Source organism: Pseudomonas sp. B21-017, from assembly GCF_024749245.1.
Lineage (GTDB): Bacteria > Pseudomonadota > Gammaproteobacteria > Pseudomonadales > Pseudomonadaceae > Aquipseudomonas.
Window position 1 is genome coordinate 1,346,927 of the sequence record NZ_CP087194.1, and the last position, 230,686, is coordinate 1,577,612.

Here is a 230,686-nt window from a genome sequence, read left to right on the forward strand (position 1 = left end):
CGAGCGCTTGCGCATAGCCTTCATGGATGTCGAATTGGTCGGCCTGGAGATCGCCCATCTCAGCCTGTCGGCGGGCATGACCTTGTTGGAACTGGGCCACGATCTGGATCACGCCTTGCACCGCGCCGATCAGGCGCTGTACCGCGCCAAGCGTGACGGCCGTAACCGTTGCGCGGCCGCCTGGGAGAATGTCGATGCCTGAGTTACGGGTCGGCGAACGCCAATGGGCAGTGGCGGCGGGCAGTAACCTGCTCGATGCCCTCAATCAAAACGGCGTGCCGGTGCCCTATAGCTGCCGCGCCGGCAGTTGCCACGCGTGCCTGGTCAAATGTGTCGAGGGCCTGCCCAGCGACAGCCGTCCCGATGCCTTGAGCAATGAACAGCGCCAACAGGGTTGGCGGTTGGCCTGTCAGTGCCAGGTGGTTGACGATCTGCAAGTCGAAACCTTTGACCCGTTGCGCGATGGTCTTGCCGCGCAAGTGGTCGCCAGCGATTGGCTGAGCGCCAGCGTATTGCGCTTGCGCCTGACCAGCGAGCGCCCGTTGCGCTATCAGGCGGGGCAGCATCTGGTGTTGTGGGCGGGGCAGGTGGCGCGGCCATATTCCCTGGCCAGCCTGCCGGAAGAAGACCGCTTTCTGGAATTCCACCTCGATTGCCGTCAACCGGGGGAGTTCAGTGACGCGGCGCGTCGCTTGAGAATCGGCGATCCGATCCGCCTCGGCGAGTTGCGCGGCGGGGCGCTGCATTACGATCCGGACTGGCACACCCGACCGCTGTGGTTGCTGGCGGCTGGCACCGGTCTGGGGCCGCTGTTCGGCATCTTGCGCGAAGCGTTGCGTCAGCATCACCAGGGCGCCATCCGCGTCATTCACCTGGCCCATGATGCCAGTGAGCATTATCTGGCCAAACCCCTGCAAGCCATGGCCGAGGGCCGTGAAAACCTTAATGTCGAGCTGTGGACGGCGGCCGAGTTGCCCGCGGCTTTGGCGCAACTGCGCCTTGTTTCCCGGCAAACCCTGGCCTTAGTCTGCGGAGCACCCGACAGCGTCGACGCCTTTGCCCGGCGCCTGTACCTGGCGGGTTTGCCGCGCAATCAACTGCTGGCGGATGTCTTTGTCCCCCATGGTTGAGCGCTGATTGCTGTGGCGAGGGGGCTCGCCCCCGTTGGGCTGCGAAGCGGCCCCAAAAGTTTGTGAGCGCTGCGCACTCAAGCGGGAGCATGCTCCCTCGCCACAGTTGATCCTCTCAGATCAGGACACGCCATGCCCGACGCCATCCAGTTTGAACGTGAGCGCGGTTTACTGACCCTGCGCCTCAACCGCCCGGAAAAGAAAAACGCCCTGACCCGCGCCATGTACAGTCAACTGGCGGAGGGCTTGCGGCTTGCCGACAGCGATCCCGACATCAACGCCGTGCTGATCACCGGCAGCGCCGAATGCTTCACAGCTGGCAACGACATCGCCGACTTCATCCAGCAACCGCCGGGCAACCTCGACAGCCCGGTGTTCCACTTCATGCTCGGCCTTCTTGAGTGCCGCAAGCCGGTGATCGCTGCGGTAGCCGGCGCGGCGGTGGGGATCGGCACGACGATGCTGCTGCATTGCGATCTGGTTTATGTCAGTGCGGCTGCGAGGTTGCGCATGCCATTCGTCAATCTGGGGTTATGCCCGGAGTTCGGCTCCAGCCTGATCCTGCCGCGCTTGCTTGGGCAGGCCAAAGCGGCGGAGTTGTTGCTGTTGGGTGAAGGGTTCAGCGGTGAACAGGCTGCGGCGTGGGGCATTGCGACTGAGGCCTTGGGCAGTGGCGAGGCGGCGTTGGCCAAGGCGCGGGAGATGGCGTTGCGGTTCGAGTCATTGCCACCGGAAGCGGTGCGCATCAGCAAGCAATTGATGAAAGCGCCGGACCGGGAACAGCTGCGCCAGGTCATAGAAGAAGAGGGCGCGTTGTTCACCCAGCGGTTGCGCTCGCCGGAAGCGATGGCGGCGTTGTCAGCGTTTATCAGCAAACACTAACCGATCGTTCCCACGCTCTGCGTGGGAACGATCACCACAGACGAAAAAAGCCCCGCCATTCACATGGCGGGGCTTTTGTTTTTCAGCAATCGGTCACTCAGACCTGCGGGTCGCCCACGTGCAGGATCTTCATGCCGTTGGTACCGCCGGTGGTGTGGTAGCTGTCGCCCTTGGTCAGGATCACCCAGTCACCTTTCTGCACGACGCCGCGCTTGACCAGCTCGTCGATGGCTTTCTGGCTGACTTCGTTCGGTGCCAGCGAGGCCGGGTCGAACGGAACGGTGTACACGCCACGGAACATCGCTGCGCGGGCCTGGGCTTCGCGGTGCGGGGTGAACGCGTAAATCGGCACCGACGAGCGGATACGCGACATGATCAGCGGGGTGTAGCCGCTTTCGGTCAGCGCGATGATCGCTTTCACGCCTGGGAAGTGGTTGGCGGTGTACATGGTTGCCAGCGCGATGCTCTCGTCGCAGCGCTCGAATTCCTTGCCGATGCGGTGGCTGGAGGTCTTGCTGGTCGGGTGCTTTTCAGCGCCGATGCAGATGCGCGCCATAGCTTGCACCGCTTCCAGCGGGTACAGGCCAGCAGCACTTTCGGCCGAGAGCATCACGGCGTCGGTGTAGTCGAGCACGGCGTTGGCTACGTCGGACACTTCGGCGCGGGTCGGCATCGGGTTCTGGATCATCGACTCCATCATCTGGGTCGCGACGATCACGGCCTTGTTGTGGCGACGTGCGTGCAGAATGATTTTCTTCTGAATGCCCACAAGCTCAGCGTCGCCGATTTCCACACCCAGGTCACCACGGGCCACCATCACCGCGTCGGAGGCCTTGATCAGGCCGTCGAGGGTTTCGTCGTCGGCCACGGCTTCGGCGCGTTCGATCTTCGCCACCAGCCAGGCGGTGCCGCCGGCTTCGTCGCGCAGTTGACGGGCATATTCCATGTCGGCGGCGTCACGGGGGAAGGACACGGCGAGGTAGTCGACTTCCATTTCGGCGGCGAGCTTGATGTCGGCCTTGTCTTTCTCGGTCAGGGCCGGTGCCGTCAGGCCACCGCCGCGACGGTTGATGCCTTTATGGTCCGACAGCGGGCCGCCGATGGTCACGGTGCAGTTCAGTTCGGTGGCGGTGGCGGTGTCGACGCGCATCACCACGCGGCCGTCGTCGAGCAGCAGCTCGTCGCCCACGCCGCAGTCTTTCACCAGGTCCGGGTAGTCGATGCCGACCACTTGCTGGTTGCCTTCGGTCAGCGGATGGCTGGTGGAGAAGGTGAATTGATCACCGATCTTCAGCTCGATCCGCTTGTTGGCGAATTTGGCGATACGGATTTTCGGGCCTTGCAGGTCACCCAGCAGGGCGACGAAGCGGCCGTGCTTGGCAGCGAGGTCACGCACCAGCTTCGCGCGAGCCTTGTGCTCGTCGGGGGTGCCGTGGGAGAAGTTCAGGCGGGCGACGTCCAGGCCAGCCAGAATCAGCTGTTCGAGAACTTCCGGCGAGTTACTGGCCGGGCCAAGGGTAGCGACGATTTTGGTACGACGAACGGACATGCAAAGACTCCTGAGTTCAAGCGCTAGCAGAGGCTACTATGGTCTTTGGGTGTAGTCATTGTTCGTTTGCACTACTTATTGCTTTCTTTATTGAACGTGACAACTTTGCAGCACGCCATCCTGAAGATTTCCGACAACGGGTCGATACAGAGCGCAAGACAGGAGATCCCCTTATGCGATTCGTGCTCATTGCCGTCCTTGCCCTCAGTGCTGCGGGCTGCACCCATTGGTCGATGGACCATCATTTGAACAATGCCTACAGCGCCTACGAACGCGGCAACTGCGAACAGGTGATGCTCGAACTGTCCAAGGTCGATCGTGAAAGTCGTTCCCGCCGCTACGTACAGCCGGAAGTGTCGATGATGCGCGGCCAGTGCCTGGAACGGCAGAAGCTGTTCATCGATGCGGCGCAGACTTATCAGTTCATCATTGCCTCGTACCCGCAAAGCGAATATGCCTATCGCGCCCGTGCCCGTCTGGAAACCTTGCAGAGCCTGGGCCATTACCCAGCGCGCAGCGCGGCGGCCGTGCGCCCGACGCAGTTCTGATGGCCGCTGTCATGCAACGGCTGGCCGCCCGGCGGTGGTGAGCTATAGTCCAAGAGATCGGTTTTAGAACCTTGCCTCTAAACCGGGGTGATACCTGTGATCGGCAGCAGTAAACGTCAGCGTTGTAAGGGCTGACGCACCAGGATCGGGGAGAGCGCGCCCAGGCTTATCAAGCAGCCGGCACGTTCCGAAGCATTAGTGCGGCCCTGCTTAAGGGCCTTGCTGGGCCATTTGCGCATGTTTACCGACCGCCGGATCGAGCGGCATCAACTGCCGTATTTTCTGAAAGTGTTCAACAGCGTCACCGACAAACCCATCGGCTTTCTGGGCAACTTGTCCAACGACGGGCTGATGCTTATCAGCCAGTTGCCGATAATGGTGGGCGTCGACTTTGACCTGCGATTGAAAATCCCCGCCAGCGACGGCTGCCAGCAGATCATTGACCTGAAGGCGTGTTGTCTGTGGTGCCATGAAGACGTCACGCCCCATCATTACGACGCCGGGTTCAGCCTGCAACGGGCACCGCCGGAGTACGGGCAATTGGTGGAGGCGTTGACGCAGTATTTCAGCTTTCAGCCATTGCCTGCTTCAGCCTGACAAATCCGCAACCAGTAGCAGCTGGCGCAGCCTGCTGCTACTGGGATTCGTCGCTACGTCGTTTTAATCGCCTTCTCGTTATCCAGCGACCGTTCCACCAGCATCAGCCCCAACTCACTCATCCGGTAAATTGCCATGGCCAGATGCCGCGGCTTGTCGTCCAGGCTTTCCGCCAGGTCGAGTAGCAGAATGCTGACCGTCGAAAAGGTTTCGTAGGTCTCGATGGTCAAGGCTTCGGGATTGGCATCGGGGACAACGGTGAACATTTTCATGGATCGTTCCTCGGTGGGGCGTTCGTTGGCAAAACGCGGCTCAGTGTTTTCCTGTTTGAGATAGTGATCTAGAGCCCTGTTGGCAGCGTCTTGGAGTTTTCTTGAGTCGAGGGTTCCGTAGGGGGAACGCGGGATGGTATTGAGTGAATTGGGTCGAGGCATTGACACGGTTAACTCCTTGTTGGAGCTACCGCCGATTCGGAGGTAGACGAATGGACGGCAGCGAGGGAAGGAGAACCTTATGTTGGGACGGACACCACCCACAATCAGCCTGGGTCGCTGACACTTGTAGGCAGATGCGCTTCATTCTGTAGCCGTTAGCGCTGCTATTCGAGAAGTCGGGAGGAGGACAACAAGCATATTACTGACCATGAACGTCAGTTGTTACCCGATGAGGAGCATCGGGTAACAGCCGAGGAGAATTACGACTCTTGATGGTTAGCTAGTCATTAGGGTCATGCTTTTTTGGAGCTTGTGATTCTTTAAAATCGGTGGAGATAGAAATAAGTGCCAAAGAGATGAATTCTTGGTTTCGATCTATCGCTTGCAATGCACATCGGATGTTATCCGCTATTTCGGTAGCACCTCGTTGCGCTATCCAATTCGATAGTTCTTCTATAGCGGCCCCCAAAGCCAGTTGGTTCTCATTGATCTGCGTTAGCACTGAAGCAAATAGTTTTGTCTCGTCCATGATGGATTCCTTGCGATAGAGCTTTCAGGTTGTTGAGTGGGACTGGTTTTCGTAAGTACCCGGATTGAGGGCTTGTAGTACGTGCTCGCACGTCATATCCATGTCGGCATCGTGATATGACGATTTTATATACGATTCGACGTTACATCGTTCCAGCTTTTTTCCACCCCAAGTACGCCGTCACCAACTCGGCCCCCAACTCTTGGGGCCGAGCATCCACCACCGGCACTCCATGAGCACTCAACCGCTCATGGAGCTGCGCCCGGTCATTCAAATAATCCACCGTCCCGCAATAGGCCAGCGCTTCAGGCAAGGTCTGCACCGGGGCGTGCCGTAGATTGTCGAGCAAGTCTTCACGCAGGCTCGCCACCAACACCCGATGCAGTTTGCTCAGGCGTTTGACCGCAGTCAGCAGCTCTTCGTCGTCTTCATCCCTCAGGTTGGTCACCAGCACTACCAGTGCCCGGCGTTTTTGTCGGGCCAGTAGCTGTGTGGCGGCAGCCTGGTAGTCGGCCGGGCGTTGGGTGCTGTCGAGGTCGTAGACGGTGTTGAGCAACACATTGAGCTGGCCTGTGCCCTTGACCGGGGCAAGGTAGTGCGGATGGTTGCTGGCGAAGGTGCTCAAGCCCACCGCGTCGCCCTGGCGCAACGCGATGTAGCTGAGCAGCAGGCAGGCATTGAGGGCGTGATCGAAATGCGCGAGCTCGCCGTCCTGGCTGCGCATGCGACGGCCGCAATCGAGCATGAAGATGATTTGCTGGTCGCGCTCGTCCTGGTATTCACGGGCGATGGGGGTGCGTTGGCGGGCGGTGGCTTTCCAGTCGATCTGGCGCAGGCTGTCGCCTTCGCGGAATTCGCGCAGTTGATGGAATTCCAGGCCCAGGCCGCGACGTTGGCGCTGGCGTACGCCGAGTTGGCTGAGCCAATTGTCCACCGCCAGCAACTGGCCGCCGTAGAGGCGGGCGAAGTCGGGGTAGACGCGGGTGGTGTCGGGTATGTTGAGCAGGCGTTTGTCGGACCACAACCCCATGGGGCTCGGCAGGTTGATTTCGCAGTATTCGAAGCTGAAATGGCCGCGCATGAGCGGGCGCAGGCGGTAGCTGATCTGGCTCTGTTGGCCGGGTTGCAGTTCGACCGACAGGGGCAGGTTTTCGACGCTCAGGCCGTCGGGTACGTGGTCGAAGATCTGAATGTTCAGTGGCTGGGTAAAATCATGCTCGACCTCCAGTCGCACTTCGCTCCATCGACCGAGTGCCAGGCTGCCGGGCATTTGTCGCTGGAGGCGCGGTGAGGGCAAACGCTTGAGGCGAATGGCGTCGAGTATCGCCAGGGCCAGCAGGGCCAGCAGTAATCCCCAGTTGATCGATAAAAGGCTAGATGGAACGGCGATGTCCAGCGCCCGTAAGGCGCCCAGCACGATGCCGATGGCTAGCAAGGCCGCAAGCCAGGCCAGTAGAAGCCGGGATGGTTTCATCGGCACACAGTTCCTGTGGCGAGGGAGCTTGCTCCCGCTCCAGTGCGCAGCGCTGGCAAGTTCTTCGCCCTATCAGAAATGTTGGGGCCGCTTCGCAGCCCAGCGGGAGCAAGCTCCCTCGCCACAGGGGTGGTCCGGATGGCCATGTTCACAGGCGTGGCGCCGGCACTTGGTCGAGCAGTTGCTTGAGCACCTGATCGACGTCCAGCCCTTCGATGTCCAGCTCCGGGGCAATCCGCACGCGGTGACGCAGTACCGCCAGGGCGCAACCTTTGATGTCGTCGGGAATCACGAACTCGCCCCCGCGCAACAAGGCGCGGGCGCGGGCGCAACGTGCCAGGGCGATGGAGGCGCGAGGCCCGGCGCCGAGAGTCAGGCCTGGCCAGGTGCGGGTGGTGCGGGCCAGGCGCACGGCGTAATCGAGCACCTGATCGTCCAGCGGCAGGTCACTGGCAATGCGCTGCAAGGCCAGCACGTCCTTGGCTTGCAACACGGTGCGCAGCGGTTGTACATCGAGCATGTCGGCGCGGGTCGAGCGGCTGACCTGACGCACCATGTCCAGTTCCTGATCGGCCTCGGGGTAGTCCATGCGCACCTTGAGCATGAAGCGGTCGAGCTCGGCTTCGGGTAACGGGTAAGTGCCTTCCTGTTCGATGGGGTTTTGCGTGGCCAGCACCATGAACGGTTGGGCGATGGGCAGGGCGCGGCCTTCGAGGGTGACCTGGCGTTCCTGCATGGCTTCGAGCAACGCGGCCTGGGTTTTTGCCGGGGCGCGGTTGATTTCATCGGCCAGCAGCAGGTTGGTGAACAACGGGCCTTTGCGCAGTTTGAATTGCTCGGTTTGCAGGTCGTACACCGCGTGCCCGGTGACGTCGCTGGGCATCAGGTCCGGGGTGAACTGGATGCGGGCGTATTCGCCACCGAAGCAACGGGCGAGGGCGCGCACCAGCAACGTCTTGCCCAACCCCGGCACGCCTTCGAGCAGCACATGGCCGCCGGCGATCAGGGCGGTGAGCACATCATCGATTACGGTGTTCTGGCCGATCACCGCTTTTTGCAACTCCGTTCTTATCGCCTGGGCCAACTGGCCGGCGCGCTGGCGCTGCTGGGCGGCGTGGGTCTGGGTGCCGGGCTCGATCTGTTCACTCATAAGGCGTTCCTCAAGGTTTGCAGGTGGGCGACCTGACGGCTGAATTCAGCGCTGGACAGCCGCTGTTTCGGTCGCGGGCTCATGGCCTGGCTGATGGCGCGTGTGGGGTGGCCGGTCAGGCGTGCGAGCACCAGCCATTGTTCGGCGACGCCGAGTTGTTCAAAACCGGGATGACGGTGGCGGACACGACGCAGGATGTCTTGCTGCAAGGCGTGCAACAGGCTGTGCTGACCGCTGCGGCGCAGCATGAAATCGGCGCTTGCGCGCAGGTGTTCCTGAAGATGCCGACGCGCCCTTGGGGCCGGCTCCAGCAAAGGGCCGCTGCGCACGCCAACGTGCCAGAAACCCAAAGCGATCAAGGCGATCAGGGCCACCAGGGCTTGGGGAAAGTAACGCCACAACAAGGTCAGCAGACTGTCGTGCTCGGTATTGAACAGCAGGGTCACATCGGTGTCGGCCGTCAGGTACCACAGCAGCCAGGCGTTGTCGTACTGGTTGATGGCCGGGGTTTTCCAGAGGTCGGCATCGGTGACCACGGTGATCGAACCCAGCCCGTGGCTCAGCTGCATCATGTGCGTGGCCTTGCCACTGTTGGCCCAGGCCTGGGCGAGGTTTTTCGGGTCGTCGAGGTGGAACGCGGTATCGAAGCTGAAGTAGGCCGGCGCCTCTTCGTTTTCCAGATAGAGCTTGGTCAGTTTGGGGTAGGGATCATCGCGCAGATCGGGAGGCGAGTCCTTGAGGTCTTTGCTCAGGAACTGGTGCAACTGCACCCGGTCGAGCAGCAGGTCATTGCTTTGGTCGGTCTTTTCATCCCACAGGGCTTCGGCGACGAATACCAGGCGCCCACCGGCCCGGGTCCAGTTCAACACCTGATCCACCTGGCGCGGCGACATGTTCGAGCGGTCGCCGAGCAACAACAGGCTGTGCTGACGCGGTTCGAGGGTCGGCAGGATGTCGAGGCTGTTGGCATGGCTGACGGTCAGGCCCTGTTTGCGCAGAAAATGCTCGGCGGCCAGGTAGGGATTGGCCTGGGCTTCAGGGGACGGGCCGTGTTCGATTTGTACCTGATAGGGTGTGGCCTTGAAATACAGGTAAACACTCAGCGCACCCAAGAGCACGACGATGAACACGCCGACCGCCAGCCATGCCCTGCGATTCAACGGACCGCTCCGGGGCCGAACAATGCGCGCCAGCCGTCACACAGTTCCTGTTGCAAATGCGCCGGTGGCAGGCGATGCCCGTAGGCCATGTTCTGCCAGTGTGCGGTCAGGCTTTTACTGAAGGCCAGCAACGCCGGTTGCTTCAAATGTTCAACGCGCTGAAGCACTTCGCCTTCGGTGTCGGCGGGCTTGAGCGTCATGTCGAAGTCGTTCAACAAGTGGCTGAGCAAGGCGCGATAGAGCAAGCCAAGGGCTTCACGCGGGTTGGTTTGCCAGAGGCTTTCGGCGCTGGCCGCAATATCGGCGGGCAGGGTTTCGCGGTTGAGGTCCAGGCCGAACGCCTGCTGCGGCAATGGTCGCGTCACTTTTCGGTTGAGCGCTGGCCGGCGGCTGACGAACGCCTGCAACCAGTCGCGGTAACGCCAGATCAACAGGCCAATGGCGCCGATCACCGCGCCCCACAGCAACACCTCGATCAGGTTGGCCAATGCGCCGAAACGTTGGCTGTCGAGCAAACTGAACAGCGCTTTCAGCCAGGCGGGTGTTTGACCACCGTGCGCAGTATCGTCGTTGGGCTTGTCTTCGCCAAACCGATAGCGGGTCACCGTTTCCTTGTTCTTGAACGGTGGCTGATCGAGGATGGCCTTGATGCTGTCTCGGGATGCCTGACTGGTCAGCGGTTGCTCCAGCAGACGCGGGCTGTCCGGTGACATGCCCGGTTCGGCGGCCCATACGCTTTGCCCCGTCGGCACCAGCACAAACGCCGCCAGCAGTAGCGTGATGACTGCGCTGCTCAGGCGTTGGCGCAAGCGGCGGAACACCAGTTCGATGTCCCAGGCTTCCAGCCGTGTGCGCCGGTTCAGGTAAAGGCTGAAACCACAGGCGACATAAATCGGTTCCCAGACCACCAGCACCAGGGCGTAAAAAGCATTGGTCAGGTGCTCCAGCCAGCGCCAGTCTTGTGTGGCGGCGGCAATCAAGGTCTGCCAGCCCCAGTCGAGTTCGACCTGCAGCGGCAAGAGCATGTAGAACAGCACCATCAGGCCGATCCACAACGCGGTTTCCAGGTGCACGCCGATGATCGTCAGCCATTGCGCGGCACCGGCATTGCGCTGCAACAGCACGCGTAAACGCTGTTGTCGTGCTTCGCCCTCCAGGCCTTCGAGTTGTACCACCGGCATCAGAAAGCTGCGGCTCAGGCTCAGGCGGCGCCAGGTCAGGCTGGCCAGCAGTTGCGGCGGGAGCAGGCGCGGCCATTGGCGCAGGGCCTGTTTCAGTGTGGGTGTTTCGCCGAACATGGCTTTGGACAGGATGTACAGCGGTAGCCGGTCGAACGCCGGTTTGAGCCACCAGAACAGGAACAGGGCGAGGGAGGGCGACTCCCACAGCATCAAGCTGAGCAAGGTAAAAATCGGTAGGGTCACGATCGCCCAACTGGTCATCAACAGGCGTCGATGGCGCTGACTCAGCAGCACCCCCAGGTCCATGGCTTCCCAGTTTGTGCGTGGGCGAATCACTGCACTGGCGTCACTCAGGCGCATGGCGGGTCCGTCCGGCAAACAGCAGATAAGTCGCGACCAACACCCAGAGCGCTGCGCCGACCAGGTATTTGGTCAGCGGCGTGACTCCGGTCCGCGACGACCAGTAGGCTTCTATAAACGCTGCAATCAACAAAAACAGCATGACCCCGCAAATCAGCAACACGCTCTTGCTCGCCGCCACTCGCAGGGCTTCGGCGCGGGGCAAACGTCCCGGCGCGATCAACGCCCAGCCCAGTTGCAGGCCGGCGGCACCGGCCAGGGCAATGGCGCTCAGTTCGAAGGCGCCGTGCCCGATCACGAATGACCAGAAGGTTTGCCCGTAGCCGATGTGCGTCAGGTGCCCGGCCACCGCACCGATCATCAAGCCGTTGAAGAACAGGAAAAACGCGCTGCCCAGGCCAAACAGCAAACCGCTGGCGAAGGTCTGAAACGCGATGCCGATGTTGTGCATGATGTAGTAACCGAACATCTCCCAGTCTTCACTGGCCGCCCGTTCTGCCAAGCGCCCCAGATGACCGGCGACGGGGTCGTACATGCTTTGCATCTCACTGACCTGCTCGGCCGGGATCAGGTTGTAGACCAGTTCCGGGAACAGATACACCAGCAGCCCGATGCCAATCAGGCTGCCAAAAAATATCAGGCTGGCGGCAAGCACGAAGGGCCATTGTTCGCGCACCAGTCGCGGGAAGTCGGCAAGGATGAAGCTCAGTACGTTGGCCCTCAGCCAACTGCGATGCCGATAAAGCTGTTGATGCCCGCGCAGCACTTGTTGCTGTAACGAGTCGACCAAAAAGCTGCTGTAACCACGCTCCTGAGCCAGGGCCAGGTGTTGGCAGAGCCGTCGATAGTCGCTGGGGAAGCTGGCGACTCGCGAGGTTTCCTTGCCGCGTTCCAGCCGTTCGAGCATGAGTGCAAACTGCTCCCATTCGGTCTTGTGGCGGCTTTCGAATAGGCTTTGCTTCATGTCGGGCCCAACAGTCCGCGGGCGATGCCGTTGAGTTCGGCCACGGCCTGCGGCGCTGAAACGTGCAGCGGTTGCGCGAGTATCGAGGCGAGTTCACCTGCCCGCGCCTCGGAGAGTTCACCCTGGCGCTCGGCAAACCCGAGGATGGCGCGTTGCTCGGTCAGCGTCAGCGCGAAAGCGGCACGGCGCGGCGGGGCATCGGGTAACTGCGGTCGGGTGAGCGGTTGTTCGCGGTAGATCACCAGCGTGCCGGCGGCCAGATCGCCGAGGCGTTTGAAGGTGGGATGTTGCAGGCAACTGATCGCCCCGAGGAAGTAGCCGAACGGCAACATGTCGACAAATCGCAACAGGTTGCGCAGCAAGGACGCGGACCAGCCGATCGGGGTGCCATCGTCGTGCACCACGCGCAATCCCATCCATTGTTTGCCCGGCGAGCGCCCCTGATTGAGCACCTCGAACAGCACCATGTACCACCAGCTCACCACGAACAGCAAAATCGAGCCAAGCCCCGCGCCGAGTTTGCCGAGGAACGCCAGCACCATGAACAGCAGGCCCAGGATCAACCCGCGCAGGCCCAGGTCGATGGTGAACGCCAGCGCACGGACCATCAACCCGGCCGGGCGCAGTGGCAAGTCGATGCCTTCGGGCGTTTCGACCTGATACCGCGTATCCAGTGGCGGGGCCAGCGTTGCTTTCCGTGGCAGTGCTGTGGTCTCGAGCATGGGCAACCTTGCTGTGGCCGGTTTGCGATTCGATGTCCGTTCGATGCTAGCAGCCTCTCGGGGGGAAACGACATAACTATGTATTGCACGGTATGCGGCCGGAGGTGATTGAATGACAACATTTCTGGTCGAGGCAGCCTGTGTGCGCCTAGACTTCGCCGGTCTTCTGTTCAGGAACAACCCGTGACCTCGATCTTCTGGTACGACTACGAAACCACTGGCATCAACCCCCGTTGCGACCGTCCGTTGCAAGTGGCGGGGATTCGCACCGACTTCGATCTCAATGAAATAGACGAGCCGGTCAATCTCTACTGCCAGCCCAGTGACGACATCCTGCCGCATCCGGCGGCTTGCGCGATCACCGGTATCACGCCTGGCCTTCTGGCCGAGCAAGGTTTGAGCGAAGCCGATTTCATGACACGGGTTCATGCCCAGCTCGCCCTGCCCGGCACTTGTGGGGCAGGGTACAACACGCTGCGTTTCGACGACGAGATGACCCGTTACAGCCTGTATCGAAACTTTTTCGACCCCTACGCACGGGAGTGGCAGGGCGGCAACAGCCGCTGGGACCTGATCGACATCGTGCGCGCGGCTTATGCGTTGCGTCCCGATGGCTTCGTCTGGCCCACGGATGACGAAGGGCGGGTGACGCTCAAGCTCGAACGCCTGACCGCCGCCAACGGCATCGATCACGGGAATGCCCACGAGGCACTGTCGGATGTTCGCGCCACAATCGCCCTGGCGCGTCTGATTCGTGAAAAACAGCCGAAGTTGTATGACTGGCTGTTTCAGTTGCGCAGCAAACAAAAGGTGATGGACCAGATTCGGCTGTTGCAGCCGATGGTGCACATTTCCGGGCGCTTTTCGGCGGCCCGCCATTATGTCGGCGTGGTACTGCCACTGGCCTGGCATCCACGCAATCGCAACGCGCTGATTGTCTGTGACCTGCACCTGGACCCTCAGGGGCTGCTCGATCTGGATACCGAAACCTTGCGTCAGCGGCTTTATACACGCCGTGACGATCTGGCCGAAGGCGAACTGCCCGTGCCGCTCAAGCTCATACACATCAACAAGTGCCCGGTTGTGGCGCCGTTATCGGTACTTCGTCCCGAAGATCAGCAACGTTTGGGGCTGGACATGGCGCTCTATCAGGAACGGGCGCTGCGGCTAAGTGCCGCACAACAACTTTGGCAAGATAAAGTCTCGGGAGTTTATGCCCGCGAGGATTTCGCCGCGAGCCTGGACCCCGAGCAACAGTTATACGACGGTTTTATCGGCGATCGGGATCGGCGTCTATGTGAGCAAGTCAGAGCCGCCGACCCTGCGCAATTAGCACAAGAGCAGTGGCCTTTCGATGATGAACGTTTGCCCGAATTATTGTTTCGTTATCGCGCACGCAACTTTCCGGATACGTTGAGCCTGGAAGAGCAAGAACGCTGGCGAATATTTTGTCAGCAGCGTTTGTCCGTGCCGGAGTGGGGCGCTCCCAATACGCTGGAAAGTTTTCTGACAGCTGCCGCCCAATTGACGATTAGTCCTACATCGTTTCAGCAAGAGGTTCTGGATGAATGGCAGATTCATGTCCAGGCATTACGCAAACGTTTGAATATTTGAAAACGAAAATGACTTGCGATTGAATTCCGGGCATAAAAAAACGCCAGCATTTGCTGGCGTTCTTTTGGTCGCGGATCAGTCTGCGACGTGCTTGCGGCTTAGCCCAGCAGGGTAGCCCAGCCTTCAACCACGTCACCGCCCCACTTGGCTTTCCACTCTTTCAGAGTTTTGTGGTTGCCACCTTTGGTTTCGATGACTTCGCCGTTGTGCGGGTTTTTGTATTGTTTAACTTTGCGAGCACGCTTGGTGCCAGTAGTTTTTACTGCGCCGCCACGTGGAGCCTTGGTTTTGGACTCTGGATCCAATAGGGCAATGATGTCACGCAGGGATTTGGAGTATTCGCCCATCAGGGTGCGCAATTTGCCTTCGAATTCCAGCTCGGTTTGCAGTTTGTCGTCTTGGGACAGGTTCTTCAAACGGGCTTGCAGCTCTTTGATAGCTTCTTCGGTGGCGCGATATTCGTTGATCAAGGACATGAGGACTACCTTATGTTGGCGCTGGATGACAGGGTGACAGTGCGACAATAATAGTCAGGGTGTTTCATCAAGTAAACATTTAACCGAAGTTTTACTTAAATTAGTTGCGGTGAATAGGACACACATTGGAGAGGCAGTTAAATAGCGTCACAAATATTCACAGTTAACCTCTTGAAGGCTGGCTACAAGAGCACCATGCACTGGCGTATGGCACCGTCGGAACCTGTGCCGATGACCGCAATCTGCAGCCGCGCGTCATCAATACTGCAGTTTTGCTGCGCAATCGCTAGAATGGCGGCCTTTGCGAAGTTCTGGAGTTTCCCCCTCATGCGCACTTTTCGGCTGGTGATTGCTTGCCCGGACCGCGTCGGTATCGTTGCTAAAGTCAGTAACTTTCTGGCGTCACATAACGGCTGGATCACTGAAGCGAGCCATCACTCGGACAATCAGAGTGGCTGGTTCTTCATGCGTCACGAAATTCGTGCCGATTCGCTGCCTTTCGGTATCGAAGCCTTTCGCGAAGCGTTTGCACCGATTGCCCAAGAGTTCTCGATGGACTGGCGCATCACCGACACCGAGCAGAAGAAGCGCGTGGTGTTGATGGCCAGCCGTGAGTCCCATTGCCTGGCTGACTTGTTGCACCGCTGGCACAGCGACGAACTGGACTGCGAAATCGCCTGCGTGATTTCCAACCATGACGATTTGCGCAGCATGGTCGAGTGGCACGGTATTCCTTACTACCATGTACCGGTCAACCCGCAGGACAAGGAACCGGCCTTCGCCGAAGTCTCGCGCCTGGTCAAACAGCACGACGCCGAAGTGGTGGTACTTGCTCGTTACATGCAGATTCTGCCGCCCGACTTGTGCAGCGAATATGCCCACAAAGTCATCAACATTCACCATAGCTTCCTGCCGTCGTTCGTCGGCGCCAAGCCGTATCATCAGGCTTCGATGCGCGGTGTGAAGTTGATCGGTGCCACTTGCCACTATGTCACCGAAGAGTTGGACGCCGGTCCGATCATCGAGCAGGACGTGGTGCGTGTCAGCCACAGCGACAGTATTGAAGACATGGTGCGCTTCGGTCGTGACGTCGAGAAAATGGTGCTGGCCCGTGGCCTGCGTTACCACCTGGAAGACCGGGTGTTGGTGCACGGCAACAAAACCGTCGTGTTCTGACAACCATACGGTTGAAATCCGAAGGGCCTGGGCGTTCAATCGCTTCAGGCCCTTCGCCGTTTCTGCACCGAGGACATGACCATGGCCGATCCGCTGGATAAAGCCGTTTCCAAGGCGCCCGCCACATTGGGCGAGGGCTGTTTGAGCCGCTACGATCCGGACGACCTGAGCCCCGAAGACGGCACGGAGTTTCCCGGCGCCGCCGAGTTGTGGGAGCAGTTGCAGGACGATTCCGACGATACAGCCAGGGGGGCCTGAAAAGACCCTGTGGCGATCTTTAAGCTTGCTTGAACTTCATCAACTTCTTCAGCAATGGCCGCCCGAGCATCAGCAGAAACACCGGGCCACCGACCACCAGATAGAAGTAATAAGTCACCGTCCGCCAGATCAGAATCGCTGCCGCCGCGGTGGATTTCCCCACCATCGGCGCCAGCAGCGCCGCCGATGTCAGTTCCGCCGCCCCGGCACCGCCCGGCAACAGACTGAATTGCCCCGCACTCAATGACAGCATCTGGATCAGAAAGCACCAGGCCCATTGCAAGTCCACGCCCAGCCCGCGTAACGCCAGATACAGCACGCTATACCGCAAGACCCAATGCAGACAGGTCAGGGCAAACACCGTGATCAATGTTTGAAAGGGTAACTTCAGTGTGTCGGTGAATGCCGCCAGGAAATGCAGGAGCTTTCGCGCCCAACGAAGCCGGGTCGCTTCCTTGACATTGAAACGGGCGAGCAACCGACCACTCAGGCGAATCAGCGAACGGTGGCAGCGAGCCATCAATACACAGCTGAACAGCCCGCCGAACAACGAGATGGCGCTGACCGTCAGCATCCATTCCAGGCGCTGACTGAGGTGCTGGAACAGTGCATAAATCAGAATCGCGCTCAGCGCGCAGAGAAAAAACAGCAAGTCGCTCAACTGGTCCATGGCGAACACGGCGCTGCCCCTGGCCGGCCGCACGCCGTGGCGCGCCAACAGGGCCATGATGGTCAGCGGTCCACCACTGCCGCCGGGGGTGGCGCAGTAGGCGAACTCGGCGGACATCACCACCCCGAGGCTTTTGAGTCGGCTCACCTTGTCACGCTGATCGCCCAGTAACAGGCGCAAGCGCAGGGTGTTGAGCGCCCAGCACAACAGGATCATGCCGAACATGATCAGCAGCCATTCCAGCGGGAAGCGTTGCAACCGCGACCATGTCTCGCCGCCGCCCAGCAACGCCGGGATGAGCACCGCAGCGAGCAGCGCGATGACCAGCAGAATTCCCCGGCTCATGCTGCGCGACCGATGGGGTCGCGTTGCAGTTTCAACCAACCGGCCTTGGTCATCGGCACACGGCCCTCGTCGAGCAAGCGCTTGAGCGTTTGCAGCCAATATTGACGCGAGAACTCATGTCGCATGTCCACCGGGTGCAGGCCGAGACGAATCACCGGCGCCTGGCGCCAGCGCTGTTCGCGCTGATCGCTGACGATTTTCGACAGGCCACGGCGCCAGGCGCTGCGTGCGCTCCAGACCAGGCCTGGGGCGTCGATCGCAGTGAAATCCGGCAAACGATACAGGTGCTGCGAATCGCTGGTGTAGCGCAGCGGTAACTGACGCAACGCCTGACGGGTGCCTTCGCTCATCAGCCAGGCGGGGGCGACAAAGCCTTCGAGCGGCCAGTTGTAGCGATGGAATACCTCGATTCCGGCGCGCAGGCGGGCGAGGGCGGCGTCTAGAGGCAGGTCATAGAACTCGCCTTCATGGGTATAGATCCGGCGCATGAACCAGTCTCGGGGAGTGGTGGGAATCGACCCTTCATCGCAATGGTAGTAACCGTGCAGTACCAGTTCGTCGCCGCGAGCGACGCGACGGCTCAGCAAGTGTCGAAACTCCGGATGTGCGTCAAGGTCGTCATGTTTGTGGAAATTCGGCACCACCAGCCAGGTCATCGGCACTGTACCCAATGCGTCGACGGCTTCGACGAAGGCCTGGTAATCGGGCCAGGTCTGCGGTGCAACGTCGTGTAGCACCAACAACAGACTGGGTGTGTTCATGGGCTCAGCCATTGGCGATCAGCGGCCATTGCGTGCCGAGTACGGCATGATAGTGCCCCAGCAGGCTGTGGACCACGGTGTCCCAGGCGTAATGTTGCTCGACATGCCGTCGGGCCTGTTTGCCCAACGCGGCGCTGCCTTGGCTGAACAGTTCGCGAACGGTGTTGGCCATCGCCACTGGATTGTTCGGCGCGCAGAGCAAGCCGCATTGATCGGTGACAATCTCCTGGAAAGCCCCGGCCGCCACGGCCACCACGGGAATGCCACTGGCCATGGCTTCGAGAACCACCAGGCCAAAGGTTTCCTGGTCGCCGGCATGCACCAGCGCGTCGGCGCTGGCCATCAGGCGTGCGACTTGCGCTGCCGGGCAGAATTCATCGAGGACGGTGACATTGCGCGGCACCAGGGTCGGCATCGACGAGCCCACCAGCAGCAAGTGGTAGCGACGCCCCAGGCGTTTCATGCAGTTGAGCAGCACCGGCAGGTTTTTTTCCTTGGAGCCGCGGCCGGCGAAGATCAGCAGGTGAGTGTTTTCATCGATGCCCAATTCGGCCCGCAGGCCTGGATCCCGAACGCTGGGGTTGAACGTTTGCAGGTCGACGCCCAAGGGCTGTACGAAAACGTTCTTCACCCCCAACCCGATCAGTTTGTCGGCCATGACCTGGCTTGGCGCCAGAACCCGGTCGAAGTTGCCGTAGAGCTTGCTGACATAAGCCTCGACATTGGGTGTAACCCAGTTGCCCATGCGATTGCTGACCAGCATCGGCAGGTCGGAGTGATAAAAACCGATTACCGGCACATCGAGTTGTCGCTTGGCGTCCAAAGCGGCCCAGGCGGTCAGGTAAGGGTCGCCGACTTCAATCAGATCGGGTTGTAAATCTCGCAGAACATTGCGCCACGGCCCGAGACGGAGGGGGAAGCGATAACCCTTGCCGAAGGGCAGGGCGGGGGCCGGAACCGTATAGACACCATCCTGTTCACTCAAATGCGCCCCTGGGATCAGCAGGCTATGGCAAATGCCGGGTTTGATGCCCAAACGACGGTGCTTGGCATCCAGATACGTGCGCACGCCACCGCTGGCAGGGGCGTAGAACATGGTTATGTCAGCGATATGCACGATGAACATCCCTCCGGGTTCGATGTGCTCCCTTTGGTTGACCTATATGAAGGATAGATGTTCGGTTGGGTTTTGCGGTGGGGGGGCGCAGCGGGATTTGCGGTGTCTGGATGGACGCCTTCGCGGGCAAGCCTCGCTCCTACACATATACCTGTGTAGGAGCGAGGCTTGCCCGCGAAGAGGCCAGTTCAGACGCTAGATACGGAAACTGCCCACCAATTGCTTCAATCGAGAAGCCTGTTGCTCAAGGTCCGAGCACGCCCGCAGGGTCGATTGCAGGTTTTCCACGCCTTCCTGGTTCAGCGTGTTGATCTCGGTGATGTCCACATTGATCGACTCCACCACTGCCGTCTGTTCCTCGGTCGCCGTGGCCACCGACTGGTTCATGCCGTCGATTTCGCCGATGCGCAACGTCACGCTGTTCAGGCGCTCGCCCGCCAGGTTGGCGATTTCCACGCTGTCCTGGCTGTGGCGCTGGCTGTCGCTCATGGTACTGACGGATTCGCGGGCGCCGACTTGCAGCTCCTCGATCATGGTCTGCACCTGTTGCGCCGACTCCTGTGTGCGGTGCGCCAGGTTGCGTACCTCGTCGGCCACCACGGCAAAACCGCGCCCGGCTTCACCGGCCCGCGCTGCTTCGATGGCGGCGTTGAGCGCCAGCAGGTTGGTTTGCTGGGAAATGCTGGTGATCACTTCGAGAATCTGCCCGATGTTCACGGTTTTGCTGTTCAGCGATTCGATGTTGGTGCTCGAAGCGCTGAGCATGCTCGACAGCTGATTCATCGCGGCAATGCTGCGATCCACCACTTGCTGGCCGTCTTCGGCCAGGCTGCGGGCATCGCTGGCCTGATTCGATGCCTGGGCGGCGTTACGGGCGATTTCCTGAGCCGCGGCGCCGAGCTGGTTGATGGCCGCGGCGACGCTGCTGGTGCGCGAAGCTTGCTGGTCGGAGTTGAACATCGACGAGTTCGAGGCCGCCACCACCCGCAAGGCCACTTCGTTGACCTGGCCGGTGGCCGAGGACACTTCGCGGATCGATGTATGAATTCGCTCCACGAAACGATTGAACGCCGTGCCAAGGACGCCGAATTCGTCCTGATTCTGGATGGTCAGGCGTTTGGTCAGGTCGCCTTCACCGTCGGCGATGTCTTCCATGGCGCGGGTCATCACGTGCAGCGGCTGGATCAGCAGGCGGATCAGCATGCCCAGCAAGCCAATGATGATGGCCACTGCAATCAGGGTCGCGATGATCGCCGAGGTGCGGAATTCGCTGAGCATGGAGAAGGCTTTGTCCTTGTCCACCGACAGGCCGATGTACCAGTTGACCGACGGCAAGCCTTTGATCGGGGTGAAAGAGACGATGCGGGTTTTGCCGTCGACGTCTACTTCAGTGAAGTTGCTGCTAATGCGTGGGGTATTTTTCGGGTACGCCTCGCTCAGGGACTTCATCACCATGGCTTTATCCGGATGAACCAGGATCTTGCCGTCGGCGCTGACCAGAAAGGCATAGCCCATGCCGCCGAAATCACGCGCGATCAGGGTGTCGATCAGGGTTTGCAGGCTCAAGTCACCGCCTACCACCCCCACGCTTTTCCCCGACTTTTTCGAAGCGGTGGCAATGGAGATGATGGTTTGACCGGTCGCCGCATCTACATAAGGTTCGGTCAGCGTCGAGCCGTTGCTGTTTTCCGCGCCTTTGTACCAAGGGCGAACTCTGGGATCGTAGCCGTCCGGCATCTTGGAGTCCGGGCGGTTGATGAAGTTGCCGCTGGCATCACCCAGGTATCTGGCCATGAAGGTCGATGCCAAAGCATTTTGTTCAAGCAGACTGACGACGTTGGATTGTTCGGGGTTGATGGCAATGTTTTGAGCGAGGTTCTCTATCAGCAGGATACGACCGGCGAGCCAACTCTGGATGTTGTTGGCGGTGACGTCTCCCATCTCGGTGAGATAGTTATCCAGATCTTCACGAATCGCATTGCGCTGCAAATAGTCGTTGTACAGCGTGAAGGAGGCGAAGGCGGCAATAACGATCAGGGCGGCGGCAAGCAGTATCTTATGGCTGAAGCGCAGATTTTTATTCATGGCTTGGGGGTCCGCTAAAGTCTTAATGTCCAGGGCGTGCTTTTATAAAGGCACGCAAATTGGGCAGTGTTGAAAGTAAGCTGATAGTTCCGTCTCTCCTTAGGGAATTACCGACGCTATTTTCAGTCTGGTCTCTCGGTTGTTATCGGCCATGCAGGATCAAAGATTAACCATGGGTGACAAAATGCCTGACTCATCGCAACTCGTTATCGGCGCTGACCTCGCTGGCCAGCCAATCGCCCAGGCCATGCGCCTGGCGAACCGTCACGGTTTGGTAGCGGGCGCTACCGGGACCGGTAAAACCGTTACGTTGCAGCGCCTGGCCGAAGCGTTCAGCGATGCAGGCGTGGCGGTGTTCGCGGCGGATATCAAAGGCGACTTGTGCGGCCTGGGCGCCGCCGGTAACCCTCAAGGCAAGGTCGCGGAGCGGATCGCCGGCATGCCCTGGCTGAACCATAAGCCTCAGGCGTATCCGGTAACCCTGTGGGATATTCACGGTCAGTCCGGTCATCCATTGCGCACCACCTTGAGCGAAATGGGGCCGTTGCTGCTCGGCAGCCTGCTGGAGCTGACCGACAGTCAGCAGTCGGCACTTTATGCCGCGTTCAAGGTGGCCGACCGCGAAGGGCTGTTGCTGCTGGATTTGAAGGATTTGAAGGCGCTGCTCAATCATCTGCGCGATAACCCCGAATTGCTGGGCGATGACGCCGCGCTGATGACCACCGGTTCCAGCCAGGCACTGTTGCGCCGTTTGGCGACGCTGGAACAGCAGGGCGCCGAAGCGTTGTTCGGTGAACCGGCACTGCAACTGGAAGATATTTTGCAGCCGGCGATGGACGGTCGCGGGCGCATCCACTTGCTCGACGCCAGCCGTCTGGTGCACGAAGCGCCGAAGGTCTACGCGACGTTCCTGCTGTGGTTGCTGGCTGAATTGTTCGAGCAACTGCCGGAACGCGGCGATGCCGATAAACCGCTGCTGGCGCTGTTTTTCGACGAGGCGCACTTGTTGTTCGCCGGTACGCCCAAGGCGTTGCAGGATCGTCTGGAACAAGTGGTGCGGCTGATCCGTTCGAAAGGCGTGGGCGTGTATTTCGTCACCCAATCGCCGGGGGACTTGCCGGATGATGTGCTGGCTCAGTTGGGCCTGCGTGTTCAGCATGGCTTGCGCGCGTTCACCGCCAAAGAGCAGAAATCCCTGCGGGCAGTGGCCGAGGGCTTCCGGCCGAACCCGGCATTTGACGCCTTGTCGGTGTTGACTGAGCTGGGCATCGGCGAGGCGTTGGTCGGCACCTTGCAGGACAAGGGCACGCCGGAGATGGTCCAGCGTGTACTGGTCGCACCGCCGCAATCGCGGATCGGTCCGCTGACCGAGACTGAGCGCACGGTGCTGATTGCCGGTTCGCCGTTTAAAGGGCGATATGACAAACCGGTTGATCGCGAATCGGCCTATGAAGTGCTGATGGGGCGCAAGGGGTTGGCGCCGGAGCCTGAAACCGCGCCGGGCAAACCTGCCCCCGAAGAGCCGAGCTTCACCGAACAGGCCGGGGAATTCCTCGGTACGGCGGCAGGACAGGCGCTTAAATCGGCGATGCGACAGGCGGCCAATCAATTGGGCCGACAACTGGTACGCGGGTTGATGGGGTCATTGCTCGGCGGTAGCAAACGCCGCTGAATGAATTGGAATGCAATCACCTGTAGGAGCGAGGCTTGCCCGCGAAGCTATTGGCGCCCTCGGGGGCCTCTTCGCGGGCAAGCCTCGCTCCTACAGGGGTTCAGGATTTAGGTTTTGCGTGCGCCGCAAGGCGCTCCAGCGCCGCCCTTAAATTCGGGTCGGTAATCCCGTCAGCCGTCGCCTGAATGGTCGCCGCGGCATCCGTCGACAAATCCATGGTATGCCCAGCCGCTCCTTGCTGAACGGTCGGTGGTTGCACCTTGAACAGGATCCGCGTCAGGCTGGCGAACTCGTCGAACAGCTGTAACTGGCGTTGCAGACGCTTTTGTTGATAACGCAGGCGGGTGGCCCAGTGACCGTCGGTGACAATCAGCAATAAACTGCCTTCGCGCCACGACGCCACATGGCAATGCTCGCGGGCGGCCGGTTGCAGCTGGCTTTCCACCAGACGTTGTAAATGACCCAGGCGTTGAGCGTGGCCAAAGATGGCTTTCAGCGGTTTGGCTTCGCGAAGCAGAACGGCGGGTGCTCTGGCCGTGAGAGGGCGAAATGCCATGATCGAACACCTGAAGTAACAGAACGGCCATGGTAACAGAAAGCACCCGCTGGTCCTGACCCATTGCTTTACGAGCGCTTTACCCATTAAATCAACGAGTAACTTGTACCCTCAATGGGTTGAAGTTCAGTAAAAAGCCCTTATTTTAAGTGAGCCCCGTCACAGCGCAGTGCATGCATCGTGGAATAACGCCACTTTCCTCACCATCGTTTCCGGGTAGAATGCTCGTTCGCATGCGGCCATGAGGGCTGCACGGGCGACTCACGGGGCCGCCCTCCATCCCTTTAGTGTGGAAGATCCTGCCGATATGTTTGCGCCTTTGTTAAAGAAACTTTTTGGAAGCAAGAACGAGCGTGAAGTCAAACGCATGCTCAAGACGGTGCAGCTCGTCAATGCCTTCGAAGAGCAAATGGTGGCCCTTTCGGACGATCAATTGCGTGCCAAGACCAACGAGTTCAAGGCCCGCCTCGCCAAAGGGGAAACCCTCGACAAGCTGCTGCCAGAAGCCTTTGCGGTCGCCCGCGAAGCCGGTAAGCGCGTCATGGGTATGCGCCACTTCGATGTCCAGCTGATCGGCGGCATGACCTTGCATGAAGGCATGATCGCGGAAATGCGTACCGGTGAAGGCAAGACCCTGGTGGCAACACTGGGCGTTTACCTCAACGCGCTGTCCGGCAAGGGCGTGCACGTTGTGACGGTGAACGACTACCTGGCCCGTCGTGACGCCAACTGGATGCGTCCGCTCTACGAATTCCTTGGCATGACGGTCGGCGTGGTCACGCCATTCCAGCCGCCGGAAGAGAAGCGCGCCGCTTACGCCGCCGACATCACCTACGGCACCAACAACGAATTCGGTTTCGACTACTTGCGCGACAACATGGCGTTCAGCATGGAAGAAAAATTCCAGCGCGAACTCAATTTTGCCGTGATCGACGAAGTCGACTCCATCCTCATCGACGAAGCCCGTACCCCGCTGATCATCTCCGGTCAGGCCGAGGACAGCTCCAAGCTGTACATCGAGATCAACAAACTGATCCCGCAGCTTGAATTGCACATCGAGGAAGTCGAAGGGGAAGTCACCAAGGCCGGCCATTACACCATCGACGAGAAGACCCGTCAGGTCGAACTCAACGAAGCCGGTCACCAGTTCATCGAAGAAATGCTCACCCGCGTCGGCCTGCTGGCTGAAGGCGAGAGCCTGTATTCGGCGCATAACCTGGGCCTGTTGACTCACGTCTATGCCGGCCTGCGTGCGCACAAACTGTTCCATCGCAATGTCGAGTACATCGTGCAGGACGGTCAGGTGGTGCTGGTCGACGAACACACCGGCCGTACCATGCCGGGTCGCCGTTTGTCCGAAGGTCTGCACCAGGCCATCGAAGCCAAGGAAAACCTGAACATCCAGGCCGAGAGCCAGACCCTGGCGTCGACCACGTTCCAGAACTACTTCCGTCTGTACAACAAGCTGTCCGGCATGACCGGTACCGCGGACACCGAAGCGTTCGAATTCCATCAGATCTATGGCCTGCAGGTCATGGTCATCCCGCCGAACAAGCCGTTGGCGCGTAAAGACTACAACGACCTGGTGTTCCTGACCGCCGAAGAGAAATACGCGGCGATCATCGGCGACATCAAGGAGTGCATGGCTCAGGGCCGTCCAGTGCTGGTGGGTACCGCCACCATCGAAACGTCCGAGCACATGTCCGGCCTGCTTCAGAAGGAAGGCATCGAACACAAGGTTCTGAACGCCAAGTTCCACGAAAAAGAAGCCGAAATCATCGCTCAGGCCGGTCGTCCGGGTGCACTGACCATCGCCACCAACATGGCCGGTCGTGGTACCGACATCCTGTTGGGCGGTAACTGGGAAGTGGAAGTGGCTTCGCTGGAAGACCCGACCCCTGAGCAGATTGCCCAGATCAAGGCCGACTGGCAGAAACGTCACCAGCAAGTGCTGGAGTCGGGCGGCTTGCAGGTGATCGCTTCCGAGCGTCACGAATCGCGCCGTATCGACAACCAGTTGCGCGGTCGTGCCGGTCGTCAGGGCGACGCCGGTTCCAGCCGTTTCTACCTGTCGCTGGAAGACAGCCTGATGCGCATCTTCGCCTCTGACCGGGTGAAGAACTTCATGAAGGCGCTGGGCATGCAGTCCGGTGAAGCGATCGAGCACCGCATGGTGACCAACGCCATCGAGAAGGCTCAGCGCAAGGTTGAAGGTCGCAACTTCGACATCCGTAAGCAGCTGCTTGAGTTCGACGACGTCAACAACGAACAACGTAAAGTGATCTATCACATGCGTAACAGTTTGTTGGCCGCCGACAACATTGGCGAAACCATTGCCGATTTCCGTCAGGACGTGCTCAACGCAACCGTCAGCGCACACATTCCGCCACAATCGCTGCCTGAGCAGTGGGACGTGTCCGGTCTGGAAGCGGCGTTGCAGAGCGACTTCGGTGTGGCGCTGCCGATCCAGCAATGGCTCGACGAAGACGACCACCTGTACGAAGAAACCCTGCGTGAGAAGCTGCTCAACGAACTGATCGCCGCGTACAACGAGAAAGAAGACCAGGCCGGTGCCGAAGCACTGCGCTCCTTCGAGAAGCAAATCGTACTGCGCGTGCTCGACGACCTGTGGAAAGACCACCTGTCGACCATGGATCACCTGCGTCACGGCATTCATTTGCGTGGTTATGCGCAGAAGAACCCGAAGCAAGAGTACAAGCGCGAGTCCTTCACCTTGTTCTCCGAGCTGCTGGATTCGATCAAGCGCGACTCGATTCGTGTGCTGTCGCACGTTCAGGTGCGCCGCGAAGATCCGGAAGCCGAAGAGCAACGTCTGCGTCAGGAAGCCGAGGCGCTGGCTGCGCGCATGCAGTTCCAGCACGACGAAGCGCCTGGCCTGGAGCAACCGGAAGTGTTGGGTGAAGAGATCGATGTAGCTCTCGCCACCGCACCGGTTCGCAACGAGCAGAAGCTGGGCCGTAACGAGCTGTGCTACTGCGGCTCGGGCAAGAAGTACAAGCATTGCCACGGGCAGATCCAGTAAACCCCGTTTCAAACGCTGAAATACCCGCGCCGCGACCGGCTTCTGCCGTCGCGGCGTTTTGCCATTTAAACCACCGTCCATCGCACTGACGGTGACAACATTTTTTAAGGAGCGCATTCATGGCTGTTGGTCTTGGTCCTTTGCCAACGTTGCACCCGGTTGCCGGTTTTGAACTCGGTATCGCCTCGGCCGGTATCAAGCGCCCGGGGCGCAAGGATGTCGTGGTCATGCGCTGTGCCGAAGGTTCCACAGTGGCGGGCGTGTTCACCCTGAACGCCTTTTGCGCCGCTCCCGTGATCCTGGCCAAGCAACGCGTGCAAGGTCCGGTACGTTACCTGCTGACCAACACCGGCAATGCCAACGCCGGCACCGGCGAACCAGGCCTGGCCGCCGCCGAGCGCACCTGCGCCAAGCTGGCCGAGCTGGCCGGCGTTGATGCCAGCCTGGTGCTGCCGTATTCCACCGGCGTGATCGGCGAACCGCTGCCGGTCGAGAAAATCGAAGGCGCGTTGCAAGCCGCCCTCGATGACTTGTCGGAAAACAACTGGGAAGCTGCCGCCACCGGCATCATGACCACCGACACCCTGCCCAAGGGCGCCAGCCGTCAGTTCCAGCATGACGGCGTGACCATCACCGTCACCGGCATCAGCAAAGGCGCGGGCATGATTCGCCCGAACATGGCGACCATGCTCGGTTACATCGCCACCGACGCCAAAGTCTCCCGCGAGGTGCTGCAAAACCTGCTGCTGGACGGCGCCAACAAGTCGTTCAACCGCATCACCATCGACGGCGACACCTCGACTAACGACTGCTGCATGCTGATCGCCACCGGCAAGGCCGCACTGCCGGAAATCACCCGCGCCGAAGGCGAGCTGTTCGCCAAGTTGAAACAAGCGGTATTCGAAGTGTGCATGGACGTGGCCCAGGCCATCGTGCGTGACGGCGAAGGCGCGACCAAGTTCGTCACCGTTGAAGTCAACGGCGGCGGCAATCACCAGGAATGCCTGGACGTCGGTTACACCGTGGCCCACTCGCCGCTGATCAAGACTGCGCTGTTCGCCTCCGACCCGAACTGGGGCCGCATCCTGGCCGCTGTAGGCCGTGCCGGTGTACCGAACCTGGACGTGAGCAAGATCGACGTATTCCTTGGCGAGGTGTGCATCGCCAGCCGTGGCGCGCGTTCTGCCACCTACACCGAAGCCCAGGGCGCGGCGGTAATGCAGCAGGAAGAAATCACCATCCGCATCGAGCTGGGTCGCGGCGATTGCAGCGAAACCATCTGGACCACCGACTTGTCCCACGAATACGTGAAGATCAACGCCGAGTACCGCACGTAAGACAGATCGCTTTCGCGGGCAAACCTCGTTCCTACAGGTCACACCACCTGTAGGAGCGAGCGGTGCGGCGATCCGACTTGCCCGCGAAGACGGACCACCAGACGCTAAAGATTCTGGCTTGTACTCTTACCAAAAGGCGCCCGAACATGAGCCTCCACCTGATCATCGGCGACAAACTGTATTCTTCCTGGTCCCTGCGCGCCGCGCTGGCCCTCGACCTGACCGGCGCGTCCTACACCGAAGAACTGATCAAGCTGAACCAGCCGGACACCCGCGCACGCGTGCTCAAGCATTCGCCGACCGGGAAAGTCCCGCTGCTGAAAAGCGAACACGGCACCATCGCCGATTCGCTGGCGATTGCCGAGTACCTGGCCGAGCAATTCCCCGATGCCGGCCTCTGGCCCAAAGACACCGCCGCCCGAGCCCAGGCGCGTTCGGCTTGCGCGCAGATGCACAGCGGTTTCTTCGCCATGCGCGGCAACATGCCGTTCGACCTGAGCCACAATGCGCCGTTGTTGCCGACTCCGCCTGACGTTCAGGCCGAGATCGAGCGCATGCTGGCGTTGTGGGCTGAATGTCGTGCGGCCGCGACTGAAGCCGGCCCGTTCCTGTTCGGTGGCGCGACCCTGGCCGATGCGTTTTTCGCACCGATCGCCGTCCGCCTGCGCACCTATCAAGTGAAGCTGCCCGAGGTCGATGCAGCCTATGTCGAAACCATTTACCAATGGCCAGCTTTCAAGGCCTGGCAGAAGGCAGGTCTGGAGGAGGTCGGGCAGTGAAACGAGTACACGTGGCCGCGGCGGTTATCCGCGATAGCAACGGCAAGATCCTCATCGCCCGGCGTGCCGACACCCAGCATCAGGGCGGCTTGTGGGAGTTCCCCGGTGGCAAGGTCGAGGATAACGAATCCGTCGAAACCGCCCTGGCCCGCGAGCTTCACGAAGAGTTGGGCATTGTGGTCAATACCGCGCGACCGTTGATCAAGGTTCGCCACGACTACCCGGACAAGCAGGTGTTGCTGGATGTCTGGGAAGTCTCGGCGTTTACCGGCGAACCCCATGGTGCCGAAGGTCAGCCTTTGGCCTGGGTGACTGCGCGGGAACTGCTGGACTACGAGTTTCCAGCCGCCAACCAGCCGATCGTCTCGGCAGCACGCTTGCCTGGCGAGTACCTGATCACCCCGGACGGTCTGGAAACCCCGGCCTTGCTGCGCGGTATCCAGAAAGCCATCGCGGGCGGCATCAAGCTGATTCAGTTGCGTGCGCCCAATGGCTATGACCCGCAATACCGCGATTTGGCGGTGGACGCGGCAGGGCTGTGTGCCGGCAAGGCGCAGTTGATGATCAAGGGGCCGTTTGAATGGCTGGGGGACTTTCCGTCCGCCGGCTGGCACATCACTGCCGCGCAGTTGCGCAAGTACGCGGCGGCCGGCCGACCGCTACCGGCGTCGCGCTGGTTGGCGGCGTCCTGCCACAACGCTGAAGAGCTGGCGCTGGCCGAGCAGATGGGCGTGGACTTTGTGACTCTGTCGCCGGTGCAGCCGACCCAGACGCACCCGGATGCTCAGCCGCTGGGTTGGGAGCTGGCGTCGACTTTGATCGAAGGCTTCAGCAAACCGGTGTTCTTGTTGGGTGGTGTTGGCCCGGTAGAGCGGCAGAAAGCCTGGGAAGCGGGCGCGCAGGGTGTGGCGGGGATTCGGGCGTTCTGGCCTGAGGCTTGATTTGCAGTGCTGTGATCATTCCCACGCTCCGCGTGGGAATGATCAGTCGATCAGTTTGAAGGTTTCGCCGCAGGCTGCCATAAAATCTCGGCAATCCCCTGGCGCTTGGCAATCAACCGTGCCGCCACAAACAACAAATCCGACAACCGATTGATATACGCCAGGCCCACCCCGGCCAACGGTTCGATCGTATTCAATTGCTGACACCGGCGCTCGGCACTGCGCGCCAGGCTGCGGCACACGTGGGCCTGGGCAATCAGCGCCGAACCGCCGGGCAGAATGAAATTCTCCAGCGGCCCCAGCTCTTCATTCCACACATCAATGGCCGCTTCCAGCCGTTCGATTTCTGCCGTGTTCAGTGCCTGATACACCGGCATCGCCAGTTCGCCACCGAGGTCGAACAACCGATGCTGGCAGGGCGCCAATACCTCGATCACTTCGCCAAGTCCGGGAAACTCGCCACTTTGCGCGGCCAACCCGGCCAACAGCACGCCCACCTGGCTGTTCAGCGTATCGACCTCGCCAATGGCCTCGATTCGCGGATGGTCCTTGGGCACCCGGCGGCCGTCGCCAAGCCCGGTTTCGCCTTTGTCACCGGTGCGGGTGTAAATCTTCGACAAACGAAAGCCCATGGTTACCTCGACAGCTGATTGAGTTCTTGAGAGTTCACCGCAGTGCCCGACAAAGGCAGGCGCAAGGTGAAGCAAGTGCCTTGGCCCGGCGTCGATTGCACTTCCATCTGGCCCTTGTGGTTGTTGGTGATGATGAAATACGAAACCGAGAGCCCAAGGCCGGTGCCCTGACCGATTTCCTTGGTGGTGAAGAACGGCTCGAACGTGCGTTTGCGCACGCTTTCGCTCATGCCAATGCCGTTGTCCTCGACCTGGATTTCCGCCCACGGCGGATTCAGTTTTGTGCGCAGAATGATCCGCCCCGGTTCGCGGTCGTCTGTACGCTGGTGAATGGCTTGCGCAGCGTTTTTCAGCAGGTTGAGCAGCACCTGTTCCAGTTCGTTGGCGGTGCCGGGTACCGGGCCCAGCGCCGGATCGAACTGGCGAATGATTGCCTGGCCCTTGAAGTCGAAGCCAATGGCCAGGTCGAAGTCGTTGCCGGCGATTTCCACCGCTTGATCGATCAGTGCCGGCAGGTCGCATGGCGCCATTTGCCGAGTGCTGCGGCGGCTGAAGCTGAGCATGTGGGTCACGATCTTAGCCGCCCGGGCGCCAGCCTGCTGAATGCCGTCGAGCAGCTGCGGTACTTCACGCGCTTTCAGGTACTTATTGACCGTTTCCAGTTCGATGCCCATTTGCTCGGCCTGTTCGAGGTTCTTCGGCAGGTCGGGGGACAGACGTCGACGAATGTTCTGCACGTTGTGCAGGATCGCGCCCAGCGGGTTGTTGATCTCATGGGCCATACCGGCGGCGAGGCCGCCGACCGAGAGCATTTTTTCCGACTGCACCATCATCTCTTCCAGGGACAGACGCTGGGTGATGTCGTCGATCCGGATGACTACGCCACGTCCGGCACCGCCCATCAAGGGGTAGAACGTCAGGGCGTAATGCCGGGGTTCGTCGTCCTTGGGCCAGGTAACGCGTTCGATCTTGGCCACCGTATGCTGCTCGACGGTTTGCTTGAGCTGCGGCAGGAATGGCTTGAGGGGTTTGAAGGCGAGAAAGATCGGCTGGTTCAAGGCTTCGTCCAGGCGCGTGCCGGACAGTGCGCTGGCCTCCTGATTCCACTGGGTCACGTAAAGCTGCTCGTCGAGGGCGATCAGCGCCGATGGCATGGAGTCGATGATGCTATTGAGGTAGTTCTGGAAACCGGTGAGTTTTTTCTCGATCTTGCTCCGCACCTGAACTTCCAGTTCCAGCTTGCGGTTGGTGTGACGGGTTTCTTCGGCCAGCCCCTGGGCCTGGTCGTAAGCCGCCTGGGAATCGTCGCGGGCACGCTTGAGCTGCTGCTCCCGGGCCTCGATGCGCGAGAGCATGGTGTTGAACGCTTCGGCGAGGCTGCCGATTTCATCGTGGTTGCCGCGAGAGGCGCGCAGGGCGTAGTTCTCTTCCCGGGTGACTTGCCGGGACAGCTCTTCTAGCTGATGGATGGGGCGGGTAATCAGGCGTTTGATTTGCCGGGCGATCACCAGCCACAACAGCACGCTGAAGATCAGAATCCCCAGGCTGGCGGTCAGGGTCCCGGTGTAGAACGCCATCGGCAATTCGCTGCTGGCCACCAGTAGCAGATGCCCGGGTGCGGTGCCGGGGCGGGGCAGGGTGATCACTTGATTGCTGCGAAACTCCGTGGCTTGCCAGGCTTCGAGGTGTCGGTAGTGTTCTGGCAGGTTCAGCGTGTCGCCGTGTTGCAGCTGCGCCAGACGCGTACCCGTGCCGTCGTAAAGGGCTGCCGCACGCAGTGGTGAATAACTGTTGAGTTCGTTGAGCAGGCGTTCGGCGTTTTGCGGCGACTTCAGCGCGTCGGACACCAGGCTCGGGTTGGACACCAGTCGGCCGATAGTCTGCAGGGCCTGGGGGGCCATGCTTTCCTGGGAGATGTAATACGCGGCACTGATAAAGGTCAGGTTGGCGACCAGCAAAACGGTGGTCAACAGCACCAGCAGGGCGGCCAGCAGTTTCTGGCCGACCGGAAGGTTTTCAAGGCGCTGGCGCAATGGCATCAGGTTCATCGCTGAAAAGGAACAAGTGGCCAGCGTAGCCGCTGCTCAGTCGCTGGGCAATCCAAGGCTGTGCAGATGAGCGATCAAGCGCTGCTGCAATTGATTGAGGTGGGGCAGGTTCAACTGATGCCGCGACGCAACTTTACAGGCATGGCCCAACAGGTAGCTGATTTCGGTGCGGCGCTGATTGGCGACATCCTGGTACATCGAGGAGAAATTGGTCGCGGTAGCCTTGATCACCCGTTCGACTTCCTCCCCGAGGTTTTCGGCTGCCGCCGGCTGGCCGCAGCGCTCCAGCAGTTCGGTGAGTTCGGCGCACAGGGTGGCCACTTCGCACTGATGTTGCTGCAAACCGCCGTTGCGGCATTCGTGCAGGACGGTCAACGGGTTGATCGCACAATTGAGCGCCAGCTTGCGCCACAGCCTGGTGAGAATGTCGGTGCTCCACTCATGGGGAATGCCGGCGTCGCTCAAGTCCTCCAGCCAGAACGGTGCCACCGGATGGCCGGCATCTCCCAGCCAGGTGTAACCATGACCGGCAAACACCACGCGCCAGTCGCCATCGCGAAACGCGCCTTCGGTACTGGAAGCGAAGATGCAGCGGGCATGCGGGACTTGCGCGGCGACGGCGTCCTGGCTGCCAAGGCCGTTTTGCAACAGGATCAGTTCGGCGTCCGGTGTCAGGCGGTGGGCGAGCTGGGTCACGGCTGTTACGGCGTCATAGGCTTTACAGGCTACCAGCAGACGGCTGATCGGCCCGTCGCTGTCGGCTGTTTCGCCAGGCACCGGGTACAGCTGCGCTTCGCCGTGCTCGACCAGCGTCAGCCCGCCCGCCGCCTGATAGGCCTGCAGGCGTGCCGCGTCCCGTACGATCAGCCTGACCGGCACTGAAGCCCGTGCCAGACGGGTGGCCCACAACGTGCCGAGGCTGCCGGCGCCCAGAACATGCCAAGGGGTAGACATCAGCTTTTTACTCGGTTTGTCGCTGGCATGTGAGGCTCGCAGTATCGGTTGGAAAAGACCCGTTATAATGAGCCCGATTTTAACCGCAAGCCAAGCGCGCTCCATCGTTATCGAGCGCGCCTTTTTATTGGAGAAATTACATGCCGTCGTTCGACGTGGTATCCGAACTGGACAAACACGAAGTCACCAACGCGGTCGAGAACGCCGTCAAGGAACTCGATCGTCGTTATGACCTGAAAGGCAAGGGCAGCTTCGAGTTCAAGGAAAAAGACCTGACCGTCAACCTGACCGCTGAAGCCGATTTCCAGCTCGAAGCGATGATCGAGATCCTCAAGCTGGCCCTGGTCAAGCGCAAGATCGACGTGCAATGCCTTGAAGTCAAGGATGCCTACGCGTCGGGCAAGCTGATGAAGCAGGAAGCGGTCCTCAAGGAAGGCATCGACAAAGAGCTGGCGAAGAAAATCGTCGCCCACGTCAAAGATGCCAAGCTCAAGGTCCAGGCTGCCATTCAGGGTGAGCAGGTACGTATCACCGGTAAAAAGCGTGACGATCTGCAGGAAGCCATCGCCGCCCTGCGCGCCAAAACTTTCGACATGCCGCTGCAGTTCAATAACTTCCGCGACTGACCTTTCAAGCGGGAACCTCTCGGCGATTTCGACGTCCGAGGCCCAAGCAACGGCAGAAACGATCGGGCCTTATGGGGTCGGTCTTTCTGCCGCTCATTTTTTGCGTGCCGGGTAGCCGGAAATCAGGAGAAAGTAGATGGATTTGAATACTGAAGTGGACAACCTGGTCAAGGCGTCTCAAGCCTGGATTCCGATGATCATGGAATACGGCAGCCGCGTGTTGCTGGCGGTGATCACCCTGGCCATTGGCTGGTGGCTGATCAACAAAGTCACGCAAAAACTGGGCGGCCTGTTGGCGTTGCGCAACGCCGACCTGGCGCTGCAAGGTTTCATCAGCAGCCTGGCGAACATCATCCTCAAGGTTCTGTTGATCGTCAGCGTGGCGTCGATGATCGGTGTGGAAACCACCTCCTTCGTCGCGGCTATCGGTGCGGCCGGCCTGGCCATCGGTTTGGCGCTGCAGGGCAGCCTGGCGAACTTCGCCGGCGGCGTGCTGATTCTGTTGTTCCGTCCGTTCCGTATCGGTGACTGGATCGAAGCCCAAGGTGTTGCCGGTACTGTCGACAGCATCCAGATCTTCCACACCGTACTGCGCACAGGCGATAACAAAACCATCATCGTGCCTAACGGTAATCTGTCGAACGGCATTATCACCAACACTAACCGTCAGCCGACCCGCAAAGTAGTATTTGATGTGGGTGTGGACTACGAAGCGGACTTGCAGAAGGCCCGTGAAGTGTTGCTGGACCTGGCCAAGGATCCGCGAGTATTGGCTGAGCCGGCACCGGAAGCGGTGATTTCCACACTGGGCGACAGTTCGATCACTGTTTCTCTGCGGGTGTGGGTGAAGACTGCCGACTATTGGAATGTGATGTTCATGTTTAACGAGCAATCGCGTGATCGTTTGAAGAATGCCGGTATCGATATTCCGTTTCCGCAGCGGGTTATTCGCGTGGTGCAGGAATCGGCGGCGGTGTAAGGAACAGTCAATCAACTGATGTCTGACCTTTTGGTCAAACATTTTGCAAGCCCCGATCCTTTAAACAATGCTGTAGCCAATAAAAAAGGCCCATCCGAAGATGGGCCTTTTTTTGATTACCGCGAACTAACTTTCTGCAATTACAGAATGTTGAGCGGGTAGTCGGTGATCAGGCGGAACTCAGAGATATCGCCTTCGCCTTCGTCTGCGTTGGCGGTGTGCCATGCTTGACGGATGCGGAACGACAGATCTTTAGCTGGGCCGGACTGAATTACGTATTTAACTTCCACGTTGGTTTCGTGGTGTTTACCGTCTGCACCGTACAGGCCAGCGTAAGGGCTGCCTGCTGGAGTGTTGGTGCCGTCGATGTCCCAACCTTTCACGTAACGGGTCATGAAGCTCAGACCAGGGATGCCGTATTCGGCCATTTTCAGGTCGTAACGGGCCTGTACCGATTTCTCGCCAGGGGCGTTGAAGTCAGAGTACTGGATGGAGTTGGCGAGGAAGATCGAGTCGCCACCACGGTTGTTTTTACCCACGCCGATATAGTCGAACGGAGTATCGCCATTCACTTTCTGGAAGCCCAGGGTGATGGTGTGTGCCTTCAGGAACGAGAAAGCAGCAGCGAGGGAGTAGGCGGTGTTATTGATTTCGCCTGCTTTAGCGCTACCAGTGTCCCTGGTGTTGTAGATGTTACCGTCGAAGTTGATCGACTGATCGCCACCCAATGCGAGGGTGTAGTTCGCGTTGGCGTAGTACTGGTTCCAGATGTCTTCGAGCTTGGCACCGTAGAGCGACACGCTCAGGTCTGGGGTAATGCCGTACTTGCCACCGAAGTAGTCGATGGAGTTGGCTTTCACGCCAGCGTAGGTTGCCCACAGGTCGCCATCACGGGCATTTCGGTCCTGACTGGTCGCCGAGTAGAAGTGACCGGCTTCGAGGTCAAGGTCTTTGACTTCGCTGCTCTGCAGTTGGATACCGCTGGCAGTTTGGTGAAGGATGCGGGAGCCGCCTACAGCGAACACCGGAGAAGTGCTTGGCTGCATGTCGCCGATTTTCAGCTCGGTCTTGGAGATGCGGAACTTGGCGGCAGCGCCGGCTTTGCCCTGGTTGTTTTCGACTTCGCCATCATTGCCCACGGGCATGTTGCCGGTACCCGAATACTTGTCGGAACCGTCCAGCTTAATGGCCAGTTGGCCCCAAGCTTCAACGCCAACACCGATCAGACCTTGGGTGTAGCCCGAGCTGTACATGCCCTGGATGCCCTGGGTCCAGTCTTTGTCATCGACGGCGCCGTCTTTCTTGTTACGGTTGTAGTAGTAGTTGCGAACCAGCAAGTCGAGCTTGCTATCTTCAACAAAACCTTTGGCGTCAGCCTGGTCACTTACGAAAGGTGCGGCCGTAGCCAATTGAGTACTGGCTGCTGCTGCAACTGCCAGTGCGATCATGCTCCACTTCATCACGCGCATCGTGATTTGCTCCTTTGGTTTTTAGAAGAGTACTGCCGTCCCACCTGTTTTATTATCTGGGCGGCTCTTTCTTTTTGTGTCGGCGCAAACTTATATCACGCCGACCCTATTGGCGATACTTGCGCATCTAACCTTTCAGCTTCTTTACGACCCTGTCGCAAATGGCTTGATCAATGTCGCAAATTCACAATCCCGACACAATCGGACTGACAACTTCAGCGCTGTTTTCCAGGGCTTGAGCATCGGTAAAAAAGAGTCCCTTGTCCTGCACTTGAATCTCCATCGGGCAACCCTGCCACTGTTTTTATTGGTCTTCAGGCTTCCACTTCCAGCGGAGCGCTTATAGACGATACGGGTGTTGATGCAACAAGCGTGCACAAATCGGAATTCTGTTGCTGTTTTTTTCCGAAAGCCTGCCTGTTGCCGTAAAAACCTCATAAAACCGGGGGGTTCAAGCTCATTTTATGTGGGCTTGACGCCATGCTTTGCATCGTGGTTACCACATCGAAGCTGCGGGGGTGACAACCAAAAGCGTTACCGGTTCACCCCGCTAGTGAGTAATTGGCGGATGCTGACGCACTGAGCGTAGACGCGTTGTGCGGTTTTGGTGCAAAAAATTTTATTTCCTGTACTGAATTCACACATTGTGGCTTTGTCGTGGATTCGAGCAGTGCATTGTTTATTGGTCATTTCGGCACTTTTTCCGTGATGGCCGGTTCCGTCATGGTGCGTCCCGAATCAAAATGGCGCATCTCGGCGTGCCCGCAGGGCGGTGCTGGCGGCAGTTCGTCGTGAAGCGCATGGCATTCGCAGGTATGCTGCCGTCCTGTCGCTTGGTGCGCCGTCTTTCGGTGGGGGCGCTAAGCTGAAAAAGGATGACCAGAGGGGAGTGTGCGCTGTGTTCGCTTTAGATCCACGACTTCAACAAGACACGTTGCCAATCGGCGATTTCCCGCTCTGCCGGTTACTGCTGTCCAATGATTCGAATTACCCCTGGTTCATCCTCGTGCCACGCCGCGAGGATATCAGTGAAATATTTCAGCTGGATGGCGCAGATCAACAGCAGCTGTGGCGGGAAACGACTGAGCTGGCGGAAATCCTCAAGGACTCTTTCGACGCGGACAAGTTGAACGTCGCGGCCCTGGGTAACGTCGTCAATCAGTTGCATATGCATGTGATTGTGCGCAAGCGTGAGGACGCCGCCTGGCCAGCTCCGATCTGGGGCAAACAGGAGGCCAAGCCATACAGTTCAGAGCAGATCGCGACGATTCGCGAGCGACTGCGTCTGGTATTGACCGACGATTTCAAGTTTCTGGAGGGCTGAATCATGAGCCTGGGCGAACGCGTTACCGATCTGGAAAGCCGACTGGCATTTCAGGATGACACCATCCAGGCATTGAATGATGTGCTGGTGGCGCAGCAGCGGATGGTCGAGCGTCTGCAATTGCAAATGTCGGCGTTGCTCAAGCGGCAGGAGGAAATGGCCGGCCAGTTTGCGACGCTTGAAGAAGAAGAGGCGCCACCGCCTCATTACTAAGAAGCAGGCGATAAAAAACCGCGAACAGCCAAGCTGTTCGCGGTTTTTTTTAGCCTTGAATCAGCGGCGCGGCAGTGCGGCGATCACATCTTCGGCTTGCAGGCCTTTGTCACGATTCATGACGGAGAACTCCACGCGCTGGCCTTCCACCAGAACACGGTGGCCTTCACCGCGAATCGCCCGGAAATGCACGAAAATATCATCGCCGGAGTCGCGGGAAATAAAGCCGAAGCCTTTGGAGGTGTTGAACCATTTGACGGTGCCAGTATCGCGGTTGCTCATGTCATAGCTTGGCGCGGCGGCGGCCGGTGAAGATTTGTAGAAGCTGATGGCCAGGTGCAGGAATACGGCGATCAGGGCAGCGACCAGGCTGAACAGAACGGCAGGTTGACCGGCGATGACAGGCATCGGAGCGATCAGCGTCAGGGTTTGCAGTACGACAGCCAGAACCAGCAAAGCGCTGACCAGGTTTTGCAATTGATGACGCGGGCCTTTGTTCCAGTAGGGGATAACAGGCGCGAGGGTGAGGTTGAGCAGGCCGAAAAAGGCCAGGTAAAGCGCATCGGGTTGTTGCAGGTAAGGTACCGCTTCGGATCGCAGGCTAGGGATGAAGGACAGCAGCAGGGCTGCTGCGCCCATTAGCAGGTGGACGATTTTCAACATTTTGATTAACTCACGTTAAGACGGATCACAAGGAAGAGCTGATAGAGCACGGTTCGCTTCAGAACAATAAGAGGCGTTGGGCACGTACCTGATATCAGCCTATGCGCAGCCCCCGGAAAATAGGTGGTAGCGACACACTGCCTATTTAACAGCAAAGCCTGCGGCTACTCAAATCAGGCGGTCCGGCGGTGTTTCCATTGGCATGGCGCGCGGATGACGATGCCGAGTGTTATTCGTGCGTTGTGTTTCTCGGATCTTTCGCCTTTTCGTTGAGTGATGTTGCGTCAGTTTTCGTAGGAAATCGTCCGGCCTAGGACGAGCTCCATGATCGCCCCTCCATTGTTGGCTTATCCTACGTTGATGGTCATAAAGTCATCTGGATATACCGTTGCGCCTGCGCTTTTATAAGGAAACGGAATATGGCCCTTACAAGCAGCAAGGATGACAAAGGAGTGTCAACGGTATGGTTCATGAAGAAAGACAAGACGAGGGGAGGATCGGTCCACTCAAGGATATAAGGATTGATTCACTTGTCAGCGAATTCGATATGGGGCTGGCCCAGCCCTTATCCCGGTCGGTGCGTTTGAATGGCTTTGCGACCTGTTTGCGGCTTGAGCAGGTCTATTGGGATATTTTGGGCAACATGGCCAAGGTCAATTGCTGCTCGGTCAGTGCGCTGTTGTCTCAGGTGGATCGCGAGGTGCACTTGCGCCATGGCGGGGTGAAAAATTTCACCGGGCTGGTGCGGGTTGTCTGCGTCGTGCACAGCCTGAAGGAGGGCAGTTGCCCCGTCATGGCTTAGCGAGAGCGGCTGAATGAGTCGAGTGTCGGTCTGTGCAGTCTTACGGCTGCACAGGCTGCATTTAATGGATATAATCCCGCTCTTTGCCGCGAAGCCCTGCATGCGCGGTAGCAATCTGATCGCCGAGACAACCCCCATGCCGATGTACGATTACCAATGTGCTTCCTGTGGTCATCAGTTGGAAGCCATTCAAAAGATCAGCGCAGCACCGCTGGTCGACTGCCCTGCCTGCCAGGCGCCAGAGCTTAAAAAGATGCTGTCCATGCCCGGTTTCCGCCTCAGTGGCACCGGCTGGTACGAAACCGACTTCAAGACCGGTTCCAAGAAAAATCTGGCCGGTGGCGACAAAGCTGACTAGGGTCTAGCGCCCGGGCTGAACGACACGCGCGAGCTCTTGCATCATCTGGCACCTTATTCAAGTGCGGTGGTGCGGCAAGACCTCCACCCGAATTTCGAATTACGAGAAGTGAAACCACTACCATGATGCGCAGCCATTATTGCGGCCAACTGAACGAAAGCCTGGAAGGCCAGGAAATTACCCTTTGCGGATGGGTTCACCGTCGCCGTGACCATGGCGGGGTGATTTTCCTCGATATCCGTGATCGTGACGGTCTGGCCCAGGTGGTGTTCGATCCGGACCGTGCCGAGAGCTTCGCCGCCGCCGATCGCGTGCGCAGCGAGTACGTCGTGAAGATCACCGGCAAGGTTCGCCTGCGTCCGGCCGGTGCAACCAACGCCAACATGGCGTCGGGCATGATCGAGGTCCTGGGCTACGAGCTGGAAGTGCTGAACGAATCGGAAACACCGCCGTTCCCGCTGAACGAGTTCTCTGACGTTGGCGAAGAAACCCGCCTGCGTTATCGCTTCCTTGATCTGCGTCGCCCTGAAATGGCCGAGAAGCTGCGTCTGCGTTCGCGCATGACCACCAGCATCCGCCGCTACCTGGACGAGAACGGTTTCCTCGACGTCGAGACGCCGATCCTGACCCGTGCGACGCCGGAAGGCGCGCGTGACTATCTGGTGCCGAGCCGTACTCACGCCGGTTCGTTCTTCGCCTTGCCGCAATCGCCTCAGCTGTTCAAGCAGCTGCTGATGGTGGCCGGCTTCGACCGTTACTACCAGATCGCCAAGTGCTTCCGCGACGAAGACCTGCGGGCTGATCGCCAGCCGGAATTCACTCAGATCGACATCGAGACCAGCTTCCTCGATGAAAAAGACATCATGGGCCTGACCGAAGGCATGATCCGCAACCTGTTCAAGGAAGTGCTGGGTCTGGAATTCGGCGAATTCCCGCACATGACCTTCGAAGAGGCCATGCGCCGCTACGGTTCCGACAAGCCAGACCTGCGTAACCCGCTGGAACTGGTGGATGTTGCCGATCAGCTCAAGGAAGTCGATTTCAAGGTGTTCAGTGGCCCGGCCAATGACCCGAAATGCCGTATCGCCGCCTTGCGCGTTCCAGGCGGGGCGAGCATGCCGCGCAAGCAGATCGACGATTACACCAAGTTCGTCGGCATCTACGGTGCCAAGGGCCTGGCGTACATCAAGGTCAACGAGCGTGCTGCCGGTGTTGAAGGTCTGCAGTCGCCGATCGTGAAAAACATCCCGGAAGCCAACCTGAACGTGATCCTCGATCGCGTGGGTGCGGTCGATGGCGACATCGTGTTCTTCGGCGCCGATAAAGCCAAGATCGTCAGCGAAGCCCTGGGCGCGCTGCGGATCAAGCTGGGTCATGACCTCGAGCTGCTGACCTGCAAGTGGGCGCCAATGTGGGTCGTCGACTTCCCGATGTTCGAAGAGAACGACGACGGCAGCTTCAGCGCCTTGCACCACCCGTTCACCGCGCCGAAGTGCACTCCTGAAGAGCTGGAAGCCAACCCGGCCGGCGCTTTGTCCCGTGCCTACGACATGGTTCTGAACGGCACCGAGCTGGGTGGCGGTTCGATCCGTATCCACCGCAAGGAAATGCAACAGTCGGTGTTCCGTCTGTTGGGTATCAACGAAGCGGAACAGGAAGAGAAATTCGGCTTCCTGCTCGACGCCCTGAAATATGGCGCGCCGCCGCACGGTGGTCTGGCCTTCGGTCTGGACCGTCTGGTGATGCTGATGACCGGCGCCCAGTCGATCCGTGAAGTGATCGCCTTCCCGAAAACCCAGAGTGCTGCGGACGTGATGACGCAGGCTCCGGGCGTGGTAGATGCCAAGGCGTTGCGTGAGCTGCACATTCGTCTGCGCGAAACGCCAAAGGCAGAGTAAGGCTGACCGCAAAGGCGCATCCTGTGGGATGCGCCTTTTCTTTAGGTCAAGATTTTTTTGTTGCTGGCCGACACTCCCTGTGTGGCGGGCGATGTTTCAAAGAGAAATTCGGAGCGAGTTATGGCGGGTCATTCCAAGTGGGCGAACATCAAGCACCGCAAAGAACGTCAGGATGCCAAGAAGGGCAAGATTTTCACCAAGTGGATTCGTGAGCTGACGGTCGCTGCCCGTCAGGGCGGCGCTGATCCGGGCTCCAACCCGCGTCTGCGTCTGGCGCTGGATAAAGCGCTGGGTGCGAACATGAGCCGCGACATCATCGACCGCGCGGTGGCCCGTGGTGCCGGCGCTGCCGATACCGATGACATGGTCGAGCTGACCTACGAAGGCTATGGCCCGGGCGGTGTGGCGGTGATGGTCGAATGCATGACCGACAACCGCAACCGCACCGCGGCCGCAGTTCGCCATGCGTTCAGCAAGTGCGGCGGCAACCTCGGTACCGACGGTTCGGTGGCTTATCTGTTCGAACGCAAAGGGCAGATTTCCTTCGCGCCAGGGGTTGATGAAGACGCGCTGATGGAAGCAGCCATGGAAGCCGACGCCGATGACGTGGTGACCAACGAAGACGGCTCCATCGACGTGTTCACCTCGTTCGCCGGCTTCTATTCCGTGCGTAACGCCTTGGAGGCCGCAGGCTTCAAGGGCAGCGATGCAGAAATCGTCATGTTGCCGACCACCAGTGCCGAACTGGATCTGGAAGGCGCCGAGAAGGTTCTCAAGCTGATCGACATGCTCGAAGACCTGGATGACGTGCAGAACGTGTACTCCAACGCGGACATTCCAGAGGCGGTGGCCGCGCAGCTCGGTTGATGCCTTTATAAAGATCGCAGCCTTCATCAGCCCTGCAGGCGCTGGCGAAGCCTGCGATCTTTTGATTTACAGTTATTTATTTTAAAGATCGTCCGAACGCGGCCCGAGCCTTCGGCAGCTCCTACGGTTACTCTCAGATATTCGCACTAGCTTCGCAGGCGTTATGACTTTAATTCTTGGTATCGACCCCGGCTCGCGTATCACCGGTTACGGCATTGTTCGCGATACTGGCCGTGGTTGTGTTTACGTGGCATCGGGCTGTATCCGCACCGGTGCTGGCGAGTTGCATGAGCGTCTGCAGATCGTCTATCGCGGCGTGCGTGAAATCATTCAGACTTATGGCCCGGTCACCATGGGCATCGAAAAGGTGTTCATGGCGCGTAATGCCGACTCCGCGCTGAAACTGGGGCAGGCCCGTGGCGCGGCGATTGTCGCCGGCGCCGAAGAGAGCCTGGAAATTGCCGAGTACACCGCAACCCAGGTCAAGCAGGCCGTGGTCGGCACCGGCGCCGCCAATAAAGAACAAGTGCAAATGATGGTCATGCACATGCTGAAACTGACCAGCAAGCCGCAAATCGATGCCTCGGATGCCCTGGCCATCGCGATTTGCCACGCTCACACCCGTTCCAGTCTGTTGCCTCATGGCCTGGGCGCGGCACGCAGTCGTGGCGGGCGCCTGCGTCTCTGATAGCATCAGCAATCATTTTTTGTGGGATGAGGGTTTTGCGCCTGTGTTGTCGGCGCAAAACCCTTGTTCTGTCAGTCGCCAGCACTGATCTGGCCAACGCTCAAGGATCTGAAACGTGATTGGACGCTTGCGCGGCACATTGGCTGAGAAACAGCCGCCGCACCTGATTCTGGATGTAAACGGTCTGGGGTATGAGCTGGAAGTGCCCATGACCACGCTTTATCGCTTGCCGTCGGTCGGTGAACCGCTGACCTTGCACACCCATTTGGTCGTACGCGAAGACGCGCAGTTACTCTATGGCTTCTTCGGCAAGCGTGAGCGAGACTTTTTTCGCGAACTGATCCGTCTCAATGGGGTGGGGCCGAAACTGGCGCTGGCCCTGATGTCGAGCCTGGAAGTCGACGAGTTGATCCGTTGCGTGCAGTCCCAGGACACCTCGGCGCTGACCAAGGTGCCGGGGGTGGGCAAGAAGACTGCCGAACGTTTGCTGGTGGAACTCAAGGATCGCTTCAAGGCCTGGGAAACCGTACCGAGCATGTTTGCGTTGGTGCCGAACCAGCCGGATGCGCCAGCGCAACAAGTCGCTGCCGCCGAAAATGACGCGGTCAGCGCGCTGATTTCCCTGGGCTACAAGCCGCAGGAAGCCAGCAAGGCGATTTCCGCGATCAAGGAGAAAGGTTTGAGCAGTGAAGACATGATTCGTCGTGCCCTGAAGGGAATGATCTAAGTGATTGAAGCTGATCGTCTGATCGCCGCTACGGGTGGCCCCCGTGAGCGCGAAGAAGTCCAGGACCGGGCGATTCGTCCCGTCAGCCTGGCCGAATACATTGGCCAGCCGACTGTTCGCGAGCAAATGGAGTTGTTCATCCAGGCCGCGCGCGGGCGCAATGAATCACTGGATCACACCCTGATTTTCGGCCCGCCGGGCCTGGGTAAAACCACCCTGGCCAACATCATTGCCCAGGAAATGGGCGTGTCGATCAAAAGCACCTCGGGGCCGGTCCTCGAGCGTCCTGGTGATCTGGCTGCATTGCTGACCAACCTTGAGCCCCATGACGTGCTGTTCATCGACGAGATCCATCGGTTGTCGCCGATCGTCGAAGAAGTGCTGTACCCGGCCATGGAAGATTTCCAGCTCGACATCATGATCGGCGAAGGGCCGGCCGCGCGCTCGATCAAGCTCGATCTGCCACCGTTTACCCTGGTTGGCGCAACGACCCGTGCCGGTATGCTGACCAACCCGTTGCGCGACCGTTTCGGGATCGTCCAGCGCCTGGAGTTCTACAGCACCGCCGATCTGGCAACGATTGTCAGCCGTTCGGCGAACATTCTCGGTTTGCCGCTGGACCCGGAAGGCGCCTTTGAAATCGCCCGGCGTGCCCGCGGTACACCGCGAATCGCCAACCGCTTGCTGCGCCGAGTCCGGGATTTTGCCGAGGTTCGTGCCAAGGGCCACATCACTAAACCGATCGCCGACCTGGCCTTGAACCTGCTGGATGTCGATGAGCGTGGCTTCGACCATCAGGACCGACGCCTGCTGTTGACCATGATCGAGAAGTTCGACGGTGGGCCGGTGGGGGTGGACAGTCTGGCCGCTGCGATCAGCGAAGAACGCCACACCATTGAAGACGTGCTGGAGCCGTACCTGATCCAGCAGGGCTATATCATGCGCACGCCGCGGGGGCGGGTAGTGACCCGGCATGCGTATTTGCACTTCGGCTTAAACATTCCGTCACGATTGGGCGAGATGCCCGTGGTAGACGAGTTCCTCGATGCCGTGGACGATTAATCACCTTTGCGTGCTGATTTATTCGGGGTTTGTGCTGTCCCAGGACGGTACTTTCGCCAGAAAGCCGCGAATCAATGAAAAACAGTTGCCTGGCCGGATTGGCAACCTGAGGAGTAAGCACTAGAGTATGCGCGCGCAAAACGGGCTTGAGCCGTTCGCACATCGTTGTCGCGTTTATTACGAGGACACCGATGCCGGCGGCATCGTGTATTACGTCAATTACCTCAAGTTTATGGAACGGGCTCGAACCGAGCGGCTCCGAGAGCTGGGCTTTGCCCAGTCGGCGCTGGCAGGGGAGGACCTGTTGTTCGTCGTGCATTCCAGCGAAGCGCGTTACCACGCGCCGGCGCGACTGGACGACGAACTGCTGGTAAGCGCCGAAGTAATTGAATTGAACCGGGTCAGCCTGCGCTTCAAACAGCAGGTCAGGCGGGCTACGGATAACGTGCTGCTCTGCGAAGGGCAGTTTCTGGTGGCCTGTGTGCGCACTAACAGTTTGAAACCCCGGGCCATTCCCGAAGCTCTACGTGCGGCCTTTGCCGACGTGAGCGGCGCGGGTACACACTCAAAGCAGGAGATAAAGCGTGGAAGCTAACGTCGTCGACCATTCCTCCATGTGGAGCCTGGTCAGCAATGCCAGTGTCGTGGTGCAACTGGTAATGCTGATCCTGGTAGCCGCATCGGTGACCTCGTGGATCATGATCTTTCAGCGCAGCAACTTGCTGCGCGCCGGTCGACGTGCCCTGGAGAGCTTTGAAGAGCGCTTCTGGTCCGGTATCGACCTGTCCAAACTCTACCGTCAGGCTGGCAGCAACCCTGATCCGGATTCCGGTGTCGAGCAGATCTTCCGTGCCGGCTTCAAGGAATTCTCCCGTCTGCGCCAGCAGTCGGGCGTTGATCCGGAAGCGGTCATGGAAGGCGTGGCGCGTGCCATGCGCGTAGCCATCTCCCGCGAGGAAGAGAAGCTCGAGCAGAGCCTGCCGTTCCTCGCCACCGTCGGTTCCGTCAGCCCGTACATCGGTCTGTTCGGTACAGTCTGGGGCATCATGAACTCCTTCCGTGGTCTGGCGACTGCCCAGCAAGCGACCCTGGCCACTGTGGCTCCAGGTATCGCCGAAGCACTGGTTGCTACTGCGATCGGTCTGTTTGCCGCCATTCCGGCCGTTATCGCCTACAACCGTTTTGCTGCCCGCAGCGAAACCCTGCTGGGCCGCTATTACACCTTCGCCGACGAATTCCAGGCGATCCTGCACCGCAAAGTGCACACCAGCGAAGAATAAGCAGGTAATTTCCAATGGCTTTAATCGCTCGAGCTCGCAAAAAGCGCAAGCCGGTTGCCGAGATGAACGTGGTGCCTTACATCGACGTGATGCTGGTACTGCTGGTCATCTTCATGGTGACCGCGCCGATGCTCAATCAGGGCGTGAAAGTTGATCTGCCCAAGGTTTCCAGCGAAGCCTTGCCGCAGGACAACAACACTCAGGTCCTGACCATTTCGATCAAGGCTGACAAGACCTACTACTGGAACCTTGGCAGCGAAGTCGACACCGAAAAGCAGCAGGACAAGGCCATGACCTTGCCGCAAATGACCGACGCCGTGACCAAGATCATTCGCGTTGGCAACGGTAACGGCAAGCGCACGCAGGTGTTCATTCGTGGCGACAAAACCGTCGATTATGGCTCCGTCATGGGCGCCATGGGCGGGTTGCAGAAGGCCGGGGTCGGTAATGTTGGCTTGATTACCGAGGCGCCCTGATGCAGCAACTGCGAGAGCCGTCCGCCTCGGAAAGCTACTTCTGGCCTAGTGTCTGGGCGATTGTCTTGCACGTGCTGGTGTTCGGCATGCTGTTCGTCAGTTTCGCCTTCACACCGGAGCTGCCGCCGGCCAAGCCGATTGTCCAGGCAACCCTGTACCAGCTGAAATCGAAAAGTCGGGCGACCACCCAGACCAATCAGAAGATCGCGGGTGAGGCGCAGAAATCTGCTGCGCGTCAGACCGAAGTCGAGCAGATGGAACAGAAGAAGGTCGAGCAGGAAGCGGTGAAGGCTGCGGAACAAAAGAAAGAAGAAGCGGCTCAAAAGGCCGAGGAAGCCAAGAAGGCCGACGAGTCGAAGAAAGCGGAAGAGGCGAAAAAGGCTGATGAAGCCAAGAAAGCCGACGAAGCGAAGAAGACCGCCGAAGCCAAAAAGGCCGAAGAGAAACAATTGGCTGATATAGCCAAGAAGAAAGCCGAAGAAGAAGCCAAAAAAGCTGCTGAAGAAGAGGCCAAGAAAGCGGCCGCTGAAGAAGCGAAGAAAAAGATCGTCGAAGACGCGAAGAAGAAAGCCGCGGAAGACGCCAAGAAGAAAGCTGAAGCGGAAGAGGCGAAGAAGAAAATCGCCGAAGACGCGAAGAAGAAAGCGACTGCCGATGCCGCGAAGAAGAAAGCGCAGGATGCGGCTCGCAAATCGGTAGAGGACAAGAAGGCTCAGGCTCTGGCTGACTTGCTGTCCGATAAGACCGAGCGTCAGCAGGCTTTGGCGGATGAGCAAGGCGATGAAACCGCGGGCAACTTTGATGATCTGATTCGTTCGCGAGCATCTGAAGGTTGGGCGCAGCCACCGTCGGCCCGCAAGGGCATGAAGGTGATTCTGCAAATCAACATGCTCCCTGACGGAACGATCTCCGGTGTTTCGGTTGCTCATTCCAGCGGTGACGCGCCGTTCGACAGTTCTGCAGTCGCGGCTGTAAAAAATATTGGTCGATTGACCGAAATGCAGGGTCTGAAGCCAGCTGATTTCGCACCCTATCGTTCATTCAAGATGACATTCACACCTGAGGATCTAGCCTTGTGAGAAACCTTCTTCGAGGACTGCTTGTAGTCATGTTCTGCTTTGCAGGACTGGCCACGGCAGATGAAAAAAATATCCTGGTCAGCAGTGGCAGCTCCCAGGCAACTCCAATTGCCGTTGTGCCTTTCGGCTTCCAGGGCGGTAGCGTGCTGCCGGACGACATGGCTGAGATTATCGGTAACGACCTGCGCAATTCGGGTTACTACGCGCCGATTCCAAAGCAGAACATGATCAGCCAGCCAAGCCAGGCCAGCGAAATCATCTACCGTGACTTCAAGGCGGTGGGTGCCCAGTACGTCATGGTCGGCAGCATTGTTCCGGCGGGCGGTCGCCTGCAGGTGCAGTACGCACTGTTCAACGTCGCCACCGAGCAGCAAGTGCTGACCGGCAGCGTGTCGGGCGGCGTCGATCAACTGCGCGACATGGCGCACTACATCTCCGACCAGTCGTTCGAAAAACTCACTGGTATCAAAGGTGCGTTCTCGACGCGTCTGCTGTACGTGACGGCCGAGCGTTTCTCTGAGAAGAACACTCGCTACACACTGCAACGTTCGGACTACGACGGTGCCCGTGCCGTGACGCTGCTGCAATCGCGCGAGCCAATCCTGTCGCCGCGTTTCGCACCGGATGGCAAGCGCATTGCCTACGTGTCGTTCGAGCAGAAGCGTCCACGCATTTTCATGCAGAACATCGACACCGGTCGCCGTGAGCAGATCACTAACTTCGAAGGCCTGAATGGCGCGCCAGCCTGGTCGCCGGATGGCAATCGCCTGGCATTCGTGTTGTCGAAAGACGGTAACCCGGACATCTACGTGATGAACCTGGGGTCGCGTCAGATCACCCGTGTCACCAATGGTCCTGGCATCAATACCGAACCGTTCTGGGGTAAGGATGGTTCGACCATCTACTTCACCTCTGACCGTGGCGGCAAGCCTCAGATCTATAAAACCAGCGCAGGCGGTGGTGGTGCGGAGCGTGTGACCTTCATCGGTAACTACAATGCCAACCCTAAACTGTCGGCCGATGAAAAGACCCTGGTAATGATTCACCGCCAGGACGGTTTCACCAACTTCAAGGTGGCGGCCCAGGATTTGCAGCGCGGTAGTGTAAAGATCCTCACTGATAGCACTCTGGACGAGTCTCCTACTGTTGCGCCCAACGGCACCATGGTAATCTACGCCACCCGCCAGCAGGGCCGGGGAGTCTTGATGCTCGTGTCCATTAATGGACGCGTGAGGCTCCCGCTTCCTACCGCACAAGGCGAAGTCAGAGAACCGTCCTGGTCCCCTTACCTGAACTGACGCGGCGCTATACGTTTTACTTAACACACTGGGGTTCATTAGGAGTTTCACGATGGAAATGCTGAAGTTTGGTAAATTTGCTGCGCTGGCTCTGGCCATGGCTGTAGCTGTAGGTTGCTCGTCCAAAGGCGGCGACAACGCCGGTGAAGGCGCTGTAGATCCAAACGCTGGTTACGGCGCTAACACTGGTGCAGTTGACGGCTCCCTGAGCGAAGAAGCTGCTCTGCGCGCAATCACCACCTTCTACTTCGAATACGACAGCTCGGACCTGAAGCCAGAAGCCATGCGCGCTCTGGACGTTCACGCCAAAGACCTGAAAGCAAACGGCGCTCGCGTTGTTCTGGAAGGCAACACCGACGAACGTGGTACTCGTGAGTACAACATGGCACTGGGCGAGCGTCGTGCGAAAGCCGTTCAGCGCTACCTGGTACTGCAAGGTGTTTCCCCAGCTCAGCTGGAACTGGTTTCCTACGGCGAAGAGCGTCCAGTTGCTACCGGCAACGACGAGCAGTCCTGGGCTCAAAACCGTCGCGTCGAACTGCGTAAGTAATTCGTCATGCGAACGTGCCGTCGTGCTGTAACTATTTTGGCTCTCAGTCTCGCACCGCTTGCGGTGTGGGCTGCGGTTCCTGTGGTCGAGGACAACTCCGGCTATAACAATAGCGGGAGCAGTTATCCGCCTGCAGGTTACGGTACGAACGGCGCCTATGCCGGGGGAGGGGTTTCGGCCCCTGTCTCGGCACAGGGCGAGCTGTTCAACCAACTGCAATCGATGCAGGAGCAGATCTCGCGCCAACAAGGCATCATTGAAGTTCTGCAAAATGATGTAGCGCGCATGAAGCAAGAGAACCTGGAGCGATATCAGGATCTTGATCGGCGCATAGGAACCGGCGTTGCACCAGCCGCGACTCCTGATAATTCTTCCGCCGGTGGCAATTTGAATGCCCCCGGTGCAGCAGCCGGCGCAGGTGCGGGAGCGGCTGCCGCTCAAGCCCCGGCCGCGGGTGGCGAACCGGCTGACCCGGCGAAGGAAAAACTGTATTACGATGCAGCCTTCGACCTGATCAAAGCCAAGGATTTCGACAAGGCCAGCCAGGCTTTCGCCGCATTCCTGCGCAAATACCCGAACAGCCAATACGCGGGCAATGCCCAGTACTGGTTGGGGGAAGTGAACCTGGCCAAAGGCGATCTGCAAGGTGCGGGTCAGGCATTTGCCAAGGTTTCGCAGTTGTACCCCAAGCACCCCAAAGTGCCTGATTCGCTGTACAAGCTCGCTGATGTAGAGCGTCGTCTCGGTCATACCGACCGGGTCAAAGGCATTCTGCAACAGGTCGTGTCCCAATATCCGGGCACTTCCGCCGCTCAGCTGGCGCAACGGGACTTGCAGCGCATGTAAGCCTGTTTAGCCCGTTTTGAAGAAACCCGCGCTTGTCGCGGGTTTTTTCGTTAGAATTCATGCCCTTTTTATGAAACACGCTTTTTGGGATCTGCGCGTTGGCGGGGTTCCTTGAAGTGCCTGACGGAGGCGGACAGCCTGTTTAGCTGTTACGCCCGTGGCGACTATGCAAGACACATTGAGAATCACCGAAGTTTTCTACTCGTTGCAGGGTGAAACGCGGACTGCCGGGCTGCCCACTGTTTTTGTGCGCCTGACCGGTTGCCCATTGCGTTGCCAATACTGCGACAGCGCCTACGCGTTCACTGGCGGCACCCTCCGCACGCTCGACGACATCCTCGAGCAAGTGGCCGGTTTTCGCCCACGTTACGTCTGCGTCACGGGCGGTGAGCCCTTGGCGCAACCCAATGCCATTCCCTTGCTCAAGCAGTTGTGTGACGCCGGTTACGAAGTGTCGCTGGAAACCAGCGGCGCGCTGGACATCTCGGCGGTCGATCCACGGGTCAGTCGCGTCGTCGACCTGAAAACCCCGGGTTCGAAAGAAGCCCACCGCAACCGCTACGAGAACATCGAACTGCTCACGCCCAACGATCAGGTGAAGTTTGTCATCTGCTCGCGGGAAGACTATGACTGGGCCGTGTCCAAGCTGATTCAATACGGTTTGAACGAGCGTGCCGGCGAAGTCCTGTTCTCGCCGAGCCACCATGACCTGAATGCACGTGATCTGGCGGACTGGGTGGTGGCGGACAATCTGCCTGTGCGTCTGCAATTGCAGCTGCATAAATATCTTTGGAATGACGAGCCGGGGCGCTGAAATGACTGAACAACTGAACACTGCTGAAAAACGTGCGGTCATCCTGCTGTCCGGCGGCCTGGACTCGGCGACGGTCGTGGCCATGGCCCGTGCCGAAGGCTACAGCTGCTACACCATGAGCTTCGATTACGGTCAGCGCCACCGTGCCGAACTGCAGGCCGCCGAGCGTGTTGCCCGCGACTTGGGTGTGATCGAGCACAAGGTGATCGGCCTGAACCTGAACGGTATCGGCGGCTCGGCCCTGACCGACAGTTCCATCGACGTACCGGAGGCGCCGAGCGAAGGCATTCCGGTGACCTATGTGCCGGCGCGCAACACGGTGTTTCTGTCCCTGGCGTTGGGTTGGGCCGAAGTGCTGGGTGCGCGTGACATCTTTATCGGTGTAAACGCGGTGGATTATTCCGGTTACCCGGATTGCCGTCCCGAGTTCATCGAAGCCTTCGAGCTCATGGCTAATCTGGCGACCAAGGCGGGTGTAGAAGGGAATGGCTTCCGTATCCAGGCGCCCCTGCAGAACCTGAGCAAGGCGCAGATCGTTCAGGCGGGCGTGAAGCTTGGCGTCGATTACGGGCTGACCGTTTCCTGCTATCAGGCGGACGATAACGGCCGTGCTTGCGGTAAATGCGACAGCTGCCGTCTGCGTGCAGAAGGCTTTGCGGCGGCCGGAATCAGCGACCCGACACCTTATTTTTGATTTATTTCAAATTAGGTGTTGAATAGTCCTTAAAAATCAGTATTATACGCGCCACCACACAGCGGGTCGTTAGCTCAGTTGGTAGAGCAGTTGGCTTTTAACCAATTGGTCGTAGGTTCGAATCCCACACGACCCACCATTTTAAAAAATCTGGAAGGCCCACGTAAGTGAGGATTTCCGGGTTTTTTTTTGCCCGCGATTTGAGGTTGTCCCGGTCCGGGATCGCACCGAGTGACGCAGGTCAGAATCATCTTTTGCATCCGCCGGATATTCTGTAGCCTTGCGCAGCTTCAACGCTGTCCATGCCTGATGAATACTCACTCTCCCGGCGGTACCCCGAAGGGTCCGGAGCCGGGTGTATACTCGACTTTCGCGCGAAAGCGCCTGCAGGTCTTGCGAACATGACGCAGATTTCCGAACGCCTTCTGGTTCAAGCCCACCTCGACGCCAAGCAGCCCAAGCCGCTGACAGCCGAGGAAGAGGCTTATTACCGCACAGCCATCGCAGCCGAGCTCAAAGCTCAGGACGCGGTGCTGGTTGCCCACTTCTATTGCGATCCAGTCATTCAGGCCCTGGCCGAAGAAACCGGTGGCTGCGTCTCCGACTCTCTGGAGATGGCCCGCTTCGGCAATGCTCACCCGGCCAAGACCGTAGTGGTCGCCGGTGTGAAATTCATGGGCGAAACCGCCAAGATCCTCAACCCTGAAAAACGTGTGCTGATGCCAACCCTGGAAGCGACCTGCTCGCTGGACCTGGGTTGCCCGGTGGACGAGTTCTCGGCGTTCTGCGATCAGCACCCGGAACGCACGGTGGTGGTATATGCAAACACCTCGGCAGCAGTCAAAGCCCGGGCGGATTGGGTGGTGACTTCAAGTTGCGCGCTGGAAATCGTCGAAAGCCTGATGGATAACGGCGAAACCATCATCTGGGGCCCGGACAAGCACCTGGGGACTTACATCCAGCGCCAGACCGGCGCCGACATGCTGCTGTGGGATGGTGCCTGCATCGTTCACGAAGAGTTCAAGGCCAAGCAGCTCGAAGACATGAAAGCGCTGTACCCGGACGCGGCCATTCTGGTGCACCCGGAGTCGCCGACCGCCGTGATCGAATTGGCCGATGCGGTGGGTTCCACCAGTCAGCTGATCGCTGCTGCGCAAAGCCTGCCGAACAAGACCCTGATCGTTGCCACCGACCGCGGCATCTTCTACAAGATGCAGCAGCTGTGCCCGGACAAGGTCTTTATCGAAGCGCCAACGGCCGGTAACGGCGCGGCTTGCCGCAGTTGCGCGCATTGCCCGTGGATGGCGATGAACACCCTTGAACGCACGCTGAAGAGCTTGAAGGAGGGGACCAACGAGATCTTCGTCGATCCGGCGTTGATTCCGCAGGCGATTCGGCCGTTGAAGCGCATGCTCGATTTCACGCAGGCGGCGCGGATGAAGCTGGCGGGTAACGCCTGATTCGTTGGCAGTGAGCCAAAAAAAACGCCCCGGGTTGATCGGGGCGTTTTTGCATCTGGAGGATTATTTGGTCTTCTTCGGAATCCGCACCAACTGGGTGTTGGAATAGATGTCGTGCCAGCTGCGCTTCTGCTTGTCGAACAGCGACCAGAAGAACCCCAGCCCGAGGCATAACCAGGACGCGATCGACACCACAAAGCGCAGCAGCGCCTGCCACAGGCTGATGGATGAGCCGTCGACGTTTTGTACGCGGATGCACCACACCTGCATGCCCAGGGTCTGGCCCGACCAGGTCCAGAACTTGGCGAAGAAGCCGAACAGCACAAACAGCAGAACCGTCGACAGCAGTGGGTCACCGTCCAGGGCGCCGGCCTCGGTCAGGGTGCGCATCCGGTCTTCGCCGATGATCGCCATCTGGATCATCTTGTAGATGCCGCTGGTGACGATCAGCAGCGCGGTGCACAGCAGGAAGTCGTAGAACATCGCTGCCAGGCGACGACCCAGGCCTGCGGCGGGAAAGTCGCCTTGGGGGTTGAGCAGGTGTTTCGACATGGCTGCCTCTGAACGGAAAAAAGAAGCCATTTTACGGATTTGCGCGCACAAAAAAGCCCCTGATGTCAGCATCAGGGGCTTTTCGTAACAGAAGATTAGCCTTCTGCTTGTACTTCGTCAGCCTGCATGCCTTTCTGGCCTTGCACAGCAACGAACGTCACTTTCTGGCCTTCTTTCAGGCTCTTGAAGCCGTTGCCCTGAATAGCGCGGAAATGCACGAACAGATCCGGACCGCTTTCTGGAGTGATAAAACCAAAACCTTTCTCGTCGTTAAACCACTTGACGGTACCGCTCTGACGTTGGGACATTTCTTATTTCCTTTGACGCAAAAATGAATGACAGTCTCCTTCTCGTGAAAGAGTACTGGGGCTGGTTGCAGGAGAGTAAGAAGACGTCGAACGGGATGTAGCTAACTTGTAGGCTACTGCCCAGGTCACGATTTCCAAGCGACCCATGCAAACACAGTGAACAAACTCTACGCCAACTACGGGAGAAAAAACAAGCCCCGCGAAGGCCCGGATTTCCTCAGGTTGATGGCAATTAGAGTGGTCACTAGTGCGGGCTTATTCGATCGAGTTGTTCATTGCTTTTCGATTGTTATAAGTAGCGTTCATAAACGAAACGTATGCACTATTTTATGGCGGTTGCGTTACAGATTAGTGCACTGTTAACGCAACCGCGTTACTTATAGAAACAGTCAATCAGCCACGATAGTAGCGTTGTGGAACAAATGGCATTTTGCTTACAAGCAAAGGCACCTTTTTCCCACGCACAATGGCCCAAACTGGCGTTTCCAAAACGGTATAAGCGCTGTCGAGGTAACCCATGGCCAAAGGGCCGCCCAAGGTCGGACCGAAGCCGCCGCTGCAAACGCTGCCGATGATTTCGCCAGCTTCGTTGACGATCTCTGCACCTTCACGCACCGGTGTACGTTCCTGCGGCAGCAGGCCAACGCGCTTGCGGCTGACACCGGTTTGCTGTTGGGCGAACACGGTTTCGGCGCCAGGGAAGCCGCCGGCCCGCGCACCATCGGCACGTCGAGGCTTGGAGATGGCCCACAGCAGGCTTGCTTCGATCGGCGTGGTTTCGGTGTTCATGTCGTGGCCGTACAGGCACAGACCGGCTTCCAGGCGCAGGGAATCGCGGGCGCCGAGGCCGATGGCCTCGACTTCCGGTTCGGCAAGCAGGGCGCGAGCCAGCGCTTCGGCGTTGGCCGCCGGCACGGAGATTTCGTAACCGTCTTCGCCGGTGTAGCCCGAACGGCTGACAAAGCAGTCCACGCCCAACAGTTTCACGCGGGTGAACTGCATGAAGGTCATCTTCGCAACTTCCGGTGCCAGGCGTGCGAGCACGGTGACGGCAGCCGGGCCTTGCAGAGCGAGCAGGGCACGCTCTTCGAACAGCGGTTCAATGGTGCACTGGTCGCCGATGTGCTTGCGCAGGTGCGCCAGGTCCTGGTCCTTGCAGGCGGCGTTGACCACCAGGAACAGTTCGTCGTTACCGAGGTTGGCGACCATCAGGTCGTCGAGGATGCCACCGGCCTCGTTGGTGAACATCGCGTAGCGCTGCATGCCCACCGGCAGGTCGATGATGTCCACCGGCACCAGGGTTTCCAGGGCTTTGGCAGCGTTGGCACCGGTCAGGCGGATCTGGCCCATGTGCGACACATCGAACAGCCCGGCCTGATCACGGGTGTGCTGGTGTTCTTTCATCACGCCCAACGGGTATTGCACCGGCATGTCATAACCGGCGAACGGCACCATGCGGGCGCCGAGTTCGAGGTGCAGTGCGTGCAACGGGGTCTTCAACAGTTGTTCGGTGGACATATACAGCTCCTGAAAATAGTGCAGATGCGCGCATCAGCACTCGATAATGTTGACCGCCAAACCGCCACGGGCGGTTTCCTTGTATTTGCTTTTCATGTCGGCGCCGGTCTGGCGCATGGTGCGGATGACCTTGTCGAGGGAGACGAAGTGCTGACCGTCGCCACGCAGGGCCATGCGCACCGCATTGATGGCCTTGACCGAACCCATGGCGTTGCGCTCGATGCAAGGCACTTGCACCAGTCCGCCAATCGGGTCGCAGGTCAGGCCGAGGTTGTGTTCCATGCCGATTTCGGCCGCGTTTTCCACCTGCTGCACCGTACCGCCGAGCACTTCGCACAAGGCGCCGGCCGCCATGGAACAGGCAACGCCGACTTCACCCTGACAGCCGACTTCGGCGCCGGAGATCGAAGCGTTTTCCTTGTACAGAATGCCGATTGCAGCGGCCGTCAGTAGAAAACGCACCACGCCGTCTTCGTTGGCGCCGGGGATGAAGCGCATGTAGTAATGCAGCACCGCCGGGATAATGCCGGCTGCACCATTGGTGGGCGCAGTGACCACGCGTCCGCCGTTGGCGTTTTCTTCATTGACCGCCAGGGCGTACAGGTTGACCCAGTCCAGTACCGACAGTGGATCGCGCAGCGACGATTCCGGGTTTTTGCACAGTTGCCGATGCAGCGCCGCCGCCCGCCGTTTGACCTTCAGCCCACCGGGCAGGATGCCTTCGTTGCGGCAACCGGCGGCGACGCAGTCTTGCATCACTTGCCAGATCTTCAGCAGTCCGGCACGGGTTTCCGCTTCCGGGCGCCAGGCGCTTTCGTTGGTCAGCATCACCTGACTGATCGATAAACCGTAGGTGCTGCAGTGACCAAGCAGGTCCTTGGCGCTTTTGAACGGGAAGGTCAGCGGCGTGGCGTCTTCAACGATGCGGTCGGCGCCGGCAGCGTCTTCATCGACCACGAACCCGCCACCGACCGAGTAATACTCGCGGCTGCGCACTTGCAGGCCGGCCGCGTCGAATGCGCGAAAGATCATGCCGTTGGGGTGATAGGCCAACGGTTTTCGAATCATTGCCAGGTGTTCTTTCTCGTTGAACGCGATGCTGTGTTCACCGAGCAGGTTCAAGCGACCGCTGCTGCGAATCTCTTGCAGGCGGGCGGTGACGGTTTCGGTGTCCACGGTGTCCGGGTGTTCGCCTTCCAGGCCCAGCAATACGGCCTTGTCACTGCCGTGGCCTTTGCCGGTGGCGCCGAGCGAGCCGTAGAGCTCGACTTTGACGCAGGTAGTTGCCGATAGCAGCCCTTCACGGCGCAGACCTTCGGCGAAGCGCGCAGCGGCACGCATCGGGCCGACGGTGTGGGAGCTGGAGGGGCCGATACCAATTTTGAACAGGTCGAACACGCTTAACGACATGGTTGTTCTCCGGTTTCTTGTTATGAGGATCGACACAGATCCGATGGGGGAACTGCGATCCTGTGGGAGCAGGCAAGCCAGCTCCCACAGGAGGAGTACGGTGTTCTTGAAGGGGGCGAGCAACTCACCCCCCTAGATCAAGCGTAGCTTTCGATCGACGGGCAGGCGCAGACCAGGTTGCGATCGCCAAACACGTTGTCGACGCGACCGACCGGTGGCCAGTACTTGGCTTCGATCAGCGACGCTACCGGGTAAACGGCTTGCTCGCGGCTGTACGGATGAGTCCACTCGCCGACGATTTCCGCAGCGGTGTGCGGGGCGTTTTTCAGCGGGTTGTCATCCTTGTCCAGCGTGCCGTTTTCCACCGCGCGGATTTCTTCGCGGATGCGGATCATGGCGTCGCAGAAGCGGTCCAGTTCTTCCTTGGATTCGCTCTCGGTCGGCTCGATCATCAACGTGCCGGCCACCGGGAACGACATGGTCGGGGCGTGGAAGCCGAAGTCGATCAGGCGCTTGGCCACGTCATCGACGCTGATGCCGCTGCTGTCTTTCAGCGGACGCAGGTCGAGGATGCATTCGTGCGCCACCAGACCGTTGCTGCCGGTGTACAGCACTGGATAGTGCTCTTCGAGGCGACGAGAAATGTAGTTGGCATTCAGGATCGCCAATTGCGAAGCGCGCTTGAGGCCGGCGCCACCCATCATTCGAATGTACATCCAGGTGATCGGCAGAATGCTCGCGCTGCCGAACGGTGCCGCGCAGACCGCGCCTTCCTTGCGTTCCATCTGGGCGTGGCCCGGCAGGAACGGCGTCAGGTGCGACTTGACGCCAATCGGGCCGACGCCTGGGCCGCCACCGCCGTGTGGGATGCAGAAGGTTTTGTGCAGGTTCAGGTGCGATACGTCGCCGCCGAACTTGCCCGGTGCGCAGAGGCCGACCATGGCGTTCATGTTCGCGCCATCGATATACACCTGGCCGCCGTTGTCGTGAATGATGCCGCAGATTTCACGGATGCCTTCTTCGAACACACCGTGGGTCGACGGGTAGGTGATCATCAGTGCGGCGAGGTGTTCGCGATGCTCGATGGCCTTGGCACGCAGGTCTTCGATGTCGACGTTGCCGCGGGCATCGCACGCGGTCACAACCACACGCATGCCGGCCATGTTGGCGGTGGCCGGGTTGGTGCCGTGGGCGGACGACGGGATCAGGCAGATGTCGCGACGGTCTTCGCCACGGCTCTGGTGGTAGGCACGGATCGCCAACAGACCGGCGTATTCACCCTGGGAACCGGCGTTCGGTTGCAGGGAGATCGAGTCGTAACCGGTGGCGGCGCAGAGCATCGCTTCCAGTTCATCGGTCAGTTGCTGATAGCCGGCGCTTTGCTCGGCCGGAGCGAACGGGTGCAGGGCACCGAATTCAGCCCAGGTCACCGGGATCATTTCGCTGGCGGCGTTGAGTTTCATGGTGCAGGAACCCAGCGGGATCATGGTGCGATCCAGGGCCAGGTCCTTGTCCGCCAGTTTGCGCAGGTAGCGCATCAGCTCGGTTTCGGAGTGATAACGGTTGAACACCGGGTGGCTGAGGATTGGCGATTGGCGAACCAGTGCGGCCGGGAGGGTGCTTTGGACCGAAGCGGCCAATGCAGCGAAGTCCGGCAGTGCCTTGCCGTCGGCCAGCAGGCTCCACAGGGTTTCGACGTCAGCCTGGCTGCTGGTTTCGTCGAGGGACAGACCCAGACGCTCAGCATCGACCACGCGCAGGTTGATCTTCTGCGCATGAGACTTTTCGTGCAGGGCGGCTGTTTGCGCGCCGGTTTTGATCGTCAAGGTGTCGAAGAAGCTGGCTTGCTCGACGCTCAGGCCCAGTGCACTCAAGCCTTTGGCGAGGATCGCGGTCAGGTGATGAATGCGATTGGCGATCTGCGTCAGGCCTTTCGGGCCGTGGTACACGGCGTACATGCTGGCGATGTTGGCCAACAGCACCTGGGCGGTGCAGATGTTGCTGGTGGCTTTCTCGCGACGGATGTGTTGCTCGCGGGTCTGCATGGCCAGGCGCAGGGCCGGCTTGCCGAAACGGTCCACGGAAACGCCGACCAGACGGCCCGGCATGTCGCGCTTGAACGCATCCTTGGTGGAGAAGTACGCCGCGTGCGGGCCACCGAAGCCCAGCGGAACACCGAAGCGTTGCGCGCTGCCGATGGCCACGTCGGCGCCGAACTCGCCCGGCGGGGTCAGCACGGTCAGGGCCAGCAGGTCAGCAGCGACCGCGACCAGCGCATTCGCCGCGTGGAAGCGCTCGGTCAGTTCGCGGTAATCGAAGACGTCACCGTTGCTCGCCGGGTATTGCAGCAGCGCGCCGAAGAATGGCGTCACGTCGGTCAGTTCACGCTCGTCGCCCACCACAACGTCGATGCCCAAAGGCTCGGCACGGGTGCGCAAAACGTCGAGGGTTTGCGGGTGGCAATGAACGGAGGCGAAGAAGGCGTGGCTGCCTTTGTTCTTGCTCAGGCGTTTGCAGAACGTCATGGCTTCGGCAGCAGCGGTGGCTTCGTCCAGCAGCGAGGCGTTGGCGATCGGCAGGCCGGTCAGGTCGCTGATCAGGGTCTGGAAGTTCAGCAGCGCTTCGAGACGACCCTGGGAAATTTCTGGTTGGTACGGGGTGTAGGCGGTGTACCAGGCCGGGTTTTCCAGCAGGTTGCGCAGGATCGGCGACGGCGTGTGAGTGCCGTAGTAGCCCTGACCGATGTAGGTCTTGAACAGCTGGTTTTTGCCGGCGATGGATTTGATCAACGCCAGGGCATCGGCTTCGCTCAGGCCGTCTTCGAGGCCGAGGACGCTGGTGCCTTTGATGCTGTCGGGAATGACGCTGGCGCTCAGGGCTTCCAGGGAGTCGAAACCGAGGCTGTTGAGCATGGCTTGCTCGTCGCCTGCACGCGGGCCGATGTGGCGGGTGATGAATTCGTTGGCGGTCGTCAGATTGACTTGAGTCATGTCGGCGCTCCTCAGGCTTGGGCAATCAGACGGTCGTAAGCGTCTTGATCCAGCAGTTGGCCGACAGCCGAGGCGTCGGTTGGCTTGAAGCGGAAGAACCAGCCTTCGCCCAGCGGATCTTCGTTGACCAGTTCAGGGCTGCTATCGAGGGCCGGGTTGGTCTCGACCACTTCTCCGTCCAGAGGCATGTACACGCCGCTGGCAGCTTTTACCGACTCCACGGTGGCGGCTTCTGCGCCTTTGTCGTAGGACTGCAGCTCAGGCAGTTGTACGAAAACCACGTCGCCCAGTGCGTTCTGTGCGAAAGCGGTGATGCCGACCGTAACGGTGCCGTCAGCTTCGGTGCGCAGCCATTCGTGATCTTCAGTAAAACGCAACTCGCTCATGGAAACTCCTAAGGGGGCCAGACTCGTCTGGTGGACGCGATGGAATGCAGGGGCAAAAACCCTGCTTTATAGGAGGTTACTAAGCAAAAAGGCGGCCAATGTTATTTTTATGTTTAAAAACAATAACTTATAAGTTTTCGTAAGCCGTTATATTTCTGCAGCTGTAGCGAAATCGCTACAGCCTGAAGCAAAGAAAAAAGCCTAGGTGGATCAAAGCCTTGGACAGCGGTGATCAGGATGGGGTGTATTGATATCATTCCACTGTAGCGCTTTCAGTACAGATGGAGGTCGCTTTTAATGGGTTTTTCCCGGTAATCCCTGAAGAAACCTTTTATGTAGGAGCGAGGCTTGCCCGCGAAGCTTTTAGCGGTCTTGATGGCCTCTTCGCGGGCAAGCCTCGCTCCTACAGTAATGCTGTTCACTTAAACACACTCTTCAGTCATGCCTACCTTTTGTGGCGAGCGAGCTTGCTCGCGCTGGGCTGCGTAGCGGCCCCAAAAATCTGACAACCCATTGCCGATTTTTGTGAGTGCTGCGCACTCAAGCGGGAGCAAGCTCCCTCGCCACAGGTCTCTCTGACTCAATACTTCCTTAAGTGAACGGCATTGCGCTTCTACAGGGGCTTATTGGGAATCCCGTACTTGCGCAACCGATGGGCAATCGCGGTGTGGGAGGTTTGCAGGCGGCTGGCCAGTTGGCGGGTCGAGGGGTAGCTGACGTAGAGCTTTTCCAGCAGGTCCTTCTCGAACGCTTCCATGGCCTGTTCGAGGCTGTCGACCTCGATGTCGCTCTGGCGCGCCACAGAGGTGCCGGCGATGTCGAGGTCGCCGATGTCCACCAGGCTGCTTTCGCAAATCGCCGCGGCGCGGAAGATCACGTTCTGCAATTGCCGTACGTTGCCTGGCCAGCGATTGCCCAGCAGCGCCGGGTAAGTGCCGGGGGCCAGGCGACAGACCGGGCGCTGGATCTGCGCGCAGGCCTGCTGCATGAAGTAACGCGCCAGCAGCAAAATGTCCTGGCCGCGCTCGCGCAGGGGCGGGACTTCGACATTCAGCACGTTGAGGCGATAGAACAGGTCTTCGCGGAAAGTGCCTTCGCTGACCATTTTTTCCAGGTCGCGATGGGTCGCGCTGAGGATCCGCACGTTGACCTTCACTTCGCGATCGCCGCCAACCCGACGGAAGCTGCCGTCGTTGAGAAAGCGCAGCAGTTTCGCCTGCAAATACGGCGACATTTCACCGATCTCGTCGAGAAATACCGTGCCCTGGTTGGCCAGTTCCATCAGCCCCGGCTTGCCGCCCCGCTGCGCCCCGGTGAAGGCACCGGGGGCGTAGCCGAACAGTTCGCTTTCGGCGAGGTTTTCCGGCAGTGCCGCGCAGTTCAAGGCCAGGAACGGCGAACTGTGGCGGGCGCTGATGGCGTGGCAGGCGCGGGCCACCAGTTCTTTGCCGGTGCCGGTTTCACCCTGTATCAGCAACGGTGCATCAAGGGCTGCGACGCGCTGGGCGCGGGCCTTGAGCGTACGAATCGCCGGGGATTCGCCGAGCAGCGCATCGAAACCTTCAGCGTGATCGTGGTGCAGCGCCGAGAGGCGTTCACCGATGCGGTTCGGTTGATACAGGGTCAGCAGGGCGCCGGCGTCGGTGATCGGCGTGGCATCCAGCAGCAGGGTTTGACCGTTGACGGTGATCTCGCGCAGCGGCAGGCGGAAGCCGTTTTCCAGCAATGTGTCGAGCAGCACCGGGTCGGCAAACAGCTCGCTGATGCTTTCACCCGCCGGTTCGCGACCGTACAGGGCAATCAGTGCCGGGTTGGCCAGCAGCACCTTGCCGGCGCTGTCCAGGGCCAGCACCGGGTCGGTCATGGCGGCGAGTAGCGCATCGAGCTGCAAGTGACGGCGTTGGCCGGGAAGGATGTCGACCACCGTCACCGCTTGTACACCACGCACGTTGAACAGCGCATCGCGCAGCTCTTCGAGCACGGCCGGGCTCAAGGTCGGGGCGTCGATGTAGACGTTGGGTGGCACCATTTCCACCGCATCCAGATTGAGATTGCGCCCACCGAGCAGAGCCAGGACTTCCTGGGTGATACCGACGCGGTCGATGAAACTGACGTGGATGCGCATGGGGCGGTTTGGTTCTGGAGTGCGGAGGGTGGCAAGTATGCCTTGGGGCGGGCCAATGGTGAAATCCTGTACAGGACTTCATGACAACGATGATCTCCTGTGGGAGCGGGCAAGCCCCGCTCCCACAGGTTCAGCGTTCACCGTTTTATCCCAGGTGTTCAGGTTTGACCGGGTCGCCGGATTTGATGTCGAGTTGGGCCCGCACGTCTTCAAACATTTCGTCGTAGTACTTGTGCATGGCGCCGATGTTGGCGGTCTTGGGCATGCCGTACTTTTGCGCGATGCGCGTGGCGTGGCGGGCAAAGTCGAAGGCCTGGTCCTTGGGCAGATAAAACGCTTCATTCAGCTCCTTGCCCTCGACCGAACCACGCAGCGTGAAGAGCATGCCTTGGCCTTCCTTGGGATCCTGAGCAATTTTGTATTCAATGTGCAGGTTGTAGCTGTAATCGTCCTTGTTCAGCGCATGGCGCTCGATGTGCAGGTGTCCGGGTTCGAACGTAGCCATTGGCGTCTCTCCTTCAAAGGCATTGAATCAGGGCAGACCTCACGCCTGCCCCCCTGCGTTTCTTTCTATTCGTTTCTTTCTATTGATAACTGATGCCAGGCGTCGCTGTGCTGATACGGGTGCCGGCCTTGCCCTGGATGATCGCTTCGATGTCCGAGAGTGAACCGATTACCGCGACTTTCCCAGTATGGCGGGCGAACTCGCAGGCCGCCTGGACCTTTGGTCCCATGGAGCCGGCGGCGAAGCCGAGTTTGTCCATTTCATCGGGGTGAGCCTGGGCGATGGCTTTCTGGGTGGGCTTGCCGAAATCGATAAAGGCCGCATTGACGTCAGTGGCGATCACCAATAGATCACTTTCCAACTGTTCGGCCAGCAGTGCCGAGCACAGGTCTTTATCGATCACCGCTTCCACACCCTGCAGTTTGCCGTTGGCGTCGTAGATCGTCGGGATGCCGCCACCACCGGCGCAGATCACGATGCTGCCTTTTTCCAGCAGCCACTTGATCGGGCGGATTTCGAAGATACGTTTGGGTTTCGGGCTGGCGACCACGCGCCGGAACTTGTCGCCGTCCGGGGCGATGGCCCAGCCTTTCTCGGCGGCGAGTTTCTCGGCGTCGGCCTTGGAATAAACCGGGCCGATCGGTTTGCTGGGGGCCTGGAACGCCGGGTCGTTGGGGTCGACTTCGACCTGGGTCAGCAGGGTGGCGAAGGGCACTTCGAAGTCCAGCAGGTTGCCCAGTTCCTGTTCGATGATGTAGCCGATCATGCCGTCGGTTTCGGCGCCGAGTACGTCCAGCGGGTAAGGCGAAACCTGGCTGTAGGCCGCCGCTTGCAGCGACAACAGGCCGATCTGCGGACCATTGCCGTGGGCGATCACCAGTTGATTGCCGGAATGAATCTTGGCGATCTGTTCGGTGGCGATCCGGATGTTCGCGCGCTGGTTGTCCGCGGTCATGGGCTCACCCCGGCGGAGCAGGGCGTTACCGCCCAGAGCAATGACGATACGCATAGTGCAGTCCTTCTAAATAGGGGCGGGCAATCTGATCTCCCTGATGATCGTCCCCCACGGGGACCGTGGGAACGATCATCAGCAAGTGTTCAGCCGTCAGACGTCCGCCAGTGCCGACACCAGAATAGCCTTGATGGTGTGCATACGGTTTTCCGCTTGCTCGAAGGCGATGTTGGCCGGCGATTCGAAGACTTCTTCAGTCACTTCGACGCCGTTGGCCAGGTGCGGATAGCGTGCGGCGATGTCCTTGCCGACCTTGGTTTCGCTGTTGTGGAACGCCGGCAGGCAATGCATGAACTTCACGCGCGGGTTGCCCGAGGCCTTCATCATGTCGGCGTTGACCTGGTACGGCAGCAGTTGCTCGATGCGCTCGTCCCACGCTTCCACCGGCTCACCCATCGACACCCAGATGTCAGTGTGGATGAAGTCCACGCCCTTGACCGCGGCTTTCGGGTCTTCGGTGATGGTGATGCGCGCACCGCTCTCTTCGGCGAAGGCTTTGCACTGATCGATGAAGTCCTGATGCGGCCACAGCGCTTTCGGTGCGGCGATGCGCACGTCCATGCCGAGTTTGGCGCCGATCATCAGCAACGAATTACCCATGTTGTAGCGCGCATCGCCCAGGTAGGCGTAGCTGATGTCGTGCAGCGGTTTGTCGCTGTGTTCGCGCATGGTCAGGGTGTCGGCGATCATTTGCGTCGGGTGGAATTCAGCGGTCAGGCCGTTGAATACCGGTACGCCGGCGAACTTGGCCAGCTCTTCGACGATTTCCTGTTCGAAACCACGGTACTCGATGGCGTCGAACATCCGCCCCAGCACGCGGGCGGTGTCCTTCATGCTTTCCTTGTGGCCGATCTGCGACGACACCGGGTCGATGTAGGTGACGTGGGCGCCCTGGTCATGGGCCGCGACTTCGAAGGCGCACCGGGTGCGGGTCGAGGTTTTTTCGAAGATCAGCGCGATGTTCTTGCCTTGCAGGTGCGGACGCTCGGTGCCGGTGTATTTGGCGCGCTTGAGGTCGCGGGACAGGTCCAGCAGGTAGTGCAGCTCGCGAGTGGTGTGGTGCATCAGCGAGAGCAGGCTGCGGTTGCGCATGTTGAAAGCCATGATTGGATCTCCTTGGGTTTCGGTTATCCCCTCGGCCGTGCTGGATAAGCATCGGCCAAGGCTCGAAAGTTAATAATCGATAGGGTCGCGAATGATCGGGCAGGTCATGCAGTGGCCACCGCCACGCCCGCGCCCGAGCTCACTGGCGCTGATGGTGATGACCTCGACGCCGGCCTTGCGCAGCAGGGTGTTGGTGTAGGTGTTGCGGTCGTAGCCGATGACCACGCCTGGCTCCACCGCCACCACGTTGTTGCCGTCGTCCCATTGCTCGCGTTCGGCGGCAAAGGCGTTACCGCCGGTTTCGACAACGCGCAGCGCCTTGAGGTTGAGGGCCTTGGCCACGGTGTCGAGGAAGCTGGTTTCTTCACGGCGCACGTCGATGCCGCCCGGTTTGCTTTCATCGGGGCGCAGGCTGAAGGCGACGATCTGCTTCACCACTTCCGGGAAAATCGTCACCAGGTCGCGGTCGCAGAAGCTGAACACGGTGTCCAGGTGCATCGCCGCGCGGGATTTCGGCAGGCCGGCGACGATGACTCGTTCCACGGCTTTGTTCTTGAACAGGTTGACCGCCAATTGGCCGATGGCCTGGCGGGACGAGCGCTCGCCCATGCCGATCAATACCACGCCGTTGCCGATCGGCATCACGTCACCGCCCTCAAGGGTAGCGTTGCCGTGGTCCTGGTCGGGGTCGCCGTACCAGATCTGGAAGTCGGCGTTGGTGAACTGCGGGTGGAATTTGTAGATGGCGGTGGCCAGCAAGGTTTCCTGACGACGCGCCGGCCAGTACATCGGGTTCAGGGTCACGCCGCCATAGATCCAGCAGGTGGTGTCGCGGGTGAACTGGGTGTTGGGCAGCGGCGGCAGAATGAAGCTGGAATGACCGAGGAAGTCGCGGAACATCTGAATGGTCTTGCCACCGAAACTGTCCGGCAGGTCATCGGCGGAAACCCCGCCGATGAGGAATTCGGCGATCTTGCGTGGCTCCAGGCTACGTAGCCAGGCCCCCACTTCATGGACCAGGCCGAGACCGACCGAATTGGCGGTGATCTTGCGCTCCAGAATCCAGTCCAGCGCTTCAGGCATCGCGACGATGTCGGTCAGCAGGTTGTGCATTTCCAGCACGTCGACACCACGCTCGCGCATTTTGGTGACGAAGTCGAAGTGGTCGCGTTTGGCTTGGGCGACCCACAGCACATCATCGAACAGCAGTTCGTCGCAGTTGTTCGGGGTCAGCCGCTGGTGGGCCAGGCCGGGGGAGCAAACCATGACTTTGCGCAGTTTGCCGGCTTCGGAATGGACGCCGTACTTAACTTTTTCCGTGGTCATTACCGTGTTCCTCCAGATCAAAACATTCAGGTGCTGCTTTTCATTACAGTGCTAAAGGGTCAGAAAGCCGGCATACAGCCCATAGGCCGCCACCAGGGCGCCTACGACGACGGCGGCGAAAATCAGCTTCTCGACGTTAGTGAAAACCGGTTTGTCGACTTCAAGTTTGGCCTTGGCGAACAGGATCGCGCCGGGGGCATACAGCAGGGCGGAGAGCAGCAGGTATTTGACGCCGCCGGCGTACAGCAGCCAGATCGCGTAGATCAGTGCGATGCCACCGATGACCAGGTCTTTGCTGCGCTCGGCCACAGCGTTTTCATAGCTCTCACCGCGCACTGCCAGCAGCAGGGCATAGGCCGCCGACCACAGATAGGGCACCAGGATCATCGAGGTAGCGAGGTAGATCAGCGACAGGTAAGTGCTGGCCGAAAACAGTGTGATGATCAGAAACAGCTGCACCATCGCGTTGGTCAGCCACAGCGCGTTGGCCGGTACAAGGTTGGCGTTTTCACGGCGCAAAAACGCCGGCATGGTGTGGTCCTTGGCGGCAGCGAACATGATCTCCGCGCACAGCAACACCCATGACAGCAACGCCCCGAGCAAGGAAATGATCAGGCCGACGCTGATCAGCACCGCGCCCCAATGACCAACCACATGTTCCAGCACCGCAGCCATCGACGGGTTCTGCAGTTTCGCCAGCGCGGGTTGGGTCATGATCCCCAGGGACAACACGTTCACCAGCATCAGGAACAACAGCACGGTGATGAAGCCGATGACGGTGGCTTTACCCACGTCGCTGCGTACTTCGGCACGGGCCGAGAAAATGCTCGCGCCTTCGATGCCGATGAACACCCACACGGTGACCAGCATCATGTTGCGCACCTGGTTCATCACACTGCCCAGGTCAGGGTTTTTGATGCCCCAGATGTCGGCGGTGAAAATCTCCAGTTTGAACGCGAACAAGGCGATCAACACGAACAGCAGCAGCGGTACGACCTTGGCGACGGTGGTTACCAGGTTGATGAACGCCGCTTCCTTGATTCCCCGTAAAACCAGAAAGTGCACCGCCCAAAGCAGCAGCGAGGCGCCGATTACCGAAGCCACGGTATTTCCCTCCCCAAAAATGGGGAAGAAGTAGCCGAGGGTGCTAAACAAGAGAACGAAGTAACCCACATTGCCCAGCCAGGCACTGATCCAGTATCCCCAGGCCGACGAGAAACCCATGTAGTCGCCGAAACCGGCCTTGGCGTAGGCATAAACACCGCCATCCAGCTCAGGCTTGCGATTGGCCAGGGTCTGGAAGACGAAAGCGAGGGTCAACATGCCCACTGCGGTGATTACCCAACCAATAAGAACAGCACCGACATCAGCACTGGCGGCCATGTTCTGGGGCAAAGAGAAGATTCCGCCACCAATCATTGAACCGACCACTAAAGCAACGAGCGCACCGAGTTTCAGTTTTCCGGGGGATTCAGACATAGCATGACTCCAGTGCAGGAGAAGAGAGACAACAGAGTAGTTCTGCTGGCTGTTCAATCAGCTGACATAGATCAGTGCATGGGCACATTCCATTGTTAATGAAAGACTTATGTATCTTTCTCGGACATAGCGGTATTACCGGGGAAGCCCTGTTCAGAGGGGGCAGGTCAGGTGGGCGTAAGCGGTATTGCTTGGGCTTTGAAATTAGTGTGTTTCTGCGGTTTCGCCAATTTTCTGATAACTGTTTATATGACAGATTTGATTTATCAGGTGCGCGGTACTGGAATTAATGAATAAACGTTATTTCGTTTTATCTGTTTAGTTAAAAATAACTACGTGACAGTGTTTGCAGTGACTGTTCTGGCCTCATCGCGGGCAAGCCACGCTCCCACAGGATCACGCTATACCTGTGGGAGCGGGCTTGCCCGCGAAAGCTATCTGGTGATCACCACCACTGCGCGCGATGGGCGCCCAGTTCCCCGGCCGGCAGCGCCCATTGCAGTGGCGTCCCGGTGATCTTCAACGGCACCTGTAACCGATGGGCCGGTCCCCACGGCGTTTGCTCAATCAACATCCCTTGATCGTGGTCATCCTCTGCGCGCAACGGCTCGTTGGTTCCGGCGCCATGTTCGATCAACAGCTTCGCCGTCCGTGCCAGCGACAGCCGCGCAGAGCCACCGTGCCCCAATAGCTTGATCGCACTGGCCGCCATCAAATACCCGGTGGCATGGTCAAGGGCCTGGACCGGCAGCGGTGTCGGTTTATCCGCCTTCTTCCAGTGCATGCCCGCGTCGGCAATCCCGCTGCTCATCTGCACCAGGCTGTCGAAGCCGCGACGGTTCTGCCAAGGGCCGCTCCAGCCGTAAGCGTTGAGGCAAACATCGATCAGGCCCGGGGCCAGTGCCTGGCGTTGGGCGATGCCGTAACCCAGGCGTTCCAAGGCATCGGCGCGGTAGCCGTGGAGCAGGATGTCGGCGTCCTTGAGCAGGCTTTCGAACACCGCGCGATCGGCTTTGTCGTGCAGATCCAGGCGCGCACAGCGTTTGCCCAGGGTGACTTCCGGCACCACGCCCGGTTCGTTCCAGGTCGGTGGGTCGATGCGCAGCACGTCGGCGCCGAGCCCGGCGAGGAAGCGGCTGGCGATCGGGCCGGCGAGCACTCGCGTGAGGTCCAGTACCTTGATTCCGGCCAGCGGTTGCGCCACCGAGCCTTGCCACGGTTTGGCGGTTTGGTTGCCATCGACGCTGAACTGAATCAACGGCTCGGCGTTCACGGCCCGACCTTGGGGGTGAACTTGCCATTGCTTCCAGCTGCGCATCTCGGCGGCGCAACCACCGGCCTCGACCACCGCTTGTTCCAGATCGCTTTTCGCCCACTGAGCCACTTTGCTCGCCATCGCTGTGCGGTCGGCACAGGCGCCGAGCACTGATTCAGCAGCGGCGCGGTGATGAGGCGCGTTGGTGTGCAGGCGGATCCAGCCGTCCTTGGTTGCATAGTCGCCGGCGACCGGATCCCACAACGGCGGGACGCTCCAGCCCACGGGGCGGATCGAGGTGGCGAACCAGAACGACGCCAGGCGGCGGTCAACTTCAAGGCTGGGCAAACGATCGGTTTGCCGGTGCAGCAGTTCGCTGGCGGCCTGGCCGGCGGCGGCGATGCTGGCGCAAGCCAGATCGGTCACGGCAAAAGCCGAGGGCAGGGCGCCGCTCGAGGTGAACGGGATTGGGGTGTGAGGCAAGCCGAGTGCGGCTTGAATGGACGTGAGTAAATCAGTCATCGAAGGCCCTCCGGAGCGAGAGCCCGAGCATAGTTCAAAAAGACGGCTCGGCCAGATGAAATCCTGTAGAGAGAGCGGTGCGGCGCTCCGACTTGCCCGCGAAGTCGTTGACCGTGTTGCGACCTTCGCGGGCAAGCCTCGCTCCTACGGGGATATGCATTCCCGTGGGAGCGAGCCTGTTGTCACAGAGGACTTATGCCAGCGCTTTACCCACGCCCCTGCAGATAGGTCGCGTAATCCGGGATGCGGTGTTCGTGAGCCTGATCCATCAACGGGCTGCTGAGCAGGTAGTCGGCGCTGCATTCGTTGCAGGCCACGGGGATGTTCCACACCGCCGCGACCCGCAGCAACGCCTTGATGTCCGGGTCGTGGGGTTGCGGTTCGAACGGGTCCCAGAAGAACACCAGCATGTCGACGCGCTGCTCGGCGATTTGCGCGCCGAGTTGCTGGTCGCCGCCCAGCGGCCCGCTGATCATGCTTTCCACCGGCAGGCCGAGGCGTTGTTGCAACAACAACCCCGTGGTGCCGGTGGCGACCAGTTCATGCTGCGCGAGTTTGTCTTTCTGCCGCTCGGCCCAGTCCAGCAAAAACACTTTGCAATGGTCATGGGCGACCAGGGCGATACGCTTGCGCGCCGCCATGGTCTTATGCGTAAAGCTGATACCGATCATCGGTTGCTGCTCCACGGTTTACTCTGCGTTGCAGAGCGCCAGGCAGTTATCGAGCATGCGGTTGGAGAAGCCCCACTCGTTGTCGTACCAGGCCAGCACTTTGAGCAGCTTGCCGCTGGACTTGGTGTGGTTGGCGTCGAAGATCGACGACAGCGGGTTGTGGTTGAAGTCGCTGGATACCAGCGGCAGGGCGTTGTAGCCGAGAATCTTCGAGTGTTGGCTGGCTTGTTTGAGCAGCGCATTCACTTCATCGGCCGACGCTTCGCGCTTGAGCTGCACGGTCAGGTCCACCAGCGACACGTTGATCACCGGAACACGCACTGCCATGCCGGTCAGTTTGCCCGCCAGGTCCGGCAGCACCAGGCCTACCGCTTCAGCGGCGCCGGTCTTGCTCGGGATCATGTTCTGGGTGGCGGAACGGGCGCGGTACGGGTCGGTGTGGTAGACGTCGGTCAGGTTCTGGTCGTTGGTGTAGGCATGGATGGTGGTCATCAGACCGCTTTCGATGCCCAGCTCGCGGTGCAGCACCTGGGCCACCGGGGCCAGGCAGTTGGTGGTGCACGAGGCGTTGGAAATGATCTGGTGCGACTGGCGCAGAATGTCGTGGTTAACCCCATAAACCACAGTGGCGTCGGCGCCTTTGGCCGGGGCCGAGATAATCACTTTACGTGCGCCGGCCGTAATATGCGCGGCGGCTTTGGCGCGGTCGGTGAACAGACCAGTGCATTCGAATACGACGTCGACCTTCTCCGCGGCCCAGGGCAATTCGGCCGGGTTGCGAATGGCGCTGACCGAAATACGGTCGCCATTGACGGTCAGGCTTTCCTGATCGTGCTGGACATCGGCATCGAATGTGCCGTGAACGGTGTCGTATTTCAGGAGGTGAGCATTCATCGAGCTGTCGCCCAGGTCGTTGATTGCCACGATCTGCAGATCCTGACGATAGCCTTGGGTATACAGTGCGCGCAGGACATTACGGCCGATACGGCCAAAACCATTGATTGCGATTCGAAGAGTCATTTACAGCGCCGCCGTCGTTTTGTTGTTGGAATTACAAGATTATTCGCAAAAAAATAGAAAACAAGCCTTTTTAGTGGCAATATTTTGTTTTATCTACAACGAGTGACCTGAATCAACTGGTCCGAATGATCAAGAAAGCCGTCTGTCATCCCGATCACAACGGCGTTTGATCAGCATAGACAATCAGGTCGCCACATCCGTTAGCCTGGAGTTCTACACATGCATCCCCGCGTCCTTGAGGTCACCGAACGGCTTATCGCCCGCAGCCGCGCCACGCGTGAGGCTTACCTTGCATTGATCCGTGGCGCCGCCAGTGACGGCCCGATGCGCGGCAAGCTGCAATGCGCCAACTTCGCCCACGGCGTGGCCGGATGTGGCAGCGACGACAAGCACAGCCTGCGGATGATGAACTCCGCCAACATCGCAATTGTTTCGTCATATAACGACATGCTCTCGGCGCACCAGCCGTACGAAGTCTTTCCTGAACAGATCAAAAAAGCCCTGCGCGAAATCGGCTCCGTCGGCCAGTTCGCCGGTGGCACCCCGGCCATGTGCGATGGCGTGACCCAGGGCGAACCGGGCATGGAACTGAGCCTGCCGAGCCGTGAAGTGATCGCGTTGTCCACCGCCGTGGCGCTGTCCCACAACATGTTCGACGGCGCGCTGATGCTCGGCATCTGCGACAAGATCGTGCCGGGCCTGATGATGGGCGCGTTGCGCTTCGGTCATCTGCCGATGATTTTCGTGCCGGGCGGGCCGATGGTGTCGGGCATCTCCAACAAGCAGAAAGCCGATGTGCGTCAGCGCTACGCCGAAGGCAAGGCGACCCGCGAAGAGCTGCTGGAATCGGAGATGAAGTCCTACCACAGCCCTGGCACCTGCACGTTCTACGGCACCGCCAACACCAACCAGTTGCTGATGGAAGTCATGGGCCTGCACTTGCCGGGCGCCTCGTTCGTCAACCCGAACACGCCGTTGCGCGATGCGCTGACCCGCGAAGCGGCGCATCAGGTGACGCGCCTGACCAAGCAGAATGGCAACTTCCTGCCGATCGGCGAAATCGTCGACGAGCGTTCGCTGGTCAACTCCATCGTGGCCCTGCACGCCACCGGCGGCTCGACCAACCACACCTTGCACATGCCGGCCATCGCCATGGCCGCAGGCATCCAGTTGACCTGGCAGGACATGGCCGACCTCTCCGAGGTGGTGCCGACCCTGAGCCACGTGTACCCGAACGGCAAAGCCGACATCAACCACTTCCAGGCGGCGGGCGGCATGTCGTTCCTGATCCGTGAACTGCTGGAAGCCGGCCTGCTCCACGAAAACGTCAACACCGTGCTCGGCCACGGCCTGAGCCGCTACACCCAGGAGCCGTTCCTCGATAACGGCGAGCTGGTCTGGCGCGAAGGCCCGATCGAAAGCCTCGACGAAAACATCCTGCGCCCAGTGGCTCGTGCATTCTCGCCAGAAGGCGGTTTGCGGGTGATGGAAGGCAATCTCGGTCGTGGCGTGATGAAGGTCTCGGCAGTCGCCCTGGAAAACCAGGTCGTCGAAGCCCCGGCCATGGTGTTCCAGGATCAACAGGACCTGGCCGATGCGTTCAAGGCCGGATTGCTGGAGAAGGATTTTGTCGCGGTAATGCGCTTCCAGGGCCCGCGCTCCAACGGCATGCCGGAACTGCACAAGATGACGCCGTTCCTCGGCGTGTTGCAGGACCGTGGCTTCAAAGTAGCGTTGGTGACTGACGGGCGCATGTCCGGCGCCTCGGGGAAAATCCCGGCGGCGATCCACGTCAGCCCCGAAGCTTATGTGGGCGGCGCTTTGGCACGGGTGCGTGAGGGCGATATCATCCGCGTCGATGGCGTCAAAGGCACCCTGGAGCTTAAGGTGGACGCCGAAGAATTCGCAGCACGCGAGCCGGCCAAAGGCCTGTTGGGCAACAACATCGGCACCGGTCGCGAACTGTTTGGTTTCATGCGCATGGCCTTCAGCTCCGCAGAGCAAGGCGCCAGCGCCTTTACTTCTGCCCTGGAGACGCTTAATTGAAACTGGCTTTGGTCGGTGACATCGGTGGGACCAACGCACGTTTCGCGTTGTGGAAAAACCAGCAACTGGAATCAGTCCAGGTGCTGGCAACGGCAGACCACGCCACCCCGGAAGAAGCGATTGCGCTGTACCTGAACGGGCTCGGCCTGGCGCCGGGTTCGATCGGTTCGGTGTGCCTGTCGGTGGCCGGCCCTGTGAGCGGTGATGAATTCAAGTTCACCAACAATCACTGGCGGCTCAGTCGCAAGGGTTTCTGCAAGACCTTGCAGGTGGATCAACTGCTGCTGGTCAACGATTTCTCGGCCATGGCGCTGGGCATGACCCGCTTGCAGCCGGGCGAGTTCCGGGTGGTCTGCGAAGGCACGCCGGAACCGTTGCGGCCAGCGGTGGTGATCGGTCCGGGCACGGGGCTGGGCGTAGGCACGTTGCTCGATCTGGGCGAGGGCCGTTTTGCCGCGTTGCCGGGGGAGGGTGGTCACGTCGATCTGCCGCTTAGCAGCCCGCGAGAAACCCAGCTGTGGCAACACATCTACAACGAGATCGGCCATGTCAGCGCTGAAACGGCGTTGAGCGGCAGTGGTTTGCCGCGAGTGTACCGGGCGATCTGCGCGGTGGATGGCCACACGCCTGTGCTCGACACGCCTGAGGCGATCACGGCGGCCGGGCTGGCGGGTGATCCGATTGCCCTGGAAGTGCTCGAGCAGTTCTGCTGCTGGCTCGGCCGCGTGGCCGGCAACAATGTGCTGACCACCGGTGCACGGGGTGGTGTGTACATCGTTGGTGGAGTGATTCCACGGTTTGCCGACTTTTTCGTTAAAAGCGGTTTCGCCCGGTGCTTTGCCGACAAGGGTTGCATGAGCGATTACTTCAAAGGCATTCCGGTGTGGCTGGTGACAGCGCCGTATTCCGGCCTTGTTGGCGCGGGTGTGGCGTTGGAGCAGGCCTGAGACCGCGTCACCTCATTCGCGGGCAAGCCTCGCTCCTACAAGGAATGTCACGAACCCTGTAGGAGCGAGGCTTGCCCGCGAAGAGGCCGGAACAGACAACATAGATCCATGATCGATCAGGCATAATCCTCCCTAACACAAACAACAAGGACGCCGCCCCGTGAGCTCAGTCAACAAGTCGATTTTGTTGGTCGATGACGATCAAGAGATACGCGAGTTGCTGGACACCTACCTGACCCGTGCCGGTTTCCAGGTCCGCACCACGCCCGATGGCGCAGGCTTTCGTCAGGCGCTGAACGAGGCGCCGAGCGATCTGGTGATCCTCGACGTGATGCTGCCGGACGAAGATGGTTTCAGCCTCTGCCGCTGGATCCGCCAGCACCCGCGCCAGGCCCACGTGCCGATCATCATGCTCACCGCCAGTTCCGATGAGGCCGACCGCGTCATCGGCCTGGAACTGGGCGCCGACGACTACCTCGGCAAACCCTTCAGCCCCCGTGAATTGCAGGCGCGGATCAAAGCCTTGTTGCGTCGCGCGCAGTTCGGTCAGGAGCGTTCCGGCGGTGAAGTGCTGGCCTTCGACGACTGGCGGCTGGACATGGTCAGCCATCGGCTGTTCCATACCGACGGCGAGGAAGTGATTCTCTCCGGCGCCGATTTCGCCCTGCTGAAACTGTTCCTCGATCACCCCCAGGAAATCCTCGACCGCGACACCATCGGCAACGCCACCCGTGGCCGTGACCTGATGCCGCTCGATCGCATCGTCGACATGGCGGTCAGCCGTTTGCGCCAGCGTCTGCGCGACACCGAAAAACCGCCGCGGCTGATCCGGACCGTGCGTGGCAGCGGCTACCAATTGGCAGCCAACGTGGTTGCCGGCAATGGTCACTGAGTTCCTGCGCAAGCTCGCCGGGCGCGTGCCGGTGCCGCGCTCGCTGCTCGGGCGCATGTTGCTGCTGACCCTGTTGGCGGTGCTGTTTGCCCAGACGCTGTCGAGCGTGATCTGGGTTTCGCAATTGCGTGCCACCCAGCTCGAAGGCCTGGTCACCAGCGCCCGCAGCCTGGCCCATTCGATGACGGCCAGCGTCAGCTATTTCCGCTCGTTGCCGGTGGCGTTCAGGCCGCTGGTGCTCGACCAGTTGCGCAGCATGGGCGGCACCCGGTTCGTGGTGACCCTCAACGACAAACCCTTAGGCATGGAAGTGCTGCCGATCACGCCGCGCAAAGAAGCGGTGCTCAAAGCGGTGGACGAGGTGCTGCGCCAGTCGCTGGGCCAGGACGCCGATATTTCGGTGACGTTCGTCAGCCCCGAAGACCTGCGGATCTTCAATAGCGGGCTGAAACTCGATGAATTGCCACGCTCCTGGGCGCACTACGCGTTGACCCTGGAGCCAGTGAACCCACCGGTGCTGGTCACGCAAATCCAGATGGCGCCGGGGGAATGGCTGTACATCGCTTCGCTGTTGCCCGAGCCCTACACCAGTCTTGAAGAACAAGGCCTGCCGGCACAGCAAGTCTGGTTCATCGTGCTCACCAGCGGCTTCTTGCTCCTGTTCATCGGCCTGCTGGTGCACTGGCAGAGCCGGCCGCTCAAACGATTGGCGCGGGCGGCGCGGGACATGTCCCTGGGGGCCGACGTCGAACCGGTCGCTCAGGGCGGTGGCAGTGAAGTGGTGGAAGTCGGTCGCGCGTTCAATGCAATGCGTGAACGCATCAGCCGTTACCTGACCGAGCGCAGCCAGTTGTTCAGCGCGATTTCCCATGACTTGCGCACACCGATCACTCGGCTGCGACTGCGGGTCGAATTGCTTGAAGACGAAAAGCTGCAAGCCAAGTTCGGACGTGACCTGGATGAGCTGGAGTTGCTGGTCAAAGGCGCGCTGCAATGCGTGAAAGACACCGACATCCACGAAAACATCGAGCCGGTGGACCTCAATCATGTGCTCGACTGCCTGGTGGAACCGTATCTGGCGCCCAACGGCAATGGCCGCGTGACGCAGCAGGGGCGGGCGCTGGCGCCGTATCCCGGCAAGCCACTGGCGCTCAAGCGCTGCATCGGCAACCTGATCGACAACGCTTTGAAGTACGGGCAGAACGCGCATCTGCACATCGATGACGACGAGAGCGCGTTCGTCCTGCATGTCGACGACGAAGGTCCGGGTGTGCCGGAGCAGCGGCTGGAGCAAGTGTTCGAGCCGCACTTCCGCCTGGCCGGGCAGCAACAGGGTTATGGCCTGGGGCTGGGGATTGCCCGCAACATCGCCCATAGCCATGGCGGCGAAGTCAGCCTGCAAAACCTGCGTGAAGGCGGGTTGCGCGTGACGTTGCAGTTGCCGCGACCAATGGATTGACACTGCCCCTGTGGCGAGGGAGCTTGCTCCCGTTGGACTGCGCAGCAGTCCCTCTTTCAGGGCCGCTCCGCGCCCCAACGGGAGCAAGCTCCCTCGCCACAATTAACCACTCACTTCAAAATCAGGGTGAATGTCACAGGTCGGTGACATAACGCTCCCCCTTCGTTACCTGCCCGCCACCGACCGTTGTTTAGACTGGTCCCAGTCATAACAACAAAAAAAGGTACCGCATGGACACCTTCCAACCCGCCTTCAGCAGTTGGCTGAACGCGCCTGCCCATCAGCAATGGCTCGCCGCCGAAGGCCTGCGCCTGTTGGCATTTGCCAGGGCTTCAAAGCTTCCCGAAGGTTTCGGCAACCTTGATGAAAAGGGGCGCCTGGCGGTCAACGCGCAAGCCGAAACCATGAACACCGCGCGCATGACCCACAGCTTCGCCATGGCCCACATCCAGGGTTTGCCGGGGTTCGCCGAGCTGGTGGATCACGGCATCAAAGCCCTCAGCGGGCCGCTGCGTGACGCCGAACACGGTGGCTGGTTCGCCACGCCCGAACACCGCGACGGCAATACCGGCAAAGCCGCTTACCTGCATGCCTTCGTGGCGTTGGCCGCGAGTTCTGCGGTGGTTGCCCAGCGTCCCGGTGCGCAAGCCTTGCTCGATGATGCGATCCACATCATCGACAGCCATTTCTGGAGCGAGGAGGAGGGCGCCATGCGCGAGTCCTTCAACCGCGACTTCAGTTGCGAGGAGGCCTATCGCGGCGCCAACAGCAACATGCACGCCACCGAAGCCTTTCTCGCCCTGGCCGATGTCACCGAGGACCACCGCTGGCTGATTCGCGCGCAGCGCATCGTCGAGCGTGTCATTCACGAACACGCCGCCGCCAACGATTACCTGGTGGTCGAGCATTTCGACCGCGACTGGCAGCCGCTGCGCGACTACAACCACGACAATCCGGCCGACGGTTTCCGTCCTTACGGCACCACGCCGGGTCATGGTTTCGAATGGGCGCGGTTGTTACTGCACCTTGAAGCGGCGCGGGTACAGGCCGGGATGCTCACGCCGGGCTGGCTGGCCACCGATGCGCAAAAACTCTTCGAACACAATTGCCGTCACGGCTGGGACGTCGACGGTGCGCCGGGCATTGTCTACACCCTCGACTGGGACAATCGCGCGGTGGTTCGTCATCGTTTGCACTGGACTCATTGCGAAGCCAGCGCCGCCGCCAGTGCGCTGCTAAAACGCACCGGTGATGAGCAATACGAGCGTTGGTACCGACTGTTCTGGGAATTCTGTGACAGTCATTTCATCGACCGCTGCGATGGCAGCTGGCATCACGAGCTCGATCCGCTGAACCGCCCGAGCGCCGATATCTGGGCCGGTAAACCTGACCTGTATCACGCCTGGCAAGCCGTATTGATCCCGCGCCTGCCATTGGCGCCGAGTATGGCCAGTGCGCTGGCGCAATTGTCCCAGAGCGCTCCTGTGTAACCATGTGGTGACATTCGCGCGTCCCTTCGTTACCTGCGAAGGGCTATCCCCTGTTTAAAATCCTATGCAGCGCAAGCACCAGACTTGCATGCATAACAACAAGAAAGGTACTACTAGATGAATGCGATTTCTCGCCTCGCTACTGTCATTTCTCTCGCTTCACTGCTTCCCGTTGCTGCATTCCCGCTCAGTGCCCTTGCCGCCGATTCCAAAGGTTCGGTGGAAGTCGTTCACTGGTGGACGTCTGGTGGTGAAAAAGCAGCTGTCGATGTGCTCAAGGCTCAAGTCGAAAAAGACGGCTTCACCTGGAAAGACGGCGCAGTCGCCGGCGGTGGCGGTGCCACGGCCATGACCGTACTCAAAAGCCGCGCCGTTGCCGGTAACCCGCCGGGCGTAGCACAGATCAAAGGCCCGGACATTCAGGAATGGGCGTCTACCGGTCTGCTCGATACCGACGTCTTGAAAGACGCTGCCAAAGCTGAGAAGTGGGACAGCCTGCTCGACAAGAAAGTCTCCGATACCGTGAAGTACGACGGTAACTATGTGGCCGTGCCGGTGAACATTCACCGCGTCAACTGGTTGTGGATCAATCCGGAAGTCTTCAAGAAAGCCGGCATCGAAAAAGCGCCAACCACCCTTCAGGAATTCTACGCGGCCGGTGACAAGCTCAAGGCTGCGGGCTTCATCGCGCTTGCCCACGGTGGCCAGCCTTGGCAAGACAGCACCGTGTTCGAAGCGGTGGTCCTGTCGGTCATGGGCGTCGATGGCTACAAGAAAGCCCTGGTCGATCTGGATAACGCGGCGCTGACCGGTCCTGACATGGTCAAGGCGCTGACCGAGCTGAAGAAAGTCGCGACCTACATGGACGCCGACGGCAAAGGCCAGGACTGGAACCTGGAGGCGGCCAAGGTCATCAACGGCAAGGCCGGCATGCAGATCATGGGTGACTGGGCCAAGAGCGAGTGGACAGCGGCCAAGAAAGTCGCTGGCAAGGATTACGAGTGCGTAGCCTTCCCGGGCACCGACAAGGCCTTCACCTACAACATCGACTCGCTGGCCGTGTTCAAGCAGAAAGACAAGGGCACTGCTGCAGCTCAGCAGGACATTGCCAAGATCGTGCTGGGTGAGAACTTCCAGAAAGTCTTCAGCATCAACAAGGGTTCGATCCCGGTTCGAAACGACATGCTGAGTGACATGGGCAAGTACGGTTTCGACTCCTGCGCCCAGACGGCTGCCAAAGACTTCCTGGCGGACGCCAAGACCGGTGGCTTGCAGCCGAGCATGGCGCACAACATGGCGACCACGCTGGCGGTACAGGGTGCTTTCTTTGATGTCGTGACCAACTTCATCAACGATCCGAAAGCCGATCCTGCCACTGCCGCCAAGCAACTCGGCACTGCCATTAAAGCGGCCAAGTAATGCTTGGCCTGTAGGAGCCGGCTTGCTGGCGATAGCGATGTGTCATTCAACGCAGATGTCGACTGACACACCGCCTTCGCCAGCAAGCCGGCTCCTACAGGGGACCTGCCCGAATTCTCTCTCTCTTCGTACTGGATCTTCCCATGAGTTCTGTTGCTGTGTTCAGCAAGGCCTCGCCGTTCGATGCGCTGCAGCGCTGGCTCCCCAAGCTGGTGCTGGCGCCGAGCATGTTCATTGTTCTGGTGGGGTTCTATGGCTATATCCTGTGGACCTTCGTCCTGTCGTTCACCACTTCGACCTTCCTGCCGACTTACAAATGGGCGGGTCTGGCGCAGTACCAGCGGCTGTTCGACAACGATCGCTGGTGGGTAGCGAGCAAGAACCTGGCGCTTTTCGGCGGCATGTTCATCGGTATCACCCTGGTGATCGGTGTGTTGCTGGCGGTGTTTCTTGATCAGCGCATTCGTCGCGAAGGTTTCATTCGCACCATTTACCTGTACCCGATGGCGCTTTCGATGATCGTCACCGGTACTGCCTGGAAATGGCTGCTCAACCCGGGCATGGGCCTGGACAAATTGCTGCGTGACTGGGGCTGGGAAGGCTTTCGCCTGGACTGGCTGATCGATCCGGATCGCGTTGTGTACTGCCTGGTGATCGCGGCGGTATGGCAAGCCTCGGGCTTTATCATGGCGATGTTCCTCGCCGGCCTGCGTGGCGTTGATCAATCGATCATCCGTGCCGCCCAGATCGATGGCGCGAGCATGCCGCGCATTTACCTGAAAGTGGTGTTGCCGAGCCTGCGCCCGGTGTTCTTCAGCGCAGTGATGATCCTGGCCCACATCGCTATCAAGAGTTTCGACCTGGTAGCGGCAATGACCGCCGGTGGCCCGGGTTATTCCTCCGATCTGCCTGCGATGTTCATGTATTCCTTCACCTTCAGTCGCGGCCAGATGGGCATGGGCTCGGCCAGTGCGATTCTGATGCTCGGTGCGATTCTCGCGATCATCGTGCCTTACCTGTACTCCGAGCTGAGGGCCAAACGTCATGACTAGTTTCGCTGCCAAACCTGCCATCAGCCTGAGTCGCATCGCGATCTATGGCGTGCTGCTCCTTGCGGTATTGCTGTACCTGATACCGCTGGTGGTCATGCTGTTGACCAGTTTCAAGACGCCTGAAGACATCAACTCCGGCAACCTGCTGAGCTGGCCGACCGTGGTCAGCGGTATTGGCTGGATCAAGGCCTGGGGCACGGTTGACGGGTACTTCTGGAACTCGATCAAGATCACCGTTCCGGCGGTAATGATCTCCACGGCCATCGGTGCGTTGAACGGCTATGTGCTGTCGATGTGGCGCTTTCGCGGGTCGCAGTTGTTCTTCGGCCTGCTGCTGTTCGGTTGCTTCCTGCCATTCCAGACGGTCCTGCTGCCGGCCTCGTTCACCCTCGGCAAGATGGGCCTGGCCAGCACGACGACAGGCCTGGTGTTCGTGCACGTGGTCTACGGCCTGGCGTTCACCACGCTGTTTTTCCGTAACTACTACGTCAGTGTTCCCGATGCACTGGTGAAGGCAGCGCGGCTCGATGGCGCGGGGTTCTTCACCATCTTCCGCTTGATCATTTTGCCGATGTCCACCCCGATCATCATGGTCTGCCTGATCTGGCAGTTCACCCAGATCTGGAACGACTTCCTGTTCGGCGTGGTGTTCTCCAGCGGTGACTCGCAACCCATTACGGTGGCGTTGAACAACTTGGTCAACACCAGTACCGGGGCCAAGGAATACAACGTTGATATGGCGGCGGCAATGATCGCCGGGCTGCCGACCCTGCTGGTCTATGTGGTCGCAGGTAAGTATTTCGTGCGCGGGCTGACGGCCGGCGCAGTCAAGGGGTAATCATGGCTACGCTCGAACTTCGCAATGTAAACAAAACCTATGGCCCCGGCCTGCCGGACACCCTCAAGAACATCGAGCTGTCGATCAAGGACGGTGAGTTCCTGATTCTTGTAGGCCCTTCGGGTTGCGGTAAATCGACCCTGATGAATTGCATCGCCGGCCTTGAGACCATCACCGGCGGCGCGATCATGATCGGTGACCAGGACGTCAGCGGCATGAGCCCCAAAGACCGCGACATCGCCATGGTGTTCCAGTCCTACGCGCTGTACCCGACCATGAGCGTGCGCGAAAACATCGCGTTCGGTTTGAAGATCCGCAAGATGCCTGCCGCCGACATCGACGCGGAAGTCGCTCGCGTGGCCAAGCTGTTGCAAATCGAACACCTGCTCAACCGCAAGCCGGGTCAGCTCTCCGGTGGTCAGCAACAGCGCGTGGCCATGGGCCGGGCGTTGGCGCGTCGGCCGAAGATCTACCTGTTCGACGAACCGCTGTCCAACCTCGACGCCAAGCTGCGGGTCGAGATGCGCACCGAAATGAAACTGATGCACCAGCGCTTGAAAACCACCACGGTCTACGTGACCCACGACCAGATCGAAGCGATGACCCTGGGCGACAAAGTGGCGGTGATGAAGGACGGGATCATCCAGCAGTTCGGTACGCCGAAAGACATCTACAACAACCCGGCCAACCTGTTCGTGGCGAGCTTCATCGGTTCGCCGCCGATGAACTTCATTCCCCTGCGTTTGCAACGCAAGGACGGCCGTCTGTTGGCGTTGCTCGACAGTGGTCAGGCGCGCTGCGAATTGCCGCTGGGCATGCAGGACGCCGGGCTCGAAGACCGCGAAGTGATCCTCGGCATGCGCCCGGAGCAAATCGTGCTGGCGAACGGCGAAGCCAACGGCCTGCCGACCATCCGCGCCGAAGTGCAGGTCACCGAACCGACCGGTCCCGACACCCTGGTATTCGTCAATCTCAACGACACCAAGGTCTGCTGCCGTCTGGCACCGGACGTCGCACCAGCCCCGGGCGAGACCCTGACGCTGCAATTCGATCCATCGAAAGTGCTGCTGTTCGATGCCAAGACCGGTGAGCGTCTGGGCGTTGCCGGCCTGCCAAAAACCGAAGCTCACAGCGCCAACGTGGCCCAGTTCAAAGGCCGCTGAAGATCAAATGTGGGAGCGAGCAAGCCCGCTCTCACAGGGGGGATTAGTGGCGGATGGAGACATCCGTCGCAATCGATGTAAACCGCGTTAGATAAAAACAGTTAATAACAATAAAACGAGGATGTAGGGATGAAGAAGAAGAACAACGCTCAGCTGATCTGCCAATTGTCAGCGGTTGCGGCGATGATGCTGGCCGGTAGCGTACACGCGGCTGACGCGTTCAGTGCCGATTCCCAGTGGATGACGGGGGACTGGGGTGGCGAGCGGACCAAGCTGATCGAGCAAGGTATCGACATCAAGGCCGACTATGTCGGTGAAGTGGGCGCCAACCTGCACGGCGGCTACAACGACGACAAAACGGCGCGTTACGCCGACCAGTTTGGTCTGGGCGTGGCGCTGGACCTGCAAAAACTGTGGGGCTGGGATAACACCCAGGCCAAGATCCAGCTCACCAACCGTAACGGTCAGAACATCTCCAATGACCGTGTCGGCGACCCGCGTGCCGGCACCTTGAGCTCCTCCCAGGAAGTCTACGGCCGTGGCCACATGGTCCGTCTGACCCAGCTGTGGATCAAGCACCAGTTCCTCGACGGGAAACTGGACGTCAAGGCTGGTTACTTCGGCGAAGGCGAAGACTTCAACACCTTCCCTTGCGAGTTCCAGAACCTGGCATTCTGCGGTTCCCAGGCGGGTAACTGGGCGACCGGTATCTGGTACAACTGGCCGGTCATGCAGGCAGCGGTTCGCGTGAAGTACAACATCACGCCTGAGTTCTATGCGCAGATCGGCGCGTACAACCAGAACCCATCGCAACTTGAGCACGGTAACGGTTTCAAGCTCAGCGGCAGTGGCACCAAGGGCACCGTCTTGCCGGTTGAATTGGTCTGGTCGCCGAAGGTCAACAACCTGCCGGGCGAATACCGTGTCGGTTACTACAAGAGCACGGCCGACGCCAATGACGTCCGTAAAGACGACAACGGCAATGATGCAGCGACCACCGGCAATGCCTATCGCAGCCATGACAGCAAGCACGGCTACTGGTTCGTGGCGCAGCAACAACTGACCACCCATAACGGTGATGCTTCGCGCGGTCTGAACATCGCGGCCAACGCCACCTTCCACGACAAGGACACCAACTTCGTCGACAACTACCAGTCGCTGATGTTTGTTTACAAGGGCCCGTTCGATGCGCGTCCAAAAGACGACGTCGGGATCGGTTTCTCCCGTATCCATGTCAACGATGACGTGAAGAAAAACTCCGAGTTGGTCAACGCCGCCAATGGTGTCACCGACTACAACGATCCACTGTTCGCGCCACTGCGCAGCACCGAGTACAACTACGAGATCAACTACGGTTTCCACGTTACCAACTGGCTGACGGTGCGTCCTAACTTGCAATACATCACTCACCCGGGTGGTGTGGATGAAGTTGATAACGCGCTGGTCGCCGGTCTGAAAATTCAGTCGGTGTTCTAACGCTGTTGCGATAAGCTCCTCTCTATGTGCGCATATTTGCGGACGGCCATGGCTGTCCGCTTTTTTTTGGGGGTGGCGCACCCTCGGGTGACAGATGATTTTCAGGATCGTGGCACATGCTTGAGCATCCGCTACAACGCTTCTTCAAATCCTTGCGCGAACGTCCGGTGTTTGCGTGGGAGCGCTATCAGATGCGCGACGTGCTGGTGATCGACCATCCGCTGTGTCAGGCGGTGTTCAGTCGTCAGGGCGCGCAGTTGCTGCACTTCCAGCCAAAGGGCCAGAAACCCTGGTTGTGGTGCGCGGCGAAATGGCCGCACGTGGGTGCGATTCGCGGCGGCGTGCCAGTGTGCTGGCCGTGGTATGGCCGCCACCCAAGCGAAAACGCCTGGCCGTCCCATGGTTGGGCGCGCCTGCTCGACTGGAAACTGCTCGACAGCAGCAGTGACGACGATGGCGTGCGCCTGCACTGGCAGTTACAGCTGTGCGACTGGCAAGTGGACTTGCATGCGCACCTGGGCGAACGCATGGATTTGCACCTGAGCACCGAGCATCAGGACGACATGCCGTGCCAGTTGAGTCAGGCGTTGCACGCCTATTGGCGTATTGGTGACGTCGGTGAGATAGCGCTGTCTGGGCTCGAAGGAGCGCAAGGTTACGACCAGTTGAACCGCCAGGCTTGCCAACAGGAAGGCGAGTTGCGGGTCGACGGTGGGTGTCAGCGGGTGTTCCAGCATGACGGCGAATTGCAGCTCAAGGACCACGCCTGGCAGCGCGAACTGTGCATCGACACCGGTGATCATGCGGACACGGTGGTCTGGCATCCCGGCTCGCGGCCATTACTGGGCGTGAGCTGGAACGAGATTTCCGAGTTCGTCTGTGTGGAAGCGGCCAGCGGCGGCACCGACAGCCTGTGCCTGGCGCCGGGGGAGCGGGCGCATTTGAGTTTGCAGGCGCGGGTTGGGGCTTAGCCGATGCGCACAACCTTTGTGGGTTAATTAAACTCATCGCCAATCGGATACCGACTGGCATTGAGGCTTTCCTTGATCTTGCGCAAATGCGGCTGGAAGTCCACGCCTCGGCGCAAGGTCATGCCGGTGGCGAGCACATCGAGCACGGTCAGCTGAATGATCCGCGAGGTCATCGGCATGTAAATGTCGGTGTCTTCCGGCAACGGAATGTTCAGGCTCAAGGTACTGGCCTTGGCCAGCGGCGAACCTTCGGCCGTCAGCCCCAGCACCGAAGCGCCGTTTTCCCGGGCGATGCGCGCCACTTCCACCAATTCGCGGGTGCGGCCGGTGTAGGAGATGATCACGAACAACTCACCGGTGTGGGCCACCGAGGCAATCATGCGTTGCATCAGCACATCGGCATGGGCGGTCACTGCCAGGTTGAAGCGGAAGAACTTGTGCTGCGCATCCAGTGCCACCGGGGCCGAGGCGCCGAGGCCGAAGAAGTGGATCTGCCGGGCCTGGATCAACAGGTCGACGGCGCGGCTGATCAGGTTCGGGTCCAGTGCCTGGCAGGCGCTGTCCAGGGACGCGATGGCGCTGCCGAAGATCTTCTGGGTGTAAGCCTCGGGGTTGTCGTCGGCTTCCACCGCACGGCTGACATACGCCGCGCCGCTGGCCAGGCTCTGGGCCAGCTGCAGTTTCAGTTCAGGGTAGCCGCTGACACCGAATGAGCGGCAGAAACGGTTGACCGTCGGCTCACTGACCGACGCGGCCTGGGCGAGGGCGGCGATGCTGAACCGGGTCGCCTGCTGTGGGTTGAGCAGGATCACTTCGGCGACTTTGCGTTCTGCCTTGTTCAGGTCTTCGAGGCGACTCTGGATCTGTTCCAGTAAATTTCGCACGCGGTCCATATGGGTTCCTAAATTCACCTGCGCAAACAAGCGCTCGGCTATGCAAATTGGGCCTTTGATACGGCCCATAACGGTGGCCTATCCTACTGATGGCTCCGACCGACCACCACTCGGAATCTATATTTTGCGAAAATGTTGTGGTTATTACTACATTTTCCCTTGAGTGATGCCTTGAAAAAAGGTATTTGTAGCTTAACTTGATAAAAGAACAAACATCATGCCTTCGATTACGGTTGAACCGTGCACCTTTGCCTTGTTCGGCGCTCTCGGCGATCTAGCCCTGCGCAAGCTGTTTCCTGCCCTTTATCAACTCGATGGTGCCGGCCTGCTTCATGAGGATACGCGCATTATCGCACTGGCCCGTGAACCTGGCAGCGAGCAGCAGCATCTGGCGTTCATCGCCACCGAGTTGCGTCGCTACGTGGGCGCCAAAGAGCTGGATGAAGCCGTGCTCGAGCGCTTCCTGGCCCGGTTGAGTTACCTGCATGTCGACTTCCTCAAGGCTGACGATTACGTCGCCCTGGCCGAGCAGGCCGGCAGTGCCCAGCGGGTGATTGCCTACTTCGCCACGCCGGCGGCGGTTTACGGTGCTATTTGCGAGAACCTGTCGAAGGTCGGCCTGACCGAAAACACCCGCGTGGTGCTGGAAAAACCCATCGGTTCTGACCTGGAATCCTCGCGCAAGGTCAACGACGCCGTGGCGCAGTTCTTCCCGGAGAACCGCACCTACCGTATCGACCACTACCTGGGCAAAGAGACCGTACAAAACCTGATCGCCCTGCGTTTCGCCAACAGCCTGTTCGAAACCCAGTGGAACCAGAATTACATCTCCCACGTGGAAATCACCGTGGCCGAGCAGGTCGGGATCGAAGGCCGTTGGGGTTACTTCGACAAGGCCGGCCAGCTACGGGACATGATCCAGAATCACCTGTTGCAGTTGCTGTGCCTGATCGCCATGGACCCGCCGGCCGACTTGTCCGCCGACAGCATCCGCGACGAGAAAGTCAAAGTGCTCAAGGCACTGGCGCCGATCAGCCCGGAAGGCCTGACCACTCAAGTGGTGCGCGGCCAGTACATCGCCGGTCACAGCGAAGGCAAGTCGGTGCCGGGGTATCTGGAGGAGCCTAACTCCAACACCCAGAGCGACACCGAAACCTTCGTTGCCCTGCGTGCCGACATTCGCAACTGGCGTTGGGCCGGCGTACCGTTTTACCTGCGCACCGGTAAGCGCATGCCGCAGAAGCTGTCGCAGATCGTCATCCACTTCAAGGAACCGTCGCACTACATCTTCGCCCCCGAGCAGCGCTTGCAGATCAGCAACAAACTGATCATCCGCCTGCAACCGGACGAAGGCATTTCCTTGCGCGTGATGACCAAGGAACAAGGCCTGGACAAGGGCATGCAGTTGCGCAGCGGTCCGTTGCAGCTGAATTTTTCCGACACCTGGCGCAGCGCACGGATTCCCGATGCCTACGAGCGGTTGTTGCTGGAAGTGATGCGTGGCAATCAGAACCTGTTTGTCCGTAAAGATGAAATCGAAGCCGCGTGGAAGTGGTGTGACCAGTTGATTGCCGGGTGGAAAAAGTCCGGTGATGCGCCCAAGCCGTACGCGGCCGGGTCCTGGGGGCCGATGAGTTCCATTGCACTGATCACGCGGGACGGGAGGTCGTGGTATGGCGATATCTGAATTGAAACTGCCTCAGGGCGTCAGCGCCCATGAGTTCAAAAAACCGATGCTGCTGGCCGAAGGCCTGGCATTGGCAGTGGCCAAACAACTGAGCGACGCGATTGCCGCACAAGGCACAGCGACGCTGGTGGTGTCCGGTGGGCGCAGCCCGGTGGCATTTTTCCAGCACCTGGCCAAGCAGGCGCTGGACTGGTCGAAGGTGGTGGTCAGCCTGGCTGACGAGCGCTGGGTGCCGGTGGAGCATGCCGACAGTAATGCCGGTCTGCTCAAGCGTTACCTGTTGCAAGGTCCGGCGGCCAAGGCCCAGTTCCTGAGCCTCTACAGTGCCACCGCCAACCTGGAGCAGGCCGCCGAGCAGGCTGATCGCTTGCTCGCCGAATTGCCGGCGATCGATGTGCTGGTGCTGGGCATGGGCGACGACGGTCACACCGCATCGCTGTTCCCCAACAGCCCGAACCTGGCCGACGCCTTGAAAGTCGACGGCACTCGTCGTTGCTGGCCGATGCTGGCGCCGACCGTGCCGCGTCAGCGCCTGACCATGAGTCGCGCGCTGCTGGCCTCGGCCAGGCACACCGTTCTATCGATTTCCGGTCAGTCCAAGTTGACCACCCTGAGCGCCGCACTGGCCGGTGACGATGTCGCCGCCATGCCGATTCGGGCGTTTCTGCAACCTACGTTAGAGATTTACTGGTGCCCATGAACCAAGGATCAGCCGCTATGACAAACACATCCCCGACCGTTTCCATGGCGGACAAAGTTGCCCTGATCGACAGCCTCTGCGCCAAGGCGCGGATCCTGCCGGTGATCACCATCGCTCGCGAACAGGACGTGCTGCCGTTGGCCGACGCCCTGGCCGCCGGTGGCCTCACGGCGCTGGAAGTGACCCTGCGTTCGCAGTTCGGCCTCAAGGCCATCCAGATCCTGCGCGAAAAGCGTCCGGAACTGGTGACAGGTGCCGGTACGGTGCTTGATCGCAGCATGCTGGCCGCTGCCGAAGCCGCCGGTTCGCAATTCATCGTGACGCCGGGCATCACCCGTGACTTGCTCGAAGCCAGTGTCGCCAGCCCGATCCCGCTGTTGCCGGGCATCAGCAACGCCTCCGGCATCATGGAAGGCTATTGCCTGGGCTATCGCCGCTTCAAGCTGTTCCCGGCGGAAGTCAGCGGCGGCGTCGCGGCCATCAAGGCCCTGGGCGGCCCGTTCGGCGAAGTTAAATTCTGCCCGACCGGCGGCGTCAGCCCGGCCAACATCAAGAGCTACATGGCGTTGAAGAACGTGATGTGCGTGGGCGGTAGCTGGATGCTTGACCCCGAGTGGATCAAGAACGGCGACTGGGCCCGCATCCAGGAGTGCACCGCCGAGGCGTTGGCGCTGCTGGACTGATCTGATTTACCGGATATACCGGATTTACCAAACACTTCGTTGTGTGTTCTACGGCTTTACGGTGCGCTTGGTCGGTGCACCGTTTTTTTTTGCCTGGTGAAAACTCCTGTGGCCGTCGAAACGCTCGTTGTAGCAGCTGTCGAGCCTGCGAGGCTGCGTTCGGCTGCGAAGCAGTCGTGAATCCGGCTGACGCGGTCTGCCTGACATACCGCAATCTCTGGTTTTACGACTGCTGCGCAGCCGAACGCAGCCTCGCAGGCTCGGCAGCTGCTACGGATCGACATCACGCGATACATAGTTACCGCATCTCGCCGCACGTCCAGCGTTAATCTGCGTTCATCTTATGGAAGAGAGAACGTCATGGACGACAACACCTCGGCTGCACCCCCACTACCGGTTTATCAACTGTCACCTGAGCAGATCGCCGGTCCGTATTTTCGAAATCCAAAACTGATCAGGCGAAACGTCAGCGAAGGCATGGACGGCATTCCCTTGGTGCTGCGGCTCACGATCGTCGATGCCATGACCGGTCAACCGGTTACCGGGGCATTGGTCGATATCTGGCATTGCAATGCGCGCGGGGCGTATTCGGGCTGGAGCAAGGTCAACCCGGACAAGGAAGTCGATGTGGATGATATCGGGTCGATCCCGCGCACCGACGACGACACCTACCTGCGTGGTGGGCAATTCACCGACAAAATGGGCATCGTGCGGTTTACCACTATTTATCCGGGGTTCTATGCCGGCCGCGCTTTGCATATTCACGTCGCGGTACGCATCACAGCCGGTAATAACTATCTGGAAGAGCGGCACGTCGCCTGGGTCGGCCAGCTTTACTTTCCCGAGGTCGCATCAAGGTCGGTGCTCAATGCCCGTGAGTACAGCGGTCGAGCCGTCTCACCGCTGACCAATGCGCAGGATATGTTTTATCAGCGCATGGGCGGCGAGGCCTCGACCCTGAATATTCACACCATCGGTCGAGACTCGAATGAGGACGGCTTTTTCGGGCACATGACCATCGGTGTCGACACGTTTGCGGCGTCATCGCAAATCAAGCCCGAGGACTTTGATAAATACACTGTGTGACGTCAGCGCAATTCGTTCAACGCCCGGGCCAGTACATCCATGTCCGCTGCCATGGTCGTGAGCCCCGGTGTGATGCGGATGCACGGGCCACACGCCGCGCCGCTGCGCGCCACGGTAAACAGGTTGTAGTCGTTGAGCAGGCGCTCGACCATCGCCTGTTGGTCGGCATGCCGAGTAAAGCGCATCGAGGTGATGCCGCAATACAGGCGCGGGTCATCCGGGGTCAGGACTTCGATCCCCGGTAACTCCCGAACGGCATCGACCCAGCGGTTGCGCAGGTAATTGAGCCGAGCGCCCTTGGCGACGGAACCGCCCATGGCCTGATGCTCTTCGAACACCAGCGGCAGGGTCAGCAGGGCCGGGATGTTCGGGGTGCTGTATGGCGTGCGGGCGCGAATGTCGGTGTCAGGGAAATGCATCTCGCCCATGTCCGGGTCGATGTCGGCCAGGCGCTCGGGCGCGATGTAAATGAAGCCGAGAGTCAGCGGCGCACCGATCCATTTGTGCAGGTTGTAGCCGGCGAAGGCGATGCCCAGTTCATCGAGGTTGAACTCGATCTGGCCCAGAGCATGGGCGCCGTCGAGGATTACATCGATGCCATGCTCCCTGGCGGCAGCGGCGATCGCCTGCACCGGCATTACCAGACCGGTGCGATGGGTGACGTGGGTCAGGGCCATCAACTTCAGTCGCGGATAACGTGTGAAAGCTTCGCGGTACGTGGCCAGCAAGCTGTCGAAACTGGCGGGGCGACGGTGCTCGATCTCGATCACTTCCACGCCTCGATAGCGGGCCAGCCAACGCATTGCGCTCTTGACCGTGTCGTACTCCAGATCGCACAGCAGGACCTGATCGCCCGGTTCCAGGCGATTGTAGTTGCGGATCAGCGACTGCAAGCCGTCCGAGGCGTTGCGCGTGAAGGCGACGGCTTCGGCCGGGGCACCGATCAGCTCGGCCAGCTGCGCGCGAATCTTGACGCTTTCGCCCTGTTCGAAGCGCTGGCGCACATGCACCGAGTTGCCGCGGTTGATGAGCTCGATGTTGCGCTGATATTCCTCGACCACGGTGCGTGACATGCGCCCGAAGTAACCGTTCTCCAGGTTCAGGGGGCCGGGTTCGACAGCATAGCGGTCGGCAAAGGTCTGCCAAAAGGCTTCATCACGGGCACGGCGGGTGTTATCGGGCATGGGCGACTCGGTGCGATAGGGCGGTTCAGTGACGGGGGGCAGGTTTGCCGTGCTTGGCGCGCAGCGGTTCGAGCAGTTCCGACAGGCCGTTGTGGTCGATTTCCTGCATCAAGGCCAGCAACCCGCCCAGTTCCCCGTGAGGGAAACCTTCGCGAGCGAACCAGTTCAGGTACTGACCGGGCAGGTCGGCAATGATACGGCCCTTGTATTTGCCGAAGGGCATCTCGCGGGTAATCAGCAGTTCGAGCTTTTCGGGATTCATCATCAGTCGTCTTGATTTAGAACAGTCTGGAAAATACAGGCATTCTGCATGCAGGCCAATTGACAGATCATGCAAAAAAAGCGGATACAGATTTCGACTAAAGATTAACTCATTGAAATATAAGTGAAAAATATCAATTCGAAGCTGGCATGCAGGGTGCAACGATTGATTGCATCTTTCATCAACCGCAAGGAATTGAAAAATGACCGACATTAATAAAGAAGCGATCTCTGTACTCAACGACCTGATTGAAACCTGTAAAGACGGTCAGGAAGGGTTCAAGACTTGCGCTGAAGACATCAAGAATCCCGAACTCAAAAACCTGTTCATTCAGCGCTCCGCCGACTGCGGCTCTGCCGCTGCCGAACTGCAGGCCACTGTGCGTTCCCTGGGTGGTGATCCGGAAACCTCCACCAGCGTCAGCGGTGATCTGCATCGTCGCTGGGTGGATGTGAAGTCGATGTTCACCGGCAAGGATGAAGAGGCAGTGCTGAACGAAGCGGAGCGTGGTGAAGACCACGCGAAGAAGGCTTACAAGAAAGCGCTGGATAAAATCAACGAGGACAACCTGGTGAGTATTCGTGACACCGTTGAACGCCAGTACCACGGCGTGCAACGCAACCACGATCAGGTCAAAGCCCTGCGTAACCAGGCTCGCGCACGCTCGTAAGCGTTCGTTACCCATCAAAAACGCCAGCCAGTCTGGCGTTTTTTTGTGTTCGAGATTGTAGGAGAACGAAACGCTGCATTCACCGTGGCGAGGGGGGCTTTTTGTGGCGAGGGAGCTTGCTCCCGCTGGGGTGCGCAGCGCCCCCAATCGGGCACCTCGATTCACCTGTTCCGGCGCGGAGCAGCTTTTACGACTGCTGCGCAGCCGAACGGGAGCAAGCTCCCTCGCCACAGAAGCCCATCCAGGCCACGGATGAGTGATGAATCAGCCGATGCTGATCGCCGGCAACGTCGGCAATGTCACGGTCTGCTGTTTACGCGGCGCCAGAATCTCCGCCTCGCCATCCACTACCAGTTCATCACGCTGATTGAACACTCGGGTGGCGATCCGCACACGAAACTTCGGCATTTTCTCGAGAATTTCCAGGCGCACAGTCAGCGTGTCGCCAATCTTCACCGGCTTCTGAAAGCTCATTGTCTGACCGATATAAATAGTCCCCGGCCCAGGCAGCTCGCAAGCCACCGCCGCGCTGATCAACGCGCCGCTGAACATGCCGTGGGCGATGCGTTCCTTGAACATGGAGGCAGCGGCGAATTCGGCGTCCAGGTGCACCGGGTTGTGGTCGCCGGACATCGCGGCGAACAACTGAATGTCGCGTTCTTCGACGGTTTTGCTGTAGCTGGCGGTCTGGCCGACTTCGAGGGCTTCGTAAGGGGTGTTGGTAACCTGGGTCATCTGTCTCGATTCCTGTGACGAATTAAATGAATCCACAAAAAAACTATTCGGCTCTGGGTGGCCGGCGGTTGCTCAAGGCCTGGGCGATCCAGTTCAGCACGTCGGCAGTCACTTCATCGCGATTGCTCTCATTGAACAGTTCGTGCCGGGCCTGCGGGTAAATATTCAAGTGCAGGCTCTGGCAGCCAGCGTCGCGCAGGGCGTGGGCCAGATCTTTCAGACGTTTGCCTTCGCTCACCGGATCACATTCGCCGCCAATTACCAGCAGCGGCAGGCCCGGATCGATCTGGGCGAGATTGGACGCTTTGCTGATTTGCTGCAAGCCGCCGAGCAAATCGATCCATAGCTGATTGGTGCAGCGAAAGCCGCAGAGCGGGTCGTTGGCGTACTTGTCGACCTCGGCCGGGTCGCGGCTCAGCCAGTCAAACGAGGTGCGAGCTGGCTTGAACTTCTTGTTGAACGAGCCGAACGACAGCCATTCGATCAATGCACTGCGACCCTTGGGGCCCTGGCGCAGGCGTTCGAGACGAGCAATTTGCCGCGCTGCGCGATAGAGCGCCACGGGCTGGAAGTTCGAGCCGCTGAGAATCGCCCCGTGCAGGCTGGCGCTGTGGTGCAGCAAGTAAGCCTGGGCGATGTAGCTGCCCATGCTGTGGCCCAACAGCACGATTGGCACGCCGGGATGCTGTTGACCGATATGTTGGTTGAGGCAGGCGAGGTCACCGACCACTTTGCCCCAGCCATCGCTGTCGGCGAAGTGGCCCAGGGTGCCGTTTTCAGCGGTTTTGCCATGTCCACGCAGGTCCGGTGCGTAAACACCGTAGCCCTGTTCGCAGAGCTTTTCTGCCAGGCGAGCGTAGCGACCGCTGTGTTCCGCCATGCCATGGGCCAGCAGGATCACGGCTTTGAGCGGTGCAGTCGGCAGCCACTGGTTGACGAAGAGGCGGCTGCGGTCGCTCGCGGTCAGCCAGAAAGTGTCATGGATCATGGCGATTCCTTTGCATGGGACTGCATGCGGCATGGGCGTCGTTGCATTGTATAGCGCATCCCGCGCGCGCCGTCTGATCAGGCAGCGCCGGGGCAGCAAGATTCACGGGATCAATGAGGACTGTGCGCATATTTGCCTGATTCACCATAGCTGCTAGTGTCCGGGAAGCACCGCTTTTCAGAAGTGATAGAAAAAGCGGCCCCGGATAGATTCAGGTAATGAGGACAAGAACAATGCAACCTGATTTCTGGAATGACAAACGCCCGGCCGGCGTGCCCCTGGATATCGACCTTGGGGCCTATAAGTCGGTGATCGAGGTGTTCGAGCGTTCCTGCAAGAAATTTGCTGACCGCCCGGCATTCAGCAACATGGGCGTGACCCTGACCTACGCTGAACTGGAACGTTACAGCGCTGCGTTCGCCGGTTACCTGCAAGCCCACACCGATCTGGTGCCGGGGGATCGCATCGCGGTGCAGATGCCCAACGTCCTGCATTACCCGATTGCCGTGTTTGGCGCCCTGCGTGCCGGGCTGATCGTGGTCAATACCAACCCGCTGTACACCGCGCGGGAGATGCGTCATCAGTTCAAGGACTCCGGTGCCCGGGCGCTGGTGTACCTGAACGTGTTTGGACAGAAGGTCCAGGAAGTGTTGCCCGACACTGACATCCAATACCTGATCGAAGCGAAGATGGGCGACCTGATGCCCACCGCCAAGGGCTGGCTGATCAATACCGTGGTCGCCAAGGTCAAGAAAATGGTCCCGGACTATTCACTGCCCCGGGCCATCTCCTTCAAGAGCGCGCTACGTCTGGGCCGGGGCCTGGGCATCAAACCGCTGAACGTCGGTCTCGACGACATCGCCGTGTTGCAATACACCGGCGGCACCACCGGGCTGGCCAAGGGTGCGATGCTGACCCACGGCAACCTGGTGGCGAACATGCAGCAGGCGCGGGCATGCCTCAGTCAACTGGGTGCCGACGGTCAGCCGCTGCTGCGCGAAGGCCAGGAAGTGATGATCGCGCCGCTGCCGCTGTACCACATCTATGCCTTCACGGCGAACTGCATGTGCATGATGGTGACCGGCAACCACAACGTGCTGATCACCAATCCACGGGACATCAAGGGCTTCATCAAGGAACTGAAGAACTGGCGGTTCTCGGCGCTGCTGGGGCTCAACACGCTGTTCGTCGCGCTAATGGACCATCCCGACTTCAAGACCCTGGATTGCTCCAGCCTCAAACTCACCAACTCCGGCGGCACGGCGCTGGTCAAGGCCACCGCCGAGCGCTGGGAGCAACTCACCGGTTGCCGGATCACCGAAGGTTACGGCCTGACCGAAACCTCGCCAGTGGCCTGTACCAACCCTTACGGTGACAAATCGCGCATCGGCACGGTCGGCCTGCCGGTGCCGGGCACCACCCTGAAAGTGATCAACGATGAAGGCGTCGAGCAGCCGCTGGGCGAACGTGGCGAACTGTGCATCAAGGGCCCGCAGATCATGAAGGGCTACTGGCAGAAACCCGAAGCCACCGCCGAAGTGCTGGATGCCGACGGCTGGTTCAAGTCGGGCGACATCGGGGTGATCGACCCGGATGGTTTCGTGCGTATTGTCGATCGTAAGAAAGACATGATCATCGTCTCGGGCTTCAACGTGTACCCGAACGAGATCGAAGACGTGGTGATGGCCCACCCGAAAGTCGCCAACTGTGCGGTGATCGGCGTGCCGGACGAGCGTTCGGGGGAGGCGGTGAAACTGTTTGTGGTGGCCCGTGAGTCGGGGGTCAGCCTTGAAGAGCTGAAGGCTTACTGCAAGGAAAACTTCACGGCGTACAAAGTGCCCAAGCACATCGTGTTGCGTGAGTCGTTGCCGATGACGCCGGTGGGCAAGATTTTGCGGCGGGAGTTGCGGGATATCGCCTGATCGTTGAATGGCCCGCGCTTAGCGCGGATTGCGGGCAAGCCTCGCTCCCACAGGTTCAGTGGCGTTCATCTTATGAATGACGCGGACAGTAGGGGCGAGACTTGCCCGCGATGCTTTTCAGACGATGAAAGCCGCGAATTCAGCGGCTTTCAGGGTGATATAGGATTTTTGCTCTAAAATGACCGCTTGCCATTCTTGAGTCACCAAAGTGACTGTAGGGGCCTATTTAGGCTCTAGTCGGCCCTTGGCAAAGCTGCTACTCTCGGCGCGCTTTGTGACTTCTCGGCCTATGTAAAGCCAGATTCACCAATAGACAAACACCAATAATAATCGCATCAAATGCGGTGTTGAATTCGCGTTGCTGAGGAGTGGGCTTCCATGATCGAAGACTTTTGGAAGGATAAGTACCCAGCTGGAATTGCTGCCGAGATCAATCCAGACGAGTACCCGAATATTCAGGCAGTGTTGAAGCAATCCTGCCAACGCTTCGCTGACAAACCGGCATTCAGCAACCTGGGCAAGACAATCACCTACGGTGAGCTGTACGAATTGTCCGGTGCCTTTGCCGCTTACCTGCAACAGCATACCGATTTGCAGCCGGGCGATCGAATCGCCGTGCAATTGCCCAACGTGTTGCAGTACCCGGTCGCCGTCTTCGGTGCCATCCGCGCCGGGCTGATCGTGGTCAACACCAACCCGCTGTACACCGCGCGGGAAATGGAACACCAATTCAACGACTCCGGTGCCAAAGCCCTGGTCTGCCTGGCCAACATGGCGCATCTGGCACAGACCGTCGTGCCGAAAACCGGCGTCAAGCACGTGATCGTCACTGAAGTGGCCGACCTGCTGCCGCCGCTCAAGCGTCTGCTGATCAACAGCGTGATCAAGTACGTGAAGAAGATGGTCCCGGCGTATCACTTGCCCAAGGCCATCAAATTCAACGACGTGTTGAGCAAAGGCCATGGCCAGCCAGTGGTTGAAGCCAACCCGGCCAGCAGCGACGTGGCGGTGCTGCAATACACCGGCGGCACCACCGGCGTGGCCAAGGGCGCGATGCTGACCCACCGCAACCTGGTGGCCAACATGCTGCAGTGCAAGGCGCTGATGGGCTCCAACCTCAACGAAGGTTGCGAGATCCTGATCACGCCGCTGCCGCTGTACCACATCTATGCCTTCACCTTTCATTGCATGGCGATGATGCTGATCGGCAACCACAACATTCTGATCAGCAACCCGCGCGACTTGCCGGCGATGGTCAAGGAACTGTCGAAGTGGAAGTTCAGCGGTTTCGTCGGCTTGAACACGTTGTTCGTCGCGTTGTGCAACAACGAAGCGTTCCGCAAGCTGGATTTCTCGAACCTGAAAATCACCTTGTCCGGCGGCATGGCCTTGCAACTGGCCGCGGCTGAACGTTGGAAAGCGGTCACCGGCTGCCCGATCTGCGAAGGTTACGGCATGACCGAAACCAGCCCGGTGGCCACGGTGAACCCGAGCCAGAACATCCAGATCGGCACCATCGGTATTCCGGTGCCGTCGACCCGGTGCAAAGTCATCGACGATGCCGGCGTTGAGCAGCCGTTGGGCGGCATCGGTGAACTGTGTGTGAAAGGTCCGCAAGTCATGAAGGGCTACTGGCAGCGTCAGGAAGCCACCGATGAAATACTCGACAGCGAAGGCTGGTTGAAAACCGGTGATATCGCACTGATTCAGCCCGATGGCTACATGCGCATTGTCGATCGCAAGAAAGACATGATCCTGGTCTCCGGTTTCAACGTGTACCCCAACGAACTGGAAGATGTGCTGGCGACCCTGCCGGGCGTACTGCAATGCGCGGCCATCGGCGTGCCGGACGAGAAGTCGGGGGAGGCGATCAAGATCTTCATCGTTGCCAAACCGGGCGTGACCCTGACCAAGGAACAGGTGATGGAGCACATGCGCGCCAACGTCACCGGCTACAAGGTGCCCAAAGCCGTGGAGTTCCGCGACGCGCTGCCAACCACCAACGTCGGCAAGATCCTGCGCCGCGAGTTGCGCGACGAAGAGCTGAAAAAGCTGGGCGTGAAGAAAGTCAGCGCCTGATCAAACAAAAGGCCCCGCAGATGCGGGGCTTTTTGTTTAAGACGGTATCAAGAGCGCTTTTGTGGCGAGGGAGCTTGCTCCCGCTCGGCTGCGCAGCAGTCGCAAAAGCAGCCAGCGGCCTGATCAGGTGAATCGAGGTACCTGATTTAGGGGCGTTACGCACCCCAGCGGGAGCAAGCTCCCTCGCCACAGGGGACTCTTTGATGGCTTGAGAGGATTACTGGCGGAACTGCGCGAAATTGACGTTGGTGCCCGCCGGACGCATGTCCTGCAGGTACGAGTCCTTGTCGGCGCTCAGTTCCAGGCTCAATGCAGCCTTGCGTTTACCCTGGTTGCGCACCACCAGGCCTTCGAGCTTCTCGCGCAGGAACACCGTCGGCACTTTCAGGTGCAGCAGTTCGTCGGTATCCGGGGTGTGCATCAGCAAGTGAATCCATTCGTACTGACCAATGGCCAGCCGCGCGACCGGGATATCGAACCAGAAAATGTTGCGGTTACGGTTCAATTCGGTGAAATGGCAGTTGTTGACGCCAAGCACTGCACCGCCAAGTTCCTGGTTTCTGCGGGCAATGGCCTGCTTTTTATCGAGTTTCATAACGTTCCTACGGGATTGGATCTTCAGCGCCATGGCCTGAATACGTTGCGCATTCTCGGGGCAAAGCCTGCAAACATAAAGCCTAACCTGCCTGGGGCGATGAAATGTTCTGTTGGGAAATAAATGAAACTCCGCGCAAAGGCTTTCGGTCCACCCTTATGTAACGACTTTCCCCGTTGAAATGTTCTCAGGAGACATACCATGAGCAGCACTGGCGATAAAGTTAAAGGCATGGCAAACGAAGCGGTCGGCAACGTCAAGCAAGGCGTCGGCAAGGCCACCGGTAATGACAAAATGCGCGCCGAAGGCGTCAGGCAGGAACAGAAAGGCGAAGCCCAGCAAGCGATCGGTAAGGTCAAGGATGCTCTTAAAAAAGGTATCGACAAGGCGTAACCCGGCCTTTGACGAGTAACACAAACGGCCATCCGCGGATGGCCGTTTTTGTGTCAGCTTGAACTTGAGCAAGGAAATTGTTTCAAAGTCGCCAAGTAGGCTACTTTGTTGTAGAAAACGGCCCCTGAGTCGCCATGACTTCAACTTTTTTGCGGCGAGACGCTAATGTTTTTCCCGACCATGAAAGGTCTGCCCCTGCATCGCGTGATGATGCGCACGGTCACCGAGTTCGTCGCCGACGAGATGTCGACCTATGCCTCGGCGCTCGCCTATCAGATGCTGTTCTCGCTGTTCCCTTTCATCCTGTTCCTGATTGCCCTGATCGGCTTCCTGCACTTGCCGGACTTCTTCTCCTGGCTGCGCCTGCAATCGGAACTGGTGCTGCCGCCCCAGGCACTGGAGCAGGTGAACCCGGTGATCGACCAGCTCCAGCAATCCAAGGGTGGTTTGCTCTCGGTGGGTATTGTGATCGCCCTGTGGACCGCGTCCGCTGGTGTGCGGCTGATGATGAGTGCGATGAACGCCGCGTACGACGTGGTTGAAGGCCGTCCGGTGTGGAAGCGTTTTCCGCTGTCGATTTTCTACACCATCGGCATTGCCGGCATGCTGCTGGCCGCCGCTGCGCTGATGGTGCTCGGGCCGCAGGTGATGGCCTGGATCGCTTCGCAAGTGGGCCTTGAAGATTTCATTGTGACCGTCTGGACCATCGCGCGCTGGCCGGTGATCGTGATTCTGTTGATGATGGCGGTGGCGCTGATTTACTACGTCATGCCCGACGTCAAACAAGAGTTTCGCTTCATCACCCCGGGTGCGGTGTTGTCCGTGGTGGTCTGGATCGTCGCTTCGCTGGGCTTCGGTCTGTACGTCAAAACCTTCGCCAACTACAACGCCATGTATGGCAGTATCGGCGCGATCATCGTGTTGTTGCTGTACTTCTATATTTCCGCCGCGGTGCTGCTGCTCGGTGCGGAAATGAACGCGGTGATCGAGCACATGTCATCCGAAGGCAAGAAACCCGGTGAAAAGGTGCACGAAGAACCCAAACAGCATGTCTCAGGACTGGGGCGAGATCACTCAATCCAGCCGACCACTGACGAAGTCATAAAATGATCCGTGAAATTCTGAAAATGGGCGATGAACGCCTGCTGCGCATCGCTCCGCCGGTGTCGGCGGAAATGTTCGACAGCCCCGAATTGTGGCAACTGATCGATGACATGTTCCAGACCATGGAAAGCGTCGGCGGGGTCGGCCTGGCCGCGCCGCAGATCGGTGTCGACCTGCAACTGGTGATCTTCGGTTTCGAGCACAGCGAGCGCTATCCGGACGCCGAAGCGGTGCCGCAGACGATTCTGATCAATCCGCTGATCACGCCCTTGAGCCCGACCCTCGAAGAGGGTTTCGAAGGCTGCCTGTCGGTGCCGGGCCTGCGCGGGGCGGTGGATCGCTATCAGCAGATTCGCTATGAAGGCTTTGATCCCAAGGGCGAGCCGATCGTGCGTATTGCCTCCGGATTTCATGCACGGGTGGTGCAGCATGAATGCGATCACCTGATCGGCCGGTTATACCCCTCGCGCATCACAGACTTCAGCAAGTTCGGGTTTACCGAAGTGATGTTCCCGGACCTTGATCCTGCGGCGGACGATTGAATCGCTAAAGGATCGCTGTTCATGCCGAACCTGGTTGCAAACCCATGGCAATCATCGGTTTGCTGCGCGCATAACGGCTCAACCGTTCGGCCAGGGCGTAGGGCAGGGGCGGGTCGAAGGTAAAACCACGACGCTCATAAAAGCCACGCAAATCCGGATGGCAGAACAGCCAGACCGGTTCTTCAAGGGGCTTGACGGCGTGGGCGATCAACGTCGCGGCGATTCCTTGTTCGCGACAGCTCGGGTCGACAAACAGCCCGGTCAGCCAATGCCCGCCGGCCACCGGCCGCAAACACAGCGCCGCGATGATCTCTTCACGTCTTGCGACCCACAATTGAGCGTCTCGCACCGCTTTCATCGACGATTGGTGGGCGCGGTAAAACTTGTTCATCAACGGCCATAACGGCGCGTCGAGCACGGTGTACTGGGTGTTGGGCATGGGCTCGGACAGTCGGTGGGCAGGGCACAGATTATAAAAGAACACGCGCGCCGGGATAGGTGTATACCTGATCTCACATCCCCTGTTAGTGGAGTACGCATCATGTCCAAAGGTATGGAATCAAAGAAAGCCGCGAAGAAAAAACCGGCGAAAACCGCAATTGAAAAACGCGCGGACAAGAAAGCCAAGAAGGTGAATGTGTTCGGCCACTGATCCCGCGTCCATGGAGCCCGAGTCCTCGGGCTCCTGTTTTTTGCGTCTATCGAAATAACCAAACAATCTGCAAGAAATCCCGGCGCCGTAGCACAGAGGGGGACTGGTTCCCGTTCTGAGCAAAGCCATGCCCCATTACTTTGACGCTGCCCATCGTGAAGAAATCGAAACCCTGCGCCAACGTTTCACCGCTCGCACCGAGTGGCCGACCTGGCTGTTGCTGATCGGCGTTTACGTCGGCTGGTTCAGTATTGTGCTGGGCAGTGCCCGGTTGGGGCTCTGGTGGAGCACGTTGTTGCTGATTCCACTGCTGGTGTTGTGGTTGTCGGTGCAGCACGAATTGCTGCACGGTCATCCCACCCGTTGGCCAATGCTGAATAAAGTCCTCGGTTATGCGCCGTTTGCGGTCTGGTATCCCTACACCTTGTACCGCGACAGCCATTTGCTGCATCACCGCGACGAAGACCTGACCATCCCAGGTAGCGACCCGGAAAGCCGTTACCTGAGCGCTGAACAGTGGCAGCGCAGTTCGCTGTTCGAACAGGGCCTGCACTGGCTGAACAAAACCGTGCTGGGGCGCTTGGCCCTCGGTGCGCCACTGGCCTTGCTGGCGCTGGTGCGGGAGGAGCTGCAACGGCTGAAAACGGGTGAGCGCCAAGCCTGGTTGATGTGGCTGAGCCATGGTGCGCTGACGCTGCTGATGCTGGCGTTCATCGCGCGCTACAGCGTGCTGCCGGTTTGGTATTACCTGTTGCTGATCAGCGTGCCGGCGCTGTCGATTGCAATGATTCGCTCCTACTATGAACACCGTCCGCATACACAACCGGAGCAACGCACCGTCATCAATGAAGCAGGGTGGCCGTGGCGCTGGCTGTTCCTGAATCTCAATCTGCACCTGGTGCACCATGACTTGCCGGGGTTGCCCTGGTACGACTTGCCACGGGTGTACCGCGCGCGTCGCGAGCAATGGCTGGCGCGCAGTGGCGGGTTTCTGGTGCGGGGTTATGGCCAGTGGGTGCGTTGGCACGGGGTGAGGGCGATTGACAGTCCGCGGCATCCGTTTCATTGATTTTCACTGGTGAAGAAATATTCGATGACACAACACCTTGCTGAATTACTGATGTACGTCGCTCCCGAGCCGATCCACCAAGCCAACGAGCGTTGGCTGTCGCAGATACTCGAACAGCTCGGCAGCACCCGCCTTGATGCCGAAGAACTGTCGCTGATGGACCTTTGGCTATCCCCGCACCTGCTGCTGACCCAAACCTGTGGTTACCCGTTGATGACAGCCTTGCGCGGTCGCGTCCGGGTCATTGGTCGTCCTCGTTATGAACTGCCGGACAGCAGCGGCGGCAACCATTGCAGCCTGTTGCTGACTCGCGCCGATGATCCTCGAAGAACCTTGTCGGCCTTGCGCGGCAGTCGCGGCGTGATCAACGGCGAAGACTCCAACAGTGGCATGAACCTGTTGCGTCACCGACTGGCGCCGTTGCACCGCGACGGGCAGTTTTTTGCCCGTGTCGCCATCAGCGGCAGCCACCGCGAAAGCCTGCGCTGGCTGCGTGACGACCTGGCGGACCTGGCCGCCATCGACAGCGTGACCTTCGCCTATCTGGCGCAGCACGCCCAGGCAGAAGTCGCTGGCTTGAGAATATTGGCGCGCACCGCGTTCAGTCCGACGTTGCCGTACATCGCGGCGGCTGACACCACTGATGTGCAGGCTGAACAGCTTCGACAGGTGATGAACCAGACATTGAAGGAACTGCCCGAGGTCGCCGAGACGTTGGGCCTGCAAGAAGTGTTGCCCGCCAGCGAGAGCGACTATCAGATTATTCTCGATTATCAGCGGGACGCCGAAGCGCTGGGGTATGGGCGGTTGCGATGAGGCTCGTTCATGTAAATTCATTTATGGAATATAAAAATTCATTTTAAGTATTTTTAATGAATAAGGCTCCTTGCTAGGATCGCGCCACCGGATCACCGGACATTCAGCGACCCCTAACCCAAGGAGCCCCTATGTCCGGCGCCGACGTTTCCCATCGCAACGACGTGGGCGGATTGTTCCGCGCCCACTACACCTGGCTGTGCACACGTCTGCGCCGATATCTGGGAACCAGTCCCAGTGTCGAAGACATTGCCGCCGAAACCTTCGTGCAATTGCTCGAGTCGCCAGGCCTGACGCCGATTCGCGAACCCCGCGCCTTACTCACTACCATCGCCCAGCGATTGATTTATCAGCTGTGGCGCCATCGGGATCTGGAACGCCAACACCTCGAGCAGTTACTGCCGACTGATCCGATTGGCGGGCCATCGCCTGAAGACCTGGCGCAGTTCTCCCAGACCCTGAAGCACCTGGATCGAACCCTCGACCGCCTGCCGGGCCAGGTCAGGGCAACGTTTCTGCTGTCGCGAGTCGACGGCCTGACCTACCCACAAATTGCCGCCGAACTGGGCATTTCCCAGCGTTCGGTCAGCGTCTACATGACCCGTTCCCAGGCACTGTGCACGCTGCACAGCGCCAACGAACCCCTGAACCGAACGTCCTTGAACCGAACACCCCAGACCCGGAGGTCCGCATGAGATCGATCAAAACCCTGCTCGGCAGTTCGCTGCTGGCCCTGAGCCTTGTGGCTGGCCATGTTCCCGCCGCAGAAAAAGCCACACCCATCCATTTCGGCGACATCACCTGGGAAAGCGGCAGCCTGATCACCGAGATCCTGCGGCTGATCGTCGAGAAAGGTTATGGCTACCCAACCGACACCTTGCCCGGCAGCACCGTCAGCCTCGAAGCCGCGTTGGCCAAGAACGACATCCAGGTGATCGGCGAAGAGTGGGCCGGGCGCAGTCCGGCCTGGGTCAAGGCGGCATCGGAGGGCAAAGTGTTTGGTTTGGGCGATACCGTCAAAGGCGCCACCGAAGGCTGGTGGGTGCCGGAATACGTGATCAAGGGCGACCCGGAACGCGGCATTAAACCCTTGGCGCCGGAGCTGAAATCCGTCGCCGACCTGGCTCGCTACAAGGACGTATTCCGCGACCCCGAAGACCCAAGCCGCGGACGCTTCCTCAACAGCCCGACCGGCTGGACGTCGGAGATCGTCAACAGCCAGAAACTCAAGGCCTATGACTTGACCGCCAGCTACGTGAACTTCCGCACCGGTTCCGGCGCGGCGCTGGATGCCGAGGTCGCTTCATCGATCCGCCGGGGCAAACCGGTGCTGTTCTACTACTGGTCGCCGACGCCACTGTTGGGCCGCTTCAAATTGGTGAAACTCGAAGAGCCACCGTTCGACGCGCAAGCCTGGAAAACCCTGGCCGATGCCAACAATCCGAACCCCAAGGGCACGCGTTCGATGCCGGCCAGCCTGGCCATCGGCGTGTCGGCACCGTTCAAGGCGCAGTACCCGGACCTGGTGGCGTTCTTCGAAAAGGTCGATTTGCCGATCGATCTGCTGAACCAGACCCTGGGGCAGATGAGCGAAAAACGCCAGCCACCGCGTCAGGTCGCCGAAGCGTTTTTGCGCGATCAGCCGCAGGTGTGGAAGGGCTGGGTGCCGGGTGAGGTGGCGAGCAAAGTGAGTGCGAGTTTGTAGTTCAGCGGTATTTGATAGATAGCTATCGCGGGCTTGCCCGCGAAGCGATCTAAAGCCTTACACCAACTCCGCCGCCAACGCCGCTTTCACGCTTGGCCGCTGATCAACCCGCGCCTGAAACCGGGCCAACGCCGGCCAATCATCCAGATCAATCGCAAACAGCTGAGCCCAACGCAACACCGTAAACAGATACGCATCGGCAATGCTGAACCCGCCGGGCATCAAGTAATCCTGCCGCTCCAGCGTCCGGCTCAACACGGCAAAGCGCTTGAACAGTTTCTCTTTGATGAGCGCCTTCACCTCGTCCGCAAACTGCGGATTGAACAGCCAACCCAGCCCGCCATGAATCTCGGTCGAAACGAAGTTCAGCCATTCCTGTAACCGCACCCGCTCGAACGTTCCGCTCGCCGGTGCCAGGTTGGCCTCCGGGTGCAGATCCGCCAGGTACTGCAGGATCGCCGGGCCTTCGGTCAGCACATCGCTGTTATCCAGCTGCAATGCCGCGACGTAGCCTTTGGGGTTAATGGCGAGGAAGTCATCACCGGTGACGGTTTTCTTGCTGCTGTTGTCGACGCGGACCAACTCGAACGGCAGCTCCAGTTCGCGCAGCACAATGTGCGGCGCCAATGAGCAGGCTTGCGGGATGTAATACAACTTCATGGGCAGGGCTCTGGTTGCGGATTTGCGCCAGTGTCATAGTGCGCGGCACCCTCGGTAAAATTAATCTTTCAGAAAACTGCCATAAGGAAAGCTACTGCCATGATGAACCTGATGCATTGGCGAATGGTGGTGGCGGTGGCCGATACCGGCAACATTACCCGCGCCGCTGAACGGGTCGGCATAACCCAATCCGGTGCCAGCCAGGCACTGGCCTTGATTGAAGAAACCCTGGGCGTTCAGCTGTTCAGCCGGGAAAACCGCCAGACCTTGCCGACCGCCATCGGCTTGCCTGTGATCGAACAGGCACGAACCATGCTCGGTGCCCTGGAAAACATCCGCAGCACCGTCGACGCCGCTAAAGGCATCCAGCGCGGGACGATTCGTCTGGCCAGTTTCCCTATGGTGCTGACGACGTTCCTGCCGCCACTGTTGCGCCAGTTCAATCGGCTGTATCCCGGCATTCAAGTGGTGGCGCTGGAGGTCAGCGACGATGAAGTGGAAACGTTGCTCAGTGCCGGGTTGGTGGATGTCGGTGTGGCGTTGAACCCGGCACCTGCGCGCAATGCCGGGCGTTTGGGGCGTGATGCCTGGGTGGCGGTTCTGCCCGGTGGCCATCCCTTGGCGCGCCGCTCGAATGAAGAGGGCGTCTCACTGGCGGAACTGGCGGAGCAACCCTTTGTGCTGGCCACGGGCGGGTGCTCGACCAATGCCCGCAGCCTGGCGGCTGATGCCGGGTTGCAACTGCTGGATGTGCGGGCCGAGGTGCGTGAGTGGAGCAGTGCGTTCACCCTGGTGCGGGAAAACATCGGCGTGACCGTGGTGCCGGAAATGACCCTGCCGACTCATCGCCAAGGCTTGCGGATAGTGCCGGTGACGCCGCGCATCGACCGGGAGTTTGCCTTGGTGGTCGCGCCCGACAAAGAACCTTCGGCGGCGGTGCGGGCGCTGCTGAGGATGCTCGCAGAACATCAGTTATCGGCTGATTCGTCCGGGAACTGAAAAGGAGGGCGATCAACCCTTGCCGCCGAGCGGCAGAGGTCGACCGACCTCAGGCTACAGCGCAAGAACCACGTTGCCCGGATTCTGGAGACGCACCGTCAAGGAAACCCAATGGGAATGTCGAACTCCTGAAATGCATCGTCCACCGGCCTATAACCCAACACCCGGGTAGTTTCACTGAGGTCCAGGCGTTTGAAACGGTTATTGGAGATACCGTGGGCGATCAGGTGTTGCACACCTTCGACCTCCACAGAGAGTTGCAGCAACTGCACTGCATCACGAGGGCTGAGCCATGCACTCAGGTCGCGAGCGTTGGTCAATTCGTGACGGTCCGCAAACTCGAAAGCGCCGATGCGTATGGCAATGCTCGAGAGGTTGTGTTTGGCAGCGTAGAACGCACACAAGGCTTCGCCATAACACTTGCTGACGCCATACAGATTGGCCGGCATCACCTGCATGCCCGGTGTGATCTGCCGGTCCACCGGATAGCCCTCGATGGTCTGCGCGCTGCTGGCGAACACCAATCGTTTACAACCCGCAGCCACGGCGGCTTCGAACAGGTAAGTGGTGGCCAGAATATTGTTGGGCAGTAACTCATCGAAAGAGGCGGTGGCGTGAGGGATGCCGGCCAGATGCACAATGACGTCGATGCCTTTCAGCACTTCGCTTATGGCGGTGAGGTCGGACAGGTCCAGGCGTACAAAGCGATGCGGTGCTTCGACATTGAAGTCGGGCTCGATGCGATCCGTCAGCACGAAGGTGTAGCGGTCCTGCGAAGCTTCAAAAAAGGTTTTGCCGATTCTGCCGCAGGCGCCGGTCAGCAGTACGTTGAGTCCGTTCATGGGGTTCTCTTTTTATGGAAGGGCAGAGGGAGCGGGTTTGGCGTTATGGCACGCCGTTGCAGGCGTGTTCCATGAACCCCGGTCGCAATGCCAGTCGTTGGCAATACGCGTCGACGGCGGGATAGTCCGGGCGCTCCATCGGGGTCATCCGCCAGCGGTTGACCGACAAGCCGATGAGGATATCGGCCAGGGTGAACCGAGGTCCGGCGACATACGCACCGGTCGACGCGAGTTGTTGTTCAAGGATGCCCATTTTCGCGTTCCAGCCGCGAACGCCATCGGCGATCCGCTGCGCGTCCTGGAAGTTCGGCAATTGCCGCACCAGCGCAAAAAAGGCGTAGCCCCAGGACGGATTGAGTTCGGTGGCTTGCCAATCCATCCACTGTTCCACGCGAGCGCGCGCCGCCGGCTCGATGGGCAACAGATCGGTGTTTTGGTATTTGCCGGCCAGATAGCGGCAGATGGTGTTGGACTCCCACAGCACGCCGGCTTCGTCGATGAGCACCGGCACCTGTGCGTTAGGGTTGAGCTGGAGAAACTCCGGACTCTGGGTCGAGGCAAAACCGCTGCCCCAGTCTTCCCGTTCGTAGGAAACGCCCAGTTCGTCGCAGGCCCACAGGACCTTTCTGACGTTGATTGACGAGGCCCGACCCAAAATCTTCAGCGCATGTCCCATTGAGCTTCTCCGTTTGCTGTTACAGGTGCCGGGAATCTAGCACGAGCAAAGGGACGATTGCGTATCAGGTGCTCTCGCGCACCTTCAATTCAAACCCCATGTCCTGCACCGGTTTGGCCACCGAATTGCCGGCCATCAAGGTCAGCATCAACTCGGCCGAACGACGGCCAATGGCCTCTCGAGGCGTATTGATGCTACTCAGGCGCGGCACCATGTGTTCGGACATGGGCAGGTCGTTGAAGCCGAGGATCGCCACCTGTTCGGGGATCTTGATCCCGCAGCGCAAGGCTTCGAGCAGTGCGCCCTGGGCCAGGTCGTCGTTACCGAAGAAGATCGCATCGAGGTCCGGGTGCGCGGCCAGCAGTTGCAGGAACAGTTCGCCACCGAGGCCGACGGAGGAGGGGCGTGGGGTCAGCACTTCCAGGGCCGGATCATACAAACCGGCTTTTTGCAGCGCCCGGCGGAAACCTTCGCCCCGCAGCAACGTGCGCTGATCCAGTTGCGCTCCGATATAAGCCAGGCGTTTGCGACCGCGCGACAGCAAATGCTCGGCCGCCGTTTCGCCGGCGGCCAGTTGCGAAAAACCGACGCAATTGAGTCCCGCCGCACTGTCCAGCTCCATCATGTAGACGCAGGGAATGTTGCTGGCCTCGATCATCCGCCGCGAACTTTCGGTACGGTCGAAACCGGTCAGCAGCAAGCCGCGCGGCTGATAAGCCATGTAGTTGCGCAGCAGGTTTTCTTCTTCATCGCGCGAGTAGTGGTAGTTACCGATCAGCACTTCGAAGCCCTTTGGTCGCAAAACCTGATGAATGGCTTCCAGCGTGTCGATGAACAGCAGGTTGGATAATGACGGTACCAACACCACGACGGAATGGCTCTGGGCCGAGGCCAGCGCGCGGGCGGCGGGGTTGACCACGTAGTTCAACTCGAGGGCAGCCTTCTGGACTTTTTCCACCAGTTCGGTGGCCACCGTGCTGACGCCACGCAGGGCGCGGGAGGCTGTAATCGGGCTGACACCGGCCAGGCGCGCGACTTCGTTGAGGGTAGGACGGCCAGTGGTTCGTGTATTTTTATCGTTTTTAGGGGTATTCATCGGACGGCTTGCCAAACAAAATTCAAGGTACTAAGGTAGCGCTGTCTCGATGCAGCTGCAAATGCGTGAGCGGGGTTTGCCTGATCCTCGCTTTTCGGCATCGAGAACGAACATGCTGCAACCCACAAAAATGACAAGAAGGCGTCGGCAACATCTGCTTTTGCACTAGAGTTTTACGTAGCAAAGGTAGCGCTGTCTGCGCGCTGAGGTGTTACATGAATCATCCCATCACCGCCCTGGTCATCATGGGCGTTGCCGGTTGCGGCAAGACGTGCGTCAGCCAGGCCCTGTGCCAGCTCAGCGGCGCCACCGCCATTGAAGGCGACACTTTCCACCCTGCCGCCAATATCGAAAAGATGAGCGCGGGTATCCCCCTGAACGACGAAGACCGTGCCGGCTGGCTCGACAGCCTGTGCGATGAACTGCGCCGCGTCGACGCCCGTGGCGAGCGCCCGGTGCTGACCTGTTCGGCCCTCAAACACAGTTACCGCGAACGCTTGCGCAGTGCCTTGCCGGGCCTGGGCTTTGTGTTCCTTGAGTTGACCCCTGAAGTCGCCGCCGATCGTGTCTCCCATCGGCCGGGCCACTTCATGCCGTCGACGCTGATCGACAGCCAGTTCGCCACCCTTGAATCGCCCGTTGGTGAGCCCCTGACCCTGGCTCTGGATGCTTCAAGTTACAGCGTCGACGAATTGGCCGCTCAGGCCCACCGTTGGTGGCTCGATCACGGCCTGAAACTCGCCAGTTGAGTTTTGCTGCAAAAGATAGCGCTGTCCTGACGGCTTCTGATTAATCGCTTTAATAACAACAACAAACAGGAGACACCCCCCATGTTTGGCATGTCCCACGAGTCGTTTCTGCTGCTCGATGCAGTGGTCACGGTGATCGGCTTGATTGTCCTGATCACCAAGTTCAAGTTTCACCCGTTCATTGCATTGATCATCGCCGCCGCGTTCCTCGGGCTGACCTCCGGCATGCCGATCGGCACCATCATCAAGGCGTTCCAGGACGGTTTCGGTGGCGTTCTCGGTTTCGTCGGGATCATCCTGGCGTTGGGCACCATGCTCGGCAAAATGATGGCCGAGTCCGGCGGGGCGGACCAGATCGCCCAGACCCTGATTCGGGCCTTCGGCAAGGACAAGGTGCAGTGGGCCATGATGTTCGCGGCCTTCCTGGTCGGCATCCCGCTGTTCTTCGAAATCGGCTTCGTGCTGCTGATCCCGCTGGTGTTCATCGTCGCCCGTCGTACCGGCGTGTCGATCATCAAGATCGGTATCCCGCTGCTGGCCGGTCTGTCCGCCGTGCACGGTCTGGTTCCTCCGCACCCGGGTCCGCTGCTGGCGATCGGCGTGTTCGGTGCCGACATTGGTAAAACCATTCTCTACGGCCTGATCGTTGCGCTGCCGACTGCCATCATCGCCGGTCCGATCTACGGTACGTTCATTGCCAAGCACATTCCCGGTCATCCGAATCAGGAACTGGTGGACCAACTGGCGCGGGAGTCGGATTCCGCCGATCTGCCGAGCTTCGGCATTACCCTGGTCACCGTGCTGTCGCCCGTGTTCCTGATGCTGCTCAAGACCTTTGCCGATGTGGTGCTGCCGGATGGCAACTTCTTCCGCACCTTCATGGACCTGATCGGTCACCCGATCTCGGCCCTCCTGCTGGCATTGCTGCTGTCGCTGTACACCTTCGGCTACAAGCAGGGCATCGGTTCGCAACAGATGCTCAAATGGCTGGACTCGAGCCTTGCGCCGACCGCCGCGATCATCCTGATCATCGGTGCCGGTGGCGGTTTCAAGCAGATGCTGGTGACCAGCGGTGTAGGTGATGTGATCGGTCACATGGCAGTGGCGGCTCAGATCTCGCCGATCCTGCTGGCCTGGCTGGTAGCCGCGGTGATTCGCATCGCGACCGGTTCGGCAACCGTGGCGACCATCACTGGCGCCGGCATCGTGGTGCCGGTAGTGGGGATGATTCCGGGCGTGAACCGTGAGCTGCTGGTGCTGGCCACCGGTGCCGGTTCGTTGATCCTGTCCCACGTCAACGACGCCGGTTTCTGGCTGGTGAAGCAGTACTTCAACATGACCGTGGCGGAAACCTTCAAGACCTGGACCGCGATGGAAACCATCTTGTCCGTGGTAGGCCTGGGCTTCATCCTGCTGTTGTCATTGTTCGTCTGACACGAACGGCCAACACAAAAAAACCGCAGCGATGCGGTTTTTTTGTGGGTGAGATCTAACCCAATGTCGAGCAAGCTTTTTGTGGCGAGGGAGCTTGCTCCCGCTCGGCTGCGTAGCAGTCGTAAATCCGTCCACCGTGTTCTATCTGAAAAAAACATGGTGATTGGTTTTGGGGCCGCTTCGCGCCCCAGCGGGAGCAAGCTCCCTCGCCACAGATGTTTGTTCTCACAGGGTTTTGTGTGTCAGGCGTTGGTTTTGGTGACCAACCCATCCGCCCGAAACATCCCGCGAATTCCGCGTACGGCCTGACGAATCCGGTCCTGGTTTTCGATCAGCGCGAAGCGCACATGATCGTCCCCGTACTCACCAAACCCGACACCCGGCGAGACGCAAACCTTGGCCTCGGCCAGCAGTTTCTTGGCGAATTCCAGCGAGCCCAGGTGTGCATACGCCTCGGGAATCTTGGCCCAGACATACATCGACGCCTTCGGGTTCTCGACCATCCAGCCCAATTCATGCAAGCCTTTGACCAGCACGTTGCGACGCTGGCGATACTGTTCGGCAATGTCGCGCACGCATTGCTGATCGCCTTCCAGCGCCGCGATGGCCGCGACCTGCAGCGGGGTGAAGGTGCCGTAGTCGTGGTAGCTCTTGATCCGCGCCAGAGCGTTGACCAGCTCCGGGTTACCGACCATGAAGCCGATGCGCCAGCCCGCCATGTTGTAACTCTTGGACAGGGTGAAAAACTCCACCGCGATGTCCTTGGCGCCGGGCACTTGCATGATCGACGGGGCTTTCCAGCCGTCGTAGACGATGTCGGCGTAGGCCAGGTCGTGCACCACCAGAACGTCGTACTGTTTGGCGAGGGCGATCACCCGCTCGAAGAAGTCCAGCTCCACGCACTGGGCGGTGGGGTTGGACGGAAAGCCCAGGATCATCATCTTCGGTTTCGGAATCGAACCGCGAATCGCCCGTTCCAGCTCGGCGAAGAAATCCACGCCAGGGATCAGCGGCACCGACCGCACCTGGGCGCCGGCAATCACGGCACCGTAGATGTGAATCGGGTAGCTCGGGTTCGGCACCAGCACGGTGTCGCCCTGGTCGAGGGTGGCCAGCATCAAATGCGCCAGGCCTTCCTTGGAACCGATGGTGACGATGGCTTCGTTTTCCGGGTCGATATCAACCTGGTAGCGATCCTTGTACCAATTGGAAATCGCCCGGCGCAGGCGCGGAATCCCTTTGGACGTGGAGTAGCCGTGGGTGTCTTCGCGCTGGGCGACGGTGACCAGTTTTTCGACGATGTGCGGCGGCGTGGCGCCGTCGGGGTTGCCCATGCTCAAGTCGATGATGTCTTCGCCACGACGACGGGCGGCCATCTTCAGCTCGGCAGTGATGTTGAAAACGTAAGGGGGGAGTCGATCTATGCGCGCAAAGCGGCGCGGCGAACCTTGTTCGGCCATTGTTGCCTCGAATAACGTAAGCGCCCGGAACCGTCCGAGCGACGCTGGCCACTGCGGTGGCCTGTGGCGGAATGTAAGGGCAGGTATGGCAAACTGTCCAGCCTCTACGTAAACAATTTTTTCCGAAGGAAACGGGTTGATGGAATTTACCAGTGGCTTCCTGCTCAGCCTTTCGCTGTGCCTGGACATCGGCGTGGCCAATATCGCGATGATCACGCTGGCGATGCAGCGCGGCTATTTCCAGGGTTTTGCCCTGGGGCTGGGGACTTGCGTCGGCGACCTGATTTACGCAGTGCTGGCACTGGCCGGCATGACCGTATTGCTGCAATACGAAACCGTGCGTTGGGTGTTGTGGATCGGCGGGTCGGCGTTGCTGCTGTACTTCGCGGCGAAGATGATTCATTCGGCGATCTACCACAGTGCCGTGTTGGCCGAGACCGCCGACGTTGGCCACAACTCCCATCGCAAAGAGTTCTTGCGGGGGATTTTCCTCGCCATGTCGTCGCCCAGTGCGATTCTCTGGTTCGCCGCGGTGGGCGGCACCCTGATTGCCCGCTCCGGTGGCGGCGGCACCCTCAGCTCGGCGTTGTTTCTCGGTGGATTTCTCTGTGCGGGAATTCTCTGGTGCGTCACGCTGTGCTTTGCGGCGAGCCATGGCGGCAAGCTGCTCGGAGACAAACTGCTGCGTTATTCCTACATGGCATCGGCCGCGATCTTCTGCTATTTCGCGGTGTACGTGATTCTTTCGGGTTACAACGAGTTTGTCGGTGCGCCCACCGGCGGGCAGCTTCCAGGGCTCTGACTGGGCGAATCGGGTTTGGCTTCTATACTCCCAGCCGAACCCATCTTTTTCGTTCCCAGGAGTCGAGTCATGGATGAGCAAAAACGCGTCGAACCGGCAGAACCACGCTTCGAAAATGGGCACTTCATGCTCATAGCGGGGCTTGGCGGGCGATTTACCCAAGAGACGGCCGGCAAGATTCCCGAGCTCTGGGATAAATTCGTTCCCCACATCGGCAATGTTCCCGGGCAAAAGGGCGAAGTGACCTACGGCGTTTGCTGCAACCCGGACGGCAAGGGCGGTTTTGAATACATCGCCGGCGTCGAGATCAGCAAGCTCGACGACCTGCCCGAGAAATACCGCTGGGTCGAGATTCAGCCCCAGTATTACGCGGTGTTCGAGCACAAGGGCTCGCTGGATACCTTGCCCCAGACCTTTCAGTACATCTGGAACACCTGGTTGCCGCAGTCCGGTCACGAGGCAGCGGATGCCCCGGAGTTCGAACGCTACAGCGAAGACTTCAACCCGAAGCTCAATACCGGCGTGCTGGAAATCTGGCTGCCGATCAAGTCCTGATCACATTTGCAGAGGCGGCTCAACCGGCCGCCTCTGCATGTCCTGCGGGCACTATTTTCCCTTGTTCACCCGTCGCGCCCGCAACAGGTCGATCGCCAAAGAAACGAAGCCGAACGTGCTGATGCCCAACAGCATAAGAAGACCGATTTGGACGCTGCTCATGGTGTATTCCCCTCATGGTGACTAGAGACAGGCAACACAAATAGCCCCGGGAGACGCGCAATGAAAGTGCCTATACGAAGGCTTTACGGCACTTGTCGTGATCGATATGAACACCTTATTAATTTATGATCCCAGCCTTTCCCCCGCCGATTCCGAGCTGCCATGAACACCGTCATCCGCCACGTCATTCCCGCTGACCTGGACCGTTGCTACGCCATCGAAACCGTTGCCTACGAAGGCGACGAAGCCGCCACCCGCGAGAAAATCGCCACCCGCATCGCCACTTGGCCCGAGGGCTTCATCGTCGCCGAAGTGGATGGCGTTGTAGCCGGTTTCGTCAATTCCGGTGCGGCGTTCGAGGTGGAAATGTCGGACGAGGCGTTCAAGGAACTGATCGGCCACGACCCGGCCGGCCCGCATGTGGTGATCATGTCGGTGGTGGTGCATCCGGATTATCAGGGGCAAGGCCTGGCAAAACGCTTGATGGGTGAATTCATCCAGCGCATGCGCGCACTGAACAAGGCCAGCATCCACCTGATGTGCAAAGAGCGGCACATTGCGCTGTATGCCGGGTTTGGGTTTGTCTATATCAAGCCTTCGGCGTCCGACCATGGCGGGATGGCGTGGCATGAGATGGTGCTCACCCTCTGATTGATTGTTCCAACGCAGAGCGTGGTAACGACCAATCCTCTAATAGAGACTATCGCGCACCCTGGCCGGTGCTTCCCGGTCATACGTCTCGGCATCGAACTGCCCATCGTTCAGCCGTTTGTGAAACGCGCCGGCGGTCGGTAGGGCAGAGCGGTCGAGGTAGCGCTCGGGGTTCCACAAATCCGAACGAACAATCGCTTTCGAACAATGGAAATACGCCGCTTCCACCGTCACCAGCATTACCGTGCGCGCCGGTTTGCCATTGACGGCAAAACTCTCCAGCAATGCGGGCTCGGCGCTGATCTGCGCCGTGCCGTTGACCCGCAGCGTCTCGCCGATCCCCGGAATGATGAACAGCAGCGATACCCGCGAGTCGAGCACGACATTGCGCAGCGTGTCGATGCGGTTGTTGCCGGGGCGATCCGGGATCGCCAGCGTGCGCTCATCGATGATCCGCACAAAACCCCGCGTATCGCCGCGCGGTGAGCCGTCCATGCCGTCGGGGCCGACCGAGCTGATAATCACCAGCGGCGAGGCGCGGACCATCGCCTGATAGTCCTCGTTCAAAAACGGGATCTGCTTGCGCACCGCGCGCTCATGGGGCAGGCCGTAGATCGCTTCCAGCGCTTCGATTGAGTTCAACATTCGTTCATCCCTCCATGAATCAGAAAACCAGTCCCATCCGTCGTTCGTAACCGATCCGGCCTTTGTACGCTTCGCCGCTGTCGACAAAACCGTATTTGGCATACAGCGCGATGGCCGATTCATTGTCGGCATCCACCGATAACTCCAGCCCCTTGATCTCCGGCCAGGCCTGGCGCGCAACCTCGGGCAGGGCTTGCAGGCAGGCCTTGCCGTAACCTTTGCCCTGGGCGCGGTGATCGACTTGCAGGGCGTGCAGGGTGGCGCTGTGTTCGTCGGCCCAGGCCGGCAGCACCGGCGGGCGCTTGAGCAGCAGGAAGGCCACCGGAACCTCTTCGGCCAGCAGAGCAAAGCCTTTGACGCCAGGCCCCGGTTTGGACAGCAAGGTGTGCAATGCACCGTGGATGTCGCCGGAGAATCTGATCTGTTCGGCGTGGATTTCGATGGCCTCGACCTGTCGGCGCTGCAAGGCGTTCAGGCTTTCGTAAGGCACGAGTCGGGCTGTCACTGGAGTGTCCTTTTTCCAACACAAATGAGCCTCGGATTCTAGCGAGTTTGCCTCCATGGATTATTTTTATTTCGGTTGTCGATTTGGCTTTTCGCCAGACGACTAAAGGTGTCTTCAACAAAAAACGTGGAGAACCCTCATGAACGCTCAGACACAAATCCATAACTTGATCGAGAACTACCGTCAGGCGGTCATCGCCAAGGATGTGGAAAAGGTCATGGCCCTGTACGCCGACGACATCGTCTCCTTCGATGCCGTCAAAGCCCTGCAATTCAAGGGCAAGGCGGCCTACCGTGCGCATTGGCAGGAATGCATGGAGATGTGCCCCGGCCCGCATATTTTCGAGTTCCATGAAATCAACGTCGTGCCGTCGCAGGAGATCGCTTTCGCTCACTGGCTGGCGCATTGCGGCGGCACCAATGAAAAGGGTGAAACCCAGGCTTGCTGGATGCGCGTCACCGCGTGCTATCGGCAGGAAGCGGGGCTCTGGCAGATCGTCCACGAACACTGGTCGGCTCCGTTCGACATGACCAGCGGCGCGGCGCTGTTCAACCTGGAACCCTGATGGTCGGGTTGTTTATCGGAAAGCAGCGCCAAAGCGCCAATCGACAGCCATAGTTGATCAGTTCGGTCACGGCAAAGCCGCCTGAAATGGAGAGTCCCATGAAGTATCTATGCCTGGTCTACAGCAACGAGCATGAATTGCACTCGCTGCCCGAAAGCCCCAACGACGCCGAGTGCATGGCCTATGCCGAGTCGATCCAGGGCAGTGGCCGGATGATCGCCGCCGAAGCGCTGGAGTCGGTGCAGACCGCGACCACCGTGCGCATGCGCAACGGCAAAATGTCGATCACCGACGGCCCGTTCGCTGAAACCAAGGAGCAGTTGGCCGGCTTCTACCTGATCGATGCCAAGGACCTCAATGAAGCCCTCCAGGTCGCCGGTAACATTCCGGCGGCCCGGGTCGGCTGCGTCGAGGTGCGGCCCGTTCGCCAGTTGAATGTCTGAATAACTATCACAACAGGAGTTCTTTTATGAGTGTGCAATCCGTCCAGCGAAAAATGGCCCCAGGCATGCCGGACTGATGCCGGGCGAATCGGTACGGGCGCAAGTCGAGCAGGTTTATCGCGATGAGTCGCGGCGAATCCTGGCGACCCTGATCCGCTTGCTCGGCGATTTCGATCTCGCCGAAGAAGCGCTGCACGAGGCGTTCTTCGTCGCGGTCGAGCGCTGGCAGCGCGACGGCGTGCCGGACAATCCGCGTACCTGGCTGGTGTCTACTGGCCGTTTCAAGGCCATCGATGTGTTGCGTCGGCGCGCGCGTTTTAACGCGTCCCGGCCGTTGTTGATCGCTCAACTGGAGGCGCTGGAGCAGGCCGACTGGAGTGACGAAGACGTGGAAGACGATCGCCTGCGCCTGATCTTCACCTGTTGTCACCCGGCACTGGCGGCGGACGCTCAAGTGCCGCTGACCCTGCGTGAAGTCTGCGACCTGACCACGGAAGAAATCGCCCGGGCTTTCCTCTCGGCACCGGCCACCATCGCTCAGCGCATCGTGCGCGCCAAGGCCAAGATCCGTGACGCGAAAATCCCATACCAAGTGCCCACCCTGACGGAACTGCCCGAGCGACTCGACAGCGTGTTGCGGGTGATTTACCTAGTGTTCAACGAAGGGTATTCGGCGTCCATCGGCAACGAGCTGATCCGTGAAGACCTGACGCGCGAAGCGATTCGTCTCGGTCGGTTGTTGATGGAGCTGTTGCCTGAACCGGAGGTGATGGGGCTGCTGGCGCTGATGCTGTTGCATGAGTCCCGGCGCCCGGCCAGGACCTCCGCGAGCGGTGAGCTGATTGTGCTGGATGAACAGGATCGCTCGTTGTGGAACGCCGAGCTGATTGCCGAAGGCTGCGCCTTGATTGAGCGGGCGTTGACGACAAGGCGCTTCGGGCCTTATTGCCTGCAAGCGGCGATTGCCGCGGTGCATGCCGAAGCGCCCTCGGCGGCAGAGACGGACTGGGCACAGATTGTCGGTCTGTACGACGTGCTGCTGCGGGCGGTGCCGTCGCCGGTGATCGAACTGAACCGCGCGGCGGCGCTGTCCAGGCGCGATGGCCCACAGGCAGGGCTGACGTTGATCGAAGGGATTCTGGCCCGGGGCGAGTTGCTGGATTACCACCTGGCGCATTCGGCACGGGCAGAGTTTTGCCGGCAGTTGGGAAGGGTGGAAGAGGCGCGAGCGGCGTATCAACGGGCGCTGGAATTGACACAGCAGGTGCCGGAGCGGCGGTTTATCGAGGGACGGCTCCGGGCGTTGGAGTGATGTGATTTCAATGGCCCCATCGCGGGCAAGCCACGCTCCCACAGGATTGTATCGAATCGCAAAGGTGTGATCGCCTCAATCCTGTGGGAGCGTGGCTTGCCCGCGATAAGGTCCGCAGGACCTTCATTCCAGCATCTTGCCCAATAACCAACTCCCCGCTGGCCCCGGCGGGTGCAAACGCGACCACAGCGCATCGACATACACCGGTTTCGGCCAGCCGCGCACTTTCAATTCCACCAACGAACCAGCCCCGAACCGTCCCACCAGCCATCGCGGCAACGGTGCCCAGCCGAACCCGCCCTGGGCCATTTCCAGCAGCATCAGGTAACTTGGCGCCGACCAGACCCGCCCCTTCGCGCGGCTTTCATACGGATTGACGATCGTCGCCAGACGCAGTTCGCGGTGCTGTTGCAGCACGTCCTGATCGATGTCGTTCAGCGTCGCCAATGGGTGCGCGTGGGACACGAACAGGGCGATTTCCGTGCGCTCGTCCACCGTCGAACTGACCAGATCCGGCGGGTAGCTGTCCTGCATTTCGGCGAAGGCGACGTGCGCGCGGCCGCGTTGTACCAGTGCTACCAGGTCATCGCATTCGGCGATCAGGCATTCAAGTTCCAGGTCCGGGTAACGCTGCTCGAAAGCACTGAGCGCCGCTTCGAAACGGTCGGACTGGTAAGTGTCGGAAATCGCCACGGTCAACTTTGGCTCGATGCCTTGGGACAGTTGGCTGGCGGTCATTTCCAGACGGCTGGTGGCGGCCAGAATCTCCTCGGCCCGTTGCAGCATGACGTGCCCGGCCGGGGTCAGGCTCGGCTTGCGGCTGCTGCGGTCGAAGAGGACAAGGTTCAGGTCGATTTCCAGGCTCGCCACGGCGGCGCTGATGGTCGACTGACTGCGCCCGAGCTTGCGCGCCGCGGCGGAAAACGAGCCTTGGGTCGCGGCCTCAACAAACGCCAGCAACACTTCGTGGGAAGCCATGAACTATCGCCTTGATCGATGGTTATTGGTTATGAAGTATCGGTTCGATGACGGATCATGGCAACCACAGTCACTCAGGGAGTCTGGCCATGAACGCCAACAAATCCATCACTGAACGCATCTTCCAGGCCATCGGTTTCGAGCTGCTGGCGATATTGATCTGTACTCCGCTGCTGGCCTGGATCATGGACAAACCCATGTTGGAAATGGGCGTGGCAACCATGGCGATTGCAGCCCTTGCCCTGGCCTGGAACGTGGTCTTCAACGGCCTGTTCGACCGCATGCTCAAGCGCTTCGCCATTGTGCGTAACGCTTGGGTCCGCGTGGTGCATGCGCTGTTGTTCGAAGGCGGGCTGGTGGCGTTTGGGGTGCCGTTGATTGCCTGGTGGCTGAAGATCAGCCTGTGGCAGGCGTTCCTGCTTGACATCGGCGTGCTGCTGTTTTTCCTGCCGTACACCTACGTGTATCACTGGGGTTACGACGTGGTGCGGGAGCGGTTGATGGTGCGCAGGGCGTTGGAAGGGTAAAAGCAAAGATCGCAGCCTTCGGCTGCGATCTTTTGATCTTTGTTTACAGGAACTTGTGCATCAAACGTGGAAGTAGCCCACGCACGAATCGAACGGCAGGCGCTTGAGTTCGATCTTGTTCAGGTCGAGCACTTCGCGCAGGGCTTTGGTTTCGCCGGGGAAGTTGCGATAGGCGACTTCGTCGAGCACTACGATCGCGCCTTTTGGCATGTACGGCAGGAAGGTTTCCAGAGCGACTTTGGTCGACTCGTACAGGTCGGTGTCGAGGATCAGCATCGCCACCACCAGGTCCGGACGCGTCTGGACCCACTCCGGCACAGTCTTGACGATGTCGCCTTTGACCAGCTCGCAGCGCGGGATACGGTTGACCGGGCGCAACAGGTCGTTGGCGTCGATCATGTCCTGGATCAGCGACTGGTCGGTGTCGGAGAACATGGTCTCGTTGACGTCCGCCGGGTCTTCTTTCTTGTCGATACTCTGGAAGCCTTCGAAGGTGTCGAAGCCGATGATCGACCGGTTGATCGCGTAGGGTTCCAGAATCATCGACAGGTGCATGTAGAGCATCAGCGAGTTGCCCTTGTACACGCCGCATTCAATGATCGCGCCAGGGATTTCGGCGACTTTCTTGAACAGCTCCATGCGCGACAGTGCAGCGGTCACGCCGATGCGGTGGGCGAAGACAAATGGCGCGTCGGCCACATACTCGGCGTCGACCCGTTTCAGGACATTGGCACGGGTTTCGTTGTATTGAGCCTCGGCGGGCGTAATGCGACGCTTGGTCATTGCTGGATTCCTTGGAATTTCGAAAAGTCGTGAGCGTGGAAATAATCGTTGAACCCTGCACCGACGTCCGGGCAGGCGCTGTCGACGTTGATCGCCCCGCGCTTGTGCTTGAGGTCGTCAAGGTGCATCAGGCGGAAGTCCACACTGAAGCGGGTCTGTTGCGTGTAGTTGGGAACCGTACCATGCAGGTGAGAACCGGAAAAAATCAGCATGTCGCCCATGTTGCCGGCCACGCGGATTTCCGAAGAAGTATTGATCTCTTCCAGTGGAACCGGGTGTACCCGTACTTCCTCCTTGAGGTTTTCCTTGGCTCGATGACGCTGGTTGTTGATCCAGTCGGACAGGCTCCAATCCTTTGAAGTGTTCTTCACCGGTAGGTCGAAATAACCGCCATTGATCATCATGGTCTGGTCAGGGCTGATGGTATGCACCGGCATCCAGGTGTTGATCTGACAGTCGACGCCGCCGTACCAGGTGTCGCGATGGGGTTTGTAGGCATAGCTGACGCCGGCATGCAGGTAGTCGAAGTTAGGCACTACGCGGATTCGTGGCACGTCGAAAATGTACTCGCGAGGGTCGACACCGATTTCATCGATGAAGCCCAGAATCAAGTCCTTGGCGCGTTGGCTGTTAGTGAACTGGCTCTTGAGGCGAGTGACCAGGACCACGAATTCTTCCACCGGCATCAACGTGTGCAGCGCCTGGTGATTGGTCTCGCCGTCGAAGGCGGCAGTGATGCTTTCTTGGGCAAACGCACACAATTCTTTGGCCGTGCGTAGCTGAGTGTTCAGGAAGATGTCGCCTGCGTAGATGGCTTCTTTGAAGTCAGCTTTCTTCTGAAGCTGATTGATATACAGATTCACGGTTCCCCTCCTGAATACATCGAGTCTCTTAATAGTCGGCAACACGGTAGCAAACTGAAGTGCTATCCGGCGGGAGAGGGATCAATAAACGATTAATCCCATGAATTTGCGACGAAATGCTTTCGCCGGGCAAAAAAATCCCTGTAGGAGCGAGGCTTGCCCGCGAAGAACGATAACGCGGTCATTCGGGTAGACCGCGGTGCATTCTTCGCGGGCAAGCCTCGCGCCTACAGGGAGTGGGTGTTCAGGTTGATCAGAAAAACTTGGTGAACAACCAATACAAACTGCCCGACAACACAATCGCCGCCGGCAAGGTCAGTACCCAGGCCATCAGCAGGTTGCGGATGGTCTTCATCTGCAAGCCGCCACCGTTGGCGACCATGGTCCCGGCCACGCCTGAAGACAACACGTGGGTGGTCGATACCGGCAGGCCGAACATGTCGGCGGCGCCGATGGTCAGCATCGCCACGGTTTCTGCCGAGGCGCCTTGGGCGTAGGTCAGGTGCGTCTTGCCGATTTTCTCGCCGACCGTCACCACGATGCGTTTCCAGCCGACCATGGTGCCCAGCCCCAGGGCGATGGCCACCGCGATTTTCACCCACAGCGGAATGAACCGCGTGGCGTTGTCGATCTGTTGCTTGAACAGTTGCAGCTTGCCGGTGGTGTCGGTGTCGAAGTTGCCGACCTTGTTCTTGTCCATCAGGCGAATGGTTTCGCTGGTCAGGTACATGTCGTTGCGCACGTTGCCCATCGCTTCGGCCGGGACTTTCGACAGAGAGCCGTAACCCTTCACTTCGTTACCGATTTGGCCCGCCAGCGCGGCGAGGGCGGGGATCAGTTGCGGGGTGGCTTCCTTGTTGCGCATGTAGTCGGTCAGCACCGGGCGTGGATCGGTGGGCATCGGCAGTGGTGTGTTTCTCATCAGGGCTTGCTGGGTGACTTCGGCCACCGCGGCGAATTGCAAGGCCTGATCCGCCGGCATGGTGCGGTTCAGCGCATACGCCATCGGCAGCGTGCCCACCAGAATCAGCATGATCAGGCCCATGCCTTTCTGGCCGTCGTTGGAGCCGTGGGCGAAGGACACGCCGGTGCAGGTCAGAATCAACATGCCGCGAATCCACCACGGTGGCGGGGTATTACCCTTCGGCGCCTTGTACAGCGCGCGATTTTTGACGAAGACGCGCAACGCCAGCAGCAACAGCGCGGCAAACGCGAAGCCGATCAGCGGCGACAGCAGCAACGCGTAACCGACCTTGGTTGCCTGGGCCCAGTCCACGCCACTGGTGCCGTCGCGGCCGTGCATCAAGGCATTGGCCACGCCGACACCGATGATCGAACCGATCAGGGTGTGCGACGAAGAGGCCGGCAAACCCAGCCACCAGGTGCCGAGGTTCCACAGGATGGCGGCGATCAACAGGGCGAAGATCATCGCGAAACCGGCGGAGGAGCCGACCTGCAGAATCAGCTCCACCGGCAGCAGGGCGATGATGCCGAACGCCACCGCGCCGCTCGACAGCAACACCCCCAGGAAGTTGAAGAACCCGGACCAGGCCACGGCGAAATTCGGTGGCAAGGAGTGGGTGTAAATCACCGTCGCCACGGCGTTGGCAGTGTCGTGAAAACCGTTGACGAACTCAAAGCCCAAGGCAATCAGCAGTGCCACGCCCAACAGCAGAAACGGCGTCCAGGTGGTGACCACCGTGCCGAGTTCGCTCATGTCGTGCATCAGGCTGTAGGCGGTGAACAACAGCCCGCTGCCCAGCACGGCAAAGAACATCACGAAGGTGAGCAGGCCGGGTTTTTTATCGAACTGCGGCCTGGCGCCACTGGCGGGCGCCTGGGAGGCGGCGGTGAAGGAAGGCGTAGCCATGCCGGACAATCCTGAGCAGAGAAGGAGTATCGGCCATGATCGTTGCTAAATATTACAGTGAGACTGCGCTGGGTCAGTGTTTGGTTTTTTTGTGATGCCGGATGCTAAGGCAGGCAAATACCTGTGGCGAGGGAGCTTGCTCCCGTTCGGCTGCGAAGCAGTCGTAAAACCAGAGAATTCTGTTTGAATGAATAAACCGGATAGGGGCCGCTGCGCAGCCCAGCGGGAGCAAGCTCCCTCGCCACAAGGTATCGGTGATGATGGACGGTTTAATAATCGCGCCGCTTACGAAACGCCCAGCGCCCGGCAATCAGGGTAAACGTCGCCACCAGTGCCACCAGAATCCAGAACCCCTCCGGATCCCCGGCAAGCGGCACCCCGCCGACGTTCATGCCGAAGAAACCGGCAATGATGTTGATCGGCAGCGCCAACACCGTGACCACGGTCAGGGTGAACAGCGTGCGGTTGCTCTGTTCGTTGAGGTTGGCGGCGATTTCTTCCTGCAACAGCTTGATCCGCTCACCGAGGGCTGTGAGGTCGTTGATGATCAGCGCAAACTCCTCGGTGGATTTGCGCAGCTCCTTGACGTCCTCCTTCTGCAACCATTGCGGCGGGCGATTGAGCAGGCGCAGCAACGAGCCCGGCTCCAGCGCCAGCAACCGTTGCAGGCGCACCAGCACCCGGCGGTTGGCGCCCAGTTCGGCGCGGTTGGTGGACAGGCGCGACGACAGCAATTCATCTTCGATCTGATCGACACTGAGGCTGGTCTTGCGCACGATCTGCGTCAGCACTTCGCCCTGATCACGCAGCAAATGCACCAGCAATTCCAGCGGTGAGCGAAAGCATTCACCGGCCTTCACCGAAGAGCGCAGCTTGTCCACCGAGTGCAGCGGTTGCAGGCGCGCGCTGATGATCAGCCGACTGCGAGCGCAGACCCACAGCGTCGAGACATCCGAGGAAACCATGCTACTGAGGTTGAACACCACATCGTTGACCACCGCCAGCAACGCCGAATCGACATGCTCGATGCGCGTCGAACGCGACCCCTCGTGCAAGGCTTCGAAAAACTCGTCGGGCAATTCCAGATGGCTTTTCATCCAGCGCTCGCACGCCGCATGGGCCAGGTTCAGGTGCAGCCAGAGAAACTCATCACTGTCGTCCAGTTGTTGCAGGCAGTGCAGTGCCTTGGCCGAATCGATCTCTCGACCGCGCTCGCCGGGGCGAAAACTGAAACCGTAAAGCAGGCCGAACAGGTCGGAATCGCGATGGCGTTGATCAATGCTGTGGTTCATGAAGTCTCGCTGCGGGGAGGCGCCTGTCGCGGGTTTCACAGGTTCACTTGAGCCTCATCATTGCAAGCGCTCATGACGGTTTTGTGACGGCAAGGTGTACGCAAACGATTGCGATACCGATGGTCGGATTTTCCTCAAGAACCGCTCTGGAACGCCGATCACGCTTGGGTTACGTTTGCGCGCCTTCGGCCAAGGGCCAACGTGGCAGACAGGGATGTCCGGATACTTTTCACGCCTTCATCCGCGTGCCTCATTCCTGTTTCGAGTACTTCCCGATGTCTTTACAAAAGTCCCTTCGAGCACAAATTCTCGCCCTGTTGAGCGGCAGCCTGTTGGCGATGTTGTTGATCGCTTTGGCCTGCTTTCACTTTTTGTCCAACGGCGTTCAGAACTACGCGAACCTGATCGAAGGCCCGTTGCACACCTCGCAACTGATCGATGAAGCCAACCTGCAATTCAAGGTGCAGGTTCAGGAGTGGAAAAACGTCCTGCTGCGCGGCAAGCAACCCGCGGACCTGGACAAATACTGGAAGCAGTTCGAGGAGGGGCAGCGCAATGTGCAGGGTATCCTTGGTGAACTGGCCGGGCAGAAGGGTATGGAGCCGCAACTCAAGACCCGCATCGAACGCCTGCGTGAGGAGCATCGTGTATTAGGTGCGGCGTATCAGAAGGGCCGTGATGCCTACGTGGCGGCCGGTGCCGACCCAGCGGCCGGCGACAATGCGGTCAAGGGCGTGGACCGCGCCGCCAGCGAGCAGATGAATGAACTGGTCGGCGAACTGCGCAAGCAGAGTGTCGAACAATCGAAATTGATCAGTGCCAGTGCCGATCAGACGGTGTTGTCGGGGCTCGCGGTGATGCTGGTGTCGGGCCTGCTGATTGGTTTGTTGAGTCTGTGGCTGGTCAATCGCAACCTGGTGGAGCCGATCCGCAAACTGATCGACTACGTGGCGCAACTCAGTCAGGGCCGGTTCGCCGAGCGCGTGGCCAGCACCCGTCAGGACGAGTTGGGCAACCTGGCCAGGGCCGCCAACACCTTGCGCGATTTCCTCGCCGAAACCTTCAGTCGTTTGCAGCGCAGCGCGTCGGACCTGGACAGTGCCAGCGGTGAGCTGAACTCGATTGCCGGCCTTATGGCCAGCGGCACCAACGAGCAGTTCAATCGCACCGATCAGGTGGCCACGGCGATGAACGAAATGTCCGCCACCGCGCAAGAAGTCGCGCGCCACGCCGCCGAAGCGGCACGTGCGGCCGACGATGCCGACCAGTCCGCCCAGCAAGGCGAGAAGGTCATGCAGGGCACCATTCACACCATCACCCAAATGCGTGGCGAAATCGCCAACACCGCCACGGTCATCCGTCGCCTGGAAGAAGACAGCGGGCGCATCGGCAAGGTGCTGGAAGTGATTCGCGGCATTGCCGAACAGACCAACCTGCTGGCGCTCAACGCGGCAATCGAAGCGGCCCGTGCCGGTGAAGCCGGGCGCGGTTTTGCGGTGGTCGCTGATGAAGTACGCAGCCTGGCCCAGCGCACGGCGGCGTCGATCATCGAGATCAACCAGATCATTCAAACCGTGCAAACCGGTGCGGTGGACGCGGCCCAGGCCATCGAAAGCGGCCAGTCGCGCAGCGAGCAAAGCGTCGAACAAGTGACCCAGGCCGGCGCCATGCTCGAGCGGATCACCCATGCCGTGGAAGCCATTCGCGACATGAACCGCCAGATCGCCACCGCCGCAGAAGAACAGACTTCAGTGGCCGAAGACATCTCGCGCAACCTCACCGAAATCACCAGCATCGCCAGCACCAACCTGGACAACGTGCAGCGCACCGAAGCGGCCAGCCACAACCTGCATGGGCTGTCAGGGCAATTGAATGAGGTAACGGCGCGGTTGAGCGCCTAGTGAAATGGATTGTGTATCGAATCGGTTACCGAGTCGGTACACAGGCGTTGCAGGATGAAGGTGGCAGTACGGCGGATTCGGTGGTCAGCACCTCGGCCTGATCCTTAAGCATTACAGCTGTACACCTTGTTAAGGTCGGTGTGCCGTTGATCGGGTACTTGCAACCAAGACGCCCGATTTCAGCGGTACCTGTTATTTCTGACAGTAGACAGTTTTTTTCTCGCGGCGCTAGATATCCCTTGGCGCGCCTACTCAAACTGAACCTGTGCCAGTACTTTCACAAGGAGCATTGCGATGACCGAAACATTGAACCCTATGACTGTTGTCGGTGGACAGTCGATCATTTTTTTCGTCGATGAAGCAGACCCAGTGATTCCGAAAGCAATCATCCCGGCAAGGGAAGAATTTGTAGAGGGCGAAGAAATCTTCGTGAAGTTTGGCAACGTGGAGGTTGCTTATCACAAATATCGACAAGGTGATTTCTTTCCCATACACATTCCTTTGGACAAAGGAGCGCTGAGTCAGGTGGCTGTCGCTGCGGAGGCTTACTACACGATCAAGCATCTGGATGGATCGACCTCCACCTCAAGTTCTTTCCGTGCCAAGGTCGAGATGTTTAACAGCCAATCGTCCGTGAGTCACGCTAACGCGGTCTAAGACATTGAGGCTGTCGTCACCGCGTCAAAGGCAACGTGAATATGAACGCCGTTCCATGGGACTGCGTCGATTTCACATCAAGCTGCCCCCCATGGGCCAGCGCAATCTGATTGGCAATGTACAACCCCAACCCGAGGCCGGCCTGCGGTGTTCCGCCGGTCGGTCGCGAGTAGGGCTGGAACAGATGCTGCAGCGCATCCTCGGCAATCAGCCCGTGGTTTTTCACGCTCAATATGAAGTGCCCTTCGTTGACCTGCGCACTGACCTCGACCGGGCCGTCGGGATCGCCGTGGACAACGGCATTCGCCAGCAGGTTGGACAGCAACTGCGCAACCCGTTCGCGATCGCAATGAATGTCGCTCAGGTCGCCAATCGACGACTGAATAATGCGCTTGGGGTGAATGCTCTGGATCTCGGCGATCACATGCCGCAGCACATCCCCCAAATCAGGGCACGGCTCGATATTCACCGGGATGCCGCGACCCAATGACCCGCGCGCGAAGTCCAGCACATCATCGACCAGTTTGGTCGCACGCCGGGCGCTGGTGAGGATATGCCGCACCCGTTGCTCATTTGGCGGGTCTTTGAGTTTGCGCAGGAGCATTTCGGCGCCAGCGCTGATGGCGAACAAGGGGTTGCGCAGGTCATGGCCGAGCACGGCGATAAACTGTTCGCGCAGTTCGGTGGTTTTATGTTCCTTGATCGGCGCCGCTTCGGTCCGTTGCAGGTTTTCTTCGGCCTCGATCTGCAGCGCGAGCATCCGGGCGAAGGATTCCATGGTGCTCTGGATCGTGCTGGACCTGAGCGGCGCGGGATCAGGATCGAGGGCGCAGAGGGTGCCGAAGAAGCGCCCGTCGGTGCGAAGTATCGGCACGGCAATGTAGCTTTCGAATGGACAGGTGCGAGGCGTGTGCTGATCGCGGCTGAGCGGGTCTTCACTGACCTTGTCGATGACCACCGAGTGCTGGCCCTGGCGAATTTCGTCGCTTAGCGTGGAGACCAGCTGCAGTTCATCGCCCACTTGCACGCCGAAATCCAGTCGATCGAGCACCGCGCAGGCGATCCAGGTGTTGTCGATGACGCGGGCCACCGCGGCGAGCCGCAACCCGGTCAGCTCACTGATCACCTGAAGAACCGCCGGCACCGCGCTGATCCGGCCGATCGTGGCGATGTCTGCTGCCGCTGTTTGCCCCATATCCGTGGTTCTCTGCTTCAACATGCTGAGTGGTGTTGAGGGATTCTAGCGGGCCTGCGCAAAAGGGCGCGACTTCGTTCATGACTTCAGCGATTTGCCTTACGCCGAACGCAAAAAAGCCGCACGACCCGAAGATCGTGCGGCTTTTTGCCGTTGAGTCACTTGTCTTGTTTGTTGCTCAGGACCTTGCCAGTGGCGGCATCGAAGTCCACGTCCCATTCGGTGTTGTCAGCCAGACGCAGTTCCACTTCATATTCGTAACCGTTGAAGTGGTTATCCAGGTCGGTATCGGTAATCGTGGCGCCCGGATGCAACTTCAGCGCGGCCTGGTTCATTTCTTCCAGGGGTTTGATCTTGCCGCTTTTGACCAACTCGGGGATCTGGTCGACGCGAACATCAGCTTGGGCCAGGCCTGCGGTGAGGGTCAGGGCAGCAGCGGTGAACAGGGCAGTTAAGGTTTTCATCAAGTTCTTTCCTTGGAGGAGCTGTTTAAGTGGGATCAGGTTAAACAGCGCAACTTAATTCACCCTTAAAAAAACAATCGCGGGCAACCACGCTCTCACAGGTTTTGCGCAGACCTTGTGGGAGCGTGGCTTGCCCGCGATGGGGACGACGCGGTGCAGCGCCTGGCGCCAATCAGTACCCGTTGTTCTGCAACAACTGCGCAACGCTCGCCGCCGCCGGGCGCTTATAGAACTTCAGCAGTTCGCTGGCGCGATTGGTGAAGATGCCATCGACACCGGCATCCATCACTTTCTGATAATCCACGGCATCGTCGATGGTGTAGACGTGCACCAGCATGCCCTGATCGTGGGTGAACTGGTTCATCCACGGTTTCACCAGGTCCGAATAGCTCTGATCGCCGCCCTTGGTCAGCGCGGCAGAAGGCCCGGTGCCGATAGCGCCCTGGGCCTTGGCGTACTCGACCCATTGCTGGAATTCGGCTTTGTCCTTCGGTTCCTGTTTGGCGTAGTAAGTCGCCTTGTCCTTGTCTCCGGACTCAGCGAACGTCACTTTGGATTTCGGCTCGATGCTGCCTTCGCCGACCCACAACAGCAGGATTTTCGGCACTTGCGGCATCTCCTTCTCGAGGAGTTCGAGGCTGCTCTTCTCGAAGGTTTGCAGCACGACTTTGCCTTTCCCCTGGCCGACCGCCAGATTACTTTTTGCCAGTTTGGAACCCGTCGGGCTCAGCCAGCCACGGTCCTGCAATTTATCCTTGAGATCGCGTTCGATGCCGGGAAACTGCTTTGGCTCCTTGGTTTCGATGTACAGGCCAGGCTTGTGCAGTGGATTGCCTTGGGCGATGTCGATGATTTCGTCCAGGGTCAGGATCTTCAGACCCACGTAGCCAGGACGCGCGCGATCCGGGTACGCCGTGTTGAACCAGCTGCCGGCATCCAGGGTTTTCAGTTCGGCGATGGTGAATTCGTTGGCCGGGCTGTCCTTGCGCTCAGGGAATTTGGTAGCGACGTCGGTGGTGCGTTGCAGGTTGTTGTCGTGCAGGGCGAACAGCACACCATCCTTGCTGCGTTGCAGGTCCATTTCCAGGTAGTCGGCACCCAGGTCGCGAGCCAGTTTGTAGGCTGCGGCGGTGGATTCCGGTGCATCAAAAGAGGCGCCACGGTGGGCGATCACCGCCGGGTGCGGAATGCCCAGGCGGGTTGCCAGTGCGCTGGGGCTTGGCTCGCTGGTGGCCTGTGCCTGGCCGAGGCCGAGCATCAGGCTCAGCAGCAGGGCGCTTTTGGTGAAGGAGACAGGCATGGTCGAAGTCCTTTTGCGATGAGTTTTCAAAGACGTATCTTTTAACAACTGAGCGCCGCTTGTGCTATCACCAGACCGACATAAACGTGTTTAAAGAAGATTTCTTCGACGCTTTTGTGCGGCTCTTTGCAGTAATCTTCACACCTGCAGTTTCCCCGGCAGAGGGAAACCCGTTCACTTGCCCTGCGTGTAAACCATCGATCACCGGTCCTTTGCGACCTTTTGTGAGGTTTACCATGCGCATCACTTCCCAGCTCATTTGCCAGGCCGCCGACCAACTCAAAGGCTTCGTCGGCCTCAATCGCAAAACCGGCCAGTACATCGTGCGCTTCAGTGAAGACGCTTTCGGCATGGACGTGGCTGACGACGGCATCATCCCCGCCAGCGAATTCGTCTGGGCACCCGGCCCCGAGCAGACCATGACGCTCAAGCGCGAACTGATTCAGTTGCTGCTGGACCAGAACATCGACGACCGGATCAACATCACCGAACCGTTGCGGGTGTACATGAATCGACAGGACGTGCCGCAGATTACGGCGGTGAGGAGTTTGGTGCGGGGGTGAGGGTTTTGCGGTGGCTGTTCTGGCGTCTTCGCGGACAAGCCCGCGAAGACGCCAGAACACTGCATCATTTACTGTTTGAACGCATAGGCCCGCTCAACCTTGCACACCCGCGTATGACACGCCGAATACCAGGTCGATCGCCCGCGTTCACGAATCGCGCTGTGCTCGGGGTGATGCTTCCAGGCCAGGATCGCCGCTTCGCTGGCCCAGTAGGACACCGTAATCCCGAGCCCATCCGCGCCCCGGGCCGATTCCACGCCCAGGAAGCCGGGTTGCTCACGGGCCAGTTCCACCATGCGTTCGGCGGCCTGTTCGTAACCCTGGTCGCCTTCGGTGCGCAGCGAGGTGAAAATCACTGCGTAGTAAGGTGCTGCAGGTGTCTGGGCGATCATGAATTTTTCCTCGCACAGGCCTCGATCAACGCCTTGACCAATGGCGGCAGCAGGCCCTTGAGCGCGGCGCGTTCCGGTTGGAACAGCGTTGCGACAAAGAATGGATGATCCTTCAGCTCCACTGCCCGCGGATCCCCCGCCGAATCGTGGCCAACCGCGTGCAACTGTCGCGTCAGTAGCTGCCGTTCAAACTCGGGATTCACACCGTAACGGCAGTGATAGCCTTCACGAATCTCCGCATTTTCGTACGCCTTGGCGATCAATGAGCCTTCAACCAAATGAATGCTGTCGACGGCTTCCACCAGCGCACAGGTCAGCGGCGTGAGCAACGCCCGCGTCGCGTCGGGCGAAGTCTCGCCGTGTTCGGCATCTTCCCAACCCAACATGTTGCGGGCGAACTCCAGTACCGCGTGCTGAAAACCGCCGCACGTGCCGAGGAACGGCCGTTGTAGTTCCCGGGCAAAGCGGATCGCCCGTAGCGCGCCATCCATGTCGCGATAAGGGCTGGCGGGTACGCACCAGAAACCATCGAAGTCATCCAGTGGCGTATCGGCGGTGATGCGGTCGGTGGCCAGCCATTCAAACTGCAGGTTCATGCCGGTGTGTTCGGCGGCCATGCCGAGGGCGACGGGGATGGCTTGATGGGCGGTGACGTGTGGATCGTAGTCACCGATCAGGGCAATGCGGATGGCGTTGGTTTCCATGAGTGATCTCGACGCTTGTTGATTTCTGGCACCGACTATAGATTGGCGTTCACGCAATCAATATTGGCGTTATCCCAAGTGATCAATGCATCGATGCACTATCAGCTGGACTATCCCGACCTGTCGCTGATCCTCGCTTTGGTGCGCGGCGGCTCTCTGGCCCGGGCTTCGGCGTTGTTGAAGGTCGACGTTTCGACGGTGTTTCGCGCGGTCCGTCGACTCGAAGCCGCGCTGGGCCAGCAACTGTTCGAAAAGAGCCGCACCGGTTACCTGCCTACCACGTTGGCTCAGACCCTGGCCGAGCAGGCTGAACGCGCCGAACAAGCACTGGAGGCGGCGCGCCTTGGCGTGGAGCAGGGCGGAGAAATCATCAGCGGCACCGTGCGCCTGACCTGCACCGATTCGGTCCTGCAAAGTCTGCTGTTACCGGCACTGGCGCGGTTCATGCCGTCTTACCCGGCACTGACTATTGAACTCTGCACCTCCAACGACTTCGCCAACCTCAGCCGCCGCGACGCCGACATCGCCTTGCGGTTGACCCGTACCCCGCCCGAGCATCTGGTTGGCCGGCGATTGGCAGACATTTCCTACCGGGTCTGTGCCAGCGCGGCCTATCTGCAATCGGTCGAATCCCACGACCTGGCCTCATTGACCTGGATCGCCCCGGACGACTTTCTTCCCGATCACCCCACCGTCGCCTGGCGGCGCCAGCAGTTGCCTGGCGTTACACCCGGTTATCGCTGCAACAGCATGTTGTCGGTGACCGAGTTGGTGCGGGCCGGACTGGGCATCGCGGCGTTGCCGGACTTTTTGATCGGTGAAGAACTGCAACCGTTGACCGAGCCCCTGCACGGTTACGACACCGCGCTGTGGCTGCTGACCCGCCCGGACTGCCGCGCGTTGCGCTCGGTGGTGACGTTGTTCGACGAGTTGGGGCGGGCGCTCCGGATCAAACCTTCGGTGGCTCCTTGCTGATGAAGTGTTGATGCATTTCCGAGGTCAGGCTTTCGATGCGCTCAGTCAGGGTCTTGGTGATTTCGGTGAGCCGGGTGTTTTGCTCCAGCAACTCCTTCAGTTGCGCAGTGTTCCGCGCGGCTTGGGCCTGACGTTCACTGTTGGCGATGGCCAAGGCTTCACGATGTCGCGCATCGGCTTCGGACTGGGCTTTGTCCCGCGCCGCCTGACGCGTCTGGGCCAGCAGAATCAGCGGCGCGGCGTAGGCCGCTTGCAGGCTGAACGCCAGGTTGAGCAGGATGAAGGGGTACACATCGAATTGGGTTACGCCGGACAGGTTCAGGCAAATCCAGATCACCACCACCAAGGTCTGGGCGCCAAGGAAGGTCGGCGTGCCAAAGAACCGCGCAAAAGCCTCGGCGCGCAGGGCAAAACGGTCGGTACCGAAAGTAGGTGCCAGGTGCGCGTGAGGGCGATGGAAGCGCAGGTGATCGACGGGGCCGGTGATTTCGGTTTCGGTTTCGTGGGTCGGAGTGCTCATGATGCTCTCTGAAGAGGGGATGGGACTGAGGCTCACTATAGCTCCAGCGCCAGTCTCATTCAGAAACACATTTCGGTGTTTTTATTCAGAGCGATCGAACAGCGATAAAGTGGCGGACGTTGTCATTTTTTGCAGCTCGGTTCAGCACTCATAGCACGCCAGGAACATGTCCAGCGCAGATTCCACCACTGTGTGCTGCATCTCGGGCGACAGGCCCGTTTGGCCCATGGAAATCTGCGGCCAGAAGGCAAAGGACTTGAGCAACCCGTGGATCTGTTGCGCAGCGAACTCAGGCGCGACCTGTTTCAAGCGGCCATCGGCCTGGGCGGCACGAATCCACACGGTCAAACTTTCTTCGCGCTCACCCATTCGGGCAACCATGTTCTGCGCACGCTCGGGAGAGTGGATGGTGGCGGCAATCGCCACACGCGCCAGGTCGAGAAAATTGTCATCGGCCAGCATCTGCAATTTCGCCTGCAACATCAGGCGCAGCTGATCGCGCAGGGGCAGGTCGTGGCGGTAGGCCGTTTCCTGTTCGGCCGTTACTCGGGTCCATAACTGATTGAGGATTTCGGCAAACAACTCTTCCTTGCTCGGGAAGTGGTTGTACACCGTGCGCTTCGACACGCCGGCGGTGGCGGCGATCTTGTCCATGCTGGTGATGTCGAAACCGTGGGTACGGAATTCGGCAATCGCTGCCTGGATGATGGCTTCGCGTTTTCGGTCGGTGAGGCGCTGTGGAGCTGTCATAAGTACGCTTCGGCAGGAAAAAGTGGAGAATTACACTTGGTAGTTTACTTGTGATCGGCTTTGATGCAACCTAGAAACTACACTGTGCAGTGTAATGTTGTGTTAATCCTGCACCGTGAGAAATTGAATCTTCGGCTGATGCGTGCATGCCTTGGCCATTTATCGTCCCAAGCGGAAAATCGTCGATTGTGCGGTTTTTCTGGAGTCATTCAGTCATGGACACTTCAACTTCCCCAGCGAACAACGCTTCAACGCCTGAAGCGTCCCGACAGGCTCAAGGGCAGTACCGAAACCATGTGCCGGTGCAGCGCGAAGGCTTTCGCAAAACCTTGCGCATCCTGTGGAACTTCATCTTCAACAAACCGCACGACACCCGGCCGTCGGCCCCCGTTCCGGTGCAAACCCTGACCCAGGCGGCGTTGATTGCCGCGCCTAACCACAGCGTCTATCGCCTGGGCCATTCCACGCTTCTGCTCAAGCTGCAGGACAAGTTCTGGATCACCGACCCGGTCTTCGCCGAACGCGCCTCGCCCGTGCAATGGGCCGGCCCCAAGCGTTTCCACCAGCCGCCGATCAGCCTCGAAGACCTGCCGCCGATTGAAGCGGTGATCCTGTCCCACGATCACTACGACCACCTCGATTATCAGGCCGTACTCAAACTGGCGGACAAGACCCGCTACTTCCTCACGCCCCTGGGCGTGGGGGACACCCTGATCAAGTGGGGCATCGACGCCAGCAAAGTGCGCCAACTGGATTGGTGGCAGGGCACCGAGGTCGATGGCCTTCAATTCGTAGCCACACCTTCGCAGCACTTTTCCGGTCGCGGACTGTTCGACGGTAACAGCACCCTGTGGGCATCGTGGGTGATGATCGACGGCGACACGCGGATCTTCTTCAGTGGCGACAGCGGCTACTTCGACGGCTTCAAAAGCATCGGCGAGCAGTACGGCCCATTCGACCTGACCCTTATGGAAACCGGCGCCTACAACGTCGAGTGGCCTCACGTGCACATGCAGCCCGAGCAAACCCTGCAAGCGCACATCGACCTTAAAGGGCGCTGGTTGCTGCCGATCCACAACGGCACCTTCGACCTGTCGATGCACGCCTGGTACGAACCTTTCGACCGTATTCTGGCGCTGGCCTGGGAACGGAACGTGTCGATCACCACGCCGCAAATGGGCGAGGCGTTCAACGTGATGTATCCGCAGCGTGGTGGCGCGTGGTGGTTGGGTGTGGAAGATGTAAGCGATCAGGCGACCGTGCAGAACGCTTGATGTTGTGCTGCCGGGGCGCTTGCGGTGCAAGCGCCCCGGACTTTTCAGCTGCGTTCGTCCAGTAACGGCTTTGTATATTCCGAGATTTTTGCCACGGTCAGATCGCAAAATTCTCCACGGAGTATTTCGTTCAGTTCCTCCTCAGACAATCCAAGCCTATGGGCCGCCTCAGCCTGACTCAGCCGACCGGTTTCGAGGAGCATGCCTATTTTCATAACGTGTTCGGCTTTGGCCCGCATCTGCTGCAACCTCACTCAACCATCGCATAATCCGCCCGCCCCACCGGGTTCGGTGTGGACCCTTTCACATTCATCCCTCGGCCCGGTGCAAACCCCGGGAAGAACACCAGGCCTTGCGATTCAAACCGATACGCCAACGCCAGCCGCGTGACATCCAGCACATTACGCTGCGCCTCGAATCGCTGGATGGCGTCAACGGAAACCCCGGATTCCTCGGACAACTCTTCCACACTCCAACCCAGCATCGCTCGGGCCTGGGCGCAGTGGGCGGGGGTGAACTGGAAGAGGGCGATGCGTTCCAGGGTGATTTTCATTGCAAGAGAGGCCATGGTTTTCTCCGGGGATCGAGCGTGGCGATTCGAAAATGTACTGTGTTTTTGTACAGTTGTTTTGCGCCCGGATCAAACTCATTTTTTGATCGATTCTCTTTTTTCGCTCAGGCAGGGGCGTTGGACCGACTACGCTGTCTCTAGGCGGTTTCCTGAAAGCTCCAAATGATTGAACGTCAGCCTTCTGATCTTCAATGCCGGAAAGGTGGCGTTTCAAAGGCAGTGCGCCACAGCGTTACGCGGGGAAGGGAATCATGAAAAGACTACGTCTGCTATGTGCCCTGATCAGCTTTACAACTCTGCCGGTCCTGGCCGATACGGCATCGCCAGACAAAGATGCCTTTGTCACCAACCTCATCAATCAGATGACCCTCGACGAAAAAGTCGGCCAACTGCGGCTGATCGCTATCGATGAAAAGATGACGCCCGAAAAAATCTGCCAGGAGATCACTGCCGGGCGAATCGGGGGGACGTATGGCTCTGTGAGCCGTTATGTAAACCGCCCCATGCAGGACGCGGCTCAACAAAGCCGCCTGAAGATACCGATGTTTTTCGGTTGGGACGTGATACACGGTCATCGAACCATTTTCCCCATTGGCCTGGCCCTGGCCTCCAGTTGGGATATGGACGCCATCGAGTTGAGCGGTCGAACGGCGGCGAAAGAAGCCAGTGCGGACGGTATCGATATGACCTTCGCCCCGATGATCGATGTCGCCCGTGATCCTCGCTGGGGGCGCACATCCGAAGGCTTCGGTGAAGACACCTATCTGGTTTCGCGCATTGCCAGAGTGATGGTCCAGGCCTACCAGGGACAAAGCCTGAACGCGCCCGACAGCATCATGTCCAGCGCCAAGCACTTTGCGTTGTATGGGGCTGTCGAGGGGGGGCGCGACTACAACAGCGTCGACATGGGCCTGACCCGAATGTACCAGGACTACCTGCCACCTTATCGTTCGGCAATCGAGGGTGGCGCGGGAGCCGTCATGGCGGCGCTTAACTCGATAAATGGTGTACCGGCGGCGGCCAATAAATGGTTGATGCAGGACCTGCTCCGCAAAGCGTGGGGCTTCAAGGGACTGGTCATCAGCGACCATAACGGGGTCACCGATCTGGTTCAGCACGGTGTTGCGAGGAATCCTCGCGACGCGGCCAGGCTCGCCATCAGGGCCGGCATTGATATGAGCATGAACGACTCCTCCTATGGGCCGGAGTTGCCAGGGCTGCTTGAGTCTGGCGCCATTTCCCAGAGCGATATTGATGACGCGGTGCGGGAAGTACTGGGTGCCAAGTACGACATGGGGCTATTCGAGGACCCTTACCGGCGCCTCGGCGCTGCCAGTGAAAGCGCTGCTGATAACAACGCCGAAAACCATCTGCACAGAGCGCAGGCCCGTGAAGTGGCACGCAAGACACTGGTGCTGTTGAAGAATGAAAACGGGCTCTTGCCGCTGAAAAAAGAGAGCACGATCGCGCTCATCGGCCCGTTGGCAAAAAGTACCGTCGACATCATGGGCAGTTGGTCTGCAAGTGGTGTGCCCGCGCAATCGGTGACGATCTACGACGGGCTGAAAAGCGCGATGAGCCAGGGCTCGCTGATCTATGCCCGAGGCGCCAATCTCGAGGAGGATCAGGAGGTTGTTAAATACCTGGAATACCAGGGCGTGTCTGAAATCGCCAACGACCCTCGCCCGGCAGAAGAAATGATTGACGAAGCAGTCAAGGTTGCACAGCAAGCCGATGTTGTCATCGCCGTGGTGGGCGAGCCCCGCAGCATGTCCCATGAAGCGGCCAGTCGAACCAGCCTCGATCTGCCGGGGCGCCAGAGTGAATTGATCACCGCCCTGAAAGCCACCGGCAAGCCGCTGGTACTGGTATTGATGAACGGTCGGCCGTTGTCGATCGGCAAGGAGCAGAAACAGGCCGATGCGATTCTGGAAACCTGGTACAGCGGTACCGAGGGAGGCAACGCCGTTGCGGATGTATTGTTCGGTGACTACAACCCGTCCGGCAAATTACCCATCACCTTTCCACGTTCCGTGGGGCAGATCCCCAATTACTACAGCCACCTGAACACCGGCCGTCCGTATCTGCCGGGTGCGCTTCGCAACTACACGTCGCAATATTTCGATCAATCCTATGGGCCGCTTTACCCCTTCGGCTATGGGCTGAGCTATACCGATTTCAGCCTGACCGACATGGCCCTGTCTTCGACCACACTGAACAAGACCGACAACCTCGTCGCCAGCATCATGGTGAAAAATACCGGCCAGCGTGACGGCGAAACGGTGGTTCAGCTGTATATCCGCGATGTCGTTGCCTCCGTCGCCCGGCCGGTCAAAGAACTGAAGAACTTTCAAAAAATCATGCTCAAGGCCGGAGAGGAGAGAGCAGTCCACTTCAGCATTAACGAGAACGACTTGAAGTTCTTCAATGCCCAACTGGAATACGTCGCCGAGCCGGGTGAGTTCCGGGTGCAAATCGGCCTGGATTCCCAGGATGTGAAGGAGCAGAGCTTTGAATTGCTGTCAGAACAAGCCAGTCAAGACAATCATCCGCCTGGTGCAGAACCTGTAGACGCGAGCGGTGCGGCGATCCGACTTGCCCACGAAGAACGATGATGCGTAATCCCTGGAAACCGCGGTGCATTCTTCGCGGGCAAGCTTCGCTCCTACGGGGTCATTTCACCCCCTCCAACCAAACGGACGGCGCCTGCCCCAACACGCGACGAAACATGGTCGAAAACGCCGCCGGACTTTCATAACCAAAATCCAGGGCAATGCGCGTCACCGGTGTGTCCACCGCCAGCCGCGCCAAGGCCAGCACCACGCAGGCCCGCTGCCGCCATTGGCTGAAACTCAGCCCGGTTTGTTGGCGGAACAGACGATTGAACGTACGCAGGCTGATATGCAACTCATCGGCCCATTGCTGCGGCGATTGGTGAGCGTTCGGTTGCCGGAGAAACCTCTGACACAACCCGAGCAACCGCGAATCCACAGGCAACGGAATGTGCAATGGCAGGTGAGCACTGCGCGCCAGTTCATGCAGCAACAAGTCGATCAGCGCCCCATCGCGCCCGGCCTCGTCGTACTCCAGCGCAACCTCCACCGCCTCCATCAACAAATGCCGCAGCAACGGCGAAACACTGATCACCTGGCAGCGGCTGCCCAGATCAACCGCCCCCGGTTCGATATACACACTGCGAGTGCTCACCCCCAGCATCAACACCTCATGCGCCACCCCTGGCGGAATCCACACCGCCCGCTGCGGCGGCACCACCCAATTGCCGTCGAGCGTGCTCACCTGCATCACCCCCGTGGCGCCATACAACAACTGCGCCCGCCGATGGGTATGGCGCGGCAACCGATGACCGTCGGGGTAATCCGTGCCGATGGCCACCACCGGCCGTGGCGTGTCGTCCAGCAGATCAATTGAAACATTGCGCATCGAGCGGCACCCAGCGGTTGGCGTAAACGCAAATATTATTGGCTGACTTGCTGAAGCAGGCCAAGCCCCGTCGCTCTATCGTCGGCCACTCTCAACCCACGGACGATGCGCGATGTTCTTCTACCTCTTGCTGGCACTCTTCGGCTGCATGACCGGCGTCACCGCTGTGCTATTCGGCTTCGGCGGCGGATTTGTCGTCGTGCCCTTGCTGTACCGCATGCTCACGGCCAGCCACGGCATCGACGACCCCATCGGCCAAGCGGCGATGCACATTGCCGTAGCCACCTCGACCTGCGTGATGATCGTCAATGCGCTAATCGCCACCAGAAAACATCACCACGCGGGCAATCTCATTCGCCATTACCTGTGGCCGTTGGGCGGGTTCATCGGCTTGGGCGCGATCGTCGGAGCTGCGGCCGCGACGTGGGCGAGTGGTGAGCTGATCCGTTCTGCCTTCATCGTTTACCTGGGCGTGACCATTCTGGACTGCTTGTTCAGACGCGGTTTTCTTACACAGTCCTACATCGAAATCCCACGGCGATTGGGCGGGGCAGAAGTGTCTGGCGGCGGTGTGGGAATTGGCGCTATCGCCACGTTTCTTGGGGTGGGCGGTAGCGTCATGACCGTGCCGTTGCTAAGACGCTGTGGCCTCAGCATGTCGCAAGCCACATCCATGGCTAATCCATTGAGTCTTCCGGTTGCGGTGGCCGGAACGCTGACCTATATGGCGATGGCGGGGTTTACCGAGTTTGATCTGGGGGCGTGGTTTGTCGGCTATGTGGACGTGCTGGCGTTTGCGCTGCTGACGGTTGGGTCGCTGGTGGGGATTCGGCTGGCCACGCCGTGGATCGGGCGGATACCGGATCGGGTGCATGCGCGGGTTTATATTGGTTTGCTGGTAGTGGTGATGCTCAGCATGGCGACGAAGTGGGGCGTGTGAGGCTCGATTCTCCCCTGCAACCTCGCCATAATCCGTCCCCCGTTCAATCTGCGCCGCATGCAACCTGCCCGGCGCGGCTTCCGACTCATTCAGGGATCGATCAATGTTCAAAGGATTGTTACGCCTGGCGCCAGTCGCCACGCTGTTACTCATGCTGTGTTCCACTGCTCATGCCGAGGACGGGAGACGAGTGTTCACCGGCACCTTGGGCAAGATGCCGATCGTGCTGGAGCTCAACACCAACCAGCCGGACGAAGTCACCGGCCGCTACTTCTATGAGAAATACCATCGCGACCTGGGGCTGAGCGGCTCGCTGCAAGAAGAGACCCTGACGCTAACCGAAGGCGACAGCCGCTACAGCGAAGACAAACCCCTGGCAATCCTGAAGTTGCAAGAAACGGCCAACGGCTGGCAAGGCGAATGGAAAAGCCCCAAGGGTAAAGTCCTGAAAGTGCTGTTGACCGAGGCCAAGCTCCCGGCACCGGCAGCAGACGCCTTGCCCTTCATCGCCGCGCTGCCGAAAAGCGACCCCTACGAGTATCTGCGTCTGCAAGGCTTGAAACTCAAACCAGGCAAGAAAGAGTCCTTCATGGGCTACGACCTGCAATGGTGGACGGAGCCCGCGTCCGGTCTCTCCATGTTCAGCATCGAGTCCGGCTACCCGAAAGCTGACCAGCAGCGGATCAATCAGCAATTGTTGGAGCGGCTCTGGAGCGAAGTCATCAACTACCACGGCTGCTTGCTGGGAGGTGGGGAATATGCCGAATTCGACCAAGGCGTCGCCCCCCAATTCCTGTCGCCCGATGTGGTCAGCCTGAACATCTCCACCAGCTACAGCTGCGGCGGCGCTCACCCGGACTTTGGCAATTCGCCGATCAACCTCGACGTTCACACCGGCCATAGCCTGTCGCTGGAAGACGTGCTGTGGGTGGGTAACGGCAAGCCGCTGCTGCACGCCGACCGCGACGGCGCGAGCGATACATCGTTGACCGAGGAAGAGAGCAAGGCACGATTCACCTATCAGCGCGAAGTGTTCGTACCATGGCTGATCAAGCAATTCACCGCGCTGTACCCCGAGGAAATGCAGAAGCCGGCGGACGAGGACAGCTGCGACTACACCGACGAAAGCGTTTGGGGTTATTCCAACTGGCACTTCACCGCAAAAGGCCTGTACCTGGGACCGTACTTCGCCCGCGTACAACGTAATTGCGATGATCCTGGCTGGTCAGTGCTGCCATACGCCGTGGTCAAGCAACATCCCGGCGCGGTCAAACTCGAACTGCCTCGCAACTAATCCTTAGCCTGCTGCCAACCCCGGCGCTTCCCGAATAATGAAGTGATCCAGGTTCTCGATGTTGGCACTGAACACCCCGAACGTCTGTTCGGGGTTTTTCTTGCTCGGCACCTGCTTCAACTCCGGCGTCACGCCATAAAAGAAGCAATACAACTCGGCGTCACTGTCGACGGCGTGCTTGATCTCTTCCAGAAACGCCTTGCGCTTGCGGTAGTTGTCGATCAGCTTCTTGCTCAGGTAAACGTTCACCGAATAAGGCTTCTTCTTCGCCCCGTCCGCTTGCTTGAACCAGACCTTCTGTTCGAAATCGATGCGAAAGCTCTGGGTGTAATCCTTGATCTCCTTGATCTTGCCCCAGTAAATCAGCCCCTTGTTGTCCTGCAGGTACTCGATCTTCTTGAAGAACGACCCATAAGGCGCCGTGTGCTCGCCAATCTTCAGCGGCATGCGCTTGAGCAGCTCCTTGTCCGCGAAGTTCGACACAAAACACTCAACGGGATGGGCGAAGACACTGGTCTTGTCCGGCGCCGACTCCCGGCTTGGCTGCTCGACGTTACTGCTCGCTGAAGTGAGTGTTGGGGCATCGCGCAAAACATCCGCTGCCACCGCCGGGCTCGCAGGCTTACGCACATACTCACGCCGAGTCAGCAACAACTCCGACGGAAAATGCTCCTCCCGACCGTCATCCGACTCCGCCCCGTCCGTCTCCAGGCCCGATGCCGGCGTCTTCAGACTGACATAAGGACAATCCGCCACATGCCGCGTGCTGGGCATGTTCTTGAAGTGCGGCGTGCGCACGTAATTCACATTCTTGGCGTTGAACGTTCCCAGCACGTTGGCCGCATCAAACGCCAAACGGCAGGCATCGTTGGGGCACTGGAAATGCTCCTTGGCGGAGTCGAATTCCATGGTTTCGTCGAAATTCAAATCGCGCACGTCATAGATCGACAGCTTGTCGTCGAGGCTGAGGCAGTAGGCGAGGTCGAATTTCATGGCGGGCTCGGGTCCTTGAGAGGGGAAGGGTATTAATAGCGGGAGGCGGGGCGGGTTGCACTGACTGTTTTCAACTCACCGCAAAATCTGCGGTAACACAGCAATCCTGTGGGAGTTGCTTACCCGCGATTCTCAAAAACACCACAGCGACCAAGTCCACCACCAGACTGTGGCGAGGGAGCTTGCTCCCGTTGGGTCGCGAAGCGGCCCCAAAACCGGTAAACGCGGCAGGTCAGGCCGAACGCGCCAATGAAGATGCCACATAACAAAATCCGCTGCTTGATCTCTCAAACAGCGGATTTTTATGTCACGACAAACAATCAGAACCCACGCAACACCCTGGAAGCCTTCCGCCACCAGGACTCACGCCGATTAAACGGACCATCTGCCAACACACAAGGCATATCCCGCAACCGAATCCAGGGTTCATCCTGCCAGTGCAGCATGCTGAGCGACATCTGAGGCCAATCCAGAACACTCAACGTCGGACGCTCGACTGCTCGCGATGGTCGGGCATCACGCAGCGCAGGCACCACCTGATGCGTCAGCCACTCGCGTAGCAACCGATACTCCGGGCAGTAGTGATAAACCAGCAACGCATACACACCGGACTCGCTCACCATCAAGCGTTCTTCCGCAGCGCCGTGGGCGTAGACAAACATCATCTGCCGCTGATCAGCATCGAGCTTGCGAGACATACGTTCATCGAGGTACTTGCCCATCAAACGCCCTAGGTCATGAGCGCAGAACCAAGCCTGGTTCTCCACGAGAAGGGCGTGAAGGTGAATGTTGTGACGAGTGAAAAGGGTGGATATGAGCGGTTCAGACATGGCGTACCTCCTGAAGTGGAAGCACGGGATTCGATCTGCGAGTACGGCAATTTACCTTCATCGTGAAGGATGGGTATTCAGGCATTTCCTTTACCTCTGGCTGCTTTCTTAGGGCATTCGTTATGGGTGTCGGGAGCTAAGAAACCCACCAGAGACGGGCCGGACATATTCCCCTTTCGGGTCTTGTATTCGCCCACTCCCGACATAACGGGGATTTTCTCGCAGGCGTAGAGAAACCGCAGACGAAAAAAAGCCGCATGACTGTCGGGTGCGGAGGACCGCTCTGGTTTGCGAGTTTCTTAGGCTCGTACGAAGGTTAGAATTAACCAGAGGATGGGTCAAGCTGAGCTTTTTTTCTGGTGATCGTTGGGCGTTTTGTTTTGCTGATAGCCTCTAGCCTGTCCGAGAGATGGGACAAAGCAGATCCGGCACCTTTTAGCTCGCACTCCCAGACGATTAATACGATCCAACCCATAGCCTCAAGGGCCGCCTGATGTTTTGCATCCCGATCAATATTTTTTTTGAATTTCTCATTCCAAAATTCAGAACGGGTTGAAGGCCATGTGGAATATTGGCAACCTGGATGTCGATGCCAGAAGCAGCCATGTACAAATATACAGGTCATCAATTTCGGCAGTACAATATCTGGCTTTCCAGGAAGGTCTTTTCTATGAAGGCGGAACCGATAGCCAAGGGCGTGCAAAAAACATCGAACTTTGAGTTCAGGCTGCGTGTTTTTTCCACGAATACCAGACATCATTCTCGAACGTGTCACTTTATCCACGACATCCATCTTGACCACTCCTTTGCAGAATCATCATATGAATATTAAACAACCTTTGCAGGTCGTCGACCTTTTTGCTGGGCCGGGCGGGTTAGGCGAGGGTTTTTCTTCCCTCAATGAGGGAAGTAGCTTTCAAGTAATAGTTTCCGCAGAAATGGATCCTCATGCTAGGTCGACATTGCGGCTTAGAGCGTTCTACAGGGCTTTGAAGGAGAGAAATCCAGAGGCGTTAAATGACTACTACAATTATTGTGAGTCGTCTGAAGTTAGACAGCCTTGGTCCGATAGAAGTCATGATCAATGGATTGAGGCCGATAATGAAGCTCGACAAATTCGTTTAGGGAGTCCAGAAGGTAACGCAGAACTGGACTACATCCTTGAAAAAAAACTCGATACTAGTCGCCCTTGGGTTCTGATCGGAGGGCCTCCTTGCCAAGCCTATTCAATCGTCGGTCGTGCTCGGAATAAAGGGAATTCTGAATATAAAGCAGAGGACGATCAACGGCATTTTTTATATCGTGAATATTTGCGGATTATCCAGAGCAAGCGTCCCGCAATATTTGTGATGGAAAATGTAAAAGGGATTTTGTCATCTCAAGTAGGAGGTGAACAAATATTTCCCCAGATTCTCAGGGATTTGGCTGACCCTGATTCTGCATTGGGTATTGCAGGATCTAACAAGCCGAAGTATAAAATTTGTTCACTGGTTAGTGAGGATGTTTACGAAAGCGGCACCGATCCGCTTTCGCTGAATTTAAGTAACTTTGTTATTAGGTCCGAGGAGTATGGTATTCCTCAAAATAGACATAGAGTGATACTCGTTGGCGTGTCTGAAGAGTTTGCGGGCCAACTCAATGGATTTAAACTAGTAGCTAAGAGTAGCCCTTCGGTCGGTCAGATGATTAAAGGACTGCCAAAGTTGAGGAGTACTTTATCTAGGGGAGGTGATACTGCTGATCTATGGTGTGCTGAGATATTATCTCACCTAAATGACCTATATCGTTCACTTGTAGCTAAAGGGGACGATCTTCTCCTAGAAAAGAAAATTAAAATAGTAAGGGATTCATTTTCTGGTGCTAGATATAGTAATGGAGCATTGCGATTAAGCAAAGAGATAGGGGGGGCTAAGCAGTTCGAAGATCCGGTGTTTGAGAAATGGTTTAACGATAAGGATCTAAACGTTTGGTTGAATCATGAGGCTCGCAGTCACATGACTTCTGATCTTAAACGATATGTGTACGCATCTATTTACGCAGACGCACACAAAGCCTCCCCTAAAGGACATAAAGAGTTCAATCTGCCTGGTCTCGCCCCAGATCATAAAAATTGGGAAACAGGGAAGTTTAGTGATCGGTTCAGAGTGCAGGTGAGAGATCAAACCTCTTCGACTATAACTAGCCATATTTCCAAGGATGGACATTATTTTATTCATTATGATCCTAATCAGTGTAGAAGTCTGACGGTGCGTGAGGCTGCGCGACTTCAAACCTTTCCTGATAATTATTTTTTCCTAGGGAATAGAACTCAACAATTTCACCAAGTTGGGAATGCCGTTCCTCCGCTTCTTGCTCATCAAATAGCAGAAGTGGTAGAGCGAATGATCAACGGCAATTCAGCGCAGGAATCAAAGGTAGTCCAGCGTGATTTCGCTTAGAAATTAAAAACTTGCCTTTGAATGAGTTACGAGGTCTTGGAGTAAAAGTGGTGATATGGGATCCCTATTCAAATGACTACTTGCTCTTTTTTCGTGTTTGTGCACAAATGGTGGCTAAATCATGGCGCCTAATGCTGGTGCCATTAATTTTATAAATAAGACAGGGAATGTTGATGCGTTTTTTGTATTTAGCATTTCGTACTATTAGGGACGAAATGCATGAGAGAAATTGAGCATCCTCCTCACGCAGCGTCGTTGCTAGAGTCCATGAGGTCTATAGGGTATACCTTGGAATCTGCTTTAGCGGATATTTTGGATAATAGTCTATCCGCGAACGCCAAGAATATAGATATTGAATTCCGACCGTATGATCATCCGTATCTAGCAATTATCGATGATGGGGAGGGTATGTCCCCTTCGGTTCTTGAGCAAGCTATGCGTCATGGCAGTACCAATCCGTTGGATAAACGTGCCGCTGATGACATGGGGCGCTATGGATTAGGACTAAAAACTTCTTCTCTGTCACAGTGCAGAAGAATGACAGTTATTTCTAAGCAGGCTTCTCTCGTAACTGGTTTGTGTTGGGATTTAGACGTTGTAATAGATCGTCAGTCGTGGGTAATGCTGAAGCTCGATGAAGAAGATTTTACGAATACTCCACATATGGACATATTGCTTAAAAGAAAACATGGTACTTTAGTTCTGTGGCAAAAGTTAGATAAGTTAATTGCTGGAGAAGTTTCTGTCGAAGCTGCCTTGGTAGGAAAAATGAGCCATGTGTGTGACCATTTATCCTTGGTTTTTCATAGGTATTTATCAAAGGAAGATAAAAATCCACGAGTCAATATTTCTATAAATGGAAAGAACCTTCCTCCCGTAGATCCATTCTTGGTAAATCATCAAGCAACTCAGCAGTTGGAGCAAGAGTCTTTTTCGATAGAGAGCGAAAAAATTGTTGTAAAGCCTTTCATTATACCCCACTACAGCAAACTATCCGTAAAAGAAATTGAACTGGCGGGCGGGTCGGATGGTATTCGTAATCACCAGGGTTTTTACATTTATAGGAACAGGCGTTTAATAATATGGGGCACTTGGTTTCGGCTTGCGGGTAAAGATGAGTTAAGTAAATTGGCTCGCGTCAGGGTTGATATACCAAATGCACTAGATCATTTGTGGACACTTGATATTAAGAAATCTGCGGCTCATCCGCCAGAAGCAGTTCGTAGAAATTTAAAAAGAACTATAGATAGAATAAGAGCAGTAAGTGGGCGAACGATAACGTTTCGAGGTCGAATTTCGGAAAAATCTGAATTTACCTCGACTTGGAACGAGGTGGTAGATCGGGGGGGGGTTCGATTTGACATAAATCGAGAGCACCCTCTTATTCGAGAGTTTCAGTCTGGGCTACCAGGAAAGTATGCAGAAAGCTTGTTTGAGATGATTCTGAAGGTAATTGAAGGATCATTTCCGGCGGATGCGCTCTATTCCCGGATGGCATCTGATATGAAGCCCGGATTTAATGGCGAATATCTAGAGAATCAGCTAAGAGATATGGCTACAACGCTATTTGAAGGGATGGATTTAGAATCTCCCGTTCGAATCCATTTGCTTGCCACCTTGCACGTTATAGAACCTTTCAATCTTTACCCCGCACTCACAAAGAAAATTGTAGAGGAGCTCAAAAATATTGAACAGTAAACCTGAAGATTTCCTTTCCGCAAATGCGCAGCGGCTTGAAGTGGCAGTGTCTACTTCCCTCACTGTGGATCGTGTGCCCACAGAAATCGAGATATTTGACTTAGCAAACGCGTTACGAAAAATGGAAATCTATAGTGTTTCGGATCAAGAATTTGAGATAGTAATTAAAAAGCTGCATGTAGCCCTAGCATTGGATATGGGGCTAGGTAGTTATGTAGTAAATGAGCATGATCCGTGGCTGCAAGCTAGGAAAGCGCAGATAAATCCTTTCTATTGGAGTCGATACAGAACGGACCTAATTAAACAGGGATGGGGTGCCAAGGTAGTTACATCTCTTGATAAAGTGACTGATGAAATATTGGACTTGATGGGCAATCCGGCCGGGAAGTCCGGCTGGCCCCGTCGCGGGCTGGTGATGGGAGATGTGCAGTCCGGTAAAACTTCAAATTACACAGGGTTGATCTGTAAAGCAGCAGATGCTGGGTATAAGCTAGTCATTCTTCTTACCGGGACTTTGGAAAGTTTGCGCAGGCAAACACAAGAACGGTTGGATTCAGGTTTTGTAGGACTGGATAGCTCCGGTGTTGTGAATAGCGATAGCCGAAATCGTAGACGAAAAGAAATTGGAGTGGGCTTAATAAATGCTACTAGGAGCGCCGGTGTTTTTACCTCGACTGTAGGCGATTTCAAGGCGATTACTGTAAACCAGCTTGGGTTCAAGTTGCGCGACTATAATGAGCCTGTGCTGCTGGTAGTTAAAAAAAATAAAAGAATAATAGAAAACTTAACTGAATGGTTGATAAATTTCAACGCAGAGGCTTCGGGGAAAATTGACCTTCCATTGCTTCTTGTTGACGATGAGGCTGATAACGCATCTATCAACACCAGCCCAAAAAAAGCAACTGCGATCAATAGCGGTATTCGTACTCTTCTGAATATTTTTCCAAAATCAAGTTATGTTGGGTTTACGGCTACACCATTTGCGAACGTCTTTATTAACCCTGAGACCACTAATGAAATGGAAGGGGACGATCTCTTTCCGCGTGACTTCATTTATGCCCTAGATGCTCCGACTAATTATTTAGGGGCCTCGGCAATATTTGGGGATGATCCCCGGATTGATTGTCTCGAAGAAGTCTCCGATGCAGAGGCTTCATTCCCAAAAGGTCAGAAGTCAGACAGCCCAGTAGATGAAGTTCCAGACTCGCTAATGGAAGCTATCAAATGCTTCTTAATTGTGAATGCGATAATGGATCTACGATCGGGAATGCCAAAACACAGATCCATGTTGATCAATGTAAGTCATTTTACTCTGATACAAGACCAAGTGAAGGATATTATCGATTTTGCTCTTAGAGGAATTCAAGAGGATATTAGGAGCTATTCGTCGCTTAAAGTGTCGGAGGCTGTAAAAAATAAAACAATTAGTGAGTTGCGTACCGTCTATGAAAAATATTACAGCGGTAAAGGTTGCACTTGGGAGCAAGTTCAGCGCGAGCTAGTTACTGCGGTACTACCTATTGAGGTCAGGTCGGTAAACCAAAAAAGTGGAGGCGCTAGTTTGAACTATGCGCTATACAAGGAAAATGGGCTAAGAGTTATCGCGGTAGGCGGAAATAGCCTCGCTAGGGGGCTTACACTAGAAGGGCTGTGTGTAAGCTATTTCTATAGATCGACACAGATGTACGATGCCCTACTGCAAATGGGGCGCTGGTTTGGATATAGAACAGGCTACGAAGATTTAATGAAGATTTGGATGCCGAGAGAGACAATTAACTGGTATTCATTAATTTCCGAAGCTACCGACGAGTTGAGGGGGGAAGTTCGTCGTATGCAGCTTTCTCGTCTGAAGCCAATAGACTTTGGTCTAAGAGTCCGTTCTCATCCAGAATCGTTGATAATCACAGCCAGAAATAAAATGCGCGATTCCGAACAGATCGTGCACACTCTTTCTATCAGTAAAGAAAGTCTTGAGTCCGCACGGTTGCTCAGCGATGCTAACGCTATATCTTCTAACCATAAGGCTGCGCAAGCATTAGTTAAAAAAGTAAAGGCCTCTAATTTTTCAATTGATAAAAAATATGACTTTCCTGTTTGGGGTGGTGTAGATAAGAGTGTGGTTGTTGAATTCTTGAATAGCTTTATAAGCCATCCACTTAATCTAAGGCTACAGTCGAAGGATCTCGCGGACTTCATAGAGAGAACGGCCGATCCGAAACTTGATAAATGGTACGTCGCAATCCCAGGAGGAAGCGTAAGTGCCTACGAAATAATTCCGGGGCTATTGTCATCTCGCAGAAGTCGTAAAATTGAAGTTGATCTTGAAAAACAATCGCTATTAGTCAATGAAAAGAAGATGAGGGTTGGATCTGCTGCAGACGAAAAAGTTGGTCTGACGGTAGAGGAAGTTAGTGAGGCTGAACGAATTTTTCGTGTCGTTCCTGCTAATGAACAAAAGAAAAACGTACCAGGTAAGGCTTATAACGAAGTTAGAAGAAATCCCTTGTTGCTGATACATTTGGTGTGGCCAGAATTTGGCGAGCAAAAGCACGTGCCTGTACCAGAAGACAGTTCGTTAGTTGCTATCGGTTTGAGCTTCCCAGAGCTTGCTGTAGGCAGCCAAAAAATGACTTACCAAATTAATATGGTTGAGTTAAGAAAACTTTTGGCTAAAGAGGTTGAAAGCTTCGAAGGTGATGAGAGCGAGGATGAAAATGTCGATGACTAAATGTTTGTCAATATGGCAATCATTAAAGCCAGAGTCCCCGCAGTCTGTATTTAAACGATACGATGCCACCCACCCTTTGGATTTTTATTTGGGGTTAGACGGTGACGGGCGACATTTATTGTTATTTGTCTGTTCGGAGGAGCCTCCTCACCAGTTGGATATGAGGGCGATCAAATTAAAGAAAAGCCGTCGGGATGATGGCAGATGGGCGTTACTGTGGACTCTAGAGGATCTTGCGCTTCTAGAAATGTTTTCATTACTTAGCGAAGATTTGATCGAACATTCCAGAAATACTGAAGGGAAAATTAGTCCTTTAAATTTTGTGCTTAGGCGTCTAAGCAGTTGGCGACATTTGCTAGAGCGTGCCTCTGACAATATTTTACCTATGAGTAGTGTCAGAGGGCTATGTGGTGAGTTGGTTTTTTTGGAAGAGCTGATTGACCGTCTTGGAAGCAGTGAAGGTGTCATGTCATGGGTCGGCCCCTCAGGAGCTGATCAAGACTTCCAATTCGGCACCGCGGCGTGGGAAGTAAAAACAATAAGGCCTGATGCTGACACATTAATTATTGCCTCAGAAAGGCAGTTGGATAGTGTTGATAAGAAAATACAATTGATTGTCGTTGAGATCGCTGACGTCAGCAGTAACTCGGATGGCATGTTTACTCTGAATAGTCAGATTTCAAAGTTGCGAAAAAAACTCTCCAGTTGTTATGATGCGTTGCTTGAGTTCGATAATAAGTTGTTGGTTGCTGGGTATGTGGTTAGAGAAGAGTATGGAGTTGCTTTTTTCAAGCTCCGCAGCTTGGCTAGTTTTGCTATTGTAGAAAACTTCCCTTATATTGGTAAAAAAAATATACCTGCCGGCGTTGTAAACATTTGCTATGAAATTGAACTGAAAGAATTAGAGTATTTTTTAATAGAGCGGACTTCTTTTTAGTTGGAGGTATATTGTGACACTGCAGGAGTTTCATCGGGAGTTTCTTGAGTCCGTCCGATCTCGCGCAGAGTCTGCTCGAGATTTTTTGAGTGCTAGTTTTATTGAGGAGTGTGGCTATAGATTGACTGAGACGGAGCAATTTTCTAGCTTTGAAAGTTGCAGGTTTGAAGGTGTAAGCAATAAGAAAAAATTGCGCGTCGATGGTTATTATCTGGATGATGCAGATAACTCGGTATCATTGTTGATCGGAAGTTTTTTAAATGAAGATGAGATCTCAACGTTTAATACGGATGAGGTTAAAAAAGCATTTCTCACGGTGAAGAACTATGTCCAAGAATCGTTAGATGGATTTATTACCGATGGGGCATTTGACGAAAGTCAGCCAGGATACGGGCTGGCATGCGATTTAATGGATTGGCAGTCCAAAATTACAAAATTTAGATTTTATTATGTGTCTGATGGGCAGTTGAAGTCCCGTTTGAAGGATTGGCCAGAGGATACTATAAGTGGCATTCCTACGGAGTTTCATATATGGGATGTTGCGAGGTTTCACGTTGCTTATATTTCTGCCACAGGTCGAGATGAGCTTGTGGTCAATTTTGAGAGCTCCGGCCAAAGCGGATTAAGCTGTCTAGCTGCAGCCGAATCTGATGGTGATTATAAAGCTTATCTCTGCATGATTAGTGGGGATATGTTGGCTGATATCTATGAGGATTATGGTAGTCGGCTTTTAGAGGGCAACGTACGTACGTTTCTAAGTGCCAAAGGTAAGGTTAACTCGAAAATTCAAAATACTATCAAGACTCAGCCGGAAATGTTTTTTGCATTTAATAATGGTATTGCTGCTACTGCAGAGAACGTTGTTTTGGAAGAGGTACATGGTGGCATTAAAATAATTAGTGCAACGAATTTACAAATAGTAAATGGTGGGCAGACTACTGCATCGCTCGCTCTGGCTAAGCGTGGTAGTGCAGGAAAGAAAGATGGTGCAGATTTGTCAAAAGTTATGGTCCAGATGAAGCTATCTGTGTTGCCTCCAGAAAAGGCTGGAGAATTAACTCCTGAAATAGCTCGCTACGCCAACAGCCAAAATAAGGTCAGCGATGCGGACTTCTTTTCCAATCACCCTTACCATGTAAGACTGGAGGAGTTTTCTCGACGCATTTTTGCACCGTCCACTGGTGGCGCACAGCATGGTACTCATTGGTTCTATGAGAGAGCACGTGGTCAGTATTTAAATGAACAAGCTAAACTAACTGGCGCAGACAAGTCAAAGTTTACTCTGCAAAATCCTCGTAAACAGCTGTTTTCTAAAACAGATGTAGCGAAGCTCGAGAATACTTGGCGGGAGTTACCTCATAAGGTCAGTATGGGCGCTCAGAAAAACTTTATGGTTTTTGCAGACGTCATTGCAAAAGCTTGGGCAACTGACGGAAAAATATTTAATGAGGACTATTATAAGCATATAGTTGCATTGGCAATTATGTTTAGGCAGACAGAAAATATAGTGTCTCAGCAAGAATGGTATCAAGGTGGCTATCGCGCAAATATCGTGACCTACTCACTGGCGAAACTTCACAATATGGTTGCAGAGCAGGCGTTAGGTAAGCAGTTGAATCTGCGTAGTGTGTGGGATAAACAATCTGTAGCTGGGCCATTGCTGCAGCAAATCGAAGAAGTAGCAAAAAGAGTATTTGATGTTCTCACCGATCCCGATCGACTGAAAGAGAACGTCACTGAATGGGCTAAAATGCAGGCTTGTTGGGACCAAGTAAAAGAATTATCGGTTAATTTTGTTTCTGGATTTGTTGAGTCTTTACAGGATTTGCGAAGTAGTGTTGAGGAAGTTGGCGCGTCCAAAGAATTGCAAAAGACAGACGATGGGATTGCGACTCAAATTTCTGTGATTGAAATATCTTCCTTCGAATGGTCTCGAATGCTTATGTGGGGTCTAAGAGGAGCAAAACTCACCCCGAAGCAGGAGTCCCTTCTGAAAGTTGCCACTCAAATTCCTAATAAATTGCCTACGGAAAAACAATGCGTTGAGATATGGAGGATCAGAGCCTCACTTATCGATCAAGGATATATTTCATTGTAATGTAAGGGGGCGAAAGCCTTCGATGAGATTGACGCTATTTCGGGCTGCGCAATTAAGTTCTTTTTGAATTTTTTGCGTTGTATTTGTAATTCTTAAATATGGAATAGCAGTAATAAAAAAAGCCCCGAGTTTCTCGGGGCTTTTTTTGACGATTTCTTTTATCAGGCTTAGGCGCTAGCGACTATCAATCCCAGCTAAGCGCGCCACCGGTTTGGTATTCGATCACGCGAGTCTCAAAGAAATTCTTCTCTTTCTTCAAGTCCATGATCTCGCTCATCCAAGGGAACGGGTTAGTCGTCCCTGGATACTCTTCCTTCAACCCAATCTGCGACAACCGACGGTTAGCGATGAACTTCAGGTAGTCCTCCATCATCGCCGCATTCATGCCGAGTACGCCGCGTGGCATGGTATCCCGGGCGTATTCGATCTCCAGCTGAGTCCCCTGCAGAATCATCTGGCTCGCTTCTTCCTTCATCTCAGCATCCCACAAGTGTGGGTTTTCGATTTTGATCTGGTTGATCACGTCGATGCCGAAGTTCAGGTGCATGGATTCGTCGCGCAGGATGTACTGGAACTGCTCGGCGACGCCGGTCATTTTGTTGCGGCGGCCCATGGAGAGGATTTGGGTGAAGCCGCAGTAGAAGAAGATGCCTTCCAGAACGCAGTAGTAGGCGATCAGGTTGCGCAGCAGTTCTTTGTCGGTTTCGACGGTGCCGGTTTCGAACTTCGGATCGGAGATCGAACGGGTGTATTTGAGGCCCCAGGTGGCTTTTTTCGCGACCGATGGGATCTCGTGGTACATGTTGAAGATCTCGCCTTCATCCATGGCCAACGATTCGATGCAGTACTGGTAGGCGTGGGTGTGGATCGCCTCTTCGAAGGCCTGGCGCAGGATGTACTGGCGGCATTCCGGGTTGGTGATCAGGCGGTACACGGCCAGGACCAGGTTGTTGGCAACCAGGGAGTCGGCGGTGGAGAAGAAGCCGAGGTTGCGCATCACGATGCGGCGCTCGTCGTCGGTCAGGCCTTCCGGGTTTTTCCAGAGGGCGATGTCGGCGGTCATGTTGACTTCTTGCGGCATCCAGTGGTTTGCGCAGCCGTCCAGGTACTTCTGCCATGCCCAGTCGTATTTGAATGGCACGAGCTGGTTGAGGTCGGCGCGGCAGTTGATCATGCGCTTTTCATCGACAGCTACACGGGCAGAGGCGCCTTCCAGTTCGGCGAGGCCTTCGGCGACGTCGAGGGAATCCAGGGCAGCCTTGGCGCGGGCGATCGCGGCGGAGTCCGTCGCGGTCACGGCGCGGGCCTCTTGAGCGGCGGCACCACCGGCGCTGTCGAGGCGGTCCATGTTGGCTTCAGAAGCGTGGCCGGCATTGGCGCCTTTTACAGCGACTTCGCCGTCATCTTCTTTGTCGAATTCGTCCCAGCTCAGCATGACGTGTCGTCTCCTGCGTGAGGGCCAGTTGCCCGTGTGAAAACTGATAGGTTGGTTTTTCACACGGCCGGTTCTGGCCGCGTTGGATCTAAAGGAAATCGTTTGTTGCAGCAGTACAACGCAGGCAATAAACAGAATTTTGTACGGGTATTCCGAAGCCGCTGATGGGCGCAGAGAACGTGAACCGCTCTGCGTGGGCTTCAGACTGGCTTTTCACCCCTGTAAGGGAATATTGCAGGCCCGTTTAAGTCCGCATTATAAGGAAATTTTCGGCCCCGTGGTGCGGCGAAATGGCACCTGGAGGGCTCGGCGAGGGGCGTTTTCAGGTTGGAGCGAGGGTTTACAGGGCTTTGGCGGAGGAAGTTTTTTTTTCGCCTGTTTCGGCTGGTTTTTGACGGTGAGGCCGGGGTGTTCGCACCGTTACGGGCAGCTGTTATGGCGCAAGCCAGATGGGGCGGGGCTTGCAGAGCAATAGACGGGGTTTTGTGGACGAGATTGTGTGCAATTCTGAGCTGAAAAGGGTCTTGAAAAACGTTGCTCAAAAAAACAACCAAAAAACTCTGTTTTTCACTACATGTTGTGGTTTTGGTCGATTTTCAACCATTCCAGACACAACTAAGCCCGACCGAAGTCGGGCTGTGATGTCGCGCCCGGTTTCAGCTGAAACGAGCGGCACCTACGCGGTCAGAGCCATCAGCAGCAACTTTGGCTGCACCGATGTGATCGGCGCCATCGGCAGCGACTTTGGCAGCGCCCGTACGATCGAAGCCGTCAGCCGCGAAAGAGGCAGAACCGGTGTGGTCGTAACCGTCAGAAGCGACAGCCGCATCGTTGAAAACAGCCGAGCCAGTGCGGTCGTAGCCATCGGCGGCGAAGGTGTTGGCGGCCAGGACGGAAAGGGTCAGGGCGAGGATCAGTTTGGTTTTCATGGTAGTGGCTCCAGGTTCGTTGGCGTTGTGTGCCTTGGTGTGAAATTCATACTACGCCAGATAATTTGATTAAAAAGCGCAAATAAATGCTAAAAACAATCAAGTTAATCGATGTAAGGCTCGGCACTTCATCGGTCTCTTAAGAAGGATGGGTCGAGCCTTAGGGGGTAAAAGTGGGGCGGATCAGCCGTTGGAGCAGCCGTTACCCATGACGCTGTAACGCAGAATGTGTCGCTGGCCTTTGGAGTCGTCGTAGACCATTTTGGCCGGGACTACTTCGCAGACGTTCGGGACTTCGCTCATCGAGATGACTTTGGCGATGTCCAGGTGGGTGGAGTAGGTGTATTCCTCGACGACGGGTTGTTGTTTTGCGGCATCAGTCGGGGCCTCGTCTGCCATGGCGGTTGCGCACAGACTGCTGAGGGCCAGAACCAATAAAGCTTTCATTTCGAATTTACCTTTCTGAGGTCGAATGGGGTCACGCAATCTTTTTAGGATTGCGTGTGGAGCTTTAGTAAAGAGTCTTGGATTAACTGCCTTCGTGGGGGCTGCAACTGGGTTAATCACATTGCCGTGTTGGCGAGACCGATTTTAGGCCTGGGCATGACGGGCATATAGCTGTGCTTTTGATAAACACCTTTGGCAGATTTGGTAATAATCGTCGAGCCCCCTAAAACAGTGGGTTTGAGCGCTTCGTTGCGGTATAGCCACATTTTGTAGGGGCTTGTTACTACCATCGTCGAATGGTTCTATAGGCCCGCCCCGGCTACAACTGGGGCCATACAAAAACAACTATTCCACCGAGGTAAGAAAGATGAGTGCGGCTTCTTTGTATCCCGTTCGTCCCGAGGTAGCAGCCAATACGCTGACTGACGAGGCCACTTACAAGGCCATGTACCAGCAATCGGTCGTCAACCCGGACGGCTTCTGGCGCGAACAAGCCAAGCGCCTTGACTGGATCAAGCCTTTCACCACGGTGAAGCAGACGTCCTTCGACGATCACCATGTCGACATCAAATGGTTCGCTGACGGCACGCTGAACGTTTCCTACAACTGCCTCGACCGTCATCTGGCCGAGCGCGGCGATCAAGTCGCGATTATTTGGGAAGGGGATGACCCTGCCGAAAGCCGCAACATCACCTACCGCGAACTGCACGAACAAGTCTGCAAGTTCGCCAACGCCTTGCGCGGCCAGGATGTGCATCGCGGCGATGTGGTGACAATCTATATGCCGATGATCCCCGAAGCCGTGGTCGCCATGCTGGCCTGCGCCCGGATCGGCGCGATTCACTCGGTGGTGTTCGGTGGTTTCTCGCCGGAAGCCCTGGCCGGTCGCATCATCGACTGCAAATCCAAAGTGGTGATCACCGCCGACGAAGGCATTCGTGCCGGCAAGAAGATCTCGCTCAAGGCCAACGTCGACGACGCCCTGACCAACCCGGAAACCAGCAGCATTCAGAAAGTCATCGTGTGCAAGCGCACCGGCGGCGACATCAAGTGGAACCAGCATCGCGACATCTGGTACGAAGACCTGATGAAAGTGGCGGGCACCGTCTGCGCGCCAAAAGAAATGGGCGCCGAAGAAGCGCTGTTCATCCTTTATACCTCCGGTTCCACCGGCAAGCCGAAGGGCGTGCAGCACACCACTGGCGGTTATTTGCTGTACGCGGCAATGACCCATGAGCGCGTGTTCGACTACCGTCCGGGTGAAATCTACTGGTGCACCGCCGACGTCGGCTGGGTCACCGGCCATTCTTATATCGTCTACGGCCCGCTGGCCAACGGTGCGACCACGCTGCTGTTCGAAGGCGTGCCGAACTATCCGGACATCACCCGGGTGGCGAAGGTTGTCGACAAGCACAAGGTCAACATCCTCTACACCGCGCCGACCGCGATCCGCGCGATGATGGCGTCGGGCACCGCCGCTGTTGAAGGTGCCGATGGCAGCAGCCTGCGTCTGTTGGGTTCGGTCGGTGAGCCGATTAACCCGGAAGCGTGGGATTGGTACTACAAGAATGTCGGCCAGTCCCGTTGCCCGATCGTGGATACCTGGTGGCAGACCGAAACAGGCGGCAACATGATGAGCCCATTGCCGGGTGCTCATGCGCTGAAACCTGGCTCGGCAGCACGGCCGTTCTTCGGCGTGGTGCCGGCGCTGGTGGACAACCTGGGCAACATCATCGAAGGCGTTGCCGAGGGCAACCTGGTGATTCTCGACTCGTGGCCAGGCCAGGCGCGCACGCTGTATGGCGACCATGACCGTTTCGTCGACACCTACTTCAAGACTTTCCGTGGCATGTACTTCACCGGTGACGGTGCGCGTCGTGACGCAGACGGTTACTACTGGATCACTGGTCGCGTGGATGACGTGCTTAACGTTTCCGGCCACCGCATGGGCACCGCCGAGATCGAAAGCGCGATGGTCGCTCACCCGAAAGTCGCCGAAGCGGCGGTGGTGGGTGTGCCGCACGACATCAAGGGGCAGGGCATTTATGTCTACGTCACGTTGAACGCTGGTGAAGAGACGAGCGAGCAACTGCGCCTGGAGCTGAAGAACTGGGTGCGTAAAGAGATTGGCCCGATTGCCTCGCCGGATGTCATTCAATGGGCGCCGGGTCTGCCGAAAACCCGTTCGGGCAAGATCATGCGCCGGATTCTGCGCAAGATTGCTACGGCGGAATACGACGGGTTGGGCGATATCTCCACCCTGGCCGATCCGGGTGTGGTGCAGCATTTGATTGATACACACAAGACCATGAATGTTGCGTAAGTAGCATTCGGAGTCATCGAAGCCCTGCCAGGTGTTGAGTCTGGTGGGGCTTTTTCGTACTGATCTTCAACCAATAATTATCGGCTTCCCCCGTAGGCCCTTTCCTACTGTTACCCATCACCTTTCAAGTAACTGAATGTGTAACCGCCCGCCCGATAACGAGGCAATGGGAAACGCAAAGCCCCGTTTCAGGGCTTCTCAATCGCCATGAAAAATAAGACACAACGCTACGCTTGCCGGATTAGAAGGGTTTGCCAATAATAGGCCCGCAATTTGCAACATAGATCGGTTCACTGTCTTTTGCTCTTGCATGAAATTGCAGAGCTGTCAACGTGCCCAAGCGGCATTCTCGGTGCTTCTGTAATTTGTTGTCGCATTGAAGAAATATCGGCTTCGGGCCTGTCGTTAGAATGCCAATCACTCGCTCGTCGTTGCCTGCGTTGAAATCAGCGCACGGTTCCTAGGACGCAGCACCGCTTTTTGGTTTAACCATTCGCATATTGGGCTGTCGCTCACTCTGCCGTTTTTGCCCTTTACCGATGGAGTCCCAAGATGAAGAAACTCGTGCTGCTTGGCGCCCTGGCACTGTCCGTGCTGTCCCTGCCGACATTCGCCGATGAAAAACCTCTGAAAATCGGTATCGAAGCGGCTTACCCTCCATTCGCCTCCAAAGCACCGGACGGCAGCATCGTGGGTTTCGACTACGACATCGGCAACGCCTTGTGCGAAGAGATGAAGGTCAAGTGCCAGTGGGTCGAGCAAGAGTTCGACGGCCTGATCCCGGCACTCAAGGTGCGCAAGATCGACGCGATCCTGTCGTCCATGTCGATCACTGAAGACCGCAAGAAGTCCGTGGACTTCACCAACAAGTACTACAACACCCCGGCTCGCCTGGTCATGAAGGCCGGCACTCAAGTCAGCGAAAACCTGGCTGAGCTGAAGGGCAAGAACATCGGCGTGCAACGTGGTTCGATCCACGAGCGTTTCGCCCGCGAAGTCCTGGCCCCGCTGGGTGCCGAGATCAAGCCTTACGGTTCGCAGAACGAAATCTACCTCGACGTGGCCGCTGGCCGCCTCGACGGCACCGTGGCGGACGCTACCCTGCTGGATGACGGCTTCCTGAAAACCGACGCCGGCAAGGGCTTCGCCTTCGTTGGTCCGGCCTTCACCGACGTCAAATACTTCGGCGACGGCGTAGGGATCGCGGTTCGCAAGGGCGACGCGCTGAAAGACAAGATCAACACCGCGATCGCGGCCATTCGCGAGAACGGCAAGTACAAGCAAATCCAGGACAAATACTTCGCCTTCGATATCTACGGCAAGTAATCGTCCCCGCAACAAGTCCGAAATGGCGCAAGCAACAGGATCTCTGAGGTTTGCGCCATTTTTTCATCCCAACTTTCGAGGACCTGAATCATGTTGAAAGGCTACGGGGCTGTCATCCTCGATGGCGCATGGCTGACGCTTCAGCTCGCCTTGTCGTCCATGGCCCTGGCCATCGTCCTGGGGCTGATCGGCGTTGCGCTGCGTCTGTCGCCGGTGCGCTGGCTGGCCTGGCTGGGCGATCTGTATTCCACGGTGATCCGCGGTATTCCCGATCTGGTGCTGATCCTGCTGATTTTCTACGGCGGCCAGGACCTGCTCAACCGTGTTGCGCCGATGCTCGGCTATGACGACTACATCGACCTGAACCCGTTGGCCGCCGGTATCGGCACCCTGGGCTTCATCTTCGGTGCGTACCTGTCGGAAACCTTCCGTGGTGCGTTCATGGCGATCCCCAAGGGGCAGGCAGAAGCCGGCATGGCGTACGGCATGAGCAGTTTTCAGGTGTTCTTCCGGGTGTTGGTGCCGCAGATGATTCGCCTGGCGATTCCGGGCTTCACCAACAACTGGCTGGTACTGACCAAGGCCACCGCGCTGATTTCGGTGGTGGGTCTGCAAGACATGATGTTCAAGGCCAAGCAGGCGGCAGACGCTACCCGCGAGCCTTTCACCTTCTTCCTCGCGGTGGCGGCGATGTACCTGGTGATCACCAGCGTCTCGTTGCTGGCATTGCGTCATCTTGAGAAGCGCTACTCGGTAGGCGTAAGGGCGGCTGAGCTATGATCTTCGACTACAACGTCATTTGGGATGCTTTGCCGCTGTACTTCGGCGGACTGGTGACCACCCTCAAACTGCTCGCGCTGTCGCTGTTCTTCGGTTTGCTGGCGGCGCTGCCGCTGGGGCTGATGCGCGTCTCCAAGCAGCCGCTGGTCAACATGAGTGCCTGGCTGTTCACCTACGTGATCCGCGGCACGCCGATGCTGGTGCAGCTGTTCTTGATCTACTACGGTCTGGCGCAATTCGAAACCGTGCGTGAAAGCTTCCTCTGGCCATGGCTGTCCAGTGCCTCGTTCTGTGCGTGCCTGGCCTTCGCGATCAACACCAGCGCCTACACCGCCGAAATCATCGCCGGCAGCCTGCGCGCCACGCCGAACGGCGAGATCGAAGCGGCCAAGGCCATGGGCATGTCACGCATCAAGATGTACAAGCGGATCCTGCTGCCGTCGGCCCTGCGCCGGGCGCTGCCGCAGTACAGCAACGAAGTGATCATGATGCTGCAGACCACCAGTCTGGCGTCGATCGTGACCCTGATCGACATCACCGGTGCCGCACGCACGGTCAACGCTCAGTTCTACTTGCCGTTCGAAGCCTACATCACCGCCGGTGCGTTCTACCTGTGCCTGACGTTCATTCTGGTGCGCCTGTTCAAAATGGCCGAACACCGCTGGCTGGGCTATCTGGCCCCGCGGAAGCATTGATATGGAACGTATCGATCATGCTTTGCCGTGGAGCCACCTGGGCAGCGAACGCCGGATTTCGGTGCTCCGCTTCGGTACTGGCGAGCGCAAGGCCTATATCCAGGCCAGCCTGCACGCCGATGAACTGCCTGGGATGCGCACCGCCTGGGAGCTGAAAAAACGCCTGACCGAACTTGAAGCTCAGGGCTTGCTCAACGGTGTGATCGAACTGGTGCCGGTGGCCAATCCATTGGGCCTGGGGCAATTGCTGCAAGGCAATCATCAGGGGCGTTTCGAAGCGGGCAGCGGTAAGAACTTCAACCGGGATTTCGTCGAACTCAGTGCGCCGGTGGCCGCCGAACTCGATGGGCATCTGGGTGATGATCCGCATGCCAATATTCGACTCATCCGTCAGGCCATGAGCGATCACCTGGCAGCTTTGCCAGAGGCGAGCAGCCAGTTGCAAGGCATGCAGCGTATCTTGCTCAGCCATGCCTGCACCGCCGATGTGGTGCTGGATCTGCATTGCGATTGCGAAGCGGCGCTGCACATGTACGCCTTGCCGCAACACTGGTCGCACTGGCGTTCACTGGCTGCGCACTTGAACGTCAAGGTCGGTCTGCTGGCGGAAGATTCCGGCGGCAGTTCCTTTGACGAAGCGTGCTCGCTGCCGTGGCTGCGTTTGTCGCGTCTGTTCCCGGATGCGCAGATTCCACTGGCCTGCCTGGCGACGACCATCGAACTGGGTGGTCAGGCCGATACCGGTCGCGCTGAGGCAGAAGCTCACGCCGAAGGCATTCTGGCGTTCCTCGCCGAGCAAGGCTTGATCGGCGGTGAATGGCCCAAGCCTGCGCAAGACGCGTGCGAAGGCATGCCGTTCGAAGGCACCGAATTGCTGTTCGCGCCGCATCCTGGCGTGCTGAGTTTTCTGCGTAAACCCGGTGAATGGGTTGAAGCAGGCGACGAGATTTTTGAAGTGATCGATCCGCTGGCGGATCGGGTCAGCACGGTGTGTGCTGGTACGTCCGGGGTGCTGTTTGCCATTGAGCGGCTGCGTTACGCCCAACCCGGTTTCTGGCTGGCCAAGGTGGCGGGGCGCGAAGCGCTGCGTCACGGGCGCTTGCTCAACGACTGACTGACTGTTTTTGTGAGAACCGACCGCATGTACAAACTTGAAGTCCAAGACCTGCATAAACGCTATGGCAGTCACGAAGTGCTCAAGGGCGTGTCCCTGAAAGCGGCGGCTGGCGATGTGATCAGCATCATCGGCTCCAGTGGCTCCGGCAAAAGTACTTTCCTGCGTTGCATCAACCTGCTCGAGCAGCCGCACGCGGGCAAGATCCTGCTCAACAACGAAGAGTTGAAACTGGTTGCCAACAAGGACGGCGCGCTGAAAGCCGCCGACCCGAAACAGCTGCAACGCATGCGTTCGCGCCTGTCGATGGTGTTCCAGCATTTCAATCTGTGGTCGCACATGACCGCGCTGGAAAACATCATGGAAGCGCCGGTGCATGTGCTCGGTGTGTCCAAGGCCGAAGCCCGCGAGAAAGCCGAGCACTACCTGAACAAGGTTGGCGTGGCCCATCGTAAGGACGCCTACCCAGGGCACATGTCTGGTGGCGAGCAGCAACGTGTGGCGATTGCCCGTGCGCTGGCGATGGAACCCGAAGTGATGCTGTTCGACGAACCGACCTCGGCCCTCGACCCGGAGTTGGTGGGTGACGTGCTGAAAGTCATGCAGGCCCTGGCACAGGAAGGCCGGACCATGGTGGTGGTGACGCACGAAATGGGCTTTGCCCGTGAAGTGTCGAACCAGCTGGTGTTCCTGCACAAAGGCGTCGTCGAAGAAAGCGGCAACCCGCGCGAAGTGCTGGTCAATCCGCAGTCGGAACGCTTGCAACAATTCCTCTCGGGCAGCCTCAAGTAATCGCTCCCGTTACGCACCAAATTAGGTCATGCTGCGCACCGCGCGCCAGATGGTCTAATTTGGTTGCAGCCGCCTTTGGCTTTAACACTGTTTTCGTTTCGGATTGCCCGCCATGACTGCCCATCGAATTGGTTTCCTGATTTGGCCCAGCACTAAAGCTCTGACGCTTGCGCTGGCTGAGGAGGCCTTGCGTGTTGCCCAGCGTGTGCACCCGGACGTTGTTTACGAATTGTCGTTTTTGCAGGCCGAACCGCCGACCGACGGCGCCTGGCAATTGCCCGGTGAGCCATGGGCCGGCAAGCTCGAAAACTTTCAGAAACTGTTCCTGCTCGCCGACGAACCACCGACTTCTCTCGCGCCGCCGCTCAGCAGTGCGCTGAAACAACTGGTGCGCGCCGGTTGTGTGATCGGCGGATTGTCAGCCGGTGTTTACCCGTTGGCGCAATTGGGTTTGCTCGACGGTTATCGCGCTGCCGTGCATTGGCGCTGGCAGGACGATTTCGCCGAGCGTTTCCCGAAGGTGATTGCCACCAGTCACCTGTTCGACTGGGATCGTGATCGCTTGACCGCGTGCGGCGGCATGTCGGTGCTCGACCTGTTGCTGGCGGTGCTGGCCCGTGATCACGGCGCCGAACTGGCCGGTGCGGTGTCGGAAGAACTGGTGGTCGAACGCATTCGCGAGGGCGGCGAGCGCCAGCGTATTCCGTTGCAGAACCGCTTGGGTTCCAGTCATCCGAAGCTCACCCAGGCGGTGTTGCTGATGGAAGCCAACATCGAAGAGCCGCTGACCACCGACGAAATCGCCCAGCATGTGTGCGTATCGCGTCGGCAGCTGGAGCGGATCTTCAAGCAGTACCTCAACCGTGTGCCGAGCCAGTACTACCTGGAACTGCGCCTGAACAAGGCCCGGCAGATGTTGATGCAAACCAGCAAGTCGATCATTCAGATCGGCCTGTCGTGTGGCTTCTCTTCGGGGCCGCATTTCTCCAGTGCCTATCGCAACTTCTTCGGTGCTACGCCGCGGGAGGATCGCAACCAGCGGCGCAGCAGCAGCCCGTTCGAGTTGTCGTCGGTGCCGTCGGAGCGCGGTTGATCGATCAACCGCGCCATGATCGAGCGCTGTACTACTCGTCGATCTCCGAACCTTCAGAGTCGGAGATTTCTATTTCACCCCGATTGATCACGGCTTCCACCCCAAAATCCGCGCCCGTGCGCTCGAAGTAAGCGATCAGCCGTAACAGGCTTTCCTCGGAAAATGGATTGCCCCTCAACGAAATATTATCTGCGACGTCCACCGGCAGTTCCGACAAGTCACTGGGCACCTCGGTGATGGCGTTGCCGCTCAAGTCTGCCCAGTCCAGCTCGGCCAGCTGTAACAGTCCATCCGGTATCCGGTTGATGCCGGTGTCGTTCAGCAGCACGGTCGCCAGTGCCGGCATCTGACTCACATCAGGCGTCTGTCCTAGCGGGTTCGAGCCCAGGTCGAGATAGTCGAGCTGTTCCATCCCCGCCAGGGCGGCGACCGATTCTGATGACAGACTGACGCGACACTCGGGGAGTGACATAGCCCTGAGTTGACCCATTTTGAACACCGCCTCCGGTATGTCGCCAAGGTCACAGCTGCGCAGCCTGAGGCTTTTCAGGTTGGGAAAGGACTCCAGGAAACGTCCGATGCGCGTCACCCCCTCCGCACTGCGAAACTCCAGTGACGACACATGGCTGAAATCAGCGCTCAGGGCAGGCAGTTCTCCATTGATGACCGTGGAAAGTGTCAGATCGTAGGTGGGTTCAAGCGTATCGCTGAAGTTATCCAGCTCCGCATCCCGTTGCCAGCAGTTCTCAAGGGCTTGCTTGAATTCGTCGCGGTTGGCGTGCTCGACAAGCAGTTGAGCTGCGCTGAAAGGTTCGTCTGTCAGTGGATGCAGGTCCGGAAGAGCGGCGGTCCAGGCAGACAGATCGTTCCTCAATTGGCTCAGCTCTTCTTCCAGGCGCGTCAACGCTACCCGACCTTCCTCCAGCGTGCCGGGCAATTCGTAGACGAACTCGCTGGCTTGCTCGACTTCCATGCCTGGGTAGAGTGCCCTGACACGATCAATGTCTGCCTCGGGTGCGAAAACGCCCATGTCGAAAGCGCTGTCGACGTGATGGTTTTTGATGAGTTGTCGCGAGCTGTCGGAAACCGGATTGTGCGTGAGGTGTATGCCACGCTTTTCATACAGCGGACTGTCGAACAAGGCTGCCGGCAGTTCGCTGATTCCATTGTTCATCAGCAGAAGGGTGTCCAGGCGCGGGTGTTGCAGAGTGCCGGGCGGGATTTCGGTCAGGTTGGTGCTGCTCAGGTCCAGATGGGTCAGTTCAGTCATCGAGTCGATGCGGGGCACCGTTTCAAACGGGTTGCGGTAAAGATCCAGCATGGTCAGTTTGTTTAATGACGTCAGCTTCAACCAGGTGGGGGCGTCTACCCTGATGCCGCAATCGCTTAACACCAGCGCTTCAAGCTGCGGCATCCGGGTGATGGCATCGGGGAGGGTGGTCAGGGAGAAACGGCGCAGTTCCAGTCGGCGAAGTCCGCTGAAGCCCTGTAGAAAGCCAGCAACACCTTGCGCTGCATGGCTGCCTTCCAGGGACAGCAGCGACACATGACTGAAATCTGCGGTCAACGATGGCAGATCACCCAGCATCGGTTCGTCGAACCTGAGCACGTACCGCTCCATGTCGTCCGCGGTGTCAAAATCCCGATCGGTTTGGCGCCGCCAGGCGCGCTGGATTTCCTGCGCCAGCAACCTGCGAATCTGTTGTTCGGCCTGGCGCTCCAGGGCGCTCAGCGCAACCCCGGTGTCGGGGTGCGCCGTCGGGGCTTCGCTGATCCATCGACCCAGATCCAGATGCAATCGGTTCAGCTCGCGGTGTACGCGTGAGAGTGCTACCCGAGCGCCATCAGGGTGGCTTTGCAACGCCTGGACCACGGATTGCAATTGATCCTGGGACAGATCGGGATACACCTCCCGGACCCTGTCGTTGAGGGTGGGTGTCATGCGATTGCCGCGGTCATAGCCCTCCGCACCACCGGGAAGGCGCATGGTGGCCGGGTCGTAGTAGGGTTTTCGATGGGGATGCCTGGCAAACAGAGTGCGTAGCGTCGGCTGGTCCAGCGCGTTTTCGGCAATGCGCTGTCTGAGGGCCTGGGCGTCAGCGATGGCAGGGCTGAACGCATTGCGATGGGCCTGGGGCAACGTTTGAAAGAGTGCCTGGTAGAAATCACCGGGTGTCTCCTGATCAACGTGATAGGAGCCATCCTCGTTGGCCAGCAGTGTTTTCACGATGGCTGCATCGGTCGGGCCAATGCTGTCGCGCACGGTGCCCTCGCTGGAGTAATCCCGCACTTCGATGCGTAGTCCGTCCGGCCAGCCGGGCAGTGCGTTCAGGCTGTGCAGGGCCACTCTGTGGGTGTCGACGTTTTCCAGCGCGTCGGAATAAAGGCCTTCATAGGCGCGGGTTGCGCGGACTGCCTCCATGGCTTTGTTCGCCGCGTCCTTGAGCCGCTGAGGCACGCGCCCACCGTGCAGCTGGCGTAACTCGGTGCCGGTGGCATTGCTCACCAGCTCTTGCGCCACATCGGTCGGCAGGCCCTGCACATCGGCGAGCAGTTGCTGAACCTGCACATCATCGGTGTGTTCCTGAGTGCTGTAGAGCCGCTCGAACAACGACTTGCGATATTGGCGGGCCAGTGTTGCCGTTTGCTGTCTGAAGGCTGGCGTTTGAGTTGCCGGTGTCGGCAGTGGCGTATCGACCGGCCATGAGTCATGGCGTGTCAGCAGTGCATGCTGCAGGGCGGTATCGGCTTTTTGATAGTGCCCGGGTTGATCGCTGCCGATCTGTTCGATAAACGTTTCGATGTCACGGTTGATCCGCCAACGCTTGATCGTGTCAGTCAGCAGCGACGGCGGGCGATAGTTTTCGACATGCGCCTGGCGCAATACGTTGTCGTGGTAGCCGCTGATCCGCAGGATCTGTTCGCGCTCGGCACTGGTGAACGACTCGACACTATGGCCAAGACGACGCATGACCTTTTCCCGCTCCCAGTACAGCGGTTGCTCGAGTTCGGTTTGCCAGGCGCCGTGGTGGTTATGCCGCAGCGACGGCTGATAAGCATTGTTGCGGCGCGGATGCTCAATCTGGAACCTGTCCGACATGGGGTCGGGTTTCACTGAATACAGTTTTCCCTCAAGGCGCAGCATCGTTTTGCCCGCGTGTTGGTACAAGCCCAGATGATTGGGCTTTACCCCTTCGGGCAAACTGAGTGTCTGTTCATAAGGTGTGAGATCCGGCATCCAGTAACGGGTTTTGCCTCCGGCTGCGGCGACAGGTTTGAGTGGGTCGATGAGCGCGACGGCTTCACGGGGCAGAAGCCGGCTGAAGGCGCCGGCGGCGATTGCACCGCCCACCGCGAATGTCCCGACTTGAACGACGGTTTCGACGAACGTCATCAGGTGTCCGAAGGCCTCTGTTTTCAGCCCTTCAGCCATGTCCACGATGCCTTCGAAGCTCTCGTCCAGTAACTGGTAGGCCATGTATCCCAGCATCAATTCACCAAGCAACGGCACCAAGGGCGCCGCCACGAACGACGCAGCTTCAAGGATCCTGGAGGCCACTTTGCTGAAGGCATCCCACAATGCCCAGCGGGCGTCTCGATCGGCGCTGGCGGTGGAGACGGCGACAGTGCTGGCGTCGTTGAGGATTTTGTTCAGCTGCCGCTGATAGCCATGGTTCCACAGGTCCGCTTTGATCGGGAGCACGGAGAAACGCAGATTGGGACGCTCGACCGGCGTTTCGCGCCAGCTCGGCAATGGATCGCCGGGCTGGTGCTGATGCCAGGTCACGGTCTGGAGGCGGCTGTTGAGATCGGCGAAAAAGTGTCCGCGTTCCTTGTGCTCGACGAACCGGCTGAAGAACGCTTGATAAGCGGGTGTCCGCAGCTTGCGGGTCAGATCGGTCATGAACGCCAGCGTGTCGGGGTATTGCTTGAGCGGATGTTCTGGGTCATCGGGAATATAGGCAATGAGCCGCGTACTCTTGCGTGCCCGCTCAAGGCTCGGCGCGAAAATGACAATGCCGGTCAGCGAGGATGACATCAGGGTCAGGTCGTGGCCATAGAGCGGCTGGCCATTGAGTCGCGCCCTCGAACCTCCTTCAACCATGCGCAGGAGCGCGAGGTGCGCATCATCTGGAATATCCTTGCGGATGTGTGCCATTTGCAGCGCCGACCTGAGTGCGGCTTTGTTCAAGCCGATCGTGCTGGATTTCAACGCGGCACCGGCCACCGGGTTGGTCAGTCCCACAAATTCCTTGAGATACGCGGTGTACTGGCCACCGATATCGAGTTCACGGCATAGCCGGGCGAAGGCCTGGACCGTGATTTTGTGCTTGATCGCCGGCAACGTTTCGAACTGCCCTGTGGACGAAGGCTCGGTAATGAAAGTCGAAGCGGATTCGAAGGCATCTGCGGCTGTTTCCGATTCCTGGAAGTTATGCAGCGCGGCATCGAGCAGCGATACCGTCCAGGTGCGGGCGGCCCCGGTGTTGATTTTGAACAGGGTCACGGTTTGTGGGATGTACAGGCGCAGGAAGATGGTCTTGACGTCCAGTTCCAGACCAAACCGGGTTTTCAGGGCCGCGATGAGAAGGGGTTCGGCAAATGCCCGTGGGTTTTTCAGCGTCGACAGCTTTGAATCCAGACGATTTCTATGGTGCCAGTGTTCCTGGCTGAGCTTTTTCAGCGAGGCATGCTGTGAAGGTGTCGCGGTGCTATGCCATTGGGGAGTCGCAAGCGTGGTGTTCTTGAGAGCGCTGCGGGTTTCAAGCGATGCCTCTAATGCCCAGGCGGGCAGATTGTTGAACAGGTGATGGTAATGATCATCCGGCTGCGTGACGAAGTGATCGTCGTCAGCGGCCCTAGGGTGATCGTTTTCGAGTTGGCTCATGCGCTATTCCCTTAGCGTTTGGATGAGTCGCCAGCAAAACAGACGATGAAGCACTGCGTGCGGTACATATTTACCGCATCGGTCGACAAGCCTGCCTATAACCTGTGCCGGCGGTTTAAACTGCGCCTTTGCGACCCTATATGTCGCATTGCCGTAAACCCGGGCAAAACCGGTGTTTGCGCTATAAGAAGTTGTCGCTTGGCGGCAAGGCCGGGCTGAAAACTGTCCTTACAATCCCCTCATCGCTCGCCAGTTTCAGGCGAGTGTTCCTCATCAGGAGACTCCGATGTCCGTTGAGCACGCTGCGGTAGAACGCGCCGATTTTGACCAGGTAATGGTTCCCAACTATGCGCCTGCCGCTTTCATTCCTGTGCGTGGCGCCGGTTCCCGTGTCTGGGACCAGACTGGCCGCGAGCTGATCGACTTCGCCGGCGGGATTGCCGTTAACGTACTGGGCCATGCGCACCCGGCGCTGGTCGCTGCCTTGACCGAACAGGCGAACAAGCTGTGGCACGTGTCCAACGTGTTCACCAATGAGCCGGCCTTGCGCCTGGCCCATAAGCTGGTCGACGCTACGTTTGCCGATCGTGTGTTCTTCTGCAACTCCGGCGCCGAAGCCAACGAGGCCGCTTTCAAGCTGGCCCGTCGCGTGGCCCATGACCGTTTCGGTACCGAGAAGTACGAAATCGTTGCCGCGCTCAACAGCTTCCACGGCCGTACCCTGTTCACCGTGAACGTCGGTGGCCAGTCGAAGTATTCCGACGGCTTCGGTCCGAAGATCACCGGCATCACCCACGTGCCTTACAACGATCTGGCCGCGCTGAAAGCCGCTGTTTCCGACAAGACCTGCGCGGTGGTGCTGGAGCCGATCCAGGGCGAAGGCGGCGTACTGCCGGCCGAGCTGTCTTACCTGCAAGGCGCCCGTGAACTGTGCGATGCGCACAACGCGCTGCTGGTCTTCGACGAAGTCCAGACTGGCATGGGCCGCAGCGGTGAGCTGTTCGCCTACATGCATTACGGCGTGACCCCGGACATCCTGACCAGCGCCAAGAGCCTGGGCGGTGGTTTCCCGATCGCAGCGATGCTGACCACTGAAGACCTGGCTAAACACCTGGTCGTCGGTACCCATGGCACCACCTACGGCGGTAACCCGCTGGCATGCGCGGTCGCTGAAGCAGTGATCGACGTGATCAACACGCCCGAAGTGCTGAACGGTGTCAAAACCAAGCACGACAAGTTCAAGACCCGTCTTGAGCAGATCGGCGAGAAATACGGCCTCTTCACTCAGGTCCGTGGCCTGGGCCTGCTGCTCGGTTGCGTGCTGGCCGATGCCTGGAAAGGCAAGGCCAAGGACATCTTCAACGCCGCCGAGCGTGAAGGCTTGATGATTCTGCAAGCCGGCCCGGACGTGATTCGTTTCGCGCCAAGCCTGGTGGTTGAAGACGCCGATATCGATGCCGGTCTGGACCGCTTCGAACGCGCCGTGGCCAAGCTGACGCAAGCCTGATTCATACAGTGCTCCTCAGCGCCTATCGTAATAGATAGGCGTTGAGATTATTTCCTGTGCCGGGCCTGCCCGGCATTTTTTTCCCTGAGTTGGCGCAATTCGCCAACCTGATGTTAAGAAAGGAGTGACACCATGCTGGTGATGCGCCCCGCGCAAATGGCTGATCTGGGCGAGGTACAGCGTCTGGCTGCGGACAGCCCGATTGGTGTCACTTCCTTGCCGGATGACGTTGAACGCCTGAGCGACAAGATCGCCGCAAGCGAAGCCTCGTTCGCCGCCGAAGTGAGCTTCAACGGTGAAGAGAGCTATTTCTTCGTGCTCGAAGACACCGCCACTGGCAAGTTGGTCGGTTGTTCGGCCATCGTTGCCTCGGCCGGTTATTCCGAGCCGTTCTACAGCTTTCGAAACGAAACGTTCGTGCACGCCTCCCGCGAGCTGAAGATTCACAACAAGATCCACGTGCTCTCCCAGTGCCACGACCTGACCGGCAACAGCTTGCTGACCAGTTTCTACGTGCAGAGAGAGTTGGTGGGCACGCCTTGGGCGGAGCTCAACTCCCGTGGCCGTCTGTTGTTCGTGGCCAGCCATCCGGAGCGCTTTGCCGATTCCGTGGTGACCGAGATCGTCGGTTACAGCGACGAAAATGGCGACTCGCCGTTCTGGGATGCCATCGGTCGCAACTTCTTCGACCTCAACTACGCCGAAGCCGAACGTCTGTGTGGTTTGAAGAGCCGCACGTTCCTCGCCGAGCTGATGCCGCATTACCCGATCTACGTGCCGTTGCTGCCGGACTCCGCTCAAGAGGCGATGGGCCAGGTGCACCCGCGGGCGCAAATCACCTTCGACATCCTGATGCGCGAAGGCTTCGAGACCGATCACTACATCGATATTTTCGATGGTGGCCCGACTCTGCATGCCCGCGTCTCGGGGATCCGTTCGATCGCCCAGAGCCGTGTAGTCCCGGTGAAAATCGGTGAGCCGGTCAAAGGCGCCGGTCGTCAGTATCTGGTGGCCAATGCCCAGTTGCAGGATTACCGCGCGGTGTTGCTCGAGCTCGATTACGCGCCGGGCAAACCGGTGACCCTGGATCTTGAAGCGGCCGAAGCCTTGGGCGTCGGTGAAGGTGCCAGCGTGCGCCTGGTGGCGGTTTGACGCCTGCTTCCTGGAGAGAAATGTCTGGAAAGCAGCGAAATTTCGCGGGTGGCGCAAGCGGCCCGTTTGAGGAGATAGCATGATCGTTCGTCCCGTACGCAGCAGCGATTTACCCGCTCTGATCGACCTGGCCCGCAGCACCGGCACTGGCCTTACCACTTTGCCGGCCAACGAAGAGCGTCTGGCCCATCGGGTTGGCTGGGCCGAGAAAACCTTCCGCGGCGAAGCCGGGCGGGGCGATGCGGACTACCTGTTCGTACTCGAAGACGACAATGGCCGCGTGGTGGGTATTTCCGCGATTGCCGGCGCCGTCGGCCTGCGTGAGCCCTGGTACAACTTCCGGGTGGGCCTGACGGTCAGCGCCTCGCAAGAGCTGAATATCTACCGCGAAATTCCGACGCTGTTCCTGGCCAACGACCTGACCGGTAACTCTGAACTGTGCTCGCTGTTCCTGCACGCCGATTACCGCAGTGGCCTCAACGGCCGCATGCTGGCCAAGGCGCGGCTGCTGTTCATCGCCGAGTTCCCGCAACTGTTCGGCAACAAGATCATCGCCGAGATGCGCGGCATGTCCGACGAAGCCGGGCGTTCGCCGTTCTGGGAAAGCCTGGGCCGGCATTTCTTCAAGATGGAATTCAGCCAGGCCGACTACCTCACTGGCGTGGGCAACAAGGCGTTCATCGCCGAACTGATGCCGAAATTCCCGCTGTACACCTGCTTCCTGTCGCCAGACGCGCGCAACGTGATTGGCCAGGTTCATCCGGACACCGAGCCGGCTCTGGCGATGCTCAAGAGTGAAGGTTTCAGTTACCAAGGCTACGTCGACATTTTCGACGCAGGCCCTGCGGTGGAGTGCGAAACCGCCAAGATCCGCGCAGTGCGCGACAGCCAGGCGCTGGTGCTGGCCATCGGCACCCCGGGTGATGACGCCACGCCGTTCCTGATCCATAACCGCAAGCGCGAAGACTGCCGGATCACTGCCGCGCCAGCACGCTTCGCCGCTGGCACGTTGGTGGTTGATCCGCTGACCGCCAAACGTCTTCAACTCAACGCTGGCGATCAAGTACGCGCCGTTCCGTTGTCTGCAGCTCGGGAGTCGAAATAATGAATTCGCTATACATCGCCGGTGAATGGCTGGCCGGCCAGGGTGAAAGCTTTCAATCGGTCAACCCGGTGACCCAGCAAGTGTTGTGGGCCGGCGAAGGCGCCACTGCCGCCCAGGTCGAGTCGGCCGTGCAAGCCGCGCGTCAGGCATTCCCGGGCTGGGCCCGTCGTACCCTGGAAGAGCGCATCAGTGTGCTGGAAGCCTTTGCCGCCGCGCTGAAGAATCACGCCGACGAACTGGCTCGCACCATCGGTGAAGAAACCGGCAAACCCTTGTGGGAAGCGGCGACCGAAGTCACCAGCATGGTCAACAAGATTGCCATCTCGGTACAGAGCTACCGCGAACGCACCGGCGAGAAGAGCAGCCCGTTGGGCGACGCCACCGCTGTATTGCGTCACAAGCCGCACGGTGTGGTGGCGGTGTTCGGTCCTTACAACTTCCCTGGTCACTTGCCGAACGGTCACATCGTTCCGGCGCTGCTGGCCGGTAACAGTGTGCTGTTCAAGCCTAGCGAACTGACGCCGAAAGTCGCCGAACTGACGGTCAAGTGCTGGATCGAAGCCGGTCTGCCGGCCGGCGTGCTGAACCTGCTGCAAGGTGCTCGCGAAACCGGTATCGCCCTGGCGGCGAACCCAGGCATCGACGGTCTGTTCTTCACCGGTTCCAGCCGTACCGGCAATCATCTGCACAAGCAGTTTTCCGGTCGTCCAGACAAAATTCTCGCGCTGGAAATGGGCGGTAATAACCCGCTGGTGGTGGATCAGGTCGCTGATCTCGATGCGGCCGTTTACACCATCATTCAGTCGGCGTTCATTTCTGCCGGCCAGCGTTGCACTTGCGCCCGTCGCTTGCTGGTGCCGCAAGGCGCCTGGGGCGATACGCTGCTGGCGCGTCTGGTGGCGGTCAGCTCGACCCTTTCAGTCGGTGCGTTCGATCAGCAACCAGCACCGTTCATGGGTTCGGTGATTTCCCTCGGTGCTGCGAAAGCCCTGATGGAAGCGCAAGAGCATCTGCTGGCCAACGGCGCCGTGGCGCTGCTGGAAATGACTCAGCCCCAGGCTCAGGCTGCGTTGCTGACCCCGGGCATTCTGGACGTGACAGCGGTTGCCGATCGCCCAGACGAAGAGCTGTTCGGCCCGCTGCTGCAAGTGATCCGCTACGCTGATTTTGAAGCGGCGATCGCTGAAGCCAACGACACCGCATATGGCCTGGCGGCCGGCCTGTTGTCGGATTCCGAAGCGCGTTATCAGCAATTCTGGCTGGAAAGCCGCGCCGGTATCGTCAACTGGAACAAGCAGCTGACCGGTGCGGCGAGCAGCGCGCCATTCGGCGGCGTCGGCGCCTCGGGCAACCATCGCGCCAGCGCCTACTACGCGGCGGATTACTGCGCGTACCCGGTGGCCTCGCTGGAAACCCCGAGCCTGACCTTGCCAGCGGCCCTTACGCCCGGCGTACGCATGTCGTAAGACAGACCCTTGTAGCAGCCTATAACAACAGATTCTTGTGGAGCCTCGCTGATGAAATCCTATGAAGTCAATTTTGACGGTCTAGTGGGGCCGACCCATAACTACGGTGGCCTGTCCTACGGCAACGTCGCCTCCCAGAGCAACAGCCAGCAATCCTCGAACCCGAAGGAAGCCGCGCTGCAAGGTCTGGCGAAAATGAAAGCGCTGATGGATATGGGCTTTCAGCAAGGCGTGCTCGCACCACAGGAACGCCCTGACGTAGCCGCCCTGCGTCGCTTGGGTTTCAGTGGCACCGACGCGCAAGTGATCGAGCGAGCCGCCAAAGACGCGATGCCGCTGCTGGTTGCCAGTTGCTCGGCGTCGAGCATGTGGGTGGCCAACGCCGCCACGGTCAGCCCGAGTGCCGACACCGCCGACGGTCGTGTGCATTTCACCGCCGCTAACCTGAACTGCAAATACCACCGCAGCATCGAGCACCCGACCACCAGTCGCGTGCTGGGCGCGATGTTCGCTGACCAGAAACACTTTGCTCACCACGCCGCGTTGCCGGCCGTGGCGCAGTTCGGTGACGAAGGCGCGGCCAACCACACCCGTTTCTGCCGTGACTACGGCGAAGCCGGCGTCGAGTTTTTCGTGTTCGGTCGTAGCGCGTTCGACACCCGTTATCCGTCCCCGCAGAAGTACCCGGCGCGCCAGACCCTCGAAGCCTCCCAGGCCGTCGCTCGCCTGCATGGCTTGAGCGATGACGGCGTGGTCTACGCCCAGCAGAACCCTTCGGTGATCGATCAGGGCGTGTTCCATAACGACGTGATCGCCGTGGGCAACGGCGAGGTGCTGTTCTATCACGAGGACGCCTTCCTCGACACCGACCAGATGCTCGCTGAGCTGCAAGGTAAACTGGCAAAAGTCGGTGGGAAATTTCAGTCAATCTGCGTACCGCGTTCTGCGGTCACCGTGGAAGACGCCGTTCGTTCCTACCTGTTCAATAGCCAACTGCTGTCGCGTCCTGACGGCTCCATGTTGTTGATCGTGCCGGAAGAATGCCATGGCAACGAACGCGTCTGGCAGTACCTGCAAGGCCTGACCAGCTCTGGCGGCCTGATCCGCGAAGTGAAAGTCTTCGATCTCAAGCAGAGCATGCAGAACGGCGGTGGCCCGGCTTGCCTGCGGTTGCGCGTCGCCCTCAACGAAACCGAACTGGCGGCCGTCAACCAAGGGGTTATCATGACGGCTCCGTTGTACGGCACATTGACCGAGTGGGTCGAAAAGCACTACCGCGACCGCATGACCGAAAACGATCTGGCGGACCCGCAATTGTTGCTTGAGTGCCGGACGGCACTGGATGAACTGACGCAAATCCTTAAACTGGGCGCGGTTTATCCATTCCAGATCAATTGATAGTCGGCGCGCTTTGGCTTTTTATATGAATGGCAAGCGCGCCGCTTAATCTCCAGATGAGAGCGTAAATACATGAGCGATACCCTGCAGCTGATCCTTGAAGACACCGACGGCACGCAACTGGAAACTTCCTGCACCCGCGTCGCGGTCATGTGGCAAGGCAAAGAGCTGTGGATCCAGCAGGACGGCCGTGGCCAGCTGCTGATCGGCGTGGACGTCGAAGAGGGTGACGCTGAATACGCCAACCTGCTGCTGCGCCCATTGGCGACTAATCTGGTAAGTCTGCAACTGGAGATGGAACCGGCCGATCTCGGTGATGATGAGGACCACGTGCACGGCCCGGATTGCAATCACGACCACTAAGGAAACCGCTCTATGCTCGCCCTCGGCAAACTGCTTGAACTGACCCTCGCCGGCCGCGAACCGGCGGAGAAGACTCAACTGACTGTCGAAGGCGTACGGATGCGCTGGTTGAGCGAAGGTGCGCTGGAAGTCCGGCCACCTGAAGCTCGCGACAATGGCCTGGACCTGCTGCTGTCGGCCGGTATCCATGGCAACGAAACAGCGCCGATCGAGCTGCTCGATCGCCTGTTGCATGACATCGCTCGCGGTGACTTGAAGCCGCGCGCCCGTATTCTGTTCCTGTTCGGCAATCCCGAGGCCATTCGTCGCGGTGAGCGTTTCATCGAGCAGGACGTCAATCGGCTGTTCAACGGCCGTCACGAACAAAGCAGCGGTTCCGAGGCCTTGCGCGCTTGTGAGCTGGAGCGGCTGGCGGCGACGTTCTTCAGCCTGCCGGACCGTAATCGTCTGCATTACGACCTGCACACGGCAATCCGTGGCTCGAAAATCGAGCAGTTCGCCCTCTACCCCTGGAAAGAAGGCCGTCAGCATTCACGCCAGGAGCTGGCTCGCTTGCGCGCCGCCGGCATGGAAGCGGTGCTGTTGCAGAACAAACCCTCCATCGTCTTCAGCTCCTACACCTACGACAAGCTCGATGCCGAGTCCTTCACCCTGGAGCTGGGCAAGGCCCGGCCGTTCGGGCAGAACGAAGGGGTCAACGTCAGTCTGCTGGAAACCCGTCTGAAGCAGATCATCGAAGGCACCGAGCCGCCAATGACCGATGAAGGGCTGGAAGGGTTGCAGTTGTTCAGCGTGGCCCGGGAAGTGATCAAGCACAGCGATAACTTCCGCCTGAACCTGCCGGCGGACATCGAAAACTTTTCGGAATTGAAAGTGGGTTATGTGCTGGCCGAGGATATCGCCAATACCCGCTGGATCATCGAAGAGCAGGGCGCCCGGATCATCTTCCCGAACCCCAGGGTCAAGAACGGCCTGCGCGCCGGCATCCTGATCGTACCGACCACCGACGAAAACCTGGTCTGACTGTCGTGGAGTGATCGTTCCCACGCAGAGCGCGGGAACGATCGTCTAACTAGACGGCTACCGCGCGAGGCTCGCTGCGGCGCAATGCGCGAGTCTTGTGCAGCGTATCTGCACACGTCTTCGCCGCTTCCTGACCTTTATGCACGAAATGCTCGAAGAAGAACTTCTGGTGTTCTTCACCGGCATGGAAGTGGTGCGGGGTCAAAACCACCGAGAACACTGGCACTTCGGTTTCCAGCTGAACCTGCATCAGGCCGCTGATCACCGACTGGGCGACGAATTCGTGGCGATAGATGCCGCCATCGACCACCAGGCCCGCGGCGACGATGCCGGCATAACGACCGGACTTGGCCAGCAACTTGGCGTGCAGCGGAATTTCAAAGGCGCCACCGACTTCGAAGAAATCGATGTCCGACTCCTGATAACCCTGGGCAATCATTTCAGCGACGAAGCCTTTACGGCTCTGATCGACGATTTCCTTGTGCCAGCAGGCCTGGATGAACGCGACGCGCTCGCCCTGATGGTTTTTGCTTTTGCTATCGATTGCGGTGGGTTGCATGTTCTGACTCCTGTTTGTGTGAAAAACAGGGCGTTATGAATCGAATGGGATTTAAGGGTACGCAGGCACACGTGTCTGCGGACGGCGCTTTGGTACGGAACCTGGGCGGCGTCAATCCCGTTCTCTCTTCATCCGGACTATGACCGTCGGCCCCGGGATCACACCGGGTCTGCTGACCTTGCCGCCATCACAGCCATTGCCGTGCCTGTCGCCAAGCGCTCGCGGGCTATGCGCATTGCGCGCAATTACCGCCGGTGGGGAATTACACCCCGCCCTGAGAACGTTTTGCCGCCAGATTGTTTGGCGGCGAAGCGTTTTTAACACATATTTATGGGGCGTGCATGGCTGCTTTCTGATGATTGCTATCGGCTTTTCCGAAGGCATACAGCCTCTTTTCCTCGTTCAAGGCTTGATTAATTGTCGGCATGACCGCAGTAATTCCTTTCCGAAACGGATTTTTCCCCTGTTTACCGAGGCCAGATTCATGAGCGTTATCGATCTTCGCAGCGACACCGTCACCCAACCGACCGCAGGGATGCTCGACGCGATGGCCAATGCCGCCACCGGTGACGACGTTTATGGCGAAGATCCGACGGTCAATCGTCTGGAAGCCGAGCTGGCAACACGACTGGGTTTTGCCGCGGCGCTGTTTGTTCCAACGGGCACCATGAGCAACCTGCTGGGCTTGATGGCCCACTGCGAGCGCGGTGACGAATACATTGTCGGTCAGCAGGCCCACACCTATAAGTACGAAGGTGGTGGCGCGGCGGTGCTTGGTTCGATCCAGCCGCAGCCGCTGGAAGTGCAAGCCGATGGTTCGCTGGACCTGGCGCAAGTCGCCGCCGCGATCAAACCGGACGACTTCCACTTCGCGCGCACCCGTTTGCTGGCACTGGAAAACACCATGCAGGGCAAGGTGCTGCCGCTGGAGTACCTGGCCCAGGCTCGCCGCTTCACTCGTGAGCATGGCCTGGCGCTGCATCTGGATGGTGCGCGGCTCTACAACGCGGCGGTCAAGCTGGGTGTCGATGCCCGGGAGATCACTCAGCATTTCGATTCGGTGTCGGTCTGTCTCTCCAAAGGCCTGGGGGCGCCGGTCGGTTCGGTGCTGTGCGGCTCGGTCGAGTTGATCGCCAAGGCTCGGCGTTTGCGCAAGATGGTCGGTGGCGGCATGCGCCAGGCCGGGATTCTCGCGGCGGCGGGGCTGTATGCGCTGGATAATAATGTTCAGCGCCTGGCCGACGACCATGCCAACGCACAATGGCTGGCCGAAGGCCTGCGAGCGGCGGGGTATGAGGTCGAGCCAGTGCAGACCAACATGGTTTACGTGAAAATGGGCGACAAGGCCGAAGCGATCAAGGCCTTCGCCGCGACACGCGGGGTCAAGCTCAGCGCTGCCGCTCGTCTGCGAATGGTCACGCACATGGACGTCAACCGTGCGCAAATCGAGCAGGTCGTCGCTACATTCGTCGAGTTTTCCCGCATCTGATCGCGTTAGCGGTCCAATTGACCGTTTCTATCGTATAAACACGCTGTACCCCGCGCGCAGGGCCGATATAATGCGGCCCTTTGCCGTCGCTTCGTCTGTTGACGTTTCGCACAGGCCTTTGGCCGCAGCCTCCGTGGAAGAACCTAATGAAAAGCGCAGAAATCCGTGAAGCCTTCCTTCGCTTCTTCGAAGAGCAAGGCCACACCCGTGTAGCCTCCAGCTCTTTGATTCCGGGCAACGACCCAACCCTGCTGTTCACTAACGCGGGGATGAACCAGTTCAAGGACTGCTTCCTGGGCCAGGAAAAGCGCGCGTACACCCGCGCCGTCAGCAGCCAGAAATGCGTGCGTGCCGGCGGCAAGCACAACGACCTGGAAAACGTCGGTTATACCGCCCGTCACCACACCTTCTTCGAAATGCTGGGTAACTTCAGCTTCGGTGATTATTTCAAGCGTGACGCCATTACCTTTGCCTGGACGTTCCTGACCTCCGACAAATGGCTGAACCTGCCGAAAGAAAAACTCTGGGTGACCGTCTACGCCAGCGATGACGAGGCCTACGACATCTGGACCAAAGAAGTCGGTGTACCGGCCGAGCGCATGGTTCGCATCGGCGACAACAAGGGCGCGCCGTACGCGTCCGACAACTTCTGGACCATGGGCGATACCGGCCCGTGCGGTCCTTGCACCGAGATCTTCTACGATCACGGCGCCGACATCTGGGGTGGCCCACCGGGCTCGCCGGAAGAAGACGGCGACCGTTACATCGAAATCTGGAACAACGTGTTCATGCAGTTCAACCGCACCGCCGATGGCGTGTTGCACCCGTTGCCAGCCCCGTCGGTGGACACCGGCATGGGTCTTGAGCGGATCAGTGCCGTGCTGCAGCACGTTCACTCGAACTATGAAATCGACCTGTTCCAGAGCCTGCTGAGCGCATCGGCCAAGGCCATCGGTTGCACCAACGACAATCAGGCTTCCCTGAAAGTCGTGGCTGACCACATCCGCTCCTGCGGCTTCCTGATTGCCGACGGCGTGCTGCCGTCCAACGAAGGTCGCGGTTATGTACTGCGCCGGATCATTCGTCGCGCTTGCCGTCACGGCAACAAACTGGGCGCCAAGGGCAGCTTCTTCTACCAGATCGTTGCAGCCCTGGTCGCCGAGATGGGCGAAGCGTTCCCTGAGCTGAAATCCCAGCAGGCGCACATCGAGCGCGTGCTGAAGGCCGAAGAAGAGCAATTCGCCAAGACCCTGGAGCAGGGCCTGAAAATCCTCGAGCAGGATCTGGCCGAACTCAAAGGCGACGTGGTGCCGGGCGACGTGGTGTTCAAGCTTTACGACACCTACGGTTTCCCGATGGACCTGACCGGCGACATCGCCCGTGAGCGCAGCCTGACCATCGACGAAGCAGGCTTCGAGCGCGAGATGGAAGCCCAGCGCGTGCGTGCCCGCTCCGCCAGCTCCTTCGGCATGGACTACAACAGCCTGGTCAAGGTTGATGTGGCCACCGAGTTCACCGGTTACACCGCTCACAGTGGTTCCGCCAAAATCGTTGCTCTCTATAAAGAAGGGCAATCGGTTGACGTACTGAGCGAAGGCGAAGAGGGCGTGGTCGTTCTCGATCAGACGCCGTTCTATGCCGAATCCGGTGGTCAGATTGGTGATTGCGGCTTCCTCCAGGCTGGCGCTGCGCGTTTCGACGTGCGCGACACCACCAAGACCGGCGGTGCGTTCCTGCACCACGGTGTGCTGGATTCGGGCAGCCTGATCGTAGGTGCTCCGGTGGAGACTCATGTCGATGCCGAAGTGCGCCATGCGACGTCGCTGAACCACTCGGCGACTCACTTGTTGCACGCTGCATTGCGTCAGGTGCTGGGCGAGCACGTTCAGCAGAAAGGCTCGTTGGTCGACAGTCAGCGTCTACGCTTTGACTTCAGCCACTTCGAAGCGATCAAGCCTGAGCAGTTGAAGGCGCTGGAAGACATCGTCAACGCCGAGATTCGCAAGAACTCCGAAGTTGAAACCGAAGAAACCGACATCGAAACCGCCAAGCAGAAAGGCGCCATGGCGCTGTTCGGCGAGAAGTACGGCGACAGCGTTCGTGTGCTGAGCATGGGCGATTTCTCCGTCGAGCTGTGCGGCGGTATTCACGCCACCCGTACCGGCGACATCGGTCTGCTGAAAATCATCAGCGAAGGCGGTGTGGCTTCGGGTGTGCGTCGTATCGAGGCAGTCACCGGTGCCGCGGCACTGGCCTACTTGAATGCTGCAGAAGAACAACTCAAGGAAGCGGCCAACCTGGTCAAGGGCAGCCGCGATAACCTGATCGACAAGCTGTCGGCTGTGCTGGAGCGCAACCGTCTGCTGGAGAAGCAACTCGAGCAGTTGCAGGCCAAGGCGGCCAGCGCGGCGGGCGACGATCTGTCGGCTTCTGCCCTGGACGTCAAAGGCGTGAAAGTGCTGGCCGTGCGTCTGGACGGTCAGGATGGCAAGGCGCTGCTGGCGCTGGTCGATCAACTGAAAAACAAACTCGGCCGCGCAGTGATCCTGCTCGGCAGTGTCCATGAGGAAAAGGTCGTTCTGGTTGCAGGCGTGACCAAAGACCTGACTGGCCAACTCAAAGCCGGTGATTTGATGAAGCAGGCTGCTGCGGCAGTGGGCGGGAAGGGCGGTGGTCGTCCAGACATGGCGCAGGGCGGTGGTACTGACGCTGGCGCACTGGATGCCGCATTGGCCCTGACTGTTCCATTTGTAGAGCAGGGTTTATAAGGCAGTGTGCCTGGCCCGCGGTCTAGTAGCGGGCCAGAACGCTGTTTGAGTGATTTATTGGGCGCCCTTCATGGGCAGAGGCGGCTTTGAAATGGCTTTGATCGTACAGAAATTTGGAGGCACCTCAGTCGGCACTGTCGAGAGAATCGAGCAGGTCGCCGACAAGGTTAAGAAATTCCGCGATGCGGGCGATGACCTGGTGGTTGTGCTGTCTGCAATGAGCGGCGAAACCAACCGTCTGATCGATCTGGCCAAGCAAATCAGTGGCGACGGCCAACCGGTTCCACGCGAACTGGATGTGATCGTTTCCACCGGTGAGCAGGTGACGATTGCACTGTTGGCCATGGCGCTGATCAAGCGTGGCGTGCCAGCGGTGTCGTACACCGGCAACCAGGTACGGATTCTGACGGATAGCGCGCACAATAAAGCGCGTATCTTGCAGATTGATGACCAGAAGATTCGCGGTGACCTGAAGGCCGGTCGTGTGGTGGTTGTCGCCGGTTTCCAGGGCGTCGACGAGCACGGCAATATCACCACGCTCGGTCGTGGCGGTTCCGACACCACTGGCGTGGCACTGGCGGCAGCCCTGAAGGCTGACGAATGCCAGATCTACACCGACGTCGACGGCGTCTACACCACCGACCCGCGTGTGGTGTCCGTGGCTCAGCGTCTGGACAAGATCACCTTCGAAGAGATGCTGGAAATGGCCAGCCTCGGTTCCAAGGTGTTGCAGATCCGTGCGGTCGAGTTCGCCGGCAAGTACAACGTTCCGCTGCGCGTACTGCACAGCTTCAAGGAGGGTCCGGGCACCCTCATTACTATTGATGAAGAGGAAACCATGGAACAGCCGATCATTTCCGGCATCGCTTTCAACCGCGATGAAGCCAAGCTGACCATCCGTGGCGTGCCAGACACCCCGGGCGTGGCGTTCAAGATTCTCGGCCCGATCAGCGCCGCGAACATCGAAGTCGACATGATCGTGCAGAACGTTGCGCACGATAACACCACCGACTTCACCTTCACCGTGCACCGCAACGACTACCAGGCGGCGCAATCCGTGCTGGAAAACACCGCTCGCGAGATCGGTGCCCGTGAAGTCGTTGGCGACACCAAGATTGCCAAGGTCTCGATCGTTGGCGTCGGCATGCGCTCCCACGCAGGCGTGGCCAGCCGCATGTTCGAATCCCTGGCGAAAGAAAGCATCAACATCCAGATGATCTCGACTTCGGAAATCAAGGTGTCCGTGGTGATCGAAGAGAAGTACCTGGAACTGGCTGTGCGCGCCCTGCACACAGCTTTCGAACTGGACGCGCCGGCCCGACAGGGCGAGTAATGCGTTCCCCCCGAAGGGCGCGGTCTGACCGCGCCCTTCGTTTTTTTGAATGGTGCGTACCAAAACTGTTCTTTTGCTCGCGCTAGTCAATACTCAGGCATGTAGGGCTACGACCTTTTCGGTTGTAGGTCGAATGCCTTTTTTTTGCAGACTGTTGTCCCTGAAATGAAATGCGTGAGGAGAAAGGTATGCTGATTCTGACTCGTCGGTGCGCAGAAAGCCTGATTATTGGTGATGGCGAAATCACCGTGACCGTGCTCGGCGTTAAAGGAAATCAAGTGCGTATTGGTGTCAACGCCCCGAAAGAGGTGGCTGTGCACCGTGAGGAAATTTACCTGCGTATCAAGAAAGAGAAGGACGAAGAACCAAGCCATTAATTTTTATCGTTTTTTATGTTTGCAAACGGGGATAAAGCTGGTTAATATACGCCCCGTGTTGCGGAGAGCTGGCCGAGTGGCCGAAGGCGCTCCCCTGCTAAGGGAGTACACCTCAAAAGGGTGTCGGGGGTTCGAATCCCCCGTTCTCCGCCATTATTTGTTTAGTACGTTGTAATCTGGCTTCTTCGGTAAGTTGTTGAAATTACTAGAAAAAGTGCTTTACAAAAAGATTTAACGGCCTATAATGCGCGGCAACAAATGCACTCGTAGCTCAGCTGGATAGAGTACTCGGCTACGAACCGAGCGGTCACAGGTTCGAATCCTGTCGAGTGCACCATTTAAGAGTTGTTTGCAGTAATGTGAGTAACTTGGCTTCAACCAGTTGTGATCTGGTATAAAAACACAAATGCACTCGTAGCTCAGCTGGATAGAGTACTCGGCTACGAACCGAGCGGTCACAGGTTCGAATCCTGTCGAGTGCACCAAACACCAAAAAGCCCGCGTTTAACGCGGGCTTTTTGCCGTCTGCGATTTGGCTTTTCCTTTGGTACAACCTTTCTCATCGAACTCGATGTGAGCACTGCGCCCTCGCTTGTTGTCGTAGCGGTAGCTCATGGCTGAATTGCGAGTGCTGATTTTGTCTGGCTTGCCGAGAGCGCTTTCGACGTCCTGCTGACTCATGCCGGCAACCACTCTCTGACTGATGATCGCGATGCGGCGTTCCTTTGCGCTGAGCTGATTTCCACATTTGTCCTCGGACTGACCAACGACCGTCGGCTCTCTCCTTGGTTTTTTCATACTTGATGTTTCGCGAACCTCGGCTTCTGGTATCAGGGCTGTCGTGCTGCCAGGCAAAAACGTGCGTACTTCCTGAAGCGAAAGGCTTTCTCCGGTCGTACAGCTCAAGGTCGTGAAGGTGATGCGTCCGTCAGGGGCTTCACACCGGTGGATGGTCGTAGCAAACGCCCAGGGCGGCAGGCAGAGCAGGGCGGCAAGCAAAAAATAATCAGCATTCCATGGCATTCGACGTCCTCCTTGACAGTCCTTATCAAGGGTAGCCGTTACATTTTTCGACTGCGGTGTGTTTTCTTTTCAGGATGAGTCGTCGCAGTTCCATGGATCAGGACAGCGCTCAGGTTTGTCTCGCAAGCGCTTGTTTCAGCCGCGATTTTTTCACGTTTAAAACCGTCAGGCGGTGTTATCATTGCGCCTGTCAGCCCCGCCGGGGCTTGTGGAATACCTCCATGGACTTACCCAGTAGTTACTCAGTACCCCGTTTTTACAATCATGAATTGACTGATTGATCCTTCCGGCGTGCCCCGCTGCTGGGAGTGGAGTTCGCCTATGTCTGAAGTTGAAGTAAAGAAAACGCAGGAAAGCTTGCAGGACCGCCTTGCTCAAGTCGTTGAGCTGCTGCAGCGCCAGCGGGTGGTCGAAGACCTGACTCATCGCCAGGAAGGTCCGCATCACGACCGGGTCGAGAACCTGGTTCACCGGCAAAACCTCGTCGAGTTGCAACGCAAGCTCGATGATCTGCACTCCGCTGACGTTGCCTACATCCTTGAAGCCTTGCCACTGGACGATCGTCTGACCGTCTGGCAGTTGGTCAAGGCCGACCGCGACGGCGACATTCTGCTCGAAGTATCCGATTCGGTTCGTGAAACCCTGATCGCCGACATGGACGATCACGAGCTCCTGGCGGCGGCCAAGGACATGGATGCCGACGAACTTGCTGACCTGGCCTCCGAGCTGCCGCGAGACGTCGTCCACGAGCTGATGGAAACCCTCGATGCTCAACAGCGTGAGCGCGTCCGCTCCGCGTTGTCCTATGACGAGGAGCAGGTCGGTGCGCTGATGGACTTCGAGATGGTGACGATCCGTGAGGATGTCAGTCTTGAAGTGGTGTTGCGTTACCTGCGTCGTCTCAAAGAGTTGCCAAGCCATACCGATAAACTGTTCGTGGTCGATTACGACGGCGTGCTCAAGGGCGTGTTGCCGATCAAGCGCCTTTTGGTCAACGACCCGGATAAACAGGTCTCGGAAGTGATGGCCAGCGATCCGGTGAGTTTTCATCCGGACGAAGACGCCTACGAGGCCGCTCAGGCGTTCGAGCGTTACGACTTGATCTCGGCCCCGGTGGTCGACAAGAACGGCAAGCTGATCGGTCGTCTGACCATCGATGAAATGGTCGACCTGATTCGTGAAGAGAGCGAAAACGAAGTTCTCAACATGGCGGGTCTGCGCGAAGAAGAAGATATTTTTGCGTCAGTCTGGAAGTCCCTGCGCAACCGTTGGGCCTGGCTGGCGATAAACCTGATCACCGCGTTCGTTGCATCACGGGTGATCGGCCTGTTCGAGGGCTCTATCGAGAAGCTGGTAGCGCTCGCGGCATTGATGCCGATCGTGGCGGGTATCGGCGGCAACTCGGGTAACCAGACGATCACCATGATCGTTCGGGCCATGGCGCTGGACCAGGTCAGCACCGGCAATACGTCGAGGTTGATGCGCAAGGAGTTGGCGGTCGCCTTGATCAATGGCGTGGTCTGGGGTGGGGTGATTGGTGTGGTGTCCTACCTGCTTTATGGCAGTTGGTCCCTGGGCGTGGTGATGACCGCCGCCATGACGCTTAACCTGTTGCTTGCAGCATTGATGGGCGTGTTGATTCCGATGACCCTGGCGCGGCTTGGGCGCGACCCGGCAATGGGCGCGAGTGTGATGATCACTGCCATGACCGACAGTGGTGGCTTTTTCATCTTTCTCGGGCTGGCGACGATTTTTCTGCTCTGACGTTCTACCTCAAAAGAACCCGCCCAATCGGCGGGTTTTTTTTTGAGGGGCTGAATTTCAGGCAAAAAAAAGCCAGCAATTACGCTGGCTTGAGCTTTCAGGATGAATCAGGAAGCGTCTGCAGCCATTTCGGCATCATGGGCGATCAGCGAAACCAGAGCGTTTTGCTGGCGGTGGGAGAGTTGGCGGAAGCGTTGCAGCAGTTCGCGTTCGTGTAATGACAGCTCGGGGCTGTCCAGGCGCATGCTCAATTCTTCGCCCAACGCGCCTTCCTGAATAAGACTCTGCTCAAGACGCGCGATGATTTCGGAATTCATGCTGCGATGATGATTGCGAGCCACCTCGGCAATGCGTTCACGCATTCCGTCTGGCAGACGTACGACGAACTTGTCAGCCGTACGGCTGGAATAAATTGCCTGTTTCAATGGGCGCATATATTTAACCGGTTAGTTCAGGGGAGCGGTTCTCGGGATAGGCCGCAGGATGTCAGATAGGACAAGCACTCCGACCAAATGTTCAACCTGAATTGATAGAGGCGCGCATCATGCCTCAAATTAGCCAGATCATTGGCGTCAATTCTGTGACAAATATTGATCTGGGTAAAGGCTTAATGCCAGCACCTATTATCAGAAATGCGGACTGGTTTGAAAACATTCCATGAGTCCGTATCGCTGACCGCGTCCTCTTGCCCGACAGGTGATGCCCGAAGACGCCTGAAGGTGCATGCTATGCGGATTCGATCCTTGTTCCTTACCTTAACAGGATAGTGGCAAATGGCCGATTTACTAGGGCAGACGGACGGTATGGGATGATTTCAGGATGGATGGCAGGCTGATTTATTTAATGGGGCCTTCGGGATCCGGCAAGGACAGCCTCATCGAAGCCGCTCGCGGGCCGTTGCGGGTGCGCAATTGTGAAGTCGTGCGGCGGGTTATTACGCGCTCGGCTGAGTCCGTCGGCGAAGACGCCATTGAGGTGTCCCGCGAAGAGTTCGAGCGACGCAGAAACAATGGGGATTTCGCGCTTTCGTGGCAGGCCAATGGGCTGGATTACGGTATTCCTGTGCGTATAGACCAGTGGCTCAAGGAAGGACGCGATGTGCTGATCAATGCTTCGCGCGGCCACCTGACAGAAGCGCAACAGCGCTATCCCACGCTGTTGCCGGTGCTGTTGACGGTCAAGGATGACGTTCTGCGAGAGCGCCTGCTACGGCGGGGGCGTGAAAGCCCGGCAGAAATTGAAGCGAGACTGCGCCGCAATGCGCTGTTCACGGCTGACGATACAATCGGTGATACGCAGATCCGTCGACTCGATAACTCCGGCGACCTTGCGGGCACCGTTGCCAGTCTTCTAGAGTTGCTGAGCGTCAGCGCAGAACCGGATCGAACTTGATCTTGCGCCCGGCGATCAGCGCCAGCACGAACAGCGCACTGAACACGCCGCAGGCAATCAGGGGCAGGGTGACGATCGTGTCCTGGACTAATGACAGATGAAGGATGCCACTCAGTAGAGCGAGGATGAGAAACCCTGCGGCTGATTTGGACATGCTGTGCTCCTGATGAGGTGGTTCAAAATACCAAGCGTTCAAAAGACTGCGTGCGCGGTTGAAGACTCTCCTGGCTCACCTCTTGGCTTACAAAACTGCGTTGATCGCTCGTGACTGCCCATTGAGGCGCTTTTTGCAGCTGCAGGTCATGGGGCGCGCGTTGGGCAACCATCGCAGCGTCGTTTGCGGGGAAGAACTGAAAACCCAACAGAACCGCCAGGGCGACTGCATTCGCGACTAAAAGAGCGCTGTTCATGGGGCTGATCTCCTTCGTTCTTTGAGAACAGTCGAAGCAGCCCGCATGCCAAAAGTTTAACGGCTATTAAATCCTTTAAAAACAAAGAATTAAGCTATTTTAACAAAATGCCGGCATTGCATTTTGCAATGATGGCATTTTGCGGTGATGCAATTTGCACGGTAAACAAAGCCACGCTACCGTGGGGCGTCTGCCTACACTTAAAAAGCCCTACGGACGACATGACAAAAGCGGGCCTGCCCGTTAACATGCACGCCGTCCATCGCCGCGCATTCCTTGCGCGCAACTTGTGTCTCAGTAGCTCAATTGGATAGAGCATCCCCCTCCTAAGGGGAAGGTTGGCAGTTCGAACCTGCCCTGGGACACCATATAATCCAAGGCCTACAGCGTCTTTTTGTTTCTCTGCTTAACCCTCATGGGTGCTAGGTGGGTGCAACAGGTATGCTTTAAGCAAAGAAAAGCCCTGCTCAGATTGTTATCTGGCGGGGCTTTTTCATAACCGTCGTGTCATATCAAGCTTAGCTGCCAGTCCTCCACAGGAGGGCGTAAGAGGCGGTCTATCGACTCTTTCCCGATCAATCGTGAAAATGGACGCGCTGCGCGTACCACCAACACGCCCAGACGATGGTGATCACCAGGGAGGCGACGCAGAAGATTATGGTCTGACGCGCATTGCCAAGATCCTCTCGGGCAAGCAAGCCAAGCGCCTGGAGGGCAGCCCCCCCAAAAAGCGCCAGGAACCCCATTCGCCAGGCGAACATGCGCTGTCGGTAAACGTCGAAAGCCAGCGGGAGCATAACGGCGCCATAGATTACGGAAAGATAGCGAAGTCTAACGTCTGCATAATGGGTAAAGACCGAACCACTTGGATCGCCCAGGGAAGGCTGGATATCCGTTATGGCAGAAACGCAGAACATGAGCCCTTGGAGGGCGAGCATCGCTGTGACAATCACGATGACAGTGGGTGGCCGCTTTTGGGAGCTCCGAAGCTCATCGGGCGGCAAACCTTTTGATGCAATCGCGACCTGATTACTCAGCACCGTGCGAATGACCTCAGACAGCCATGCCTGATCGTTGCGGGAAAACCACATACAGATCCGCATCACGCCAATCCCACAGGCCATCATCGCAAGCCCCTCCAGCGGCATGAATGTGGCGTGCGGCCCAGGTACGGCGGTAAACAACGCCAATGCTGTAAAAAGCACACAAAACCCGAACCAGAAGCCCATGAAGAGCTTAACGGACCAGTGCAGCGCAAAACGCCCGGTTAGCACGACCTGGTTTTGGCGCACCTGGAATCGGCCGACGAAAAGTGGCTTGAATGAGTTGAGTACCATCGGGATGACACGTTGGAGCGAAACGCGAGACTCTGTCACCGTTCCCACGGCCGCTTCTCGAAAAGGTGTAAACATAGCCCAGTGCCGGGTCGCGGCTTTCAGGCGCTCAACAGATTCCGCCAGTCCGAACGAGCTCTCAAACTCGACCAGATCCGATCCCACCCAAAGTTCCCTCATCCATCGGAACATACACCCCCCTCTGGGCGCGTCATGCTTGGATTTCACGTTGGTGTCGTGGACTTCATATTTGTTGCCAGTAATCTGCAGGGATGCCTGCGCGCTAAAGGGGCGACCATCCCTGGTCTCCACCATCATCAACTGCTCAACTCCAGCCCAATATCACGCCGTCAGCGTATGCTCCGCATCCCCGAACCAGGTGCGCACCAGATCGGGCCCAGGCGTACCAGCGTGGTCAAGCACCGCCACATCGACGAAATTCTTGCCATTGCTTGCGCCATCAGGGTCTACCTTCACGGTGATGTCGTTGCCGGTCTGCACCACTTGGACAAAGTCCGACACCTGGCTGGTGCCGGCGACAAAGTTGGCCTTGAGCAGTGCGGAGAGGTCGATTTTGTCCCCTTCGGCGTAGTTGTAGTCGAGGATATGATCGCCGCCTTCATTCACGTTGAAGTAGGCAAACACGTCGGCGCCCGCGCCACCGCTGAGCGTGTCTGCGCCTTCACGGCCTACGATGATGTCGTTGCCGTCGCCGCCACTGATCGTGTCTGCGAGCATGGTGCCCACCAGAGTGCCGCTGGATTCTCCGTGGTAACTGACTTGAGTGCCGGCCGCGCCGCCGTCGGTGACCTGGAAGTCTTCCGCCGAGTAATGCCCCAACAGGTTCACCTCGGCCCGATGCACGCCGTCGTCCACTGTCAGCAGGCCGCCGGCGCCAGAGGCGTTGGTGTTGTAGCTGAGTTGGGTGTTGGCGCCGAAAGTGAGATTGCCGAACGTCAGCATGTCATTGCTCTCAAGGCCGAGGATGCCGGCCAGCGAGCCCGCTGTTTCGGCCTGTGCGATCACCAGCGTACCCGCGCCTTCGCCGTGGAAGGCGACGGACCCGTGTGCAGCACCGGAGAAGGTCAGGGTTGCGTTACCGTCGATGGTCGCGCTGCCGTCGCCGGTCACGTCGGCCAGCAGGCGCAGGTCACCACCATTGGCCCACAGGTGGCCGGTGTTTTCGACCGTACTGGCCACCGTCATGCCGCCTGGGCCCGTGGACTCCAGCACCCCGCTGTTGGTGATGGTGTGGGTGCCGGTGTCGAGCACCAGGCTGTTCAGCCCGCTGGCCATGATCAGCCCCGAATTGATCAGCACCATCTGCCCGGCACCCAACTGGCCGGCGCCGGAAATGCGGTTGTCGACGTTGTTCAGTACGGTGTCGGCGCTGCCGCCGAAAATCACGTTTTGCGCGTTGTCGGATAGCAGCACCTGGCCGCCACCGGTCAAGGTCGCGCCACGGAACAGAACCTCAAGGCTGGTCGCGCTGCCGGCGGAGCCGAGCTCGATGGTGCCGCTGTTATGGATACTGCCACCGAACGGCATGATCGCACCGTCGGCAATGGTGAGGGTACCGGTGTTGTTGGTGAGCGGGTCGACATCGAACTGGAAGTTCGCTTCGCTCAAGTCCGCCGCATCGATACCTTTGAGAGTGACCGTCTGGCCGGTGCTTATGCTGACCAGTGCATTGCCGTTGGCGTCGTTAGTGATACTCAAGTCTGCAAAGCCGTTGATGCCAGTGAAGCCGACCAAGTCGATCTTGTCCGCTGCGGCGTCGAAATTGAAGATCTGGTTGTTGCCGATCGGTTGGGCGAAGACGAAGGTGTCGGCGCCTGACGAGCCGGTCAGGTTATCGTTAGCGGACAAGGCGAAGATCGGCGCGCCCGGGGCGTAGACTTCGACGTTGTTGAACACGTACGCGCTGGCGGTGCTGCCGTCGCTGTTGCTCCAGTTCATGTTGACGTCAAGCACCAACGCACCCACGAAGTCGCTTGGGGCTGTCACAGTCAATGCGCCGGGATCGTTGGTGTGCACGGTCCATGTGCCGTCGCCGTTGTCGGTTCCTGCATTGAACACCCACCCCGAGGGAACCCCGCTGATGGATACCGTTACGGGGCCGCTGATATCGGCTAACGGAACGTTGAGGGCTAGATTGATGGGGTCGCCGGCAACGCCTGCCGGAAGGTTGGCACTGCTGCCGGCCGCACCAGGATTACCCGCCAGGTCGGTGTAACTGTTCGCGGCAACGTCGACTTTTATGCTGCCGCCCTGGGTTCTGGTCAGTATTGCCGTGTAGGTATCGCCATCAACCTGGGTAAAGTTACTGAAGGTTCCGCGGGGCACTCCGCTCGTTGTCGTCACTGCGACATCAGACAGGGTGAAACCGCTCACCGTCTCACTAAATTGGAATGTCACCGTCGACGTTGAACCGACCGAACTCCCTAGGGCCGTCCCCGTCACTGCCACCGTCGGCGGCACGGTATCAACTGGCGTCTCAACGACGTTCTGCACGTTTACCGTAATGGTCTGCGTGTCGATTCCACCATTACCGTCGGCCACCTGAACGTTCACAACATAGGCGTTGTCGCCGGCGGTTCCACCGACATCCTGGGGATTCTCGTAGTCGGGCGCTGAATTGAACGTCAGCACCCCACTCGAACTGATCGAGAATTTGCTGAAGTCCGTCCCGGCCGTACTCAGGATCGAGTAGCTCAGCGTCTGCGCTGGTAGATCAGCGTCAGTCGCCACCACTGTCGTGACCGCCGTGGTGTTCTCCAATACGTTGATCGAAGCCGTCGCACCAGCACCGTTGGAAGTGATCGTCGGTGAGTCGTTGCTGCCGGCGATATGCACGGTGACCGAAGTGAGGGTGCCATCGGCACTGCTCACCGTGAAGGTGTCGGTGTAGGTGGTGCCGGCGGCGAACTCGTTGTGGGCGGAGTTGGCGACGTAGGTCCAGGCACCACCGGTGCCGATGGAGAACTGGCCGTAGCTGCCGGCGGTGTTGGTTTGTGCGACGAAGGTTGCGGCGCTGTCGACGTCGCTGATGGTCAGGGTGCCGGCGGTGGAAATGTCGACGGCGGCATTGGTCTCGGTGAGGTTGGCGATGCCGGTGGACAGCACGGCCGCATCGTTGGTGCCGAGGATGTGCACGGTGACCGAAGTGAGGGTGCCATCGGCACTGCTCACGGCGAAGGTGTCGGTGTAGGTGGTGCCGGCGGCGAACTCGTTGTGGGCGGAGTTGGCGACGTAGGTCCAGGCACCACCGGTGCCGATGGAGAACTGGCCGTAGCTGCCGGCGGTGTTGGTTTGTGCGACGAAGGTTGCGGCGCTGTCGACGTCGCTGATGGTCAGGGTGCCGGCGGTGGAGATGTCGACGGCGGCATTGGTCTCGGTGAGGTTGGCGATGCCGGTGGACAGCACGGCCGCATCGTTGGTGCCGAGGATGTGCACGGTGACCGAAGTGAGGGTGCCATCGGCACTGCTCACGGCGAAGGTGTCGGTGTAGGTGGTGCCGGCGGCGAACTCGTTGTGGGCGGAGTTGGCGACGTAGGTCCAGGCACCACCGGTGCCGATGGAGAACTGGCCGTAGCTGCCGGCGGTGTTGGTTTGTGCGACGAAGGTTGCGGCGCTGTCGACGTCGCTGATGGTCAGGGTGCCGGCAGTGGAGATGTCGACGGCGGCATTGGTCTCGGTGAGGTTGGCGATGCCGGTGGACAGCACGGCCGCATCGTTGGTGCCGAGGATGTGCACGGTGACCGAAGTGAGGGTGCCGTCGGCACTGCTCACGGCGAAGGTGTCGGTGTAGGTGGTGCCGGCGGCGAATTCGTTGTGGGCGGAGTTGGCGACGTAGGTCCAGGCACCACCGGTGCCGATGGAGAACTGGCCGTAGCTGCCGGCGGTGTTGGTTTGTGCGACGAAGGTTGCGGCGCTGTCGACGTCGCTGATGGTCAGGGTGCCGGCGGTGGAAATGTCGACGGCGGCATTGGTCTCGGTGAGGTTGGCGATGCCGGTGGACAGCACGGCCGCATCGTTGGTGCCGAGGATGTGCACGGTGACCGAAGTGAGGGTGCCATCGGCACTGCTCACAGCAAAGGTGTCGGTGTAGGTGGTGCCGGCGGCGAATTCGTTGTGGGCGGAGTTGGCGACGTAGGTCCAGGCACCACCGGTGCCGATGGAGAACTGGCCGTAGCTGCCGGCGGTGTTGGTTTGTGCGACGAAGGTTGCGGCGCTGTCGACGTCGCTGATGGTCAGGGTGCCGGCGGTGGAAATGTCGACGGCGGCATTGGTCTCGGTGAGGTTGGCGATGCCGGTGGACAGCACGGCCGCATCGTTGGTGCCGAGGATGTGCACGGTGACCGAAGTGAGGGTGCCGTCGGCACTGCTCACGGCGAAGGTGTCGGTGTAGGTGGTGCCGGCGGCGAACTCGTTGTGGGCGGAGTTGGCGACGTAGGTCCAGGCTCCGTCGGTGCCGATGGAGAACTGGCCGTAGCTGCCGGCGGTGTTGGTTTGTGCGACGAAGGTTGCGGCGCTGTCGACGTCGCTGATGGTCAGGGTGCCGGCGGTGGAAATGTCGACGGCGGCATTGGTCTCGGTGAGGTTGGCGATGCCGGTGGACAGCACGGCCGCATCGTTGGTGCCGAGGATGTGCACGGTGACCGAAGTGAGGGTGCCATCGGCACTGCTCACGGCGAAGGTGTCGGTGTAGGTGGTGCCGGCGGCGAATTCGTTGTGGGCGGAGTTGGCGACGTAGGTCCAGGCTCCGTCGGTGCCGATGGAGAACTGGCCGTAGCTGCCGGCGGTGTTGGTTTGCGTGTGGAAGCTTTCCGGGCTGTCGATATCACTGACGGTCAGGCTACCACCCGTAGTCAGCGGAGCATTGGTTTCGGTCAGTGTGACATTGGCCGAGGACAGCACGGCGGCGTCGTTGCTGCCGGTGACAGTGACGGTCACCTGCTGGGTGTCGACGCCACCGAGGCCATCGCTGACCTGGATGGTGAACACTTCGTTATGGCTCTCGCCGGCCTGCAACGATTGCACGGCACTGGCGACGCCATTGGTGCCGTTGGCCAGGGTGTAAGTCCATTGACCGGTGCCGTCCACCGCGATCGAGCCATAGCTGCCAGTGTTGGACCCGGCAATGCTCCAGGTGGCGGTGGCCGCGTGGTCGATGTCGCTCGAGCTGAACTGGCCACTGACGCTGAGGGTGGTGTCTTCCTGCACCGCACCGGCATCGTTGCCGCTGGCGAAGCTGAGTACGGGGGCGTCGTTGCTGCCGGTGACAGTCACGGTCACCTGCTGGGTGTCGACGCCGCCGAGGCCGTCGCTGACCTGCACGCTGAACACTTCGTTATGAGTCTCGCCGGCCTTCAGTGACTGCACCGCACTGGCAACGCCATCGGTGCCGTTGGCCAGGGTGTAAGTCCACTGACCGCTGCCGTCGACGGCGATCGAGCCGTAGGTTCCGGTTGCCGAGCCATTGATCGACCAGGTGGCGGTGGCCGCGTGGTCGATGTCGCTCGAGCTGAACTGGCCACTGACGCTGAGGCTGCTGTCCTCCTGCACGGCGCCGACATCGTTGCCGCTGGCGAAGCTGAGTACGGGTGCGTCGTTGCTGCCGGTGACGGTCACGGTCACCTGCTGGGTGTCGACGCCACCGAGGCCATCGCTGACCTGGATGGTGAACACTTCGTTGTGACTCTCGCCAGCCTGCAGCGATTGCACGGCACTGGCGACGCCATCGGTGCCATTGGCCAACGTGTAGGTCCACTGGCCGCTGCTGTCGACGGCGATCGAGCCATAAGTGCCGGTATTGGACCCGGCAATGCTCCAGGTCGCCGTGGCCGCGTGATCGATGTCAGTCGAGCTGAACTGGCCGCTGACGCTGAGGCTGGTGTCTTCCTGCACCGCGCCGGCATCGTTGCCGCTGGCGAAACTGAGTACGGGTGCGTCATTGCTGCCGGTGACGGTCACAGTCACCTGCTGGGTGTCGACACCGCCCAGGCCGTCGCTGACCTGGATGGTGAACACTTCGTTGTGACTCTCGCCGGCCTGCAACGACTGCACGGCACTGGCGACGCCATTGGTGCTGTTGGCCAAGGTGTAAGTCCACTGACCGCTACTGTCGACGGCGATCGAGCCGTAGGTTCCAGTTGCCGAGCCATTGATGGACCAGGTGGCGGTGGCCGCATGGTCGATGTCGGTCGAGCTGAACTGGCCACTGACGCTGAGGGTGGTGTCCTCCTGCACGGCGCCGACATCGTTGCCGCTGGCGAAGCTGAGTACGGGTGCATCGTTGCTGCCGGTGACGGTGACGGTCACCTGCTGGGTGGCGACGCCACCGAGGCCATCGCTGACCTGGACGGTGAACACTTCGTTGTGAGTCTCGCCGGCCTTCAGTGATTGCACGGCACTGGCGACGCCATCGGTGCCGTTGGCCAACGTGTAGCTCCATTGGCCCGTGCTGTCGACGGCGATCGAGCCATAAGTACCGGTATTGGACCCGGCGATGCTCCAGGTGGCGGTGGCCGCATGATCAATGTCGGTCGAACTGAACTGGCCACTGACGCTGAGGCTGCTGTCTTCCTGCACCGCACCGGCATCGTTGCCCGACGCGAAGCTGAGCACCGGCGCATCGTTGCTGCCGGTGACCGTCACGGTCACCTGCTGGGTGTCGACGCCACCGAGGCCATCGCTGACCTGCACGCTGAACACTTCGTTATGACTCTCGCCGGCTTTCAGTGATTGCACGGCACTGGCGACGCCATCGGTGCCGTTGGCCAGGGTGTACGTCCATTGACCGCTGCCGTCGACGGCGATCGAGCCGTAGGTCCCAGTTGCCGAGCCATTGATCGACCAGGTCGCGGTGGCCGCATGGTCGATGTCGCTCGAGCTGAACTGGCCGCTGACGCTGAGGGTGCTGTCCTCCTGCACGGCGCCGACATCGTTGCCCGACGCGAAGCTGAGCACCGGTGCGTCGTTGCTGCCGGTGACGGTGACGGTCACCTGCTGGGTGTCGACACCGCCCAGGCCATCGCTGACCTGGATGGTGAACACCTCGTCATGGCTCTCGCCGGCCTGCAACGACTGCACCGCACTGGCGACACCATCGGTGCCGTTGGCCAGGGTGTAGGTCCACTGGCCCGTGCTGTCGACGGCGATCGAGCCGTAAGTACCGGTATTGGACCCGGCGATGCTCCAGGTGGCGGTGGCCGCATGATCAATGTCGGTCGAACTGAACTGGCCACTGACGCTGAGGGTGCTGTCTTCCTGCACCGCACCGGCATCGTTGCCCGACGCGAAGCTGAGCACCGGCGCATCGTTGCTGCCGGTGACCGTCACGGTCACCTGCTGGGTGTCGACGCCACCGAGGCCATCGCTGACCTGCACGCTGAACACTTCGTTATGACTCTCGCCGGCTTTCAGTGATTGCACGGCACTGGCGACGCCATCGGTGCCGTTGGCCAGGGTGTACGTCCATTGACCGCTGCCGTCGACGGCGATCGAGCCGTAGGTTCCAGTTGCCGAGCCATTGATCGACCAGGTGGCGGTGGCCGCGTGGTCGATGTCGCTCGAGCTGAACTGGCCACTGACGCTGAGGGTGGTGTCCTCCTGCACGTTGCCGGCATCGTTGCCGCTGGCGAAACTGAGTACGGGTGCGTCATTGCTGCCGGTGACGGTCACGGTCACTTGTTGGGTGTCGACGCCGCCGAGGCCATCGCTGACCTGGATGGTGAATACTTCGTTATGAGTCTCGCCGGCCTGCAACGATTGCACCGCACTGGCAACGCCATTGGTGCCGTTGGCCAAGGTGTAAGTCCACTGACCGGTGCTGTCGACGGCGATCGAGCCGTAGGTTCCGGTTGCCGAGCCATTGATCGACCAGGTGGCGGTGGCATTGTGATCGATGTCGCTCGAGCTGAATTGGCCGCTGACGCTGAGCGTGCTGTCTTCCTGCACGTTGCCGGCATCATTACCCGACGCGAAACTGAGCACCGGCGCATCATTGCTGCCGGTGACAGTCACGGTCACCTGCTGGGTGTCGACACCGCCGAGGCCGTCGCTGACCTGGATGGTGAACACTTCGTTGTGACTCTCGCCGGCCTGCAACGACTGCACGGCACTGGCGACGCCATTGGTGCCGTTGGCCAAGGTGTAAGTCCACTGACCGCTGCCGTCGACGGCGATCGAGCCGTAGGTTCCGGTTGCCGAGCCATTGATCGACCAAGTGGCGGTGGCATTGTGATCAATGTCGCTCGAACTGAACTGGCCACTGACGCTGAGCGTGGTGTCCTCCTGCACGTTGCCTGCATCGTTGCCGCTGGCGAAACTGAGTACGGGTGCGTCATTGCTGCCGGTGACGGTGACAGTCACCTGTTGGGTGTCGACACCGCCGAGGCCATCGCTGACCTGGATGGTGAACACTTCGTTATGACTCTCGCCGGCCTGCAGTGATTGCACGGCACTGGCGACGCCATCGGTGCCGTTGGCCAACGTGTAGGTCCATTGGCCCGTGCTGTCGACGGCGATCGAGCCGTAGCTGCCGGTGTTTGACCCGGCAATGCTCCAGGTCGCGGTGGCGGCATGATCGATGTCGCTTGAACTGAACTGGCCGCTGACGCTGAGCGTGGTGTCTTCCTGCACCGCGCCGGCATCGTTGCCGCTGGCGAAACTGAGCACGGGGGCATCGTTGCTGCCGGTGACGGTGACAGTCACCTGCTGGGTGTCGACGCCACCCAGGCCATCGCTGACCTGGATGGTGAATACTTCGTTATGAGTCTCGCCGGCCTGCAACGATTGCACCGCACTGGCGACGCCATTGGTGCCGTTGGCCAAGGTGTACGTCCACTGACCGCTGCCGTCGACGGCGATCGAGCCGTAGGTTCCGGTTGCCGAGCCATTGATCGACCAGGTGGCGGTGGCATTGTGGTCGATGTCGCTCGAGCTGAATTGGCCACTGACGCTGAGCGTGGTGTCTTCCTGCACGTTGCCGGCATCGCTGCCCGACGCGAAGCTCAGCACCGGTGCGTCGTTGCTGCCGGTGACGGTGACAGTCACCTGTTGGGTGTCGACGCCACCCAGGCCATCGCTGACCTGGATGGTGAATACTTCGTTATGAGTCTCGCCGGCCTGCAACGATTGCACCGCACTGGCGACGCCATTGGTGCCGTTGGCCAGGGTGTACGTCCATTGGCCCGTGCCGTCGACGGCGATCGAGCCGTAGGTGCCGGTATTGGACCCGGCAATGCTCCAGGTGGCAGTGGCCGCATGGTCGATGTCGCTCGAGCTGAATTGGCCACTGACGCTGAGCGTGGTGTCTTCCTGCACGGTGCCGACATCGTTGCCCGACGCGAAGCTGAGCACCGGCGCGTCGTTGCTGCCGGTGACGGTCACGGTCACTTGTTGGGTGTCGACGCCGCCGAGGCCATCGCTGACCTGGATGGTGAACACTTCGTTATGGCTCTCGCCGGCCTGCAACGATTGCACCGCACTGGCGACGCCATTGGTGCCGTTGGCCAGGGTGTAGGTCCATTGACCGCTGCTGTCGACGGCGATCGAGCCATAAGTGCCGGTATTGGACCCGGCAATGCTCCAGGTCGCGGTGGCTGCATGATCGATGTCAGTCGAGCTGAATTGGCCACTGACGCTGAGGGTGCTGTCCTCCTGCACGGCGCCGACATCGTTGCCGCTGGCGAAGCTGAGTACGGGTGCGTCGTTGCTGCCGGTCACGGTGACGGTCACCTGTTGGGTGTCGACACCGCCGAGGCCATCGCTGACCTGAATGGTGAACACCTCGTTATGACTCTCGCCGGCCTTCAGCGATTGCACGGCACTGGCGACGCCATCGGTGCCGTTGGCCAGGGTGTAAGTCCATTGACCGCTGCTGTCGACGGCGATCGAGCCGTAGGTTCCAGTTGCCGAGCCATTGATCGACCAGGTGGCGGTGGCTGCATGATCGATGTCGCTTGAACTGAACTGGCCGCTGACGCTGAGGCTGGTGTCCTCCTGCACGGCGCCGGCATCGTTGCCGCTGGCGAAACTGAGTACGGGTGCGTCATTGCTGCCGGTGACGGTGACAGTCACCTGCTGGGTGTCGACACCGCCGAGGCCGTCGCTGACCTGCACGCTGAACACTTCGTTATGACTCTCGCCGGCTTTCAGTGATTGCACGGCACTGGCGACGCCATCGGTGCCGTTGGCCAGGGTGTAAGTCCATTGGCCGCTGCTGTCGACGGCGATCGAGCCGTAGCTGCCGGTGTTTGACCCGGCAATGCTCCAGGTCGCGGTGGCTGCATGATCGATGTCGCTCGAGTTGAACTGGCCACTGACGCTGAGGGTGGTGTCTTCCTGCACCGCGCCGACATCGTTGCCGCTGGCGAAGCTGAGCACCGGCGCATCGTTGCTGCCGGTGACGGTGACAGTCACCTGCTGGGTGGCGACGCCACCGAGGCCATCGCTGACCTGCACGCTGAACACTTCGTTGTGACTCTCGCCAACCTTCAGTGATTGCACCGCACTGGCGACGCCATTGGTGCCGTTGGCCAAGGTGTACGTCCACTGACCGCTGCCGTCGACGGCGATCGAGCCGTAGGTTCCGGTTGCCGAGCCATTGATCGACCAGGTGGCGGTGGCATTGTGGTCGATGTCGCTCGAGCTGAATTGGCCACTGACGCTGAGCGTGGTGTCTTCCTGCACGTTGCCGGCATCGCTGCCCGACGCGAAGCTCAGCACCGGTGCGTCGTTGCTGCCGGTGACGGTGACAGTCACCTGTTGGGTGTCGACGCCACCCAGGCCATCGCTGACCTGGATGGTGAATACTTCGTTATGAGTCTCGCCGGCCTGCAACGATTGCACCGCACTGGCGACGCCATTGGTGCCGTTGGCCAGGGTGTACGTCCACTGACCGGTGCCGTCCACCGCGATCGAGCCATAGCTGCCAGTGTTGGACCCGGCAATGCTCCAGGTGGCGGTGGCCGCGTGATCGATGTCGGTCGAGCTGAACTGGCCACTGACACTGAGGGTGGTGTCTTCCTTCACGGCGCCGGCATCGTTGCCGCTCGCGAAGCTGAGCACCGGTGCGTCATTGCTGCCAGTAATGGTGATGGTCACAGTCTGCGTCGCCGAAGCAGCGTTAGCCGCGCCGCTGTTGTCGGTGGCGACCACGGTGTACGAGAAGGTGACGGTTTCACCCGCGCCGAGGAAATCGAGGTTCTGGCTGGTGCTGTAGTCCCAGCTGTTCTGATCGACCGAGAACCCGGCGACCAACGCCGAAGCCACACCCGCATCGAGCGTGCCGCCGCTCCAGGCGATGTTGCCGTTGGAGGTGTGCGACACAGTCACCACGTCGATGTTGTCCACATCGGCAAAGCTCAGTGCGCCGCTGTCGCTCAGTGTGGCCGTACCGTTGCCTTCGCTCATGGCGCCGGTGGTGTCGGCAATCGTCAGTGTCGGCCGGTCATTGGTGCCGGTGATGGTAATGGTCACGGTCTGTACCGTGCCGTCGCCGATCGCCACGTTATAGGTCTGGGTGAGGGTCTGGCCTTCGCCCAGGAACTGCACGGCGGCGTTGTCTACCGCGAAGTGCCAGCCCAGTGAACCGCTACCGGTGCCGGTGCTGTCGTGCAGTGGATCTGTGGTGAAGCTGCCCAGGTAGCCGGAAGCGCCCGGTGTGACGGTGACGCTATGGGTGTCGATCAGGTCGGCGTCGGTGAAGGTGATGCTGCCGTTGGCGGCGTAGTCGCCACTGTCTTCCTTGGCATCGCCGGTCTGCACGCCGCTGGTGATGTGCACCTGGTCGTTGGTGCCGGTGAGGGTGATGACCACATTTTGCGTTGTCGACGAACCATGCCCATCGTTGAGGGTGACCACATAGGTTTCGGTAGCCGTCTGACCTTGGGCCAGGTACTGGGCTGCCGCATTGTTCACGGTGTAAGTCCAGTTAACGGTGCCGTTGGCCGCATTGGCCGCTTCCATTACAGAGGCAAGGGCGAAGTTGCCCAGCGCTGTGGTATTGCCTCCCGCCGCCACGAATGAAGCGGTATGCGTGTCGCTCAGATCGACGTCGCTAAATGCAATCGTGCCCGTCGTACTCAGCGAATCGGTAGTGCTCGGCGTTGTGGGCGCATCTTCGGTCACCGTGCCAGCCTGCACGCCGACGTTCATCGTCACACTGTCATTCATACCTGCGAATTGCACTTGCGCAGTGGCCCAGCTGAGGGTGCCATTGCCGAGACGAATCGCATACGTAAAGCTGTCTGCCAGGGACGCTCCGGCAGCAAGCTCCTGAAGTTGCGCCTTGAAAGCAGTCGATAAAGTAGCGGCGTCGTAGCCGACTTTACCATCCGATGTAATCCAGATTTTTGCCCCGTTGAGGCTGGTGTCGGTGCTCGTCGCCTCAATTCTGCTCGTGTCCTGGACCAGCAGATCGGCCGGGGCATAAACCTTGGTGGCAGTAGAAAGGCTGGTCGCGTTATCAACTGACCAGAGCGTCTTTGCGTTACCGCCCAGGTCATTGGACATGACATCCAGGTACACGACACCCTGCAGGTCTTCAGTGATGGTCACGTTGCTCGTGCCAATGACACCTGTAGTGAAAATGTCGTCCTGCGCCTGCGGCGTATTGGAAAACGAAGTAACGGTGCCGCCGCTGGTCGTGGTGGTGGTAGCCATGTCTTTCTCCCGAGAATGCTTTTTTTATTGGAATTGCCAGGGACTGCTAACAGGACGAAGTCCCGTGCTTGCGCCGCTCAGAGTGTTCAGGAGCGGTACGGGGCGGCTACCGGACATCGTCGACCGTCTGGGCTTGACGGGACAGGTGCTGCCGGCAGAGGGGCGCTGGTCTCGCGGGGGTGAAGAAACTCGCCGTACTTGAGGAGCGAATCGCAGAAGCGGTCGGGCGAACGTGGGCCCAAGCCTGAGGCTGCGCTGCGCGTGGCGCGCAGTATCCTGAGAGCACCCATAGGGAAGGGACTCCTGAAGTAATGGCTGGATGAGGCCGTATTTTGGTACAGCACTGATTCAGGGATACGGCCTTTCCTGATATCAGTTTGATAGGTGTTTAGTTGTGGGGTCAGGCTTTGTAAAGGTGTTAAGCGCAGGTAACAGTACGATGTGCCAATATTCCGACAAGTGGATGTTTTGGTGTCAATATTATGTCGATTTGTTTTTGGCGAAGTGCCCGCCGGCACTCAATAGTGGTGTGCCTCAAATGAGCTGAAACCCTTATGCGGCAAGGGCTGGCTGCGTAATTTCAGTGCAAGAACACTCTAAAATTGCAGCGTCAGCGGTTAGAAAAGTCCATCAGAGCATTCCCTGGCGGTTTTTTCTTGCTCGAACCACCTGACGACTTACGTGGAAAGTCCGTTATTGCTGTGCCTTACTTCTGACTCCACTCACGGAGCCAAGCAATGCGACACAGAGGTGCACAGTTCTGGTTATGGACCGACCCCCGATTACCTCACCACATCCATGAAGAAATGCTCGGTGACGGGACACAAGTGGAAGTGCGGGCACGACTGAGTCGTGAGGGGATCACCCAGGTGTTCATCGGTGTTTACGATGCCCGTGGGATCATGCTGTGTGAGGAGTTTCACGACAGGGGCCGTGATGAGACTTACTGTGCGGCGTTGAAGTGGGGCGCTCTACGAGCGGGCGAGATCGTCGCGGGCACGCAGGCCTTCGTTGCACCTCATCGGGTGCAACTGACGCTCGGCACGGTCATCACCGATGAGTCGGTACTGGCGCTGCGGCGGATGGAAATGAACGAACGTGAGCGTTTCAAGCTCAGCTGTGAAGATGCGTGGTCGGAATACCTGACCGCCAAAGCGGCCATGCTTGACCTCATGCGCGCGCCCAAAGTCGATCCCAGGGTCTGGGCGGATCACAAGGAGCGACTGAAGCAGGCGATTGACCGGCGCGTCTGTGTACAACGCGCCTATTTACGCTGAGCTATTCAGAACCTGATGCCCGGGGCTGTCGCAGGGTCTCGATGGTCGCGATCAGGTCATCGTAGGACACCGGTTTTCCAATGTACTGGTCAAAGCCCGATTGACGAGCCTTTTTAATATCGCTGATAGCGCCATAGCCAGTCAGGGCAATGGCCGGCACATCCTTGACATGCGGCAACTGACGTAATGCTTGCATCAGTTCATGGCCGTTCATGACCGGCATGCCCAAGTCCGAAATGATCAGGTCGAAGTGGCTGTTTGCAGCCGCGTCCAGAGCGTCCTTCGGATGATCGAAGGCAACGACTTCGGCGTCCTCCATTTCCAGCAGCATCTTCAGGGTTTCAAGTACCTCGGCGGAGTCGTCGACCAGCAGAATCGTCAGGCCGCTCAGTTTTCCTGATACCTCATCGGTTGGCGTTGTGGTTTGGGTTTTGCCTTCACTACTGGCCAGGGGCAAATAGACAGTGAAGGTACAGCCTTCCCCAACGCCCGGTGAACTCACCTCAACCGTGCCATGTTGGGCCTCGGTCAATTGGCGCACCAGTGACAAACCGATGCCCAGCCCTTCGCGCTGGTGGTTGGCGTGCTGTGTTTCAGCCTGGCCAAACAGGTCGAATACGTGTTCGAGGTTCTCGGCCGCGATGCCGGTGCCATTGTCCTTGACGTCCAGCCGCGCCATGTTCTCGGCCAAGCTGGCGATCAATTGCACGCGGCCGTCGGGCGGGGTGAATTTCAGTGCGTTATTCACCAGGTTCCAGATGATCTGCTCCAGGCGCGTCGGATCGGCGCGCACCATCAACGGCTCCGAAGGCACATGCAGCTCGACGGTGGTGCTGTGCTGGTCGTTGAGGACGACGGTGTAAATATCGCGCAGCACACTGGCCAGATCCACGGCGATCGGTTTGAGCTTGAGCTTGCCGGTGCGCACGCGGGCGACATCCAGCAGGTCGTCGATGATCCGCGCCTGGCTGCTGACGGCATCGCAAATGGTGTTGACGGCTTTGGCGGCCGGCGCCACCGACTTGGTCACCGGCAAGCGCCGCAACAGTTCGGCGTTGAGCTGGATCAGGTTCAGAGGATGCTTGAGTTCGTGGGACATGACCGCGAAGAACTCATCTTTGAGGTAATTGGTGTTCAGCGTCTCGGCCAGTTGTTGGCTTTGTTCCTCATGCTGGCGTTTGTGACCGGTCAGGTCCCGGGCGATTTTCACGTAGCCGCGAAGGTTGTCACCGCTGAGCAAGGTCACTTCGCCGCTGCAATAGAAGCGGCTGCCGTCCTTGCGCAGGTGCCAGCGTTCATCTTCGGAACGGCCATGGGTGCGAGCCCCCAGCAGTTCGGATTCAGGCACGCCGGAGGCGCGGTCTTCGGCGGAAAAAATGAAGTCGTAGTAAGCGCCTTCGGCCTCAGCCTTGCTGTAGCCGAAGATCAGTTCGGCGCCTTTGTTCCAGGTGGTGATCACGCCTTGTTCATCAAGGGTGATGATCGCGTAGTCGCGGGTGCTTTCGGCCACCAGGCGCATGCGTTCTTCGCCCAGGCGCAGCTCTTCTTCGGCCTCGCGGCGTTTGGTGATGTCAATGAACGTCAGCACGGTGCCGTCGATACGGTCTTCGCTGGAGCGATAGGGCAGCAGGCGGGCGATGTACCAGTGCTTGTCGGTGCTGCTGACTTCACGTTCGATCATGTTCAATGATTCGAACACCGATGCCGCGTCACTCGCCAGGTCGTCGTAGTGCAGGCGATGGGTGATGTCGAGCAGGGAGCGGCCGGTATCCACCGGCAGCATGCTGAAAATATCGGTGGCACGCGGAGTGAACCACTTGATCCGCATGCTGCGGTCGACAAACACCGTGGCAATGTCGGTGGAGGCGATCAGGTTGGTCAGGTAGTCGTTGATCTTGTCGGTTTCTTCGACTTTGGTTTTCAGCTCGTAGTTGACCGTCAGCAGCTCTTCGTTGATCGATTGCAGCTCTTCCTTGCTGGTCTCCAGCTCTTCGGTGGCCGAGCGCAGTTCTTCGTTGATCGCCTGCATTTCTTCGTTGGAAGCTTTCAGTTCTTCACTGGAAATTTCCGATTGTTCAATGGTGTCCTGCAAGTGCAGTTTGGTGCGTTGCAGTTCACGCTCAAGATTGGACAGCACCTGGCTTTCGGTTTGCAGCAGGGTTGTGGTCGTCGCTTGCGAAGGATCGACTTCGACTTCCTCGAAAATCACCAGGATGAACTCGCCGTCCGACTCTTCATCCTTGTAGGGCTGCGCCTCCAGGCTGACCTTGTAACGCCGCTCTTCGCGCTTGACCGGCACCTCGCGGGATTTCACGGCCAGGCCGCTCTGCTGGACCTGGAACAGCGTGGTGCGGATTTCCAGGCGCAGCTCCGACAGGATCAGCGTCAGCAGGTTGCGTGACAACTCACCGCCCACATGCCGAAGGAAACGCCCGGCAGTTTCGCTCATGTGCAGGATGTCTGCGTTGGCATCGACGATCATGCTCGGCGGGGCCGCGCGTTCGAGGGCGCGCTGGTGGATGTCGGCAAACGACAGTTTGCGCTGCACGGCGTGTTGCGGTGCCTGATGGGAAATATTGGAGCGCACATAACCACCGCGCGGCACGGTCGGCGTGCGCCGGCTGTTGGCGGTGCCGGTCTTGGCGCGGAAGATCCGGTTGCGTTTGTCCACCGGCGTGAACAGCTCATGGCAAGCGTCTGCACTTTCGGAGGAACCGAGGAACAGAAAACCGCCGGGGCGCAAGGCGAAGTGGAACATCTGCAGGATTTCGCGCTGTACTTCGCGATCCAGATAGATCAACAGGTTCCGGCACACGATCAGGTCGATTTGCGAGAAGGGTGGATCGGACAGCAGGCTGTGTTTGGCGAACAGCACCTTCTCGCGGATTTCCTTGCGAATCCGATAGTGCTCATCTTCCTTGATGAAGTAATGCCGCAGCCGCGTCGGCGGCACATCCGTCACGATGGCTTGCGGGTACAGGCCGGCCCGGCCGAAGCTGATGGCGCGCTCGTCGATGTCGGTGGCGAAAACTTGCAGTGAGGCCTTGCTGGCTTCCTGTTGCAGCTGATCGTTGACCAGCATCGCCAGGCTATAGGCTTCTTCGCCGGTGGAACAGCCAGCCGACCAGACCCGGATTTCTTCCTTTTCAGGCTGCGCCGAAACCGCGGCGCTGACCAGTTGCGGAATGACATCCCGCTCCAGCGCTTCGAAGGCTTCGCGATCACGGAAAAAGTTGGTCACGCCGATCAGCATGTCCCCCAGCAGCGCCTTGGTTTCTTCGGGATTGCTTAGCAGGTAGCGGTAATAAGCTCCCAAGTCGGGCTGGGCCGTGACCTGCATCCGGCGTTCGATCCGCCGCAATACCGTTGCGCGTTTATAGTGCTTGAAGTCATGACCGGTGCCGGTACGCAACTGGATCAGGATGTCGTGCAGCATTTGTTCGGCGAGCACGGCATCACGTTCGGCTACAGAGGCGAAGGATTGCAGTTCCGGATCATTGGCGGCGGGCAAGCTGATTTCCCGGGAGTTGTGCCACAGGTCCAGCAGCTTTTGCGGCATGTCTGCTACGGGCAATACCAGATCGACCATGCCGGTTTCGATGGCCGCCCGAGGCATACCGTCGAACTCGGCGTCTTCCGGTACCTGGGCCAGGGTAATGCCGCCCTGTTCCTTGATACGCGACAGGCCGACTGCGCCGTCGGAACCGCTGCCCGAGAGCACCAGGCAGAAGGCGCGCTCGCGGTGTACTTGCGCCAGGTCGCGGAAGAACAGATCGATCGAGGCATGGCGTCCCAGTTGTGGGTCGTTTTCAATTACCTCAAGGTTATTTCCATTCATCACCAGTCGCCGCGCCGGCGGGATGACATAGACCCGGTTTTTCTCGATCGGTACGGTTTCGGTGACCTGCAGAACCGGCATCCGGGTCGATTCCTGGATGATCTTGTCTGCGACGCTTTGGTGGTCGGGCGACAGGTGAAGAATGATCACAAACGCCATGCCGTTGTCGTTAGGCATGTTCTCGAAAAACAATTTGATGGCTTGCAGCCCGCCAGCCGACGCACCGATGCCCACCACCGGAAAATCCAGGGTACTGAGGGTCAGGGCCTTTCGCTCGGGAGCCGTGGCCGAGTGCTTGGGGGTGGTGGTCATTTCCTGGCCTTTGCCGGCGATTTAGAGCGTATTGGGTTCAAGCGGATAATAATTAGCGTGCTTCAATAAATCAGGATAATCCCGTTTTTCAATAACGCCTTCAAATATTTAGCGCAGCCGTATGATCTTTTGGCAGTAAAAGGAACGATTGCACTCCCGCTGCTTCAAGGGAACGCGACTACTGGCCGATAACGCGACAAGCCGTTGTGATTTCATCGCTGGCGGCCGGTAAAGCTCATCACGCGATTGTGCGAAATTGCTTGATAGCCAATGGCCTCTCGCTATCATCTGCGCGCCTGAAAGGCCGCGAAGCTGAACTCGCAGCCATTGCCTTTAGGTTGTTCTTCCTTAAATTGCCTGGAAATCTTCGATGCTGTCGTATCACCAAAAAAGCTTTTTGATCGTCGATGATTTCTCGGATTTCCGCAGTTCCGTCAGGTCCATGCTGCGGGAGCTGGGCGTCAAGGACGTCGACACCGCTGATACCGGTGAGCAGGCGCTGCGCATGTGCTCGCAGAAGTCCTACGACTTCATCCTGCAGGATTTCCACCTGGGCGATGGCAAGAAAAACGGTCAGCAGGTGCTCGAAGACCTGATGATCGAGAAGCTGATCAGCCACGAAAGTGTGTTTGTCATGGTCACCGCCGAAACCAGCCAGGCCATGGTGCTCAGCGCACTGGAGCATGAGCCCGACGCTTACCTGACCAAACCGTTCAACCGCTCCGGCCTGGCCCAGCGCCTGGAGCGACTGGAACAGCGCAAGACCTTGCTCAAGCCGATCCTGCAAGCGCTTGACCGGGGCAAACCGGTTGAAGTGCTCAATGCCTGCATCGCCCTGTGCAAACAAGACATTCGTTATTCGCCGCTGTGCCTGCGCTACCGCGCCGATGCATTGCGCGACTTGAACCAGAACGAAGCGCTGGAGCGTCTTTACGACAGCATCATTGCGGATCGGCCTTTGCCCTGGGCTTTTGCCGGATTGGGCCAATTGCTGTTCAAGCGCGGGCAGGTCAGCCAGGCCAAGGGCATTTACGAAAAAGCCTTGAAAGTCTTCCCGATGATGCCGGCCCTCTACGATGGCATGGCCGATGTGCTGGTCGCCGAAGGTGACACCAAAGCGGCGCAGAAAGTGTTGGAGGAAGCAATTCGCCTGTCGCCGCTGGCGGTGCGCCGGCAAGCGTTGCTGGGCAAGTTGGCAATGGCCAACGAAGATTTCGACACTGCCTCCAAAGCCTATCGCCAGGCCGTGAACCAAGGGGCGCAGTCACGTTTCAAGGATGCGGAAAGCAACCTCGGCCTGGCCCATGCCTTGATCAGCAAAGGTGCGGAAAAGGGCCTGGACACGCGGACCCGCCTGGAAATCAACACGACGCTGAGTGCAGTGGCGAAGGAGAACCCTTCCGACCCAGGCCTGCAGATTCGTGCGCGTCTGATGAAGGCCACCAGCCTGCTGCTCAACGATGCCGAGACCGCCGAGAAGCTCACCGAGCAAGCGATGATGCGCCTCGATGGCATGGAACAGTTCATGAGCGCCGAAGCGGCGCTGCTGGTGGCCAAGCAGTTGCAAATGCTCGGGCAGGCGAGTGCCGGTGCTTCGATGTTGAAAAACTGTGCGGAAATCTACGGCGACGATCCGACCGTGATGAAGGGCATCGCCAAGCTGACCGACGACCCGACCATCCTCAACTCGGGCAATGCCGCCGCCGACCTCAACCGTCAGGGCGTGCGGGTGTACAAGACCGGCAATCTGGTGGAAGCCCGGGATGTGTTCCGCAAAGCCCTGGCGCTGCAACCGAAGAACATCAGTATTGCCCTGAACATGGCGCAGTCGCTGCTGCATGGCACCGACACCAGCGTCCCGTCGGCCGAGCTGGAAGAGTGCCGGGCCTGCCTGAAAACGGTCGGCCTGATGCCCGATACCGATGCGCGTTATCCGCGCTACCAGAAACTGAAAATCAAGGCGTTCGGCGAATGATCGACAGCGAACCGTCACTCGACTTCTCTACGGTGATTGCCTCCACCGTGCACGACATGAAGAACTCTCTGGCCATGCTGATGCAGGCGCACAGCCAATGGCTGGCGCGTTTGCCCGACCCTGAGCGGCACACCCCGGAGCAGGGCGTCATCGACTTCGAGTTCGCCCACCTCAATGGCATGCTGGTGCAGTTGCTGGGGCTGTACAAGCTGGGCGTCAACCAGATGCCGTTGCAGCCGGCCTACCATGAGCTGGATGATTTCATTGAGGCGCAACTGGCGGCTCACCAGGAAGTGTTCGCCAGCCGCGGCATTATCGCGACCTATGAAGTGGACCCGTTGAGCCCGCTGGGTTTCTTCGATCGGGAGCTGATTGCCTCGGTGCTCGCCAATTGCATCAACAACGCCATTCGTTATGCCCGGCATGCCTTGTTGATCAGTGTCAGCGATGAGGCCGGGCAATTGGTGCTGACCATCAACGACGATGGTGAGGGTTATCCACCCGAGATGATCGAGCGTCAGGCCGACTATGTGCAGGGCATCAACCACAGCAGCGGCAGTACCGGCCTGGGCTTGTACTTTGCCGGGCGGATTGCCGCCTTGCATCAGCGTGATGGTGTGGGCGGACGTACCGAAATCAGTAATGGCGGGCCATTGGGTGGCGGCGTGTTCAGCCTCTATCTCCCCTGAACGACACGTTCCTCACAGGATTGCGCCTTTTTGTTTGACGCTGCTTGATATTCCGAACAGCCGGAGCCTATTTTGTACGGGTCGCCGTTCGCGGCTCGTACAACAACAAGGATTGCGTCATGACAACCGATGGCCATCGCTCACTCGCGCAGCGATTGACGGGCATTGATGAGATTGAATGTGTCACGCCGGACTTGAACGGCGTGCCACGCGGCAAGGTAATGACCGCTGAAGGATTTCTTGAGGGGCGGCGTTTACAGATGGCGCGGGGAGTGCTGCTGCAATGCATCATGGGCGGCTATCCGCCCGCGCACTTTTACGGCAGCGATGATGGCGATCTGGCGCTGGTGCCTGATCCGGGGCAGATCCACCGCTTGCCCTGGAGTTCGCACCCTCGGGCACTGGCCATATGCGATGCACAGGAACTGACGGGCGAGAGCTCGCACCTGTCGACTCGCGGCCAACTCAAGGCGGTGATCGCTCGCTACGCCGCCCTCGGTCTGGCGCCGGTCGTGGCGACCGAGCTGGAATTCTTTGTGTTCGCGCCCAACCCTGACCCGACGCAACCCTTCCAGCCTCCAGTGGGCCTGGACGGTCGTCGCGAGGACGGTCATTCGGCATTCAGTATCAGCTCCAATAACGGCTTGCGGCCGTTCTTCGCTGAAGTCTACGCAGGCATGGCGGCGCTGGGCTTACCCCGCGATACCTTCATGCACGAGATGGGCGTCAGCCAGTTCGAGATCAACCTGCTGCATGGCGATCCGCTGCTGTTGGCCGACCAGACCTTGCTGTTCAAGCATCTGCTCAAGGAAGTGGCGCTCAAGCATGGCCTGACCGTGGTCTGCATGGCCAAGCCGTTGGCTCACACGCCGGGCAGTTCGATGCATATTCACCAGAGCGTCGTCGAGATCGACAGCGGGCGTAACGTGTTCAGCGACGAGGCTGGCGAGCCGACCGCGACCTTCCGTCATTTCATCGGTGGCCAACAGGCCGGCCTGGCGGATTTCACTGCGCTGTTTGCGCCGAACGTGAACTCTTATCAGCGCCTGTGTCATCCTTTTGCATCGCCCAATAATGCCTGCTGGTCCCATGATAACCGCGCGGCCGGCCTGCGCATTCCGGCCAGTTCACCGGTTGCTCGTCGGGTCGAAAACCGCCTGCCGGGGGCTGACGCCAACCCGTATCTGGCGATCGCCGCGAGCCTGGCGTCGGGGCTGTATGGCATCGAAAACAAACTGGAACCGAGCGAAGCGGCCCGGGGCGAGTTCGTGGTGCCGGATAATCTTGCGTTGCCGTGTACCTTGCATGCCGCACTTGAACGTCTGAAACGTAGCCAATTGGCGAAGGAACTGTTCGGCAAGGAGTTCATCGAAGGCTACATCGCTTCGAAGACCCTGGAGTTGACCAGCTTCCTCGATGAAATTACTCCCTGGGAACGGCGTGTTCTAGCAGCCCAGGCCTGACGACCTGTCGCCATCGGGCTATCGTTGTCGATAGCCCGATACTCACTGCAAGGAGCCGCTCGGAACGCCAATGCGCCAAATCCTGAAATCCTTTCGAGGACTTTATTTCGCCTCGCTGATGATGTTGATCGGCTCGGGCCTGTTGAGTACTTACCTTGCCCTGCGCCTGGCGGCCGATAAGGTCGACAGCCTGTGGGTCGGCGCGTTGATGGCGGCCAACTATTTCGGCCTGGTGCTGGGCGGCAAGATCGGCCATCGGCTGATTGCCCGGGTCGGGCATATTCGAGCTTATTCAGCCTGCGCCGGGATCGTCGGTGCGGCGGTGCTGGGCCATGGCCTGGTGGACTGGCTGCCCGCGTGGCTGTTCCTGCGGGTGATCGTTGGCCTGGGCATGATGTGCCAGTACATGGTGATCGAAAGCTGGCTCAACGAGCAGGCAGAAGCCAAGCAGCGTGGCGTGGTGTTCAGCGGCTACATGATCGCCTCGTACCTGGGGCTGGTGCTGGGTCAGCTGATTCTGGTCATGCACCCGGGCCTGGGCCTGGAACTGTTGATGCTGGTCGCACTGTGTTTCGCCCTGTGTCTGGTGCCGGTGGCCCTGACCCGGCGGATTCACCCGGCACCTTTGCACCCGGCGCCGATGGAGCCGCGCTTCTTCATCAAACGCGTGCCGCAGTCACTGAGCACGGTGTTGGGGGCGGGATTGATCGTCGGTTCGTTCTACGGCCTGGCGCCTCTGTATGCCTCCCAGCAAGGATTGTCCACCGAGCAGGTCGGTCTGTTCATGGGCAGCTGCATTTTTGCGGGCCTGGTGGTGCAGTGGCCGTTGGGATGGCTATCGGATCGTTATGACCGGGCGGTATTGATCCGAAGTTTTGCGTTTAGCCTGGCACTGGCCGCGTTGCCGCTGGCGATCATGCCGCAGGTGCAACTGGAGGTGCTGTTCATCGCCGGGTTCCTCTGTTCGTTGGTGCAATTCTGTCTGTACCCGCTGGCGGTGGCGTTCTCCAACGACCACGTCGAGGGTGATCGCCGGGTGTCGCTGACGGCGATGCTGCTGGTGACTTACGGTGTCGGCGCGAGTGTCGGACCGTTGGTGGCAGGGGTATTGATGAAATTGTTCGGCAGCCAGATGCTTTATGCCTTTTTCAGTTTTTTTGCATTGGTGCTGGTGTGGCGAATCCGCCCGAAAGCAGTCACCAATCTGCATCAGGTGGACGATGCTCCGCTGCATCACGTGGCCATGCCCGACAGCATGACGAGTTCGCCACTGGTGGCGTGCCTTGACCCGCGTGTTGATGAGCAGGTGGTGCAGGATCAGATGCAGAATCCGGTCAACCCGGAGGCTGATGTCAATCCGGATGCCGGGCCCGAACCAGAACCTGAACCAGTTTCGGATTCAGAAGACCCGGACGCAGGTCGCGAGCAAAGTTTTACCGAAGCGCGGCCGTGATCAAGGCATAAAAAAACGGGCAGTCACCGCAAGGGACTGCCCGTTTTTTATTGGCGGGGCGTATCAGAAATCGTCTTTATCGAAGCGCCGCGCTTCACGTTGCAGCTGATAGACGAACCGCTCGACCTGCCGTTGCACCAGGCCGCTCATGTTGTGAAAACGCACGCCGGCGAAGGTGGTGTTGATCTTTTCTTCAAAGTGCAGGTAACGCAGCTCCACCGGTGCCGTCATGCTGCCGAAGGGCAGGGCGGCGATGAAGCGGTCGTAGACCTGGCCCAATTGCAGCTTCGCGGTAATGTCGCCTTCGAAGCGCAATTTGCAGCCGGTGGCGGAGATGTCCAGCAGTTTGCCGGCGATGGGCGACTTGAGTTTCTCGCCCCCCAGCTCGACATTGACCAGTTGTGCCAGCTTCAACGCAGCGCGGAAAGCATTGCGGCGCTGGTGGTAAACCACCTCATCGGGCAGCGCGCCCCGGTAGCAGCGGCCATCACCGGACTCGTCGATGGTCAGCGGGCCATTGCTTTCCCAGGCGATGCGCACGCCGTCGTGGAAGCCTTCGACCTTGAACGGTTCGCCGGCCAGCAGAAAGCGTTCGCCGTCGCGCGGGATCATTTCGTCCAGGGCGATCATCTTGCTGTCACGGTCGACGTCCACCAGATAACTCTGGAAGCGCTGGCTGCGCTCGTGGAACGTGATGATCAGCGGGTCATGGCTGTCTTGCAGCTGACGCAGGTTGCCGGAGATTTCCAGGGGCGTGGTGAGCACCTTGGGTGGCTGCGGAGCATCTTCCGCGCTTAAGGCATTGGACACGAGGTATCAATCTCCAGACAAATATGACTACTGGCCGGCATTCTGCCAGCATGTTTCGCGTCTTGATAGGGCGTGCTCATTGAAAGGCTTAAGCCTGACTGAGCGGGCGTGGCTTGGCGAGCTTGGAGGTTGATCCGCGGGCATCGTAGAGCGCTGGCGGCTCGCCGCCGGTGAGGATTTTCAGCTGGTTGGCCGTGGCGGCCTGCTGCACCAGAATCGACTGGCCATTGTTGGCATTGGCGGCCTGGCACTGGGCCAGGAGGTCGGTCAGCACGTCGCTCTGTCCCAGCAACCGTTCGCCAATGCTCGACTGGCTGGCGAGTTGCTCCAGGCCCTGGCGGTTGGTTGGCAGGTTGAGGCTGGCGAGGATTTCACTGCGCTTGCGGCCATGCTGTTCGAGCAGAATGATCAATGCCTGTTTATGCGCCAGAATTTCTTCGAGCAGTGGCATGTCGCGACCGTGCAAGGCGAGGGACTCGGTTTGCAGTAGCTCCAGCAGTTGTTGCGCCGGGGCGAAGTCGTCGATGATCAGTTGCAGTAAATGAGTGTCGTGCATGGCTGGCCTTGGGTTTTAAGCGTCCAAAAGCCTGGCGCGGGCCGTGGCCTAGCGCTGGGCTTCGAAGTTGAGCAGTTTGCTGGCTACACGGTTGCTGTCGACTTTATAGCTGCCATCGGCAATCGCTGCTTTCAACTCGGCCACGCGGGCGTTGTCGACGGCAGGCTGATCGCGCAGCTTGTCAGTGACCTTCTGCAACTGTTGAGCCTCATTGCTGAGGTGTACCGATTCCCCGCTTTTGGTGGTACTGGCCTGTTCGGCCGGGGTATTCAGCGGCGCGGATTGGCCGGCTTCGGCGGTTTCCTTGGCGGTGCTGGTACGCGTACTGCCCGTAAGTGACGAGGAGCTGTTTAAACGACTGAAATCGATGACCATGACAATAAACCTCTGGATATTTGGACGCTTGCCATGTTTTCGGCGATTCCCCGAAAAACTTTAGGCCCATTTATCAATGAGCTTGCATGCGCCAGCGCATGCCCTGCATGCGGCACAGTTTAGGCAACCGCCAGGCGGTGCGCCATCACTTCACAAACACAGAGCCCTTACATGGCCACTTCCACCTGGCCGGGCGCTGTGACTTGCGCCTTGATGACCCGCTGGGAGTTAAGGTTTTTCACGCGAATCTGTTCGCTCAGGCCGCCGTTGGACAGCGCTTCACCCGGCATGCGCACACTGAGCGTACCACTGCGGGCGGTAATCACCACCTGGTCGCCCTTGCGAACCACTTCCGCCTGTTCGAGATGCACCAGCGTAATGATCTGATCGGCGACCATTGGTCGGGTAAGTTTTTGCCCGATAGCCTGATCGACGGAAGTCAGAAACCCCTGATTTATCAGGCTGATATCACGCTCGCGCAGGGTTACGTCCTGAGGTTCGATAATCCCTGTGCGCTTGAGCGGACGAGTGGTCGTCACAATGTCGCGAAACAGCTTCACTTGAGCGGGCACGAAGACCGTCCAGGGCGAGGCGCCATCGCAGCGAACCTTGACCGTGACCCGTCCCAGAGGCCTTGCCGGGCTCTCGAGGGTGGCTGTCAATTCCTTGTCGCACATAGGCATGCGCAGGCGCGGATCGAGCTGGTTGACCTGGATTTCGTAGCGACCTTGCGTTTGACTGGTGGCCAGATAGTCCTCTACGGTGAATTCAAGAAAGCCCTGGGTGACGCCGATAAGCATGTCAGGCAAGGTAACCGTATCAGCAAGGGCAGGGCTGCCAGCGTTGAACAGGCAAGCGGCCGACATCGCGCAGAGCAATCTGCGGCAGGTTGATGTGAGGTGTCGGAAAAATGTCGGTTCTGTGTTCATAAGAGTTAAAAAGCAAGCGCCGTGCCGTTTCGTGATGAATGTGCGTCGCAACACACTTAGCGTTGGTGTAGGAGTCTGGGCATGGCTGGTGTAATGGATTCGGTGAACCAGCGCACGCAACTGGTAGGGCAGAATCGCCTTGAGCTGTTGTTGTTCCGTCTCGACGGCCAGCAGCTGTATGGGATCAACGTGTTCAAGGTTCGCGAGGTGCTGCAATGCCCCAAGCTGACCCTGATGCCCAAGTCCAGTCCTGTCGTGTGCGGTGTGGCGAATATTCGGGGGGCAACCATTCCGATCCTGGATCTGGCGATGGCGACCGGTGCCGGTCGGTTGCTGGACCAGAGCAATCCCTTCGTGATCATCACGGAGTACAACACCAAGACCCAGGGTTTCCTGGTTCGGTCGGTGGAGCGCATCGTCAACATGAACTGGGAGGAGATTCATCCGCCACCCAAGGGCACGGGGCGCGATCACTACCTGACGGCTGTGACTCGGGTCGACAACCAGTTAGTCGAAATCATCGACGTCGAGAAGGTGCTGGCGGAAGTGGCGCCGACGCCGGAAGCGATTTCGGTGGGCGTGGTCGATGTTGAGACCCAGCACAAGGCGCTCTCTTTGCGCGTATTGACGGTCGACGACTCGTCGGTGGCACGCAAGCAGGTGACCCGTTGCCTGCAAACGATCGGTGTCGAAGTGGTGGCGTTGAACGACGGCCGGCAAGCGCTGGATTACCTGCGCAAGCTGGTCGACGAGGGCAAGAAGCCGGAAGAAGAGTTCCTGATGATGATCTCCGACATCGAGATGCCGGAGATGGACGGGTACACCCTGACGGCCGAGATCCGCGCCGATCCGCGCATGCAAAAGCTCCATATCATCCTGCATACTTCGTTGTCGGGTGTGTTCAATCAGGCGATGGTCAAGAAGGTCGGTGCCGATGACTTCCTGGCCAAGTTCCGTCCTGATGACCTGGCATCCCGGGTAGTCGACCGGATCAAAGCAGCAGATAACAGCTAGAGGCCTTCTGCCCCTGGCGGTCAACACGATTTAAGAGGCGGTATCTTTGTCTACGGGTAATTTGGATTTCGAACAGTTCCGGGTATTCCTGGAAAAAGCCTGTGGCATTTTGCTCGGTGAAAACAAGCAATATCTGGTCTCGAGCCGTCTCAACAAACTGATGGAACAGCAGGGCATCAAATCGTTGGGTGAGCTGGTTCAGCGCATCCAGACCCAGCCGCGCAGCGGTTTGCGCGAGATGGTGGTGGATGCCATGACGACCAACGAAACCCTGTGGTTTCGTGACACCTATCCGTTTGAAGTCTTGAAGAACAAGGTATTGCCTGAAGCGATCAAGGCCAGCCCCGGTCAGCGCCTGCGGATCTGGTCGGCGGCGTGTTCGTCGGGTCAGGAACCGTATTCGCTGTCGATGTCCATCGATGAGTTCGAACGGGTCAACATGGGCCAGTTGAAGATGGGCGTGCAGATCGTTGCCACCGACCTGTCCGGCAGCATGCTGACCAACTGCAAGACCGGCGAGTACGACAGCCTGGCCATCGGTCGCGGTCTGTCGCCCGAGCGCCTTCAGCGTTACTTCGACCCCAAGGGGCCGGGGCGCTGGGCCATCAAGGCACCAATCAAGAGTCGGGTGGAGTTTCGCTCGTTCAACTTGCTGGACAGCTACGCAAGCCTGGGCAAGTTCGACATCGTGTTCTGCCGCAACGTGCTGATCTACTTCTCCGCCGAGGTGAAGAAAGACATCCTGTTGCGCATTCACAGCACGCTCAAGCCGGGCGGTTATCTGTTCCTTGGCGCGTCCGAAGCGCTGAACGGTTTGCCGGACCATTACCAGATGGTCCAGTGCAGCCCGGGGATCATTTACCAGGCGAAGTGATTCGTTGACGGCATACAAAAAAACGGGGGGCCTCAGGGGCTCCCGTTTTTTTTGCCTGCTTGTTTCTCATAGGCACCCCAATACCTGTAGGAGCGAGGCTTGCCCGCGAAAGCGTTGGGGCGGTCAATGATGATTGTTGTCTGGCACACCGTTTTCGCGGGCAAGCCTCGCTCCTACAGTTGATCGGTGTTGCCCTGGGAAAGCGGCAGAAAAGCGGCAGGCGGCGGAAATCGGTTGCCGCTTTTCTGGCATTGCCGCCTCGCCACTGCTCGCAAAGCCCCCGGTTTACGGGCTTTTTTGAATTGGCACGCCGCTTGCAGTGTTCACGTTACGAAAAATCAGGTCACCCGAAGGTTTCCCGACATGAGCATCAGCTTCGATAAAGCGCTCGGTATCCACGAACAAGCCCTGGGCTTCCGCGCTCAGCGTGCCGAAGTCCTGGCCAACAACATCGCCAACGCCGACACCCCGAACTACAAGGCTCGGGATCTGGACTTCTCGAAAGTGCTCGCCGAGCAGAACGAGAAAACCAAAAACGGCAAGTTCGCCTTGAGCATGACCAACAGCCGTCACATCGAAGCTGAAGGCCTGGGCAATGGCGACGAGTCGCTGATGTATCGCACGCCGATGCAACCGTCGATCGACCAGAACACCGTGGATGCCCAACTGGAACAGTCGAACTACGCGGAAAACGCGGTCAACTTCCAGGCCAGCTTCACCCTGCTCAACAGTAAATTCAAAGGGCTGGTGTCAGCCCTGCGCGGAGAGTAATTCATGTCCCTGTCCAGTGTTTTCAACATTGCCGGTAGCGGCATGAGTGCCCAGACCACTCGCTTGAACACCGTCGCCAGTAACATCGCCAACGCCGAGACCGTTTCGTCGAGCATCGACCAGACCTATCGCGCCCGTCACCCGGTGTTCGCCACCATGTTCCAGGGCGGCCAGAGCGGCGGCAGCGATTCGCTGTTCCAGAACCAGGACGCGGCCGGTCAAGGCGTGCAAGTGCTGGGTGTGGTCGAAGACCAGAGCAACCTTGAAGCGCGCTACGAGCCGAATCATCCGGCCGCCGATGCCAAGGGCTACGTCTACTACCCGAACGTCAACGTCGTCGAAGAGATGGCCGACATGATTTCCGCGAGCCGTTCGTTCCAGACCAACGCAGAAATGATGAACACCGCCAAAACCATGATGCAGAAGGTCCTGACCCTCGGTCAGTGATAAGGGGCGACTTTCGATGAGTGTTACCGATACCACCAGCGGCGTAAGTCTCAAGGATGTCCTGGCCAACTCTTCGGTCAAGACCACGACCACCAGTGATGGTCTTTCCGCGGCGACCAGCAGTGCCACCGGCAGCAAGGCATTGGGCAAGGATGCGTTCCTGCAACTGCTGGTCACCCAGCTGAAAAACCAGAACCCGCTCGATCCTCAGGACAACAGCGCGTTCGTAGCCCAGTTGGCGCAGTTCAGTAGTCTGGAAGGCATCACCACGCTGAACCAGACCGTCAGCGGCATTGCCGGCAACTACAACTCCTCGCAAGCCTTGCAGGCTTCTTCGCTGGTGGGCCGTTCGGTCATCGCGCAGACCGACAAGGCCGTGGTCGACACCTCCAAGAGCCTCAACGGTACCGTCGTGGTGCCGACATCGGTTTCCGCAGCCACCGTCAAGATCACCAACTCGGCAGGCACGGTCATCCGCACCCTCGACCTGGGTAGTCAAAACGCCGGCAATGCCAGCTTCATTTGGGACGGCAAGGACAGTTCGGGCGCGGTGGCACCGGCGGGTACTTACACCTTCGGCGCAACGAGCACCATCGACGGCAAGAACACCTCACTGATTACTTACCTGCCGGCAACGGTCAACAGCGTGACCATCAGCCAGACCGGCGGTGAGTTGATGCTGAACCTGGCAGGCCTGGGCAGCGTTGCCCTGTCCAAAGTGCAAACCATTGGTCTATAGAGCCGACTAACACGGCACAAAGGAGTGGAATATGTCTTTCAATATCGGCCTTAGCGGTCTCTATGCGGCCAACAAACAACTGGACGTGACCGGCAACAACATCGCCAACGTCGCGACCACCGGTTTCAAATCGTCCCGTGCAGAATTCGAAGACGTGTACTCGGCCACTCGCCTGGGTACCGGCAGCAAGACCATCGGTAACGGCGTGCGCCTGGCCAACGTTTCCCAGCAGTTCAGCCAGGGTGATGTGAACAACACCGGCAACGTGCTGGACATGGGCATTCAGGGCAACGGCTTCTTCATCCTCAGCGACAACGGTTCCCTGAGCTACACCCGTGCCGGTGCGTTCAAGACCGACGCTCAAAACTTTGTGGTCGATAACAACGGCAACCGCTTGCAGGGTTATGGCGTCGATTCCAATGGCAAGATCATCAACGGTGTGTTGACTGACTTGAAGATCGACACCTCGAGCCTGAAGCCGAATCCGACTACCAAGGTTGATCAGACGATGAACCTGAACTCGGCGGAAACCACGCCGACCGTGGCCCCGTTCAGCCCGACCGATACCAACAGCTATAACAAGACCATCTCCACCAAGGTCTACGACAGCCAGGGTAACGAGCACACCATGGACCAGTACTACGTGAAAACGGGTACCAACGCGTGGCGTGTCTATACCTACATGGACGGTCGCTCCCCGGCCAACCCTGCAACCACGCCTCCAGTGCCGATCACCGCTGACATCACTTTCAACTCCGACGGCAGCATTAACACGCTGACGGCGGGTGCCGGCTGGACCCAGACTGGCAACACGTTGACCATGACCGGTTGGGTGCCAGGTGCCATTACCAACGCCGCAACGATTCCTGTGACCTGGGGGCCGAACGGTTCCGTCGCTGCCACTGGCGGTATCGCGTTCAACATGGCGCTGACCACTTCTTACAACTCGCCAACCGCCCGTACCGCCCAATACCAGGACGGCTACGCCACCGGCCAGATCTCCAGCCTGACCATCGACGCCAGCGGCGTCATGACCGCCAACTTCAGCAACCAGCAAACCAAGGCCATCGGCCAGGTGGCGGTGGCGAGCTTCGCCAACGAGCAAGGCTTGCAGCCAATTGGCGGTACGCGCTGGAAAGAAACCTTCGCCTCCGGTGTGGCCGGTGTCGATGCGCCGAAAACCGGTACCCTAGGTTCGGTCGTGTCCAACTCGCTGGAAGAGTCCAACGTCAACCTGACCAACGAACTGGTTGATTTGATCAAGGCGCAGAGCAACTACCAGGCGAACGCCAAGACCATCTCCACCCAGAGCACCATCATGCAGACCATCATTCAGATGACCTGATGCTTGATAGTGCTGCATAAGAAACCCCTCGCAAGAGGGGTTTTTTCATTCTGTAGGAGCGAGGCTTGCCCGCGAAGAATGCACTGCGGTTTTTCAGGTATTACGCGTCATCGTTCTTCGCGGGCAAGCCTCGCTCCTACAAGGCAGAGGCAAAAGAAAACCCCCGACCAGCCAGAGGCTCATCGGGGGTTTCAGGTAAGCGCCCTGGAGCGCCTACCGGCTCAGCTTATTGGCAAGCTTCGCAATCCGGCTCGTCGATGGCGCAGGCCTTCGGCACTGGAGCTGGACCGGCTGGGGCTGCCAGGACCGAGTCGTCACCGTGGTTGCCGCCGCTGGAAACAGCGTTCAGCTTACCGGTGTTGATGGTCGACTTCTCGGTGCTGGTCGCGGCCAGGGCACGGAGGTAGTAAGTGGTTTTCAGACCACGGTACCAGGCCATGCGGTAGGTCACGTCCAGTTTTTTGCCCGAAGCGCCGGCGATGTACAGGTTCAGCGACTGAGCCTGGTCGATCCACTTCTGACGACGGCTGGCGGCGTCGACGATCCACTTGGTGTCCACTTCGAAGGCCGTCGCGTAGAGCTCTTTGAGTTCTTGCGGGATGCGCTCGATCTGCTGCACCGAACCGTCGTAGTACTTCAGGTCGTTGATCATGACCGAGTCCCACAGGCCGCGAGCCTTCAGGTCGCGAACCAGGTACGGGTTGATCACGGTGAATTCGCCCGACAGGTTCGATTTCACATAGAGGTTCTGGTAGGTCGGTTCGATCGACTGCGACACGCCGGTGATGTTGGCGATGGTTGCGGTCGGTGCGATGGCCATGATGTTGGAGTTACGAATGCCTTTCTGCACACGGGCGCGAACCGGTGCCCAGTCCAGGGTTTCGTTCAGGTCAACGTCGATGTACTTCTGGCCACGCTGCTCGATCAGGATCTGTTGCGAATCCAGCGGCAGGATGCCTTTGGACCACAGCGAACCCTGGAACGTCTCGTAGGCGCCACGCTCGTCAGCCAGGTCGCAGGAAGCCTGGATCGCGTAGTAGCTGACCGCTTCCATCGACTTGTCGGCGAATTCGACGGCAGCGTCGGAACCGTAAGGGATGTGCTGCAGGTACAGAGCGTCCTGGAAGCCCATGATGCCCAGACCGACCGGACGGTGCTTGAAGTTGGAGTTCTTCGCTTGCGGCACCGAGTAGTAGTTGATGTCGATCACGTTATCGAGCATGCGCACGGCGGTGTTCACGGTGCGTTGCAGCTTGGCGGTGTCCAGCTTGCCGTCGACGATGTGGTTCGGCAGGTTGATCGAGCCCAGGTTGCAAACGGCGATCTCGTCCTTGTTGGTGTTCAAGGTGATCTCGGTGCACAGGTTCGAGCTGTGAACCACGCCCACGTGCTGCTGCGGGCTGCGCAGGTTGCACGGGTCTTTGAAGGTCAGCCATGGGTGGCCGGTTTCAAACAGCATGGACAGCATTTTGCGCCACAGGTCTTTGGCCTGAATGGTCTTGAACAGCTTGACCTTGCCCGGGTACTCGGTCAGGGCTTCGTAGTACTCGTAACGCTCTTCGAAGGCCTTGCCGGTCAGGTCGTGCAGGTCCGGTACTTCGGACGGCGAGAACAGGGTCCACTTGCCGTCATCGAAGACACGCTTCATGAACAGGTCAGGGATCCAGTTGGCGGTGTTCATGTCGTGGGTACGACGACGGTCATCACCGGTGTTCTTACGCAGTTCGATGAACTCTTCGATGTCCATGTGCCAGGTTTCCAGGTAGGCACAGACAGCGCCTTTGCGCTTGCCACCCTGGTTAACGGCGACGGCGGTGTCGTTCACCACTTTCAGGAACGGCACGACGCCCTGGGATTTGCCGTTGGTGCCCTTGATGTACGAACCCAGCGCCCGAACCGGGGTCCAGTCGTTGCCCAGGCCGCCTGCGAATTTCGACAACATGGCGTTGTCGTGGATCGCGTGGTAAATGCCCGACAGGTCATCCGGCACGGTGGTCAGGTAGCAGCTCGACAGCTGTGGACGCAGGGTACCGGCGTTGAACAGGGTCGGGGTCGAGGACATGTAGTCGAAGGACGACAACAGGTTGTAGAACTCGATCGCACGGTCTTCTTTCTGCTTCTCTTCGATCGCCAGGCCCATGGCCACGCGCATGAAGAAAATCTGTGGCAGTTCGAAGCGGATACCGTCCTTGTGAATGAAGTAACGGTCGTACAGGGTTTGCAGGCCCAGGTACGTGAACTGCTGATCGCGCTCGTGGTTGATCGCCTTGCCGAGTTTTTCCAGGTCGAAGGACGCCAGAACCGGGTTCAGCAATTCGAATTCGATACCTTTGGCGATGTATGCAGGCAGTGCCTTGGCATACAGGTCGACCATTTCGTGGTGGGTCGCGCTGTCGGCGACACCGAGGAAGCCCAGGCCTTCGGCACGCAGGGTGTCCATCAGCAGGCGGGCGGTCACGAACGAGTAGTTCGGCTCACGCTCGACCAGCGTACGGGCGGTCATCACCAGGGCGGTGTTGACGTCGGTCAGGGCCACGCCGTCGTACAGGTTTTTCAGGGTTTCGCGCTGGATCAGCTCGCCGTCGACTTCTTCCAGGCCTTCGCACGCTTCGGTAACGATGGTGTTCAGACGACCCATGTCCAGCGGTGCGAGGCTGCCATCGGCGCGGGTGATGCGGATCGATGGGTGAGCGTTGACGGCTTCTTCGGCAGGGGAGTGCGCTGCGCGCTCTTTGGCGCGGGAGTCACGGTAGATCACATAGTCGCGGGCGACTTTCTGCTCGCCGGCACGCATCAGGGCCAGTTCGACCTGGTCCTGGATTTCTTCGATGTGGATGGTGCCGCCCGAAGGCATGCGACGCTTGAAAGTCGCGGTGACTTGTTCGGTCAGGCGGGCAACGGTGTCGTGGATTCGCGACGAAGCGGCAGCGGTGCCGCCCTCAACTGCGAGAAACGCTTTGGTGATGGCGACGGTGATCTTGTCATCGGTGTAAGGGACGACAGTGCCGTTACGCTTGATCACGCGCAGTTGGCCAGGCGCGGTGGCGGACAGATCCGAATTCGAATCGGCGGCCTGCGGCAAGGTGCCTTGCGGGTTCTCGCGAGTTGTGTCGGTTTGCATGGGGGGTTGTCTCCACATTCTCTATGTTTGTTTGGGCACCATCACGGTGCCCACCGTTCTGTCCTGAAGCACTACAACCGGCGAGGGCCGGGCATACCAACTTCGGGACAGATCAGGAAGGGGGCTATTGGGCGCCGCTTCCATGCCGAAGTCTTTGGTGTCACGCCTTGGGCCTGAAACCGAATTCCGTTTTGAGTGGCAGTAAATGACTGCAACACCCGTACCGTTATCGCCGTTTCGGGCTTAAAAACAGTAGCCATCCGCACACGCGGTTTGGTCTTTCGAAAATACGTTTGGTTCAACCGGAAAGAGGCAATAAAAGCGCTTGAAATCGGTGTCCGGTTTGTGTTTGGTTTTTGGCGTAAAACCCTACATGTAGGGTTTTTTTTGCGCCGAGGTACAAGATAATGCGTTTTGGAGGGTGTTGCAACGTACTACCTGTGGATAAACCTGTGCGTAAATTGTGTGTGAAAGAGGGAACGGGCGTGTAGGCCGCGACCTAGCTGGAGCCGACCATTTTTCACTGATTTTCAGCGACAGAAAACAGTCATCCGGATTTTTAAGGGCGCGAACCCTATCACAAAAAACCGTTGTGTCCGAACGCATTTACCGGCTTGTGTTCCAGACGTGTGGCGTTTATACAATCGGCCCATGCAGATGCATTCTTATCCTCCCCAATCATTACAAAAAGACGGGTGGATCCTTCCTTATTGATGGTGTTGGCAAGCAGAGGTCATCGTGGAGCAAGAAGCCTGGCAGGTATTGATTGTCGAGGACGACCAGCGTCTGGCCGAACTGACCCGCGATTACCTGGAAGCCAATGGCCTGCGAGTATCGATCGAGGGTAATGGCGCCCTGGCCGCAGCACGCATCATCAAGGAGAAACCGGACCTGGTGATTCTCGACCTGATGCTCCCCGGCGAAGATGGCTTGAGCATTTGCCGCAAGATTCGCGACCGCTATGACGGGCCGATCCTGATGCTCACCGCGCGCACCGATGACACCGATCAGATTCTTGGCCTGGACCTGGGCGCCGACGACTACGTCTGCAAACCGGTGCGTCCGCGTTTATTGCTGGCGCGCATCCAGGCTCTGCTGCGGCGCAGTGAAACCCCTGAAGTCCCCCAGGAAAAACAACGGCGCCTGCAGTTCGGCCCATTGGTGGTGGACAACGCATTGCGCGAAGCCTGGCTGCATGACAAAGGCATCGAATTGACCAGTGCCGAGTTCGATCTGCTCTGGCTGCTGGTGGCCAATGCCGGGCGTATTCTGTCCCGCGAAGAAATATTCACCGCGCTGCGCGGTATCGGTTATGACGGCCAGGACCGCTCGATCGACGTGCGCATCTCGCGCATCCGCCCCAAGATCGGCGATGACCCGGACCATCCGCGGCTGATCAAGACCGTCCGCAGCAAAGGCTATTTGTTCGTGCCGGAAGCCTGCACCCTGTGAACTCGATCTTCCTGCGTATTTATGGCGGCATGTGCGCGGCGCTGATTCTGGTGGCCGTACTCGGCGTGCTGGCGTTGCACCTGCTTAACCAGGTGCGCAGCGAGCAGTACCGCGAGCGCCTGGCCCACGGCACCTTCTCGCTGATGGCCGATAACCTGCAACCGATGAACGAAACCGAGCGCCATCGGGCGTTGCTGTTGTGGGAGCGCTTGCTCGGGATTCCGCTGGCGCTGAAGACGTTCCCCCAGACCGACCTCGACCTGACCCAGCGCACCCGCGTGTTGCACGGCCAGGCCCTGGTGGAGCAGACCGGTCCGCATGCGGCGAAGGTTTATCGCCTGGTCAGCGAAAAGGAGCAGTTGGTGCTCACCGGTGAAGTCCAGCAGATCAGCGAGCAACTGGCGCGGGCGACCATCTACCTGCTGGCCGATGAACTGGTGCGCTACCCGGTGGCCGAGCAGCCCAAGCGTCTGGAGCAGTTAAAGGAAGATAAGGGTTTCGGCTTCGATCTGCGGCTGGTGACGGTCGATGAAGCCGACATGGACGAAGACCAGAGCCGCCGCGTGTCAGAAGGCGACACGGTGATGGCGCTGGGCAAGGGCGGCGATTCGATCCGGGTGTTTGCCGGCATGGTCGGTACGCCGTGGGTGTTGGAAATCGGCCCGCTGTATCAGATGAATCCTTACCCGCCCGAGTGGCTGGTGCTGATCGCGGCCCTTGGCCTGAGCCTGATCGGTTTGATTGTCTATCTGTTGGTGCGGCAACTGGAGCGTCGTTTGCGCGGTCTGGAAGCCGCCGCCACGCGAATTGCCAAGGGCAGCCTGGAAACCCGCGTACCGGCCCGTGGCGCCGACTCGGTGGGGCGGCTGGCCTCGGCGTTCAACGGCATGGCCGAGCACTTGCAGCAATTGTTGGCGATTCAGCGAGAACTGGTGCGTGCCGTGTCCCACGAATTGCGCACACCGGTGGCGCGCCTGCGCTTTGGCCTGGAGATGATCGGCTCGGCCACCACGCCTGAGGCGCTGGAGAAATACCGCGAGGGCATGGACCACGACATCGAAGACCTCGATCGACTGGTCGACGAGATGCTCACCTATGCGCGGCTGGAGCAGGGCTCGCCGGCGCTGAATTTCCAGCGGATCGATCTGGATGCATTGGTCAATCAGGTGATCGAGGAACTGGCGCCGTTGCGCGCCGAGGTCACGGTACAGCGCGGCTTGTGCCTGTCGGCCGCCGATTGCGACGGCGCCTGGGTTGAAGCCGAGCCGCGCTACTTGCACCGGGCGTTGCAGAACCTGGTGAGCAACGCCATGCGCCATGCCCATTCACGGGTGACCGTCAGCTATCAGGTGGGGCAGCAGCGCTGTCGGGTGGATGTCGAGGATGACGGGCCGGGCGTGCCGGAAACCGCGTGGGAGAAAATCTTCACCCCGTTCCTGCGCCTCGACGACAGCCGCACCCGCGCTTCGGGTGGTCATGGGCTGGGGTTGTCGATCGTGCGGCGGATCATCCATTGGCACGACGGGCGAGCGCTGATCAGCAAGAGCAAAAGCCTGGGCGGGGCGTGTTTCAGTTTGAGCTGGCCGAGGAATCAGGAGCGGCGTTGAGGTTGGGCACGTGACAGGGGGCTTCAGGCCTTGATACTGACCAGACTCAACAACTGCCCATCCATCACCGCAAACTGCGCGTCCAGTTCGGTGCCGCTGCGCCACTCACTGGACAGGTCGGTCAGCAACCGCAACCGCACTTCACCGCCCTCGCTCCACTCCAGCACTTCGGCGTGTTCGAAATAGAAGCGCTTTTGGACGATCGGGTAGAGCGCCTTGAACAGGCTTTCCTTCACCGAAAACGTCAGCGTCACCACCATCGCCAACTGATCGCGAGCCCCGGCGGCCATGCGCCGCAACTCAGGCCCGGTGAGAATCTCTCCGGCCAGGCGTTCGGCCCGTTCTGCGTCGAGCAGGTTTTCCAGGTCCATCCCCAAACCGCGCCAATGGGCCTTGTTCGCGACAATCGCCGCGGCCCGGCCGGTGCTGTGGGTGATCGAACCGGTGATATGCGCTGGCCACACCGGTGCGCGGTCTTCACCAATGGCCGGAATGAAGCTCAGCCCTTCCAGCTGTTGCAACGCGGCCCGAGCGCAAATCCGCCCGGCGAGAAACTCGGCCTGACGCTTGGCCACCGAGCGCTGGATGCTCGCGGGCGGCTCGATGGCGCTGCGCTGGAAATCATCGCTGGCCAATTGCTTGGTATCGAAGTGAGTGCCCAGCAGGACCGTATCGGGCAGCACAAACGGCAGCGGCCAATGGGCGTCGAGCGGGGTGCAGTAGGCGGGTAGGGCGGGGACGGGATTCATGACGGGCATTTTGCCGGGTTGCCTTGAGGCTGGGTAGTGGCAGCAGGGCTTTTGTGGTGAGGGAGCTTGCTCCCGCTCGGCTGCGTAGCAGTCGTAAAGGCGGCAAACGCGTTGTACCTGACGAAATACGGTTGCAGGTTTTGGGGCTGCTTCGCAGCCCAACGGGGGCAAGCCCCCTCGCCACAGAGGTCTATCTGATCAGCCAAAGATCTTCTTGAAAAACGCCTGCATGTCCGCCCACGACTTCTCATCGGCGGCCTTGTTGTAACCAATGTCCGGCCCGCCATGATCGCCATGGCTCAGACGATCCGCATCAGGGTTGCTGAAGCCATGCTTGGCGCCTTCGAGGCTGACAAATTTATAGTCGGCACCGGCCTTGTCCATTTCCGTCTTGAACGCCGTCACGTTTTCCGCTGTGACCATGCTGTCCAGGGCGCCATGCTCCACCAGGATTTTCGCCTTCACACTGCCAGGCACCGCCGGCGTATTGGTCGCCAGTGCACCGTGGAAACTCACCACGCCCGCCAGCGGCAAGCCCTGACGAGCGGCATTCAGCACCACTGCGCCACCGAAGCAATAGCCGATGGCCGCCAGTTTGGCCGGATCGGTCTGTGGCTGTTTCTTCAGCAAATCGAGCCCGGCCTGAAACCGCGCGCTGGCTGCTGCGCTGTCCTTTGTCGCGGCTTGCATGAACGCCATGGCGTCCTTGGGGTGTTCGGTGTTCTTGCCGTCGCCATACATGTCGATCGCCAGCGCGCTGTAGCCCAGACCGGCCAGATCGCGGGCGCGTCGCTTGGCGTAGTCGTTGAGCCCCCACCATTCATGTACCACCACCACACCCGGACGCGGACCTCTAATGGCGTCGTCGTAGGCGTAATAGCCAATCAGCTTGGTGCCATCGGCACTCTGATAGGGAATTTCCTGGGTCTTGATGGCGGCCTGGCTGACCCCGCTCACGGCCAGTAATACAAGGGCGAGCAACACACGCATGGCTGAATCTCCTTATAAACAAACGTCAAGACAGCGTAGTCGATTTGATTCAGCCCAGGTTCAGAGTGCGTTCAGGGGCTGTACAGGGTGAGGTCAGTAACCTTGCCCCGTACCCAAAAAGCACATAGCGCATGAGGAAATTCCCCAATGACTACTTTGAAAAAACTGCTGCTGGCTTTCACCGTGATGGGCGCCAGTGTTGCCGCCCATGCCGACACCACCAATTTCGCCGGCCTGACCTTTGGCCAGACCAGCGACAAAGTTAAAAAATCCAGTGCCCTGAACGACAACCTCAACCACCCTAACGCCGACGGTGTGATCGGCAAGGACAACACCTGGGGTTTGCGTGTGGGCCAGCAAGACAGCCAGGGCCGCTACTACGCCACTTACGACAACGTGTCGGGCTCGCATAATGGCATTAAACTGCGTCAGGAAAACCTGCTGGGCAGCTACGATCTGTTTTACCCAGTGGGTGGCAGCACCAAACTGTTCGGCGGTGCCACGGCCGGTTTGACCAAAATGACCCAGGAATCGCCAGGCTTCAGCCGCGACAGCGACATCGGTTACGCCATTGGCGGCCAGGTCGGTGTGTTGCAGCAAGTTACGCAAAACACCTCGGTCGAGCTGGGTTACCGTTACCTGCGTAGCAACGCCAGCACCGAGATGAGCGAGCGCGGCGGCAGCAAACAGGGTTCGCTGGACTTGACCAGTAGCGCCCAGACGTACTTGTCCGCCAACTACGCTTTCTAAACAGCGTTTGGTTGCCAGTCAGTTAAGCCTCGCAACCTGTGGGAGCAGGCTTAACTGACCTTTGGAGATGTTGATTTGCCCCGGAGAGCCTTATGAAATTGCTGGTTGTCGAAGATGAAGCGCTGTTGCGCCATCACCTGCAGACCCGTTTGACGGACAGCGGCCACGTGGTCGAGGCCGTGGCCAACGCCATCGATGCGTTGCATCAGGCCGAGCAGTTCAACCATGACCTGGCGGTGATCGACCTCGGTCTGCCGGGCATGGGCGGGCTCGACCTGATTCGTCAGCTGCGCTCCCAAGGCAAGACGTTTCCGATCCTGATCCTCACCGCGCGCGGCAACTGGCAAGACAAGGTCGAAGGCCTCGCCGCCGGTGCCGACGACTACGTGGTCAAGCCGTTCCAGTTCGAAGAGCTGGACGCCCGGCTCAATGCCTTGCTGCGTCGCTCCAGCGGTTTCACCCAGTCGACCATCGTCGCCGGTCCCTTGCTGTTGGACCTCAATCGCAAACAGGCGTCCCTCGATGACCAGCCGCTGGCGCTGACCGCCTACGAATACCGGATCCTCGAATACCTGATGCGCCATCACCAGCAAGTGGTGGCCAAGGACCGCTTGATGGAGCAGCTCTACCCGGATGACGACGA

At 58.8% G+C, this 230,686-nt stretch carries 205 protein-coding genes, 5 tRNA genes and 1 riboswitch (2 of these 211 cut by a window edge); of the genes, 123 read left to right on the forward strand and 87 right to left on the reverse strand.

Features of this window, described 5'->3' with window-relative positions; all coding sequences use genetic code 11:
• The 3 genes from LOY28_RS05850 to LOY28_RS05860 form a co-directional block, all read left to right on the forward strand.
• Positions 1–202, forward strand: partial view of a diguanylate cyclase gene (locus LOY28_RS05850; RefSeq protein WP_026286454.1) — the 3' end only. Its footprint begins 905 nt before the window's first position; 202 of the gene's 1,107 nt are visible here — the last part of the coding sequence; its start codon lies beyond the left edge, outside the window; it ends in the stop codon at positions 200–202.
• Positions 195–1,130, forward strand: a complete 936-nt coding sequence (locus tag LOY28_RS05855; RefSeq protein ID WP_258613206.1) for an iron-sulfur-binding ferredoxin reductase — start codon at positions 195–197, stop codon at positions 1,128–1,130. The genes LOY28_RS05850 and LOY28_RS05855 overlap by 8 nt, the downstream gene beginning before the upstream one ends.
• A gap of 132 nt (positions 1,131–1,262) precedes the next feature.
• The gene (locus LOY28_RS05860) at positions 1,263–2,012 is read left to right on the forward strand and encodes an enoyl-CoA hydratase-related protein (RefSeq protein WP_258613207.1); all 750 of its coding nucleotides are present in this window, start codon (positions 1,263–1,265) and stop codon (positions 2,010–2,012) included.
• 97 nt (positions 2,013–2,109) lie between these two features.
• Here LOY28_RS05860 and pyk read toward each other — a convergent pair whose 3' ends face one another.
• Positions 2,110–3,561, reverse strand: a complete 1,452-nt coding sequence (gene pyk / locus LOY28_RS05865) for a pyruvate kinase (RefSeq protein WP_018926537.1) — start codon at positions 3,559–3,561, stop codon at positions 2,110–2,112.
• A 173-nt stretch (positions 3,562–3,734) separates the two neighbouring features.
• Here pyk and LOY28_RS05870 point away from each other — a divergent pair, with 173 nt between their 5' ends.
• The gene (locus tag LOY28_RS05870) at positions 3,735–4,109 is read left to right on the forward strand and encodes a tol-pal system YbgF family protein (protein WP_018926536.1); all 375 of its coding nucleotides are present in this window, start codon (positions 3,735–3,737) and stop codon (positions 4,107–4,109) included.
• Between the two features lie 237 nt (positions 4,110–4,346).
• Entirely contained in the window at positions 4,347–4,706 is a 360-nt protein-coding gene (locus tag LOY28_RS05875) for a PilZ domain-containing protein (RefSeq protein ID WP_258613208.1), read from the forward strand.
• Positions 4,707–4,759: 53 nt separating this feature from the next.
• Here LOY28_RS05875 and LOY28_RS05880 read toward each other — a convergent pair whose 3' ends face one another.
• The 8 genes from LOY28_RS05880 to LOY28_RS05915 all read right to left on the reverse strand — a co-directional run bounded on the left by LOY28_RS05880 (position 4,760) and on the right by LOY28_RS05915 (position 12,680).
• Positions 4,760–5,146 (reverse strand): DUF6124 family protein, encoded by a 387-nt coding sequence (locus LOY28_RS05880; protein ID WP_370741096.1) that lies wholly within the window; start codon positions 5,144–5,146, stop codon positions 4,760–4,762.
• Positions 5,147–5,420: 274 nt separating this feature from the next.
• A complete protein-coding gene (locus tag LOY28_RS05885) occupies positions 5,421–5,669 on the reverse strand; it encodes a hypothetical protein (protein WP_064616337.1) in 249 nt (82 codons plus the stop codon).
• Positions 5,670–5,811: 142 nt separating this feature from the next.
• Complete coding sequence (locus LOY28_RS05890) at positions 5,812–7,143, reverse strand: DUF58 domain-containing protein (RefSeq protein ID WP_258613209.1); 1,332 nt, start codon at positions 7,141–7,143, stop codon at positions 5,812–5,814.
• Positions 7,144–7,291: 148 nt separating this feature from the next.
• Entirely contained in the window at positions 7,292–8,293 is a 1,002-nt protein-coding gene (locus LOY28_RS05895) for a MoxR family ATPase (protein WP_064616339.1), read from the reverse strand.
• Positions 8,290–9,453: a DUF4350 domain-containing protein gene (locus tag LOY28_RS05900; protein WP_258613210.1), complete on the reverse strand. Its 1,164-nt coding sequence runs from the start codon at positions 9,451–9,453 to the stop codon at positions 8,290–8,292. The genes LOY28_RS05895 and LOY28_RS05900 overlap by 4 nt, the downstream gene beginning before the upstream one ends.
• The gene (locus LOY28_RS05905; protein WP_258613211.1) at positions 9,450–10,994 is read right to left on the reverse strand and encodes a DUF4129 domain-containing protein; all 1,545 of its coding nucleotides are present in this window, start codon (positions 10,992–10,994) and stop codon (positions 9,450–9,452) included. The genes LOY28_RS05900 and LOY28_RS05905 overlap by 4 nt, the downstream gene beginning before the upstream one ends.
• Positions 10,981–11,958: a stage II sporulation protein M gene (locus LOY28_RS05910; protein WP_064616342.1), complete on the reverse strand. Its 978-nt coding sequence runs from the start codon at positions 11,956–11,958 to the stop codon at positions 10,981–10,983. Before LOY28_RS05910 ends, LOY28_RS05905 begins: the two co-directional genes overlap by 14 nt.
• Entirely contained in the window at positions 11,955–12,680 is a 726-nt protein-coding gene (locus LOY28_RS05915; protein ID WP_018926528.1) for an RDD family protein, read from the reverse strand. The genes LOY28_RS05910 and LOY28_RS05915 overlap by 4 nt, the downstream gene beginning before the upstream one ends.
• A gap of 183 nt (positions 12,681–12,863) precedes the next feature.
• On the opposite strand from LOY28_RS05915, the gene sbcB reads away from it, so the two are divergent.
• Positions 12,864–14,294, forward strand: a complete 1,431-nt coding sequence (sbcB, locus tag LOY28_RS05920) for an exodeoxyribonuclease I (RefSeq protein ID WP_086944493.1) — start codon at positions 12,864–12,866, stop codon at positions 14,292–14,294.
• Positions 14,295–14,392: 98 nt separating this feature from the next.
• Here sbcB and mvaT read toward each other — a convergent pair whose 3' ends face one another.
• The gene (gene mvaT / locus LOY28_RS05925; protein WP_007933316.1) at positions 14,393–14,770 is read right to left on the reverse strand and encodes a histone-like nucleoid-structuring protein MvaT; all 378 of its coding nucleotides are present in this window, start codon (positions 14,768–14,770) and stop codon (positions 14,393–14,395) included.
• Between the two features lie 327 nt (positions 14,771–15,097).
• Here mvaT and purU point away from each other — a divergent pair, with 327 nt between their 5' ends.
• Both purU and LOY28_RS05935 read left to right on the forward strand, forming a co-directional pair.
• On the forward strand, positions 15,098–15,946 hold the full coding sequence (gene purU / locus LOY28_RS05930) for a formyltetrahydrofolate deformylase (protein ID WP_018926525.1): 849 nt from the start codon (positions 15,098–15,100) through the stop codon (positions 15,944–15,946).
• 81 nt (positions 15,947–16,027) lie between these two features.
• Positions 16,028–16,204 (forward strand): hypothetical protein, encoded by a 177-nt coding sequence (locus LOY28_RS05935; RefSeq protein ID WP_258613212.1) that lies wholly within the window; start codon positions 16,028–16,030, stop codon positions 16,202–16,204.
• 19 nt (positions 16,205–16,223) lie between these two features.
• On the opposite strand, the gene LOY28_RS05940 is transcribed toward LOY28_RS05935, so the two are convergent.
• From LOY28_RS05940 to LOY28_RS05955, 4 genes are all read right to left on the reverse strand, one after another.
• Positions 16,224–17,219, reverse strand: a complete 996-nt coding sequence (locus LOY28_RS05940; RefSeq protein ID WP_258613213.1) for a lysylphosphatidylglycerol synthase transmembrane domain-containing protein — start codon at positions 17,217–17,219, stop codon at positions 16,224–16,226.
• Complete coding sequence (locus tag LOY28_RS05945) at positions 17,216–17,992, reverse strand: polysaccharide deacetylase family protein (RefSeq protein WP_258613214.1); 777 nt, start codon at positions 17,990–17,992, stop codon at positions 17,216–17,218. Before LOY28_RS05945 ends, LOY28_RS05940 begins: the two co-directional genes overlap by 4 nt.
• Complete coding sequence (locus tag LOY28_RS05950) at positions 17,985–19,106, reverse strand: glycosyltransferase family 1 protein (protein WP_018926521.1); 1,122 nt, start codon at positions 19,104–19,106, stop codon at positions 17,985–17,987. The genes LOY28_RS05945 and LOY28_RS05950 overlap by 8 nt, the downstream gene beginning before the upstream one ends.
• A 186-nt stretch (positions 19,107–19,292) precedes the next feature.
• Positions 19,293–21,182 carry a methyl-accepting chemotaxis protein gene (locus tag LOY28_RS05955; protein ID WP_258613215.1) on the reverse strand — a complete coding sequence of 630 codons (1,890 nt, stop codon included), beginning with the start codon at positions 21,180–21,182 and terminating at the stop codon, positions 19,293–19,295.
• A gap of 184 nt (positions 21,183–21,366) precedes the next feature.
• Here LOY28_RS05955 and LOY28_RS05960 point away from each other — a divergent pair, with 184 nt between their 5' ends.
• Positions 21,367–22,854, forward strand: a complete 1,488-nt coding sequence (locus LOY28_RS05960; protein WP_064621202.1) for a helicase HerA-like domain-containing protein — start codon at positions 21,367–21,369, stop codon at positions 22,852–22,854.
• Positions 22,855–22,954: 100 nt separating this feature from the next.
• Here LOY28_RS05960 and LOY28_RS05965 read toward each other — a convergent pair whose 3' ends face one another.
• Complete coding sequence (locus LOY28_RS05965) at positions 22,955–23,410, reverse strand: DUF721 domain-containing protein (RefSeq protein WP_018926518.1); 456 nt, start codon at positions 23,408–23,410, stop codon at positions 22,955–22,957.
• A 307-nt stretch (positions 23,411–23,717) separates the two neighbouring features.
• Here LOY28_RS05965 and secA point away from each other — a divergent pair, with 307 nt between their 5' ends.
• From secA to LOY28_RS05985, 4 genes are all read left to right on the forward strand, one after another.
• A complete protein-coding gene (secA, locus tag LOY28_RS05970) occupies positions 23,718–26,453 on the forward strand; it encodes a preprotein translocase subunit SecA (protein ID WP_018926517.1) in 2,736 nt (911 codons plus the stop codon).
• Positions 26,454–26,572: 119 nt separating this feature from the next.
• Positions 26,573–27,790, forward strand: coding sequence for a bifunctional glutamate N-acetyltransferase/amino-acid acetyltransferase ArgJ (gene argJ / locus LOY28_RS05975; protein ID WP_258613216.1), 1,218 nt, complete (start codon positions 26,573–26,575; stop codon positions 27,788–27,790).
• A 146-nt stretch (positions 27,791–27,936) separates the two neighbouring features.
• A complete protein-coding gene (locus tag LOY28_RS05980) occupies positions 27,937–28,569 on the forward strand; it encodes a glutathione S-transferase family protein (RefSeq protein WP_019581491.1) in 633 nt (210 codons plus the stop codon).
• Positions 28,566–29,510 (forward strand): Nudix family hydrolase, encoded by a 945-nt coding sequence (locus LOY28_RS05985; RefSeq protein WP_258613217.1) that lies wholly within the window; start codon positions 28,566–28,568, stop codon positions 29,508–29,510. Before LOY28_RS05980 ends, LOY28_RS05985 begins: the two co-directional genes overlap by 4 nt.
• A gap of 50 nt (positions 29,511–29,560) precedes the next feature.
• Here LOY28_RS05985 and LOY28_RS05990 read toward each other — a convergent pair whose 3' ends face one another.
• The 3 genes from LOY28_RS05990 to LOY28_RS06000 are packed head-to-tail and all read right to left on the reverse strand — an operon-like array spanning position 29,561 to position 33,144.
• Positions 29,561–30,142 (reverse strand): cob(I)yrinic acid a,c-diamide adenosyltransferase, encoded by a 582-nt coding sequence (locus tag LOY28_RS05990; RefSeq protein ID WP_018926513.1) that lies wholly within the window; start codon positions 30,140–30,142, stop codon positions 29,561–29,563.
• A gap of 2 nt (positions 30,143–30,144) precedes the next feature.
• Positions 30,145–32,181 carry a HAMP domain-containing sensor histidine kinase gene (locus tag LOY28_RS05995; RefSeq protein ID WP_028939417.1) on the reverse strand — a complete coding sequence of 679 codons (2,037 nt, stop codon included), beginning with the start codon at positions 32,179–32,181 and terminating at the stop codon, positions 30,145–30,147.
• A 45-nt stretch (positions 32,182–32,226) separates the two neighbouring features.
• Positions 32,227–33,144 (reverse strand): putative 2-dehydropantoate 2-reductase, encoded by a 918-nt coding sequence (locus tag LOY28_RS06000; RefSeq protein ID WP_258613218.1) that lies wholly within the window; start codon positions 33,142–33,144, stop codon positions 32,227–32,229.
• Positions 33,145–33,284: 140 nt separating this feature from the next.
• Here LOY28_RS06000 and LOY28_RS06005 point away from each other — a divergent pair, with 140 nt between their 5' ends.
• Together LOY28_RS06005 and LOY28_RS06010 are read left to right on the forward strand one after the other, a co-directional pair.
• Positions 33,285–33,770, forward strand: coding sequence for a YajQ family cyclic di-GMP-binding protein (locus tag LOY28_RS06005; RefSeq protein WP_018926510.1), 486 nt, complete (start codon positions 33,285–33,287; stop codon positions 33,768–33,770).
• 136 nt (positions 33,771–33,906) lie between these two features.
• A complete protein-coding gene (locus LOY28_RS06010) occupies positions 33,907–34,749 on the forward strand; it encodes a mechanosensitive ion channel family protein (protein ID WP_258613219.1) in 843 nt (280 codons plus the stop codon).
• A 140-nt stretch (positions 34,750–34,889) separates the two neighbouring features.
• Here LOY28_RS06010 and LOY28_RS06015 read toward each other — a convergent pair whose 3' ends face one another.
• Entirely contained in the window at positions 34,890–36,218 is a 1,329-nt protein-coding gene (locus LOY28_RS06015; RefSeq protein ID WP_018926508.1) for an OprD family porin, read from the reverse strand.
• A 561-nt stretch (positions 36,219–36,779) separates the two neighbouring features.
• Here LOY28_RS06015 and LOY28_RS06020 point away from each other — a divergent pair.
• From LOY28_RS06020 to LOY28_RS06030, 3 genes are all read left to right on the forward strand, one after another.
• Positions 36,780–37,013: a hypothetical protein gene (locus LOY28_RS06020; protein WP_258613220.1), complete on the forward strand. Its 234-nt coding sequence runs from the start codon at positions 36,780–36,782 to the stop codon at positions 37,011–37,013.
• A gap of 103 nt (positions 37,014–37,116) precedes the next feature.
• A complete protein-coding gene (locus tag LOY28_RS06025; protein WP_007933275.1) occupies positions 37,117–37,542 on the forward strand; it encodes an HIT domain-containing protein in 426 nt (141 codons plus the stop codon).
• Positions 37,543–37,545: 3 nt separating this feature from the next.
• A complete protein-coding gene (locus tag LOY28_RS06030) occupies positions 37,546–37,755 on the forward strand; it encodes a SlyX family protein (RefSeq protein WP_018926506.1) in 210 nt (69 codons plus the stop codon).
• A 60-nt stretch (positions 37,756–37,815) separates the two neighbouring features.
• On the opposite strand, the gene LOY28_RS29910 is transcribed toward LOY28_RS06030, so the two are convergent.
• Entirely contained in the window at positions 37,816–38,418 is a 603-nt protein-coding gene (locus LOY28_RS29910; RefSeq protein WP_019651434.1) for a cold-shock protein, read from the reverse strand.
• Between the two features lie 463 nt (positions 38,419–38,881).
• Between LOY28_RS29910 and LOY28_RS06040 the strand changes: the two genes are divergently transcribed.
• The 18 genes from LOY28_RS06040 (at position 38,882) to nadA (ending at position 53,317) form a co-directional block, all read left to right on the forward strand.
• Entirely contained in the window at positions 38,882–39,220 is a 339-nt protein-coding gene (locus tag LOY28_RS06040) for a ribbon-helix-helix domain-containing protein (RefSeq protein WP_258613221.1), read from the forward strand.
• Between the two features lie 136 nt (positions 39,221–39,356).
• Entirely contained in the window at positions 39,357–39,578 is a 222-nt protein-coding gene (locus tag LOY28_RS06045; protein ID WP_010457489.1) for an FmdB family zinc ribbon protein, read from the forward strand.
• A 122-nt stretch (positions 39,579–39,700) separates the two neighbouring features.
• Positions 39,701–41,476 carry an aspartate--tRNA ligase gene (gene aspS, locus LOY28_RS06050; protein ID WP_018926502.1) on the forward strand — a complete coding sequence of 592 codons (1,776 nt, stop codon included), beginning with the start codon at positions 39,701–39,703 and terminating at the stop codon, positions 41,474–41,476.
• A gap of 120 nt (positions 41,477–41,596) precedes the next feature.
• Positions 41,597–42,343, forward strand: coding sequence for a YebC/PmpR family DNA-binding transcriptional regulator (locus tag LOY28_RS06055; RefSeq protein WP_018926501.1), 747 nt, complete (start codon positions 41,597–41,599; stop codon positions 42,341–42,343).
• A gap of 163 nt (positions 42,344–42,506) precedes the next feature.
• Entirely contained in the window at positions 42,507–43,031 is a 525-nt protein-coding gene (gene ruvC / locus LOY28_RS06060) for a crossover junction endodeoxyribonuclease RuvC (RefSeq protein ID WP_018926500.1), read from the forward strand.
• A gap of 115 nt (positions 43,032–43,146) precedes the next feature.
• Positions 43,147–43,758 (forward strand): Holliday junction branch migration protein RuvA, encoded by a 612-nt coding sequence (gene ruvA / locus LOY28_RS06065; RefSeq protein WP_007933256.1) that lies wholly within the window; start codon positions 43,147–43,149, stop codon positions 43,756–43,758.
• Positions 43,759–44,820 carry a Holliday junction branch migration DNA helicase RuvB gene (gene ruvB, locus LOY28_RS06070; protein ID WP_018926499.1) on the forward strand — a complete coding sequence of 354 codons (1,062 nt, stop codon included), beginning with the start codon at positions 43,759–43,761 and terminating at the stop codon, positions 44,818–44,820.
• A gap of 127 nt (positions 44,821–44,947) precedes the next feature.
• The gene (ybgC, locus tag LOY28_RS06075; protein ID WP_007933231.1) at positions 44,948–45,415 is read left to right on the forward strand and encodes a tol-pal system-associated acyl-CoA thioesterase; all 468 of its coding nucleotides are present in this window, start codon (positions 44,948–44,950) and stop codon (positions 45,413–45,415) included.
• Positions 45,405–46,100 carry a protein TolQ gene (gene tolQ / locus LOY28_RS06080; protein ID WP_018926498.1) on the forward strand — a complete coding sequence of 232 codons (696 nt, stop codon included), beginning with the start codon at positions 45,405–45,407 and terminating at the stop codon, positions 46,098–46,100. Before ybgC ends, tolQ begins: the two co-directional genes overlap by 11 nt.
• 23 nt (positions 46,101–46,123) lie before the next feature.
• Positions 46,124–46,576 (forward strand): protein TolR, encoded by a 453-nt coding sequence (tolR, locus tag LOY28_RS06085; RefSeq protein ID WP_167331185.1) that lies wholly within the window; start codon positions 46,124–46,126, stop codon positions 46,574–46,576.
• On the forward strand, positions 46,576–47,655 hold the full coding sequence (gene tolA / locus LOY28_RS06090; protein ID WP_018926496.1) for a cell envelope integrity protein TolA: 1,080 nt from the start codon (positions 46,576–46,578) through the stop codon (positions 47,653–47,655). Before tolR ends, tolA begins: the two co-directional genes overlap by 1 nt.
• A 29-nt stretch (positions 47,656–47,684) precedes the next feature.
• Positions 47,685–48,953: a Tol-Pal system beta propeller repeat protein TolB gene (gene tolB / locus LOY28_RS06095; RefSeq protein ID WP_018926495.1), complete on the forward strand. Its 1,269-nt coding sequence runs from the start codon at positions 47,685–47,687 to the stop codon at positions 48,951–48,953.
• Between the two features lie 52 nt (positions 48,954–49,005).
• Entirely contained in the window at positions 49,006–49,503 is a 498-nt protein-coding gene (pal, locus tag LOY28_RS06100; protein WP_003178634.1) for a peptidoglycan-associated lipoprotein Pal, read from the forward strand.
• A gap of 6 nt (positions 49,504–49,509) precedes the next feature.
• On the forward strand, positions 49,510–50,349 hold the full coding sequence (gene ybgF / locus LOY28_RS06105; RefSeq protein ID WP_026286449.1) for a tol-pal system protein YbgF: 840 nt from the start codon (positions 49,510–49,512) through the stop codon (positions 50,347–50,349).
• 166 nt (positions 50,350–50,515) lie between these two features.
• Complete coding sequence (queE, locus tag LOY28_RS06110) at positions 50,516–51,163, forward strand: 7-carboxy-7-deazaguanine synthase QueE (RefSeq protein ID WP_018926493.1); 648 nt, start codon at positions 50,516–50,518, stop codon at positions 51,161–51,163.
• A 1-nt stretch (position 51,164) separates the two neighbouring features.
• Complete coding sequence (queC, locus tag LOY28_RS06115; protein ID WP_018926492.1) at positions 51,165–51,857, forward strand: 7-cyano-7-deazaguanine synthase QueC; 693 nt, start codon at positions 51,165–51,167, stop codon at positions 51,855–51,857.
• A gap of 63 nt (positions 51,858–51,920) precedes the next feature.
• Positions 51,921–51,996, forward strand: a tRNA-Lys gene (locus tag LOY28_RS06120).
• A 262-nt stretch (positions 51,997–52,258) separates the two neighbouring features.
• Positions 52,259–53,317, forward strand: a complete 1,059-nt coding sequence (nadA, locus tag LOY28_RS06125; protein ID WP_018926491.1) for a quinolinate synthase NadA — start codon at positions 52,259–52,261, stop codon at positions 53,315–53,317.
• Between the two features lie 63 nt (positions 53,318–53,380).
• On the opposite strand, the gene LOY28_RS06130 is transcribed toward nadA, so the two are convergent.
• The 16 genes from LOY28_RS06130 to gap all read right to left on the reverse strand — a co-directional run bounded on the left by LOY28_RS06130 (position 53,381) and on the right by gap (position 71,500).
• The gene (locus tag LOY28_RS06130) at positions 53,381–53,869 is read right to left on the reverse strand and encodes an RDD family protein (protein ID WP_111454755.1); all 489 of its coding nucleotides are present in this window, start codon (positions 53,867–53,869) and stop codon (positions 53,381–53,383) included.
• Between the two features lie 95 nt (positions 53,870–53,964).
• Positions 53,965–54,177 carry a cold-shock protein gene (locus tag LOY28_RS06135; protein ID WP_007934683.1) on the reverse strand — a complete coding sequence of 71 codons (213 nt, stop codon included), beginning with the start codon at positions 54,175–54,177 and terminating at the stop codon, positions 53,965–53,967.
• A gap of 393 nt (positions 54,178–54,570) precedes the next feature.
• Positions 54,571–55,695, reverse strand: coding sequence for a glycine cleavage system aminomethyltransferase GcvT (gene gcvT, locus LOY28_RS06140; protein ID WP_018926489.1), 1,125 nt, complete (start codon positions 55,693–55,695; stop codon positions 54,571–54,573).
• 33 nt (positions 55,696–55,728) lie between these two features.
• The gene (locus LOY28_RS06145) at positions 55,729–57,105 is read right to left on the reverse strand and encodes an L-serine ammonia-lyase (protein WP_018926488.1); all 1,377 of its coding nucleotides are present in this window, start codon (positions 57,103–57,105) and stop codon (positions 55,729–55,731) included.
• A 137-nt stretch (positions 57,106–57,242) separates the two neighbouring features.
• Positions 57,243–60,095 (reverse strand): aminomethyl-transferring glycine dehydrogenase, encoded by a 2,853-nt coding sequence (gene gcvP, locus LOY28_RS06150; RefSeq protein ID WP_258613222.1) that lies wholly within the window; start codon positions 60,093–60,095, stop codon positions 57,243–57,245.
• Positions 60,096–60,106: 11 nt separating this feature from the next.
• On the reverse strand, positions 60,107–60,481 hold the full coding sequence (gene gcvH, locus LOY28_RS06155) for a glycine cleavage system protein GcvH (RefSeq protein WP_018926486.1): 375 nt from the start codon (positions 60,479–60,481) through the stop codon (positions 60,107–60,109).
• Positions 60,482–60,753: 272 nt separating this feature from the next.
• Positions 60,754–60,903: a hypothetical protein gene (locus LOY28_RS06160; RefSeq protein WP_018926485.1), complete on the reverse strand. Its 150-nt coding sequence runs from the start codon at positions 60,901–60,903 to the stop codon at positions 60,754–60,756.
• Between the two features lie 191 nt (positions 60,904–61,094).
• Positions 61,095–62,606 (reverse strand): sigma-54-dependent transcriptional regulator, encoded by a 1,512-nt coding sequence (locus tag LOY28_RS06165; RefSeq protein ID WP_258613223.1) that lies wholly within the window; start codon positions 62,604–62,606, stop codon positions 61,095–61,097.
• Positions 62,607–62,751: 145 nt separating this feature from the next.
• Entirely contained in the window at positions 62,752–63,111 is a 360-nt protein-coding gene (locus LOY28_RS06170; RefSeq protein ID WP_086944502.1) for a DUF5064 family protein, read from the reverse strand.
• A gap of 79 nt (positions 63,112–63,190) precedes the next feature.
• A complete protein-coding gene (gene arcC, locus LOY28_RS06175; RefSeq protein WP_086944503.1) occupies positions 63,191–64,120 on the reverse strand; it encodes a carbamate kinase in 930 nt (309 codons plus the stop codon).
• 96 nt (positions 64,121–64,216) lie between these two features.
• A complete protein-coding gene (locus LOY28_RS06180) occupies positions 64,217–65,227 on the reverse strand; it encodes an ornithine carbamoyltransferase (RefSeq protein ID WP_064616373.1) in 1,011 nt (336 codons plus the stop codon).
• A 69-nt stretch (positions 65,228–65,296) separates the two neighbouring features.
• A complete protein-coding gene (gene arcA, locus LOY28_RS06185; RefSeq protein ID WP_018926480.1) occupies positions 65,297–66,553 on the reverse strand; it encodes an arginine deiminase in 1,257 nt (418 codons plus the stop codon).
• Between the two features lie 51 nt (positions 66,554–66,604).
• Positions 66,605–68,032, reverse strand: a complete 1,428-nt coding sequence (gene arcD, locus LOY28_RS06190) for an arginine-ornithine antiporter (protein ID WP_018926479.1) — start codon at positions 68,030–68,032, stop codon at positions 66,605–66,607.
• Positions 68,033–68,477: 445 nt separating this feature from the next.
• The gene (locus tag LOY28_RS06195) at positions 68,478–69,809 is read right to left on the reverse strand and encodes a CoA transferase (protein WP_258613224.1); all 1,332 of its coding nucleotides are present in this window, start codon (positions 69,807–69,809) and stop codon (positions 68,478–68,480) included.
• Positions 69,810–70,015: 206 nt separating this feature from the next.
• On the reverse strand, positions 70,016–70,480 hold the full coding sequence (locus LOY28_RS06200; protein WP_064616377.1) for a methylglyoxal synthase: 465 nt from the start codon (positions 70,478–70,480) through the stop codon (positions 70,016–70,018).
• A gap of 18 nt (positions 70,481–70,498) precedes the next feature.
• Positions 70,499–71,500: a type I glyceraldehyde-3-phosphate dehydrogenase gene (gene gap / locus LOY28_RS06205; protein ID WP_018926476.1), complete on the reverse strand. Its 1,002-nt coding sequence runs from the start codon at positions 71,498–71,500 to the stop codon at positions 70,499–70,501.
• Positions 71,501–71,719: 219 nt separating this feature from the next.
• On the opposite strand from gap, the gene edd reads away from it, so the two are divergent.
• The 11 genes from edd to LOY28_RS06260 all read left to right on the forward strand — a co-directional run bounded on the left by edd (position 71,720) and on the right by LOY28_RS06260 (position 85,253).
• The gene (gene edd, locus LOY28_RS06210; RefSeq protein ID WP_018926475.1) at positions 71,720–73,546 is read left to right on the forward strand and encodes a phosphogluconate dehydratase; all 1,827 of its coding nucleotides are present in this window, start codon (positions 71,720–71,722) and stop codon (positions 73,544–73,546) included.
• A complete protein-coding gene (locus LOY28_RS06215; protein WP_138866917.1) occupies positions 73,543–74,493 on the forward strand; it encodes a glucokinase in 951 nt (316 codons plus the stop codon). The genes edd and LOY28_RS06215 overlap by 4 nt, the downstream gene beginning before the upstream one ends.
• A 160-nt stretch (positions 74,494–74,653) precedes the next feature.
• Complete coding sequence (locus tag LOY28_RS06220) at positions 74,654–75,385, forward strand: response regulator (RefSeq protein WP_007934711.1); 732 nt, start codon at positions 74,654–74,656, stop codon at positions 75,383–75,385.
• The gene (locus tag LOY28_RS06225) at positions 75,375–76,844 is read left to right on the forward strand and encodes an ATP-binding protein (RefSeq protein ID WP_018926473.1); all 1,470 of its coding nucleotides are present in this window, start codon (positions 75,375–75,377) and stop codon (positions 76,842–76,844) included. Before LOY28_RS06220 ends, LOY28_RS06225 begins: the two co-directional genes overlap by 11 nt.
• Positions 76,845–77,074: 230 nt before the next feature.
• Positions 77,075–78,334, forward strand: coding sequence for an AGE family epimerase/isomerase (locus LOY28_RS06230; RefSeq protein WP_258613225.1), 1,260 nt, complete (start codon positions 77,075–77,077; stop codon positions 78,332–78,334).
• A gap of 117 nt (positions 78,335–78,451) precedes the next feature.
• Positions 78,452–79,753, forward strand: coding sequence for an ABC transporter substrate-binding protein (locus LOY28_RS06235; RefSeq protein WP_064616384.1), 1,302 nt, complete (start codon positions 78,452–78,454; stop codon positions 79,751–79,753).
• A 143-nt stretch (positions 79,754–79,896) separates the two neighbouring features.
• Positions 79,897–80,805, forward strand: coding sequence for a carbohydrate ABC transporter permease (locus LOY28_RS06240; protein WP_018926470.1), 909 nt, complete (start codon positions 79,897–79,899; stop codon positions 80,803–80,805).
• Entirely contained in the window at positions 80,798–81,643 is an 846-nt protein-coding gene (locus tag LOY28_RS06245; protein ID WP_019581464.1) for a carbohydrate ABC transporter permease, read from the forward strand. The genes LOY28_RS06240 and LOY28_RS06245 overlap by 8 nt, the downstream gene beginning before the upstream one ends.
• Positions 81,644–81,645: 2 nt before the next feature.
• Positions 81,646–82,806, forward strand: coding sequence for an ABC transporter ATP-binding protein (locus LOY28_RS06250; RefSeq protein WP_018926468.1), 1,161 nt, complete (start codon positions 81,646–81,648; stop codon positions 82,804–82,806).
• Positions 82,807–82,935: 129 nt separating this feature from the next.
• Positions 82,936–84,282, forward strand: coding sequence for a carbohydrate porin (locus LOY28_RS06255; protein ID WP_018926467.1), 1,347 nt, complete (start codon positions 82,936–82,938; stop codon positions 84,280–84,282).
• Between the two features lie 116 nt (positions 84,283–84,398).
• Complete coding sequence (locus tag LOY28_RS06260; protein WP_064616385.1) at positions 84,399–85,253, forward strand: D-hexose-6-phosphate mutarotase; 855 nt, start codon at positions 84,399–84,401, stop codon at positions 85,251–85,253.
• A gap of 23 nt (positions 85,254–85,276) precedes the next feature.
• Here LOY28_RS06260 and LOY28_RS06265 read toward each other — a convergent pair whose 3' ends face one another.
• Positions 85,277–86,137, reverse strand: a complete 861-nt coding sequence (locus LOY28_RS06265; RefSeq protein ID WP_172901244.1) for a MurR/RpiR family transcriptional regulator — start codon at positions 86,135–86,137, stop codon at positions 85,277–85,279.
• Positions 86,138–86,363: 226 nt separating this feature from the next.
• On the opposite strand from LOY28_RS06265, the gene zwf reads away from it, so the two are divergent.
• From zwf to LOY28_RS06285, 4 genes are all read left to right on the forward strand, one after another.
• Positions 86,364–87,833, forward strand: a complete 1,470-nt coding sequence (gene zwf, locus LOY28_RS06270) for a glucose-6-phosphate dehydrogenase (RefSeq protein WP_018926464.1) — start codon at positions 86,364–86,366, stop codon at positions 87,831–87,833.
• Positions 87,820–88,533: a 6-phosphogluconolactonase gene (pgl, locus tag LOY28_RS06275; protein ID WP_018926463.1), complete on the forward strand. Its 714-nt coding sequence runs from the start codon at positions 87,820–87,822 to the stop codon at positions 88,531–88,533. The genes zwf and pgl overlap by 14 nt, the downstream gene beginning before the upstream one ends.
• A 17-nt stretch (positions 88,534–88,550) precedes the next feature.
• The gene (locus LOY28_RS06280; RefSeq protein WP_018926462.1) at positions 88,551–89,216 is read left to right on the forward strand and encodes a bifunctional 4-hydroxy-2-oxoglutarate aldolase/2-dehydro-3-deoxy-phosphogluconate aldolase; all 666 of its coding nucleotides are present in this window, start codon (positions 88,551–88,553) and stop codon (positions 89,214–89,216) included.
• 360 nt (positions 89,217–89,576) lie between these two features.
• Entirely contained in the window at positions 89,577–90,302 is a 726-nt protein-coding gene (locus tag LOY28_RS06285) for an intradiol ring-cleavage dioxygenase (RefSeq protein WP_064616387.1), read from the forward strand.
• A 2-nt stretch (positions 90,303–90,304) separates the two neighbouring features.
• Here LOY28_RS06285 and LOY28_RS06290 read toward each other — a convergent pair whose 3' ends face one another.
• Together LOY28_RS06290 and LOY28_RS06295 are read right to left on the reverse strand one after the other, a co-directional pair.
• Positions 90,305–91,486: an aminotransferase class V-fold PLP-dependent enzyme gene (locus LOY28_RS06290; RefSeq protein ID WP_086944511.1), complete on the reverse strand. Its 1,182-nt coding sequence runs from the start codon at positions 91,484–91,486 to the stop codon at positions 90,305–90,307.
• A gap of 25 nt (positions 91,487–91,511) precedes the next feature.
• Complete coding sequence (locus tag LOY28_RS06295; RefSeq protein ID WP_007949456.1) at positions 91,512–91,748, reverse strand: DUF3820 family protein; 237 nt, start codon at positions 91,746–91,748, stop codon at positions 91,512–91,514.
• Positions 91,749–91,950: 202 nt separating this feature from the next.
• On the opposite strand from LOY28_RS06295, the gene LOY28_RS06300 reads away from it, so the two are divergent.
• The gene (locus tag LOY28_RS06300) at positions 91,951–92,418 is read left to right on the forward strand and encodes a PA2169 family four-helix-bundle protein (RefSeq protein WP_258613226.1); all 468 of its coding nucleotides are present in this window, start codon (positions 91,951–91,953) and stop codon (positions 92,416–92,418) included.
• Positions 92,419–92,682: 264 nt separating this feature from the next.
• Here the strand turns inward: LOY28_RS06300 and LOY28_RS06305 are convergent, their stop codons facing one another.
• Together LOY28_RS06305 and LOY28_RS06310 are read right to left on the reverse strand one after the other, a co-directional pair.
• On the reverse strand, positions 92,683–93,153 hold the full coding sequence (locus LOY28_RS06305) for a MaoC family dehydratase (RefSeq protein WP_018926458.1): 471 nt from the start codon (positions 93,151–93,153) through the stop codon (positions 92,683–92,685).
• A gap of 43 nt (positions 93,154–93,196) precedes the next feature.
• Positions 93,197–94,141, reverse strand: a complete 945-nt coding sequence (locus LOY28_RS06310) for an alpha/beta hydrolase (protein WP_018926457.1) — start codon at positions 94,139–94,141, stop codon at positions 93,197–93,199.
• 233 nt (positions 94,142–94,374) lie between these two features.
• Here LOY28_RS06310 and fadD2 point away from each other — a divergent pair, with 233 nt between their 5' ends.
• Both fadD2 and fadD1 read left to right on the forward strand, forming a co-directional pair.
• The gene (fadD2, locus tag LOY28_RS06315) at positions 94,375–96,063 is read left to right on the forward strand and encodes a long-chain-fatty-acid--CoA ligase FadD2 (protein ID WP_064616391.1); all 1,689 of its coding nucleotides are present in this window, start codon (positions 94,375–94,377) and stop codon (positions 96,061–96,063) included.
• Positions 96,064–96,441: 378 nt separating this feature from the next.
• Positions 96,442–98,142, forward strand: a complete 1,701-nt coding sequence (fadD1, locus tag LOY28_RS06320) for a long-chain-fatty-acid--CoA ligase FadD1 (RefSeq protein ID WP_018926455.1) — start codon at positions 96,442–96,444, stop codon at positions 98,140–98,142.
• A 217-nt stretch (positions 98,143–98,359) separates the two neighbouring features.
• Here fadD1 and LOY28_RS06325 read toward each other — a convergent pair whose 3' ends face one another.
• Positions 98,360–98,737, reverse strand: coding sequence for a hypothetical protein (locus LOY28_RS06325; protein WP_018926454.1), 378 nt, complete (start codon positions 98,735–98,737; stop codon positions 98,360–98,362).
• 201 nt (positions 98,738–98,938) lie between these two features.
• Between LOY28_RS06325 and LOY28_RS06330 the strand changes: the two genes are divergently transcribed.
• The 3 genes from LOY28_RS06330 to def all read left to right on the forward strand — a co-directional run bounded on the left by LOY28_RS06330 (position 98,939) and on the right by def (position 100,776).
• Entirely contained in the window at positions 98,939–99,130 is a 192-nt protein-coding gene (locus LOY28_RS06330) for a CsbD family protein (protein WP_018926453.1), read from the forward strand.
• A gap of 165 nt (positions 99,131–99,295) precedes the next feature.
• Positions 99,296–100,240, forward strand: coding sequence for a YihY/virulence factor BrkB family protein (locus LOY28_RS06335; protein WP_018926452.1), 945 nt, complete (start codon positions 99,296–99,298; stop codon positions 100,238–100,240).
• Positions 100,237–100,776: a peptide deformylase gene (def, locus tag LOY28_RS06340; protein ID WP_064616393.1), complete on the forward strand. Its 540-nt coding sequence runs from the start codon at positions 100,237–100,239 to the stop codon at positions 100,774–100,776. The genes LOY28_RS06335 and def overlap by 4 nt, the downstream gene beginning before the upstream one ends.
• A gap of 19 nt (positions 100,777–100,795) precedes the next feature.
• Here def and LOY28_RS06345 read toward each other — a convergent pair whose 3' ends face one another.
• Positions 100,796–101,215, reverse strand: a complete 420-nt coding sequence (locus tag LOY28_RS06345; protein WP_086944514.1) for a GNAT family N-acetyltransferase — start codon at positions 101,213–101,215, stop codon at positions 100,796–100,798.
• Between the two features lie 340 nt (positions 101,216–101,555).
• On the opposite strand from LOY28_RS06345, the gene LOY28_RS06350 reads away from it, so the two are divergent.
• From LOY28_RS06350 to LOY28_RS06365, 4 genes are all read left to right on the forward strand, one after another.
• Entirely contained in the window at positions 101,556–102,497 is a 942-nt protein-coding gene (locus LOY28_RS06350) for a fatty acid desaturase (protein WP_258613227.1), read from the forward strand.
• Positions 102,498–102,521: 24 nt separating this feature from the next.
• Positions 102,522–103,313, forward strand: coding sequence for a phosphate/phosphite/phosphonate ABC transporter substrate-binding protein (locus LOY28_RS06355; protein ID WP_111454771.1), 792 nt, complete (start codon positions 102,522–102,524; stop codon positions 103,311–103,313).
• A gap of 131 nt (positions 103,314–103,444) precedes the next feature.
• Positions 103,445–104,008 carry a sigma-70 family RNA polymerase sigma factor gene (locus LOY28_RS06360; protein WP_192379714.1) on the forward strand — a complete coding sequence of 188 codons (564 nt, stop codon included), beginning with the start codon at positions 103,445–103,447 and terminating at the stop codon, positions 104,006–104,008.
• On the forward strand, positions 104,005–105,018 hold the full coding sequence (locus LOY28_RS06365) for an ABC transporter substrate-binding protein (RefSeq protein ID WP_086944518.1): 1,014 nt from the start codon (positions 104,005–104,007) through the stop codon (positions 105,016–105,018). Before LOY28_RS06360 ends, LOY28_RS06365 begins: the two co-directional genes overlap by 4 nt.
• Before the next feature lie 57 nt (positions 105,019–105,075).
• Here the strand turns inward: LOY28_RS06365 and gstA are convergent, their stop codons facing one another.
• A complete protein-coding gene (gstA, locus tag LOY28_RS06370) occupies positions 105,076–105,678 on the reverse strand; it encodes a glutathione transferase GstA (RefSeq protein ID WP_258613228.1) in 603 nt (200 codons plus the stop codon).
• A gap of 99 nt (positions 105,679–105,777) precedes the next feature.
• Between gstA and LOY28_RS06375 the strand changes: the two genes are divergently transcribed.
• Positions 105,778–106,677, forward strand: coding sequence for a LysR family transcriptional regulator (locus LOY28_RS06375; protein ID WP_018926443.1), 900 nt, complete (start codon positions 105,778–105,780; stop codon positions 106,675–106,677).
• 98 nt (positions 106,678–106,775) lie between these two features.
• Here the strand turns inward: LOY28_RS06375 and LOY28_RS06380 are convergent, their stop codons facing one another.
• From LOY28_RS06380 to LOY28_RS06390, 3 genes are all read right to left on the reverse strand, one after another.
• A complete protein-coding gene (locus LOY28_RS06380) occupies positions 106,776–107,519 on the reverse strand; it encodes an NAD(P)-dependent oxidoreductase (protein ID WP_018926442.1) in 744 nt (247 codons plus the stop codon).
• A 43-nt stretch (positions 107,520–107,562) separates the two neighbouring features.
• Positions 107,563–108,195 carry a glutathione S-transferase family protein gene (locus LOY28_RS06385; protein WP_018926441.1) on the reverse strand — a complete coding sequence of 211 codons (633 nt, stop codon included), beginning with the start codon at positions 108,193–108,195 and terminating at the stop codon, positions 107,563–107,565.
• 64 nt (positions 108,196–108,259) lie between these two features.
• A complete protein-coding gene (locus tag LOY28_RS06390; RefSeq protein ID WP_258613229.1) occupies positions 108,260–109,291 on the reverse strand; it encodes a LacI family DNA-binding transcriptional regulator in 1,032 nt (343 codons plus the stop codon).
• Positions 109,292–109,506: 215 nt separating this feature from the next.
• Here LOY28_RS06390 and LOY28_RS06395 point away from each other — a divergent pair, with 215 nt between their 5' ends.
• Together LOY28_RS06395 and LOY28_RS06400 are read left to right on the forward strand one after the other, a co-directional pair.
• Positions 109,507–110,040, forward strand: coding sequence for a gluconokinase (locus LOY28_RS06395; protein ID WP_019581445.1), 534 nt, complete (start codon positions 109,507–109,509; stop codon positions 110,038–110,040).
• A gap of 81 nt (positions 110,041–110,121) precedes the next feature.
• Positions 110,122–111,474, forward strand: a complete 1,353-nt coding sequence (locus tag LOY28_RS06400; RefSeq protein ID WP_018926438.1) for a GntP family permease — start codon at positions 110,122–110,124, stop codon at positions 111,472–111,474.
• Positions 111,475–111,716: 242 nt separating this feature from the next.
• Here the strand turns inward: LOY28_RS06400 and alaC are convergent, their stop codons facing one another.
• Positions 111,717–112,934: an alanine transaminase gene (alaC, locus tag LOY28_RS06405; RefSeq protein WP_018926437.1), complete on the reverse strand. Its 1,218-nt coding sequence runs from the start codon at positions 112,932–112,934 to the stop codon at positions 111,717–111,719.
• Positions 112,935–113,073: 139 nt separating this feature from the next.
• Between alaC and LOY28_RS06410 the strand changes: the two genes are divergently transcribed.
• The 3 genes from LOY28_RS06410 (at position 113,074) to LOY28_RS06420 (ending at position 115,104) form a co-directional block, all read left to right on the forward strand.
• Positions 113,074–113,736: a LysE family translocator gene (locus LOY28_RS06410; RefSeq protein ID WP_258613230.1), complete on the forward strand. Its 663-nt coding sequence runs from the start codon at positions 113,074–113,076 to the stop codon at positions 113,734–113,736.
• A 69-nt stretch (positions 113,737–113,805) separates the two neighbouring features.
• Positions 113,806–114,291, forward strand: a complete 486-nt coding sequence (locus LOY28_RS06415; protein ID WP_018926435.1) for a GyrI-like domain-containing protein — start codon at positions 113,806–113,808, stop codon at positions 114,289–114,291.
• Positions 114,292–114,615: 324 nt separating this feature from the next.
• Positions 114,616–115,104 (forward strand): GNAT family N-acetyltransferase, encoded by a 489-nt coding sequence (locus LOY28_RS06420; protein ID WP_018926433.1) that lies wholly within the window; start codon positions 114,616–114,618, stop codon positions 115,102–115,104.
• A 39-nt stretch (positions 115,105–115,143) separates the two neighbouring features.
• On the opposite strand, the gene LOY28_RS06425 is transcribed toward LOY28_RS06420, so the two are convergent.
• Positions 115,144–115,749, reverse strand: a complete 606-nt coding sequence (locus LOY28_RS06425; RefSeq protein WP_258613231.1) for a pyridoxamine 5'-phosphate oxidase family protein — start codon at positions 115,747–115,749, stop codon at positions 115,144–115,146.
• Between the two features lie 19 nt (positions 115,750–115,768).
• Positions 115,769–116,254 carry an N-acetyltransferase gene (locus tag LOY28_RS06430; RefSeq protein WP_018926432.1) on the reverse strand — a complete coding sequence of 162 codons (486 nt, stop codon included), beginning with the start codon at positions 116,252–116,254 and terminating at the stop codon, positions 115,769–115,771.
• Positions 116,255–116,393: 139 nt separating this feature from the next.
• On the opposite strand from LOY28_RS06430, the gene LOY28_RS06435 reads away from it, so the two are divergent.
• From LOY28_RS06435 to LOY28_RS06445, 3 genes are all read left to right on the forward strand, one after another.
• On the forward strand, positions 116,394–116,819 hold the full coding sequence (locus LOY28_RS06435) for a nuclear transport factor 2 family protein (RefSeq protein ID WP_018926431.1): 426 nt from the start codon (positions 116,394–116,396) through the stop codon (positions 116,817–116,819).
• Positions 116,820–116,917: 98 nt separating this feature from the next.
• Entirely contained in the window at positions 116,918–117,262 is a 345-nt protein-coding gene (locus tag LOY28_RS06440; protein ID WP_019651728.1) for a YciI family protein, read from the forward strand.
• Between the two features lie 76 nt (positions 117,263–117,338).
• A complete protein-coding gene (locus LOY28_RS06445; protein WP_018926429.1) occupies positions 117,339–118,574 on the forward strand; it encodes an RNA polymerase sigma factor in 1,236 nt (411 codons plus the stop codon).
• Positions 118,575–118,697: 123 nt separating this feature from the next.
• On the opposite strand, the gene LOY28_RS06450 is transcribed toward LOY28_RS06445, so the two are convergent.
• The gene (locus LOY28_RS06450; RefSeq protein ID WP_018926428.1) at positions 118,698–119,552 is read right to left on the reverse strand and encodes a LysR family transcriptional regulator; all 855 of its coding nucleotides are present in this window, start codon (positions 119,550–119,552) and stop codon (positions 118,698–118,700) included.
• A gap of 89 nt (positions 119,553–119,641) precedes the next feature.
• Here LOY28_RS06450 and LOY28_RS06455 point away from each other — a divergent pair, with 89 nt between their 5' ends.
• A complete protein-coding gene (locus LOY28_RS06455) occupies positions 119,642–120,079 on the forward strand; it encodes a multidrug/biocide efflux PACE transporter (RefSeq protein WP_111454781.1) in 438 nt (145 codons plus the stop codon).
• Positions 120,080–120,139: 60 nt separating this feature from the next.
• On the opposite strand, the gene LOY28_RS06460 is transcribed toward LOY28_RS06455, so the two are convergent.
• The 4 genes from LOY28_RS06460 to LOY28_RS06475 all read right to left on the reverse strand — a co-directional run bounded on the left by LOY28_RS06460 (position 120,140) and on the right by LOY28_RS06475 (position 124,887).
• A complete protein-coding gene (locus tag LOY28_RS06460; RefSeq protein ID WP_018926426.1) occupies positions 120,140–120,862 on the reverse strand; it encodes a TylF/MycF/NovP-related O-methyltransferase in 723 nt (240 codons plus the stop codon).
• Entirely contained in the window at positions 120,859–121,725 is an 867-nt protein-coding gene (locus tag LOY28_RS06465) for a hypothetical protein (RefSeq protein WP_138866930.1), read from the reverse strand. Before LOY28_RS06465 ends, LOY28_RS06460 begins: the two co-directional genes overlap by 4 nt.
• Positions 121,726–121,978: 253 nt before the next feature.
• A complete protein-coding gene (locus tag LOY28_RS06470; protein ID WP_018926424.1) occupies positions 121,979–123,595 on the reverse strand; it encodes an inorganic phosphate transporter in 1,617 nt (538 codons plus the stop codon).
• A 269-nt stretch (positions 123,596–123,864) separates the two neighbouring features.
• Positions 123,865–124,887 (reverse strand): transporter, encoded by a 1,023-nt coding sequence (locus LOY28_RS06475; RefSeq protein ID WP_018926423.1) that lies wholly within the window; start codon positions 124,885–124,887, stop codon positions 123,865–123,867.
• A gap of 275 nt (positions 124,888–125,162) precedes the next feature.
• Here LOY28_RS06475 and LOY28_RS06480 point away from each other — a divergent pair, with 275 nt between their 5' ends.
• Together LOY28_RS06480 and LOY28_RS06485 are read left to right on the forward strand one after the other, a co-directional pair.
• Positions 125,163–126,788: a methyl-accepting chemotaxis protein gene (locus tag LOY28_RS06480; protein ID WP_018926422.1), complete on the forward strand. Its 1,626-nt coding sequence runs from the start codon at positions 125,163–125,165 to the stop codon at positions 126,786–126,788.
• A 294-nt stretch (positions 126,789–127,082) separates the two neighbouring features.
• Positions 127,083–127,445: a hypothetical protein gene (locus tag LOY28_RS06485; RefSeq protein ID WP_018926420.1), complete on the forward strand. Its 363-nt coding sequence runs from the start codon at positions 127,083–127,085 to the stop codon at positions 127,443–127,445.
• Positions 127,446–127,461: 16 nt separating this feature from the next.
• Here LOY28_RS06485 and LOY28_RS06490 read toward each other — a convergent pair whose 3' ends face one another.
• The 3 genes from LOY28_RS06490 to LOY28_RS06500 form a co-directional block, all read right to left on the reverse strand.
• On the reverse strand, positions 127,462–128,640 hold the full coding sequence (locus tag LOY28_RS06490) for a GAF domain-containing sensor histidine kinase (RefSeq protein ID WP_258613232.1): 1,179 nt from the start codon (positions 128,638–128,640) through the stop codon (positions 127,462–127,464).
• Between the two features lie 158 nt (positions 128,641–128,798).
• Entirely contained in the window at positions 128,799–129,104 is a 306-nt protein-coding gene (locus tag LOY28_RS06495) for a PepSY domain-containing protein (RefSeq protein ID WP_007934833.1), read from the reverse strand.
• 172 nt (positions 129,105–129,276) lie between these two features.
• Entirely contained in the window at positions 129,277–130,404 is a 1,128-nt protein-coding gene (locus LOY28_RS06500) for a glycerophosphodiester phosphodiesterase (RefSeq protein ID WP_018926417.1), read from the reverse strand.
• A gap of 236 nt (positions 130,405–130,640) precedes the next feature.
• Between LOY28_RS06500 and LOY28_RS06505 the strand changes: the two genes are divergently transcribed.
• A complete protein-coding gene (locus LOY28_RS06505; protein WP_064616425.1) occupies positions 130,641–130,967 on the forward strand; it encodes a DUF2025 family protein in 327 nt (108 codons plus the stop codon).
• Between the two features lie 68 nt (positions 130,968–131,035).
• Here the strand turns inward: LOY28_RS06505 and LOY28_RS06510 are convergent, their stop codons facing one another.
• Both LOY28_RS06510 and LOY28_RS06515 read right to left on the reverse strand, forming a co-directional pair.
• On the reverse strand, positions 131,036–131,359 hold the full coding sequence (locus tag LOY28_RS06510) for an antibiotic biosynthesis monooxygenase (protein ID WP_258613233.1): 324 nt from the start codon (positions 131,357–131,359) through the stop codon (positions 131,036–131,038).
• The gene (locus LOY28_RS06515) at positions 131,356–132,063 is read right to left on the reverse strand and encodes a CTP synthase (RefSeq protein ID WP_258613234.1); all 708 of its coding nucleotides are present in this window, start codon (positions 132,061–132,063) and stop codon (positions 131,356–131,358) included. Before LOY28_RS06515 ends, LOY28_RS06510 begins: the two co-directional genes overlap by 4 nt.
• A 15-nt stretch (positions 132,064–132,078) precedes the next feature.
• Here LOY28_RS06515 and LOY28_RS06520 point away from each other — a divergent pair, with 15 nt between their 5' ends.
• Entirely contained in the window at positions 132,079–133,038 is a 960-nt protein-coding gene (locus LOY28_RS06520) for a LysR family transcriptional regulator (protein ID WP_258613235.1), read from the forward strand.
• Here LOY28_RS06520 and LOY28_RS06525 read toward each other — a convergent pair.
• On the reverse strand, positions 133,013–133,558 hold the full coding sequence (locus LOY28_RS06525; RefSeq protein ID WP_018926412.1) for a DUF1003 domain-containing protein: 546 nt from the start codon (positions 133,556–133,558) through the stop codon (positions 133,013–133,015). The two genes, LOY28_RS06520 and LOY28_RS06525, sit on opposite strands and share 26 nt — an antisense overlap.
• Before the next feature lie 141 nt (positions 133,559–133,699).
• Positions 133,700–134,308: a TetR/AcrR family transcriptional regulator gene (locus LOY28_RS06530; protein WP_018926411.1), complete on the reverse strand. Its 609-nt coding sequence runs from the start codon at positions 134,306–134,308 to the stop codon at positions 133,700–133,702.
• Between the two features lie 215 nt (positions 134,309–134,523).
• Between LOY28_RS06530 and LOY28_RS06535 the strand changes: the two genes are divergently transcribed.
• A complete protein-coding gene (locus LOY28_RS06535) occupies positions 134,524–135,582 on the forward strand; it encodes an MBL fold metallo-hydrolase (RefSeq protein ID WP_111454790.1) in 1,059 nt (352 codons plus the stop codon).
• 44 nt (positions 135,583–135,626) lie between these two features.
• On the opposite strand, the gene LOY28_RS06540 is transcribed toward LOY28_RS06535, so the two are convergent.
• Together LOY28_RS06540 and LOY28_RS06545 are read right to left on the reverse strand one after the other, a co-directional pair.
• On the reverse strand, positions 135,627–135,821 hold the full coding sequence (locus LOY28_RS06540) for an XRE family transcriptional regulator (protein WP_138866939.1): 195 nt from the start codon (positions 135,819–135,821) through the stop codon (positions 135,627–135,629).
• Between the two features lie 11 nt (positions 135,822–135,832).
• Entirely contained in the window at positions 135,833–136,150 is a 318-nt protein-coding gene (locus LOY28_RS06545) for a helix-turn-helix domain-containing protein (protein ID WP_018926408.1), read from the reverse strand.
• A gap of 254 nt (positions 136,151–136,404) precedes the next feature.
• On the opposite strand from LOY28_RS06545, the gene bglX reads away from it, so the two are divergent.
• The gene (gene bglX, locus LOY28_RS06550; RefSeq protein WP_258613236.1) at positions 136,405–138,768 is read left to right on the forward strand and encodes a beta-glucosidase BglX; all 2,364 of its coding nucleotides are present in this window, start codon (positions 136,405–136,407) and stop codon (positions 138,766–138,768) included.
• Positions 138,769–138,826: 58 nt separating this feature from the next.
• On the opposite strand, the gene LOY28_RS06555 is transcribed toward bglX, so the two are convergent.
• On the reverse strand, positions 138,827–139,594 hold the full coding sequence (locus LOY28_RS06555) for a helix-turn-helix domain-containing protein (protein WP_258613237.1): 768 nt from the start codon (positions 139,592–139,594) through the stop codon (positions 138,827–138,829).
• A gap of 112 nt (positions 139,595–139,706) precedes the next feature.
• Here LOY28_RS06555 and LOY28_RS06560 point away from each other — a divergent pair, with 112 nt between their 5' ends.
• The gene (locus LOY28_RS06560; RefSeq protein WP_258613238.1) at positions 139,707–140,534 is read left to right on the forward strand and encodes a sulfite exporter TauE/SafE family protein; all 828 of its coding nucleotides are present in this window, start codon (positions 139,707–139,709) and stop codon (positions 140,532–140,534) included.
• Between the two features lie 103 nt (positions 140,535–140,637).
• The gene (locus LOY28_RS06565; protein WP_258613239.1) at positions 140,638–141,828 is read left to right on the forward strand and encodes a hypothetical protein; all 1,191 of its coding nucleotides are present in this window, start codon (positions 140,638–140,640) and stop codon (positions 141,826–141,828) included.
• A gap of 3 nt (positions 141,829–141,831) precedes the next feature.
• Here LOY28_RS06565 and LOY28_RS06570 read toward each other — a convergent pair whose 3' ends face one another.
• The 3 genes from LOY28_RS06570 to LOY28_RS06580 form a co-directional block, all read right to left on the reverse strand.
• On the reverse strand, positions 141,832–142,821 hold the full coding sequence (locus LOY28_RS06570; protein ID WP_258613240.1) for a hypothetical protein: 990 nt from the start codon (positions 142,819–142,821) through the stop codon (positions 141,832–141,834).
• A 320-nt stretch (positions 142,822–143,141) separates the two neighbouring features.
• Positions 143,142–143,651, reverse strand: a complete 510-nt coding sequence (locus tag LOY28_RS06575; RefSeq protein ID WP_258613241.1) for a Bro-N domain-containing protein — start codon at positions 143,649–143,651, stop codon at positions 143,142–143,144.
• A gap of 322 nt (positions 143,652–143,973) precedes the next feature.
• Positions 143,974–144,444 (reverse strand): very short patch repair endonuclease, encoded by a 471-nt coding sequence (locus LOY28_RS06580; protein WP_258613242.1) that lies wholly within the window; start codon positions 144,442–144,444, stop codon positions 143,974–143,976.
• A gap of 28 nt (positions 144,445–144,472) precedes the next feature.
• Here LOY28_RS06580 and LOY28_RS06585 point away from each other — a divergent pair, with 28 nt between their 5' ends.
• The 5 genes from LOY28_RS06585 to LOY28_RS06605 all read left to right on the forward strand — a co-directional run bounded on the left by LOY28_RS06585 (position 144,473) and on the right by LOY28_RS06605 (position 153,550).
• Positions 144,473–146,089: a DNA cytosine methyltransferase gene (locus LOY28_RS06585; protein WP_258613243.1), complete on the forward strand. Its 1,617-nt coding sequence runs from the start codon at positions 144,473–144,475 to the stop codon at positions 146,087–146,089.
• A gap of 219 nt (positions 146,090–146,308) precedes the next feature.
• A complete protein-coding gene (locus LOY28_RS06590; protein ID WP_258613244.1) occupies positions 146,309–147,787 on the forward strand; it encodes an ATP-binding protein in 1,479 nt (492 codons plus the stop codon).
• Positions 147,777–150,515: a Z1 domain-containing protein gene (locus LOY28_RS06595; protein WP_258613245.1), complete on the forward strand. Its 2,739-nt coding sequence runs from the start codon at positions 147,777–147,779 to the stop codon at positions 150,513–150,515. The genes LOY28_RS06590 and LOY28_RS06595 overlap by 11 nt, the downstream gene beginning before the upstream one ends.
• Complete coding sequence (locus tag LOY28_RS06600) at positions 150,496–151,452, forward strand: PD-(D/E)XK motif protein (RefSeq protein ID WP_258613246.1); 957 nt, start codon at positions 150,496–150,498, stop codon at positions 151,450–151,452. The genes LOY28_RS06595 and LOY28_RS06600 overlap by 20 nt, the downstream gene beginning before the upstream one ends.
• Positions 151,453–151,465: 13 nt before the next feature.
• Positions 151,466–153,550 carry an AIPR family protein gene (locus LOY28_RS06605; RefSeq protein WP_258613247.1) on the forward strand — a complete coding sequence of 695 codons (2,085 nt, stop codon included), beginning with the start codon at positions 151,466–151,468 and terminating at the stop codon, positions 153,548–153,550.
• Positions 153,551–153,734: 184 nt separating this feature from the next.
• Here LOY28_RS06605 and LOY28_RS06610 read toward each other — a convergent pair whose 3' ends face one another.
• From LOY28_RS06610 to LOY28_RS06620, 3 genes are all read right to left on the reverse strand, one after another.
• The gene (locus LOY28_RS06610; RefSeq protein WP_007934889.1) at positions 153,735–154,985 is read right to left on the reverse strand and encodes a ribonucleotide-diphosphate reductase subunit beta; all 1,251 of its coding nucleotides are present in this window, start codon (positions 154,983–154,985) and stop codon (positions 153,735–153,737) included.
• A gap of 656 nt (positions 154,986–155,641) precedes the next feature.
• On the reverse strand, positions 155,642–155,914 hold the full coding sequence (locus tag LOY28_RS06615) for a hypothetical protein (RefSeq protein WP_258613248.1): 273 nt from the start codon (positions 155,912–155,914) through the stop codon (positions 155,642–155,644).
• A gap of 183 nt (positions 155,915–156,097) precedes the next feature.
• Positions 156,098–156,361 (reverse strand): DUF2790 domain-containing protein, encoded by a 264-nt coding sequence (locus LOY28_RS06620; protein ID WP_019582877.1) that lies wholly within the window; start codon positions 156,359–156,361, stop codon positions 156,098–156,100.
• Between the two features lie 367 nt (positions 156,362–156,728).
• On the opposite strand from LOY28_RS06620, the gene acs reads away from it, so the two are divergent.
• The 7 genes from acs to LOY28_RS06655 all read left to right on the forward strand — a co-directional run bounded on the left by acs (position 156,729) and on the right by LOY28_RS06655 (position 164,484).
• The gene (gene acs, locus LOY28_RS06625; protein WP_019582878.1) at positions 156,729–158,684 is read left to right on the forward strand and encodes an acetate--CoA ligase; all 1,956 of its coding nucleotides are present in this window, start codon (positions 156,729–156,731) and stop codon (positions 158,682–158,684) included.
• 552 nt (positions 158,685–159,236) lie between these two features.
• The gene (locus LOY28_RS06630) at positions 159,237–160,010 is read left to right on the forward strand and encodes an ABC transporter substrate-binding protein (RefSeq protein ID WP_258613249.1); all 774 of its coding nucleotides are present in this window, start codon (positions 159,237–159,239) and stop codon (positions 160,008–160,010) included.
• 90 nt (positions 160,011–160,100) lie between these two features.
• Entirely contained in the window at positions 160,101–160,790 is a 690-nt protein-coding gene (locus tag LOY28_RS06635) for an ABC transporter permease (protein WP_007934894.1), read from the forward strand.
• A complete protein-coding gene (locus LOY28_RS06640; protein ID WP_018926395.1) occupies positions 160,787–161,485 on the forward strand; it encodes an ABC transporter permease in 699 nt (232 codons plus the stop codon). The genes LOY28_RS06635 and LOY28_RS06640 overlap by 4 nt, the downstream gene beginning before the upstream one ends.
• A gap of 1 nt (position 161,486) precedes the next feature.
• Positions 161,487–162,599, forward strand: a complete 1,113-nt coding sequence (locus tag LOY28_RS06645; protein ID WP_258613250.1) for a succinylglutamate desuccinylase/aspartoacylase family protein — start codon at positions 161,487–161,489, stop codon at positions 162,597–162,599.
• Positions 162,600–162,626: 27 nt separating this feature from the next.
• Positions 162,627–163,391, forward strand: coding sequence for an ABC transporter ATP-binding protein (locus LOY28_RS06650; protein WP_007971015.1), 765 nt, complete (start codon positions 162,627–162,629; stop codon positions 163,389–163,391).
• A gap of 112 nt (positions 163,392–163,503) precedes the next feature.
• A complete protein-coding gene (locus LOY28_RS06655) occupies positions 163,504–164,484 on the forward strand; it encodes a GlxA family transcriptional regulator (protein WP_007934898.1) in 981 nt (326 codons plus the stop codon).
• Positions 164,485–164,515: 31 nt separating this feature from the next.
• Here the strand turns inward: LOY28_RS06655 and LOY28_RS06660 are convergent, their stop codons facing one another.
• Positions 164,516–169,372: a dermonecrotic toxin domain-containing protein gene (locus tag LOY28_RS06660; RefSeq protein WP_258613251.1), complete on the reverse strand. Its 4,857-nt coding sequence runs from the start codon at positions 169,370–169,372 to the stop codon at positions 164,516–164,518.
• 286 nt (positions 169,373–169,658) lie between these two features.
• Here LOY28_RS06660 and LOY28_RS06665 point away from each other — a divergent pair, with 286 nt between their 5' ends.
• The 7 genes from LOY28_RS06665 to astE all read left to right on the forward strand — a co-directional run bounded on the left by LOY28_RS06665 (position 169,659) and on the right by astE (position 177,386).
• Complete coding sequence (locus LOY28_RS06665; protein WP_064616456.1) at positions 169,659–170,879, forward strand: aspartate aminotransferase family protein; 1,221 nt, start codon at positions 169,659–169,661, stop codon at positions 170,877–170,879.
• Between the two features lie 132 nt (positions 170,880–171,011).
• Complete coding sequence (gene aruF / locus LOY28_RS06670) at positions 171,012–172,031, forward strand: arginine/ornithine succinyltransferase subunit alpha (RefSeq protein WP_007934901.1); 1,020 nt, start codon at positions 171,012–171,014, stop codon at positions 172,029–172,031.
• A gap of 79 nt (positions 172,032–172,110) precedes the next feature.
• Positions 172,111–173,136, forward strand: a complete 1,026-nt coding sequence (gene astA / locus LOY28_RS06675) for an arginine N-succinyltransferase (protein WP_018926391.1) — start codon at positions 172,111–172,113, stop codon at positions 173,134–173,136.
• A complete protein-coding gene (gene astD, locus LOY28_RS06680; RefSeq protein WP_167331184.1) occupies positions 173,133–174,602 on the forward strand; it encodes a succinylglutamate-semialdehyde dehydrogenase in 1,470 nt (489 codons plus the stop codon). The genes astA and astD overlap by 4 nt, the downstream gene beginning before the upstream one ends.
• 51 nt (positions 174,603–174,653) lie before the next feature.
• Complete coding sequence (gene astB / locus LOY28_RS06685; protein ID WP_258613252.1) at positions 174,654–176,000, forward strand: N-succinylarginine dihydrolase; 1,347 nt, start codon at positions 174,654–174,656, stop codon at positions 175,998–176,000.
• A gap of 72 nt (positions 176,001–176,072) precedes the next feature.
• The gene (locus LOY28_RS06690; protein ID WP_018926388.1) at positions 176,073–176,363 is read left to right on the forward strand and encodes a hypothetical protein; all 291 of its coding nucleotides are present in this window, start codon (positions 176,073–176,075) and stop codon (positions 176,361–176,363) included.
• A gap of 12 nt (positions 176,364–176,375) precedes the next feature.
• Positions 176,376–177,386, forward strand: a complete 1,011-nt coding sequence (astE, locus tag LOY28_RS06695) for a succinylglutamate desuccinylase (protein ID WP_064616460.1) — start codon at positions 176,376–176,378, stop codon at positions 177,384–177,386.
• Between the two features lie 49 nt (positions 177,387–177,435).
• Here astE and LOY28_RS06700 read toward each other — a convergent pair whose 3' ends face one another.
• The gene (locus tag LOY28_RS06700) at positions 177,436–177,945 is read right to left on the reverse strand and encodes a 6,7-dimethyl-8-ribityllumazine synthase (RefSeq protein WP_019582888.1); all 510 of its coding nucleotides are present in this window, start codon (positions 177,943–177,945) and stop codon (positions 177,436–177,438) included.
• 115 nt (positions 177,946–178,060) lie between these two features.
• Positions 178,061–178,231: riboswitch (FMN riboswitch) on the reverse strand.
• 198 nt (positions 178,232–178,429) lie between these two features.
• On the opposite strand from LOY28_RS06700, the gene ltaE reads away from it, so the two are divergent.
• The 7 genes from ltaE (at position 178,430) to LOY28_RS06735 (ending at position 184,397) form a co-directional block, all read left to right on the forward strand.
• Complete coding sequence (ltaE, locus tag LOY28_RS06705; protein WP_064616462.1) at positions 178,430–179,434, forward strand: low-specificity L-threonine aldolase; 1,005 nt, start codon at positions 178,430–178,432, stop codon at positions 179,432–179,434.
• A 146-nt stretch (positions 179,435–179,580) separates the two neighbouring features.
• Positions 179,581–182,202: an alanine--tRNA ligase gene (gene alaS, locus LOY28_RS06710; RefSeq protein ID WP_018926383.1), complete on the forward strand. Its 2,622-nt coding sequence runs from the start codon at positions 179,581–179,583 to the stop codon at positions 182,200–182,202.
• A 91-nt stretch (positions 182,203–182,293) separates the two neighbouring features.
• Positions 182,294–183,535: an aspartate kinase gene (locus tag LOY28_RS06715; RefSeq protein ID WP_007934911.1), complete on the forward strand. Its 1,242-nt coding sequence runs from the start codon at positions 182,294–182,296 to the stop codon at positions 183,533–183,535.
• 188 nt (positions 183,536–183,723) lie between these two features.
• Entirely contained in the window at positions 183,724–183,912 is a 189-nt protein-coding gene (gene csrA / locus LOY28_RS06720) for a carbon storage regulator CsrA (protein ID WP_002554426.1), read from the forward strand.
• 62 nt (positions 183,913–183,974) lie between these two features.
• Positions 183,975–184,065: transfer RNA gene (locus LOY28_RS06725), tRNA-Ser, on the forward strand.
• 107 nt (positions 184,066–184,172) lie between these two features.
• A tRNA-Arg gene (locus LOY28_RS06730) sits at positions 184,173–184,249 on the forward strand.
• A gap of 71 nt (positions 184,250–184,320) precedes the next feature.
• Positions 184,321–184,397, forward strand: a tRNA-Arg gene (locus LOY28_RS06735).
• A 19-nt stretch (positions 184,398–184,416) separates the two neighbouring features.
• Here LOY28_RS06735 and LOY28_RS06740 read toward each other — a convergent pair.
• On the reverse strand, positions 184,417–184,935 hold the full coding sequence (locus LOY28_RS06740; RefSeq protein WP_258613253.1) for a cell envelope protein SmpA: 519 nt from the start codon (positions 184,933–184,935) through the stop codon (positions 184,417–184,419).
• A gap of 321 nt (positions 184,936–185,256) precedes the next feature.
• Here LOY28_RS06740 and mgtE point away from each other — a divergent pair, with 321 nt between their 5' ends.
• Positions 185,257–186,699 carry a magnesium transporter gene (gene mgtE, locus LOY28_RS06745; RefSeq protein ID WP_018926381.1) on the forward strand — a complete coding sequence of 481 codons (1,443 nt, stop codon included), beginning with the start codon at positions 185,257–185,259 and terminating at the stop codon, positions 186,697–186,699.
• A gap of 107 nt (positions 186,700–186,806) precedes the next feature.
• Here mgtE and LOY28_RS06750 read toward each other — a convergent pair whose 3' ends face one another.
• A complete protein-coding gene (locus LOY28_RS06750; protein WP_003178899.1) occupies positions 186,807–187,133 on the reverse strand; it encodes an Arc family DNA-binding protein in 327 nt (108 codons plus the stop codon).
• Positions 187,134–187,518: 385 nt separating this feature from the next.
• On the opposite strand from LOY28_RS06750, the gene phnN reads away from it, so the two are divergent.
• Entirely contained in the window at positions 187,519–188,091 is a 573-nt protein-coding gene (phnN, locus tag LOY28_RS06755) for a phosphonate metabolism protein/1,5-bisphosphokinase (PRPP-forming) PhnN (protein WP_258613254.1), read from the forward strand.
• Here the strand turns inward: phnN and LOY28_RS06760 are convergent.
• Together LOY28_RS06760 and LOY28_RS06765 are read right to left on the reverse strand one after the other, a co-directional pair.
• Positions 188,066–188,245 (reverse strand): PA3371 family protein, encoded by a 180-nt coding sequence (locus tag LOY28_RS06760; RefSeq protein WP_018926378.1) that lies wholly within the window; start codon positions 188,243–188,245, stop codon positions 188,066–188,068. The two genes, phnN and LOY28_RS06760, sit on opposite strands and share 26 nt — an antisense overlap.
• 22 nt (positions 188,246–188,267) lie before the next feature.
• Entirely contained in the window at positions 188,268–188,501 is a 234-nt protein-coding gene (locus LOY28_RS06765) for a hypothetical protein (RefSeq protein WP_258613255.1), read from the reverse strand.
• Between the two features lie 291 nt (positions 188,502–188,792).
• Between LOY28_RS06765 and LOY28_RS06770 the strand changes: the two genes are divergently transcribed.
• Positions 188,793–188,869: transfer RNA gene (locus LOY28_RS06770), tRNA-Arg, on the forward strand.
• 207 nt (positions 188,870–189,076) lie between these two features.
• On the opposite strand, the gene LOY28_RS06775 is transcribed toward LOY28_RS06770, so the two are convergent.
• Positions 189,077–190,153: a hypothetical protein gene (locus LOY28_RS06775; protein ID WP_258613256.1), complete on the reverse strand. Its 1,077-nt coding sequence runs from the start codon at positions 190,151–190,153 to the stop codon at positions 189,077–189,079.
• A gap of 24 nt (positions 190,154–190,177) precedes the next feature.
• A complete protein-coding gene (locus LOY28_RS06780; RefSeq protein ID WP_258613257.1) occupies positions 190,178–202,507 on the reverse strand; it encodes a VCBS domain-containing protein in 12,330 nt (4,109 codons plus the stop codon).
• A gap of 737 nt (positions 202,508–203,244) precedes the next feature.
• Between LOY28_RS06780 and LOY28_RS06785 the strand changes: the two genes are divergently transcribed.
• Positions 203,245–203,784 (forward strand): hypothetical protein, encoded by a 540-nt coding sequence (locus tag LOY28_RS06785; RefSeq protein ID WP_064616470.1) that lies wholly within the window; start codon positions 203,245–203,247, stop codon positions 203,782–203,784.
• Position 203,785: 1 nt separating this feature from the next.
• Here LOY28_RS06785 and LOY28_RS06790 read toward each other — a convergent pair whose 3' ends face one another.
• Positions 203,786–207,934, reverse strand: coding sequence for a CheR family methyltransferase (locus LOY28_RS06790; RefSeq protein WP_258613258.1), 4,149 nt, complete (start codon positions 207,932–207,934; stop codon positions 203,786–203,788).
• Positions 207,935–208,304: 370 nt separating this feature from the next.
• Here LOY28_RS06790 and LOY28_RS06795 point away from each other — a divergent pair, with 370 nt between their 5' ends.
• The 4 genes from LOY28_RS06795 (at position 208,305) to LOY28_RS06810 (ending at position 213,514) form a co-directional block, all read left to right on the forward strand.
• Complete coding sequence (locus LOY28_RS06795) at positions 208,305–209,909, forward strand: tetratricopeptide repeat-containing response regulator (RefSeq protein WP_096480928.1); 1,605 nt, start codon at positions 208,305–208,307, stop codon at positions 209,907–209,909.
• Positions 209,906–210,598 carry a sensor histidine kinase KdpD gene (locus LOY28_RS06800; protein ID WP_064616474.1) on the forward strand — a complete coding sequence of 231 codons (693 nt, stop codon included), beginning with the start codon at positions 209,906–209,908 and terminating at the stop codon, positions 210,596–210,598. Before LOY28_RS06795 ends, LOY28_RS06800 begins: the two co-directional genes overlap by 4 nt.
• A 221-nt stretch (positions 210,599–210,819) precedes the next feature.
• Positions 210,820–212,061: a glutamine synthetase family protein gene (locus LOY28_RS06805; protein WP_258614415.1), complete on the forward strand. Its 1,242-nt coding sequence runs from the start codon at positions 210,820–210,822 to the stop codon at positions 212,059–212,061.
• Between the two features lie 70 nt (positions 212,062–212,131).
• Positions 212,132–213,514 (forward strand): MFS transporter, encoded by a 1,383-nt coding sequence (locus tag LOY28_RS06810; protein ID WP_138866963.1) that lies wholly within the window; start codon positions 212,132–212,134, stop codon positions 213,512–213,514.
• A 63-nt stretch (positions 213,515–213,577) separates the two neighbouring features.
• On the opposite strand, the gene LOY28_RS06815 is transcribed toward LOY28_RS06810, so the two are convergent.
• The 4 genes from LOY28_RS06815 to flgA all read right to left on the reverse strand — a co-directional run bounded on the left by LOY28_RS06815 (position 213,578) and on the right by flgA (position 216,184).
• Positions 213,578–214,324, reverse strand: coding sequence for a flagellar brake protein (locus tag LOY28_RS06815; RefSeq protein ID WP_258613259.1), 747 nt, complete (start codon positions 214,322–214,324; stop codon positions 213,578–213,580).
• Between the two features lie 88 nt (positions 214,325–214,412).
• On the reverse strand, positions 214,413–214,880 hold the full coding sequence (locus LOY28_RS06820; protein ID WP_018926324.1) for a flagella synthesis protein FlgN: 468 nt from the start codon (positions 214,878–214,880) through the stop codon (positions 214,413–214,415).
• Positions 214,881–214,928: 48 nt separating this feature from the next.
• On the reverse strand, positions 214,929–215,255 hold the full coding sequence (gene flgM / locus LOY28_RS06825) for a flagellar biosynthesis anti-sigma factor FlgM (protein ID WP_007937499.1): 327 nt from the start codon (positions 215,253–215,255) through the stop codon (positions 214,929–214,931).
• Between the two features lie 167 nt (positions 215,256–215,422).
• Positions 215,423–216,184 (reverse strand): flagellar basal body P-ring formation chaperone FlgA, encoded by a 762-nt coding sequence (gene flgA, locus LOY28_RS06830; RefSeq protein ID WP_019582904.1) that lies wholly within the window; start codon positions 216,182–216,184, stop codon positions 215,423–215,425.
• A gap of 81 nt (positions 216,185–216,265) precedes the next feature.
• Between flgA and LOY28_RS06835 the strand changes: the two genes are divergently transcribed.
• From LOY28_RS06835 to flgE, 6 genes are all read left to right on the forward strand, one after another.
• Positions 216,266–217,198 carry a chemotaxis protein CheV gene (locus LOY28_RS06835; protein WP_007937503.1) on the forward strand — a complete coding sequence of 311 codons (933 nt, stop codon included), beginning with the start codon at positions 216,266–216,268 and terminating at the stop codon, positions 217,196–217,198.
• 46 nt (positions 217,199–217,244) lie between these two features.
• On the forward strand, positions 217,245–218,072 hold the full coding sequence (gene cheR, locus LOY28_RS06840; RefSeq protein WP_026286437.1) for a protein-glutamate O-methyltransferase CheR: 828 nt from the start codon (positions 217,245–217,247) through the stop codon (positions 218,070–218,072).
• Positions 218,073–218,435: 363 nt separating this feature from the next.
• Positions 218,436–218,843, forward strand: a complete 408-nt coding sequence (flgB, locus tag LOY28_RS06845; protein WP_007937506.1) for a flagellar basal body rod protein FlgB — start codon at positions 218,436–218,438, stop codon at positions 218,841–218,843.
• 3 nt (positions 218,844–218,846) lie between these two features.
• The gene (gene flgC, locus LOY28_RS06850) at positions 218,847–219,290 is read left to right on the forward strand and encodes a flagellar basal body rod protein FlgC (RefSeq protein WP_007937507.1); all 444 of its coding nucleotides are present in this window, start codon (positions 218,847–218,849) and stop codon (positions 219,288–219,290) included.
• A 16-nt stretch (positions 219,291–219,306) separates the two neighbouring features.
• Entirely contained in the window at positions 219,307–220,029 is a 723-nt protein-coding gene (flgD, locus tag LOY28_RS06855; RefSeq protein WP_019650364.1) for a flagellar hook assembly protein FlgD, read from the forward strand.
• A gap of 31 nt (positions 220,030–220,060) precedes the next feature.
• A complete protein-coding gene (gene flgE, locus LOY28_RS06860; protein WP_064616487.1) occupies positions 220,061–221,374 on the forward strand; it encodes a flagellar hook protein FlgE in 1,314 nt (437 codons plus the stop codon).
• A gap of 226 nt (positions 221,375–221,600) precedes the next feature.
• Here the strand turns inward: flgE and LOY28_RS06865 are convergent, their stop codons facing one another.
• Positions 221,601–224,495: a ribonucleoside-diphosphate reductase subunit alpha gene (locus LOY28_RS06865; RefSeq protein ID WP_018926318.1), complete on the reverse strand. Its 2,895-nt coding sequence runs from the start codon at positions 224,493–224,495 to the stop codon at positions 221,601–221,603.
• Positions 224,496–225,233: 738 nt separating this feature from the next.
• Here LOY28_RS06865 and LOY28_RS06870 point away from each other — a divergent pair.
• Both LOY28_RS06870 and LOY28_RS06875 read left to right on the forward strand, forming a co-directional pair.
• Entirely contained in the window at positions 225,234–225,947 is a 714-nt protein-coding gene (locus tag LOY28_RS06870; protein WP_086944557.1) for a response regulator, read from the forward strand.
• The gene (locus tag LOY28_RS06875) at positions 225,944–227,554 is read left to right on the forward strand and encodes an ATP-binding protein (protein ID WP_086944558.1); all 1,611 of its coding nucleotides are present in this window, start codon (positions 225,944–225,946) and stop codon (positions 227,552–227,554) included. Before LOY28_RS06870 ends, LOY28_RS06875 begins: the two co-directional genes overlap by 4 nt.
• A 23-nt stretch (positions 227,555–227,577) precedes the next feature.
• Here LOY28_RS06875 and LOY28_RS06880 read toward each other — a convergent pair whose 3' ends face one another.
• Complete coding sequence (locus LOY28_RS06880) at positions 227,578–228,303, reverse strand: 4'-phosphopantetheinyl transferase (RefSeq protein WP_258613260.1); 726 nt, start codon at positions 228,301–228,303, stop codon at positions 227,578–227,580.
• 198 nt (positions 228,304–228,501) lie between these two features.
• Positions 228,502–229,293, reverse strand: coding sequence for a dienelactone hydrolase family protein (locus tag LOY28_RS06885; protein ID WP_258613261.1), 792 nt, complete (start codon positions 229,291–229,293; stop codon positions 228,502–228,504).
• 147 nt (positions 229,294–229,440) lie between these two features.
• On the opposite strand from LOY28_RS06885, the gene LOY28_RS06890 reads away from it, so the two are divergent.
• Complete coding sequence (locus LOY28_RS06890; RefSeq protein ID WP_019581238.1) at positions 229,441–230,043, forward strand: membrane protein; 603 nt, start codon at positions 229,441–229,443, stop codon at positions 230,041–230,043.
• A gap of 92 nt (positions 230,044–230,135) precedes the next feature.
• Positions 230,136–230,686, forward strand: partial view of a response regulator transcription factor gene (locus LOY28_RS06895; RefSeq protein WP_018926312.1) — the 5' portion only. The gene runs 127 nt beyond the window's last position; 551 of the gene's 678 nt are visible here — the first part of the coding sequence; the start codon lies at positions 230,136–230,138; the stop codon falls past the right edge of the window.

Excerpts from the sequence above, each read along its gene's own strand:
- LOY28_RS05855 (WP_258613206.1), top strand. The coding sequence starts at position 195 with ATGCCTGAGTTACGGGTCGGCGAACGCCAATGGGCAGTGGCGGCGGGC.
- LOY28_RS05860 (WP_258613207.1), top strand. The coding sequence starts at position 1,263 with ATGCCCGACGCCATCCAGTTTGAACGTGAGCGCGGTTTACTGACCCTG.
- pyk (WP_018926537.1), bottom strand. The coding sequence starts at position 3,561 with ATGTCCGTTCGTCGTACCAAAATCGTCGCTACCCTTGGCCCGGCCAGT.
- LOY28_RS05870 (WP_018926536.1), top strand. The coding sequence starts at position 3,735 with ATGCGATTCGTGCTCATTGCCGTCCTTGCCCTCAGTGCTGCGGGCTGC.
- LOY28_RS05875 (WP_258613208.1), top strand. The coding sequence starts at position 4,347 with ATGTTTACCGACCGCCGGATCGAGCGGCATCAACTGCCGTATTTTCTG.
- LOY28_RS05885 (WP_064616337.1), bottom strand. The coding sequence starts at position 5,669 with ATGGACGAGACAAAACTATTTGCTTCAGTGCTAACGCAGATCAATGAG.
- LOY28_RS05890 (WP_258613209.1), bottom strand. The coding sequence starts at position 7,143 with ATGAAACCATCCCGGCTTCTACTGGCCTGGCTTGCGGCCTTGCTAGCC.
- LOY28_RS05895 (WP_064616339.1), bottom strand. The coding sequence starts at position 8,293 with ATGAGTGAACAGATCGAGCCCGGCACCCAGACCCACGCCGCCCAGCAG.
- LOY28_RS05905 (WP_258613211.1), bottom strand. The coding sequence starts at position 10,994 with ATGCGCCTGAGTGACGCCAGTGCAGTGATTCGCCCACGCACAAACTGG.
- LOY28_RS05910 (WP_064616342.1), bottom strand. The coding sequence starts at position 11,958 with ATGAAGCAAAGCCTATTCGAAAGCCGCCACAAGACCGAATGGGAGCAG.
- LOY28_RS05915 (WP_018926528.1), bottom strand. The coding sequence starts at position 12,680 with ATGCTCGAGACCACAGCACTGCCACGGAAAGCAACGCTGGCCCCGCCA.
- mvaT (WP_007933316.1), bottom strand. The coding sequence starts at position 14,770 with ATGTCCTTGATCAACGAATATCGCGCCACCGAAGAAGCTATCAAAGAG.
- purU (WP_018926525.1), top strand. The coding sequence starts at position 15,098 with ATGCGCACTTTTCGGCTGGTGATTGCTTGCCCGGACCGCGTCGGTATC.
- LOY28_RS05935 (WP_258613212.1), top strand. The coding sequence starts at position 16,028 with ATGGCCGATCCGCTGGATAAAGCCGTTTCCAAGGCGCCCGCCACATTG.
- LOY28_RS05940 (WP_258613213.1), bottom strand. The coding sequence starts at position 17,219 with ATGAGCCGGGGAATTCTGCTGGTCATCGCGCTGCTCGCTGCGGTGCTC.
- LOY28_RS05945 (WP_258613214.1), bottom strand. The coding sequence starts at position 17,992 with ATGGCTGAGCCCATGAACACACCCAGTCTGTTGTTGGTGCTACACGAC.
- LOY28_RS05950 (WP_018926521.1), bottom strand. The coding sequence starts at position 19,106 with ATGTTCATCGTGCATATCGCTGACATAACCATGTTCTACGCCCCTGCC.
- LOY28_RS05955 (WP_258613215.1), bottom strand. The coding sequence starts at position 21,182 with ATGAATAAAAATCTGCGCTTCAGCCATAAGATACTGCTTGCCGCCGCC.
- LOY28_RS05960 (WP_064621202.1), top strand. The coding sequence starts at position 21,367 with ATGCCTGACTCATCGCAACTCGTTATCGGCGCTGACCTCGCTGGCCAG.
- LOY28_RS05965 (WP_018926518.1), bottom strand. The coding sequence starts at position 23,410 with ATGGCATTTCGCCCTCTCACGGCCAGAGCACCCGCCGTTCTGCTTCGC.
- secA (WP_018926517.1), top strand. The coding sequence starts at position 23,718 with ATGTTTGCGCCTTTGTTAAAGAAACTTTTTGGAAGCAAGAACGAGCGT.
- argJ (WP_258613216.1), top strand. The coding sequence starts at position 26,573 with ATGGCTGTTGGTCTTGGTCCTTTGCCAACGTTGCACCCGGTTGCCGGT.
- LOY28_RS05980 (WP_019581491.1), top strand. The coding sequence starts at position 27,937 with ATGAGCCTCCACCTGATCATCGGCGACAAACTGTATTCTTCCTGGTCC.
- LOY28_RS05990 (WP_018926513.1), bottom strand. The coding sequence starts at position 30,142 with ATGGGCTTTCGTTTGTCGAAGATTTACACCCGCACCGGTGACAAAGGC.
- LOY28_RS05995 (WP_028939417.1), bottom strand. The coding sequence starts at position 32,181 with ATGCCATTGCGCCAGCGCCTTGAAAACCTTCCGGTCGGCCAGAAACTG.
- LOY28_RS06000 (WP_258613218.1), bottom strand. The coding sequence starts at position 33,144 with ATGTCTACCCCTTGGCATGTTCTGGGCGCCGGCAGCCTCGGCACGTTG.
- LOY28_RS06005 (WP_018926510.1), top strand. The coding sequence starts at position 33,285 with ATGCCGTCGTTCGACGTGGTATCCGAACTGGACAAACACGAAGTCACC.
- LOY28_RS06010 (WP_258613219.1), top strand. The coding sequence starts at position 33,907 with ATGGATTTGAATACTGAAGTGGACAACCTGGTCAAGGCGTCTCAAGCC.
- LOY28_RS06015 (WP_018926508.1), bottom strand. The coding sequence starts at position 36,218 with ATGCGCGTGATGAAGTGGAGCATGATCGCACTGGCAGTTGCAGCAGCA.
- LOY28_RS06030 (WP_018926506.1), top strand. The coding sequence starts at position 37,546 with ATGAGCCTGGGCGAACGCGTTACCGATCTGGAAAGCCGACTGGCATTT.
- LOY28_RS29910 (WP_019651434.1), bottom strand. The coding sequence starts at position 38,418 with ATGTTGAAAATCGTCCACCTGCTAATGGGCGCAGCAGCCCTGCTGCTG.
- LOY28_RS06040 (WP_258613221.1), top strand. The coding sequence starts at position 38,882 with ATGGTTCATGAAGAAAGACAAGACGAGGGGAGGATCGGTCCACTCAAG.
- LOY28_RS06045 (WP_010457489.1), top strand. The coding sequence starts at position 39,357 with ATGCCGATGTACGATTACCAATGTGCTTCCTGTGGTCATCAGTTGGAA.
- aspS (WP_018926502.1), top strand. The coding sequence starts at position 39,701 with ATGATGCGCAGCCATTATTGCGGCCAACTGAACGAAAGCCTGGAAGGC.
- LOY28_RS06055 (WP_018926501.1), top strand. The coding sequence starts at position 41,597 with ATGGCGGGTCATTCCAAGTGGGCGAACATCAAGCACCGCAAAGAACGT.
- ruvC (WP_018926500.1), top strand. The coding sequence starts at position 42,507 with ATGACTTTAATTCTTGGTATCGACCCCGGCTCGCGTATCACCGGTTAC.
- ybgC (WP_007933231.1), top strand. The coding sequence starts at position 44,948 with ATGCGCGCGCAAAACGGGCTTGAGCCGTTCGCACATCGTTGTCGCGTT.
- tolA (WP_018926496.1), top strand. The coding sequence starts at position 46,576 with ATGCAGCAACTGCGAGAGCCGTCCGCCTCGGAAAGCTACTTCTGGCCT.
- tolB (WP_018926495.1), top strand. The coding sequence starts at position 47,685 with ATGTTCTGCTTTGCAGGACTGGCCACGGCAGATGAAAAAAATATCCTG.
- pal (WP_003178634.1), top strand. The coding sequence starts at position 49,006 with ATGGAAATGCTGAAGTTTGGTAAATTTGCTGCGCTGGCTCTGGCCATG.
- ybgF (WP_026286449.1), top strand. The coding sequence starts at position 49,510 with ATGCGAACGTGCCGTCGTGCTGTAACTATTTTGGCTCTCAGTCTCGCA.
- queE (WP_018926493.1), top strand. The coding sequence starts at position 50,516 with ATGCAAGACACATTGAGAATCACCGAAGTTTTCTACTCGTTGCAGGGT.
- queC (WP_018926492.1), top strand. The coding sequence starts at position 51,165 with ATGACTGAACAACTGAACACTGCTGAAAAACGTGCGGTCATCCTGCTG.
- nadA (WP_018926491.1), top strand. The coding sequence starts at position 52,259 with ATGACGCAGATTTCCGAACGCCTTCTGGTTCAAGCCCACCTCGACGCC.
- LOY28_RS06130 (WP_111454755.1), bottom strand. The coding sequence starts at position 53,869 with ATGTCGAAACACCTGCTCAACCCCCAAGGCGACTTTCCCGCCGCAGGC.
- LOY28_RS06135 (WP_007934683.1), bottom strand. The coding sequence starts at position 54,177 with ATGTCCCAACGTCAGAGCGGTACCGTCAAGTGGTTTAACGACGAGAAA.
- gcvT (WP_018926489.1), bottom strand. The coding sequence starts at position 55,695 with ATGTCCACCGAACAACTGTTGAAGACCCCGTTGCACGCACTGCACCTC.
- LOY28_RS06145 (WP_018926488.1), bottom strand. The coding sequence starts at position 57,105 with ATGTCGTTAAGCGTGTTCGACCTGTTCAAAATTGGTATCGGCCCCTCC.
- gcvP (WP_258613222.1), bottom strand. The coding sequence starts at position 60,095 with ATGACTCAAGTCAATCTGACGACCGCCAACGAATTCATCACCCGCCAC.
- gcvH (WP_018926486.1), bottom strand. The coding sequence starts at position 60,481 with ATGAGCGAGTTGCGTTTTACTGAAGATCACGAATGGCTGCGCACCGAA.
- LOY28_RS06165 (WP_258613223.1), bottom strand. The coding sequence starts at position 62,606 with ATGCGCATCCACGTCAGTTTCATCGACCGCGTCGGTATCACCCAGGAA.
- LOY28_RS06170 (WP_086944502.1), bottom strand. The coding sequence starts at position 63,111 with ATGGCTACGTTCGAACCCGGACACCTGCACATCGAGCGCCATGCGCTG.
- arcC (WP_086944503.1), bottom strand. The coding sequence starts at position 64,120 with ATGCGTATCGTCATTGCTCTGGGCGGTAACGCCCTGCTCCGCCGGGGT.
- LOY28_RS06180 (WP_064616373.1), bottom strand. The coding sequence starts at position 65,227 with ATGGCTTTCAACATGCGCAACCGCAGCCTGCTCTCGCTGATGCACCAC.
- arcA (WP_018926480.1), bottom strand. The coding sequence starts at position 66,553 with ATGACCACGGAAAAAGTTAAGTACGGCGTCCATTCCGAAGCCGGCAAA.
- arcD (WP_018926479.1), bottom strand. The coding sequence starts at position 68,032 with ATGTCTGAATCCCCCGGAAAACTGAAACTCGGTGCGCTCGTTGCTTTA.
- LOY28_RS06195 (WP_258613224.1), bottom strand. The coding sequence starts at position 69,809 with ATGACTGATTTACTCACGTCCATTCAAGCCGCACTCGGCTTGCCTCAC.
- LOY28_RS06200 (WP_064616377.1), bottom strand. The coding sequence starts at position 70,480 with ATGATCGGTATCAGCTTTACGCATAAGACCATGGCGGCGCGCAAGCGT.
- gap (WP_018926476.1), bottom strand. The coding sequence starts at position 71,500 with ATGACTCTTCGAATCGCAATCAATGGTTTTGGCCGTATCGGCCGTAAT.
- edd (WP_018926475.1), top strand. The coding sequence starts at position 71,720 with ATGCATCCCCGCGTCCTTGAGGTCACCGAACGGCTTATCGCCCGCAGC.
- LOY28_RS06225 (WP_018926473.1), top strand. The coding sequence starts at position 75,375 with ATGGTCACTGAGTTCCTGCGCAAGCTCGCCGGGCGCGTGCCGGTGCCG.
- LOY28_RS06230 (WP_258613225.1), top strand. The coding sequence starts at position 77,075 with ATGGACACCTTCCAACCCGCCTTCAGCAGTTGGCTGAACGCGCCTGCC.
- LOY28_RS06235 (WP_064616384.1), top strand. The coding sequence starts at position 78,452 with ATGAATGCGATTTCTCGCCTCGCTACTGTCATTTCTCTCGCTTCACTG.
- LOY28_RS06240 (WP_018926470.1), top strand. The coding sequence starts at position 79,897 with ATGAGTTCTGTTGCTGTGTTCAGCAAGGCCTCGCCGTTCGATGCGCTG.
- LOY28_RS06245 (WP_019581464.1), top strand. The coding sequence starts at position 80,798 with ATGACTAGTTTCGCTGCCAAACCTGCCATCAGCCTGAGTCGCATCGCG.
- LOY28_RS06250 (WP_018926468.1), top strand. The coding sequence starts at position 81,646 with ATGGCTACGCTCGAACTTCGCAATGTAAACAAAACCTATGGCCCCGGC.
- LOY28_RS06255 (WP_018926467.1), top strand. The coding sequence starts at position 82,936 with ATGAAGAAGAAGAACAACGCTCAGCTGATCTGCCAATTGTCAGCGGTT.
- LOY28_RS06260 (WP_064616385.1), top strand. The coding sequence starts at position 84,399 with ATGCTTGAGCATCCGCTACAACGCTTCTTCAAATCCTTGCGCGAACGT.
- zwf (WP_018926464.1), top strand. The coding sequence starts at position 86,364 with ATGCCTTCGATTACGGTTGAACCGTGCACCTTTGCCTTGTTCGGCGCT.
- pgl (WP_018926463.1), top strand. The coding sequence starts at position 87,820 with ATGGCGATATCTGAATTGAAACTGCCTCAGGGCGTCAGCGCCCATGAG.
- LOY28_RS06280 (WP_018926462.1), top strand. The coding sequence starts at position 88,551 with ATGACAAACACATCCCCGACCGTTTCCATGGCGGACAAAGTTGCCCTG.
- LOY28_RS06285 (WP_064616387.1), top strand. The coding sequence starts at position 89,577 with ATGGACGACAACACCTCGGCTGCACCCCCACTACCGGTTTATCAACTG.
- LOY28_RS06290 (WP_086944511.1), bottom strand. The coding sequence starts at position 91,486 with ATGCCCGATAACACCCGCCGTGCCCGTGATGAAGCCTTTTGGCAGACC.
- LOY28_RS06295 (WP_007949456.1), bottom strand. The coding sequence starts at position 91,748 with ATGAATCCCGAAAAGCTCGAACTGCTGATTACCCGCGAGATGCCCTTC.
- LOY28_RS06300 (WP_258613226.1), top strand. The coding sequence starts at position 91,951 with ATGACCGACATTAATAAAGAAGCGATCTCTGTACTCAACGACCTGATT.
- LOY28_RS06305 (WP_018926458.1), bottom strand. The coding sequence starts at position 93,153 with ATGACCCAGGTTACCAACACCCCTTACGAAGCCCTCGAAGTCGGCCAG.
- LOY28_RS06310 (WP_018926457.1), bottom strand. The coding sequence starts at position 94,141 with ATGATCCATGACACTTTCTGGCTGACCGCGAGCGACCGCAGCCGCCTC.
- fadD2 (WP_064616391.1), top strand. The coding sequence starts at position 94,375 with ATGCAACCTGATTTCTGGAATGACAAACGCCCGGCCGGCGTGCCCCTG.
- fadD1 (WP_018926455.1), top strand. The coding sequence starts at position 96,442 with ATGATCGAAGACTTTTGGAAGGATAAGTACCCAGCTGGAATTGCTGCC.
- LOY28_RS06325 (WP_018926454.1), bottom strand. The coding sequence starts at position 98,737 with ATGAAACTCGATAAAAAGCAGGCCATTGCCCGCAGAAACCAGGAACTT.
- LOY28_RS06330 (WP_018926453.1), top strand. The coding sequence starts at position 98,939 with ATGAGCAGCACTGGCGATAAAGTTAAAGGCATGGCAAACGAAGCGGTC.
- LOY28_RS06335 (WP_018926452.1), top strand. The coding sequence starts at position 99,296 with ATGTTTTTCCCGACCATGAAAGGTCTGCCCCTGCATCGCGTGATGATG.
- def (WP_064616393.1), top strand. The coding sequence starts at position 100,237 with ATGATCCGTGAAATTCTGAAAATGGGCGATGAACGCCTGCTGCGCATC.
- LOY28_RS06345 (WP_086944514.1), bottom strand. The coding sequence starts at position 101,215 with ATGCCCAACACCCAGTACACCGTGCTCGACGCGCCGTTATGGCCGTTG.
- LOY28_RS06350 (WP_258613227.1), top strand. The coding sequence starts at position 101,556 with ATGCCCCATTACTTTGACGCTGCCCATCGTGAAGAAATCGAAACCCTG.
- LOY28_RS06355 (WP_111454771.1), top strand. The coding sequence starts at position 102,522 with ATGACACAACACCTTGCTGAATTACTGATGTACGTCGCTCCCGAGCCG.
- LOY28_RS06360 (WP_192379714.1), top strand. The coding sequence starts at position 103,445 with ATGTCCGGCGCCGACGTTTCCCATCGCAACGACGTGGGCGGATTGTTC.
- LOY28_RS06365 (WP_086944518.1), top strand. The coding sequence starts at position 104,005 with ATGAGATCGATCAAAACCCTGCTCGGCAGTTCGCTGCTGGCCCTGAGC.
- gstA (WP_258613228.1), bottom strand. The coding sequence starts at position 105,678 with ATGAAGTTGTATTACATCCCGCAAGCCTGCTCATTGGCGCCGCACATT.
- LOY28_RS06375 (WP_018926443.1), top strand. The coding sequence starts at position 105,778 with ATGATGAACCTGATGCATTGGCGAATGGTGGTGGCGGTGGCCGATACC.
- LOY28_RS06380 (WP_018926442.1), bottom strand. The coding sequence starts at position 107,519 with ATGAACGGACTCAACGTACTGCTGACCGGCGCCTGCGGCAGAATCGGC.
- LOY28_RS06385 (WP_018926441.1), bottom strand. The coding sequence starts at position 108,195 with ATGGGACATGCGCTGAAGATTTTGGGTCGGGCCTCGTCAATCAACGTC.
- LOY28_RS06390 (WP_258613229.1), bottom strand. The coding sequence starts at position 109,291 with ATGAATACCCCTAAAAACGATAAAAATACACGAACCACTGGCCGTCCT.
- LOY28_RS06395 (WP_019581445.1), top strand. The coding sequence starts at position 109,507 with ATGAATCATCCCATCACCGCCCTGGTCATCATGGGCGTTGCCGGTTGC.
- LOY28_RS06400 (WP_018926438.1), top strand. The coding sequence starts at position 110,122 with ATGTTTGGCATGTCCCACGAGTCGTTTCTGCTGCTCGATGCAGTGGTC.
- alaC (WP_018926437.1), bottom strand. The coding sequence starts at position 112,934 with ATGGCCGAACAAGGTTCGCCGCGCCGCTTTGCGCGCATAGATCGACTC.
- LOY28_RS06410 (WP_258613230.1), top strand. The coding sequence starts at position 113,074 with ATGGAATTTACCAGTGGCTTCCTGCTCAGCCTTTCGCTGTGCCTGGAC.
- LOY28_RS06415 (WP_018926435.1), top strand. The coding sequence starts at position 113,806 with ATGGATGAGCAAAAACGCGTCGAACCGGCAGAACCACGCTTCGAAAAT.
- LOY28_RS06420 (WP_018926433.1), top strand. The coding sequence starts at position 114,616 with ATGAACACCGTCATCCGCCACGTCATTCCCGCTGACCTGGACCGTTGC.
- LOY28_RS06425 (WP_258613231.1), bottom strand. The coding sequence starts at position 115,749 with ATGTTGAACTCAATCGAAGCGCTGGAAGCGATCTACGGCCTGCCCCAT.
- LOY28_RS06435 (WP_018926431.1), top strand. The coding sequence starts at position 116,394 with ATGAACGCTCAGACACAAATCCATAACTTGATCGAGAACTACCGTCAG.
- LOY28_RS06440 (WP_019651728.1), top strand. The coding sequence starts at position 116,918 with ATGAAGTATCTATGCCTGGTCTACAGCAACGAGCATGAATTGCACTCG.
- LOY28_RS06445 (WP_018926429.1), top strand. The coding sequence starts at position 117,339 with ATGCCGGGCGAATCGGTACGGGCGCAAGTCGAGCAGGTTTATCGCGAT.
- LOY28_RS06450 (WP_018926428.1), bottom strand. The coding sequence starts at position 119,552 with ATGGCTTCCCACGAAGTGTTGCTGGCGTTTGTTGAGGCCGCGACCCAA.
- LOY28_RS06455 (WP_111454781.1), top strand. The coding sequence starts at position 119,642 with ATGAACGCCAACAAATCCATCACTGAACGCATCTTCCAGGCCATCGGT.
- LOY28_RS06460 (WP_018926426.1), bottom strand. The coding sequence starts at position 120,862 with ATGACCAAGCGTCGCATTACGCCCGCCGAGGCTCAATACAACGAAACC.
- LOY28_RS06470 (WP_018926424.1), bottom strand. The coding sequence starts at position 123,595 with ATGGCTACGCCTTCCTTCACCGCCGCCTCCCAGGCGCCCGCCAGTGGC.
- LOY28_RS06475 (WP_018926423.1), bottom strand. The coding sequence starts at position 124,887 with ATGAACCACAGCATTGATCAACGCCATCGCGATTCCGACCTGTTCGGC.
- LOY28_RS06480 (WP_018926422.1), top strand. The coding sequence starts at position 125,163 with ATGTCTTTACAAAAGTCCCTTCGAGCACAAATTCTCGCCCTGTTGAGC.
- LOY28_RS06485 (WP_018926420.1), top strand. The coding sequence starts at position 127,083 with ATGACCGAAACATTGAACCCTATGACTGTTGTCGGTGGACAGTCGATC.
- LOY28_RS06490 (WP_258613232.1), bottom strand. The coding sequence starts at position 128,640 with ATGGGGCAAACAGCGGCAGCAGACATCGCCACGATCGGCCGGATCAGC.
- LOY28_RS06495 (WP_007934833.1), bottom strand. The coding sequence starts at position 129,104 with ATGAAAACCTTAACTGCCCTGTTCACCGCTGCTGCCCTGACCCTCACC.
- LOY28_RS06500 (WP_018926417.1), bottom strand. The coding sequence starts at position 130,404 with ATGCCTGTCTCCTTCACCAAAAGCGCCCTGCTGCTGAGCCTGATGCTC.
- LOY28_RS06505 (WP_064616425.1), top strand. The coding sequence starts at position 130,641 with ATGCGCATCACTTCCCAGCTCATTTGCCAGGCCGCCGACCAACTCAAA.
- LOY28_RS06510 (WP_258613233.1), bottom strand. The coding sequence starts at position 131,359 with ATGATCGCCCAGACACCTGCAGCACCTTACTACGCAGTGATTTTCACC.
- LOY28_RS06515 (WP_258613234.1), bottom strand. The coding sequence starts at position 132,063 with ATGGAAACCAACGCCATCCGCATTGCCCTGATCGGTGACTACGATCCA.
- LOY28_RS06525 (WP_018926412.1), bottom strand. The coding sequence starts at position 133,558 with ATGAGCACTCCGACCCACGAAACCGAAACCGAAATCACCGGCCCCGTC.
- LOY28_RS06530 (WP_018926411.1), bottom strand. The coding sequence starts at position 134,308 with ATGACAGCTCCACAGCGCCTCACCGACCGAAAACGCGAAGCCATCATC.
- LOY28_RS06535 (WP_111454790.1), top strand. The coding sequence starts at position 134,524 with ATGGACACTTCAACTTCCCCAGCGAACAACGCTTCAACGCCTGAAGCG.
- LOY28_RS06540 (WP_138866939.1), bottom strand. The coding sequence starts at position 135,821 with ATGCGGGCCAAAGCCGAACACGTTATGAAAATAGGCATGCTCCTCGAA.
- LOY28_RS06545 (WP_018926408.1), bottom strand. The coding sequence starts at position 136,150 with ATGGCCTCTCTTGCAATGAAAATCACCCTGGAACGCATCGCCCTCTTC.
- bglX (WP_258613236.1), top strand. The coding sequence starts at position 136,405 with ATGAAAAGACTACGTCTGCTATGTGCCCTGATCAGCTTTACAACTCTG.
- LOY28_RS06555 (WP_258613237.1), bottom strand. The coding sequence starts at position 139,594 with ATGCGCAATGTTTCAATTGATCTGCTGGACGACACGCCACGGCCGGTG.
- LOY28_RS06560 (WP_258613238.1), top strand. The coding sequence starts at position 139,707 with ATGTTCTTCTACCTCTTGCTGGCACTCTTCGGCTGCATGACCGGCGTC.
- LOY28_RS06565 (WP_258613239.1), top strand. The coding sequence starts at position 140,638 with ATGTTCAAAGGATTGTTACGCCTGGCGCCAGTCGCCACGCTGTTACTC.
- LOY28_RS06570 (WP_258613240.1), bottom strand. The coding sequence starts at position 142,821 with ATGAAATTCGACCTCGCCTACTGCCTCAGCCTCGACGACAAGCTGTCG.
- LOY28_RS06575 (WP_258613241.1), bottom strand. The coding sequence starts at position 143,651 with ATGTCTGAACCGCTCATATCCACCCTTTTCACTCGTCACAACATTCAC.
- LOY28_RS06580 (WP_258613242.1), bottom strand. The coding sequence starts at position 144,444 with ATGGATGTCGTGGATAAAGTGACACGTTCGAGAATGATGTCTGGTATT.
- LOY28_RS06585 (WP_258613243.1), top strand. The coding sequence starts at position 144,473 with ATGAATATTAAACAACCTTTGCAGGTCGTCGACCTTTTTGCTGGGCCG.
- LOY28_RS06590 (WP_258613244.1), top strand. The coding sequence starts at position 146,309 with ATGAGAGAAATTGAGCATCCTCCTCACGCAGCGTCGTTGCTAGAGTCC.
- LOY28_RS06600 (WP_258613246.1), top strand. The coding sequence starts at position 150,496 with ATGAAAATGTCGATGACTAAATGTTTGTCAATATGGCAATCATTAAAG.
- LOY28_RS06610 (WP_007934889.1), bottom strand. The coding sequence starts at position 154,985 with ATGCTGAGCTGGGACGAATTCGACAAAGAAGATGACGGCGAAGTCGCT.
- LOY28_RS06615 (WP_258613248.1), bottom strand. The coding sequence starts at position 155,914 with ATGAAAACCAAACTGATCCTCGCCCTGACCCTTTCCGTCCTGGCCGCC.
- LOY28_RS06620 (WP_019582877.1), bottom strand. The coding sequence starts at position 156,361 with ATGAAAGCTTTATTGGTTCTGGCCCTCAGCAGTCTGTGCGCAACCGCC.
- acs (WP_019582878.1), top strand. The coding sequence starts at position 156,729 with ATGAGTGCGGCTTCTTTGTATCCCGTTCGTCCCGAGGTAGCAGCCAAT.
- LOY28_RS06630 (WP_258613249.1), top strand. The coding sequence starts at position 159,237 with ATGAAGAAACTCGTGCTGCTTGGCGCCCTGGCACTGTCCGTGCTGTCC.
- LOY28_RS06635 (WP_007934894.1), top strand. The coding sequence starts at position 160,101 with ATGTTGAAAGGCTACGGGGCTGTCATCCTCGATGGCGCATGGCTGACG.
- LOY28_RS06640 (WP_018926395.1), top strand. The coding sequence starts at position 160,787 with ATGATCTTCGACTACAACGTCATTTGGGATGCTTTGCCGCTGTACTTC.
- LOY28_RS06645 (WP_258613250.1), top strand. The coding sequence starts at position 161,487 with ATGGAACGTATCGATCATGCTTTGCCGTGGAGCCACCTGGGCAGCGAA.
- LOY28_RS06650 (WP_007971015.1), top strand. The coding sequence starts at position 162,627 with ATGTACAAACTTGAAGTCCAAGACCTGCATAAACGCTATGGCAGTCAC.
- LOY28_RS06655 (WP_007934898.1), top strand. The coding sequence starts at position 163,504 with ATGACTGCCCATCGAATTGGTTTCCTGATTTGGCCCAGCACTAAAGCT.
- LOY28_RS06660 (WP_258613251.1), bottom strand. The coding sequence starts at position 169,372 with ATGAGCCAACTCGAAAACGATCACCCTAGGGCCGCTGACGACGATCAC.
- LOY28_RS06665 (WP_064616456.1), top strand. The coding sequence starts at position 169,659 with ATGTCCGTTGAGCACGCTGCGGTAGAACGCGCCGATTTTGACCAGGTA.
- aruF (WP_007934901.1), top strand. The coding sequence starts at position 171,012 with ATGCTGGTGATGCGCCCCGCGCAAATGGCTGATCTGGGCGAGGTACAG.
- astA (WP_018926391.1), top strand. The coding sequence starts at position 172,111 with ATGATCGTTCGTCCCGTACGCAGCAGCGATTTACCCGCTCTGATCGAC.
- astB (WP_258613252.1), top strand. The coding sequence starts at position 174,654 with ATGAAATCCTATGAAGTCAATTTTGACGGTCTAGTGGGGCCGACCCAT.
- LOY28_RS06690 (WP_018926388.1), top strand. The coding sequence starts at position 176,073 with ATGAGCGATACCCTGCAGCTGATCCTTGAAGACACCGACGGCACGCAA.
- astE (WP_064616460.1), top strand. The coding sequence starts at position 176,376 with ATGCTCGCCCTCGGCAAACTGCTTGAACTGACCCTCGCCGGCCGCGAA.
- LOY28_RS06700 (WP_019582888.1), bottom strand. The coding sequence starts at position 177,945 with ATGCAACCCACCGCAATCGATAGCAAAAGCAAAAACCATCAGGGCGAG.
- ltaE (WP_064616462.1), top strand. The coding sequence starts at position 178,430 with ATGAGCGTTATCGATCTTCGCAGCGACACCGTCACCCAACCGACCGCA.
- alaS (WP_018926383.1), top strand. The coding sequence starts at position 179,581 with ATGAAAAGCGCAGAAATCCGTGAAGCCTTCCTTCGCTTCTTCGAAGAG.
- LOY28_RS06715 (WP_007934911.1), top strand. The coding sequence starts at position 182,294 with ATGGCTTTGATCGTACAGAAATTTGGAGGCACCTCAGTCGGCACTGTC.
- csrA (WP_002554426.1), top strand. The coding sequence starts at position 183,724 with ATGCTGATTCTGACTCGTCGGTGCGCAGAAAGCCTGATTATTGGTGAT.
- LOY28_RS06740 (WP_258613253.1), bottom strand. The coding sequence starts at position 184,935 with ATGCCATGGAATGCTGATTATTTTTTGCTTGCCGCCCTGCTCTGCCTG.
- mgtE (WP_018926381.1), top strand. The coding sequence starts at position 185,257 with ATGTCTGAAGTTGAAGTAAAGAAAACGCAGGAAAGCTTGCAGGACCGC.
- LOY28_RS06750 (WP_003178899.1), bottom strand. The coding sequence starts at position 187,133 with ATGCGCCCATTGAAACAGGCAATTTATTCCAGCCGTACGGCTGACAAG.
- phnN (WP_258613254.1), top strand. The coding sequence starts at position 187,519 with ATGGATGGCAGGCTGATTTATTTAATGGGGCCTTCGGGATCCGGCAAG.
- LOY28_RS06760 (WP_018926378.1), bottom strand. The coding sequence starts at position 188,245 with ATGTCCAAATCAGCCGCAGGGTTTCTCATCCTCGCTCTACTGAGTGGC.
- LOY28_RS06765 (WP_258613255.1), bottom strand. The coding sequence starts at position 188,501 with ATGAACAGCGCTCTTTTAGTCGCGAATGCAGTCGCCCTGGCGGTTCTG.
- LOY28_RS06775 (WP_258613256.1), bottom strand. The coding sequence starts at position 190,153 with ATGATGGTGGAGACCAGGGATGGTCGCCCCTTTAGCGCGCAGGCATCC.
- LOY28_RS06780 (WP_258613257.1), bottom strand. The coding sequence starts at position 202,507 with ATGGCTACCACCACCACGACCAGCGGCGGCACCGTTACTTCGTTTTCC.
- LOY28_RS06785 (WP_064616470.1), top strand. The coding sequence starts at position 203,245 with ATGCGACACAGAGGTGCACAGTTCTGGTTATGGACCGACCCCCGATTA.
- LOY28_RS06790 (WP_258613258.1), bottom strand. The coding sequence starts at position 207,934 with ATGACCACCACCCCCAAGCACTCGGCCACGGCTCCCGAGCGAAAGGCC.
- LOY28_RS06795 (WP_096480928.1), top strand. The coding sequence starts at position 208,305 with ATGCTGTCGTATCACCAAAAAAGCTTTTTGATCGTCGATGATTTCTCG.
- LOY28_RS06800 (WP_064616474.1), top strand. The coding sequence starts at position 209,906 with ATGATCGACAGCGAACCGTCACTCGACTTCTCTACGGTGATTGCCTCC.
- LOY28_RS06805 (WP_258614415.1), top strand. The coding sequence starts at position 210,820 with ATGACCGCTGAAGGATTTCTTGAGGGGCGGCGTTTACAGATGGCGCGG.
- LOY28_RS06810 (WP_138866963.1), top strand. The coding sequence starts at position 212,132 with ATGCGCCAAATCCTGAAATCCTTTCGAGGACTTTATTTCGCCTCGCTG.
- LOY28_RS06820 (WP_018926324.1), bottom strand. The coding sequence starts at position 214,880 with ATGCACGACACTCATTTACTGCAACTGATCATCGACGACTTCGCCCCG.
- flgM (WP_007937499.1), bottom strand. The coding sequence starts at position 215,255 with ATGGTCATCGATTTCAGTCGTTTAAACAGCTCCTCGTCACTTACGGGC.
- flgA (WP_019582904.1), bottom strand. The coding sequence starts at position 216,184 with ATGAACACAGAACCGACATTTTTCCGACACCTCACATCAACCTGCCGC.
- LOY28_RS06835 (WP_007937503.1), top strand. The coding sequence starts at position 216,266 with ATGGCTGGTGTAATGGATTCGGTGAACCAGCGCACGCAACTGGTAGGG.
- flgB (WP_007937506.1), top strand. The coding sequence starts at position 218,436 with ATGAGCATCAGCTTCGATAAAGCGCTCGGTATCCACGAACAAGCCCTG.
- flgC (WP_007937507.1), top strand. The coding sequence starts at position 218,847 with ATGTCCCTGTCCAGTGTTTTCAACATTGCCGGTAGCGGCATGAGTGCC.
- flgD (WP_019650364.1), top strand. The coding sequence starts at position 219,307 with ATGAGTGTTACCGATACCACCAGCGGCGTAAGTCTCAAGGATGTCCTG.
- flgE (WP_064616487.1), top strand. The coding sequence starts at position 220,061 with ATGTCTTTCAATATCGGCCTTAGCGGTCTCTATGCGGCCAACAAACAA.
- LOY28_RS06865 (WP_018926318.1), bottom strand. The coding sequence starts at position 224,495 with ATGCAAACCGACACAACTCGCGAGAACCCGCAAGGCACCTTGCCGCAG.
- LOY28_RS06880 (WP_258613260.1), bottom strand. The coding sequence starts at position 228,303 with ATGAATCCCGTCCCCGCCCTACCCGCCTACTGCACCCCGCTCGACGCC.
- LOY28_RS06885 (WP_258613261.1), bottom strand. The coding sequence starts at position 229,293 with ATGCGTGTGTTGCTCGCCCTTGTATTACTGGCCGTGAGCGGGGTCAGC.
- LOY28_RS06890 (WP_019581238.1), top strand. The coding sequence starts at position 229,441 with ATGACTACTTTGAAAAAACTGCTGCTGGCTTTCACCGTGATGGGCGCC.